This is a genomic window from Microbacterium sp. LMI12-1-1.1 (genome assembly GCF_040676455.1).
Taxonomy (GTDB): domain Bacteria; phylum Actinomycetota; class Actinomycetes; order Actinomycetales; family Microbacteriaceae; genus Microbacterium.
In genome coordinates this window covers 1-225,719 of the sequence record NZ_JBEGIA010000015.1, presented here as the reverse complement: position 1 = coordinate 225,719, position 225,719 = coordinate 1, and the positions used below count along the sequence as shown (strand labels likewise).

At 70.5% G+C, this 225,719-nt stretch carries 206 protein-coding genes, 6 tRNA genes, 1 rRNA gene, 1 other RNA gene and 1 pseudogene (1 of these 215 running past the window's edge); 82 read left to right on the top strand and 133 right to left on the bottom strand.

Annotated elements, in window-relative coordinates:
- Positions 1-3,026, bottom strand: the 5' portion of a protein-coding gene (smc, locus tag MRBLMI12_RS15030; RefSeq protein WP_363357212.1) for a chromosome segregation protein SMC. It extends 523 nt beyond the left edge of the window; only the first 3,026 of its 3,549 coding nucleotides appear in the window; the start codon lies at positions 3,024-3,026; its stop codon lies beyond the left edge, outside the window.
- Between the two features lie 486 nt (positions 3,027-3,512).
- Here smc and MRBLMI12_RS15025 point away from each other — a divergent pair, with 486 nt between their 5' ends.
- From MRBLMI12_RS15025 to MRBLMI12_RS15015, 3 genes are all read left to right on the top strand, one after another.
- Positions 3,513-3,767 carry a hypothetical protein gene (locus MRBLMI12_RS15025; protein ID WP_349427309.1) on the top strand — a complete coding sequence of 85 codons (255 nt, stop codon included), beginning with the start codon at positions 3,513-3,515 and terminating at the stop codon, positions 3,765-3,767.
- A gap of 83 nt (positions 3,768-3,850) precedes the next feature.
- Positions 3,851-4,933 carry a GNAT family N-acetyltransferase gene (locus tag MRBLMI12_RS15020; protein WP_363357211.1) on the top strand — a complete coding sequence of 361 codons (1,083 nt, stop codon included), beginning with the start codon at positions 3,851-3,853 and terminating at the stop codon, positions 4,931-4,933.
- The gene (locus tag MRBLMI12_RS15015) at positions 4,926-6,026 is read left to right on the top strand and encodes a GNAT family N-acetyltransferase (RefSeq protein WP_363357210.1); all 1,101 of its coding nucleotides are present in this window, start codon (positions 4,926-4,928) and stop codon (positions 6,024-6,026) included. Before MRBLMI12_RS15020 ends, MRBLMI12_RS15015 begins: the two co-directional genes overlap by 8 nt.
- Positions 6,027-6,062: 36 nt before the next feature.
- On the opposite strand, the gene mutM is transcribed toward MRBLMI12_RS15015, so the two are convergent.
- The 6 genes from mutM to MRBLMI12_RS14985 form a co-directional block, all read right to left on the bottom strand.
- The gene (gene mutM, locus MRBLMI12_RS15010) at positions 6,063-6,995 is read right to left on the bottom strand and encodes a bifunctional DNA-formamidopyrimidine glycosylase/DNA-(apurinic or apyrimidinic site) lyase (protein ID WP_363357209.1); all 933 of its coding nucleotides are present in this window, start codon (positions 6,993-6,995) and stop codon (positions 6,063-6,065) included.
- Positions 6,988-7,689: a ribonuclease III gene (gene rnc, locus MRBLMI12_RS15005; protein WP_363357208.1), complete on the bottom strand. Its 702-nt coding sequence runs from the start codon at positions 7,687-7,689 to the stop codon at positions 6,988-6,990. The genes mutM and rnc overlap by 8 nt, the downstream gene beginning before the upstream one ends.
- Positions 7,690-7,705: 16 nt before the next feature.
- Positions 7,706-7,915 (bottom strand): 50S ribosomal protein L32, encoded by a 210-nt coding sequence (gene rpmF / locus MRBLMI12_RS15000; RefSeq protein ID WP_163617368.1) that lies wholly within the window; start codon positions 7,913-7,915, stop codon positions 7,706-7,708.
- A gap of 32 nt (positions 7,916-7,947) precedes the next feature.
- Positions 7,948-8,430 (bottom strand): YceD family protein, encoded by a 483-nt coding sequence (locus tag MRBLMI12_RS14995; protein WP_404907743.1) that lies wholly within the window; start codon positions 8,428-8,430, stop codon positions 7,948-7,950.
- Between the two features lie 154 nt (positions 8,431-8,584).
- Positions 8,585-9,082 (bottom strand): pantetheine-phosphate adenylyltransferase, encoded by a 498-nt coding sequence (gene coaD, locus MRBLMI12_RS14990; protein WP_308866992.1) that lies wholly within the window; start codon positions 9,080-9,082, stop codon positions 8,585-8,587.
- 41 nt (positions 9,083-9,123) lie between these two features.
- Positions 9,124-11,286, bottom strand: coding sequence for an ATP-dependent DNA helicase RecG (locus tag MRBLMI12_RS14985; RefSeq protein WP_363357207.1), 2,163 nt, complete (start codon positions 11,284-11,286; stop codon positions 9,124-9,126).
- Between the two features lie 70 nt (positions 11,287-11,356).
- Here MRBLMI12_RS14985 and MRBLMI12_RS14980 point away from each other — a divergent pair, with 70 nt between their 5' ends.
- Both MRBLMI12_RS14980 and rsmD read left to right on the top strand, forming a co-directional pair.
- On the top strand, positions 11,357-11,944 hold the full coding sequence (locus tag MRBLMI12_RS14980; RefSeq protein WP_363357206.1) for a 1-acyl-sn-glycerol-3-phosphate acyltransferase: 588 nt from the start codon (positions 11,357-11,359) through the stop codon (positions 11,942-11,944).
- Positions 11,941-12,504, top strand: coding sequence for a 16S rRNA (guanine(966)-N(2))-methyltransferase RsmD (rsmD, locus tag MRBLMI12_RS14975; protein WP_363357205.1), 564 nt, complete (start codon positions 11,941-11,943; stop codon positions 12,502-12,504). Before MRBLMI12_RS14980 ends, rsmD begins: the two co-directional genes overlap by 4 nt.
- On the opposite strand, the gene MRBLMI12_RS14970 is transcribed toward rsmD, so the two are convergent.
- Positions 12,462-13,832, bottom strand: a complete 1,371-nt coding sequence (locus MRBLMI12_RS14970) for a serine hydrolase domain-containing protein (RefSeq protein ID WP_363357204.1) — start codon at positions 13,830-13,832, stop codon at positions 12,462-12,464. The genes rsmD and MRBLMI12_RS14970 overlap by 43 nt on opposite strands.
- Before the next feature lie 35 nt (positions 13,833-13,867).
- Positions 13,868-14,863, bottom strand: coding sequence for a thiamine-phosphate kinase (gene thiL, locus MRBLMI12_RS14965; protein WP_363357203.1), 996 nt, complete (start codon positions 14,861-14,863; stop codon positions 13,868-13,870).
- Positions 14,864-14,920: 57 nt separating this feature from the next.
- Between thiL and MRBLMI12_RS14960 the strand changes: the two genes are divergently transcribed.
- Complete coding sequence (locus MRBLMI12_RS14960) at positions 14,921-15,418, top strand: DUF3515 family protein (protein ID WP_349427299.1); 498 nt, start codon at positions 14,921-14,923, stop codon at positions 15,416-15,418.
- Between the two features lie 47 nt (positions 15,419-15,465).
- Here MRBLMI12_RS14960 and MRBLMI12_RS14955 read toward each other — a convergent pair whose 3' ends face one another.
- The 8 genes from MRBLMI12_RS14955 to MRBLMI12_RS14920 form a co-directional block, all read right to left on the bottom strand.
- Positions 15,466-16,584 carry a D-alanine--D-alanine ligase family protein gene (locus MRBLMI12_RS14955; protein WP_363357202.1) on the bottom strand — a complete coding sequence of 373 codons (1,119 nt, stop codon included), beginning with the start codon at positions 16,582-16,584 and terminating at the stop codon, positions 15,466-15,468.
- Entirely contained in the window at positions 16,484-17,620 is a 1,137-nt protein-coding gene (locus MRBLMI12_RS14950; protein ID WP_363357201.1) for an NAD(P)H-dependent glycerol-3-phosphate dehydrogenase, read from the bottom strand. Before MRBLMI12_RS14950 ends, MRBLMI12_RS14955 begins: the two co-directional genes overlap by 101 nt.
- The gene (locus MRBLMI12_RS14945; protein ID WP_363357200.1) at positions 17,610-18,374 is read right to left on the bottom strand and encodes a lysophospholipid acyltransferase family protein; all 765 of its coding nucleotides are present in this window, start codon (positions 18,372-18,374) and stop codon (positions 17,610-17,612) included. Before MRBLMI12_RS14945 ends, MRBLMI12_RS14950 begins: the two co-directional genes overlap by 11 nt.
- Positions 18,375-18,378: 4 nt before the next feature.
- Positions 18,379-19,761 carry a UDP-N-acetylglucosamine 1-carboxyvinyltransferase gene (murA, locus tag MRBLMI12_RS14940; RefSeq protein ID WP_363357199.1) on the bottom strand — a complete coding sequence of 461 codons (1,383 nt, stop codon included), beginning with the start codon at positions 19,759-19,761 and terminating at the stop codon, positions 18,379-18,381.
- 73 nt (positions 19,762-19,834) lie between these two features.
- On the bottom strand, positions 19,835-20,455 hold the full coding sequence (gene leuD / locus MRBLMI12_RS14935; RefSeq protein WP_363357198.1) for a 3-isopropylmalate dehydratase small subunit: 621 nt from the start codon (positions 20,453-20,455) through the stop codon (positions 19,835-19,837).
- 1 nt (position 20,456) lies between these two features.
- Complete coding sequence (leuC, locus tag MRBLMI12_RS14930; RefSeq protein WP_363357197.1) at positions 20,457-21,929, bottom strand: 3-isopropylmalate dehydratase large subunit; 1,473 nt, start codon at positions 21,927-21,929, stop codon at positions 20,457-20,459.
- 202 nt (positions 21,930-22,131) lie between these two features.
- Positions 22,132-22,851 (bottom strand): hypothetical protein, encoded by a 720-nt coding sequence (locus tag MRBLMI12_RS14925; protein ID WP_363357196.1) that lies wholly within the window; start codon positions 22,849-22,851, stop codon positions 22,132-22,134.
- 51 nt (positions 22,852-22,902) lie between these two features.
- The gene (locus MRBLMI12_RS14920) at positions 22,903-23,934 is read right to left on the bottom strand and encodes a TerC family protein (protein ID WP_363357195.1); all 1,032 of its coding nucleotides are present in this window, start codon (positions 23,932-23,934) and stop codon (positions 22,903-22,905) included.
- A gap of 245 nt (positions 23,935-24,179) precedes the next feature.
- Between MRBLMI12_RS14920 and MRBLMI12_RS14915 the strand changes: the two genes are divergently transcribed.
- The 4 genes from MRBLMI12_RS14915 to MRBLMI12_RS14900 are packed head-to-tail and all read left to right on the top strand — an operon-like array spanning position 24,180 to position 26,666.
- Positions 24,180-24,749 (top strand): RNA polymerase sigma factor, encoded by a 570-nt coding sequence (locus tag MRBLMI12_RS14915; protein ID WP_363357194.1) that lies wholly within the window; start codon positions 24,180-24,182, stop codon positions 24,747-24,749.
- Complete coding sequence (locus MRBLMI12_RS14910; RefSeq protein ID WP_363357193.1) at positions 24,746-25,918, top strand: DUF4349 domain-containing protein; 1,173 nt, start codon at positions 24,746-24,748, stop codon at positions 25,916-25,918. The genes MRBLMI12_RS14915 and MRBLMI12_RS14910 overlap by 4 nt, the downstream gene beginning before the upstream one ends.
- Positions 25,919-25,950: 32 nt before the next feature.
- Entirely contained in the window at positions 25,951-26,313 is a 363-nt protein-coding gene (locus tag MRBLMI12_RS14905; protein WP_349427288.1) for a YidH family protein, read from the top strand.
- Positions 26,310-26,666 (top strand): DUF202 domain-containing protein, encoded by a 357-nt coding sequence (locus MRBLMI12_RS14900; protein ID WP_363357192.1) that lies wholly within the window; start codon positions 26,310-26,312, stop codon positions 26,664-26,666. Before MRBLMI12_RS14905 ends, MRBLMI12_RS14900 begins: the two co-directional genes overlap by 4 nt.
- A gap of 51 nt (positions 26,667-26,717) precedes the next feature.
- Here MRBLMI12_RS14900 and MRBLMI12_RS14895 read toward each other — a convergent pair.
- Together MRBLMI12_RS14895 and MRBLMI12_RS14890 are read right to left on the bottom strand one after the other, a co-directional pair.
- A tRNA-Glu gene (locus tag MRBLMI12_RS14895) sits at positions 26,718-26,790 on the bottom strand.
- Positions 26,791-26,832: 42 nt separating this feature from the next.
- Positions 26,833-26,908 (bottom strand) — tRNA-Glu (locus tag MRBLMI12_RS14890).
- 118 nt (positions 26,909-27,026) lie between these two features.
- On the opposite strand from MRBLMI12_RS14890, the gene MRBLMI12_RS14885 reads away from it, so the two are divergent.
- Positions 27,027-27,665 (top strand): MBL fold metallo-hydrolase, encoded by a 639-nt coding sequence (locus tag MRBLMI12_RS14885; protein ID WP_363357191.1) that lies wholly within the window; start codon positions 27,027-27,029, stop codon positions 27,663-27,665.
- Positions 27,666-27,777: 112 nt separating this feature from the next.
- Here the strand turns inward: MRBLMI12_RS14885 and MRBLMI12_RS14880 are convergent, their stop codons facing one another.
- From MRBLMI12_RS14880 to MRBLMI12_RS14865, 4 genes are all read right to left on the bottom strand, one after another.
- On the bottom strand, positions 27,778-28,047 hold the full coding sequence (locus MRBLMI12_RS14880; RefSeq protein ID WP_308866973.1) for an HPr family phosphocarrier protein: 270 nt from the start codon (positions 28,045-28,047) through the stop codon (positions 27,778-27,780).
- 65 nt (positions 28,048-28,112) lie between these two features.
- Positions 28,113-30,161, bottom strand: a complete 2,049-nt coding sequence (locus tag MRBLMI12_RS14875) for a PTS fructose transporter subunit IIABC (protein WP_363357190.1) — start codon at positions 30,159-30,161, stop codon at positions 28,113-28,115.
- A 29-nt stretch (positions 30,162-30,190) separates the two neighbouring features.
- A complete protein-coding gene (pfkB, locus tag MRBLMI12_RS14870) occupies positions 30,191-31,132 on the bottom strand; it encodes a 1-phosphofructokinase (protein WP_363357189.1) in 942 nt (313 codons plus the stop codon).
- On the bottom strand, positions 31,129-31,908 hold the full coding sequence (locus MRBLMI12_RS14865; RefSeq protein WP_349427283.1) for a DeoR/GlpR family DNA-binding transcription regulator: 780 nt from the start codon (positions 31,906-31,908) through the stop codon (positions 31,129-31,131). Before MRBLMI12_RS14865 ends, pfkB begins: the two co-directional genes overlap by 4 nt.
- 88 nt (positions 31,909-31,996) lie before the next feature.
- Between MRBLMI12_RS14865 and MRBLMI12_RS14860 the strand changes: the two genes are divergently transcribed.
- Positions 31,997-32,923, top strand: coding sequence for an aminoglycoside phosphotransferase family protein (locus MRBLMI12_RS14860; protein WP_363357188.1), 927 nt, complete (start codon positions 31,997-31,999; stop codon positions 32,921-32,923).
- A 59-nt stretch (positions 32,924-32,982) separates the two neighbouring features.
- Here MRBLMI12_RS14860 and MRBLMI12_RS14855 read toward each other — a convergent pair.
- From MRBLMI12_RS14855 to MRBLMI12_RS14845, 3 genes are all read right to left on the bottom strand, one after another.
- Positions 32,983-33,057, bottom strand: a tRNA-Gln gene (locus MRBLMI12_RS14855).
- A gap of 105 nt (positions 33,058-33,162) precedes the next feature.
- Positions 33,163-34,695, bottom strand: a complete 1,533-nt coding sequence (gltX, locus tag MRBLMI12_RS14850; RefSeq protein WP_349427281.1) for a glutamate--tRNA ligase — start codon at positions 34,693-34,695, stop codon at positions 33,163-33,165.
- An 11-nt stretch (positions 34,696-34,706) separates the two neighbouring features.
- On the bottom strand, positions 34,707-35,711 hold the full coding sequence (locus MRBLMI12_RS14845; protein ID WP_414686221.1) for a LysR family transcriptional regulator: 1,005 nt from the start codon (positions 35,709-35,711) through the stop codon (positions 34,707-34,709).
- A gap of 81 nt (positions 35,712-35,792) precedes the next feature.
- On the opposite strand from MRBLMI12_RS14845, the gene MRBLMI12_RS14840 reads away from it, so the two are divergent.
- Positions 35,793-36,860, top strand: coding sequence for an aminotransferase class V-fold PLP-dependent enzyme (locus tag MRBLMI12_RS14840; RefSeq protein ID WP_363357186.1), 1,068 nt, complete (start codon positions 35,793-35,795; stop codon positions 36,858-36,860).
- A 128-nt stretch (positions 36,861-36,988) separates the two neighbouring features.
- Here MRBLMI12_RS14840 and MRBLMI12_RS14835 read toward each other — a convergent pair whose 3' ends face one another.
- The 5 genes from MRBLMI12_RS14835 to MRBLMI12_RS14815 form a co-directional block, all read right to left on the bottom strand.
- On the bottom strand, positions 36,989-38,263 hold the full coding sequence (locus tag MRBLMI12_RS14835) for an MFS transporter (protein WP_363357185.1): 1,275 nt from the start codon (positions 38,261-38,263) through the stop codon (positions 36,989-36,991).
- A 37-nt stretch (positions 38,264-38,300) separates the two neighbouring features.
- The gene (locus tag MRBLMI12_RS14830; RefSeq protein ID WP_363357184.1) at positions 38,301-39,068 is read right to left on the bottom strand and encodes a fumarylacetoacetate hydrolase family protein; all 768 of its coding nucleotides are present in this window, start codon (positions 39,066-39,068) and stop codon (positions 38,301-38,303) included.
- Between the two features lie 85 nt (positions 39,069-39,153).
- Entirely contained in the window at positions 39,154-40,266 is a 1,113-nt protein-coding gene (locus MRBLMI12_RS14825; protein ID WP_363357183.1) for a branched-chain amino acid aminotransferase, read from the bottom strand.
- A 39-nt stretch (positions 40,267-40,305) separates the two neighbouring features.
- Positions 40,306-41,367 carry a 3-isopropylmalate dehydrogenase gene (locus MRBLMI12_RS14820; protein WP_363357182.1) on the bottom strand — a complete coding sequence of 354 codons (1,062 nt, stop codon included), beginning with the start codon at positions 41,365-41,367 and terminating at the stop codon, positions 40,306-40,308.
- Positions 41,368-41,374: 7 nt separating this feature from the next.
- A complete protein-coding gene (locus tag MRBLMI12_RS14815; protein WP_404907887.1) occupies positions 41,375-42,916 on the bottom strand; it encodes an MFS transporter in 1,542 nt (513 codons plus the stop codon).
- Positions 42,917-42,979: 63 nt separating this feature from the next.
- Here MRBLMI12_RS14815 and MRBLMI12_RS14810 point away from each other — a divergent pair, with 63 nt between their 5' ends.
- Positions 42,980-43,525, top strand: coding sequence for a TetR/AcrR family transcriptional regulator (locus tag MRBLMI12_RS14810; RefSeq protein WP_349427274.1), 546 nt, complete (start codon positions 42,980-42,982; stop codon positions 43,523-43,525).
- 20 nt (positions 43,526-43,545) lie between these two features.
- On the opposite strand, the gene MRBLMI12_RS14805 is transcribed toward MRBLMI12_RS14810, so the two are convergent.
- The 5 genes from MRBLMI12_RS14805 to MRBLMI12_RS14785 all read right to left on the bottom strand — a co-directional run bounded on the left by MRBLMI12_RS14805 (position 43,546) and on the right by MRBLMI12_RS14785 (position 47,191).
- Positions 43,546-44,019, bottom strand: coding sequence for a DUF2867 domain-containing protein (locus MRBLMI12_RS14805; protein ID WP_363357181.1), 474 nt, complete (start codon positions 44,017-44,019; stop codon positions 43,546-43,548).
- A 42-nt stretch (positions 44,020-44,061) separates the two neighbouring features.
- Positions 44,062-45,666 carry a phosphoglycerate dehydrogenase gene (gene serA / locus MRBLMI12_RS14800; protein ID WP_349427272.1) on the bottom strand — a complete coding sequence of 535 codons (1,605 nt, stop codon included), beginning with the start codon at positions 45,664-45,666 and terminating at the stop codon, positions 44,062-44,064.
- Positions 45,667-45,821: 155 nt separating this feature from the next.
- Entirely contained in the window at positions 45,822-46,190 is a 369-nt protein-coding gene (locus MRBLMI12_RS14795; RefSeq protein WP_363357180.1) for a bacitracin resistance protein, read from the bottom strand.
- A complete protein-coding gene (locus MRBLMI12_RS14790) occupies positions 46,187-46,732 on the bottom strand; it encodes a DNA polymerase III subunit gamma/tau (RefSeq protein WP_363357179.1) in 546 nt (181 codons plus the stop codon). The genes MRBLMI12_RS14795 and MRBLMI12_RS14790 overlap by 4 nt, the downstream gene beginning before the upstream one ends.
- Before the next feature lie 69 nt (positions 46,733-46,801).
- Positions 46,802-47,191: a hypothetical protein gene (locus tag MRBLMI12_RS14785; RefSeq protein ID WP_363357178.1), complete on the bottom strand. Its 390-nt coding sequence runs from the start codon at positions 47,189-47,191 to the stop codon at positions 46,802-46,804.
- Positions 47,192-47,346: 155 nt separating this feature from the next.
- Between MRBLMI12_RS14785 and MRBLMI12_RS14780 the strand changes: the two genes are divergently transcribed.
- Complete coding sequence (locus MRBLMI12_RS14780) at positions 47,347-51,534, top strand: BTAD domain-containing putative transcriptional regulator (protein WP_363357177.1); 4,188 nt, start codon at positions 47,347-47,349, stop codon at positions 51,532-51,534.
- 14 nt (positions 51,535-51,548) lie between these two features.
- Here the strand turns inward: MRBLMI12_RS14780 and MRBLMI12_RS14775 are convergent, their stop codons facing one another.
- From MRBLMI12_RS14775 to MRBLMI12_RS14765, 3 genes are all read right to left on the bottom strand, one after another.
- Positions 51,549-52,403, bottom strand: coding sequence for a peptidoglycan-binding domain-containing protein (locus MRBLMI12_RS14775; RefSeq protein WP_363357176.1), 855 nt, complete (start codon positions 52,401-52,403; stop codon positions 51,549-51,551).
- 105 nt (positions 52,404-52,508) lie between these two features.
- Positions 52,509-53,225 (bottom strand): copper homeostasis protein CutC, encoded by a 717-nt coding sequence (locus MRBLMI12_RS14770; protein ID WP_363357175.1) that lies wholly within the window; start codon positions 53,223-53,225, stop codon positions 52,509-52,511.
- An 80-nt stretch (positions 53,226-53,305) separates the two neighbouring features.
- Positions 53,306-53,512 carry a hypothetical protein gene (locus MRBLMI12_RS14765; protein WP_363357174.1) on the bottom strand — a complete coding sequence of 69 codons (207 nt, stop codon included), beginning with the start codon at positions 53,510-53,512 and terminating at the stop codon, positions 53,306-53,308.
- A 422-nt stretch (positions 53,513-53,934) separates the two neighbouring features.
- On the opposite strand from MRBLMI12_RS14765, the gene MRBLMI12_RS14760 reads away from it, so the two are divergent.
- The gene (locus MRBLMI12_RS14760) at positions 53,935-57,975 is read left to right on the top strand and encodes a BTAD domain-containing putative transcriptional regulator (RefSeq protein ID WP_363357173.1); all 4,041 of its coding nucleotides are present in this window, start codon (positions 53,935-53,937) and stop codon (positions 57,973-57,975) included.
- A gap of 116 nt (positions 57,976-58,091) precedes the next feature.
- On the opposite strand, the gene MRBLMI12_RS14755 is transcribed toward MRBLMI12_RS14760, so the two are convergent.
- The 8 genes from MRBLMI12_RS14755 to MRBLMI12_RS14720 all read right to left on the bottom strand — a co-directional run bounded on the left by MRBLMI12_RS14755 (position 58,092) and on the right by MRBLMI12_RS14720 (position 67,755).
- Positions 58,092-59,930: a 5'-nucleotidase C-terminal domain-containing protein gene (locus MRBLMI12_RS14755; protein WP_363357172.1), complete on the bottom strand. Its 1,839-nt coding sequence runs from the start codon at positions 59,928-59,930 to the stop codon at positions 58,092-58,094.
- 91 nt (positions 59,931-60,021) lie between these two features.
- Positions 60,022-60,738, bottom strand: coding sequence for a copper homeostasis protein CutC (locus MRBLMI12_RS14750; RefSeq protein ID WP_363357171.1), 717 nt, complete (start codon positions 60,736-60,738; stop codon positions 60,022-60,024).
- Positions 60,735-62,078, bottom strand: coding sequence for an alpha-L-fucosidase (locus tag MRBLMI12_RS14745; RefSeq protein ID WP_363357170.1), 1,344 nt, complete (start codon positions 62,076-62,078; stop codon positions 60,735-60,737). The genes MRBLMI12_RS14750 and MRBLMI12_RS14745 overlap by 4 nt, the downstream gene beginning before the upstream one ends.
- Positions 62,075-63,652, bottom strand: coding sequence for a M81 family metallopeptidase (locus MRBLMI12_RS14740; RefSeq protein ID WP_363357169.1), 1,578 nt, complete (start codon positions 63,650-63,652; stop codon positions 62,075-62,077). The genes MRBLMI12_RS14745 and MRBLMI12_RS14740 overlap by 4 nt, the downstream gene beginning before the upstream one ends.
- Positions 63,636-64,616, bottom strand: coding sequence for an ROK family protein (locus MRBLMI12_RS14735; protein ID WP_363357168.1), 981 nt, complete (start codon positions 64,614-64,616; stop codon positions 63,636-63,638). The genes MRBLMI12_RS14740 and MRBLMI12_RS14735 overlap by 17 nt, the downstream gene beginning before the upstream one ends.
- Positions 64,613-65,551, bottom strand: a complete 939-nt coding sequence (locus MRBLMI12_RS14730; protein ID WP_349427262.1) for a carbohydrate ABC transporter permease — start codon at positions 65,549-65,551, stop codon at positions 64,613-64,615. Before MRBLMI12_RS14730 ends, MRBLMI12_RS14735 begins: the two co-directional genes overlap by 4 nt.
- Entirely contained in the window at positions 65,541-66,446 is a 906-nt protein-coding gene (locus MRBLMI12_RS14725; protein ID WP_363357167.1) for a carbohydrate ABC transporter permease, read from the bottom strand. Before MRBLMI12_RS14725 ends, MRBLMI12_RS14730 begins: the two co-directional genes overlap by 11 nt.
- 46 nt (positions 66,447-66,492) lie before the next feature.
- Positions 66,493-67,755 carry an ABC transporter substrate-binding protein gene (locus MRBLMI12_RS14720; protein ID WP_363357166.1) on the bottom strand — a complete coding sequence of 421 codons (1,263 nt, stop codon included), beginning with the start codon at positions 67,753-67,755 and terminating at the stop codon, positions 66,493-66,495.
- A gap of 191 nt (positions 67,756-67,946) precedes the next feature.
- Between MRBLMI12_RS14720 and MRBLMI12_RS14715 the strand changes: the two genes are divergently transcribed.
- Positions 67,947-69,098 carry an ROK family transcriptional regulator gene (locus tag MRBLMI12_RS14715; RefSeq protein WP_363357165.1) on the top strand — a complete coding sequence of 384 codons (1,152 nt, stop codon included), beginning with the start codon at positions 67,947-67,949 and terminating at the stop codon, positions 69,096-69,098.
- A 4-nt stretch (positions 69,099-69,102) separates the two neighbouring features.
- Here the strand turns inward: MRBLMI12_RS14715 and MRBLMI12_RS14710 are convergent, their stop codons facing one another.
- The 7 genes from MRBLMI12_RS14710 to MRBLMI12_RS14680 form a co-directional block, all read right to left on the bottom strand.
- Positions 69,103-70,365, bottom strand: coding sequence for an alpha-L-fucosidase (locus MRBLMI12_RS14710; RefSeq protein WP_363357164.1), 1,263 nt, complete (start codon positions 70,363-70,365; stop codon positions 69,103-69,105).
- Positions 70,366-70,524: 159 nt separating this feature from the next.
- A complete protein-coding gene (gene ilvC / locus MRBLMI12_RS14705) occupies positions 70,525-71,550 on the bottom strand; it encodes a ketol-acid reductoisomerase (RefSeq protein ID WP_349427257.1) in 1,026 nt (341 codons plus the stop codon).
- A gap of 71 nt (positions 71,551-71,621) precedes the next feature.
- Entirely contained in the window at positions 71,622-72,131 is a 510-nt protein-coding gene (ilvN, locus tag MRBLMI12_RS14700; protein WP_349427256.1) for an acetolactate synthase small subunit, read from the bottom strand.
- Positions 72,132-72,135: 4 nt separating this feature from the next.
- A complete protein-coding gene (locus MRBLMI12_RS14695) occupies positions 72,136-73,941 on the bottom strand; it encodes an acetolactate synthase large subunit (protein ID WP_349427255.1) in 1,806 nt (601 codons plus the stop codon).
- A gap of 47 nt (positions 73,942-73,988) precedes the next feature.
- Positions 73,989-75,707: a dihydroxy-acid dehydratase gene (gene ilvD / locus MRBLMI12_RS14690; RefSeq protein WP_363357163.1), complete on the bottom strand. Its 1,719-nt coding sequence runs from the start codon at positions 75,705-75,707 to the stop codon at positions 73,989-73,991.
- A gap of 81 nt (positions 75,708-75,788) precedes the next feature.
- On the bottom strand, positions 75,789-76,583 hold the full coding sequence (gene otsB, locus MRBLMI12_RS14685) for a trehalose-phosphatase (RefSeq protein WP_363357162.1): 795 nt from the start codon (positions 76,581-76,583) through the stop codon (positions 75,789-75,791).
- On the bottom strand, positions 76,580-78,058 hold the full coding sequence (locus tag MRBLMI12_RS14680) for an alpha,alpha-trehalose-phosphate synthase (UDP-forming) (protein WP_349427252.1): 1,479 nt from the start codon (positions 78,056-78,058) through the stop codon (positions 76,580-76,582). The genes otsB and MRBLMI12_RS14680 overlap by 4 nt, the downstream gene beginning before the upstream one ends.
- Positions 78,059-78,197: 139 nt before the next feature.
- Between MRBLMI12_RS14680 and MRBLMI12_RS14675 the strand changes: the two genes are divergently transcribed.
- Positions 78,198-78,452 (top strand): hypothetical protein, encoded by a 255-nt coding sequence (locus MRBLMI12_RS14675; RefSeq protein ID WP_349427251.1) that lies wholly within the window; start codon positions 78,198-78,200, stop codon positions 78,450-78,452.
- 176 nt (positions 78,453-78,628) lie between these two features.
- Here the strand turns inward: MRBLMI12_RS14675 and MRBLMI12_RS14670 are convergent, their stop codons facing one another.
- Genes MRBLMI12_RS14670 through MRBLMI12_RS14660 form a run of 3 tightly spaced genes read right to left on the bottom strand, consistent with a single transcriptional unit; the run spans position 78,629 to position 81,265 of the window.
- Positions 78,629-79,813, bottom strand: coding sequence for an acetyl-CoA C-acetyltransferase (locus MRBLMI12_RS14670; protein WP_363357161.1), 1,185 nt, complete (start codon positions 79,811-79,813; stop codon positions 78,629-78,631).
- Positions 79,810-80,463, bottom strand: a complete 654-nt coding sequence (locus tag MRBLMI12_RS14665) for a 3-oxoacid CoA-transferase subunit B (RefSeq protein WP_308866927.1) — start codon at positions 80,461-80,463, stop codon at positions 79,810-79,812. The genes MRBLMI12_RS14670 and MRBLMI12_RS14665 overlap by 4 nt, the downstream gene beginning before the upstream one ends.
- A gap of 1 nt (position 80,464) precedes the next feature.
- Entirely contained in the window at positions 80,465-81,265 is an 801-nt protein-coding gene (locus MRBLMI12_RS14660; protein WP_363357160.1) for a CoA transferase subunit A, read from the bottom strand.
- A 199-nt stretch (positions 81,266-81,464) separates the two neighbouring features.
- Between MRBLMI12_RS14660 and MRBLMI12_RS14655 the strand changes: the two genes are divergently transcribed.
- Both MRBLMI12_RS14655 and MRBLMI12_RS14650 read left to right on the top strand, forming a co-directional pair.
- Positions 81,465-82,253: an IclR family transcriptional regulator gene (locus MRBLMI12_RS14655; protein ID WP_363357159.1), complete on the top strand. Its 789-nt coding sequence runs from the start codon at positions 81,465-81,467 to the stop codon at positions 82,251-82,253.
- A gap of 173 nt (positions 82,254-82,426) precedes the next feature.
- Complete coding sequence (locus tag MRBLMI12_RS14650) at positions 82,427-84,847, top strand: PxKF domain-containing protein (protein ID WP_363357158.1); 2,421 nt, start codon at positions 82,427-82,429, stop codon at positions 84,845-84,847.
- Between the two features lie 52 nt (positions 84,848-84,899).
- Here MRBLMI12_RS14650 and MRBLMI12_RS14645 read toward each other — a convergent pair whose 3' ends face one another.
- The 9 genes from MRBLMI12_RS14645 to MRBLMI12_RS14605 all read right to left on the bottom strand — a co-directional run bounded on the left by MRBLMI12_RS14645 (position 84,900) and on the right by MRBLMI12_RS14605 (position 93,806).
- Positions 84,900-85,838, bottom strand: coding sequence for an alpha/beta hydrolase (locus tag MRBLMI12_RS14645; protein WP_363357157.1), 939 nt, complete (start codon positions 85,836-85,838; stop codon positions 84,900-84,902).
- A complete protein-coding gene (locus tag MRBLMI12_RS14640; protein ID WP_363357156.1) occupies positions 85,835-86,587 on the bottom strand; it encodes a 3-hydroxybutyrate dehydrogenase in 753 nt (250 codons plus the stop codon). The genes MRBLMI12_RS14645 and MRBLMI12_RS14640 overlap by 4 nt, the downstream gene beginning before the upstream one ends.
- Positions 86,587-87,279, bottom strand: coding sequence for a TetR/AcrR family transcriptional regulator (locus MRBLMI12_RS14635; RefSeq protein WP_404907838.1), 693 nt, complete (start codon positions 87,277-87,279; stop codon positions 86,587-86,589). The genes MRBLMI12_RS14640 and MRBLMI12_RS14635 overlap by 1 nt, the downstream gene beginning before the upstream one ends.
- The gene (locus tag MRBLMI12_RS14630; RefSeq protein WP_363357154.1) at positions 87,276-88,898 is read right to left on the bottom strand and encodes a class I adenylate-forming enzyme family protein; all 1,623 of its coding nucleotides are present in this window, start codon (positions 88,896-88,898) and stop codon (positions 87,276-87,278) included. The genes MRBLMI12_RS14635 and MRBLMI12_RS14630 overlap by 4 nt, the downstream gene beginning before the upstream one ends.
- Positions 88,895-89,956 carry a branched-chain amino acid ABC transporter permease gene (locus MRBLMI12_RS14625; protein ID WP_363357628.1) on the bottom strand — a complete coding sequence of 354 codons (1,062 nt, stop codon included), beginning with the start codon at positions 89,954-89,956 and terminating at the stop codon, positions 88,895-88,897. The genes MRBLMI12_RS14630 and MRBLMI12_RS14625 overlap by 4 nt, the downstream gene beginning before the upstream one ends.
- 95 nt (positions 89,957-90,051) lie before the next feature.
- Entirely contained in the window at positions 90,052-90,927 is an 876-nt protein-coding gene (locus MRBLMI12_RS14620) for a branched-chain amino acid ABC transporter permease (protein WP_349427242.1), read from the bottom strand.
- Positions 90,924-91,664: an ABC transporter ATP-binding protein gene (locus MRBLMI12_RS14615; protein ID WP_363357153.1), complete on the bottom strand. Its 741-nt coding sequence runs from the start codon at positions 91,662-91,664 to the stop codon at positions 90,924-90,926. Before MRBLMI12_RS14615 ends, MRBLMI12_RS14620 begins: the two co-directional genes overlap by 4 nt.
- Positions 91,661-92,479 carry an ABC transporter ATP-binding protein gene (locus tag MRBLMI12_RS14610; RefSeq protein ID WP_363357152.1) on the bottom strand — a complete coding sequence of 273 codons (819 nt, stop codon included), beginning with the start codon at positions 92,477-92,479 and terminating at the stop codon, positions 91,661-91,663. The genes MRBLMI12_RS14615 and MRBLMI12_RS14610 overlap by 4 nt, the downstream gene beginning before the upstream one ends.
- Positions 92,480-92,606: 127 nt before the next feature.
- Positions 92,607-93,806, bottom strand: a complete 1,200-nt coding sequence (locus MRBLMI12_RS14605) for a substrate-binding domain-containing protein (protein ID WP_363357151.1) — start codon at positions 93,804-93,806, stop codon at positions 92,607-92,609.
- A 203-nt stretch (positions 93,807-94,009) separates the two neighbouring features.
- On the opposite strand from MRBLMI12_RS14605, the gene MRBLMI12_RS14600 reads away from it, so the two are divergent.
- Together MRBLMI12_RS14600 and MRBLMI12_RS14595 are read left to right on the top strand one after the other, a co-directional pair.
- Positions 94,010-94,468, top strand: a complete 459-nt coding sequence (locus tag MRBLMI12_RS14600; RefSeq protein ID WP_363357150.1) for a MarR family winged helix-turn-helix transcriptional regulator — start codon at positions 94,010-94,012, stop codon at positions 94,466-94,468.
- On the top strand, positions 94,465-95,697 hold the full coding sequence (locus MRBLMI12_RS14595; protein ID WP_363357149.1) for an MFS transporter: 1,233 nt from the start codon (positions 94,465-94,467) through the stop codon (positions 95,695-95,697). The genes MRBLMI12_RS14600 and MRBLMI12_RS14595 overlap by 4 nt, the downstream gene beginning before the upstream one ends.
- A 91-nt stretch (positions 95,698-95,788) precedes the next feature.
- On the opposite strand, the gene MRBLMI12_RS14590 is transcribed toward MRBLMI12_RS14595, so the two are convergent.
- The 3 genes from MRBLMI12_RS14590 to MRBLMI12_RS14580 form a co-directional block, all read right to left on the bottom strand.
- Positions 95,789-96,133 (bottom strand): hypothetical protein, encoded by a 345-nt coding sequence (locus tag MRBLMI12_RS14590; protein WP_363357148.1) that lies wholly within the window; start codon positions 96,131-96,133, stop codon positions 95,789-95,791.
- Positions 96,134-96,280: 147 nt separating this feature from the next.
- Positions 96,281-97,240, bottom strand: coding sequence for a hypothetical protein (locus MRBLMI12_RS14585; protein WP_363357147.1), 960 nt, complete (start codon positions 97,238-97,240; stop codon positions 96,281-96,283).
- The gene (locus MRBLMI12_RS14580) at positions 97,233-97,787 is read right to left on the bottom strand and encodes an RNA polymerase sigma factor (RefSeq protein WP_363357627.1); all 555 of its coding nucleotides are present in this window, start codon (positions 97,785-97,787) and stop codon (positions 97,233-97,235) included. Before MRBLMI12_RS14580 ends, MRBLMI12_RS14585 begins: the two co-directional genes overlap by 8 nt.
- Positions 97,788-98,047: 260 nt before the next feature.
- Here MRBLMI12_RS14580 and MRBLMI12_RS14575 point away from each other — a divergent pair, with 260 nt between their 5' ends.
- Positions 98,048-98,260: a hypothetical protein gene (locus MRBLMI12_RS14575; protein WP_349427228.1), complete on the top strand. Its 213-nt coding sequence runs from the start codon at positions 98,048-98,050 to the stop codon at positions 98,258-98,260.
- 101 nt (positions 98,261-98,361) lie between these two features.
- Here MRBLMI12_RS14575 and MRBLMI12_RS14570 read toward each other — a convergent pair.
- A tRNA-Lys gene (locus MRBLMI12_RS14570) sits at positions 98,362-98,437 on the bottom strand.
- Positions 98,438-98,530: 93 nt separating this feature from the next.
- Between MRBLMI12_RS14570 and MRBLMI12_RS14565 the strand changes: the two genes are divergently transcribed.
- On the top strand, positions 98,531-99,358 hold the full coding sequence (locus tag MRBLMI12_RS14565; protein WP_363357146.1) for an inositol monophosphatase family protein: 828 nt from the start codon (positions 98,531-98,533) through the stop codon (positions 99,356-99,358).
- A 38-nt stretch (positions 99,359-99,396) separates the two neighbouring features.
- Positions 99,397-99,981 carry a hypothetical protein gene (locus MRBLMI12_RS14560; RefSeq protein ID WP_349427226.1) on the top strand — a complete coding sequence of 195 codons (585 nt, stop codon included), beginning with the start codon at positions 99,397-99,399 and terminating at the stop codon, positions 99,979-99,981.
- Between the two features lie 56 nt (positions 99,982-100,037).
- Here MRBLMI12_RS14560 and MRBLMI12_RS14555 read toward each other — a convergent pair whose 3' ends face one another.
- The 4 genes from MRBLMI12_RS14555 to MRBLMI12_RS14540 are packed head-to-tail and all read right to left on the bottom strand — an operon-like array spanning position 100,038 to position 105,286.
- Positions 100,038-101,609 carry a peptide ligase PGM1-related protein gene (locus MRBLMI12_RS14555; protein ID WP_363357145.1) on the bottom strand — a complete coding sequence of 524 codons (1,572 nt, stop codon included), beginning with the start codon at positions 101,607-101,609 and terminating at the stop codon, positions 100,038-100,040.
- Positions 101,606-102,742, bottom strand: coding sequence for a response regulator (locus MRBLMI12_RS14550; protein WP_363357144.1), 1,137 nt, complete (start codon positions 102,740-102,742; stop codon positions 101,606-101,608). Before MRBLMI12_RS14550 ends, MRBLMI12_RS14555 begins: the two co-directional genes overlap by 4 nt.
- On the bottom strand, positions 102,732-103,124 hold the full coding sequence (locus MRBLMI12_RS14545; RefSeq protein WP_363357143.1) for a response regulator: 393 nt from the start codon (positions 103,122-103,124) through the stop codon (positions 102,732-102,734). The genes MRBLMI12_RS14550 and MRBLMI12_RS14545 overlap by 11 nt, the downstream gene beginning before the upstream one ends.
- A complete protein-coding gene (locus tag MRBLMI12_RS14540; protein ID WP_363357142.1) occupies positions 103,121-105,286 on the bottom strand; it encodes a hybrid sensor histidine kinase/response regulator in 2,166 nt (721 codons plus the stop codon). Before MRBLMI12_RS14540 ends, MRBLMI12_RS14545 begins: the two co-directional genes overlap by 4 nt.
- Positions 105,287-105,508: 222 nt before the next feature.
- On the opposite strand from MRBLMI12_RS14540, the gene MRBLMI12_RS14535 reads away from it, so the two are divergent.
- Positions 105,509-106,048, top strand: a complete 540-nt coding sequence (locus tag MRBLMI12_RS14535; RefSeq protein WP_363357141.1) for a YaeQ family protein — start codon at positions 105,509-105,511, stop codon at positions 106,046-106,048.
- A 15-nt stretch (positions 106,049-106,063) separates the two neighbouring features.
- Here the strand turns inward: MRBLMI12_RS14535 and MRBLMI12_RS14530 are convergent, their stop codons facing one another.
- Positions 106,064-106,480 (bottom strand): NUDIX hydrolase, encoded by a 417-nt coding sequence (locus tag MRBLMI12_RS14530; protein ID WP_363357140.1) that lies wholly within the window; start codon positions 106,478-106,480, stop codon positions 106,064-106,066.
- Between the two features lie 25 nt (positions 106,481-106,505).
- Between MRBLMI12_RS14530 and MRBLMI12_RS14525 the strand changes: the two genes are divergently transcribed.
- Positions 106,506-108,011: an SDR family NAD(P)-dependent oxidoreductase gene (locus MRBLMI12_RS14525; RefSeq protein ID WP_363357139.1), complete on the top strand. Its 1,506-nt coding sequence runs from the start codon at positions 106,506-106,508 to the stop codon at positions 108,009-108,011.
- Positions 108,005-108,220: a hypothetical protein gene (locus MRBLMI12_RS14520; protein WP_349427221.1), complete on the top strand. Its 216-nt coding sequence runs from the start codon at positions 108,005-108,007 to the stop codon at positions 108,218-108,220. The genes MRBLMI12_RS14525 and MRBLMI12_RS14520 overlap by 7 nt, the downstream gene beginning before the upstream one ends.
- Before the next feature lie 13 nt (positions 108,221-108,233).
- Here the strand turns inward: MRBLMI12_RS14520 and MRBLMI12_RS14515 are convergent, their stop codons facing one another.
- Positions 108,234-109,211 carry a zinc-binding dehydrogenase gene (locus MRBLMI12_RS14515; RefSeq protein ID WP_363357138.1) on the bottom strand — a complete coding sequence of 326 codons (978 nt, stop codon included), beginning with the start codon at positions 109,209-109,211 and terminating at the stop codon, positions 108,234-108,236.
- Between the two features lie 237 nt (positions 109,212-109,448).
- Between MRBLMI12_RS14515 and MRBLMI12_RS14510 the strand changes: the two genes are divergently transcribed.
- The 3 genes from MRBLMI12_RS14510 to MRBLMI12_RS14500 all read left to right on the top strand — a co-directional run bounded on the left by MRBLMI12_RS14510 (position 109,449) and on the right by MRBLMI12_RS14500 (position 111,690).
- Positions 109,449-109,772 carry a hypothetical protein gene (locus tag MRBLMI12_RS14510; protein ID WP_349427220.1) on the top strand — a complete coding sequence of 108 codons (324 nt, stop codon included), beginning with the start codon at positions 109,449-109,451 and terminating at the stop codon, positions 109,770-109,772.
- A 69-nt stretch (positions 109,773-109,841) separates the two neighbouring features.
- The gene (locus MRBLMI12_RS14505) at positions 109,842-110,780 is read left to right on the top strand and encodes an SDR family oxidoreductase (protein ID WP_349427218.1); all 939 of its coding nucleotides are present in this window, start codon (positions 109,842-109,844) and stop codon (positions 110,778-110,780) included.
- A 61-nt stretch (positions 110,781-110,841) separates the two neighbouring features.
- The gene (locus MRBLMI12_RS14500) at positions 110,842-111,690 is read left to right on the top strand and encodes a helix-turn-helix transcriptional regulator (RefSeq protein ID WP_363357626.1); all 849 of its coding nucleotides are present in this window, start codon (positions 110,842-110,844) and stop codon (positions 111,688-111,690) included.
- Positions 111,691-111,785: 95 nt separating this feature from the next.
- On the opposite strand, the gene MRBLMI12_RS14495 is transcribed toward MRBLMI12_RS14500, so the two are convergent.
- The 4 genes from MRBLMI12_RS14495 to MRBLMI12_RS14480 form a co-directional block, all read right to left on the bottom strand.
- Complete coding sequence (locus MRBLMI12_RS14495) at positions 111,786-112,544, bottom strand: SDR family oxidoreductase (protein WP_363357137.1); 759 nt, start codon at positions 112,542-112,544, stop codon at positions 111,786-111,788.
- A gap of 83 nt (positions 112,545-112,627) precedes the next feature.
- A complete protein-coding gene (locus MRBLMI12_RS14490; RefSeq protein ID WP_349427213.1) occupies positions 112,628-113,047 on the bottom strand; it encodes a hypothetical protein in 420 nt (139 codons plus the stop codon).
- On the bottom strand, positions 113,044-113,952 hold the full coding sequence (locus tag MRBLMI12_RS14485; protein ID WP_349427211.1) for an RNA polymerase sigma-70 factor: 909 nt from the start codon (positions 113,950-113,952) through the stop codon (positions 113,044-113,046). Before MRBLMI12_RS14485 ends, MRBLMI12_RS14490 begins: the two co-directional genes overlap by 4 nt.
- Before the next feature lie 23 nt (positions 113,953-113,975).
- Positions 113,976-114,770, bottom strand: a complete 795-nt coding sequence (locus MRBLMI12_RS14480; protein WP_363357136.1) for an SDR family oxidoreductase — start codon at positions 114,768-114,770, stop codon at positions 113,976-113,978.
- A gap of 179 nt (positions 114,771-114,949) precedes the next feature.
- Here MRBLMI12_RS14480 and MRBLMI12_RS14475 point away from each other — a divergent pair, with 179 nt between their 5' ends.
- From MRBLMI12_RS14475 to MRBLMI12_RS14455, 5 genes are all read left to right on the top strand, one after another.
- Positions 114,950-115,690 (top strand): alpha/beta fold hydrolase, encoded by a 741-nt coding sequence (locus MRBLMI12_RS14475; RefSeq protein ID WP_363357135.1) that lies wholly within the window; start codon positions 114,950-114,952, stop codon positions 115,688-115,690.
- Between the two features lie 65 nt (positions 115,691-115,755).
- Positions 115,756-116,688 carry an alpha/beta fold hydrolase gene (locus tag MRBLMI12_RS14470; protein ID WP_363357134.1) on the top strand — a complete coding sequence of 311 codons (933 nt, stop codon included), beginning with the start codon at positions 115,756-115,758 and terminating at the stop codon, positions 116,686-116,688.
- A gap of 17 nt (positions 116,689-116,705) precedes the next feature.
- Positions 116,706-117,446, top strand: a complete 741-nt coding sequence (locus tag MRBLMI12_RS14465) for an SDR family NAD(P)-dependent oxidoreductase (RefSeq protein WP_363357133.1) — start codon at positions 116,706-116,708, stop codon at positions 117,444-117,446.
- Positions 117,447-117,547: 101 nt separating this feature from the next.
- Entirely contained in the window at positions 117,548-118,069 is a 522-nt protein-coding gene (locus tag MRBLMI12_RS14460; protein WP_363357132.1) for a DUF1697 domain-containing protein, read from the top strand.
- Between the two features lie 105 nt (positions 118,070-118,174).
- On the top strand, positions 118,175-119,374 hold the full coding sequence (locus tag MRBLMI12_RS14455) for a saccharopine dehydrogenase family protein (RefSeq protein ID WP_349427206.1): 1,200 nt from the start codon (positions 118,175-118,177) through the stop codon (positions 119,372-119,374).
- Here the strand turns inward: MRBLMI12_RS14455 and MRBLMI12_RS14450 are convergent.
- Together MRBLMI12_RS14450 and MRBLMI12_RS14445 are read right to left on the bottom strand one after the other, a co-directional pair.
- Positions 119,346-119,876 carry an SRPBCC family protein gene (locus MRBLMI12_RS14450; protein ID WP_363357625.1) on the bottom strand — a complete coding sequence of 177 codons (531 nt, stop codon included), beginning with the start codon at positions 119,874-119,876 and terminating at the stop codon, positions 119,346-119,348. The genes MRBLMI12_RS14455 and MRBLMI12_RS14450 overlap by 29 nt on opposite strands.
- 5 nt (positions 119,877-119,881) lie before the next feature.
- The gene (locus tag MRBLMI12_RS14445; protein ID WP_363357131.1) at positions 119,882-120,616 is read right to left on the bottom strand and encodes a hemerythrin domain-containing protein; all 735 of its coding nucleotides are present in this window, start codon (positions 120,614-120,616) and stop codon (positions 119,882-119,884) included.
- Between the two features lie 225 nt (positions 120,617-120,841).
- Between MRBLMI12_RS14445 and MRBLMI12_RS14440 the strand changes: the two genes are divergently transcribed.
- From MRBLMI12_RS14440 to MRBLMI12_RS14425, 4 genes are read left to right on the top strand one after another with little or no spacing between them, the layout of a single operon-like run.
- Positions 120,842-121,807 carry an ABC transporter ATP-binding protein gene (locus MRBLMI12_RS14440; protein ID WP_363357130.1) on the top strand — a complete coding sequence of 322 codons (966 nt, stop codon included), beginning with the start codon at positions 120,842-120,844 and terminating at the stop codon, positions 121,805-121,807.
- Positions 121,804-122,592: an ABC transporter permease gene (locus tag MRBLMI12_RS14435; protein WP_363357129.1), complete on the top strand. Its 789-nt coding sequence runs from the start codon at positions 121,804-121,806 to the stop codon at positions 122,590-122,592. The genes MRBLMI12_RS14440 and MRBLMI12_RS14435 overlap by 4 nt, the downstream gene beginning before the upstream one ends.
- Before the next feature lie 15 nt (positions 122,593-122,607).
- The gene (locus tag MRBLMI12_RS14430) at positions 122,608-123,804 is read left to right on the top strand and encodes a sensor histidine kinase (protein ID WP_363357128.1); all 1,197 of its coding nucleotides are present in this window, start codon (positions 122,608-122,610) and stop codon (positions 123,802-123,804) included.
- Complete coding sequence (locus MRBLMI12_RS14425) at positions 123,801-124,418, top strand: response regulator transcription factor (protein ID WP_363357127.1); 618 nt, start codon at positions 123,801-123,803, stop codon at positions 124,416-124,418. The genes MRBLMI12_RS14430 and MRBLMI12_RS14425 overlap by 4 nt, the downstream gene beginning before the upstream one ends.
- Before the next feature lie 45 nt (positions 124,419-124,463).
- Here the strand turns inward: MRBLMI12_RS14425 and MRBLMI12_RS14420 are convergent, their stop codons facing one another.
- The 3 genes from MRBLMI12_RS14420 to MRBLMI12_RS14410 form a co-directional block, all read right to left on the bottom strand.
- A complete protein-coding gene (locus tag MRBLMI12_RS14420; protein ID WP_363357126.1) occupies positions 124,464-125,192 on the bottom strand; it encodes an alpha/beta fold hydrolase in 729 nt (242 codons plus the stop codon).
- A gap of 187 nt (positions 125,193-125,379) precedes the next feature.
- Positions 125,380-125,748, bottom strand: a complete 369-nt coding sequence (locus MRBLMI12_RS14415; protein ID WP_363357125.1) for a hypothetical protein — start codon at positions 125,746-125,748, stop codon at positions 125,380-125,382.
- Between the two features lie 129 nt (positions 125,749-125,877).
- Positions 125,878-126,846, bottom strand: coding sequence for a helix-turn-helix transcriptional regulator (locus MRBLMI12_RS14410; RefSeq protein WP_363357124.1), 969 nt, complete (start codon positions 126,844-126,846; stop codon positions 125,878-125,880).
- A gap of 63 nt (positions 126,847-126,909) precedes the next feature.
- On the opposite strand from MRBLMI12_RS14410, the gene MRBLMI12_RS14405 reads away from it, so the two are divergent.
- The 3 genes from MRBLMI12_RS14405 to MRBLMI12_RS14395 all read left to right on the top strand — a co-directional run bounded on the left by MRBLMI12_RS14405 (position 126,910) and on the right by MRBLMI12_RS14395 (position 130,827).
- The gene (locus tag MRBLMI12_RS14405; RefSeq protein WP_363357123.1) at positions 126,910-128,046 is read left to right on the top strand and encodes an epoxide hydrolase family protein; all 1,137 of its coding nucleotides are present in this window, start codon (positions 126,910-126,912) and stop codon (positions 128,044-128,046) included.
- Positions 128,047-128,241: 195 nt separating this feature from the next.
- A complete protein-coding gene (locus MRBLMI12_RS14400) occupies positions 128,242-129,027 on the top strand; it encodes a PKD domain-containing protein (RefSeq protein ID WP_363357122.1) in 786 nt (261 codons plus the stop codon).
- 129 nt (positions 129,028-129,156) lie between these two features.
- On the top strand, positions 129,157-130,827 hold the full coding sequence (locus MRBLMI12_RS14395; RefSeq protein WP_363357121.1) for an alkaline phosphatase D family protein: 1,671 nt from the start codon (positions 129,157-129,159) through the stop codon (positions 130,825-130,827).
- Positions 130,828-130,882: 55 nt separating this feature from the next.
- Here the strand turns inward: MRBLMI12_RS14395 and MRBLMI12_RS14390 are convergent, their stop codons facing one another.
- The 4 genes and pseudogenes from MRBLMI12_RS14390 to MRBLMI12_RS14375 form a co-directional block, all read right to left on the bottom strand.
- Complete coding sequence (locus MRBLMI12_RS14390) at positions 130,883-131,704, bottom strand: MIP/aquaporin family protein (RefSeq protein WP_363357120.1); 822 nt, start codon at positions 131,702-131,704, stop codon at positions 130,883-130,885.
- An 809-nt stretch (positions 131,705-132,513) separates the two neighbouring features.
- Positions 132,514-132,884: a transfer-messenger RNA gene (gene ssrA / locus MRBLMI12_RS14385) on the bottom strand.
- Positions 132,885-133,055: 171 nt separating this feature from the next.
- A complete protein-coding gene (locus MRBLMI12_RS14380) occupies positions 133,056-134,534 on the bottom strand; it encodes a phytoene desaturase family protein (protein ID WP_363357119.1) in 1,479 nt (492 codons plus the stop codon).
- 260 nt (positions 134,535-134,794) lie between these two features.
- Positions 134,795-135,262: pseudogene (locus MRBLMI12_RS14375) on the bottom strand (SRPBCC family protein); the annotation flags it as partial.
- Between the two features lie 174 nt (positions 135,263-135,436).
- On the opposite strand from MRBLMI12_RS14375, the gene MRBLMI12_RS14370 reads away from it, so the two are divergent.
- From MRBLMI12_RS14370 to MRBLMI12_RS14360, 3 genes are all read left to right on the top strand, one after another.
- A complete protein-coding gene (locus tag MRBLMI12_RS14370; protein WP_363357118.1) occupies positions 135,437-136,114 on the top strand; it encodes an SIMPL domain-containing protein in 678 nt (225 codons plus the stop codon).
- 83 nt (positions 136,115-136,197) lie between these two features.
- Positions 136,198-137,484, top strand: coding sequence for a M20/M25/M40 family metallo-hydrolase (locus MRBLMI12_RS14365; protein ID WP_363357117.1), 1,287 nt, complete (start codon positions 136,198-136,200; stop codon positions 137,482-137,484).
- A gap of 79 nt (positions 137,485-137,563) precedes the next feature.
- Positions 137,564-139,042 carry an MFS transporter gene (locus MRBLMI12_RS14360; protein ID WP_363357116.1) on the top strand — a complete coding sequence of 493 codons (1,479 nt, stop codon included), beginning with the start codon at positions 137,564-137,566 and terminating at the stop codon, positions 139,040-139,042.
- Between the two features lie 8 nt (positions 139,043-139,050).
- Here MRBLMI12_RS14360 and smpB read toward each other — a convergent pair whose 3' ends face one another.
- The 4 genes from smpB to prfB form a co-directional block, all read right to left on the bottom strand.
- Positions 139,051-139,527, bottom strand: coding sequence for an SsrA-binding protein SmpB (smpB, locus tag MRBLMI12_RS14355; RefSeq protein WP_045296901.1), 477 nt, complete (start codon positions 139,525-139,527; stop codon positions 139,051-139,053).
- Between the two features lie 79 nt (positions 139,528-139,606).
- Entirely contained in the window at positions 139,607-140,521 is a 915-nt protein-coding gene (ftsX, locus tag MRBLMI12_RS14350) for a permease-like cell division protein FtsX (protein WP_363357115.1), read from the bottom strand.
- Entirely contained in the window at positions 140,518-141,666 is a 1,149-nt protein-coding gene (ftsE, locus tag MRBLMI12_RS14345) for a cell division ATP-binding protein FtsE (protein ID WP_363357114.1), read from the bottom strand. The genes ftsX and ftsE overlap by 4 nt, the downstream gene beginning before the upstream one ends.
- Positions 141,667-141,788: 122 nt before the next feature.
- Positions 141,789-142,898 (bottom strand): peptide chain release factor 2, encoded by a 1,110-nt coding sequence (gene prfB / locus MRBLMI12_RS14340; RefSeq protein ID WP_349427177.1) that lies wholly within the window; start codon positions 142,896-142,898, stop codon positions 141,789-141,791.
- Between the two features lie 25 nt (positions 142,899-142,923).
- Between prfB and MRBLMI12_RS14335 the strand changes: the two genes are divergently transcribed.
- Positions 142,924-144,255, top strand: coding sequence for an MFS transporter (locus tag MRBLMI12_RS14335; RefSeq protein ID WP_363357113.1), 1,332 nt, complete (start codon positions 142,924-142,926; stop codon positions 144,253-144,255).
- Entirely contained in the window at positions 144,252-144,584 is a 333-nt protein-coding gene (locus MRBLMI12_RS14330; protein ID WP_363357112.1) for a hypothetical protein, read from the top strand. Before MRBLMI12_RS14335 ends, MRBLMI12_RS14330 begins: the two co-directional genes overlap by 4 nt.
- A 21-nt stretch (positions 144,585-144,605) precedes the next feature.
- On the opposite strand, the gene MRBLMI12_RS14325 is transcribed toward MRBLMI12_RS14330, so the two are convergent.
- A complete protein-coding gene (locus MRBLMI12_RS14325) occupies positions 144,606-145,580 on the bottom strand; it encodes a transcriptional regulator TrmB (protein ID WP_349427175.1) in 975 nt (324 codons plus the stop codon).
- 123 nt (positions 145,581-145,703) lie between these two features.
- On the opposite strand from MRBLMI12_RS14325, the gene MRBLMI12_RS14320 reads away from it, so the two are divergent.
- Positions 145,704-149,546: a S8 family serine peptidase gene (locus tag MRBLMI12_RS14320; RefSeq protein WP_363357111.1), complete on the top strand. Its 3,843-nt coding sequence runs from the start codon at positions 145,704-145,706 to the stop codon at positions 149,544-149,546.
- A gap of 63 nt (positions 149,547-149,609) precedes the next feature.
- Here MRBLMI12_RS14320 and MRBLMI12_RS14315 read toward each other — a convergent pair whose 3' ends face one another.
- From MRBLMI12_RS14315 to MRBLMI12_RS14280, 8 genes are all read right to left on the bottom strand, one after another.
- Complete coding sequence (locus MRBLMI12_RS14315; protein ID WP_363357110.1) at positions 149,610-150,434, bottom strand: serine protein kinase RIO; 825 nt, start codon at positions 150,432-150,434, stop codon at positions 149,610-149,612.
- A gap of 209 nt (positions 150,435-150,643) precedes the next feature.
- On the bottom strand, positions 150,644-151,090 hold the full coding sequence (locus MRBLMI12_RS14310) for a pilus assembly protein TadG-related protein (RefSeq protein ID WP_363357109.1): 447 nt from the start codon (positions 151,088-151,090) through the stop codon (positions 150,644-150,646).
- On the bottom strand, positions 151,087-151,557 hold the full coding sequence (locus MRBLMI12_RS14305) for a TadE family protein (protein ID WP_349427171.1): 471 nt from the start codon (positions 151,555-151,557) through the stop codon (positions 151,087-151,089). Before MRBLMI12_RS14305 ends, MRBLMI12_RS14310 begins: the two co-directional genes overlap by 4 nt.
- 52 nt (positions 151,558-151,609) lie before the next feature.
- A complete protein-coding gene (locus MRBLMI12_RS14300; RefSeq protein ID WP_349428946.1) occupies positions 151,610-152,020 on the bottom strand; it encodes a TadE/TadG family type IV pilus assembly protein in 411 nt (136 codons plus the stop codon).
- A 28-nt stretch (positions 152,021-152,048) separates the two neighbouring features.
- On the bottom strand, positions 152,049-152,237 hold the full coding sequence (locus tag MRBLMI12_RS14295; protein ID WP_349428945.1) for a hypothetical protein: 189 nt from the start codon (positions 152,235-152,237) through the stop codon (positions 152,049-152,051).
- A 31-nt stretch (positions 152,238-152,268) separates the two neighbouring features.
- A complete protein-coding gene (locus tag MRBLMI12_RS14290) occupies positions 152,269-153,198 on the bottom strand; it encodes a type II secretion system F family protein (protein ID WP_363357108.1) in 930 nt (309 codons plus the stop codon).
- Complete coding sequence (locus MRBLMI12_RS14285) at positions 153,195-154,055, bottom strand: type II secretion system F family protein (RefSeq protein ID WP_363357107.1); 861 nt, start codon at positions 154,053-154,055, stop codon at positions 153,195-153,197. The genes MRBLMI12_RS14290 and MRBLMI12_RS14285 overlap by 4 nt, the downstream gene beginning before the upstream one ends.
- A complete protein-coding gene (locus MRBLMI12_RS14280; protein ID WP_363357106.1) occupies positions 154,052-155,200 on the bottom strand; it encodes a CpaF family protein in 1,149 nt (382 codons plus the stop codon). The genes MRBLMI12_RS14285 and MRBLMI12_RS14280 overlap by 4 nt, the downstream gene beginning before the upstream one ends.
- A 105-nt stretch (positions 155,201-155,305) precedes the next feature.
- On the opposite strand from MRBLMI12_RS14280, the gene MRBLMI12_RS14275 reads away from it, so the two are divergent.
- The 3 genes from MRBLMI12_RS14275 to MRBLMI12_RS14265 all read left to right on the top strand — a co-directional run bounded on the left by MRBLMI12_RS14275 (position 155,306) and on the right by MRBLMI12_RS14265 (position 156,494).
- Positions 155,306-155,512, top strand: a complete 207-nt coding sequence (locus tag MRBLMI12_RS14275) for a PLDc N-terminal domain-containing protein (protein ID WP_349427167.1) — start codon at positions 155,306-155,308, stop codon at positions 155,510-155,512.
- Positions 155,513-155,582: 70 nt separating this feature from the next.
- A tRNA-Leu gene (locus MRBLMI12_RS14270) sits at positions 155,583-155,664 on the top strand.
- A 44-nt stretch (positions 155,665-155,708) separates the two neighbouring features.
- Positions 155,709-156,494 (top strand): DedA family protein, encoded by a 786-nt coding sequence (locus MRBLMI12_RS14265; RefSeq protein WP_349427166.1) that lies wholly within the window; start codon positions 155,709-155,711, stop codon positions 156,492-156,494.
- Positions 156,495-156,521: 27 nt separating this feature from the next.
- Here the strand turns inward: MRBLMI12_RS14265 and MRBLMI12_RS14260 are convergent, their stop codons facing one another.
- Entirely contained in the window at positions 156,522-157,448 is a 927-nt protein-coding gene (locus tag MRBLMI12_RS14260; protein ID WP_349427165.1) for a Ku protein, read from the bottom strand.
- A gap of 71 nt (positions 157,449-157,519) precedes the next feature.
- Between MRBLMI12_RS14260 and MRBLMI12_RS14255 the strand changes: the two genes are divergently transcribed.
- Positions 157,520-160,219 carry an ATP-dependent DNA ligase gene (locus MRBLMI12_RS14255; RefSeq protein WP_363357105.1) on the top strand — a complete coding sequence of 900 codons (2,700 nt, stop codon included), beginning with the start codon at positions 157,520-157,522 and terminating at the stop codon, positions 160,217-160,219.
- A 63-nt stretch (positions 160,220-160,282) separates the two neighbouring features.
- On the opposite strand, the gene MRBLMI12_RS14250 is transcribed toward MRBLMI12_RS14255, so the two are convergent.
- The 4 genes from MRBLMI12_RS14250 to murI all read right to left on the bottom strand — a co-directional run bounded on the left by MRBLMI12_RS14250 (position 160,283) and on the right by murI (position 163,584).
- Positions 160,283-161,194 carry a cation diffusion facilitator family transporter gene (locus MRBLMI12_RS14250; protein WP_363357104.1) on the bottom strand — a complete coding sequence of 304 codons (912 nt, stop codon included), beginning with the start codon at positions 161,192-161,194 and terminating at the stop codon, positions 160,283-160,285.
- Between the two features lie 94 nt (positions 161,195-161,288).
- Positions 161,289-161,891 carry an RdgB/HAM1 family non-canonical purine NTP pyrophosphatase gene (rdgB, locus tag MRBLMI12_RS14245; RefSeq protein WP_363357624.1) on the bottom strand — a complete coding sequence of 201 codons (603 nt, stop codon included), beginning with the start codon at positions 161,889-161,891 and terminating at the stop codon, positions 161,289-161,291.
- An 83-nt stretch (positions 161,892-161,974) separates the two neighbouring features.
- Complete coding sequence (gene rph / locus MRBLMI12_RS14240) at positions 161,975-162,730, bottom strand: ribonuclease PH (protein WP_363357103.1); 756 nt, start codon at positions 162,728-162,730, stop codon at positions 161,975-161,977.
- 26 nt (positions 162,731-162,756) lie between these two features.
- On the bottom strand, positions 162,757-163,584 hold the full coding sequence (murI, locus tag MRBLMI12_RS14235) for a glutamate racemase (protein WP_363357102.1): 828 nt from the start codon (positions 163,582-163,584) through the stop codon (positions 162,757-162,759).
- A gap of 41 nt (positions 163,585-163,625) precedes the next feature.
- Between murI and MRBLMI12_RS14230 the strand changes: the two genes are divergently transcribed.
- The gene (locus MRBLMI12_RS14230) at positions 163,626-165,020 is read left to right on the top strand and encodes a nicotinate phosphoribosyltransferase (protein WP_363357101.1); all 1,395 of its coding nucleotides are present in this window, start codon (positions 163,626-163,628) and stop codon (positions 165,018-165,020) included.
- On the opposite strand, the gene MRBLMI12_RS14225 is transcribed toward MRBLMI12_RS14230, so the two are convergent.
- From MRBLMI12_RS14225 to MRBLMI12_RS14215, 3 genes are all read right to left on the bottom strand, one after another.
- Positions 165,006-165,272 carry a DUF3039 domain-containing protein gene (locus MRBLMI12_RS14225; RefSeq protein ID WP_363357100.1) on the bottom strand — a complete coding sequence of 89 codons (267 nt, stop codon included), beginning with the start codon at positions 165,270-165,272 and terminating at the stop codon, positions 165,006-165,008. The two genes, MRBLMI12_RS14230 and MRBLMI12_RS14225, sit on opposite strands and share 15 nt — an antisense overlap.
- Positions 165,273-165,347: 75 nt before the next feature.
- Complete coding sequence (locus MRBLMI12_RS14220; RefSeq protein ID WP_363357099.1) at positions 165,348-166,913, bottom strand: hypothetical protein; 1,566 nt, start codon at positions 166,911-166,913, stop codon at positions 165,348-165,350.
- Positions 166,889-168,427 (bottom strand): ATP-binding cassette domain-containing protein, encoded by a 1,539-nt coding sequence (locus tag MRBLMI12_RS14215; RefSeq protein WP_363357098.1) that lies wholly within the window; start codon positions 168,425-168,427, stop codon positions 166,889-166,891. The genes MRBLMI12_RS14220 and MRBLMI12_RS14215 overlap by 25 nt, the downstream gene beginning before the upstream one ends.
- 195 nt (positions 168,428-168,622) lie before the next feature.
- Here MRBLMI12_RS14215 and MRBLMI12_RS14210 point away from each other — a divergent pair, with 195 nt between their 5' ends.
- The 4 genes from MRBLMI12_RS14210 (at position 168,623) to MRBLMI12_RS14195 (ending at position 172,041) form a co-directional block, all read left to right on the top strand.
- Positions 168,623-169,315, top strand: a complete 693-nt coding sequence (locus tag MRBLMI12_RS14210) for a phosphocholine cytidylyltransferase family protein (protein ID WP_349427156.1) — start codon at positions 168,623-168,625, stop codon at positions 169,313-169,315.
- Positions 169,316-169,378: 63 nt separating this feature from the next.
- On the top strand, positions 169,379-170,287 hold the full coding sequence (locus MRBLMI12_RS14205; RefSeq protein WP_349427155.1) for a hypothetical protein: 909 nt from the start codon (positions 169,379-169,381) through the stop codon (positions 170,285-170,287).
- Between the two features lie 40 nt (positions 170,288-170,327).
- Complete coding sequence (locus tag MRBLMI12_RS14200; RefSeq protein WP_363357097.1) at positions 170,328-170,564, top strand: hypothetical protein; 237 nt, start codon at positions 170,328-170,330, stop codon at positions 170,562-170,564.
- Positions 170,565-170,649: 85 nt separating this feature from the next.
- Entirely contained in the window at positions 170,650-172,041 is a 1,392-nt protein-coding gene (locus MRBLMI12_RS14195; RefSeq protein WP_363357096.1) for a phosphotransferase, read from the top strand.
- 35 nt (positions 172,042-172,076) lie between these two features.
- Here the strand turns inward: MRBLMI12_RS14195 and MRBLMI12_RS14190 are convergent, their stop codons facing one another.
- Entirely contained in the window at positions 172,077-173,357 is a 1,281-nt protein-coding gene (locus MRBLMI12_RS14190) for a CDP-glycerol glycerophosphotransferase family protein (protein ID WP_363357095.1), read from the bottom strand.
- A gap of 98 nt (positions 173,358-173,455) precedes the next feature.
- On the opposite strand from MRBLMI12_RS14190, the gene MRBLMI12_RS14185 reads away from it, so the two are divergent.
- Positions 173,456-174,493 carry a glycosyltransferase family 2 protein gene (locus MRBLMI12_RS14185; RefSeq protein WP_363357094.1) on the top strand — a complete coding sequence of 346 codons (1,038 nt, stop codon included), beginning with the start codon at positions 173,456-173,458 and terminating at the stop codon, positions 174,491-174,493.
- Positions 174,494-174,514: 21 nt separating this feature from the next.
- On the opposite strand, the gene MRBLMI12_RS14180 is transcribed toward MRBLMI12_RS14185, so the two are convergent.
- The 3 genes from MRBLMI12_RS14180 to MRBLMI12_RS14170 all read right to left on the bottom strand — a co-directional run bounded on the left by MRBLMI12_RS14180 (position 174,515) and on the right by MRBLMI12_RS14170 (position 179,045).
- Positions 174,515-175,966, bottom strand: a complete 1,452-nt coding sequence (locus MRBLMI12_RS14180) for a CDP-glycerol glycerophosphotransferase family protein (RefSeq protein ID WP_363357093.1) — start codon at positions 175,964-175,966, stop codon at positions 174,515-174,517.
- A complete protein-coding gene (locus MRBLMI12_RS14175; RefSeq protein WP_363357092.1) occupies positions 175,963-177,300 on the bottom strand; it encodes a CDP-glycerol glycerophosphotransferase family protein in 1,338 nt (445 codons plus the stop codon). Before MRBLMI12_RS14175 ends, MRBLMI12_RS14180 begins: the two co-directional genes overlap by 4 nt.
- A 68-nt stretch (positions 177,301-177,368) precedes the next feature.
- Positions 177,369-179,045: a S1C family serine protease gene (locus tag MRBLMI12_RS14170; protein WP_363357091.1), complete on the bottom strand. Its 1,677-nt coding sequence runs from the start codon at positions 179,043-179,045 to the stop codon at positions 177,369-177,371.
- A gap of 115 nt (positions 179,046-179,160) precedes the next feature.
- Here MRBLMI12_RS14170 and MRBLMI12_RS14165 point away from each other — a divergent pair, with 115 nt between their 5' ends.
- On the top strand, positions 179,161-180,360 hold the full coding sequence (locus MRBLMI12_RS14165) for an aminotransferase class I/II-fold pyridoxal phosphate-dependent enzyme (protein ID WP_363357090.1): 1,200 nt from the start codon (positions 179,161-179,163) through the stop codon (positions 180,358-180,360).
- A gap of 9 nt (positions 180,361-180,369) precedes the next feature.
- Here the strand turns inward: MRBLMI12_RS14165 and MRBLMI12_RS14160 are convergent, their stop codons facing one another.
- Both MRBLMI12_RS14160 and MRBLMI12_RS14155 read right to left on the bottom strand, forming a co-directional pair.
- Complete coding sequence (locus MRBLMI12_RS14160) at positions 180,370-181,173, bottom strand: carbon-nitrogen hydrolase family protein (protein WP_349427145.1); 804 nt, start codon at positions 181,171-181,173, stop codon at positions 180,370-180,372.
- A complete protein-coding gene (locus tag MRBLMI12_RS14155) occupies positions 181,170-181,688 on the bottom strand; it encodes a DUF6328 family protein (protein WP_349427144.1) in 519 nt (172 codons plus the stop codon). The genes MRBLMI12_RS14160 and MRBLMI12_RS14155 overlap by 4 nt, the downstream gene beginning before the upstream one ends.
- A gap of 92 nt (positions 181,689-181,780) precedes the next feature.
- Between MRBLMI12_RS14155 and MRBLMI12_RS14150 the strand changes: the two genes are divergently transcribed.
- Positions 181,781-181,854 (top strand) — tRNA-Met (locus tag MRBLMI12_RS14150).
- Between the two features lie 108 nt (positions 181,855-181,962).
- On the opposite strand, the gene MRBLMI12_RS14145 is transcribed toward MRBLMI12_RS14150, so the two are convergent.
- Positions 181,963-182,439 carry a MarR family winged helix-turn-helix transcriptional regulator gene (locus MRBLMI12_RS14145; protein WP_363357089.1) on the bottom strand — a complete coding sequence of 159 codons (477 nt, stop codon included), beginning with the start codon at positions 182,437-182,439 and terminating at the stop codon, positions 181,963-181,965.
- 80 nt (positions 182,440-182,519) lie between these two features.
- On the opposite strand from MRBLMI12_RS14145, the gene idi reads away from it, so the two are divergent.
- From idi to MRBLMI12_RS14110, 7 genes are read left to right on the top strand one after another with little or no spacing between them, the layout of a single operon-like run.
- Positions 182,520-183,071 carry an isopentenyl-diphosphate Delta-isomerase gene (gene idi / locus MRBLMI12_RS14140; protein ID WP_363357088.1) on the top strand — a complete coding sequence of 184 codons (552 nt, stop codon included), beginning with the start codon at positions 182,520-182,522 and terminating at the stop codon, positions 183,069-183,071.
- Positions 183,068-184,120: a polyprenyl synthetase family protein gene (locus MRBLMI12_RS14135; protein WP_363357087.1), complete on the top strand. Its 1,053-nt coding sequence runs from the start codon at positions 183,068-183,070 to the stop codon at positions 184,118-184,120. The genes idi and MRBLMI12_RS14135 overlap by 4 nt, the downstream gene beginning before the upstream one ends.
- Positions 184,117-184,998 (top strand): phytoene/squalene synthase family protein, encoded by an 882-nt coding sequence (locus MRBLMI12_RS14130; protein WP_363357086.1) that lies wholly within the window; start codon positions 184,117-184,119, stop codon positions 184,996-184,998. Before MRBLMI12_RS14135 ends, MRBLMI12_RS14130 begins: the two co-directional genes overlap by 4 nt.
- Positions 184,995-186,560 carry a phytoene desaturase family protein gene (crtI, locus tag MRBLMI12_RS14125; protein ID WP_363357085.1) on the top strand — a complete coding sequence of 522 codons (1,566 nt, stop codon included), beginning with the start codon at positions 184,995-184,997 and terminating at the stop codon, positions 186,558-186,560. The genes MRBLMI12_RS14130 and crtI overlap by 4 nt, the downstream gene beginning before the upstream one ends.
- A 2-nt stretch (positions 186,561-186,562) precedes the next feature.
- Positions 186,563-186,916: a lycopene cyclase domain-containing protein gene (locus MRBLMI12_RS14120; RefSeq protein WP_363357084.1), complete on the top strand. Its 354-nt coding sequence runs from the start codon at positions 186,563-186,565 to the stop codon at positions 186,914-186,916.
- Entirely contained in the window at positions 186,913-187,236 is a 324-nt protein-coding gene (locus tag MRBLMI12_RS14115; protein ID WP_363357083.1) for a lycopene cyclase domain-containing protein, read from the top strand. Before MRBLMI12_RS14120 ends, MRBLMI12_RS14115 begins: the two co-directional genes overlap by 4 nt.
- Complete coding sequence (locus tag MRBLMI12_RS14110) at positions 187,233-188,126, top strand: prenyltransferase (protein WP_363357082.1); 894 nt, start codon at positions 187,233-187,235, stop codon at positions 188,124-188,126. The genes MRBLMI12_RS14115 and MRBLMI12_RS14110 overlap by 4 nt, the downstream gene beginning before the upstream one ends.
- A gap of 120 nt (positions 188,127-188,246) precedes the next feature.
- Here MRBLMI12_RS14110 and MRBLMI12_RS14105 read toward each other — a convergent pair whose 3' ends face one another.
- Both MRBLMI12_RS14105 and MRBLMI12_RS14100 read right to left on the bottom strand, forming a co-directional pair.
- Positions 188,247-191,171: a UPF0182 family protein gene (locus tag MRBLMI12_RS14105; protein WP_363357081.1), complete on the bottom strand. Its 2,925-nt coding sequence runs from the start codon at positions 191,169-191,171 to the stop codon at positions 188,247-188,249.
- A 95-nt stretch (positions 191,172-191,266) separates the two neighbouring features.
- Entirely contained in the window at positions 191,267-192,394 is a 1,128-nt protein-coding gene (locus tag MRBLMI12_RS14100) for a YlbL family protein (protein ID WP_363357080.1), read from the bottom strand.
- A 145-nt stretch (positions 192,395-192,539) separates the two neighbouring features.
- On the opposite strand from MRBLMI12_RS14100, the gene MRBLMI12_RS14095 reads away from it, so the two are divergent.
- Positions 192,540-194,018, top strand: coding sequence for a zinc-dependent metalloprotease (locus MRBLMI12_RS14095; protein WP_363357079.1), 1,479 nt, complete (start codon positions 192,540-192,542; stop codon positions 194,016-194,018).
- Positions 194,019-194,795: 777 nt separating this feature from the next.
- On the opposite strand, the gene MRBLMI12_RS14090 is transcribed toward MRBLMI12_RS14095, so the two are convergent.
- Positions 194,796-196,577, bottom strand: coding sequence for an ATP-dependent helicase (locus tag MRBLMI12_RS14090; RefSeq protein WP_363357078.1), 1,782 nt, complete (start codon positions 196,575-196,577; stop codon positions 194,796-194,798).
- Positions 196,574-197,488: an NAD(+) diphosphatase gene (gene nudC / locus MRBLMI12_RS14085; RefSeq protein ID WP_363357077.1), complete on the bottom strand. Its 915-nt coding sequence runs from the start codon at positions 197,486-197,488 to the stop codon at positions 196,574-196,576. The genes MRBLMI12_RS14090 and nudC overlap by 4 nt, the downstream gene beginning before the upstream one ends.
- A gap of 77 nt (positions 197,489-197,565) precedes the next feature.
- Between nudC and MRBLMI12_RS14080 the strand changes: the two genes are divergently transcribed.
- Positions 197,566-198,936: a phosphotransferase gene (locus MRBLMI12_RS14080; protein WP_363357076.1), complete on the top strand. Its 1,371-nt coding sequence runs from the start codon at positions 197,566-197,568 to the stop codon at positions 198,934-198,936.
- A gap of 118 nt (positions 198,937-199,054) precedes the next feature.
- On the opposite strand, the gene MRBLMI12_RS14075 is transcribed toward MRBLMI12_RS14080, so the two are convergent.
- Both MRBLMI12_RS14075 and MRBLMI12_RS14070 read right to left on the bottom strand, forming a co-directional pair.
- Positions 199,055-202,387: an ATP-dependent DNA helicase gene (locus MRBLMI12_RS14075; RefSeq protein ID WP_414686231.1), complete on the bottom strand. Its 3,333-nt coding sequence runs from the start codon at positions 202,385-202,387 to the stop codon at positions 199,055-199,057.
- A 29-nt stretch (positions 202,388-202,416) separates the two neighbouring features.
- A complete protein-coding gene (locus MRBLMI12_RS14070; protein ID WP_414686230.1) occupies positions 202,417-205,614 on the bottom strand; it encodes an ATP-dependent helicase in 3,198 nt (1,065 codons plus the stop codon).
- A 218-nt stretch (positions 205,615-205,832) separates the two neighbouring features.
- Here MRBLMI12_RS14070 and MRBLMI12_RS14065 point away from each other — a divergent pair, with 218 nt between their 5' ends.
- Positions 205,833-206,057, top strand: a complete 225-nt coding sequence (locus MRBLMI12_RS14065; RefSeq protein ID WP_045296833.1) for a DUF3107 domain-containing protein — start codon at positions 205,833-205,835, stop codon at positions 206,055-206,057.
- 13 nt (positions 206,058-206,070) lie between these two features.
- On the top strand, positions 206,071-206,361 hold the full coding sequence (locus tag MRBLMI12_RS14060; protein WP_363357074.1) for a hypothetical protein: 291 nt from the start codon (positions 206,071-206,073) through the stop codon (positions 206,359-206,361).
- An 85-nt stretch (positions 206,362-206,446) separates the two neighbouring features.
- On the opposite strand, the gene MRBLMI12_RS14055 is transcribed toward MRBLMI12_RS14060, so the two are convergent.
- Positions 206,447-207,160, bottom strand: a complete 714-nt coding sequence (locus MRBLMI12_RS14055; RefSeq protein ID WP_363357073.1) for a ferritin-like fold-containing protein — start codon at positions 207,158-207,160, stop codon at positions 206,447-206,449.
- Between the two features lie 212 nt (positions 207,161-207,372).
- Here MRBLMI12_RS14055 and MRBLMI12_RS14050 point away from each other — a divergent pair, with 212 nt between their 5' ends.
- Entirely contained in the window at positions 207,373-208,902 is a 1,530-nt protein-coding gene (locus MRBLMI12_RS14050; RefSeq protein ID WP_349427124.1) for a DEAD/DEAH box helicase, read from the top strand.
- A 106-nt stretch (positions 208,903-209,008) separates the two neighbouring features.
- The gene (locus tag MRBLMI12_RS14045) at positions 209,009-209,443 is read left to right on the top strand and encodes an SHOCT domain-containing protein (RefSeq protein WP_363357072.1); all 435 of its coding nucleotides are present in this window, start codon (positions 209,009-209,011) and stop codon (positions 209,441-209,443) included.
- A gap of 47 nt (positions 209,444-209,490) precedes the next feature.
- Here the strand turns inward: MRBLMI12_RS14045 and MRBLMI12_RS14040 are convergent, their stop codons facing one another.
- Entirely contained in the window at positions 209,491-210,414 is a 924-nt protein-coding gene (locus MRBLMI12_RS14040; protein ID WP_363357071.1) for a PHP domain-containing protein, read from the bottom strand.
- Positions 210,415-210,498: 84 nt separating this feature from the next.
- Between MRBLMI12_RS14040 and MRBLMI12_RS14035 the strand changes: the two genes are divergently transcribed.
- From MRBLMI12_RS14035 to MRBLMI12_RS14025, 3 genes are read left to right on the top strand one after another with little or no spacing between them, the layout of a single operon-like run.
- Positions 210,499-211,521 (top strand): endonuclease/exonuclease/phosphatase family protein, encoded by a 1,023-nt coding sequence (locus tag MRBLMI12_RS14035; protein WP_349427120.1) that lies wholly within the window; start codon positions 210,499-210,501, stop codon positions 211,519-211,521.
- A 40-nt stretch (positions 211,522-211,561) separates the two neighbouring features.
- Positions 211,562-212,995, top strand: a complete 1,434-nt coding sequence (locus MRBLMI12_RS14030; RefSeq protein WP_363357070.1) for an aminopeptidase P family protein — start codon at positions 211,562-211,564, stop codon at positions 212,993-212,995.
- A 4-nt stretch (positions 212,996-212,999) separates the two neighbouring features.
- Positions 213,000-214,820, top strand: a complete 1,821-nt coding sequence (locus MRBLMI12_RS14025; RefSeq protein ID WP_363357069.1) for a gamma-glutamyltransferase family protein — start codon at positions 213,000-213,002, stop codon at positions 214,818-214,820.
- Between the two features lie 38 nt (positions 214,821-214,858).
- On the opposite strand, the gene MRBLMI12_RS14020 is transcribed toward MRBLMI12_RS14025, so the two are convergent.
- A complete protein-coding gene (locus MRBLMI12_RS14020; protein ID WP_363357068.1) occupies positions 214,859-216,004 on the bottom strand; it encodes a citrate/2-methylcitrate synthase in 1,146 nt (381 codons plus the stop codon).
- 113 nt (positions 216,005-216,117) lie between these two features.
- Between MRBLMI12_RS14020 and MRBLMI12_RS14015 the strand changes: the two genes are divergently transcribed.
- Positions 216,118-217,317: a citrate/2-methylcitrate synthase gene (locus MRBLMI12_RS14015; RefSeq protein WP_363357067.1), complete on the top strand. Its 1,200-nt coding sequence runs from the start codon at positions 216,118-216,120 to the stop codon at positions 217,315-217,317.
- Here the strand turns inward: MRBLMI12_RS14015 and MRBLMI12_RS14010 are convergent.
- Together MRBLMI12_RS14010 and MRBLMI12_RS14005 are read right to left on the bottom strand one after the other, a co-directional pair.
- On the bottom strand, positions 217,293-217,991 hold the full coding sequence (locus MRBLMI12_RS14010; RefSeq protein ID WP_363357066.1) for an alpha/beta family hydrolase: 699 nt from the start codon (positions 217,989-217,991) through the stop codon (positions 217,293-217,295). The genes MRBLMI12_RS14015 and MRBLMI12_RS14010 overlap by 25 nt on opposite strands.
- Positions 217,988-218,791: a general stress protein gene (locus MRBLMI12_RS14005; protein WP_363357065.1), complete on the bottom strand. Its 804-nt coding sequence runs from the start codon at positions 218,789-218,791 to the stop codon at positions 217,988-217,990. The genes MRBLMI12_RS14010 and MRBLMI12_RS14005 overlap by 4 nt, the downstream gene beginning before the upstream one ends.
- A gap of 40 nt (positions 218,792-218,831) precedes the next feature.
- On the opposite strand from MRBLMI12_RS14005, the gene MRBLMI12_RS14000 reads away from it, so the two are divergent.
- The 3 genes from MRBLMI12_RS14000 to MRBLMI12_RS13990 are packed head-to-tail and all read left to right on the top strand — an operon-like array spanning position 218,832 to position 221,841.
- Positions 218,832-220,163, top strand: coding sequence for a magnesium transporter (locus tag MRBLMI12_RS14000; RefSeq protein WP_363357064.1), 1,332 nt, complete (start codon positions 218,832-218,834; stop codon positions 220,161-220,163).
- The gene (locus MRBLMI12_RS13995) at positions 220,163-220,690 is read left to right on the top strand and encodes a DUF1003 domain-containing protein (protein WP_363357063.1); all 528 of its coding nucleotides are present in this window, start codon (positions 220,163-220,165) and stop codon (positions 220,688-220,690) included. Before MRBLMI12_RS14000 ends, MRBLMI12_RS13995 begins: the two co-directional genes overlap by 1 nt.
- The gene (locus MRBLMI12_RS13990; RefSeq protein WP_363357062.1) at positions 220,687-221,841 is read left to right on the top strand and encodes an Mrp/NBP35 family ATP-binding protein; all 1,155 of its coding nucleotides are present in this window, start codon (positions 220,687-220,689) and stop codon (positions 221,839-221,841) included. The genes MRBLMI12_RS13995 and MRBLMI12_RS13990 overlap by 4 nt, the downstream gene beginning before the upstream one ends.
- Before the next feature lie 13 nt (positions 221,842-221,854).
- On the opposite strand, the gene MRBLMI12_RS13985 is transcribed toward MRBLMI12_RS13990, so the two are convergent.
- Entirely contained in the window at positions 221,855-222,238 is a 384-nt protein-coding gene (locus MRBLMI12_RS13985) for a Sec-independent protein translocase TatB (protein ID WP_349427109.1), read from the bottom strand.
- A gap of 73 nt (positions 222,239-222,311) precedes the next feature.
- Between MRBLMI12_RS13985 and MRBLMI12_RS13980 the strand changes: the two genes are divergently transcribed.
- Positions 222,312-222,947 carry an O-methyltransferase gene (locus MRBLMI12_RS13980; RefSeq protein ID WP_349427108.1) on the top strand — a complete coding sequence of 212 codons (636 nt, stop codon included), beginning with the start codon at positions 222,312-222,314 and terminating at the stop codon, positions 222,945-222,947.
- A 61-nt stretch (positions 222,948-223,008) separates the two neighbouring features.
- Here MRBLMI12_RS13980 and MRBLMI12_RS13975 read toward each other — a convergent pair whose 3' ends face one another.
- The 4 genes from MRBLMI12_RS13975 to rrf form a co-directional block, all read right to left on the bottom strand.
- A complete protein-coding gene (locus tag MRBLMI12_RS13975; protein ID WP_019179788.1) occupies positions 223,009-223,182 on the bottom strand; it encodes a DUF3117 domain-containing protein in 174 nt (57 codons plus the stop codon).
- A 95-nt stretch (positions 223,183-223,277) separates the two neighbouring features.
- Positions 223,278-224,504, bottom strand: a complete 1,227-nt coding sequence (locus tag MRBLMI12_RS13970; protein ID WP_363357061.1) for a hypothetical protein — start codon at positions 224,502-224,504, stop codon at positions 223,278-223,280.
- Positions 224,486-225,562, bottom strand: a complete 1,077-nt coding sequence (gene dapE, locus MRBLMI12_RS13965) for a succinyl-diaminopimelate desuccinylase (RefSeq protein ID WP_363357060.1) — start codon at positions 225,560-225,562, stop codon at positions 224,486-224,488. Before dapE ends, MRBLMI12_RS13970 begins: the two co-directional genes overlap by 19 nt.
- Positions 225,563-225,641: 79 nt before the next feature.
- Positions 225,642-225,719 (bottom strand): 5S ribosomal RNA (gene rrf, locus MRBLMI12_RS13960); the annotation flags it as partial.

The following is a 225,719-nucleotide window of genomic DNA, read 5'->3' as shown; positions in this document are numbered from 1 at the left end:
AGGTCCGCGAGCTGCTCGGTCATGAACTTGTGACGCTGCTCGAGGGCTTCGAACTCCTCGAGCGCAAGCGGGTTCACGCGACCGAGCTGGGTGAGCTTGCGCTCGGCCTCCTGCAGTCGCCGCCGTTGCTGGCCGCGGTCGTACGCAATCGCTTCCGCCTCCGTGCCGTCCACAGCCGGCTCAGCGCCCTGGGTCGTCGCGACGAGTGGAACGGGCTGATCCGGCCCATATTCCGAAATGAGAATGTCTTCGTCGAGGCCGAGCTCGGACTGCACGCGTTCGAGCAGCCCGCCCACGTGCAGCCGCTTCTCGTGGATCTGCAGCTCGAGGTTGTGGACGCTCTCGGTGAGACCCGCCAGCCTCTCCCGCACCGAGCTCTCCCGCGCGCGGAGTTCGCCGAGCTCGGCGGTCACCGCGGTGCGCTCCGACTCCGCGGCGGCGAGCTCCGCCCGCGCCTGAGCGAGCGAGCGGTCGACCGAATCGATCACGGCGGGCAGCTGCCCGGCGACCCCGGCGGCGATCTCCCGCTGCGCGCGGCGCACCACCGCCCGGCGTGCCGCCTCGGCGGCGGCCTCGCGTTCACGCTCGCGTTGGCGTTCGAGCCCGACGACCCGCGCCTCGCCGGCGCGGATGCGCTCGCGGAGCGTCTCGACGTCGAGCCGCGAACCCATCTCGGCGTCGCGGGCCGCCTCGAGTGCGGCGAGCATGCCGTCGCGCGCCGACGCATCGAGGATGGGCCGGGGAGCCTCGAGCGCAGCCGTGAGCTGATCCTCCGCCGAGCGCGCAGAGCTCTCGGCCTCTTCGACCGCCGCGGCGGCCTGGGCGAGGCCGGCGGCGAGGCGTTCGCACTCGGCGACGGCCGCTTCATGCCGCACGGTCGCTCGGTTCACCTGCTCCGCGTGTGCTGCGAGGGCCGCGTCGTGTTCACGGAGCGTCGCCAGCGCGGTCTTGGTGCGCAGGCGCGCGGAGTCGAGTTCGCGGGTGGCATCGCCGAGCGCTTCGTGCAGGGAGTCTGCCACCACGGTGATCTCGTCGCGGCGCTCCGCGGCGGCATCCCGCTCCGCCGCCAGCTCGAGCCGGGAACGGGACGAGCCGGCACCTGCGCGGAGCGAGTGCTCGGTGTACACCTCGCCACGGCGGGTCACCAGGGTGAGCGGTCCGCCGAGTTCGGCCATCGCCAGAGCCGGTCCGGCCTCCCGAGCCGTCTCGAGGTCGTCGACGACCACGACGTATGAGAGCAGACCCAGCACCCCGTCGGGTGCCGTCACCACTTCACGCGCGGGAACGACTCCGCGCAGCTTCGGGAAGTCCGGCCGCATCACGCCCGCCGACGCGATCACGATGTCGACCATGCCGGCCTCGGCGTCACGCGCCGCGTCGGCCACGGCGAAAGCGCTCGCCCGATCGTCGACCAGCACGCCTTCGGCGATGGGACCCAGCACGGCCGCGATAGCGGCCTCGAACCCGGAGCGCACCTGCACCGCGTCTCCGACGAGGCCGCGAACACCGTCGCGGTCCTGCGCGATCAGTGCGGACGCGCCGTTCTTGACATCCAGCGCGCGGCTCAGCGCGGCCGTCTGCGCCGTCAGCGCCTCGCGCTCCCGCTCCGCCGCGTGCAGCCGCTCACGCAACGATGCCACCGACGCCTCCGCCTCGGCGGCATCGCGCTGTGCGCGCTCGTACGCGGCGGCATGGTCGGCCGTCGATGCGTCGGGCACCAGGTCGGGGTCGACACCGGCGAGGGTCTCTTCGGCATCGGCGCGGCGCGCGAGGGCGGCATCCAGCGCCTTCTGCTGGCGCTCGACCGCGGTCTGGACGGCGGCGAGGGCGGATGCCGCCGCCTCGGCGGTGCCGCGCAGCGCGGTGATCCTCATGTCGTGCTCGGAGACGAGGGCGCTCTGCGCGGCGATGTCGGAGTCGAGGGCGTCGAGCTCGGCGCGGGCGCGCACGACGTCGCGGGCGGCCGCGGCGGCGGCGTCCTGCGCGGCGCCCAAGCCGTCCGACACGTCGTCGATCTCGGCGCGGGCCTCGTCGATCATCGCCTGCGACACGGTGGTGAGCTCGAGGCGCTCCTCGTCCTCGGCGTCCCCGAGCAGCGCCAGGCGCTGGCCGGCGAGGGCGTACAGGCTGCGCAGGCGGTCCTGCGAGCGCTCCAGCCCGAACGCGACGCGACGCGCACGGTCGACGCTCTCGGATCGCTGGTCGTTCTCCAGCTGCTCGATGCGCACCCGCACGTTGTCGAGCCCGTCCTGCAGCACCATGCGCTCGGCGTGGCGCTCCTGCTCGCTCTGCGCATGCGACGCCAGCTCGGCACGGAGGCCCGAGATCTCGTCCGCGAAGAGCCGCGCCTTCGCATCGCGCACGACGGCGGCGATCGTCGCCGCCTCGCGGGCGATCTCGGCCTGCCGGCCCAGCGGCTTCAGCTGCCGGCGCAGCTCGCCCGCGAGATCGCTCAGGCGCGTGAGGTTGGCCTCCATCGCGTCGAGCTTGCGGACGGTCTTCTCCTTGCGACGCCGGTGCTTCAGGATGCCGGCGGCCTCTTCGATGAAGCCGCGGCGATCCTCGGGCGTGGCCTGCAGCACGCTGTCGAGCCGGCCCTGCCCCACGATCACGTGCATCTCCCGGCCGAGGCCGGAGTCGCTCAGCAGCTCCTGCACGTCGAGCAACCGGCACGACTCGCCGTTGATGGCGTACTCGCTGGTGCCGTTGCGGAACAGCGTGCGGCTGATCGTCACCTCGGCGTACTCGATGGGGAGCGCACCGTCGCTGTTGTCGATCGTGAGCTGCACCTCGGCACGACCGAGGGGGCCGCGTGTCGCCGTGCCGGCGAAGATGACGTCTTCCATCTTGCCGCCGCGCAGCGTCTTCGCCCCCTGCTCCCCCATCACCCAGGCGAGGGCGTCGACGACGTTGGACTTGCCGGAGCCGTTGGGGCCGACGATGCACGTCACGCCGGGCTCGAGGGCGAAGGTCGTCGGCTGGGCGAACGACTTGAACCCTTTGAGCGTCACGCTCTTCAGGTGCATGGATCCGCCCCCGCCCCGGTCGATTACCCGCCTACGCTACCGGAGCGGTGCCCCGTCTCCCGGCAGACCGGCCGCACGAATCGGATGCCGCGACACGCCATGCGAACAGCGAATCTGCGAATTCGCTTGACGCCGGCATCTCGCACGCGCTAGCGTGACTCTCCGCGTCTGAAGTCGAGAAAGGAGGTCCCCCGATGATGCTGATGAATCCCACTGGAATCGCCGCCCGTGATGGCGGAGCGATTCGTGCCGTCGCGTCGGGGACCTGCTCCTTCGGCGCTGTGCTGAGCGGCCGCTTCCCCGCCGCCATCTGATCCCCGCAGGGGACGAGTCTGCCCGGTTTCGGGCGATACCCGTCTGTTGCGCCGCATCCGCTTCGCGGTGCTGAGCGCGCACCCCCTGCCGTCGTCCCGTCGTGCTGCGGCATGACATCCCCCGCCTCCGGCGCTTGCCGAGGCATCCCTTTCACAACCGGAAAGAGCAATCATGAATACTCTCCTTGCGCCGCAGCGCCCATCGGGGCTTCCCGATACGCTGCGGCTCCCGAGCCGCGACACCCGGACCTCGCTCCTGGACCGCCTCGCCCTCCACCTGGGTCTGAGGCTGCTGCTGTGGAGCACCCGCACCCCGCGACTCGCGGACGACCGACGTCGGCACGCTCACACGTACCGGCACCAGGAGGCCACCGCGCAGCGTGAACGCGCCTACCTCCGCGAGGCCAGCCTCGCACCCCGGCCGTGACGGCCACCGGGTCCGCCGCCCGCACCCGGGCGGCGGACCCCACCCCTCAACCATCCGCATCGACCTCGCAAGGACGCGCTGACATGACCACCATCACGGGGCTGGAATTCCGCCCCCTCGTCGTACCCGCCTCGATCGACGCACCGGACGCCGCCGACTTCGTCGAGATGGTCCGGGTGCGCAACCTCATCTACCGGGAGATCTCCGGACACGACGACCACCGCATCGCCGCCGACGAACTGCTCCCCCACTACCGCCCCACCGAGTACGAGACCCGCCTCTCATGGGTGATCGTCGACGACGGTGCCATCATCGGCCGCGTCGGCGTCGACATCCCGCACGAGGAGGGATCGAACGCCGCGTTCTGGCTCATCGAGCTGCTGCGCGAGACCTGGGGACGCGGTATCGGCTCCGCCGCCTACGAGCTGGTCGAGAAGACCGCGCGCGAGCACGGTCGCACCGTGCTGCAGTCGTGGGCCGAGCATCCCGCGGCTCCGGGCGCTCAGCTCGCGCCGCCGACCGGGTTCGGCGCGATCCCCGAGGACCACGTCGCGCGGTTCTACCTCCGTCACGGGTACGCGCTGGAGCAGGTGGAGCGCAACAGCGCCTTCGACCTGACCGGTTCCTTCGCCGGCGTCGAACGGCTCCTCGCCGAAGCGCAGGCCGCCTCACCCGACTACCGGGTCGTGCAGTGGTTCGCCCCGACCCCGGAGGAGTTCGTCGCGGGCTACGCCTGGATGAAGTCCCGGATGTCGACCGACGCGCCCTCGGCTGCCCTCGAGTTCGCGGAAGAGGCGTGGGACGCCGCCCGCATCGCCGAGCACGACGGCCGCTACACCTCATCCGGTCGCACTATCCAGGTCACCGCTGCGCAGCACATCGAGACCCGTGAGCTGTGCGCGTTCAACGAGCTGGTGATCGGCAAGGACCGCACCGAGGCATCCCATCAGGAGGACACCCTCGTCCTCAAGGAGCACCGTGGGCACAAGCTCGGCACGCTCGTGAAGTGCGCCGGGCTCCTGTCCTGGCGCGACGTGGCGCCCGCGTCCGCGCGCGTCATCACCTACAACGCAGAGGAGAACCGACCCATGCTGGACATCAACGAGGCGATCGGCTTCGCGCCGGTCGCGTACGAGGGCGCATGGAAGAAGGTGCTCGATGACTGATCTCGCCGATTCCGCCGTCGTGACAGTCCGGCGGATCCCCGTCCCCGAGACCGCCGATTCTGCGGACGCGCACCTGTTCCTCGAGATGGTGCGGATCGCCAACGCCGTCTGCCTCGCGGACGCGGGCCACGACTACCTGCGCGAGGAGCCCGACGAGATGCTCGGGTTCTGGCAGGACCAGTCCGACTGGACCCAGCTCGGGTTCGCCGCTCTGCGCGGCTCGGACGTGCTCGGTGCGGTGAAGCTCATGATCTCGAACGAGCCGGACGCGAGCACCGTCGAGTTCGACCTCATGGTCGACCCGCCGCACCGCGGCCGGGGCGTCGAGGAGCTCCTCCTCGCCGAGGTCGAGCGTGAGGCCGCGGGACGCGGGCTCACCACGATCCAGACGTGGACGCTGCATCGACCGCATACAGACGGTCCACGTCTCGAGCCGTCGACCGGGTGGGGTTCGGTCCCCGCAGAGGACCCGCAGACGCGGTTCCAGCTCGCGAGCGGCTTCACGCTCGAGCAGGTGGAGCGCAACAGCGTGTTCGATCTGACCGGAGACCTCTCCCCCGTCGAGCGCATGCTCGCCGAGGCTCTGGCGGTCGCCGGTGAGGACTATCGCTCGATCCAGTGGACGTCGCCGACACCGCCGGAGCACGTCGACGGGTTCGCCTACGCGATCTCGCGAATGTCGACCGACGCGCCGGCCGGCGGTCTCGTCATCGACGAGCAGCACTGGGATGCCGCGCGCGTGGAGCGTCGCGACGCCCGCTTGAAGGCGCAGGGGCTCACCGTCTCGGTGGCCGTCGTGCTGCACGTGCCCACCGGGCGGATCGCGGCGTACAACGAACTCGCGATCGCGGAGGACCGTGCCGGGGCCACCCAGCAGTTCGGGACGCTCGTCGTGAAGGAGCACCGTGGCCACCGCCTCGGCACCATCGTGAAGTGCGCGAACCTCCTGCGCTGGCGGGAGCTCGTGCCCGAGTCGCCGCGGGTCTCGACGTTCAACGCCGAGGAGAACCGCCACATGCTCGACATCAACGAGGCGATCGGGTTCGTGCCCGCCTCGTATGCGGGTGCGTGGAAGAAGGTGCTGTCGGTGTGATCGTGCCGGTGGGCGCCGCGCTCCCTCCAGACGCCGTCAGCGCGTCGCCGGGAGGGGGCGCGGCGTCCGCTGGCAGTGCGGGCAGAAGTGACTCGAGCGATTCGTGAACGACACGCGCACGATCGGACGGCCGCATCGGGGGCAGGGCTCTCCGGTGCGGCCGTACGCGTTCAGTGAGTGGGCGAAGTAGCCGGCTTGGCCGTTGACGTTCACGTACTGCGCGTCGAAACTGGTGCCGCCTTCGGCCAGCGCCTTCTCGAGCACGTGGCGCACCTCCGCGAGCAGCCGATTCGTCGCACGCGTGGACAACGCGCGCGCGGGCGTCTCGGGATGGATGCGCGCAGCCCACATCGACTCGTCCGCGTAGATGTTGCCGACGCCGCTCACGACCGTCTGATCGAGCAGCACGCGCTTGATCGCCGAATCCTTGCGTCCGACGGCGCGCCGGAAGCCCGCGTCCGAGAACGCCGGATCCAGGGGGTCCCGCGCGATGTGGGCGACCTGTGCGGGAACGGATGCCTCGGCCCACCCTTGTCCGCCCGGCGCCGCGTCCGGAGTCGGGATCAGGTCGTCGATCGCCAGCGACCCGAACGTCCGCTGATCCGCGAAGACGACGGACAGCTCGCCGTGGACGGGGTGCGCCAGGTCGATGCGTACGCGCTCGTGCCGCTCGACGGGCGCTCCCGGAGCCCGCAGCAGCATCTGACCGCTCATGCCCAGATGACCCACGACGGCGTCGGTCGCCGCCGTTCCGTCCGTCGCCGGCTGCAGCGGCAGCCACAGGAACTTGCCGCGCCGTGCGGCGGAGAGCACGACTCGTCCGGTGAGGCGTGCTTCGAACTCGGCGCCGTCTCCGGTGTGCCGGGTCAGCGCGCGCTCATCGAGCACGGTGACTCCCAGCACCAGGGCGCCGGTGACCGCGGGGGCGAGCCCGGCACGGACGACCTCGACCTCGGGAAGCTCAGGCACGCCCGCTGAGCTCGCGCCACGCGGTCAGCGCCGCGGCCATCTCGGCGTGCTTCTTGCTGGTCCCGCCGCCCTCGGCGATGAGGTCGCCGACGGTGACGGCCGCGGTGAAGCGCCGGTCGTGGTCGGGTCCCGTCGAGGTCACGGCATACATCGGGGGCTGCAGGCCGCTGTGCGCGGCGAGCTCCTGCAGCGCCGTCTTGGGATCCATCGCCGCGCCGTAGCGCTCGGGGTCGGCGAGGAGCGGTTCCACGAGCCGCAGCACGAGGCCGGTCGCGGCATCCGCCCCCGCCGACAGGTAGGCGGCTCCGAAGATGGCCTCCATGGTGTCGGCGAGGATCGAGTCCTTGTCGCGACCGCCGGTGAGGATCTCACCTCGCCCCAGCATGAGGTGCTCGCCGAGGCCGATGCCTCGCGCGATCTCCGCAAGGGCGACCGTCGACACGACGCCGGCGCGGCGCTTCGCGAGCGCCCCCTCTTCGAGATCGGGGTGACCGGTGAACAGTCGCACGGTCACAGCCAGGCCCAGGACGGAGTCGCCGAGGAACTCCAGGCGCTCGTTGTTCGGAACCTGTCCGTTCTCGTACGCCCAGGACCGGTGCGTGAGCGCCAGCGACAGAAGCTCGGGGTCGATGACGACTCCGAGCTTCTGCGTGAGGTCTGCGTGAGCGGTCCGCTCGGCAGCGACGTCTGTCACGTCAAGTGCACGACGATCAGACGTCGGCGACCTTGCGGCCCTTGTACTCGAGGAACAGCTCGGTGCCCTGCGAGTCGGTGACGACCTTCGCCTGGTGCGGACGGCTGTAGACCTTCTTGCCGTTCTCGATCGTGGTGGTCAGCGTGATGGGCGCTGCCTTCCACTGCGCGCGACGCGAGCGCGTGTTGGAACGGGAGACCTTCCGCTTCGGGGGGTTGCCTGCCATGGCTAGCTCTCTTCTGTGTTCTCGATGGCGTATCAGCCGCGGGAGCGCGGTGATTCGTCGTCGTTGGTCGTGGTGAAGTCCTGGAGCGCGGCCCATCGTGGATCGAGAGGCTCGCTCTGCTGCGATCCGGCATCGTCGGCCAGTCGCTCGCCCGTGACCGGATCGAGGCCGGGGCAATCCGGCTGGCACACCGGCTGAAACGGAAGCGACAGGACGACCGCTTCCCTGACCAGAGTTTCAAGATCCACGTGGTCGTCTTGAACCTCGAAGTCAGCTTCTTCCTCCCCAGGATACGCGAAAAGCTCCTGAAACTCGACTTTGAGCCCCTCGCCGATGTCGATGAGGCACCGGCTGCAGATGCCGGTGTACTCGGTGTCGATCTCTCCGGAGGCGAGAATGCCCTCGTGCACCGACTCGAGACGCACGTCGATGACGACGGGCGCACCCTCGGCGACGGCGACCAGTCCCTCTCCCCACTTGGCGGGAGCCGGGGCTTCGATGGTGTGCTCGCGCATCTCGCCCGAACGGTGGATGATGTCGCGGATCGGGAGGACGAACGGACCCGTCACATGCTTTCTGACCACGTCTCCAGCCTAGCGGCGGTTCCTGGTGAGTCGCCCCGTGGCCAGGGCCCCGTGGTCAGACCCCCCGTGGCCAGACTCCCCGTGGTCAGATGCCGCGCGCACCGGTGTCGAGGAACCGCGCCACCGCCGACGGCACGTACGGCGAGACGTCGCCGCCGAGCGCGGCGACCTGGCGCACCAGCGAGCTCGAGACGAGCGCGTGCGCGGGGTCGGGCAGCAGGAACACCGTCTCGACGTGGGCGAGGTGGCGGTTTACGATCGCCATCGGCGTCTCGTACGCCACATCGACCTGGGAGCGGATGCCCTTCACGAGGACGCTCGCGCCGACATCCGTCGCGTAGTCGACGAGCAGTCCCATGCTCCACGAGGCCACGACCACGTCGCCGTCGATGTCGCTCTCGGCGATGGACTGCTCCAGGAGCGCCTGGCGCTGTGCGATGGGCAGCATCGCCTCTTTGCCGGGGTTGTGCACGACGAGCACGTGGAGCTGGTCGTACAGTGATGCGGCACGGCGGATCACGTCGAGATGACCGAGGGTCGGCGGATCGAACGATCCCGGGACGACGGCGATCCGGCTGCTCATGCCGACCAGCCTAGTGGGCGGCGGCGGGGCGGCCGGCCCCGTCAGTTCTTCGCGAGCGCGGCGCGCTCCGCCATCCCGACGTTGCGCTCGAGGGCGGCGGCGAGACCGGGATGCCGCTGCAGCGCCGGGTCGTCGGCAAGCACCTGCTCGGCGGCCACCCGCGCCTCGGAGATGATGTCGGCGTCCTTCACGACGCGGAGCAGTCGCAGAGACGACCTGGCCCCCGACTGCGCGTCGCCGAGCACATCGCCCTCTCCTCGCAGCTCGAGGTCGACCTCGGCCAGCGCGAAGCCGTCGAGCGTCGAGGCGACGGCTTCGACCCGCTCCCGTGCCGGCGTTGCGGCCGCTGCCTCGGTGACCAGCAGGCACAGGCCCGGCACCCCGCCGCGACCCACGCGCCCGCGCAGCTGGTGCAGCTGCGACACGCCGAACCTGTCGGCCTCGAGGATCGCCATCGTCGATGCGTTCGGTACGTCGACGCCGACCTCGACCACCGTCGTGGCCACGAGCACGTCGATGTCGCCGCGGGCGAACGCCTGCATCACGGCATCCTTCTCGTCGGAGGGCATCTTGCCGTGCAGCCTCTCGACCCGGATGTCGGCGAAGGACGGATGCCGCGACAGCAGGTCGGCGACCTGCACGACGCCCCAGCGGGTGCGACTGGTCTCGCCTTCGGTGTCGCCCGGCGGTTCGTCCGCGGTGTCGTCCTTGGTGAGCGCCTCGGCATCGATGGCGGCGCACACCACGAACGCCTGGCGCCCCTGGCCGACCTCCTCGGCGATGCGCTCCCAGACGCGCCCGAACCACCCGGGGCGCTCCGCCAGCGGCGCGACGAAGGTCTCGATGCCGGCGCGACCCGCCGGCATCGTGCGGATCGTGGAGACGTCGAGATCGCCGAACACCGTCATGGCCACGGTGCGCGGGATGGGCGTCGCCGTCAGCACGAGGGCGTGCGGCGACGAGCCCTTCGCCCGCAGGGACTCGCGCTGCTCGACACCGAACCGATGCTGCTCGTCGACCACAACGAGTCCGAGGTCGGCGAACGTCGTGCTCTCGCTCAGCAGCGCGTGCGTGCCGACCACGATGCGCGCCTGGCCAGACGCCGCACGCAGCGCGGCCTTGCGCCGCTCGGCCGCAGGAAGCTGCCCGGTGAGGAGCGTCGGCATGAGCTCGGGCGCGAGCTGGGGCCCGAGCATCCGGGCGATGGAGCGCACGTGCTGGGCGGCCAGCACTTCGGTGGGGGCGATGAGCGCGGACTGGCCGCCGTCCTCGGCGACCTGGAGCATCGCGCGGAGCGCGACGAGCGTCTTCCCGGAGCCGACCTCCCCCTGCACCAGCCGGTTCATCGGCCAGTCGCCCTGGAGGTCTCGCGCCACGTCGTCGCCGACGGTCACCTGATCAGGTGTCCGTGGGAACGGCAGTGCCTCGTCGAACCGCTCGAGGAGCGCACCCGGCACCCGACGGGTCGCCGACAGCGCCCGCACGAACTGCCGCTGCTGCAGCAGCGCCACCTGCAGGACGAACGCCTCCTGCATGCGCAGCGTCTCCCGCGCCGGTTCGATCTCCTCGAGAGCCTTGGGGCGATGTATGCGCTCGATCGCGGTACGGGCGTCGAGCAGCCCGTGCCGCGCGCGCAGCTCGTCCGTGAGCGGCTCCGGCACGTCGCCGAGCCCGTCGAGGACCAGGTCGACGATCTTCTGCAGCTGCCAGCTCGCGACCGTGCTGGTGGCGGGGTAGATCGGGATGGGCAGGTTGATGTTGGCCTCGGCCGTGAGACGCGCCTGCTCCTCGTCGTCGAACAGTTCGTAGTCGGGGTGGGCGAGCTGCTTCGCACCGCGGTACTCCCCCACCTTGCCCGCGAAGATGCCGCGCCGCCCGGGCCGCAGATCCTTGACGCGCCACGCCTGGTTGAAGAACGTCAGCGACAGCTCGCCGTTGCCGTCGCTGATCACGACCTCGAGCAGCGACCCGCTGCGGTTCTTCATGCGCCGCTCGCTCACCCGCCGCACCTCGGCCACGATCGTCACCGGCTCGCCCACGGGCAGCGAGGAGATCTGCGTGAGCTCGCCGCGGCGTGCGTAACGGCGCGGATAGTGCACCAGCAGGTCGCCGACCGTCGTCATGCCGAACGCGCGTTCGAGCGCCGCCGCCGTCTTGCCGCCGACCGCGCCACCGAGGCTCGAGTCGAGGGTGAAGGACGCCATGAGACGAGTCTAGGAGCCGCCGCCGACCCGCTGTCGGCCGAACCACAGCGGCGGACTCTAAGGTGGCGAGATGCTCCGACGACTCCTCTCCCGTGTCTACTGGGCCTGCAGTCGCTGGACGCTGTCCACCGCGCCGGCTCCCGACCGCCCCACGGTGCTGCTGGGGGCGCCCCACACCTCGAACTGGGACTTCGTCCTCATGCTCGGCATCGCGTGGCGACTCGGCATGCGGGTGCGCTGGCTCGGCAAAGCAAGCCTCTTCCGGGGCTGGAAGGGCCCGCTCATGCGCGGCCTCGGCGGCATCCCCGTCGACCGGGCGGATCCCTCACGGGTGGTGGGCGACGTGGTCGCACGGATCCGCGCGGGCGAGGTGTTCGGCCTCGTCGTCACCCCGGAGGGCACCCGCGGCTCCGGCGCCTACTGGAAGTCCGGCTTCTATCGCATCGCCCGCGAGGCGCAGCTGCCGGTCACCCTCGGCTACGTCGACCGCACCACGATGACGACGGGCCTCGGCCCCACCATCCGGCTCACCGGAGACGTGCGCACCGACATGGATGTGATCCGCGCGTTCTACGCCGACAAGTCCGGCCTGCATCCCGAGCTGCGCACCGTCCCCCGCCTCAGGGAGGAGGATGCCGGAGATATCGTGAAGGGATGACGCGCATCATCGCGGGCCGCGCCGGCTCCCTCGTGCTCGATGTGCCGGACGCCGGCACCCGGCCGACCAGCGACCGGGTGCGCGAGTCCCTGTTCGGGGCGCTCGAATCCGCGGATACCCTCCACGGGGCGGTCGTGCTCGACCTCTACGCCGGATCCGGCGCGCTCGGGCTCGAAGCGCTCAGCCGCGGCGCGGCATCCGCGGATCTCGTCGAGAAGTCGCCGCGGGCGGCGACCGTCGCACAGCGCAACGCCGCTCGCGTGGCCAAGGCCGTGGGTTCGGGACCTGCGGTGCGGGTGCACCGCAGCTCGGCCGACGCTTTCCTGCGGACGGCGCGGGGTCCGTTCGACCTCGTGTTCCTGGATCCGCCCTACGACGTGAGCGAGGCCGAGCTGTCGTCGACGCTCTCGCTGCTCGTGCCGGTCCTGTCGCCGGGAGCGGATGTCGTCATCGAACGCGCTGCGCGCTCACCCCAGCCGACGCTGCCGGACGGGCTCGTGGCCGGCCGCACGAAGCGCTACGGCGACACCGCGCTGTGGTGGGCGGCCGCCGCGGGCTGAGACGCCGGTGCGCCCTCCCAGACCTCCGAGCCGTCGAACCCCACGTCACGCGTGATGTGCAGCCGGCCGCTCGGCTCCAGTTCGAGCCGGAACGTCGGCGCATCGCCGAGGATGCGCAGTTCCGCGACGAATACGTCGCCCCGCCACCCTCCGGCGACCGCCACCTGGTCGCCGTACCACTCGCGTCCGGTCGCGGGGTCGTCGGCGAACGTCGACACCGACCAGACCCCGGGGACGCACCGCAGTTCCCGGCCGTCGATCTCGATCACGCCGTGGGCGATCCGCAGCTCGCGCACGGGACCGTCGTAGCGATGGCGGACCTCTCCGTCGCGGAGGTCGCCGCCCGGAGCGGGAATCGGCGTGGGGACGGCCTCGACCGACCCCGCATCCTCCGTGTCGAGAGCCGGCAGCAGCTCGTCCCAGACCGCGTCGAGCGTCACCTGCATATCGGGCAGCCCTCCCGTGATCGCGACGACCGCGTCCGCCTCCGGGAGGACGACGAGGTACTGGCCGAAGGCGCCGTCGCCGCGGTAGGCGCCGTGGCGGCAGCGCCAGAACTGGAAGCCGTAGCCCTGGCGCCAGTCGGCGTTGTCGGACTGGTTCGCCACTTGGCGGGCCGTGGCCTGGTCGATCCACTCGGCCGGGACGAGCTGCCTGCCCTGCCACTCACCGCGCTGCAGAAGCAGCTGACCGAAGACGGCCAGCTCCTCCGGCCGGATCGACAGCCCGAAGCCGCCCGCATCCACGCCGGTCGGACTCTGCAGCCACTGCGGGTCGCGGAAGCCGAGCGGATCGAACAGCCGCGGGCGCAGGAACTCCCGCAGCCGCTCGCCGGTGCGGGTCTGGATGATCAGCGACAGCAGGTAGGTGGCGGGCGTGTTGTAGAGCCAGTGCGTCCCGGGCTCGTATGCCAGGTCGGCGGCGAGGGCGGTGACCGCCCAATCGCGGTCGTCGAGCGGCGGCTCGGCGGCGTGACCGGTCGTCATCGTCAGCAGATGCCGCACGCGGAGCGCGGCGAGCCGGTCGGAGGGACGCTCGGGAGCGGCATCCGGGATGAGGTCGACGACGCGGTCGTCGATCGCGAACCGTCCCTCCTCGATCGCGAGACCGACCGCGATCGAGGTGAAGCTCTTGCTCACGGAGTACATCGCCGTCGGCAGATCGCGCTCGTACGGGGCCCAGGTCGTCTCGGCGATGACGTGTCCGTGTCGCAGGACCGTCAGCGTGTGGACGTGGTCGATGCCGTCGAGCGAGGCGATGAGGCGGGAGATCGCCGCCGCGGGCACGGACTGCGATTCGGGTGTCGAGCGGGGAAGCAGATCGGTCACCGTGTCACGCTAGCGTCCCGCGGCGACAGCGCACATCACCCCGTGCGGGCGTCCCAGTCGAGATAGGGATCCCAGCCGCCCCGCCCCTCGTACGGCCGGCCGTCGACCAGCACGGCGTCCGCGCCGCGTGGCTGCACCACGCCCACCCGCACGAATCCGTGCGGCAGCGGACGGCGAACAGGGAAGGTCGCCAGAAGGGCGTGATCCTCGCCGCCTGACAGAGCCGACGCGGGATCGGCGCCGAGCAGCGCCGATTCCAGCGCGAGGGTGACACCGGATGCCGCGGCCAGGCGGGTCGCGTCCAGCACGAGCCCGTCGGACACGTCCATCATGGCCGTCGCGCCCGCATCCGCGGCGTCGGGGCCGAGCCACACGGGAGGCGACGGCCGTAGCTGCGCCGCGAGATCGGTCAACTCGGCGGGCTCGAGGACGCGCTCGTCGACGGCGACCGGATCACCCGTGGCATCCGTGAAGCGGGTGAAGAGTGTGCGCAGACCGCGCGCCGCACGGCCCAGTTCTCCCGCGACGGCGACGACGTCGCCGACGTGGGCACCGGAGCGGAGCACGGGTGCGCGTCCTGCCAGGGCGCCCAGCGCCGTCACTGCGATCGTGAGCGTGTCCGACACGGTCAGGTCGCCGCCCTCGACGCGGCAGCCGGGCGCCAGGTCGCGACATGCCGCCCGCAGGCCGTCGGCGATGCCGGTGACGAACGACAGTCGCGTCTCGTCGGGCATCGCGAGGGCGACCAGCAGAGCGGTCGGCGTCGCCCCCATCGCGGCGATGTCGGCGAGGTTGACCGCGGCCGCCTTGTAGCCGAGGTCGTACGCGCTCGACCACGCGAGGCGGAAGTCGGGCCCGTGGACGAGCGTGTCGACGGTGGCGACCACGCGGCCGTCCGCGGCGGCGATCACGGCGGCGTCGTCGCCCGGGCCGACCAGTGCGTTGGACTCGCCCAGGCGTTCGAGGATCCGCCGGAGGATCCGTCCCTCGCTGAGCTCGCCCACCGTCGGATCCCCGCGCTCGTCGTCCACATCACCACGCTACCGCCGGCGGCGAGGGCGACCGTTCCGCGGGGTTAGCCTGGAGCGGTGCGTGTTCTCCCCTCACTGGCTGCCCTCGGACTCGCCGCGGTCGCCGCGCTGGCACTCGCGGGCTGCACGTCGACCGTCGACCTCGATCCGGCCGAGGCTGCGAACGATCCCCAGTGCGCCGAGATCACGTCCAACCTGCCCGACACGCTGAGCGGGCAGCCGCGCCGCTGGACCGACGCACAGGCCACCGGCGCGTGGGGCGAGCCTGCAAGGGTCCTGCTGACGTGCGGGGTCGAGCCGCCGGGGCCGACCACCCTGCGCTGCCAGAGCGTCGCCGGGGTCGACTGGATCGTGGACGACTCCGATGCGCCCCGCTTCCGGATCACGACGTTCGGCCGCACCCCCGCCGTCGAGATCTATCTCGACACCACCGCCGACGAGGACGGCAACGGGGCGTCCAGCCGCGACGTCCTCGACGCCCTTTCGCCGATCGTGAGCGTGCTGCCGGTCGACGGCGAGTGCCTCGACCGCGCCGAGGCGACGCCGGCACCCTGATCATCGCGGCCGCGGCTCGACGAGCCGACGCCCGCACAGCCCGGGACTCAGCGCGCGGCCGCTTCGACCGCCGCGCCTGCCGTGCGCTCGAGCGCCGTGTCGATGAGCTCGGTGATCAGCTGCGGATACGAGAGGCCCGAGGCGATCCAGCACTTGGGGAACATCGAGATCGGCGTGAAGCCGGGCATCGTGTTGAGCTCGTTGACGTAGAGGCCGTCCGCCGTGAGGAAGAAGTCCACGCGGGCGAGGCCCTTGCCGTCGACCGCCTGGAAGGCGCGGATGCCGAGCTCCTGGATCGCCGCGATCTCGCTGTCGGTGAGATCGGCGGGGCAGACCACCTCGGCACCGTCGCCCCCGAGGTACTTGCCCTCGAAGTCGTAGAACTCGCGGGTCGTGAGCACGATCTCGCCGGGCAGCGACGCCCGCGGGGCCCCGCCGCCGCGTCCCTCCAGGATCGCCACCTCGACCTCGCGGCCCACGATCGCCGACTCGATGAGGACCTTGTCGTCCTCCGCGAACGCGATCGCGAGTGCGTCGTCGAGCTCGGTGGCATCGTGCACCTTCGACACCCCCACGCTCGAGCCGGCACGGGCCGGCTTCACGAACGTCGGCTCGCCGAGGGGCGCGGCATCCGCGCGCACGCCCTCGGGGTCGCTCTCCCAGCGGGCACGTGTGACCGTGATCGACGGTGACACCGGCACACCGGCCGCGGCGAGCACGATCTTCATGAAGTGCTTGTCCATGCACAGCGCGGAGTCGAGCACACCCCCGCCGGCGTACGGAATGCCGAGCGTGTCGAAGAAGCCCTGCACCGTGCCGTCCTCGCCGTGGAGGCCGTGCAGGATCGGGAGCACGACGTCGAGGCGGCCGAGCTCGTCCACCGAGCCGTCGGCGCGCCGGACGCGAAGCGTGCGGTCGGCGCCACCCTCGGGCCACACCACGCGCGTGCCGTTGTCGGCCACCTCGGGAAGCCGGTCGGCGTCGAGCGCGAACTTGTCGGGGTCGTCCTCCTCGAGAACGAAGACGCCGTCGCGCGTGATCCCGATGGGGATCACGCGGTAGCTGTCACGGTCGATCGCCCGCAGCACCCCGCCCGCCGTTACGGAACTGATCGAGTGCTCGCTGGATCGACCGCCAAAGAGCACCGCCACCGCCGGCTTGTCCATTCGTCGTCCTCTCGCCCTGGGGGGTGTCGTCGTCTGTCGTGAGATGCGGCGCGATGTCGCGCGGATTCATGGTCCCGTCGAGCACCATCTTGACCTGCTCGACGATGGGCATCTGCACGCCCACATCGCGTGCCAGCTGCAGGACGGGCGCGACCGAGGCGAGCCCCTCCGCGGTCTGGTTCATCTGCTTGACCACGTCGTCGAAGCGGTAGCCCTGGCCCAGCAGGCGTCCGGCGGTGTTGTTGCGGCTGAGCGGCGACTGGCACGTCGCGATGAGGTCGCCGAGACCGGCGAGGCCCTGCAGCGTCTCGTGCTGCGCGCCGAACGCCACCGCGAAGTCGGTCATCTCGACGAGGCCGCGCGTGATGATCGACGCCTTCGTGTTCTCGCCGTAGCCCACCCCGTCCACGATGCCGATGGCCACCGCGATGAGGTTCTTGAGCACGCCGCCGAACTCGGTGCCGATGACGTCGGTGTTCACGAAGGTGCGGAAGTACTGGTTGCGGGCACGGCGGGCGACGGCCTCCGCCGTCTCCTGGCTGGTCGACGAGATGACGGCCGCCGTCGGCTGCTCCCGTGCGATCTCGAGCGCGAGGTTCGGTCCCGACGCGACCGCGATGCGCGCAGGATCGCAGTGCAGCTCCTGCTCGATCACCTGGCTCATGCGCAGGCCCGTGCGTCGCTCGACGCCCTTCATGAGCGACACGATCGGCGCGTCGCTCTGGGCGATCAGAGGCCGGACGGCCTTGAGGTTCTGCCGCACTGCCTGGCTGGGAATGGAGAGGTAGATCTGCTCGGCGCCCTCGAGCGCCTCGGAGAGGTGATGCGTGGCGTGCATGTCGCGCGGCAGGTTGATGCCGGGGAGGTACTCGCTGTTGCGCTTGCCCTCCTGGATCTCGCTCGCCAGCTCCGGGCGACGCGCCCACATCGTCACGTGGGCGCCGCCGTCGGCGAGGATCTTGCCGAATGTCGTGCCCCAGCTGCCCGCGCCGACGACGGCGACGCGCGGGCGTGCGGCATCCTGCCTACGGCTCAAGGCGCCCCGTCTCCTTCTGGCCGTGATCGGCCGGGTTCCAGCGCTCCGGCGGCGCCGGCTCGCCGCGCAGCTGCGAGAGCAGCCCGGCGATGTCGGCCATCACGGCGTCGGTCGCCTCGACGAGTGCGGTCTGCGACGACGCACGCCCGGCGTAGGCCGACAGGTCCACGGGGTCGCCGACGATCACCCGCACGCGGCGGCGCGGCGGCCACAGCTTGAGCTTGCCGTAGCGGGGCAGCACCTGCTGGGCGCCCCAGTGCGCCATCGGGACGACGGGGATGCCGCCGGCCAGCGCGAGACGCACCGCTCCGGTCTTTCCGCGCATGGGCCACAGGTCGGGCTCGCGCGTGAGCGATCCCTCGGGGTAGACGATCACGCCCCGGCCGTGCTCGACGAGCGTCTCCGAGGCTTCGAGCGTCGCACGGGCCGAGGCGGCGGACGTCGCGCGCGCGACCGGCACCATCCCGGTGGCCCGCAGCACGGCGCCGAGCACCGGCACGCGGAACAGGCTCTCCTTGGCCATGAACCGGGGGGCCCGGCCGCTCCGCCACACTGCGAGGGCGACGACGAGCGGGTCGATCTCGCTGACGTGGTTCGGCGCGAGCACGTACGCGCCCTCGCGCGGGAGCTTCTCGGCGCCTTCGACCTCGAGCTTGAACAGCAGGCTGAGCAAGGGCACGACGATGGCCGCCAGCGGCCAGAAGACGCTCGGGCGGCTCTTCTCGGCCGATGCGCGCCGACGATCGGTCGCCACCGGGCTATCCGATGACGTCGAAGTCGGCGCCGAGCATGTCGAGCTTGGCGAGGAACTTCTCGTAGCCGCGGCGGATGATGCCGACGTTGCGCACGATCGACTCTCCTTCGGCCGCGAGAGCCGCGATGACGTAGCTGTAGCCGCCGCGCAGGTCGGGCACGACCACGTCCGCGCCGTGGAGGGCGGTCGGGCCGTTGATGACCGCGGCCTGCTCCAGCGCACGGCGTGGGACGCGCCGGCCGGGGGCGTCGAGGCCGCGCGGGTGCACGACGATGTCGGCGCCCATCTGGTTGAGCGCGTCGGTGAAGCCCAGTCGATTCTCGTACACCGTCTCGTGGACGATCGAGGTGCCCTCCGCCTGCGTCAGCGCGACGATGAGGGGCTGCTGCCAGTCCGTCATGAACCCGGGGTGTACGTCGGTCTCGACGACGACGGGCTTGAGCGCGCCGTCACGACGGAACTGGATGCCGTCCTCGCGCACGTCGAACCAGCCGCCGGCCTTGCGGAAGACGTTGAGGAAGGTCAGCATCTCCTGCTGCCGCGCGCCGCCGACGAAGATGTCGCCGTCGGTGGCGAGAGCGGCGCATGCCCAGGAGGCGGCCTCGTTGCGGTCGAAGATCGCCCGGTGGTCGTAGCCCTGGAGCGTGTCGACGCCCTCGATGAGGATGACGCGGTTGGGCTCGTACGAGATGATCGCGCCCATCTTCTGCAGCACCGCGATCAGATCCATTATCTCGGGCTCGATGGCGGCGTTGCGCAGCTCGGTGGTGCCCTTGGCCTTGACGGCGGTCAGCAGCACCTGCTCGGTCGCGCCCACGCTCGGATAGGGCAGCTCGATGTTCGCGCCGTGCAGGCCGTTCGGTGCCGTGATCCGGATGCCCTCGTAGCTCTTGTCGACGACGGCGCCGAACGCGCGCAGGGCGTCCATGTGGAAGTTGATCGGCCGGTCGCCGATGCGGCAGCCGCCGAGATCGGGGATGAGTGCCTCGCCGAGCAGATGCAGCAGGGGGCCGCAGAACAGGATCGGGATACGCGAGGCTCCGGCGTGTGCGTCGATCTCCTCGAAGTGGGCCGAGACGGCGCCGCTGGGGTCGAAGTGGAAGGTGCCCTCCTCGTCGCCGTCGTCGACGCGCACACCGTGCACCTCGAGGAGCGAGCGCACGACGTGCACATCGCTGATGTCGGGGACATCGCGCAGCGTGCTCACCGTCTCGCCGAGAAGAGCGGCGACCATCGCCTTGGTGACGAGGTTCTTCGCACCCTTGACCTCGACGCGACCGGTCAGCGGTCGCCCGCCCCTGATCGCAAGGACTTCTCCGGTCACTTCCTGTTCTCCCGCCTCGGTGGCAGTGCTCTCGCCCGCGGCGACATTCAGAAGTGGCTTCATCCGGTGGTCCTCACTTGGTGTGCACGAGGGGGCTTGAGGGTCGGGCGCCCGTCTTGTGGGCGCCCGGCCTGGCTTACGGAACGGGTAGCGTCCGCGGCCGCCACGCCTCTCGGCGAGCCTCGAACTGCGCGATCCTGTCTTGTTCGCGCAGCGTGAGCCCGATGTCGTCGAGCCCTTCGAGAAGCCGCCACCTAGTGTAATCATCGATCTCGAAAGCGAATTCCAGGCGCTCGCCCGCGCTCGTCGCGGGGTCGCCGATCGACGCGGTGCGCGCCGCGAGGTCGACCGTCATGGCGACGCCCGGGTTCGCCTCGATGGCCGCCCACGCCGCTTCGAGGTCGCCCTCCGAGATCACGCCGGCGACCAGTCCCTGCTTGCCCGCGTTGCCGCGGAAGATGTCGGCGAACCGAGGGCTCAGCACGACCTTGAAGCCGAAGTCCCGCAGCGCCCAGACAGCGTGCTCGCGGCTCGAGCCCGTGCCGAAGTCGGGTCCCGCGACGAGGATGCTCGCTCCCGCGTAGACCGGCTGGTTGAGGACGAACTCGGGGTCCTGGCGCCAGCTGGCGAACAGGGCGTCCTCGAAGCCCGTCTTGGTGACGCGCTTCAGGTACACGGCGGGGATGATCTGGTCGGTGTCGACCGACGACCGCTTCAGCGGGGCGGCGATGCCGGTGTGCGTGGTGAACGCGTCCATGTCAGGCCTCCGAACCCTGGGCAGCGGCTGCGACGGGCGCAGGAAGATCACTCGGACTGGCGAGGCGGCCCATGACGGCGGTGGCAGCCGCCACCAGCGGCGACACCAGGTGCGTGCGCCCGCCCTTGCCCTGCCGGCCCTCGAAGTTGCGGTTGCTCGTCGAGGCGCAGCGCTCCCCCGGTGCCAGCTGGTCCGGATTCATGCCCAGGCACATCGAGCAGCCGGCGAAGCGCCACTCGGCGCCGAACGCCTGGAAGATCTTGTCGAGGCCCTCGGCCTCCGCCTCGAGGCGGACGCGAGCAGAGCCGGGCACGACCATGACGCGCACCCCGTCGGCTTTGCGGTGACCCTCGATGACGGAGGCGAACGCACGGAGGTCCTCGATGCGGCTGTTGGTGCACGAGCCCATGAACACCGCGTCGACGGGCACCTCCTTGAGAGGGGTGCCAGGGGTGAGATCCATGTACTCGAGTGCTCGCTCCGCGGCGGCGCGCTCGTTGGGGTCGGCGAAGTCATCGGGCGAAGGCACGGCGGCGCTCAGCGACACGCCCTGCCCCGGGTTCGTGCCCCACGTGACGAAGGGCTCGAGCTCGTTCGCGTCGAGGAACACCTCGGCGTCGTAGACTGCGCCTTCATCGCTCGGCAGCGTCCGCCAGTAGGCGACGGCGTCCTCCCAGTCCTGACCCTTCGGCGCGTGCGGGCGGCCCTCGAGGTAGGCGAACGTCGTCTCGTCGGGGGCGACCATGCCGGCACGGGCTCCCGCCTCGATCGACATGTTGCACATCGTCATGCGGCCCTCCATCGACAGCGCCCGGATGGCGCTGCCGCGGAACTCCAGGACGTAGCCCTGGCCGCCGTTGGTGCCGATCTTCGCGATGACCGCGAGGATGATGTCCTTGGCTGTGACACCGGGTCTCAGCTCGCCCTCGACCGTGATCGCCATGGTCTTGAAGGGCTTCAGCGGAAGGGTCTGCGTGGCGAGCACGTGCTCGACCTCGCTGGTGCCGATGCCGAACGCCATCGCGCCGAACGCGCCGTGCGTCGAGGTGTGGCTGTCGCCGCACACGACGGTGATCCCGGGCATGGTGAGGCCCAGCTGCGGACCGACCACGTGGACGATCCCCTGTTCCTTGTCGCCGAGCGAGTGCAGGCGCACCCCGAATTCGGCCGCGTTGCGACGCAGCGTCTCGATCTGCGTGCGGCTGGTGAGGTCGGCGATCGGCTTGTCGATGTCGAGCGTCGGGGTGTTGTGGTCCTCGGTCGCGATCGTCAGGTCGAGACGGCGCACCGGCCGGCCCTCCGCGCGCAGGCCGTCGAAGGCCTGGGGACTCGTGACCTCGTGCACCAGGTGCAGGTCGATGTAGATCAGGTCCGGCTGGCCGTTCTCGCCGTGGACCACGACGTGGTCGTCCCACACCTTCTCGGCGAGGGTGCGGGGGCGGTCGGGAATGCCGGATGCATCGGTCGTGCTCATTGCTAGTCGTTCTCCTCTGTGGGACTGTGCCCGCATGGGGTGGGGCCCGCGACGAACTCCGCGACGAGAGAGGCCTGGAAACTAGGACTCGTCGCGGCCGCTAAGGAGAAGGCGAGCGATCCGCACGAGCCCAGGCTACCACCGCCGCCGCCGAGATCGGCTCGCCGACGTCACCCGGCGACCCCGGGGTGCGGGTGAGGACTCAGGAGGTTCCCTCGAGGATCCAGACGTCGACGGCGTCCTCGGTCAGGACGAATCGCACCACGGTTCCGGTCGGGAAACGCTCCGTCCACTCCTGTGTCCAGGCGACCGGCACGTCGTAGATCTCGACGCCGGGCTTCGCCGGCGGCGGGACGCACCCCACCGCGAGGAGATCGTCGGTCGCCGGTTCGAACACGAGGAGGCAGCCGTTGCCGAGGGCGCTGCGTGCCTCCCACACCTCCAGCCCGAGGATCGGCTCGAATCCGCGGAGGGTGGCCTTCGTGACCATCTGCCGACGGGCGTGATCCGTGAGGCGGAGCACCTGCTCACTCGGCGCCGCCCCCGTCGGACGCAGCGTGGCGTCCGGTCGCGGGCCGGTCCACAGCATCCACCCGGCCACGGTCACCGCCGCAGCGGCCGCCACGGCGATGCCCGCAAGGAAGGCACCCGTGCGGCTGCGGTGCCACCAGCGGCGGTCGCGGGGGGAGCCGGACTCAGGCGTGCGCGTCTCGGCCTGCGTCGCCCCGGGTTCTGCGCCGCCGGCACCCGACTCACGGACGGTCCTCGCCACGGACGCCGCGTGCAGCTCCTCGAGTTCGGCCAGCCGTGCCGCCGCTACGGGGTCGGCGTCGATGTCGGCGTCCACCCCATACGCACGTGCCCTCAGGGCGGTCAGCTCTGCGTCGAGAGCGCCGTCCGCGAGGAATCCCCCGCTCCCCATGTCGGCAGTATCGCACCGCCACGGGCCGCCGACAACGGTGCGCCGTGCGGGTCAGCCGTGGGCTTCGGGCGTGCCGCCGGCTGCGGCATCCGTAAGTCCCCGGCGCTTGTCGCGAGCGGACGCGACGAGGCTGGCGATGGTCGCCACCGTCATCGCGACGATGATGACGCCGAGCGACATCCAGGTCGAGATCTCGGGCGCCCATTCGATGTGCTCGCCGTTGTTGATGAAGGGGAGCTCGTTGACGTGCATGGCGTGGAAGACGAGCTTGACACCGATGAAGGCGAGGATGAACGCGATCCCGTAGTGGAGGTAACGGAGCCGGTCGAGCAGGTCGCCGAGCAGGAAGTAGAGCTGTCGCAGACCCATGAGCGCGAAGATGTTCGCCGTGAACACGATGAAGGGGCTCGTGGTGATGCCGAAGATGGCCGGGATCGAGTCGATGGCGAACAGCAGATCGGTGACGCCGATCGCGGCGAACACGATGATCATGGGCGTCCACATCTTCTTGCCGTCCACGACGGTGCGCAGCTTCGCGCCGTCGTAGTGGTCGCTGATGTCGATCCCGCGACGCAGCAGTCGCACGACGAAGTTCTCCTGCTTGACGTCGTCGTCGTGATCGCCGCCCGGGAAGGCCTGTCGCCACGCGGTCCACACCAGGAACGCTCCGAAGATGTAGAACACCCAGCTGAACTGCTCGATGATGGCCGCGCCGGCGAGGATGAACAGGCCGCGCAGCACGAGCGCGATGATGATGCCCACCATCAGCACCTCCTGCTGATAGCGGCGCGGCACCGCGAACTGACTCATGATGAGCACGAACACGAACAGGTTGTCGATCGACAGGCTGTACTCGGTGAGCCAGCCGGCGACGAATTGTCCGGCGTACTCCGGTCCTGCGAACGCCCACATGAGGCCGGCGAAGATCAGGGCGAGCGTGACATAGAACACGACCCACAGGGTCGACTCGCGTGTCGACGGGATGTGCGGCCGCTTCAGGATGAGCAGCAGATCCGCCAGGAGGATCAGGGTGAGGATCACGAGGGATCCGATTTCGAACCACAGGGGGAGTTCGAGGTCCATGCAGGGCCTTTCGAAAGGGGCGAACGAGGGTCGGTCGGGGCCGAAAGTCTCTCCCCCGCGGCCTCTCGGCCTGCGGCGCACACCCGGGGTCGCTCTGTCGGGACCCGTGATGACGGATGCGCGGTGTCGGGATACTCCCTCTCGCTCGCAACAGAATACAGGGTCGGGGTGCCGGGCCCGCCCTCGGTGAGACGATCCGGGCGGTGCGGACACTGTCACGGTGAGAGACAATTCGGAGGATGGGGATGCCCGACGACGACCTGCCGCACGGCGCCACCGGCGACGCCGAGCTCGTGGTGCTGGCTGCGGGCGGAAGCGAGCACGCCTTCCGCACGCTGTACCGTGCGTACGTGCGCCCGGTGTACTGGCTGGCGCACGGGCTCGTCGGCAACCCCGCGGACGCCGAGGAGGTCACCCAGGAGACGTTCCTCGTCGCCTGGCGGAAGCTGCCCGGCCTCGACCTCGCCGGCGACTCGCTGCTGCCGTGGCTGGCGACGATCTGCCGCTTCCAGTCGGCCAACCGCGTGCGCCGGCAGCGGCGCGATCGACTGCACACCACGGCGGCCGCCGACGAGGACCTGCCCGCCACGGTAGACGTCGAGCAGCAGGTGATCGACGAAGGGCTCGCCGACGCGATCCTGCGCGAAGTCGCCGGCCTCAGCGAACTCGATCGCGCCATCTTCCGGCTGTGCGCCACCGAGGGGTACGCCTATCAGGCCGCCGCCGACGAGCTCGGCGTCGCACACGGCGTCGTCCGCAACCGTCTCTCCCGCATCCGCACCCGTCTGCGGACCGTCGTGAAGGAGAGCACATGAACACGCAGCCCCCGGTATCCGGGACCCCAGGACCCCTCCCCGACCTCAGCGCGGAGCGCATCGACGAGATCGAGGACGCGCTCTTCGCCGACATCGCGCAGGACCGCGGGCGCCGGTCGGCGCGGCGGACGCGACGCGGCCGCCTGTGGATCGCGGGCGGCGCCGCGGCAGCGATCATCGCGGTCGCCGCGGTCATCGCGCCGTCCGTCGGCTCGCTCGTGGGCGGCGCCGGCGGTGCCACCGACGAGTCCGCCGTCGCCCCGGTCGCGCCCGCCGATTCGGGTGCCGGCTCCGACGGCTCGTCGGACTCGGCGACCACGACCGAGTCCGCACCCCTGACCATCGCACCCGACGCCGCTGCCGGCGACAGATCGGCCGGCGCGATCGCGGCGGACCGCGACATCATCACGACAGCCTCGGCCACCGTCTCCGTCGACGAGGTCGACGCGGCCACGCGCTCCATCGCCAACTCTGCCGTCGCCCACGGTGGCTACGTCGAGTCGATGAGCATCGGCAGCGACGGCACGGTGTATCCGGTCACGCCGAGCGACGGCGGCGTCGTCTACGACACGATGCCGTACCCGTCGCCCACCGACGGCGCCTGGATCACCGTCCGCGTACCGGCCGATCAGCTGCCCGACGTCATCGCCGAACTGGACGACGTCGGCGAGGTGACGGCGACGAACCTCTCGCGGCAGGACGTCACCGAGCAGACGGTCGACCTCGAGGCGCGGATCGACGCCGCGCAGGCGTCCGTCGATCGCCTCACCGAGCTCATGGGCCAGGCGCAGAGCGTCGCCGACCTGATCGCGGCCGAAGCGGCGCTGTCCGAGCGCCAGGCGCTGCTCGAGTCGTACCAGCAGCAGCTGGAGATGCTCGACGATCAGGTGGCGATGTCGACTCTCTCGGTCACCGTGGTACCCGACGTGGAGACCGTGACCGCCGATCCGGCCGGCTTCGGCGACGGACTGGCCGCCGGCTGGAACGGGCTCGTCGCCACGCTCAACGGCATCGTCATCGCGATCGGCTTCCTCCTGCCCTGGCTCGCCGTCGCGGCGGTCGCCGCACTCGTCGTCTGGGGTGTGGTGCGCCTGGTGCGCGGGAGGCGCCGGAGTCGAGCGGATGCCCTATCGCCGGCCCCCGAGCCCGTCGACGACCCTCGGGACTGAGCAGCGGCCCGCGCCGCCGATACTGTGGAGCGGTGACTCGCAGCAGATTCCCCCGGTCGGTCTACCGCACAGGGACGGATCCGGACGCACGGTTCAGTCTGGCCAACGAGCGCACGTTCCTCGCCTGGAACCGCACCGCGCTGGCGCTCCTCGCCGGCGGCGTGGCCCTGGAGGCGCTCGGACTGGACCTGCAGCCGGACCTCCGTCTCACCGCATCCCTCATCCTGATCGCCGCCGGCGTGGTCATCCCCGTGCTCGCCTGGCTCGAGTGGGGCCGCACGGAGCGCGCACTGCGCGCCGGCTCTCCCCTTCCCGGTTCGCTGACCAGCGCCGCGCTCGCGATCACGATCGTGCTGGTCGGGGTGCTCGTCCTCCTCGGCGTCGTGCTGGCATGAGCGCTCAGCAACTCTTCGACCCCGGGCTGCAGCCCGAGCGCACCGAGCTCGCGTGGCGGCGCACGGCTCTCGCGATCGGCGTCGGGTCGCTGCTCGCACTCCGCGTCCTGCCGTCCTTCGCGCCCACGCCGGCGCTGCAGCCGGTGCTGCTCGCGCCCGGCATCCTCGGGCTGGTGTTCGCGGTGCTGCTGTGGGCACGGGCACGGGCACGCCACACGCACGTCAACCGCGCACTCCTGCAGGATCCGCACGGCGATCTGCCGGGAGCCGGCCTCCTGCTGCTCCTGACGGTCTTCGTCCTCGGGTGCGGTGCGGTGTCGGCCCTGATCGTGCTGCTGCCCTACGCCACGTAGCGCAAACGCGGGAAGCCCGGTCCTGGTGGACCGGGCTTCCCGACTCGTCTGTGACCCCAGCGGGATTCGAACCCGCGTTACCGCCGTGAGAGGGCGGCGTACTAGGCCGCTATACGATGGGGCCGTACAGCGTGCCGCAGCGGCTGCTGCGACGTTGCTGCCTGACTGGTGACCCCAGCGGGATTCGAACCCGCGTTACCGCCGTGAGAGGGCGGCGTACTAGGCCGCTATACGATGGGGCCGTTCAGGCAACCGTTCGATTATGCCACGTCGCATATGCCCGGTCCAAATCGACACGGGCCGCGGCGCCGGCCTCGCGTGCGGCTTGCCCGTGCGCCCCCGGGGCGCTTGACTCGTCGCATGCGAGTCACGAAGTTCGAGCACGCGACACTGACCCTCTTCAACGCCGGGAAGACGCTGGTCGTCGACCCGGGGTCGTTCACCGCCCCCCTCGGTGAGCTCGAGAGCGTGGTGGCGATCGTCATCACCCACGAGCACGCCGACCACTGGACGTCCGACCACCTCGACCGCATCCTCGGCACGTTCCCCGGGATCCCGGTCTACGGTCCCGAGGGTGTGGCGAAGGCCGCCGCCGAGTACGACATCACGGTCGCGCATCCCGGCGACGTGGTGGAGGTCGAGCCGTTCCGGCTCGAGTTCTTCGGCGGCCGCCACGCGCTCATCCACGAGTCCGTGCCGGTGGTCGACAACGTCGGCGTGCTCGTCAACGACGAGTTCTACTACCCCGGCGACTCGTACGCCGTCCCCGAGGGACGCGAGGTGAAGCTGCTCGCCGCGCCCGTCGGGGCGCCGTGGCTCAAGATCGGCGAGGCCATGGACTTCGTGCTGGCCGTCGCACCGCGGCGCGTGTTCGGCACGCACGACCTCACCCTGTCGGTGGCGGGCCGCGACACCGGACGCCTTCGCCTGGGCTGGGCCGCGGAGCAGCACGGCGGCGAGCTCGTGAACCTCGAGCCGGGCGACTCCACCGACGTCTGACCCGACGGCGGCCGCCGAACGCGAACGACGGATGCCGCAGCAGCTTCGATCTGCGGCATCCGTCGTCTCGGGTGATCCGCCTGGCGCTGACGCCGTGCGGACGGTCGGGATCCTACTGCGCGTCGAGGTCCGTCTCGAGCAGCGCGACGAGTGCGTCGAGGGCCTCCTCGGCGCCGTCGCCGTCGGCCTTCAGCGTGACGACGGTCCCCTGCGAGGCGCCGAGTCCCATCAGCGACAGGATGCTGCCGGCGTTGAGGTCGGCGCCGCCCTCGACGGCGATGGTCACCGGGACCGACTGCGCCTGCACAGCCTGGACGAAGAGCTTCGCGGGGCGTGCGTGGAGTCCTGAGCTGCTGGCGATGGTGGCCTGACGTTCTGCCATGGTTCTCTCCTGTCTGCGTCGGACCTCTGCGCGGTCGACGATTCCGATTCTGTCGGACGAGGGCCTCAGGCCGCCACGGGTAGGGCGGCTTCCGCCTGCTCGAGTTCCTTGCGACCCACCCATTTCTTCAGCGCGATGACGGCGAGAGCGCTGACGACGGTGCCGGCTGCGATCGCCACCAGGAAGCCCCAGACGGGGTTGATGGCGAAGAACACGAAGATGCCGCCGTGGGGTGCGAGCGATTGGACCGCGAACGCCATGCTGAGGGCGCCGGTCACCGCGCCACCGACGAGCGAAGCCGGGATGACGCGCAGCGGATCAGCGGCAGCGAACGGGATCGCACCCTCGCTGATGAAGGCCGCGCCCAGCAGCCACGCGGCCTTGCCGTTCTCCCTCTCGACAGGCGGGAAGAGGTCGCGTGCGAGGACCGTGGATGCCAGAGCCATCGCGAGGGGCGGCACCATTCCCGCAGCCATCACCGCCGCCATGATCAAGTAGGGCGTGGTGTTCTCGGGAGAGGCGGTGGCCAGCCCCGCCACCGCGAACGCGTAGGCGACCTTGTTCACCGGCCCACCCAGGTCGACGCACATCATCAGACCCAGCACGATCCCGACGACGATGATCCCCGACGTGCCTGCGAGCTCGTTCAGCCAGTCCGTCAGCCAGACCATCAGTGTCGCGATCGGACGGCCGAGGAACAGCACCATGAGCCCGGAGGCCACGATGGAGGCCAGCAGCGGGATGATCGCGACGGGCATGAGCCCGCGCAGCCAGCGGGGAACTCGCCACGTGCCGATCCACCACGCGGTGACGCCCGCGAGCAGACCACCCACGATGCCGCCGATGAAGCCGGCATTCATCGTCACGGCGATCGCTCCGGCGACGAAGCCCGGGGCGATGCCCGGTCGATCCGCTATCGCGAAGGAGATGTACCCCGCGAGGGCCGAGACCAGGAAGCCCATGGACGCGGCGCCGATCGCGAAGGCGACCGAGCCCAGATAGATCCCGAGTCCGCCTTCGGGCAAGTCCCACAGCGAGTTCGTGACGATCACCGTGGTCGCATTGTCCGGCGCTGAGTAGTCGTCCCCGAAAAACAGGAAGCCGAGGGCGATGAGCAGACCGCCGCCGGCGACGAAGGGGATCATGTAGCTCACACCCGTGAGCAGGATGCGCTGGATGCGGGCGCCCCACGAGAGCTTCTCGCCCGCGGTGGCGGTCGCGACGGCGGCCTCGCCGCCGACGCGCGTCGCGTTCGGGTTGTTCGCTGCGGCCACTGCCTCGGCGATGAGCTGATCGGGCTGCTCGATGCCGCGCTTCACGCCGGAGCGGACGACGGGCTTGCCCGCGAATCGCTGCGGCTCGCGCACGTCCACGTCGGTGGCGAAGATCACGGCGTCGGCGCCCTGGATGACGTCCGCAGGCAGCGCCTGGTAGCCGCTCGAGCCCTGGGGCTCGACGACGAGGTCGATCCCCGCCTTGTCTCCGGCCGCCGTGAGCGCGTCGGCCGCCATGAATGTGTGGGCGATGCCAGTCGCGCACGCCGTGACGGCGACGATGCGGGCCGGGCGTCCGTCCACGGCAAGGCCGGCCGCGGGTGCAGGCTGAGCCGACGCGGCGATGGGCGCGGGGGCCTCAGCCGCCGGCGCGGGGGCAGCGGCATCCCGCTCTCCGATCGCCGTCTGCACGATCGCGACCACGTCCTCGTCCGTCGTCGCTGCGCGCAGACCCTCGGTGAAGTCCGCCTGCATGAGGCTGCGGGCGAGCTTCGACAGCACCGCCAGGTGGGCCTCGGCCGCGTCCGCGGGAGCCGCGATGAGGAAGACGAGGTCGGCGGCGCCGTCCGGAGCGCCGAAGTCGACGCCGGGGCTCAGCCGTGCGAAGGCGAGCGAGGGTGTCGTGACGGCCGCGCTCTTGGCGTGCGGGATCGCGATGCCGCCGGGCAGCCCGGTCTCGTCCTTCTCCTCGCGGGCCCAGGCGTCGTCGAAGAGGGCTTGGGCGTCGGTCGCGCGACCCTGTGCGACGACGCGTGCGGCGAGGGAGCGGATGACGTCGGACTTGTCGGCGCCCAGAGGGACGTCGAGGCTGACCAGGCCTGGGGTGATGGTGTCGGACACGGTGACCTCCTGCGGTCGTGGGGTGGGTTCTAGGCGAGACGGGCGACGGGCACGTCGTCCGCCGGAAGATCTGCGGGAGTGGGCGCTTGCGTACCCGGGAGGGATGCCGCGGCCGCGCCGTACCGGATGGCGAGGCGCAGCCGTTCCTCGTGGTCGGCTCCCCGCGTCGCGGCGAGCACGTAGCCGGCGAGCGAGCTGTCGCCCGCCCCGACGGTGCTGCGCACCTGGATCCGTGGCGGCCTCGCCAGCCACGCGCCATCGGTGGTGACCAGCACCGCGCCGCGAGAGCCGAGTGTGACGAGGGCTGCGCCCACGCGCGCGGGCACGAGCGATCGGGCGACCTCGAGGACGGCGGCGGTGTCGGCGCCGTCGAGCGGCATGCCCGCGAGCTCGCCGAGCTCGTCATCGTTGGGCTTGATGAGGTCGGGGGCGCCGTCGGCGACCACGGCCGCGAGTGCCGCACCCGAGGCATCCACGGCGATGAACGGGGAGGCCGCACCGTGGGCGGCCCGCACGGCGCGCGTGATCCGGACGTAGAAGTCGTCGGCGACACCGGGCGGCAGCGAGCCGGCGAGCACGAGCCACCCGGCGCCGGCGGATGCGCTCACCACGGCGTCGACGACCGCAGCCGCCTCGTCGGCCGACAGCGCGGCGCCGGGCAGGTTGAGCTTCGTCGTGACTCCGGCCGGATCCGTGATCGCGAGGTTCGCGCGGACGTGGCTACGGACGGGCACCGGGTGCGTGCGGAGGGCGGCCTCGCGCAGCGCCGCCACGAACGGGTCACCCGCGGCGAGGGGCAGGACGGCGAGGCAGTCCTCACCCGCGGCGGCGATCGCGCGGGCGACGTTGATGCCCTTGCCGCCGGCGTCCTCACGCGCCGAATCGGCGCTCTGGACGTCGCCGACCTGCAGCGGCGCCGGCAGGACGACCGTGCGGTCGAGGGAGGGGTTGGCGGTCAGCGTGACGATCATGCGAGCCAGACCTCCACGTCGGCGTCCGCGAGCGCATCGGCCAGCTCGGCGTCGGGTGCGGCATCCGTGACGAGCACGTCCACGTCCGACAGGGATGCGAAGCCGACGAGCAGCTCCGCGCCGAGCTTCTCGGCGTCGGCGACGACCACCACGCGTCGCGCCGATGCGACGATCGCGCGCTTCACGGCCGCCTCGTCGGGATCCGGCGTGCTGAGGCCGAACGACGCCGACACTCCATTGGTGCCGATGAACGCGACGTCGGGCCGCATCCCCCCGATGGCCCGCACGGTGTCGGCGCCGACGGCGGCGGCGGTGAGTCCGCGTATCCGCCCGCCGACGAAGGAGAGCGAGGCACCGGGGACGCCGGCGAGGGTGTTGCCGAGTGTCAGCGAATGAGTGACGACCTCGATCGGAGTGCCCGCGAGGCGCGGAATGAGCGCCGAAGCGACGGCCGCAGTGGTCGTGCCGGCGTCGAGGAACACCGACCCGGAGAAGTCGCGGCCGAGCGCGTCCAGTGCCCGTCGGCCGATCGCCTCCTTGGCGGTGCCGTGATGTTCGAGTCGCTCGGCCAGTGAGGGCTCGCGCGTGCTCCCGCGCTCGCGCCCGACCGCTCCCCCGTGCACGCGGCGCAGTGCGCCGCCGGATTCGAGGTGGTCGAGGTCGCGGCGGATGGTCTCCGTGGTGACATCGAAGCGGTCGGCGAGGTCGACGACGCTCACCCGGCCCTGCGCAGCCAGCAGACGTTCGATCTGCTCGTGGCGCTCCGTCGCGTACATCTGCACAACCCTTCGTTGGATTCCCACACAATACAACACATTCCAACACAAACACAACCCCCTCGAGACCGGCGGGTATCTTCGTACTGTGCCCGACAAGCCCGACGCCGAGATCGCGATCGACAGCGCGCTGATCCGCGCTCTGCTCGCCGCTCAGGCCGCCGATGAGATCCCGGATGCGGCGACACTCCCCCTCCGAAAGGCCGCCGAGGGCTGGGACAGCGAGGTGTGGCGCCTGGGCGACGCCTACGCCGTGCGACTGCCGCGTCGCGCGCTCGCCGATCCGCTGGCACGGCACGAGCAGGCGGTGCTGCCCGGTGTCGCCGAGCGGCTCGCACCGACGGGAGTGCGGGTCCCCGCCCCCGTCGTGAACGGCGTGGCCGCGGAAGGCTATCCGTGGGCATGGTCCGTGGTCCCCTGGATCCACGGCGAACGCGCGCTGGACGAGTCCCCCGCCGCACGAGGCTCCTGGGCCGCGACGCTCGCGCACGCACTCGACGCCCTCCATGCGGACGCCCCCGAGGACCACCCCGTCAATCCGTTCCGCGGCATTCCCCTCGCGACGCGCTCCGACGCCGTGGTGGCGCGCCTGCAGCACCTGCGGGAAGCGGGCACGCTCGACGCGGCGAGCACCGAGGGCCTGCGGAAGGTGTGGCGCGCGGGCGTGTCCGCCGCGCCGTGGGATCGCCCCCCGGTGTGGATCCACGGCGACATGCACCCCGGCAACCTGGTCGTGCACAACGGGGCTCTCGCAGGGATCATCGACTTCGGCGACGTCACGGCCGGCGATCCCGCCTATGACCTCGCGATCGCCTGGCTCGCGTTCGACGCCCCCGGGCGCGCCGCCTTCGTGACGGCAACGGAGTCACGCTATGACGCCGACGCCTGGATCCGCGCACGTGCCTGGGCTGCGGCCGTGGCACTCATGCTCGTGGCCCACAGCGATGACAATCCCGATTACCTCGCGCTGGGCTGCGCTGCCGTAGACGCCGTCCTCGCCGACGGCGTCGGCTGAGAGCTCGCAGTTCGCTTCCGGAGAAACGAAAAACCCCCGCTGAGCGGGGGTTTTCTCGTTGGCTGGGGTACCTGGACTCGAACCAAGAACAAAGGTACCAGAAACCTCCGTGTTGCCAATTACACCATACCCCAAGGCTGTCAGCCGAAGCCGTGCCGAGGAATGAGTCTACGCGACTTCGGCGGCTCCGCCAAACCGACACGGCCCTCTGCGCATCCCGGGCGAGTCACGCTGAGCGACTACGCGACCCGGAACGCCACCAGTGCCCCGAGCCGGCGGATCGACTCCGACTTGCCGAGCAGCTCCATCGACTCGAACAGCGGCGGCGAGACACGACGGCCGCTGAGCGCGACGCGCAGGGGGCCGTACGCGATCCGCGGCTTGAGCCCCAAGCCCCCGTCCTCGACGGGCGAGATCAACGCGCCGGCGAGGGCGTCCTGTACAGCGGCGGCGGTGAACTCTGTGTCGGGCACGAGCTCGAGGGCGCCGACCGATGCGACGAGCACCTCGTTCGCGTTCGGCGGCAGAGTGGCCAGGGCGTCGTCCTGATACGACACGACATCGGTGAAGAGGAAGCCCAGCAGGCCCGGAGCGTCGCCGAGCAGCTGCATCCGCTCCTGGACGAGCGGGGCGGCTGCCGAGAGCATCGCCGCCTGTGCGGGCGTCGGGCTCGCGTCGATGACGCCGGCAGCCGAGAGGTACGGCACCAGACGCTCGGCGAAGTCGGCGGGCTGCAGCATCCGGATGTGGTCGCCGTTGATCGACTCCGCCTTCTTCTGGTCGAAGCGGGCGGGGTTCGGGTTCACGTCGACGATGTCGAACGCCGCGACGAGCTCCTCGAGCGAGAAGACGTCACGATCGTGTGCGATCGACCAGCCGAGGAGGGCGAGGTAGTTGAGCAGGCCCTCGTGGATGAAACCCTTCTCGCGCTGCAGGAAGAGGTCGGCCTTGGGGTCGCGCTTCGAGAGCTTCTTGTTCCCCACTTCGCCGAGCACCAGAGGCATGTGCGCGAAACGCGGGATGAACGTGGTGATGCCGGCATCCACCAGCGCCTCGTACAGCGCGAGCTGGCGCGCGGTCGACGGCATCAGGTCTTCGCCGCGGATGACGTGCGTGATGCCCATGAGCGCGTCGTCGACCGGATTCACGAACGGGTACAGCGGGACGCCGCCGGCCCGCACGAGCACGAAGTCGGGGAACGATCCCGCGGGGAACGTCACTTCGCCGCGGATGAGGTCGACGTAGGTGAGGTCCTCGTCGGGAACGCGCAGACGCCACGCGGGCTCGCGGCCCTCGGCGCGGAAGGCCGCCTTCTGATCGTCGGTGAGGCCGCGGTCGAAGTTGTCGTAGCCGAGCTGCTTCGCCCGGCCGTTGGCCTCGTTGCGCGCGTCGATCTCTTCGGCCGTCGAGTAGCTCTCGTAGACGGCACCCGCCGCAATGAGGCGGTCCAGGACTTCGCGATAGATGTCGTGACGCTCGGACTGCCGGTACGGCGCGTGAGGTCCGCCCACCTCGACGCCCTCGTCCCAGTCGATCTTCAGCCACCGCAGCGCCTCGAGCAGCTGCAGGTAGCTCTCCTCGCTGTCGCGCGCCGAATCGGTGTCTTCGATGCGGAAGACCAGCTTGCCGCCGTTGTGGCGCGCGTACGCCCAGTTGAACAGCACTGTGCGGATCAGGCCGACGTGCGGCAGCCCCGTCGGCGAGGGGCAGAACCGGACGCGGACGTCGGCGCCGGTGGCGGTGGTGGTGCGGGGATCAGGCGAAGAAGGCATCGCATCAGAGTTTAGTTGGCCGAGGCTGCGGAGGTCTGCCCGGCGCCGTCGCGGGATGCCGCCGCCGCGCGCTCGTCGGCGGCGCCCGAGATGAGGCGAGCCAGGGCGTCGAGCGTCGCCCGCACCGCCGGCACCCGGTCGGCGCCTCGCGCCGTGACGGTGTGGATACGCCGCTGCTCCCCGGCCGGAAGCGGCACGATCGCCACCCCGGGCAGCTGCGGGAAGGACTCCACGGCCATCCTCGGCAGGGTCGCGACGCCGATGCCCTGGGCGACGAGCCCTTCGACCGCGACGAAGTTGTCGGTCTCGAAGGCGATCCGAGGAGCGAATCCGGCGCGACCGCACAGCTCGAGCAGGTGACCGCGGCACCGAGGGCATCCGGCGATCCAGTCCTCGCCGGCGAGCACGGCGACGTCGAGCGCACCGGCGGTCGCCGCGGGGTGCCCGGCCGGCAACACGGCGAGCAGCTCATCGGCGCCGACGGTGGTGACCGAGAGCCCCCGTGCGCTCGATCCGTGCGGGTCGTCGCGGTCGCCTGGATAGCTGAAGGTGAGGGCGATGTCGGTACGGTCCTCACGCACCGCCTCCACGGCCTCGGGCGGCTCGGCCTCGACGTACGTGAGAGAGATCCCCGGATGCCGCAGCGCCAGGTCTGCGAGCAGGCGCGGGACGATCGTGGGAGAGGCCGATGGGAACGCGACCAGCCGCACGCGCGCGGCGCGCAGTCCCCTCAGCTCGGCGAGTTCGCCGGCCGCGGCATCCAGCGCCGTCGTCACGGCGGGTGCGTGGCGGGCGAGGACCCTCCCCGCGTCGGTGAGCCGGACGCTGCGCCCGACCCGCTCGACGACGGCGACACCGAGACGCTGCTCGAGGCGTTTGAGCTGCTGGCTGACGGCCGGCTGACTGTACCCGAGAGCGAGGGCGGCACCGGTGATGGACCCGGCATCGGCGACGGCCTTGACGACCCGCAGTTCGCGCGCGTCGAAACCGGGGTCTTCCTCGAGCACATCGGTCACGCGCCAATCATAAGACTCTGTTATGTGTCGCATGGGACACCTGCCGTAGACATGCGCAATCCGCGGGTTCACTCTGGATGCATGCCCGCACTCGCCGACTCCCCCGCTCTCGCCGCCGCGCGCCGCGAGTTCGACGGCGGCCGCGACTACCTGGCCGCGTGCACAGTGGGCCTGCCCAGCCGCGCGACGCGACGCGCCGTCATCGCCGATCTGGACGCAGCCGGATCCGGCCGGCCCGACCTCGCCGCGTACTGCGCGGCGGTCGAGCGCTCGCGCGGTCTGTTCGCGTCACTGGTCGATGTGGGCGCCGAGCGGGTGGCGATCGGCTCGCAGACGTCGGTCGCGGTCGGGCTCGTCGCCTCGGCGTTGCCGGAAGGGACCGAGGTGCTCGTCCCCGACGGAGAGTTCTCGTCGATGGTGCTGCCGTTCGTGCACTCCGGCCGGGGCCTCGTCGTGCGCACGGCGCCCCTTCACGACCTCGCTGCCCACGTGCTCCCGAGCACGGCACTCGTCGCGTTCTCTGTCGTGCAGTCCGCCACCGGCGAGGTGGCGGACACCGCCGCCATCGTCGCCGCGGCGTCGCGGCAGGGCGCGCTCACACTCTGCGACGCGACACAGGCGGTCGGCTGGCTGACGGTCGCGGCATCCGACTTCGATGCCGTGGTGTGTCACGCCTACAAATGGCTCTGCGCGCCGCGGGGCGTGTCGTTCCTGACCATCTCGGACAGGCTCGCCGCGCGCATGACCCCGCTCAACGCCGGATGGTATGCGGGCGACGACCCGTGGACGTCGTGCTACGGCGGCGATGTCGAGCTCGCCCCCGACGCCCGCCGGTTCGACGTGTCGCCGGCCTGGCAGGCGTTCGTCGGTGCGGCACCCGCGCTCGAGCTGTTCGCCGCACTCGAGCCGACCGAGCTCCACGCGCACGCGACCGGGCTGGCCGCCGCCTTCCGCGCCGGACGCGGCATCGCGGAGCCGAAGCGGGCCTCGGCGATCGTCACCTGGGACGACCCCGATGGCGGCGAGCTCGCGCGGCTCACCACAGCGGGCATCACCGCGTCGGGTCGATCCGGCCGCGCACGCGTCGCTTTCCACGTCTTCAACGACGAGGACGACGTCGACCTCGCGCTCGCAGCGCTCGGCCACTGACGCCTGCGCCGCCCGGCGCCGACTGCACTCGCTCGATGACCCGTCGACCGCGATCGTCGCCGGCCTCGTCGAGACGCGGTACTGTGCGTCCGCCCGGCTGACACGCCGGGCGATCACGGTTCTGAACCTCAGCCCGCCTGACTCGCCGGGCGAGCGCGGGATGCGCGCCAGCCGAGCGGAGCGAGCAGCACCGAGGCGGCGACGAGCACCAGCACGACGAGGGCGAGCCCGCCGTAGCCGATCCAGCCGAGCACCGCGCCGGCCGCGATCGCGCCGAGGCCGCCCACGATGCTCATCGTGAAGTCGCTGAAGCCCTGGCGCCGGGTGCGCAGCGCCTCGGACGACGACTCGGTGAGCAGGGTCGATCCGGCGACCGTCGACGCGCTCCACCCGAGACCCAGGAGCACGAGCGCCACCGTCACCGCGGTCGTCGAGAGCTGCCCGAACGAGGCGGTGAGGAGGGCGGCCACGAGGAGGACCTGGCCGATGAGGATGGTCGGGACGCGTCCGACCTTGTCGGCGAGGATGCCGAAGACCGGCGAAAGCACGTACATCCCGGCGATGTGGAGGCTGATCGTCAGCCCGATGATCGACAGCGTCGCGGCCTCGGATGCGCCGTGGGTCAGATGCGCGAGGTGCACCGGGGTCATCGCCATCACCGACACCATCGTGCCGTGGGCGGCGGCGACCGCGAAGATCGCGTAGCGTGCGGCGACCGGTCGATCGGCCTTGGCGATGACGCGGCTGCCTGCCCGAGCCGACGCGACGACGCGCTGTGCGAGGAGCAGCGGGTCGGGCCTCATGGCGACGAGGTAGAGCACGATGGCGAGTCCCTGAGCGACGAGCGTGAACAGGTAGGCGCCGGTGAGCGCCGGCATGCCGATCGCGCTGCCGATCACTTCACCGGGACCCGTGAGGTTCGGCCCGAGAACGGCGCCCACCGTGGTCGCCCACACGACGATCGAGAGATCACGGCCGCGGGAGGCATCCGTCGCCAGGTCGGCGGCGGCGAAGCGCGACTGCAGGTTGGCCGCCTGGCCCGCTCCGATGATGAGGAATCCGACGAGCAGCAGCGGGAACGCGGCCAGGGCGACGGCGACGATCACCAGTCCGACGCCGACGAGGGCGACCGCCATTCCTGTCGTGAGCGACAGCCGCCGACCCCGGCGGCGAGCGATCGCCGCGAGCGGCACGGCCGTCAGCGCGGTGCCGAAGGTCACCGCGGCCGCGGCGAGCCCGGAGAACGCGTCCTCGCCCGAGAGCTCTGCCGCAAGCACCGCACCGAGCGACAGTGTGGCGCCGAAGGCCAGTCCGCCGAGCACCTGACCGAGGGAGAGCACCCAGACCGTTCGCCGCTGAACCGCGGCCACCTCTTCGGCGGTGGTCCCGCTGTCGAGCCTCACGCCGACGGGATCGGCGTGGGGTGTCCTGCCGCTCTCGTCAGGCGTCACGAGCCGTGTTGCGCAGGATGCCGAGACCGGTGATCTCGACCTCGACGGTGTCGCCCGCGACGATCTGGCCGACGCCCGCCGGGGTTCCGGTGAGGATCACGTCGCCCGGCAGAAGCGTGAACGCCGCGGAGGCGTACGCGATCACATCGGCGAGCGAGAAGATCATGTCGCTGATCGGGCCCTGCTGCCGGACCTCGCCGTTCAGGCGCGTCGTGATCACCGCCGGGCCGTCGACGTCGAACTCCGTCTCGATGGCGGGGCCGAGCGGGCAGGACGTGTCGAAGCCCTTGGCGCGAGCCCACTGCCCGTCGGACTTCTGCCAGTCGCGGGCGGTGAGGTCGTTGGCGATGGTGTAGCCGAAGACGTAGTCGAGAGCGTTCGCGGCCGGCACGTTCTTCGCGATCCGACCGATGACGGCGGCGAGCTCGCCCTCGAAGCTGATGAAGTCCGAGCCCTTCGGCAGCACGACGGCGTCGCCCGGACCGATCACCGTGGTGTTGGGCTTGAAGAACAGCATCGGCGCGGTGGGGACGTCGTTGCCGAGCTCCGCGGCATGGTCGCGGTAGTTGCGGCCGACGCAGACGAGCTTCGAGCGGGGGATGACCGGCGCCAGCAGCGCGACGTCGGCGAGCGGCACGCGCTCCCCCGTCGTGTCGTACCCGGCGAACATCGGGTCGCCGGCGAGGACGACGAGTTCCCCCTCGTCGACGATCCCGAACTTGATGGCGTCATTGTGGCTGAAGCGCGCGATCCTCACCGGATCAGCCTAGCCATCCCCTCCGACACGGAAAGCCCCGGGCGCCGCGCAGCGCGGGGCCCGGGGCTTTCATGAAGCCGATGGATCAGCCGTCGAGGCGCGTCAGCCACCCGTGGCGATCGGCCACGCGCCCGTACTGGATGCCGGTGAGCTCCTCGCGGAGCGACAGGGCTAGTTCGGACGCCGCGTCGCCGTCGTGGACGATCTCGTAGTCGTCGGCGACGAGCTTGCCGATCGGCACGATGACCGCCGCCGTGCCGCACGCGAACGCGCCCACGATGGAGCCGGATGCCGCACCCTCGCGCCACTCGTCGATCGAGACCTTTCGCTGCTCGACGACGAGTCCGCGGTCCTGCGCGAGCTGCAGCACCGACGCGAGCGTGATGCCCTGGAGGATCGAGTCGGACTCGGGAGTGATGAGGCGGCCGTCGTCCGTCACGAGGACGAGGTTCATGCCCCCGAGCTCCTCGATGTAGCCGTCGTCGAGGAAGAGCACCTGCTGGCAGCCCTTCTCGTAGGCCTCCGCCTGCGGCAGCAGGCTGGACGCGTAGTTCCCGCCGGTCTTCGCCGCGCCCGTGCCGCCCTTGCCGGCGCGGGCGTAGCGGGTCGACAGCGCGATGTTGACCGGCTGCACGCCGCCGGCGAAGTAGGCGGCCGCGGGGCTGGCGATGAGGTAGTACCCGACCTTCTTCGCCGCACGGACGCCCAGGAACGCCTCTTTCGCGAACATGAAGGGGCGCAGGTACAGACTCGTCTCGGGCGCCGTCGGAACCCACGCGCTGTCGACGGCGATGAGCTCGCGCAGCGACTCGAGGAAGTACTCGGTCGGCAGCTCCGGAAGCGCCAGTCGCTGCGCCGAGCGCTGCAGGCGGGCCGCGTTGCGGTCGGGACGGAAGGTCCAGATCGACCCGTCGGCGTGACGGTAGGCCTTGAGGCCCTCGAAGATCTCCTGCGAGTAGTGCAGCACGGCCGCAGCAGGGTCGAGCGGGATCGGGCCGTAGGGCTGCACGCGCGGCCGGTGCCATCCGCCCTTCTCGGACCAGCAGATGTCGACCATGTGGTCGGTGAAGTGCTGTCCGAAGCCCGGATCGGCGAGGATCGCGTCGCGCTCGGCATCCGGCGTCGCCTCGGTGTTCCGCGTGACGTTCCAGACGAGGCCTGCGGCCGAGGGCGCCTGGAGGGGAAGGTCGATGGTCATGGGTGGAATCCTCTGTCGGTAGGACGACGTGATCTCAGATTACGCCTGGAGTCGGGCGACGATCGCGTCGCCGATCTCTGTCGTCGTGCGGGTCGCGCCCGCGTCGGAGCCGCGTGCGGCAAGATCCTCCTCGACCGCAGTCGTGACGCTGCGGGCCTCGTCCTGGAGCCCGAGATGATCGAGCAGCAGTGAGACCGAGAGGATCGCGGCCGTGGGATCGGCCTTCTGCTGGCCTGCGATGTCGGGCGCCGATCCGTGCACGGGCTCGAACATCGAGGGGAACGCGCCATCGGGATTGATGTTCCCCGAGGCTGCGAGGCCGATGCCACCTGTGACGGCGCCGGCCAAGTCGGTGAGGATGTCGCCGAAGAGGTTGTCGGTGACGATCACGTCGAAGCGGCTCGGGTTCGTGACCAGGTAGATGGTGGCCGCGTCGACGTGCACATAGTCTACGGTCACGTCCGGATGCTCGAGCGCGACCTCGTCGACGAGGCGCTTCCAGATGCCACCGGCGTGGACGAGGACGTTCGTCTTGTGCACGAGAGTGAGCTTGCGGCGGCGGCGCTCGGCCAGATCGAACGCGTAGCGCACGACCCGTTCGACCCCGAACGCGGTGTTGACCGAGGTCTCGTTGGCGACCTCGTGCGGCGTGCCGGTGCGGATCGACCCGCCGTTGCCGACGTACGGCCCCTCGGTGCCTTCGCGGACGACGACGAAGTCGACGTCGCCCGGCGCGGCGAGCGGCCCGGGCACACCCGGGTACAGCTTCGACGGCCGCAGGTTGACGTAGTGGTCGAGCTCGAACCGCAGCTTCAGCAGCATTCCGCGCTCGATGTTGGCGTTCTTGAGGCGAGGATCGCCGGGAACCCCCCCGACCGCGCCGAGCAGGATCGCGTCGTGGTCCTTGATCGCGGCGAGGTCCTCGCCGGTCAGCGTGTCGCCGGTGTCGAGGAAGCGGGCGGCGCCCAGCGAGAAGCGCGTCTTCTCGAAGCGGATGCCGCTGCCCGCGGCCGCGGCATCCAGCACCTTCTCCGCCTCCGCGATGACCTCCGGACCGATGCCGTCACCCGGGATGACGGCCAACTTCACGACGCGCGACATAGTGCTCCTACGACTTCTGGCGGGACCCTCCCAGGGTAGTGGCCGCGATGACCCCCGCGATGACGACCAGGACGGCGCCGATCAGCGCAGTGACCGTGACCCCGGCGTCGAACGCCGTCGCCGCCGCCTCGAAGAGCGCCTCGCCGGTGCTGCCGCCGATCTCTCCGGCCGCGTGCACCGCACCGGCGAGGGTCTCGGACGCAGCCTCGGCCGCGGCATCCGGAACCCCCGCGGGCACGACGAGGTTCGTGCGGTAGAGCGCCGTGAGGATGCCGCCCAGCACGGTCGTGCCCAGCACGGCACCCAGTTCATAGGCGGTCTCGGAGACCGCGCTCGCAGCTCCCGCCTTGGCCGGCGGAGCGCTCGAGAGGACCAGCTCGTTCGAGACCGTCTCCGCCGCGCCGATGCCGATGCCGAGCGAGACGAAGGCCGCCACCAGCGCTGCGATGCTCTCGGGTCCGGTCGCGAAGGCCACGGTCACGTAGCCCGCCACGGAGAAGATCAGCGCCACAGGGACGACGATGCGAGCGGGCCACTTCTTGGAGATCGGCACGACCACGAGACCCGCGACGATCATCATCGCGAGACCCGGAACGAGCGCGAGCCCCGCCTGCATGGGCGAGAGCCCGACGATGAGCTGCAGGTGCTGCGCCACAAAGAAGAGGAACCCGACGAGCGCGATGACGCTGAGGAGGTTGACCATCAGCGCACCGCTGAAGCTCCCCCGGCGGAACAGGCGCATGTCGAGCATCGGTGTGCGCGCCCGCAGCTGGCGCCGCACGAACAGCACGCCGAACCCGAGTCCGGCGAGCATCGGCAGCCAGGCGGCGACGGCGAGCCCGTGCACGGCGAGCTCCTTGATCCCGTAGACGATCGGGATCATCGTCGCCATCGAGAGCGCGATGCTCAGCGGGTCGATGCGGCCGGGCTTCGGATCGCGGCTCTCGGGCACGAGCAGCGGCGCCAGCACGAGCAGCGGGACGAGCACGGGGACCGACAGCAGGAACACCGAGCCCCACGAGAAGTGCTCGAGCAGGAGTCCACCCACGATCGGGCCGAGTGCCGCGCCGGCGGAGAACATGGCCGCCCACACCGCGATCGCAAGGCGGCGCTGATCGCGGTCGGTGAAGATGCTGCGCAGCAGCGACAGCGTCGAGGGCATCAACATCGCGCCGAACACGCCCATCCCGGCGCGCGCAGCGATGAGCCAGGCGGCGCTCGGGGCGAAGGCGGCGAGCACCGACACCGCGGCGAAGCCGGTCGCGCCGATGAGCAGCATCCGTCGCCGGCCGAACCGGTCGCCCAGCGTCCCCATCGTGACCAGCAGCCCCGCGAGCACGAGCGGATAGGCGTCGATGATCCACAGCTGCTGGGCGCTCGACGGCCCCAGCTCGAGTGCGATCGACGGGAGTGCGAAGCTCAGCACGGTGTTGTCGACCGAGACGAGCAGCACCGGCAGCATGAGCACGACGAGCGCCGCCCAGCCGCGCCAGCCGACCTTCCGTCCCTGGGCGTCGGCGAGCGAGAGTTCTTGTGTGAGAGTCATCATTTCTATACCGTCCAGCCGGTATAGTATCAGAATGCGCGGCCAGCTGTCGATACGATCGACGCCATGAGCCGCCCTCCCCTCGCCCGCGAGAAGGTGCTCGACGCCTTCGAGCAGATCCTCATCGAGGAGGGCGAGCGCGCGGCGACCATGGACGCCACCGCGAAGGCGGCGGGCGTGTCGAAGGGCGGTCTGCTCTACCACTTCGGCACGAAGGAGTCGCTCGAGTCGGCGATCATCGACCGCCTGCGGACGCTCGTCGCCGAGGATGTGGCCGTGATGGCCGCCGCTCCGGAGGGTCCGATCGCGTACTTCCTGCGCACATCGGTCATGGCCAACGATCCGATCGACCGCGCGATCCTGGCCACGTCGCGGCTTGCGCAGGGCGGTGATCCGGTCGCCAGCGACGCACTGCGAGACGTCCGCGAGCAATGGGGCGCCGCGCTGCGCCCGCACACGAAGGACGAGGTCGCCCTCGACCTGGTGATGCTCGTCAGCGACGGGCTCTACTTCAACAACGCCCTGTCGGGCGGCTCGATCCCGGGGCCCGTCCCCCGCGGTCCCGCGCTCGATGCTCTCATCGCCCTGGTGGAGGGCGCCAGCCGGATCTGAGCTCTCCGAGCGCTGCAGGCTCAGCCCTGCCGGGCGAGGGCGCGCCGCGCGCGACGGAGCATGGCGTGCACCACGAGCGGGTGCGCGAGCGACACCGGGGTGAAGTACACCCGGCCGCGCCAGTCGTTGAACGTCACCACGGTGGTCACGCGCACGACGGCGGCCTCGGCATCCACCCCGACACCGCAGCGGAAGGTGAGGTGCTTGTCGGCGTACTCGATGAGCGCCTCTTCGCCCACCACCGTCCGAACCTCGAACACTCCGCGCGGCGCGGCCTCCAGCCCGAGAAGCGGGGCGAGCGCCATGCGCACACCCATCGCCGCCTTCACCCAAACGGGCGCTGACGACGGAGCGAACAAGGTCTCGGCCCACACGCGCGGGTCGTCGGTGCTGCGCGGCGGCTGGGATGCCAGGATCACGTCGCCGTAGTCGAACCGCGTCAGCCTCTCGAAGGCCAGGCTGCGGAAGACCGGACTCCCGCCGGACGCGGGCACGGGGGCAGGCGACTGCGCGGATGCCTCCCCCGGTGCCACCGCTCAGTCCTCGGTGACCTCGATGCGGCGGAACAGGTCGGCGCCCACCGCTTCGCGCATCTCGTCGAGGAGGTCCTCGGGCACCGGCGAGTCCACCGTGAGCACCGACAGGGCGCGTCCGCTCGCGTCGGCCTGCGCCACCTGGAGCCCGGCGATGTTGATCCCCGCGCTGCCGAGCTTCTGGCCGTAGATCGCGACGATGCCGGGACGGTCGGCGTAGCGCATGACGAGGTGATGGCGCTCGATGGGCACCTCGATCTCGTAGCCGTTGATGCCGACGACCTTGGGCACCATGCGCGTGCCGGCGAGCGTGCCGGCGACCGTGAGCACGGAGCCGTCGGCGAGCGTACCGCGCAGGATCGTGATGTTGCGGTAGAGCGGGCTCTCGGCCTCGACGATCAGCCGGGTCTCGATGCCGCGCTGCTCGGCGAACAGCGGCGCGTTCACGTACGAGACGTTCTCGCTGACGACGTTGGCGAGGATGCCCTTGAGGGCTGCCAGCCGGTAGACGCTGACGTCGTAGGCCGCGAGCTCGCCGCGCACCTCGATGTCGAGGCTCGTGAGGGCACTGTGCGCCAGCCCGGTGAAGAACTGTCCGAGCTGCTCGACCAGCGAGATGCCGGGACGCACGAAGGGGTCGATGATGCCGCCCGCGACGTTCACCGCATCGGGCACGAGGTCGCCCTCGAGCGCGAGCTTGACGGACTTCGCGACCGAGACGCCCGCCTTCTCCTGCGCCTCGTCGGTCGAGGCGCCGAGGTGCGGCGTGACGACGACGTTGGGCAGGCTCAGCAGCGGGAACGCGGTGCCCTCCGGCGCGGGCGGCTCGCTCGTGAACACGTCAAGGCCGGCTCCGGCGATCTCACCCTCGTTCAGAGCTGTGTACAGCGCCTCTTCGTCGATGAGGCCGCCGCGCGCGACGTTGACGACGAACGCCGTCTTCTTCATCAGGCGGAACTGCTCGGCGCCGATCATGCCGGTCGTCTCGGGAGTCTTCGGCATGTGGATCGTGACGAAGTCGCTCTGCGCGAGCAGCTCGTCGAGGTCGAGCAGCTGCACACCGAGCTGCTGGGCGCGCGTCGGCGTGACGTAGGGGTCGTACGCGACGACCGACACCCCGAACGCCTGCAGTCGCGCGGCGATGAGGGCGCCGATGCGGCCGAGGCCGATGATGCCGACGGTCTTCTCGAAGATCTCGGTGCCGGTGTACGAGCTGCGCTTCCAGGCGCCGCCGGCGAGCGACGCGTGAGCGGCCGGGATGCGGCGGGCGAGGCTGAGGATGTGCCCGACGGTGAGCTCGGCCGCCGAGATGATGTTGGAGGTCGGTGCGTTCACGACCATGACGCCGGCCGTCGTGGCCGTCTTGATGTCGACGTTGTCGAGGCCGACGCCCGCGCGGGCGACGACCTTCAGCACGGGAGCCGCGGCGATCGCCTCGGCATCCACCTTGGTCGCCGAGCGGATGAGCACCGCGTGCGCATCGGCAAGGGCCGACAGCAGCGCGGGGCGGTCGGTGCCGTCGACGTGACGCACGTCGAAGTCGGGCCCCAGGGCGTCGATCGTGGCGGGAGACAGTTCTTCGGCGATGAGGACGACAGGCTTCGGCACGGGTGGTTCCTTTGGGGGCGGTGCGCGAGCGCGCGGAGCAGGGCAGACCGGATGCCGCGCCGCACGCCGTCGGGGGCGAGGCCTGTGCCAGCCTACCGCCCGTGCGGCGACCCGCCCGACCGTGTGACAACCGCCGGGCTCGAGGGTCGAGAGCCTCAGCCGACCAGCGAGGCGCTGTAGCCGACGGTGTACGCGATGACGTTGAGCCAGAACACGGAGACGAGCGCAAGGCCCGTCACCATGACGAGCAGCAGTTCGTGCGCAGGGCGGCGGTGGCCGAGCACGAACGCGCCGCCCCATACGACGATGGGGAACACCGCAGCGAAGATCCACACGAACCAGCCGAGAGCGTTGAGCGACATGCCCGCGTCGCCGTAGAAGCCGATCGTCTCGACCAGGTTCCCGATCGCGTTCCACACTGCGTAGGCGTAGAACAGCCCCGCGAGCGCCGATATCGTCACCACCAGCCACAGCGGCGCCCTTCGAGTGCGACGTGCTGCGGCATCCGTGTTCTGGCCGGTCATTGCCCCACCGCCCCGATCAGCACGAACGGCCACGGCACGAGCAGGACCGCGCCTGCTCCGAGCCACGCGAAACGCACCCACGTGCGCCCCGTGCGGGTGAGCAGGACCACCGTCGCGAACCACAGCACCGGCGCGAGCACGGCGAGCCAGAGGCTGCCTTGGTACATCAGATCTGTGACCAGAAACGGTCGCCATCCCTGCAGTCGCAGGCCACCGACGATCCAGCCGATCGCGTAGAGCGCGTACACGCCGCCCAGCACGCCGAGGGCGACGAGCGCGCCGTTGCCCAGCGATCGCGGCTCGGCCACGGTGTCGCCGCCGGCCGGCGTCTCTTCTTCAACGGATGCCGCATCCGGGGTCCCCGCGGCGCCGACGGCCTCGCTGCCCTTGCCGACCGCGGTGTAGCCGTGCGGAAGCTCGGGCACCGAGGATCGCGCGGGCGCCTCGGGTGCAGGATCCGACCCGGCGGAATCACCGAGGTCGAGCGTGGGATCGTCGTCGCCGTCCCAGGAGAGGGCATCGTCGTCGCGTCCGGTCGTCACGCGTTCCAGAGTAGTGCGGCCGGAGGCGATGACGATGTGCACCGAACCGGCGGTCGCGGATCCGCCGGTTCACTCCCCCGGTGTGATGCACTGCACGCGATCGGCGCCGCGGGGTGCCGCGACCACGACGTGTTGCAGGCATCCCGGCATCCGGCCGATCGCCGCCATCTTCTCGGTGGCGACGAGGCGGTCGATCTGGTCGGCCGTCATGCCGGCGAAGCGATCGTCGCGCGCCGCCGTGACCCTCCCGATGAGCTGCTCCAGACGGTCGGCCGTCAGGTGCTGATCGAGTCCCTCCGGCCTCACCGGCACCTGCCGGGCCGTGTCGGTCTGAGGCGCCTGCGCCTGCGCGCCGGTCTGACAGGCGGCCAGTCCGAGCAGCAGCGTTCCGGCGGTGAGCGCGGCGGCCGCGCCGCGCACCAGGCGGGTGCGGCGCGGGGTTGCCGTCGTTGCGTCCATGATGATTCCTTCCACGAGCTCCCGCCCCCGTCGGCGGGAAGCGATACTTCACTGTCGGACGGGTGCGTATCCGGCCCGCCCCGACGGATATCCGTCGCATATCCGTCCTCTGCGCGGCTCTTGACCGGTGCGGACGCCGCGCTCAGACTTCAGGTGTGAGGATCCGGGTCTTAGGACCGCTGGAGCTGGGGGACGGAACGCTGGGGCCGCGCGAGCGGGCGCTGCTCACGGCGCTGATCGTGCGCCGCGGCGAGGCCCTCCGGCCCGCGGAACTGGCCGAAGCGTGGTGGGGCGACGACCTGCCCGCGACGTGGCCGCAGCAGATCCGCAACTCGATCGCGCGAATCCGCTCCCGGCTCGGAGCGGACGCGATCGCGACCCTCGCCTCGAGCTATCGCCTGGACGTGGACTCCGACTCGATCGACGCGGTGAGGTTCGAGACGCTGGTGACCGCGGCACGCGCGCACGCGTACCAGGGCGACGATAAGCGGGCGATCGATGCCTACCGCCGCGCGCTCGGGCTCTGGCGCGGGACGCCGCTGCAAGACGCCGCGGGCTGGCATCCGGGCGATGCGGAGTCCCGTCGGCTCCTGGAGATCCGGGCGACCGCCGAGGAGGAGCTGCTAGACGCGAGACTCCGCATCGGTGAGCACCGCGCGGTCCTCGCCGACGCCGAACGACTGGTGCGTGCGGAGCCGCTCCGCGAGGACCGCTGGGCGATTCTCGCGCTCGCGGACTACCGCTGCGGGCGCCAGAGCGACGCCCTGGCGGCGATCCGCGCGGCCCGAATGCAGCTGAGCGAGGAGCTCGGGATCGAACCCGGCACGCGGCTGTCGGTGCTCGAGACGGCGATCCTGCGCCAGGATGCCTGGCTCGATGTTCCCGACGCGCCGGTCGAGCAGAGCACGCAGTGCCCGTATCCGGGTCTGCGAGCCTTCGGTCCCGAGGAGGCCGACCTGTACTTCGGCCGCGAGCACGATATCGACGCCGCGGTGGAGCGCACCCGGGCGGGAGGCATGGTGATCGTCGCGGGTCCATCCGGCATCGGCAAGTCCTCGCTCGTGCTCGCAGGAGTCGTGCCGCGGCTGCGCGAGTCCGGAAGAACCGTCGAGATGGTGGCCCCCGGTCCTGACGCGGGTTTGCGGCTCGAGGGCGCCGCCGCCCGCGCCGACGTCCTCGTCGTCGACCAGGCCGAGGAGATCCTGGCTCTGCCGCCCGCAGACCGGGACGCGTTCGGCACCGCGGCGGTCTCTGCGATGAGCCAGGGACGGACGCTGGTGATGACGGCGCGTTCGGACGCGCTCGACCCGCTTCGTGCTCTTCCTGGATCCGGCGACGCCCTGGCAAGCGGCATCCTCCTTCTCGGCCCCATCTCGGTCACCGGCTGCCGCGAGGCGATCGAGGAGCCCGCCCGCCGGAGCGGACTGCGGCTGGAGCCTGGCCTCGTGGAACTGGCCCTGCGCGACCTCGGCGACCGTTCGGGCACGCTGCCTCTCCTGTCCTACGCGCTGCGCGAGACGTGGATCCGCGGCGAAGGCGGCACGCTCACGGTGGCCGGCTATGAGGACTCGGGCGGCATCGCAGGTGCCGTCGCCCAGTCGGCGGAGTCGGTCTACCAGCGCCTCAGCCCGCACGAGCAGGACGTGTGCCGTTCTCTGCTGTTGCGCCTGCTCGAGCGCGAAGAGGACGGCACGGCCACGCGCCGACGTGTGCCCCTCGCCCCGATCCTCGAGGATCCGGGCCGGCGGCGCGTGGTCGAGGCACTCGCGGGTGCCAGGCTGCTCACGCTGGACGACACGTCGGTAGTCGTGACGCACGAGGCCGTCGCCGGCGCGTGGCCGCGCCTGGCCGACTGGCTGGACGAGGACGCGGACCGCGCCCGCGTGGTGCGCCTGGTGGAGGCTGCCGCCGCCGCGTGGGGTGCCGACGGACGCAACGACGAGGACCTCCTCCGGGGAGCGCGGCTGCACACCGTCCTTGCCGACCGGGAGCATCTCGAGGGCGATCTCACCGAGGCCGAGCGGAGCTTCGTCGCCGAATCGGAAGAGCGCGAACAGTCCGCGGTGCGGCAGCTCGAGATGCAGGCGGCGCGCGACCGTGCCCACAACCGCACGCTCCGAGCGGCCCTCGGGGCTGCGGCCGGCCTCCTGGCCGCCGCCGTCGTCGCCGGTGGGATCGCCGTGGTCCGCGGTCAGGAGGCCGCGGCGGCCTCCGAGTCGGCGCGCATAGAGGCGCTCGTGGCGTCGGCGCTCGTGCAGCGCAACTCCGACCGGGACCTCGCGGCCCTGCTGGCCGCCGAGGCCTACCGGCGGTGGCCAGACGACGATCGCACTCGCAGCGCGCTGCTGGGACTGGTGATGGGCGCTGACGGACTGGTGCGTCGAGTCGACTACGGAGGCGCACGCGTGGCCCTCGCGCCCATCCCGCGAAGCGAAGAGGCCGTGCTCGTGCGGGACGACGAGGACGGCTCCACGGTGGGGATCGTCGACATGGACACCGGTGAGGTGACCCGTGAGCTCGACGTGCCTCTCGTCCCTGCGGAGACCCCATGGGACCGCGCCGTGGCAGTGAGCGACGGCGGCCAGATCCTCGCGATCCAGACGCCGATGTGGGCTGCCGAGGCCGAGGAGGAGTGCTGTCGCAACCACTTCCTCTTCGTGGATCTGGGGACGGGGGAAGCGCTCCCCAGCAGTCAGGTGCTGAACGCGCGCACGACCTTCCAGATCGCTCTGCCAGAAGACGGCTCGGTCGCCTACGTGGGCAACCCGGTGACCCACGACCTGCAGGCGATCGATGTGGCCACAGGGGAAGTGACGGTCTCGTCGCCGGAGGCCCTCGCCGACCACACCGGAGTCGACGGCGACTCCGACAGTGTCGCGATCATCGGGCCAGGTGCGGTGGCCGTCGGCTCGCCTGAGGCTCTCCTCGTCTACGACGATGCGTCGGCCGCGCTCACGCGGCGCATCCCGACGGAAGGCGACCTGACCTCCGCCGGACTCATCGGCGATCGCGCGGGGGGCGTCATAGGAGCTGGACCGGACGGCGTCGCGCGCTTCGACGTCACCCGGGGCGAGATGACATGGCGCGCCGTGGTCCCGCCAGGGCGGCCGTGCCAGTACCTCGCATTGGTCGAATCCTCCGGCGTGATCTACTGCTCGCGCCTGGGCACCGTCGCGGCGCTCGATCTTGCAACGGGCACCTGGACCGGGGAGGAGTTCGCCACGCTGATGGACGAGTATGTGCTGCCGCTGCCCCGGGTCGGAGGAGAGGAGATGCTTCTTCACGCGCCGATCGCTTCCACCACCCTGTACCGCCGCCTGGACGGGACGGGTCCGGCGGCTGCGCTCGTCGCCCGGGGACGGCTGCTGGCGGGTGGGCTCGATGCGACGGGGGATGTCGCCATCACGACGTCGGCGGACGGGACCGGCTTCCAGCGATGGGACATCGAGGCGGACGTCCCACGGGGAGGTGCCGAGGAGTGGCTGTCGTGGATCGGTCCAGACGAACTCGAGCGATTCTCGATCGAAAGCGGCCTCGAGATCGTCGCCGACCACGACCTCGACGCCGGGAAGAACACCGTTGCGCACCTGGATCCCGTGATCGTCGACGCGCTCGGCGACGAAATCGTTCTCGTGCCAGGCCGGCCCGGCCCGCACGCCTTCGCGTTCGCGCCGGGGGTGAACACGTTCTTCGCAGTCGATCCGGCGACGGGCGAGGCGGCCGGTGATGCGCTCGAAGTGCCCGGCATCGAAGGGCGCATGTTCCTCAACCGCGTGAGCGAGAGCGCGGACGGGTCGAGAATCGCCCTCACGTACTACGACACGGGACCGCAGCAGACCTATACGGCAGTGCTCGATCCGCGCACCGGTGAGCTGCTCGCGCACGGCGCGCCCGCCACCGAAGGCAACGCCATCACCGGCACCGGCGATCTCATCACCGTGAGTGACGCCACGCTGACCCGCCACGACCTCGACACGCTGGAGCCCATCGTGTCGTTCCCAAAGCCTTTCAGCAGCGGCAACGCGATCCAGGTCAGCGACGACGGCAGCACGATGCTGGTCGTCGGCTGGGACAACCGGGCGGCGCTCTACGGACTGGACGGCGCGGTCAAGCTCGGCGACACGATCGATGCGCCTTCGCCCGAGCTCGCCCGGGGAGCCCAGCTCTCGCACGACGGCCGCCGCCTCGTGACGGGTACCGCCGACGGAATCCTCGTGTGGGACCTCGACCCTGCTCTCCACGCCAGGGCCGCGTGCGACATCGCGGGCCGTGAGCTCACGGCCATCGAGTGGGCGACGTATTTCCCGGGCGAGGATCAGCGCCCGACCTGCACACCCGACTAGCGGGGCGCCCGCCGTCAGTCGAACAGGCGCAGCATCAGCGTGTGCCAGGTCTGCGGGCCGACGATGCCGTCCGCCGGCGGCAGGAAGACCTGCTGGAACTGCCGTACGGCCGCGTCGGTCTGCGGGCCGAAGTCGCCGTCGACCGTCACGCCGGCCAGCAGAGTCTGGACCGCACGCACCGCCTCACCCTTGGACCCCGCAGGGCCGTCGCCCTGCTTCACGGTGATGATGAGGCTCGGCCAATCGAGCTGGCCGAGCGTGGTCGAGATCTCGACGGCCCGCAGGGTCTGCTGGAACGCCTGGACGGCCTGGCCGCTCAACGGACCGAACGCGCCGTCTGCGGCGATCGTCGCGCCGTGCGCGCGCAGGAGGTGCTGCGCCGCGAGCACGCGCCAGTTCGTCGCCTGTGACGATCCCTGCTTCACGAGCGCCCACGGGCGCTCCCCCGGCACGAACGTGCTGAAGAACGACCATGTCTCGCGGCCGGCCACGCCGTCGAGCGAGAGCCCCCACGACTCCTGGAAGAACTCGACGCGCTCCTTCGTGATCGGGCCGAAGTCCCCGTCGATGACGAGCGGGTCCTCCCCCGGCGAGCGCGCGAGCCCGAACTGCTGGACGGCGCGCACGGCGTCGCCCGTCGATCCCTGGTGCACGGCGACGACGAGCCGGGGCCACGTGATCGGCCCGACGATGCCGTCCGACGGCACACCCTGCGCGGTCTGGAATGCGCTGACCGCCGCTGCGGTCACGGGCCCGTACGCTCCGTCCACGGCCAAGGCGTCGCCGTGTGCCCGCAGCAGGTACTGGATGCCCGGAACGATCGCGGCGGACGATCCCGGTCCGACGGTGCTCCACGGTTCGACGTTCATGACGGCTCCTCTGATCGGTGTCCGATGCGGGGGCTGGCCCCACTCGCTTCCGAGGTGTCGACGGTGCGCCGTGATACGTCCGTCCCGAAACGACGCGACCGCACCTCAGCCCGCGGCGGCGACGGCCTCCGCGACGATGCCGGCGTCCGTCACATCGTGTCCGGCCGAGCCGCCGCCGGGTCCGGACGGCGCGTCGCGGCCCGCCCGCGAGCGGGCGGACAGATGCACGGCGTCCACGCCTGCGGCGAAGAGAGCGGGGATGTCGGCCGGCCGCACTCCGCCGCCCGCCATCACCTCGACGCCGCCGGATCGCGCCGAGAAGGCGGCCAGCGCGTCGATGCCGTCGATCGACCGGGTCGCGCCACCCGAGGTCAGCACGCGGTCGACGCCTTCCGCGACGAGGGCGTCGAAGACGGCGGCGGGGTCGGCCGAGGCATCGACCGCCCGATGGAACACCAGCGTCGCGGGCCCCGCGGCATCCCGCCATCTCCGCACGGTGTCGACATCGAGGCCGCCCTCCGGCGTCAGCGCGCCGACGACCACTCCGCCGGCACCCCGCTCGATGCAGGCACGGATGTCGGCCGACACCAGCGCGACCTCCTCGGCGCTGTACACGAACCCGCCGCCGCGCGGGCGCACCAGGACGTTGACCGTCGAGGGGTCGACGGTGGCCAGCACACCCTCGAGGACCGCGAGCGACGGCGTGAGCCCGCCGACGTCCAGCGCCTGGCACAGTTCGAGCCTTGTGGCCCCCGCCCCGATGGCGGCGCGGGCGCCCTCCGGGTCTTGGACAGCGATCTCGACAGGACGACGTGCTGACATGCCGCGAGCCTAGCCGGGCGTTCGCGCGGCTGCAGACAGGGTGAGACCCGCCGCGCTCGGGGCGGCGGGTCTCTACGGATTCAGGAGAACCGCAGCCGACGCGGCCTCGTGAAGAGGTTGCGGAACCACACGCCGACCCCGGCGACGGCATGCACGGTCGGGCTCGCGGGCGTGACCGTGACGCCGCGATCGGCGATGCTGCGCAGAATCTCGTTCTCGCGATTCAGGCTGGCCGCCCGCTCGCGATCGAGCCGGTCGGCCGTGAATGTCAGGGTGTTCCCGTCCATGGCCGTTCCTTTCGTGTTGATCGCCTGCTTCGGCGATGCTGTGATGTTCTGAGTGAGGTCTCGCTTGCGGTGATACCTGGGCTCCGCCGCTCCTTCCCTGTTCGGACGCAGCTTCCGCGTCCGGTGATGCCACCCTCACGCCCGGTGGTACTCGCCGCGCCGTCGACCGGTACTCATCCGGTACTCGCCGGCCATGCGCGTCATTGACGCGGCGTGGTGGGCGTCCCACACTGCATTCATGGCCATCAGGGTCCTGGGGCCGCTCGATACGGGGACAGAGCACGCCCTGAGCCCGCGGGAGCGGGCCGTGCTCGCCGCACTGATCGTGCGCGTGGGACGGACAGTTTGCGCCGGGCGAGCTCGCGGAGGCCTGCTGGGGTGATGATCCGCCTCGCACGTGGCCTCAGCAGGTCAAGACTTCGGTGGCGCGCATCCGCGCGGGTCTCGGCACCACCGCCGTTCTGACCCGAGGCTCGGCGTACGCGCTCGGGATCGATCCTGCGACCGTCGACGCGTTCGAATTCGAGCGCCTCGTCTCCTCCGCTCGGCAGCACGCCCTGCACGACGAGAACGACCGCGCTGTCGAGATGTACCGACGCGGGCTGGCGCTGTGGCGCGGAGTCGCCTACGTCGAACTCGTGGACTGGGAACCCGCGGCGGTCGAGGCCGAGCGACTCGCCGCGATCCGCGACAGCGCTGAGGAGGAACTCCTCGAGTCGCGACTGGCTGAGGGCGAGCACCGAGCGGTGATCGCGGACGCGGAGCGGCTCGTGCGAGCGGCGCCGTTGCGCGAAGAGCGCTGGGCGGTCCTCGCGATCGCCAACTATCGGGCGGGCAGGCAGGCCGAGGCGCTCGCCACCGTTCGCGCCGCACGGGCGCGGCTCGTCGACGAACTCGGCATCGACATCGGCGCTCGCCTTCGCGAGCTGGAAGCGTCGATGCTCAGACAGGACCCGGCACTCACCCTCGTCAGGACACTGCACCGGGTGAGCGACGCGTGTCCGTACCGCGGCCTGGCCCCCTACTCGCCCGCTGACGTTGACGCGTTCTTCGGCCGCGACGACGACGTGGACGACATCCAGGAGCGGGTGCGCCCCGGGTCCCTCACCGCGGTGGTCGGCGCGTCGGGGTCCGGGAAGTCTTCCCTCGTGCTCGCCGGAGTGCTCCCGCGTCTCACGAGCGGACGCACGGTCGTCGTGCTGACAGCGGGGCGCGACGCGGCGCTCGACCTGCGAGCCCGGATCGAGCAGCGGGGCGCGGCCGACATCGTGGTCATCGATCAGGCCGAAGCGGTGTTCCAGCTCGCCGAGCGGGAGCGAGACGAACTCTGCGCGATCGTCGCGGACGTGCTCGCTGCCGGTTCGGCGGTGCTGATGACCTTGCGCAGCGAATTCCTCGATCGTGCGACGGGCCTGCCGTACGTCGGCACGGCGATCGGCCGTGGGGTGCTGGCGATCGGCCCGCTCACTGCCGACGGTCTCCGCCGGGCGATCGAGTGCCCGGCTGTCGGCGCCGGCCTGCGGCTCGAGGCCGGGCTGGTCGAGGTGATCGAGCGGGACGCCGGAGATCGCCGCACGACGCTCCCCCACGTCTCGCACGCGCTGGTCGAGACATGGGTCCGCCGCGAGGGGGCAACCCTGACGGTCGCCGGGTACGAGGCGTCCGGCGGCATCGCGGGAGCTATCGCTCAGTCGGCCGAGTCCCTGTACCGCTCCCTCGACGCGCACGACGCCTCCGCGTGCCGCTCGCTCATGCTGCGCCTGGTGCACCGAGGTGCGGACGGCGTCTCCGTGCGCCGCACCGCCTCGCTCGCACCTCTCGCAGCCGACCCGGCACGCCGCAGAGTGATCGATCGACTCGTGGCGGTTCGGCTGCTGACCACCGACGCCGACGACATCACGGTGGCCCACGAGGCGATCGCCACAGCCTGGCCGCGGCTCGACGGCTGGCTCGAGAATGATGCCGAAGGTGCACGTCTGGTGGGCACGGTCGCCACCGCCGCCGAGCTGTGGCACGGATCCGGCCGCCGCGAGGAGGACCTTCTCCGGGGAGCGCGGCTGCACGCCGCCATGGACTGGTCGGAAGAGTCGGCCGCCGATCTCACTGCAGTGGAGCGCGAGTTCCTCAAATCCTCGTCAGAACGCGAGCAGGTCGAGATCCGCGAGCTCGCGGATCGTGCGGCGCGGGACAAACGCGACAACCGCCGGCTGCGGTGGATCGTCGGAGGTGCCGGCGTGCTGCTGGTGGCGGCGATCATCGGCGGAAGCCTCGCGGCTGTCCGAGGCGGTGAGGCGCAGGTCGCTGCCGAGAACGCGAGCGTCGAGGCTCTCGTTGCAACGTCTCTTTCTCTGCTCGACAACGATCGGGAGACCGCCGCGCTGCTGGCCGCTGAGGCCTACCGCCGGTGGCCCGACGATCCGCGGACCCGATCCGCACTATGGGGTGTCGTGACGGACTCAGGAGGCGTCGTCGATGTCCGCCACGGAGACGACGCGTCTCTGCCGTGGCTGGATGTCGTTCCCGGCGCTCGCACCGCGGTTCGAGTGTCGGTGAGCGCGGCCGATCAAACAGCATCCATCGTCGACATCGTCGATCTCGCGACCGGCGAATCACGCGACGTGCTGGACACCGATCTGCCGGCGGCAGTAGCCGGGTCGGAACGCACCGTCTCCGTAAGTCCTGATGGTTCCGCCGTGGCGATCAGCGTGTTCGTCCACCCTGAACCGCGAGTCGAGGACGAATGCTGTTGGACGCATATTTCGGTGATCGATCTCGAGACGGAACAGGCGCGACCAGCCATCGAAACCATTCGAGCGATCCTGGTCCCCGCCGCCGCCGCATGGGACGCTGCGGGTCGGCATGTGTTCATGGTCGACGCGACAAGCGCCGAACTCATCGCTGTCGACACCACGTCCGGCGCGATGCGAGCATCGAGCGGCTGGACTCCTTCCGCCGATCCGGACATGAACGAATTGAAGACCTTCGCGAACCCCACCATCTTCGACGACCGGCTGGTCGCTGTCGGGGCCGGCCCCGAGATCCGGTTGTACGAGCAGGATTCACTCGAGCTCTTGCGAACGATTTCGTTCGAAGACGACCGATCGAGTGAGGCGATCATCACCGACGGTCGCGGTGGTCTCGTGGCGGCAGGGTGGGATGGCACCGTCCGCATCGCTTCCGACGGGACGATCGTGTGGCGCCGGTCCGCAGAAGCGACGGAGACCTGCGTGTCTCTGCATCTCGCGACCGTCGACACGATCGCATGCGGGTCTTACGGAGGATTGTCGATCCTCGATCTCGACACGGGCAACACGACTGGCGCAGCGGCCCCGCTTCAGTACAACCGGAAAGCCTTCTTCGAAACCATCGACGACGAGACCCTGCTCGCGTTTCCCACGGTCCCACCGGTGTGGCTGCGCTGGCGAATCGATGGCGGCGGCGCCGGCGCCGGCGTCATCGCGAAGGGACGCGAACTCCTTGAAGGCCCGGATGCAGGAGGGTCCCTCGTCGTCACGCAACCGGCTGGTGGCGGGCCGATGCAGCTGTGGGACATCACTCGCGACGTACCTGTCGGCGATGAGTCGGGGCGGATCGTGCCGCTCGGCAGCGGCGTGGTCGCGCGCTTCGACGAGCAACCGTCGGGTCCGTTGTACGCCCGGCATGAAGATCAGTGGGGTCGACCGACGCTCCAGCGCGTGTCGACGGCCGATGAGTTCCCACTCCGTATCGCCGGTCTGCCGAACTCGGTGAACGTCTACCCGGGCGGCTGGGCCACCCCGGCTTTCGCCGCGTGGCCCGATGGCGTCGTCGCCTTCGATCCCTCGTCGGGCGAGGCGGTCGGACCCACCATGACGCTCCCCGAAGGCTTCACCACAGTGATATCGGTCAGCGAGACTCCAGACTCGACGCTGGCCGTGATCACATGGTTCAACCAACGGCGCGCCAACTCCGAGACCGGGGTCTTCGATATCTCGACGGGAGACCTCGTGGCGCGCGGTCTCTTCGGGCTGGAGGGGAGCCTCGCCGGGAGCGATGACCACGTGATCGGCGTCGCAGAGGACGAAGCAGGGGTCTATGACATTCACACACTCGAGCCGCTCGCGGCCCTCGCCCGATCAGCGGGCGGCGGCAATCGGATCACGGTCAGCGAGGACGGCCGCACGCTGCTCAACGTCGGGTACAACAACGCACTCACGCTCTACGACCTGACGGGGAACATCGCCCTCGCGGGTCCGCTCGACGGTCTTGCGGACGCGACGCGCATAGCCGGCGGGTTCCTCACGGCCGACGGCGAGACTCTGCTCGAGGCGCTGCCTGACGGCATCCGTGTCTGGGATCTGCGTCCCGACGCGCAGGCGCTCGACGCGTGCGCGCTGGCGGGGCGTGAGCTCTCGGCGGAGGAATGGTCGACGTACTTCCCTGGGGAAGAACGGGTCGACACGTGTGCGGCGCTCACGTCGTGACGGGCTGCGCTCGGCCGCGCCCGGGCGCCTGTGCCGCACTCGGCGTGGCCGCCTGACGAGACGGAATCGACGCGGCCCGGCTCCCGCCCGAGGGAGCCGGGGCTTCGCCGCCGGGATCAGAACACGGGGATGCCGGCGCGCACCAGCTTCCAGTTCACCACGTGGAAGTCGGCGGGATCGATCACGCCCGTCGCGGACGCGTATGCGACGATCGCCTCGCGGATGGCGACCTGGGCGTTGTAGACGACCGGTGCCGCCGCGATGTGCGGGAATCCGCCACCGCCGGACTGCCGGTAGTTGTTGACCGCCACCACGAAGCGCTGGTCGGCGGCGACAGGCACTCCCTCCCACGCGAGGTTCGCGATGCGCGAGCCCTGCGCCTGCGAGATGTCGATGTCGTAGGTCACGCCCGAGAACTGGTCGAAGTTGTAGTCCGGTGTCCCGAGGGCGTTCGTCCATGTAGCGGGGGCCACCGCTGCGTCGGGAGCCACCGTCAGGAAGTACTTGGCGGAGTACTCGAGGTAGTCCTTGATCTGTGCTCCTGTCAGCACCGAGCCCAGCAGCGTGTTGTCGTAGATATAGAGGCCGGCGACGTCTTTGATCGTCACCTGGCCCGCCGGGAACGTCGCCGCACGGTTGAACGGTGCCGCGAGCGAGATGACCGGAAGGGATGCCTCGGCCGTGCCCGCGATCGCCTTCGATACCGTATCGATCTGCACGTGGTTGACGTAGTCGAGGATCGCGGTGTCCTTCCAGCAGGACTCGGCGGCCGACAGCGTCTCGGTCGAGGTCGCCACCGGGGTGTTCACGTACGCCACGACCGCGTCGTGCTGAGCCTTCACGACCTGCACCAGCGCCGGGTCGTCGGCGACCGTGTTGGTGTTCACCGTGAGCGACTTCGCCGCGGCCACGACCCACTGACCCCGCTCCATGGTGAGCTCGAGGTCGAAGACGCTGAGGCGCTGACCCCAGTTCTTCGGTTCGCTCATCACGACCTCTTTGCCGGTGACCTTGTTGATCACCCGTACTTCCGGCTTGTCGAGGTGTGCATGCCCGAACAGGATCGCGTCGATGCCCGGCACCTCCTCCGCCAGCATGCGGGCGGCGTTCTCCACCGGCAGGTCGGAGCCGTACGAGGACAGGCCGCTGTCGCCGGCGTGCACGCTCACCACGACGACATCGACCCCCTCGGCGTGCATGACAGGTACCCAGCGGGCCGCCGTCTCCACGACGTCGAGCACGTCGAGGCGACCGCTCACATTGCCCTTGTCCCAGATCACGACGCCCGGATTCGTGAGCCCGAGCACTCCGACGCGGATCGGCTTGTATCCGGGCACGCGCATCTTCTTGACGATGTAGGGCCGGAACGCAGGCTCGGTGGTGCCCGCGTGCACGGCGTTGGCGGCCAGGGCGGGGGCATCCAGCTGCGAGATCCAGTAGTCGAGGAAGTCGAGCCCGTAGTTGAACTCGTGGTTGCCGAGCGCCACGGCGTCGTAGCCGATCGCGTTGAACCCTGCTGCGATCGGGTGCACGGCGCCGGATGCGTTCACCGGGTCGACGGTCGCGTAGTAGAAGCCGAGCGGGGAGCCCTGGATGGTGTCGCCGGCGTCGAAGAGCAGCGTGCGTTCACGGCCGCGGTCCGCGCGGATCTGGTTCACGAGGCTCGAGACGCGGGCCAGGCCGATGGTGTTGCCCGCGCTGTCGCTGTAGGCGGCGTCCTTGTAGTAGTCCCAGTTGAGCGCATTGGCATGGATGTCGGAGGTGCCCATGATCGTGATCGTGACCGACCTGCGACCGCCCTCAGCCGCCATCGCCTTCGGCGTCTGCGCCCAGCCCGCCGCGGCGAGGACGCTGGCCGCGGAGACGCCGACGAGGAAGTTGCGGCGACTGAGACCCGACCGAGGCGGGGTGTCCGCCTGAGGGTCGACGTCGTGGTCGGATTCGTGATCAGGCATGTGTTCTCCCATGGCGAGGATCACACCACGCGCGCGTGCCCGGCGACAAGGACCGGCTGATGAGGAAATTCTCAGCAAGCGGGCTCGCGCGTCAGGAACGGGCAGCAGCCACGGCGGCGGCCACGATGCCGGCGTCGGTGACGTCGTGGCCGTCGACTCCTCCACCGGGACCCGACGCAGCGTCCAGCCCCGTCCTCCGGCGGGCCGAGAGGTGGACCGCCTGCACTCCCGCATACACGATGTGGGGAATGTCCTCGGGAGCCACTCCCCCACCCGCGGTGACGTCGAGCGCCGTCCCGGCGAGGCTCGCGTAAGCCGCCAGGCGATCGACTCCGTCGATGCTGCGCACCGCGCCCCCGGAGGTCAGCACGCGGTCCACGCCCTCGGCGAGCAGCGCTTCGAAGACCTCGGCGCTGCGCGGCGAGGCGTCGATCGCGCGATGGAACACGAACGTCGCGGGACCTGCGGCGTCCCGCCATCGCCGCAGCGCCGCGCGATCGGCGCGGCCGTGCGCGTCGAGCGCACCGACGACCACGCCGGCGACACCGCGATCGACGCAGGCACGGATGTCGGCGGCCACGAGAGCGATCTCGTCGGCGTCGTACACGAAGCCACCGCCGCGGGGACGGACGAGCACGTTGACCTTCTCAGCGCCGACGGCGTCGCACACCGCCTCGATCGTGGCGATCGAGGGTGTGAGTCCGCCCGCCTCGAGCGCCTGGCAGAGCTCCAGCCGGTCGGCGCCCGCCGACATCGCCGCGCGCGCTCCTGCGGCATCCTGTACGGCGATCTCGACGACAGTGGTCACGGCACCAGCTGGAGGGCGGCTGCGGCATCGCCTCGGAGCGCGTCCGGAACGACAACTCGCGCCGCGCCGCCCGGGGCACGACCGATCGCCGCCTCGGGCCCGCCCAGCCACCGGGCGCGCCCGGCTTCCAGTTCGACGGGGAGCTCGAGCACCCCCGCGGCGGGATCCAGCGCGATGACGTTCACTGCGCCGTCGACCGCCGTGTAGGCGCGCGGCGCACCGGTCTCCTCGAAGGCGCGCACCCACGGACGCGTGCCGTAGACCGCCGCGCCGTCGCGGCGCAGCCACGCGCCGAGCTCTCGCATCGCCTGCGCCTGCAGCTCGGGGATCGACCCGTCGGCACGCGGGCCGACGTTGATCAGCAGATTGCCGTTCTTGCTCACGACGTCGGCGAGGAGGCGGATGAGCTCCGTGCCGGACAGCGAATGGCCGGCATCCTCCGCCTGGTTGTAGCCGAAGGAGTACCCCAGCCCTCGCGTGGACTCCCACGGCTGCGGGACGATGTCGGCGACGTGGGTGTACTCGCGGGTCAGGAATCCGTGGCGCGGCACACCCCAGCGATCGTTGACGGCGCCCTCGGGGACCGCGGCGAGATAGCGGCGCAGGAGGGCGGCGACAGCGTAGTCCTCGGAGCCCTTGCCACCGTCCGGCCACTCGATGTCGTTCCACAGCACATCGGGGCGGAATCGCTCGACGAGCTCATCGAGCTGTGCCGCCGCGTACCGCGAGAACCACTCGTCGGCGCGACGGAACCGGAACAGATCCGTGTCGGACTCGATCGGCGGGAAGTCGCTGACGTGCCAGTCGAGCGCGCCCGAGAAGTACACGCCGAACCGTGCACCCGCGCGGCGGGTGGCGTCGTGCAGCTCGGCGATCAGGTCACGACGCGGACCGCGCCGGACGGCGTTGAACGTCGTCGTGTCGGTGTTCCACAGGCAGAAGCCGTCATGGTGCTTCGTCGTGGGGACGACATAGCGCGCTCCCGCGTCGGTGAGCGCGCCGACGAAGTCGTCGGCGTGGAAGCGCCCGGCATCCCACTGGTCGGCCAGGTCCTCGTAGCTCGTGCCGGTGCCGTAGAGCTCCTGATGGCGCCGCCACGTCGGGCTGCCGGCGATGCGGACGGTGTTGGCGTACCACTCGGCGTACTGGTGGTGGGCGTACGCGTCCTCGACGGGGACGCCGCCGGGCGGATGCGCCGGCGCCCACGCGGGCACCGAGTACAGGCCCCAGTGCACGAAGAAGCCGAGCTTGGCGTCGCGGTACCACTCCGGAACCGTCGCGTCCGGATACTCCGGCGTCGCATCGCCGAGGTCGGGCCCGGTGCGGGTCTCGAAGTTCATGCTCGGGCCTCCGTACCGCGGCGCCGTGCGACCAGGGCGCGGAGATCGGGTTCTTGATCGCTCGTGACGAAGGGGAAGGTGCCCGGACGCAGTCGCGAATGGCCGAGGCGCAGCAGGTCCTGGTCGACCCCGCCGGGCGTGAGGGCGAGTGTCCACCCCGCGGCGAGGTCGTACAGCTCCGGCTCGAGATAGCCGATCTTGACGATCACGATGTCGGCGCGCTCGGGGTCGAGGCCCAGCATCCGGAAGTCGTCGAGGTGATGGAAGGGCTTCCGGCGTTCGGTCACGATGGCGTGCACGGCGCCGCTGCGCACGACGATCTGCGTTCCTGCTACGGGGTCGCCGTCGGTGACGGAGAAGACCTCGCCGGTCATCTCGACGGGACCGCTGGGCCCGGCATCCACGCGTCCGCCCACCTGCAGGGCGACCGTGGCGCCGACTCCGGCGGCGCGTGCGACGCGCACGGCATCCGGATCGAAGACGGATGCCGCCAGGACGACGCGTGAGCGGTCCGCGAGGTCCGCCCGCGCCAACAGGCGCCCCAAGGTCCACGACACGTCACCGGCACCGCCCGCGGTGGGGTTGTCGCCGGAGTCCGAGATGACGTACGGCCGGGGCGCACCGGCGGCCATCGCGACGTCGAGCGCATCGTCGAGCGTCGCCGTCTGGCCGACGAACGCGAAGTCCGACCGGGCGTCCCAGTATCGGCGCCCGAGGCGTTCGGCCTCGCGCGCGATCACGTCGCGGTCGTCGCCCGTCACGATGACCGTCGCGTGGCAGCGCGGCTCGTCCGCCCACGCGTAGCCGACCCACACGGCGGCGTCGACGACGCCGCTGAGCTCCTCGACATCGGGGATCGTGCCGTACAGTCCTTTCGCCGGTTCGAGCCTCGTGCTCGTCTTCTCGCCGGGCAGCAGCACCGGCACCCGCACCCAGGCCTTGTAGGGGCGCCGCGTGTCGGCATCCGCTCCCCCGGCCCCGCGCAGGCGCTCGAGCAGATTGAGCACCGCGCGCTGCTTGGTGTTCATCCAGTCCTCGTGCGGAGCCATCCGGTAGCAGGTGATGAGGTCGACGGCGTCGAACAGGGCGTCCGACACGTTGCCGTGGAGGTCCATCGATGCCGAGACGAGGGTGGCGGGTCCGAGCGCGTCGCGCACGGCGGTCGCGAGGTCGCCCTCGGCATCGTCCATCCCCACGACGCTCATCGCGCCGTGGATGTCGAAGAAGAAGGCATCGAACGGACCCTCGGCGCGGATGCCGTCCACGATGGCCCGCTTCATGCGCGCATATGTGTGCGGATCGACGGCGCCGCCCGGGAGCGACCGCCCATGGGTCAGCGGCACCCACTCCGCGGCATCCCGCAGCTCCTCACCGTCCGCGAGGAACGGGTAGTACGCGAGGAGCTCGTCACCGGTGCGGATCGTGAACGCCTCATCGCCGGAGATGTGCGGTGAGAACGTGCTGGATTCGATCGAGATGCCGCCGATGCCGATCCGCGGCCGGGCGAGGCCGGATGGGTGGAGGGTGCCGAGCGGCCCCTTCCAGATCTTGTCGGGGTCAGGACGCGACGTCACGGACGAGCTCACCTTCTGCGAACGGGGTGGAGGGGAAGGAATGGTCGGATGCCGAGACCAGCGCCGCAGCGCCGAGCACGACCGCATCCCCGCGCAATGTGCCGGGCACGATGCGCAGCGGGACGCCCGAGACGGGCGGATCGGACGCGAGCGTGGCGGCAACGGCGGGCGCCAGCAGATCCCACGCGGCGGCGACGCCGCCGCCGACCACCGCGAGAGGCACATCGACGAGCGTTGCGGCCGAGATGCACGCCAGGGCGACGGCGCGACCCGCCTCGTCGAACATGCGCACAGCGGCCGGATCCCCGGCCCGCGCACGCTCGGCAACCACTCGCGCGGAGTCGACCGGCCGGTCCGTCGCCGACGCGTAGCGTCGCGCGATCGAGGTGCCCGACGCGAGCGTCTCGAGGTGCCCGGTGCGGCCGCACGTGCAGATCAGTTCGCTGTATCCGGGCGTGTGGCCGATCTCGCCGGCGGCCCCGTGCGGCCCGTGACGCAGTCTGCCGTCGAGCACGAGCGCGCCGCCGACGCCGGTGCCCAGCATCACGCCGAGGACGTCGCTTCCGCGTCCGGAACCCCACGCGGTCTCGCCGAGCAGGAACGCGTTGACGTCGTTCTCGACGCGCACCTCGAGTGCCAGCCGTTCGCGGAGCCGGGCGCCCAGCGGAAAGCCCGCCCAGTCGACGAACATGTCCGACGCGGCGCGGATGCTGCCCGTGCGGGGCTCGACGACCCCCGCGGCGCCCACGCCCACCGCGTGCGGACGCACGCCCGCGCTGTCGGCGAGCTCCTCTACCAGGAGCGCCGCCGTCTCGGCCATGGCAGCGCCCCCGGTGCGTGCCGGGGTATCGCGCATCGCTCGGGCGAGCACGGCGCCGTCGGCGGCGACGAGCGCGCCGGAGGTCTTCGTCCCTCCGATGTCGATGCCGGCGACGACAGCGGGGGACGCTGCGGACCCGCTCATCGGCCGCCCAGCCCGGCCATCGCGATGCCCTTCACCAGGTGCTTCTGAAGAACGATCACCAGGATCGTGGTGGGGATCATCGAGATGATGGCGGCCGCCATCTGGAGGTCCCAGCGCGTGCCGGTGAGCCCCGAGAAGCTCGCCAGTCCGACGGGGAGGGTTCCGAGCTGCGCATAGTCGACCGTCACGATGAGCGGCCACAGGTAGCTGTTCCAGAACGACAGGAACGTGAAGACCGCGAGCACGGCCACCGCCGACTTCGACAGCGGCAGGATGATCTGCAGGAACGTTCGGACCGGGCCGGATCCGTCCACTCGTGCGGCTTCGTCGAGTTCGAACGGGATGCCGCGGAAGAACTGCCGCATCAGGAAGGTGCCGAACGCGGTGAAGGCGAACGGGAGGATGAGCGCCTGGTAGGTGTTCACCCAGCCGAACCACTGCATGACCTGGAACATCGGGATGACCAGCACCTCGGCCGGCACCATCAGGGTCGCCAGGAACAGGACGAAGACGGCGTCGCGGCCCTTCCAGCGCAGCCGACCGAACGCGTAACCCGCCGTCGTGGACACGATCAGGACGACCACCGTGCCCGCGACCGCCACGAAGAGCGAGTTGCCGATGTAGGTCCAGAAGGGGCCGTACTCGAAGACCTCGGCGAAGTTGCCCCACTTCAGTTGCGAGCCGACCAGCGTCGGCGGCATCGAGAACATCTCCTCGTTGGGCTTGAGCGCCGAGAAGAACGCGTAGATCAGCGGCGCGATGAACACGAGCGCGGCGAGGTAGACGCACACGTGCGCGATGATCAGCCGGATCGTCTCGCCGCGTGTTCTCGGGGCCTTGGCGCGACGCCCGGTCTCCTCGGGGACGAACTCGTCCTCCGAGGTCATCAGGAGCGTCTGCTCGACGGCGTCGTCGATGCCGGTATCAGTGCTCATAGTGCACCCACTTGCGCTGCGCGGCGAACTGCACGCCGGTGATGACGATGATGATCGCGAAGAGGATCCATGCGGCCGCTGCCGCGAGTCCCAGGTCGCCGAAGGTGAAGCCCTGCTCCCAGATGAACATCACGAGCGGCTTGGTGGCGTTGCCGGGTCCGCCGCCGGTGAGCAGCTGCGGCTGGGCGAAGACCTGCAGCGCGGTGATCATGGTCATGATCGTCGCGAAGAAGATCGACGGCGAGATCATGGGGATCATGACGCTCCAGATCAGGCGGAAGCCGCGGGCGCCGTCGATGCTCGCCGCCTCCAGCACGCTCTCGGGCAGCTGCTCGAGAGCGGCCGAGAAGATCAGCATGTTGTAGCCGAGGCCCTGCCAGACGCTCATGGCGACGACCATGATCATCGCCCAGGACGGGTCGGCGAGGAAGTTCGGAAGGGTCACGCCGAACCAGCTCTGCGCGAGGCCGTTGAAGAGGCCCTGCGGCTGCAGCATCATCTTCCACACCAGGACGTTCGCGACCATCGGGACCACGACCGGGATGAAGAAGAGCACGCGCAGGGCGCCGCGGCCGCGGATGCGCGGACCGAGCCCGATCGCGAGGACGAGCGAGAGCGCGATGCTGAGCGGCACGTACAGCAGCGTGTACACGGCGGAGTTCCGCAGTGCCGGCCAGAAGTCCGGGCTCGACGTGAAGAGCGTGGCGTAGTTGTCGACGCCGTTGAAGGTGCGGTCGCCGAACGTCGGCCAGTCGTAGACGCTCATCACGATCGACAGCCCCACGGGCACGATCGTGAACAGGGCGAGCCCCACCAGGGCCGGGCTTGCGAAGCCCAGCGCCTGGCGGGCCTCGGCCCTGGCGAGCGATCCCCGACGTTTCGTCGTGATCGTCATCAATCTGCTTTCCTGATCAGGTGCGAAGATGCGGAAACGGGTCCGGTCAGTTGCCGAACTGGGTCTGAGCGCTCTCCAGCAGGTCCGACATCTCCATCTGGCCGTTGTAGACGCTGACCAGGTTGGGCTGGATGTAGCTGTCGAGCTTCTCCCAGTTCTTCGTCATGTAGAGCGGCACCGTTGTCTCGAAGGCGGACTCGAACACCGTCTGGACCTGCTCGCGGTACTGCTCGTCGATCGAGTCGAAGTACAGCGGCTGCGACTCGGTGCGCGCGGGGTACGAACGGCCGGACGAGGCGATGTAGTCCTGCGCGTCCTTGCCGAGGAGCGAGCCCATGACCTTCAGGGCCTCTTCGGGGTGGTCGCACGTCTTCGAGATGCCGTAGCCCGAGCCGAGGATCGGCCCCGAGTTGCCGTGGTCTCCGGTCGGCAGCGGCGCCATCCCGGCGGCGAAGCCGGACTCGTTGTTGAGGTAGCTGACGGCGTTCCATGTGCCGTCGACCGCCATCGCGGCGTTTCCGCCGGTGTACTGGTTCTCCCCCCAGCCGGTGTCGGAGGCCGAGGCGACAGGCGCCGCGACACCGAGATCGGTCACGAGGCCGGAGTACCAGGACGCCGCATCCACGAAGTCGGCGTCGTCGATGTGAAGTGTGCCGTCTTCGGACGCCGGCTGCTTGCCGGAGTAGGCGATGGGCATCGACATCCACTGGTAGCCGCCCATGCCCATCCCGAAGCCGTACTTGCCATCCGTCGTGGCGGCTGTGGCGATGTCCTCGAAGTCGTCGAACGTCCAACCGATCTCGGGGCTTGCCGCACCGGAGGCGGTGAGCATGTCCTGGTTGTAGTAGACGAGCATCGTCGCGACGTCGAACGGCACGCCGTACAAGCCGCCCTCGAAGCTGAGGATTCCTTCGGCGCCGGGGTTGAAGTCGGCGAAGTCGAGGCCCGCCGCCTCGAGGTCGTCGGTCGTCAGCTCGCGGAAGCCGTCGGTGAAGCCGCCCAGCTGAGCGCCGCTCATGCCGGTGACGCAGGCCATGTTGCCGCTGGCCATGTTCGTCGTGAGCTTCGTGAAGAAGTCGTTCCACGGCGCGGTCTGGAGCTTGACCACGACCTCGGGATTCTCCTCCTGCGCGATAGCGACCTGCTTCTCGAGCGCCGTCGTGTCGTCCTCGCTTCCCGCCCACATGTCGACGACGATCGTCGGCTTGCCGTCGGTGGACGCGTCCCCGCCGGATCCGCTCGCGCACCCTGTCAGCACCACCGCTACGCCGGTGGCCGCAGCCACCGCGCCGACGTGCAACTTCTTCATCGAATGTCTCCTCTGTCAGCCAGTCTTGATCAGGTTGTTTCGATTGTCGAACTAACCTTGTACTCTTGTGTCGCAAGTAACCCTCGCAGGTTTCGATTTGCGACGCAACCTGAACATCGGATGTTTATCGACGTGTGATACTTCGTCACGTCTCGGAAACACGGACCGCCCCACCACCTGCGAGAGGCCACATGACCCCGGACACCGACCGCTCTTCCGCCGACGAGGAGCTCTCCCGTCGCATCGTCGATCTGATCGCGCGGGGCGAAGCCCGCTCCCGCTCAGAGCTCGCCGCGACCCTCGGCCTGGCGCCGTCGACCGTCAGCCTGCGCGTGCAGTCGCTCATCGACGCGGGCCTCCTCGACGAACGCGGCGACGGCACATCCCGCGGTGGGCGCCGTCCCCGTCTGCTGGGGATCGACGAGAACTCCGGCGTCGTCCTGACCGTCGACCTGGGCGGCGGCCACGCGCGCATCGGCGCCCACTCCCTGAGCGGCGAGCTCCGGGAGACGCGATCCATCCCCGTGGTGCTGGCGGACGGGCCGGAATCGACGCTGGACGCCGTCTGCCGGGTCTTCGACGAGCTCGGCCGCGACACCACCGTCCGCGCGATCGGCATCAGCCTCCCCGGCCCGGTCGACATCGTCACCGGCTCGGTCACCCAGCCCTCGCGCATGCCCGGCTGGCCGGGCTTCCGCGTCGGGGACCACCTCCGGCAGCGCTACGCGGTCACCGTCGCGGTCGACAACGACGCAAATCTCGCGGCGCTCGGCGAGCACCGTGCGCAGTTCGGCGCAACCGGCCACAGCATCACCGTCAAGGCCGGCACGGCCATCGGCAGCGGCATCATCGTCGACGGTCACATCCACCGCGGCGCGACCGGAGCGGCCGGCGACATCACGCACACGCGCATCGACGGCAGCGGCGACATCCCGTGCTCCTGCGGCAACACCGGGTGTCTCGAGACCGTCGCGAGCGGTGCAAGCCTGGTGCGCCAGATGCGCGAGCGAGGACGCACCGACGTGGCGACGACCGTCGACGTGCTGGCTCTCGCCCGTGACGCCGAGCCGGAGGCCACGACCATCGTCCGCACCGCGGGCACGCATCTCGGGCAGGCGCTGTCGGGCGTGGTCAACTTCTTCAACCCGCACGCCGTGTTCCTCACCGGCAGCATGAGCGCGTCGGAACCCTTCATCGCGGCGGTGCGCAGTCGCGTCTACGAGGCGTGCCACCCGCTGGCGACGCAGCAGCTGCGGATCGAGGCCGCGCATACCCGGGCTGACGCGATCCTCTACGGCGCGGCGCGGTGGGCGCTCGACAACCTCGAGCTGCCCACCGCCTGACGGGTCAGCCCTCGTCGAGGATGAGCTCGATGACCGGGACGAGCACGTCGGGCCGCACCACCGGCAGGTGGACGGTCAGCGTACCCTCCGCCTCGCCGGCGGGAGTCATGTTGCTCGCCACCTGTGCCGGATCGGCGACCGACGTGCGCAGCCACGAGCCGTCGTGGAGGAAGCGCGCATAAGAGACCTTGCCCGCCAGATCGGGCAGGTGCACGAACCCCAGCGGCCACGAGAACAGGTGCAGGTACAGCCGGCGGCCGCGCCGCGTGTAGACGCCTTCGCGCGGCGGCTCGATGTCCGCATGACCGGCGCCGACGACCGCACCCCGGTGCAGCCGCATCCATTCGCCGATCTCCGAGAGCGTGCGCTCGTCGCGCGGGGCGATCGCCCCGCGGCCGTCCGGCCCGATGTTGAGCAGCATGTTGCCGTCCATCGACACCGAGTCGGCGAGCATCTGCACGAGCAGCGTCGCCGACTTCTGCTCGGTGTTGTCGCGGTGATAGCCCCACGAGCCGTTCATGGTCTGGCAGGCCTCCCAGACTTGCGGCTCGCCGTCGATGACGAGCGGCGCGGTGGGCTGGTACTGCTCCGGGGTCACGAAATCACCCGGGATGCCGAGCCGATCGTTGACGAGCATCTCGGGCTGGAGTCGGCGGCACATCGCCAGCAGGGCCTCGGCATCCCAGTCCTCCGGGCCCTTGCCTGCCATGCCGTCCATCGACTGCGGAGACGTGAAGTCGAAGAAGAGATAGTCGATCGGGCCGTAGTCGGTCAGCAGCTCCCGCACCTGCGCGTGCAGGAACTCGCGGTAGCGCGCCATGTCGCGGCCCTCATTGAGCGCGGCGACGTCGTCGCCGCGGCGTGGATGATTCCAGTCGACGGTGAAGTCGGGGTGGTGCCAGTCGAGGAGCGAGTGATAGAGGCCAACACGCAGGCCCTCCTCCCGGAGGGCGTCGACGTACTCGCGCACGAGGTCGCGGCCGCAGGCGGCCACGGCGTTGAAGTCGCTGACGGCGGTGTCCCACAGCGCGAATCCGTCGTGGTGCTTCGTGGTGAGGACGACGTAGCCCATGCCCGTCGCCTTCGCGCGGCGCGCCAGAGCCCGCGCGTCGAAGAGGTCGGGATCGAAGTGCTCGAAGTACGGGCGATATTCCTCGTCGGTCAGCCGTTCGTAGTTCTGCACCCACTCGTGACGCGCGGCTGCGCTGTACAGACCGAAGTGCACGAACATCCCGAATCGCGCTTCATCGAACCACTGCTGTCGCATCCTCGCCCCACTCACCTTTCACCTGTGCGTGCCTCCATCCTGGCACAAACATCGGATGTCTTGGCGTTGTGAAGTGGCATTGCCCGCAAACGCGAGAGCCCGGCTCCTCTCGGGGCCGGGCTCTCGGAGCCGCACGCGATGCGCGAAGCAAGAGGTGGATCAGCGCGCCGCGTTGCCCTCCACGTAGTCCTCGTCCTGCTGCTTCCAGGCGAAGAGCGAACGCAGGTCCTTGCCGACCGACTCGATCGGGTGGGCAGCGGCCTTCTCACGCAGCTCGAGGAACTCGACGGCGCCGTTGTCCTGATCGTCGATGAAGCGCTTGGCGAACGCGCCCGACTGGATGTCGGCGAGCACGGCCTGCATGTTCTCCTTGACGTGCGGGTCGATCACGCGCGGGCCGGAGACGTAGTCGCCGTACTCCGCGGTGTCGGACACCGACCAGCGCTGCTTGGCGATGCCGCCCTCCCACATCAGGTCGACGATGAGCTTCAGCTCGTGCAGCACCTCGAAGTACGCGATCTGCGGCTGGTAGCCCGCCTCGGTCAGCGTCTCGAACCCGTACTGGACGAGCTGCGACACACCGCCGCACAGGACGGCCTGCTCGCCGAACAGGTCGGTCTCGGTCTCTTCGGTGAACGTCGTCTTGATGACGCCCGCGCGCGTGCCGCCGATGGCCTTCGCGTACGAGAGCGCGGTCGCCCACGCCGAACCCGAGGCATCCCGCTCGACGGCGATGATGTCGGGGATGCCGCGACCGGCGACGTACTCGCGGCGCACGGTGTGTCCCGGCGCCTTCGGGGCCACCAGGATCACGTCGACGCCCTCGGGCGCCTCGATGTAGCCGAACCGGATGTTGAAGCCGTGCGCGAAGGCCAGCGTCTTGCCCGCCGTGAGCTTGTCCTTGATGCTCTCGTTGTAGATCGAGCGCTGGTGCTGGTCGGGGGCCAGGATCATGATGAGGTCGGCCCACTCGGCCGCGTCGGCGACCGACTTGACCTCGAAGCCCTCGTCCTGCGCCTTCTCGGTCGACTTCGAGCCCTCCTTGAGCGCGATGACGACCTCGACACCCGAGTCGCGAAGGTTCTGGGCGTGCGCGTGACCCTGCGAGCCGTAGCCCACGATCGCCACCTTCTTGCCCTGGACGATGCTCAGGTCGGCATCGGCGTCGTAGAAGATCTCAGCCATCTTCGTGTTTCTCCTTGTGTGTTACCGGTCGTTGAGCGAGCGAAGCGAGACGAAACGCTCGATAGGAATGGTCAGCCGCGCAGCACGCGCTCGGTGATGCTCTTGCCGCCGCGACCGATGGCGACCAGGCCCGACTGCGCGAGCTCCTTGATGCCGAACGGCTCCAGCGCGCGCAGGAAGGCCTCGACCTTGCCCTTGTCGCCGGTGACTTCGACGACGAGCGCGTCGGGCGCGTAGTCGACGATCTGCCCGCGGAACAGGTTGACGACCTCGAGCACGTTCGAGCGCGTCTGGTTGTCGGCGCGCACCTTCACGAGCATGTGCTCGCGCTGAACGGATGCCGACGGGTCGAGCTCGACGATCTTGATGACGTTGATGAGCTTGTTCAGCTGCTTCGTGACCTGCTCGAGCGGCAGCTCGTCGACGTCGACCACGACCGTGATGCGCGAGAGTCCGGGGACCTCGGTGACGCCCACGGCGAGCGACTCGATGTTGAAGCCGCGGCGTGCGAACAGCCCGGCGACGCGGGTCAGCAGACCCGGCTTGTCCTCCACGAGGAGGCTCAGCACGTGACTCGTCATGGCCTCAGTCCTCCTGCTCGTCGAAGGCGGGCGAGTGATCCCGCGCGTACTGGACGTAACTGTTGCTGACGCCCTGCGGCACCATCGGCCACACCATGGCGTCGGCGCTCACCACGAAGTCGATCACCACGGGGCGATCATTCGTCTCGAGAGCGGTCCGGATCGCGGCATCCACGTCCTCCTCCTTCTCGACGCGGATCGCGAGGCAGCCGTACGCCTCCGCCAGCTTCACGAAGTCGGGGATGCGCACCGTGCCGTGGCCCGTGTTGAGGTCGGTGTGGGAGTGCCGGCCGTCGTAGAACAGCGTCTGCCACTGGCGCACCATGCCCAGCGACGAGTTGTTGATGATCGCGACCTTGATGGGGATGTCGTTGATCGCGCAGGTGGCGAGCTCCTGATTGGTCATCTGGAAGCAGCCGTCGCCGTCGATCGCCCAGACGACACGGTCGGGTTCGGCCACCTTGGCGCCCATGGCCGCGGGCACCGAATAGCCCATCGTGCCCGCTCCGCCCGAGTTCAGCCACGCGTTCGGGCGCTCGTACTTGATGAACTGCGCCGCCCACATCTGGTGCTGACCCACGCCGGCGGCATAGATGCCCTCGGGGCCGGTCAGCTCGCCGATGCGCTTGATCACGTACTGCGGCGACATCAGGCCGTCGGTCGGCTGCGAGTACCCGAGCGGGAACTCGTCGCGCAGGCCGTCGAGGAACGACCACCACTCGGCGATGTCGGGAGCGGAGTCGCGGCTCACCGCGCGGAACGCGGCGTCGAGGTCGACGAGCACGTCCTTCAGGTCGCCGACGATCGGCACGTCGGCGGTGCGGATCTTCGAGATCTCAGCCGGGTCGATGTCGACGTGCACGACCTTCGCGTTCGGCGCGAACAGCGCCGCCTTGCCGGTGACGCGATCGTCGAACCGCGCGCCGAGGGCGACGAGGAGGTCGGCCTCCTGCAGCGCCAGCACCGCCGGGACGGTGCCGTGCATGCCGGGCATGCCGAGGTGCTGCGGGTGCGAGTCGGGGAACGCTCCCCGCGCCATCAGCGTGGTGACGAGCGGCGCGCCGGTCGTCTCGGCGAGCGCGCGCAGCTCTTCGGAGGCACGCGCGCGGATCACGCCACCGCCGACGTACAGCACCGGCTTCTTGGCGTCGGCGATCAGCTGGGCCGCAGCCTGGATCTGCTTGCCGTGCGCCTTGGTCACCGGACGGTAGCCAGGGAGGTCGATGTTCGGCGGCCAGACGAAGGGTGCCTCGGCCTGCTGGGCATCCTTGGTGATGTCGACGAGCACGGGGCCGGGTCGGCCGGTCGATGCGATCTCGAACGCAGCGGCGATCGCGCCGGGAATGTCCTCGGCGCGCTTGACGAGGAAGGAGTGCTTCGTGATCGGCATCGTGATGCCGACGATGTCGGCCTCCTGGAAGGCGTCCGTGCCCATGAGGGTCGAGAACACCTGCCCGGTGATGCAGACGATCGGCACCGAGTCCATGTACGCGTCGGCGATCGCGGTGACGAGGTTGGTGGCGCCCGGGCCGGAGGTCGCGATGGCGACGCCGACACGACCGGACGCCGCGGCGTAGCCCTCGGCGGCGTGGCCGGCGCCCTGCTCGTGGCGGACGAGGATGTGGCGCACCGACTCGTCGTCCATGAGCGGGTCGTAGACGGGCATGATGGCCCCGCCGGGAAGACCGAAGACGTCGGTCACCCCGAGCAGGTCGAGCGAGCGGACGACCGCTTCCGCGCCCGTGAGCACGGGCGTCGAGGCGGTGCGGGCGGGCGGCCGGGGAACGGCCGCGGCGGTGTCGGCTGACATGGTGAGATTCCTCACAGATGGATCGGACGGGATGTCGGAGACCAGGCTCAACCGGTGGTCGCGCCCTCCGCAGCGGAGCGCACGAGTCGGGAGTACTTGGCAAGGACGCCACGGGTATAGCGCGGGGGAAGCGGCTCCCAGCCAGAGCGGCGGGAGTCAAGCTCAGCCTCGTCGACGAGTAGGTCGAGAGTGCGAGCCGCGATATCGACCCGTATCAGATCACCATCGCGCACGAAGGCGATGGGACCAGCGTCCACCGCTTCGGGTGCTATGTGGCCGATGCACAGGCCGGTTGTGCCGCCTGAGAATCGTCCGTCCGTCAAGAGTAGTACATCTTTTCCGAGCCCCGCGCCCTTGATGGCCGCGGTGATGGCCAGCATCTCACGCATGCCGGGTCCGCCCTTCGGGCCCTCGTAGCGGATGACGACGACATCCCCCGCGGCGATCTCTCCCGCCTCGAGCGCGTCCATCGCGGCGCGTTCGCGCTCGAACACGCGCGCGGGTCCCTCGAACACGTCGGCGTCGAAGCCGGCCGACTTGACGACCGCGCCCTCGGGCGCGATCGAGCCGTGCAGGATCGTGATGCCGCCCTTGGCGTGGATCGGGTCGTCGAACGTGTGGATCACCGTGCCGTCGACTGGATCGGGGTCGAGGTCGGCCAGGTTCTCGGCGAGCGTCTTGCCGGTGACCGTGAGGGCGTCGCCGTGGAGCAGACCCTCATCGAGCATGGCCTTCATGATGACCGGGATGCCGCCGTGGCGGTCGACATCGTTCATGACGTACTTGCCGAACGGCTTCATGTCGGCCACGTGCGGGACCTTGTCGCCGATGCGGTTGAAGTCGTGCAGGCTCAGGTCGACATCGGCTTCGCGGGCGATGGCGAGGAGGTGCAGCACCACGTTGGTCGAGCCGCCGAGCGCCATCGCCAGGGCGATCGCGTTCTCGAACGCCTCCTTGGTGAGGATGTCGCGCGTCGTGATGCCCTGGCGGAGCAGATTCACGACGGCCTCGCCCGAGCGGTGGGCGAAGTAGTCGCGGCGGCGGTCCGCCGAGGGCGGTGCCGCGGAGCCCGGAAGGCTGAGGCCCAGCGCCTCGGCAACCGACGCCATCGTGTTCGCGGTGTACATGCCGCCGCACGCGCCCTCGCCCGGAGCGATCGCGCACTCGATGCGCTTGAGGTCGGCCTCGCTCATCTTGCCCGCGAGACACGCGCCGACCGCTTCGAACGAGTCGATGATCGTGACGTCCTTCTCGGTGCCGTCCGAGAGCTTCACCCAGCCGGGCGCGATGGAGCCGGCGTAGAGGAAGACGCTGGACAGGTCCAGCCGGGCCGACGCCATCAGCATGCCCGGGATCGACTTGTCGCACCCGGCGAGGAGCACCGAGCCGTCGAGGCGCTCGGCCATGATGACCGTCTCGACCGAGTCGGCGATGACCTCGCGCGAGACGAGCGAGAAGTGCATGCCCTCGTGGCCCATCGAGATGCCGTCCGACACCGAGATCGTGCCGAACTGCAGCGGATAGCCGCCGCCGGCGTGGACACCTTCCTTGGCACCCTGCGCCAGACGGTCGAGGCTCAGGTTGCAGGGGGTGATCTCGTTCCAGCTGGACGCGATGCCGATCTGCGGCTTGTCCCAGTCCGCATCCCCCATGCCGACGGCGCGGAGCATGCCGCGCGACGTCGTGGCTTCGATGCCGTCGGTGACGACGCGGCTGCGGGGCTTGATATCGATGATGTTGTCGGCGGGCGAATGGGGCTGGGCCATTGGCTCAGTCTATTGCCGCGGGGCGGATCGCTCTCGCGAGGCCCCGTTCCTGCCCGCAGACACGCTCGCCGGGCGTGTCGCTCACCCGCGCAGGCGCGTCCGCTCCGCCGCCAGCAGCGTCAGGAGGTCCGCGAGAGCGGCGATGTCGGGCACGCGCACGGCCGCCGCAGTCGGGCCGTCGCCGACGCGCACGCCGAGGTCGTCGGCACCGAGACTCGCCAGCGCGTCCTCGTCGGTGACGTCGTCTCCAGCGAACAGCACCGCCGTCGCCCCCACGCGCTCGCGGAGCTCGGCGATCGCGGAGTCCTTGCCCTCGTGGCGGAACGCGAATTCGACGATGTTGTGCCCGGTCCGCCGACGCCAGTGCGGCGCCTCCGCCGCGACGATCTCGTCGGCGAGGCGATTCGCCTCCGCCGCGTCCTCCGCCGTGGCGCGCCGGGTGTGGACACCGAACCCGAAGGTCTTCGGCTCGATCCAGACGCCGTCCAGCGCCGCCGTCGCCGCCTCGGCGTGCGACCGCATCGTGTCGCGGAGCGTGACATCCGCCTCGTCCTCACCGTGGCTCTGCAGGCCCTCACCCGGGATCCAGAACTCGGCGCCGTGGGATCCGGCCAGGAGCACGCGCGACGCGTCGTCGTGCTCGGCGATCACCCGCAGGTCGACGAGGCTCCGCCCCGAGACGAACGCCACGAGCGTGTCGGGTGCGGCGACCAGGGCGTTCACGGCGTCACGTGCGGCAGGCAGCATCCGCGCGTCCATCGGCTCGTCCTCGAGCGGCGACAGCGTGCCGTCGAAGTCGAGTGCGACGAGCAGGAGATCGGATGCCGCGATGCCGGCGATCGCGTCGCGCACGTCGTCCGCGAGATCGAGGCTCATCCGCGTGCCTCCGCAGAGCGATTGAGCGCGGGGAAGCGGTTGCGCTCGCGCGCGCCGTCGAGGGCGTCGAGGAACGACTGCGACCAGCGCGCGACGTCGTTCTCCACCACCTTGCGCCGCAGCGCCCGCATGCGGCGACCCTGCTCGGCCGAGGGCATCTCGATGGCGCGCATGATGGCGTCCTTCATGCCGTCGATGTCGTGGGGATTGATGCGCACCGCGCTCGGCAGCTCGTCCGCCGCGCCCGCGAACTCGCTGAGCACCAGCACGCCTCGGTTGTCGATCCGCGACGCGACATACTCCTTGGCGACCAGGTTCATGCCGTCACGGAGGGCGGTGACGAGCATGACGTCGGCGGCCAGGAACAGCGCCACCATCTCCTCCCGCGGGTACGCCTGGTGGAGATAGCGGATCGCGGTGTGCCCCATCGTGTCGTGGTCGCCGTTGATGCGGCCGACGGTGAGCTCGATCTCGTCGCGCAGCTGCATGTACGCGGCGACCCGCTCGCGGCTGGGGCTCGCCACCTGCACGAGTGTGACGTCCTCGACCGCGATCTTGCCGTCTTCGAGCAGTTCGCCGAAGGCCTTCATGCGGTGACGGATGCCCTTGGTGTAGTCCAGGCGGTCGACGCCGAGCAGGATCTTCTTGGGGTTGCCGAGGCTCTCGCGGATCTCCTTCGCGCGCGCCCTCACGTCCTCCTGACGGGCGAGCTCGATGTACGAGGACGCGTCGATCGAGATCGGGAAGGCCTTCGCGAGAGCACGCCGGCTCGTACCGTCGGGATTCGGAACGGTGATCCCCGAAGCCTTCGTGTCATAGCGCAGCTGGCGACGCACGGCGCGGGCGAAGTTGCCGGCGTCCGCGACCCGCTGGAAGCCGATGACGTCGGCCCCCAGCAGCCCTTCGAGCACCTGGCGGCGCCACGGCAGCTGCGAGTACAGGCCGTATGCGGGGAAGGGAATGTGGTGGAAGTAGCCGATCGTCAGGTCGGGACGGGCTTCGCGCAGCATCTGCGGCACGAGCTGCAGCTGGTAGTCCTGCACCCACACCGTCGCGCCGTCCGCGGCCACTGCGGCAGCAGCCTCGGCGAAGCGCCGGTTCACCTTCACGTAGGCGTCCCACCACACGCGGCGGTATCGGGGCTCGGCGATGACGTCGTGATAGAGCGGCCAGAACGTGTCGTTCGACATGCCCTCGTAGTACAGCTCGACGTCTTCGGTCGTCAGCATCACCGGCACCAGATGCGTGCCCTCGAACTCGAACGGGTCGACCTCGATGTCGGGCTGCCCGGGCCAGCCCACCCAGGCGCCGTCGGCTCGGCGCATCACCGGCTCGAGCGCGGTCACCAGCCCGCCGGGCGAGCGTCTCCAGCCTGGCTCGCCGTCGCCGTCGACGACGCGGTCGACCGGGAGGCGATTGGCGACGACGACGAGTTCGGCGATTCGGCCGGGCGCGGGAGGGTGGGGCTCTGTCACGCGGGCTCCTGACGGTTTCGTGGACTCGGCAACGGCCCCAGGCTAACAGCGCCCTCATCCGGGCCGAGCGCCCTTGACGTGCGACGCATGCCCATGTCAAGGGGCGCGTCCGGACCGACTGCCGCGCTAACGTGGCCTCATGCGCAAGTACCTCTTCGGCACCGGCATCCTCACCGCGTTCACCGGCGGGCTGACGCTGCTGAGAGGCCTCCGCGAGAACGAGCCGTTCACCTGGCGCATGGCGCTGGCATGGCTCAGCTGGGGCATCTCGCTGGCGCTCGCGGTCGGGGCCATCGTCGATGTGCGCCGGGCATCGCGCGGCGCACTCATCGCGAACGACTCTCCCGTGCACGGCCGCGAGAAGAAGCTGCTCAAGCGTCGCCTCGACCGCTGACCTGACCCCGACTCAGGCGGGCCACTCCCCCGCCCCGGTCGCTGAGCGAGCGCCGGCGACCGAGACGAATCGCATCGAGCCACCGACGTGCACGGGAGGCGTTTCGTCTCTGCGTTTCGACTCGCAAGCTCGCTCAACGACCACGTTCCTCGCTCGCTCAACGACCGAAACTGCCCTCAGCGCGTGAGGATCAGCGCGTCGCCCTGGCCGCCGCCGCCGCAGAGCGCTACAGCGGCCGTGCCGCCGCCGCGGCGGACGAGCTCGTGCACCGCGTGGACGACGAGGCGGTTGCCGGACGCCCCGATCGGGTGCCCGATCGCGATGCCGCCGCCGTGCGGGTTGACGACCTCGTCCGAGAGTCCGAGCTCAGCCTGGGAGCGAGCTACGACGGCGCCGAACGCCTCGTTGATCTCGACGATGTCGAGGTCCGACGCGGAGATGCCCTGCTTGGCCAGCGCCTGCTCGACCGCCCGCGCCGGCTGGGCGTGCAGCGAGTTGTCGGGACCTGCGACCTGGCCCGAGGCACCGACGACGGCCAGCACGTTCCAGCCGTTCTCGTCGGCGTGGGAGCGCGTCGTGAGGACGACGGCCGAGGCGCCGTCGGAGATCTGCGACGAGTTGCCCGCGGTGATCGACCCGCCCTGTGCGAAGGCGGGCCGCAGTCCCGCGAGGGTCTCGACCGTCGTCTCGGGACGCACGCCCTCGTCCTTGGTCACGACGACCGGGTCGCCCTTGCGCTGCGGGATCTCGACCGGCACGATCTCGGCGTCGAACACCCCTTCCGCCTGCGCGGCGGCAGCCCGCTGGTGCGATCGGGCGGCCACGGCATCCTGTGCCTCGCGCGTGATCTCGAACCGATCGTTGTGCCGCTCGGTGGAGGCGCCCATGCTCTCGCGGTCGTACGCGTCGGTGAGCCCGTCGTAAGCCATGTGGTCGAGCACCTCGATGGAGCCGTACGCCCAGCCGTCGCGCGAGCCCATGAGAAGGTGCGGCGAACGGGTCATCGACTCCATGCCGGCGGCGACCACGACGGTCGCGTCGCCCACCGTGATCATGCGCGCGCCGTCGATGATCGCCGTGAGTCCCGAGAGGCACACCTTGTTGACGGACCCCGAATGGACCTCCCACGGGATGCCGGCTCCTACGGCCGCCTGCCGCGCGGGATTCTGCCCGCTGCCGGCGGCGAGCACCTGGCCGACGAGCACGGCATCTACGGCGTCGGCCGGGATGCCACCCTTCTCGAGCGCGCCGCGGATCGCGGCGCTGCCGAGCTGCACCGCCGTGAGCGGAGCCAGCTGGCCCTTCAGCCGCCCCTGCGCAGTCCGCGCAGCGGCGACGATGACGACGTCGTCGTGGTTCATGCTTCCACCTTAAGTTCGTCCGAGACGAGCAGCTCCGGTTCGGTCGCGGCGACGACCTCGGCCACCGTGACGCCGGGCGCCGTCTCGACCAGCACGAGTCCGGCATCCGTCACATCGATGACCGCGAGGTCGGTGATGATGCGGTCGACCACTCCGCGACCCGTGAGAGGCAGCGAGCACTCGTTCACGATCTTGGCCGAGCCGTCCTTGGCGACGTGCTCCATCAGCACGATCACCTTCGCGGCGCCGTGCACGAGGTCCATGGCGCCGCCGGGGCCCTTCACCATCTTTCCGGGGATCATCCAGTTGGCCAGGTCGCCGGACGCCGAGACCTGCATGGCGCCGAGGATCGCGGCGTCGATCTTGCCTCCGCGGATCATGCCGAAGCTCGTCGCCGAGTCGAAGAAGGCGGCGCCGGGCAGGGTCGTCACGGTCTCCTTGCCGGCGTTGATCAGGTCGGGGTCGACGTTCTCCTCGGTCGGGTACGGCCCGACGCCGAGGATGCCGTTCTCGGACTGCAGCACGACCGTCACGCCCTCGGGCACGAAGTTCGGCACCAGCGTCGGCAGCCCGATGCCGAGGTTGACGTACGAGCCGTCGGCGAGCTCCGCAGCAGCGCGGGCGGCCATCTCGTTGCGGTTCAGCGGCATCTCAGGCTCCTTCCGGCATCTCGCGCGAGGCGGCCTGCGCAACGCTGACCGTACGCCGCTCGATGCGCTTCTCGATGTCGGATCCGACCTCCACGATTCGGTGCACGTAGATGCCGGGGAGATGGATGCTGTCGGGGTCGAGTTCGCCAGGTTCCACGAGCTCCTCCACCTGGGCGATGCAGACCCGCCCGGCCATGGCTGCGAGCGGGTTGAAGTTGCGCGCCGCCTTGTTGAAGACCAGGTTGCCGTGGCGGTCGCCCTTGAGCGCGTGCACCAGCGCGAAGTCGGTGACGATGGACTCCTCGAGAACGTAGTCGCGAGGCGTGCCGGCGATGTCGAAACTGCGGACGTCCTTCACGGGCGACGCCACCGCGATGCTGCCGTCGGCCGCGTAACGACGAGGAAGCCCGCCCTCCGCGACCTGGGTGCCGACGCCGGTCTGCGTGTAGAACGCGGCGATGCCCGACCCGCCCGCACGCAGCTTCTCGGCGAGCGTGCCCTGGGGCGTCAGCTCGAGTTCGAGCTCGCCCGAGAGGAACTGCCGCTCGAATTCCTTGTTCTCGCCCACGTACGACGACGTCATCTTGCGGATGCGCTTGGCGTTCAGGAGGATGCCGAGACCCCAGTCGTCCACGCCGCAGTTGTTGCTCACGATGCTGAGATCGCTCGTCCCCTGTGCGAGGAGCGCTTCGATGAGGGCGATGGGGTTGCCCGAGAGTCCGAACCCTCCCACCGCGAGCGAAGCGCCGTCGGGGATGTCGGCGACCGCTTCGGCCGCCGAGCCCCAGGTCTTGTCGATCACGTGCACTCCCTCGTGTGTTCTGCGGCCGCCTCGACCGTTCCCAACTCAGGACGATCGCGCGCTCTGTCGCGGAATCGCGCGGTCCGCCCGAGCGGACGGCGCAGATTTTCCTGAGTTGCGGACAATCCTCGGCCCGGCAGGCTCACCCCACCAGCCCCCAGCTTGCCATGTGGCCATTGCGGGACGTACCGTCCATATTGTGGACAGTGCAGTCAGACGAACCATTCCCGGCGCCCAGTCGATCGCGCGCGCCGCACACCTGCTGCGCCTTGTCACGTCGGGCGGGAACGACGGGATGCCGGTGGCCGAACTCGCCCGCCGGGCGGACCTGACCCGTCCCACGACGCACCGGCTGCTCACTGCGCTGCGTCAGGAGGGCCTGGTCGACCAGGACGACCGGACGGGACGGTGGATGCCGGGACCCGAGCTGTTCCTGATGGGCACGGTCGCGGCATCCCGCTACGACGTGACCGGGATCGCCCGCGACATCGTGCGCTCGCTCGCCGTGCGCACCGAGGAGAGCGCGTTCCTCTCTGTGCGCCGGGGCGACGAGACCGTGTGCCTGCTGCGCGAGGAGGGCAGCTTCCCCATCCGTTCGTTCGTGCTGTCCGAGGGCGTGCGCTTCCCGCTGGGCGTCGCGTCGGCCGGGCTCGCGATCCTGGCGTTCCTGCCTCCCCACGATGTGGACGCCTACTTCGAGCGTCATCCAGAGCTGCCACGTGACTGGGGCGCGTCGCACAGCGAGCCGCGGCTGCGGACGCGCCTGCGCGACACACAGGAACGCGGCTACGCCGTGAACCCCGGCCTTATCGTCGAGGGCTCGTACGGCATCGGCGCCGCGGTCTTCACACGGGAGGGCCACCCCCAGTGGGCGCTCAGCCTGACGGGGGTGGAGTTCCGGTTCGGCCCCGAGCGCCTCCCCGAGCTCGGCCGCACCCTCCTCGCCCACGCCCACCAGCTGACCACGCGCATCGCCGCCGCTCGTTGAGTCGTCCCGCTCGCGCAGAACTCGGATGCCGATTCCCTGTCGGAGGGAGGCATGTCTCGGCTATGGTGAGCGACATCCGTCGCTCATGGGGATGCGGCGGACGATTGCAGTACCCCTGGGGAGGGATACAAATGAAAATGCGCTCAACGGTGCTGTCCGCCGTCGCCTTAGCGGTGACCGCGATACTCGTATCGATCGGAGGAGCCGCGGTCGCGGACGACATCGTGGTCGACGGCGACACCATGGCGATCGGGACGCAGACCGATATCGACTTCGGCACCCTCGCCTGCGGCGCGACTGCCACGAGACAAGTGGCGCTCTACGTCAAGAGCAACGGCCACAGCGGCAGCTCCGGGCAGCAGGTCTTCATGAACGACACCTTCGTCGACGTGAGTGCGACCACTTCCGCCCCGGTGTCGGTGACAGTTGCCCCCGGCACGGCCGGCGACATAAGGGTGCCGACGAACTGGCAAGGCACCGTCGCCTATCCCAACAACACCCTGACGCCGACGGGTGCGACTGCCACGCTGGCACCGAACACCTCTGTCGCCGGCGACTTCACCGGCACGGTGTCGTTCTCCGGAATGGGCGTCAACGGCGGCGGCGACGGCATCTCGGTGGGCCCCGTCCAGCTCACCATCCGCTGGAAGGTCGGTCCCTGCAACGTCGCGACCGCCACCACGACGACCGTCTCGTGTCCGGCCTCGATCGTCTACGCCGGTTCTGCCCTCACACCCTGCACGGCGACCGTGACCGGTGAGGGCGGCTTCTCGCAGACGCTCGCGGTGACGCACGCCGCGAACACGAATGTGGGCACCGCCACCGCGGCAGCCGCGTTCGCCGGTGACGCGACCCACAACCCGAGCAGCGGGGATGCGACGTTCCAGATCACCAAGGCGTCGTCCACGACGACGGTGGAGTGCCCGGCGTCCGCCACCTACACCGGCTCGGCGCTCACGCCTTGCACGGCGACGGTGACCGGCGCATCCCTGGCACAGGAACTCGCGCCGACGTACATCGACAACACGAACGCGGGCGCGGCCACAGCCTCGGCGACGTACGACGGCGACGGCAACCACACGGGCTCGACCGACGCGACGACGTTCGAGATCCTGGGCGCCGCGGCCAGCTGCGAGGTCGCCGGATACGCGGGCGAGTACGACGGTGACGCCCACGGCGCCACCGGCTCGTGCACCGGCCTCGGCGGCGCAGACGTCAGCGCGGGGCTCGATCTCGGCGAGTCCTTCACGGACGTGCCCGGCGGCACGGCCAACTGGTCGTTCGACCTGGCGAACTACGCCTCACAGTCCGGATCGGTCACGATCGCGCTCGACAAGGCCGCGTCCTCCGTCTCACTCCTGTGCTCCGACACCGTCTATACGGGCGCCGCGCAGGAGACGTGCTCGGCGACCGTCACCGGGGCCGGCGGGCTGTCGGAGAACGTCGCTGTGACCTACACCGCCAACACGGATGCGGGTACAGCGACCGCCGAGGCGATCTACGGCGGCGACGTCAACCACAAGCCGAGCGCGGCGTCCGCCACGTTCGAGATCGCCAAGGCGCCGACCACCACGAAGATCACGTGCACCGAGCCGAACGCGTACACCGGCGCCGAGATCACTCCGTGCACGGCCCGCGTGACGGGTGCCGGCGGATTGGACGAGAGCTTCCCGCCGTCGTACGCGGATAACGTCGGGGCCGGGAGCGCTTCGGTGTCGTTCCAATACGCGGGCGACGCCAACCACGAGCCGAGTCAGGACTCGACGACCTTCGTGATCGACAAGGCGTCCTCGTCGATCACGCTGATCTGCCCCGCGTCGGTGGTGTTCACCGGTGCGCCGCACACGCCCTGCACCGCCACCGTCTCGGCCGTCGGCCTTGACGACTTCGCCATCGACGTGAGCTACCTCGACAACGAGGGCGCCGGCAGTGCCTCTGCCTCCGCAGCGTGGGCGGGTGACGAGAACCACGTGGGAAGCACCGTCTCCGGTGGCTTCCAGATCGCCAAGGCGCCCTCGGCCACGGTGGTGACGTGCCCGACGGCGGCGATCACGTTCACCGGTTCGGCGATCACCCCGTGCACCGCGCGCGTGACCGGCGCCGGGGGGCTCGACCAGGCGGTGACCCCGGTCGTGTACGCGAACAACACGTCGGTGGGCACCGCGACGGCCTCCGCCGTCTATCCCGGGGACGCGAACCACCTGGGCAGCAACGGATCGGCGAACTTCGAGATCTCCGCGTGGACGCTGAACGGCTTCTACAAGCCGGTCGACATGGGAAGCGCGGTCATCAACGTCGTGAAGGGCGGGTCCACGGTGCCGCTCAAGTTCACAGTGCTGGCGGGGGCCATCGAGGTCACCGACCTCGCGACGCTCAACGCGAGCTTCGTTGTGAAGGGCGTCAGCTGCGATCCCACCGATGCCACGAGCGACGATCTGCTCGCGACCACCGGTGGAACCACGCTGCGCTACGACGCGTCGGCGCATCAGTGGATCCAGAACTGGCAGACGCCGAAGTCGGCCGGCAAGTGCTACACGGTCGTGTTGACCACCGCCGACGGGTCACAGCTGAGCGCGCAGTTCAAGACGAAGTAGCGGTATCGTCCGCCGCTGCGGCGGATCGCGGGCAGCGTTCCGCCGCAGCGACTCACGGCCCGGTAGGCGTGGTCGCCGCCGCGAGCTCCTCGCGGGCGGCGGCGGCCACGACATCCGCGCCGGTGGGCGACATCACGATCGTGTAGTGGTTGAAACCGTCGACCCGCTCGTGCTCCACGCCGGGGTAGGCGGCGAGCAGCCGCTCCAGGTGCGCGGGCGCGTACAGTCCGGGAGGTTCGTTCTGCAGCCCGCGGGGCACCGTGACGAGGCGGGCAGGATGCTGCAGCCCGGCCAGCGCCTCTGGCAGTGCGGTGCCGGCATTCATGTCGAGCGTGTCGTCGGCGGTCGTCCTGTAGCTCGTCGCCGGACGGAACGCACCCGCGCCGTCGCCGACGAGGTCGTACGCGAGATACCGCTCCAGTTCGGGCGTCCACGCGCCGTCGAACGCGGGATGCCGTCGCCAGAAGTCGAGGTACTCCCCCGTGCTCGCGAATCTCATCGACAGGCGTGCCGCGGTCGGTCCGAGGATGCCGGCGACGAGCTGGTCGGTGCTGAGCCCGGCCGGGACGTCGAGCGGCAGCCCGCCGTCGACGAGGAGCAGCCTCGATACGCGCTCCGGGTGCCGGTGGGCGAGGACGACCGAGACGAACGCGCCCATCGAGTGTCCGACCACGAGCGTCCGCTGGATCGCGAGAGCATCGAGCAGTGCCGCGAGGTCGTCGGCGTGCGCGGCCATCCCCGCCGGGCCGACGATGCCGTTGCTGCGACCGCGGCCCCGCAGGTCGGGGGCGACGACGCGCACGCCGGGCAGGCGCTCCACGACGAACGGCCATGCGAGGTGGGACGCCGTGACACCGTGCACCACCAACGCGGTCGGCGCGTCTGCGTCGGCGTCGGCATCCGACGGCTCCCACACGCCCGCGTGCAGCATCCCGCCCTCGACGGGAACATCGATCTCGCGGTACCGGTGTCCCGCCTCCGTCACGCTCACCGAGCCGTCCATCCGCCGTCCATCGTGTACGAGGCGCCGGTGACCATGCCGGCCCTGTCCGACGCCAGCCACCCCGCGAGCGAGGCGACCTCGTCGGCCTCGACGAGCCGCTTGACAGCGCTCTCGGTGAGCATGATCTTCTCGACCACGTCGCTCTCGGGGATCCCGTGCAGCTTCGCCTGGTCGGCGATCTGCTTCTCGACGAGCGGCGTGCGCACGTACGCGGGGTTGATGCAGTTGCTCGTGACGCCGTGCGACGCGCCCTCGAGCGCGGTCACCTTCGACAGGCCCTCGAGCCCGTGCTTGGCTGAGACGTACGCGGACTTGTACGCGCTCGCGCGCAGTCCGTGCGCGCTGGAGATGTTGATCACTCGACCCCAGCCCCGCTCGTACATCGCGGGCAGCGCGGCGCGGATCAGCAGGAACGGCGACTCCAGCATCAGGCGCACGATCAGCCGGAATGCCTCGGGATCGAACTCAGGAATGGGCGCGACGCGTTGGATCCCCGCGTTGTTCACGAGGATGTCGACGTCGAGCGTCAGGTCGTCGAGCGCGCTCGTATCGGCGAGGTCGACCACCCAGGATTCTCCGCCGACGGCGGTCGCGGCCTGGGTCGCCGCATCCGCGTTCAGGTCGGCGATGACGATGTGCGCACCGCGCGACGCGAACTCGTGCGCGCAGGCCAGGCCGATGCCGCTCGCGCCGCCGGTGACCAGGGCGCGCTTGCCCGCGAGGTCCTTATCTGCCATCACGCTTCCTTCTCTCGGTCGCCGCTGCCCGATCGGGGGGCGAGGGCGTTGTCGATGATCCGGGTCATCCCGGCGAACACCACGGGGTCCAGCTGTGCGGGGGGCTTGCCGTCGGCGTCGCGCTCCCACAGCAGGAACCGCATGCCGATCAGCTCGCCCATCCCCATCAGCGCCCACGCGGTGGTCTCCGGGTCGAGGCCGCGGTCGACGTCGCCCGCCGCCTGTGCGGCGCGCAGACCCGCCTCGTAGCCCTCGACGATGCGCGTGTAGTGCGTGCGGAGGACTTCGGGCGAGACGAACTCGGCCTCGCGTACCACGCGGTACAGCGCCGGGTGCTCGGCGGTGAACCGGAAGAACCCCGCGAAGCCCGCACGCTCGGCCTCCAGGCGAGAGGATGCCCCGGCCATCGCCTCCGACATCGAGTGGCGCACACGGCGGTTGAGGTCGAGCACGAGCGCCTCGAAGATCGCCTGCTTGCTGTCGAAGTACAGGTAGAACGTGCCGAGTCCGATGCCCGCGCGCTCGGTGATCTTGACGATGGATGCCTCGTGGTAGCCCTGTTCGGCGAACACCAGCTCCGCGGCCTCCAGCAGCCGCCCGCGGGTCGCCTCGCCCCGTTTGGTCAGCGGCCGTCCCGTCGCAGACGAGACCAGCGCCTCCGGGTGGTCCACCAGTTCATCGGACATGCTCATCGAGATTCCCCCTTCGTGGACGCGCTGATGACGTCACGCCCGCTCTCCCCGTCCACGCTCTCCCGTGAGCGACCCACCAGTTCCCGGGCTCGATCGCGCAGTCGCGAGCGAGCGAGCTTCTCGATCGTCGAGCGCGGCAGCTCGTCGACCAGCTCGACATGCACCGGCACCTTGAACGCCGCGAGGTTGCGGCGTGCGTGCGCGAGCAGTTCGTCCGCCGAGAGCGCTGCTCCGGCGACGGGCACCACGAACGCGACACCCCGCTCTCCCCATACCTCGTCGGGCACCCCGACCACGGCGGCGGCCGCGACGAGCGGATGCAGGCTCAGCGCGTGTTCGACTTCGGCCGGGGCGACGTTCTCGCCGCCCGAGATGAAGATGTCCTTGAGGCGGTCGACCACCCGGAAGACGCCGTCGCCGTCGCGAGACACCAGATCGCCGGTGCGCAGCCAGTCCCCACTCATCGCCCGTGCCGTCGCGGCGTCATCGCCGAGATAGCCCGCGAACACGCTGGGACCGCGCACCCAGAGCTCGCCGGTGGCCTCGCCCTCGAGCGGAAGCTCCGACGCAGGGTCGACCACGCGCACCGACACGTGCGGGTACGGCCGTCCGACGGCGCCCGGCGCGCCGGCGGCCTCGGCGGCAGGAAGGTGCAGCACGTTGGGCGCCGCCTCGGTGAGTCCGTATCCCTGCGTCAGCGGGATGCCGCGCGCCGTCCACGCCTCCTGCAGCGATGCCGGCATCGTCGCACCGCCGACGAGGGCGAGGCGCAGGGATGCCGTAGGGAGCGTCTTCTCCCATTCGCGGTCGCCGGCGAGCATCGCATACTGCGTCGGCACGCCCATCATCGCGGTGACGTGCCGGTCGGCGATGAGCTGCAGCACGCGGGCCGGCTGGAACGACCGCTCGAGCACGACGGTCGCTCCGACCCACCAGGCGAGCAGCGGCTGACAGTTCCACGCGGCGACGTGGAACTGGGGCAGCATCGCGAGGACCACGTCGTCCTGGCCGAGCGGCAGCGCCTGCGCAAGCGCGAGGTTGTTCCAGAAGCAGTTCGCATGGGTGAGCACGACCCCCTTGGGAGCCGCCTCGCTGCCCGACGTGAAGATCACCAGCAGCGGGTCGTCGTCGCGCACCGGCCGGCGCAGCCGCGGGCGTGCCGCGCGCGGGACGGAGATCTCCACCCCTGTCGAGCCGAGCGGTGCGACCGGCGCCGCCGCCGCTGCGACGCGCAGCGCCTCGCCGGCGAGCGCTGCGTGCTCGTCCTCGATCAGCACCAGGGCGGGGTCGGAGCGGGTGAGCACATCGGCGAGCTCCCGCGGGGTGAGCCGCCACGACAGCGGCACGAACGCGATACCCGAGAGCGCGCAGGCGAAGAACGCCACCACGTGATCGGTCGAATTGCCCGACACGGTGGCGATGCGGTCGCCGGGACCGTAGCCCGCCTGGCGCAGGGCGTCGGCGAACTCCGTCGCCCGGGACGCGAGGGTCGCGTAGTCGGTGGTCACGCCGCGGTCGTCTATCGCGATGCGCTCGGGAGAGCGGTTCGCACGGTCGACGATCCAACGGCCGATCGTGTGAGGCCCGTCGTCGATGTCGGGGCCGGCGGTCCAGGTCATGCGCCCACCCGGTCTGCCGCGGCGGGCGCCTCGGCAGTCTCGTCGGCATCGTCGAGCCGGCGCAGCGAGTCGCGCACCTTCTCACCGCGGCGGCGGCGGACGGCGGCGTCGATCGTGCCGGCGATGCCGCCCGGAAGGAACATCACCACGACGATGAACAGCACGCCGAAGAGGAACAGGGGCTCCGAGAGCGGCACGCGCAGCACGTCGGGCAGCCCGGCGATCGCGTCGGATCCGGCGAGCACCGTGAGTCGCTGATCGAGCAGCGTGTAGAGCACACCGCCAACGATCGCACCCCATCGGAAGCCGACGCCACCCAATACGACCATCACGAGGACGGTGATCGTGAGGTCGGCCGACACCGATCGCGGCACGGTGCCGGACTGCAGCAGCATGTAGGCGACGCCGGCGAGGCTGGCAAGGCCCGCGGCGATCACGAAGACGATAAGCCGCACGCGGTACGGCGAGAGCCCGAGCACGCGCACGCGCTGCTCGTTCTCGCGTGTCGCGCGGGCCAGGTGGCCGAGGCGCGAAGTGTCGACCCACAGCGTCACGAGGTACACGACTACGAGGACGCCGAGGGCGAACCAGTAGAGGTTCCGCGTGTTCACGACGCCGATGAGGAAGTCCGGCACCTGTTCCGTGTTCAGGCTCAGTCCCTCTTCGCCGCCGGTGATCCGCGAGTTGCGGCGCACCAGCACCGAGCCCGCCTGGGCGAAGGCCAGTGTCACCATGGCGAACGGGATGCCTGACACCCGCATCGACACCGCGCCGGTCACCAGGGCGATGATCATGCCGCCGATCAGGGCGATGAAGACGCCCGGCCACAGCGGCACGCCGAAGTGCTCGAGGGCGATGCCGAGGCCGTACGCGCCGGCGCCGAAGTACAGGGCATGCCCGAATGACAGCATCCCTCCCGATCCGAGCAGCAGGTTGTACGACAGCGCGAGCGCGGCGAACACCATGCACAGCGACAGCAGCGCCAGCGTCCCGGGCATGTACGTCGGGGTCGGCAGGATTCCCGGGAGCGAGAGGTTGAGCAGCGGCAGCACCGCCATGAAGACCACCAGTGCGACGCCGACGATCGCGGGGACGAAGCGACGCACGCGAGCCCCCGAGTCATCCCCCCGGGGTGCCTGAGCCTGTCGAAGGGTCATGCCTTCCTCCCGAGGAGTCCGCTCGGGCGCACCAGCAGCACGAGTGCCAGGAGGATCACGACGATGAAGTCGCCGGTGCCGCCGAGGTAGAAGTTCGCGAACTGCTGCAGCACCGCGACGAGCACCGACGCGACGGCGGCACCGGTGAGCGACCCGAGGCCGCCGACGACGGTCACGATGAACGCGAAGATGAGCAGCGTCTGTCCGAGGTGGGCCGAGACGAACGTCGAGTAGTGCATCGCCAGCACGCCGCCGATGCCGGCCGCGGCACCGCCGATGGCGAAGACGAGGGTGAACGAACGCCGCACGTCGATGCCGAGCGCGGTGACCATCGAGCGGTTCTCGACGCCGGCCCTGATGATCATGCCGTAGCGGGTCTTCTGCAGGAACAGCACGAGCGCTGCCAGCACGAGCACGGCGGCGATCATGAGCACCCAGTACGTGTTGGGGATGCGGGCGCCGAGCACCTCGGTGGTCTGCTTGAGCCACGGGGGTCCGGCGATGTGGATCGGATCGGTGCCCCAGATGCCCTCGAACAGCGCGACGGCCGCGAACGAGAGGCCGACGGTGACCAGCACCTGTTCGATGTGCCGCTCGTACAGCGGGCGGATGAGCACGAGCTCGGTCAGGGTGGCGAAGACCGCGCCGACGGCGGCGCCCGCGAGCACCGACAGCAGGAAGGATCCCCACGATGCCGTGCCGAGCGCCTGCGCCACCATCCAGCCCATGAAGGCGCTCAGCGTGAGGAACGCGCCGTGCGCGAAGTTGAGCACGTGCATGAGGCCGTAGATGAGGCTGAGGCCGCTCGCGACCAGGAAGTACAGGGCGCCGAGGCCGACGCCGGTGATGAGGGTGAGGACGAGGGTGCTCATGCGGCGTGCTCCACGTGGACGCCGAGGAGCCGGCGTGTGAGGTCTTCATCGTCGAGGATGTCGCGTGCCTTGCCGACGTGGGCGACGCGTCCGCCCGCGATCACGATGGCGTCGTCGGCGAGCCGCCGCACCACCTCGAGGTTCTGCTCGACGAGCAGGATCGGGACGGTCTTGGACGCTTCCTGCAGCGCGTCGGCGACCTCGGTGACGATCTTCGGCGCGAGGCCCTTGGTGGGTTCGTCGACGAGCAGCAGGATGTTGTCGTTGATCAGCGCACGCGCCACCGACACCATCTGCTGCTGGCCGCCCGAGAGCGTCCCCGCCTGCTGGTCCCGCCGCGCGACGAGGTCGGGGAAGAGCTCCGCGACGAACTCCCGCCGAGGCTGCCGCTGCCGCTCGGCGAGGGCGAGGTTCTCGGCGACGGTGAGCTTCGCGAAGACTTCGCGGTCTTCGGGCACGTACCCGACACCGCGGCGCACGATGCGGTGGGTGGGCAGTCCGTCGATGCGCTCGCCGGCAAGGCGGACCTCGCCGCGGCGTGGGATGAGACCGAGGATGCCGCGCAGCGTCGAGGTCTTGCCGACGCCGTTGCGTCCGAGCACCGCGGTGATGCCGGTGGCGGGGACGTCGAATGAGACGTCCTCGACGACCTGCTGGCCCGCGATGGTGCAGCGCAGGTTGCGCACGGTGAGGACGGGCGGAGCCGAGGCGCCCCCATCGGGCGGTGCCGCGCTCATGCGGCCTCCGTTCCGGTCGACCCGGTGCCGAGGTACGCACTCTGCACCAGAGGGTTCTCCATGATCCGCTGCGGGGTGTCGTAGGCGATGATCGCGCCGAAGTACATGACGGCGACCTTCTCCACGAGTCCCATCAGCACGTCGATGTGGTGCTCGACCATCAGCAGCGTGCAGCCCTTCTCGCGCTGCATCGCCCGGATGTTCTCGACGAGGCCCGGCACGTCGCCCGAGCCGACGCCGGCCATCGGCTCGTCGAGGAGCACGATGCTCGACTCCGTGGCCAGCAGCACCGCGATCTCGAGCTTGCGCTTGTCGCCGTGCGAGATATCGCCGGCCATCGCGTCGCGCATGTGGCTGAGCCCGACGATGTCGAGCTTGTCGCGTGCCAGCGCGGTCGCGGCATCCGTCCGCCTCGGGAAGCGCAGCAGCGACCCCGAACCGCCGAGCGACACCTGAGCCGCGAGACGCACGTTCTCGAGCACCGTCAGCTTCGGGAACAGGCTCGCCGTCTGGAAGGTCCGCCCGAGCCCCGCCCGCGCTCTCGCCGGGACCGAGGCCGTGGTGATGTCGCGGTCGTCCAGCACCACCCGGCCCGAGGTGGGCTTCATCAGTCCCGAGATCACGTTGAAGAGCGTGGTCTTGCCGGCACCGTTCGGACCGATGACTCCCACCAGCGACCCGGCGGCGACGTCGAGTTCGACGTCTTTGAGGATGGTCGCGCCGCCGATCTGAAGGCCGAGGCCCTCGATGCGCAGCGGCGAGCCGCGGCGCGCGGTATCGGCGACGGGCGGCGCGGACGGAACGGACGTGCTCATGGGCGCGGTGCCTCTCGTTGTACCTGGTCGTCGAGCGACGAGCGCAGCGAGCAGACGAGACGTGTCGCCACGCGGGGTGCCGTCTCGCTGCGCTCGTTCGCCGACATGGGCTCGCTGGATGCCGCCGCTACTCGGCCTCGGCCGGCGCCACGTCGTCGGCAGAGACGGTGTCGACGAGCTCGGGCACGAACGTGCCGTCCTTCGCGACGAGCTTGGCCTGGTACATCTCCTGAACGAGGGCGTGGTCGCTCGCGCGGACCGTCATGGCGCCCTTCGGCCCGTCGAACTCGAAGCCCTCGAGCGCGGACACCATCGCGTCGACGTCGCCCTGGCCCTCCTTGATCGCCTGGACGATCATGATCGCCGCGTTGAAGCCATCGGGGCTGAACAGGTCGGGCGTGCCGCCCGAATCCTCGATCGCCTCCACCATCGCGGTGTTGACGTCGTTGTCGGCAGCACCCGGGAAGTAGTGGTTCAGGAAGTTGATCTTCTCGGATGCCTCGCCATAGGCGCCGAACGTCGCCGAGTCGCCGAGCCCGGTCACGACCGGGATCTCGTCGAGGACGCCCTGCTGGCTCATCGCCTGCCACATCGCTCCCGACGTGGCTCCGGCCCACGCGACGAACACGAGGTCGGGGGCGCCGGCGAGCACCTGCTGGGCGAACGGCGTGAACTCGGTGGCGTCCTCGGCGACGAGGACCGAGTTGACCGTGGCGCCCTTGCCGCCGAGGATCGCCTCGACCGCGGCGACGTTGCCCTGACCGAAGGCGTTGTCCTGGGCGAACACGGTCACGGTCTTGCCCTCGATGTCGTCGAGGAAGGTGCCCGCGGTCGCGACATCCTGCGCGCTCTGACGGCCGGAGCGGAACGTGTAGTCGTTGACCCCGGTGATCGCGTCGGCGGCGGCCGGGCCCGAGATGTACAGCACCTGGTTCTGCTCGGCCTGCTCGGCGACCGCGAGCGCGACGCCCGACGATGCCGTGCCGGCGATGATGTTGACACCCTCGCCGATGAGCTCCTTGACGGCGGTGACCGCCTTGTCGGGGTCGCCCGCGTCGTCGCGGTTCTCGATGGTGATGGCAGTGCCGTCGATCTCGCCCGTGCCGTCGGTGGCGTAGTCCAGGCCGGCCTGGAACCCGTCGAGGTACTGCTTGCCGTAGCCGGCGAGCGGACCGGACTCGCTCGTGACGATGCCGACGGTGACCTCTTCGGGTCCGCCGCCGTCGGTGGACTCGCCGCTCGGCTCTGCCGACGGCGCGCACGCCGCCAGCGCCAGCGCTGCCGTGAAGACCACGGAGCCCAGGAGCAACTTCTTCGTAACCCGCATGTGCGTGCCTTTCCCCATTGGAAGGATCTGGTGCCTCGAACGGTGCTTCATCTCAAACATGAGATCCGATTCAGGTTCTTGCAATCTAGGAAACGCACGGCCTCGGCGCAAGTCGAGGGGCCAGGTTGCGCGGTGTCGTTATCTAATCGGGACGTCCGGCCAATTTGGATACCATGGGTATATACCAGCGGTATGCTTGTGCGGTGACACACGATCAGGACATCGAGACCCTCATCGTCGCCGCCCACGCGCTGACCCGCGTCGCGGCGCTCGAGACAGCGAACGAGACACCCGCTGCGCAGTGGCGCACGCTCACGATCCTCCGCGACCACGGTGCACTGCGGATCGGCGAGCTCGCCCGCCTCAGCCGCGTGACACAGCCCGGCATGACCCGCCTCGTCGGTCAGATGACCGTGCACGGACTGGTCGCGAAGACGACGGATGCCGCGGACTCGCGAGCCACGGTCGTCGAGGTGACGCCGCTGGGCCTCGAGGCGCTGCAGACGTGGCTGCTGCAGCTGACCGCCGCCCTCGCGCCGCACTTCGACGACCTCGAGCCGGCGGAATGGGACGCGCTGCGGACGACGGCCGCCGTCCTGACGCGCAAGCTCGATGGAACGCGTACCGCACCCCTCGCCGACGCCGCGGAGGCGGCCCGATGAGCGCGCACGGCGGCTCGGCCGTCTCGGTATGGCGTCAGCCCGCACAGGTCTGGGCGGTGGCGTTCGCCTGCGTCGTGGCCTTCATGGGCATCGGCCTGGTCGACCCTATCCTTCCCGCCATCGCGGAGTCGCTCGAGGCGAGCCCGGTGCAGACGGAGCTGCTGTTCACCAGCTACCTGCTCGTCACCGGCCTGGCGATGCTCGTCACCAGCTGGATCTCGAGCCGCATCGGTGCGAAGGCGACTTTGCTCATCGGTCTCGCCCTCATCGTCGTGTTCGCGCTGCTGTGCTCGCTGAGCGGCAGCGTCGACGCGATCATCGGCTTCCGCGCGGGCTGGGGCCTCGGCAACGCACTGTTCATCTCGACAGCCCTCGCGACCATCGTCGGAGCGGCATCCGGCGGGAGCAGCGCGGCCATCGTCCTGTACGAGGCGGCACTCGGCCTCGGCATCGCGATCGGGCCGCTCCTCGGCGGCCTCCTCGGCGAGCTGAGCTGGCGCGGCCCGTTCTTCGGTGTCGTCGTGCTCATGGCGATCGCCTTCGTCGCGGTGCTCGTGCTGCTGCGCGGACCCGCCGAGAAGCCCGTCCCCGTGCGCCTGTCCGCGCCGTTCAAGGCACTGCGCATCCCGTCGCTCGCGGTGCTGGCCGTGACCGCACTGTTCTACAACATCGGCTTCTTCGTGCTGCTGGCCTTCTCGCCGTTCCCGCTCGGTTTCGGCGCGATGGGCATCGGCTTCACATTCTTCGGCTGGGGTGTCGCGCTGGCGGTCACGAGCGTGTGGGTCGCGCCGCTGCTGCTGCGGTTCCTGGCGCGGACGACCGTTATGCTCCTGACGCTGCCGCTGCTGGCGATCGACCTCGTCGTCGCCGGCATCCTCGTCGAGGATGCGACGGCGCTTGTCGTCTGCATCATCGTCGGCGGTCTGCTGCTCGGCATCATGAACACCGTGCTGACGGAGTCCGTCATGGAGGCGACCGACCTCCCCCGCTCCGTCGCGTCGTCCTCGTACTCGGCCGTCAGGTTCCTCGGCGGTGCCGCCGCTCCCCCGCTCGCCGCCTGGCTGTGGCACGCGTACGGTCCGACGGTGCCGTACCTGTTCGCCGCGGCATCCATCCTGGTCGCCACCGCGACGATCCTCTTCGGCCGGCGCGCCCTCGCCCGCATCGACGAACGCGAAGCGGATGCCGCCGACGAGGCCGCCGCCGTGCTCGTCGGCGACGCCGCCTGAGGCGACCGCCGGTCGCCGAGCCGGTCTGTCGTCGTGTACGCGCCCCGACCGCCGACGGGGTCTTGCTACGTGCGGAGCTCGCGCAGAACCGTCAGCTCACACATCGCACGTTGTTCACTGCGCCGTAGACATTCGCGTAGCTGCCTGCGTAGGCGGTGGCGTGAACCGTGGTTCCCGACCGGGCCTGCGCGTATCCGGTGGGTCGGTCGTTCGCGATGGACCGGACCGTGAACGCGGAGACGGTCGGAATGCCGCACGAGCTCCACGAGAGCTTCGCGCCCTGGGCCCCGTATCCGTCGAAGACGCACACGTTGCCGGTCGTGCAGCCGCCGATGGTCCGCGTGCTCACCCCTGACGGCGTCTCCAGCGCCATTCCCAGCTCAGGCCATACCGCGTGGTTCTCGTCGAGGAGCACTCCACCGGGTATCTCCGCCATGACCGCGGCGATCCTCGGCTCCGGGACGAGCTCCCCCGTCGAAGCGAACGCACCCTGCGGTACGCCCAGCACGCCGATCAACACGGCGGCTACGGCCCCGATCGCTGCAAGCCTTGTGCGTGAACTGCCCATCATCTCCACTTCCCGTCAATCGGTGCCCCACATCCGGTACGAGATCACCGCCCCGGCCGGGACGATCCCGTCCGGAGTCACACGCGTCGACTCGACGCCGACGATGCGGCCCGTCTCCGCGGAGATCAGCACCATGTCCTCCACACCGGGGAAGATCGACTTCGTCTCCAGGCCGACCACATCTCGGCCAGCACGGTCCGTTCCCGATCCGAGGACGGTCATCCCGCCGGACTCCTCGAGGATACGCAGCAGCTGCCCCTGCTGCTCGTTCGTGAGCGTCCACTGCTCGAACACTCCTGTCACCGCCTGGATCACGTCGCTCGCCGTCGGTGACTCCGGCATCCCGAACGCGGTCAGCAACGCGAACATGTCTTCGCGGGATGCGCCCGGGAGATCCACGACCGGCGTGTTCCACTGCCCGGCTGCGAACTCCATCTCCGAGAGAGTCTCGCCGGGCGCGGTGGCCTCTCCCTCACCTTGTCGGGCGGCGCCGGCAGGCCAGTAGGGCTCCCCCGCCACGACCGTCATGCGACCCGACAGGTCGGGGTTCCACTCCAAGGTCATCACCTGCGGGACGATCTCGGACCGTTGCTCATCCACATCGACCGACAAACCCCACGACTCCGACCGCGCGAACCTCGACGGCACCTCAGGTCCCGGAGCCGCAGCCAGCTTCTCCTCGGCCATGCGGACGACCTCCTCGACAGTGCCGCCGGAGGTGAAAGCGATCGGGGCGGGGGTCACCGCCGCCGCAGGCGCACGCGGAACAAGGATCGACACCGCCGCAACAGCGATGACCACGAACGCCGCAGCTGCCACCCACATCACTCGCGGAAGCACGCGCGGACGGACATGCCCGGCACCCATGATCCGGTCGCGCACCGCCAGCGCCGCCGCGTCCGGTCCGGCATCCAGCGGCGTGCGTGCCGGATTCGAAGCACGCAGCATCGCTGTCAGCCGGTCGTCGTCATTCATCATCCTCACCTCCGTCCGCCGTCCACCCCAATTGGTCCCGCAGCTTCCCGCGCGCCCGACTCAGCGTCGTCCACACGGACCCCGGACTGCAGCGCAACGTCTCCGCAATCTCCCCGGCGGACAGCTCATCCCAGTACGTCAGAATCACCACCCGGCGTTCGTGGCCGGAAAGGGAGGCGACGGCATCTCGCACCGCCACCTTGTCCAAGTCATCCAGCGAGCCGGGCTGCACGGCCGCTCCCTGCACCAGCGCATCGATGGCACGAGACCGGGACCTCGCCCGACGGTCCCGATCCCGCACCTTGTTGTCCGCGGTGCGCAGCAGCCACGGCAACCCCATCGGCCGGTCCGGTTTGAGCTTCTCCCAGGCCAACCCGAACACGTCCGACACCAGTTCGTCGACCTCGTCCCCATCGTCGACGAACACCTCGACGTGTCGCCTCACCCGAGCCCAGAACTGCTCGAACAGAGCCGCGAACGCAGCCTCCTTCCGCGCAGCGGAGTCGGGCTTCGACGACACAAGCCGCACCAGCCGTTCCGACATCATCACGCGCGACACCACAAGACCACACCGAGACCACCAAGGTCGCGAGTGAAGTCAATGACGTCGAACATGATCATCCGGTCGGGCGAGGGCCGCTTTACGGCCACCGTAACCTGCCACTCGGCCCCACCGCACCGGGATAAGAGGTCACGGAGAAGGTCTGTAAGGAATCGGCCGTTCGCGCAAAAGGCCCTCGCGAGCGCCCACCCCAGCGGCGAGGAGACCTGTCACATTCGATCAGGTAGCCACTCGATTGGAGAGCCATGACAGACAACCGGTCATCGACCACGACAGTCGTCGGATACCTGCTCTGGACTCTCTTCGCCCTGTTCCTCGCGGTCGGCGCATGGCTCGGCATCGCCCTTCCGTTGCTGTTCGGGGCAACAGGCCGGCTTCCGTTCGCGCTTCTCGCCCTCGCGGCCGCCGTGACAGCCGTCAGCGTCAACACAGCCGTCCAGTACCGCTCAGCTCGCTAGGTGGGGACTGCTGCGGCTCGGAAAGTGTGGTCGCTGAATCCGTCGCCCGGAAAGACAGAAGCCCGGCACCTCGTCTGCAACGAGTTACCGGGCTTCTTGTCTGGTGCACCCCCTGGGACTTGAACCCAGAACCCACTGATTAAGAGTCAGTTGCTCTGCCGATTGAGCTAGAGGTGCGTAGTTCACAACGTGGCGAACCGAGGACCAACATTAGCATCACGATCGCGTCTCGTGAAATCGAGACGGGAACGCCCCGGCTATCCTTGATCCGTGCCCACCACTCCCCCCTCGTCGACGTTCGACACGCCGTTCGAGGGAGATCTGGGGCCCGACCTCGAGCTGGCGCTACGGCTGGCGGACGCGGCGGACGCGGCCTCCATGTCCCGCTTCGATGCCGCGGATCTCGACATCCGGTTGAAGGCCGACGCCAGCCACGTGACCGAGGCGGATCTCGCGACCGAACGGGCCCTGCGCGCGCTGCTCAAGACGGAGCGTCCCGCCGACGGTGTCTTCGGCGAGGAGTACGGGATCACGGGCGACTCGAACCGGCAGTGGATCATCGATCCGATCGACGGCACCGCCAACTACCTCAAGGGCATCCCGATGTGGACGACCCTGATCGCCCTCGCGATCGACGGCGTGCCGCGCGTGGGAGTGGCGAGCCAGCCGGCGATCGGCCGGCGCTGGTGGGCGGCCACGGGGCTCGGCGCCTGGACCACGACGCCGTCAGGAGAGACCCGGCGTCTGGGCGTGTCGGCGGTCGATGCGATCGCCGATTCCAGCGTGAGCTTCCAGAGCATCGGACAGTGGCGGGATGCCGGCAAGCTCGATGCCCTCGAACGGCTCACGTCGTCGGTGTGGCGTGACCGCGGCTACGGCGACGCGTGGCCGTACATGCTGCTCGCCGAGGGCCGCCTCGAGTTCGTCGCCGAGTTCGGCGTCAAGGAGTACGACATCGCCGCGCTGGTGCCGATCGTGACGGAGGCGGGCGGCAGGTTCACGTCGTTCGACGGCCGTGATTCGCTGGCCGAAGGCTCGTCCCTCGCTACGAACGGCGTCCTCCACGACGCGTATCTCGACCTGCTCCACTCCCCCTGACACCCACCCGCCTCCCTTCCCCCACGGAGACTTCACCGATGCCTGCCCCTCGCATCCTCGGCGCCGCTGCCGCCCTCGTCCTGTCCGCGGTCCTCCTGTCGGCGTGCGCCGCCGATCCGGAAGCCGCACCAGAGGAGACGGGCAACGCGGCCACGCCGACAACCGCCGCTCCCGAGCCGTCGGCCACCCCCGATCCCGAGCCTGAGGCCGGGGCCGCCGAAGATCCGACGTGCGACACGCTTATCGGGCCTTCGGTCGTCGCCGACTACGAGAGTGTCGGCTGGACCTCGCAGGCGTCGCCGCTCTACATCGGCAGCACCGAGATCGAGGACGGCCTGCAGTGCATGTGGGCCGACTTCGAGGGCCCCGCCGGTGACCACGGGGCGATGTTCGGCTGGGCCCCGATCTCCGAGGACGAGGCCGCCGACGCGCAGGATGAGCTCGTCGCGCAGGGCTGGGTGCGCGAAGACGATGCCGCGGGTGTCTACATCACCGAGAGCGCCGAGACGGCGATCGCACCGGATGCCGAGGGATACGGCATGACGTACTTCTTCGCGAGCGGCCACGTGACCGTCTCCGACACCAAGCAGGGTCTGCTGCTGATCGAGTGGCCGAAGGGCTGACGTCCGCTCGCGCGTGCTGAGCGGACCGCGCCGCGCAGAGCGCCGGGCAGGGCTCATCACTCAGGCAGGGCGCGCTCTGCGCGCGCACTCACGGCTTCAGCGAGCAGCACGCGGCCCGCGCGCTCGTAGAGATCCGCTGCACGCTCAGCCGTGTCGCCGACCGCCGTCATGCCGATGCGGCCGTGTTCGGTGATGGAGCTGATCATGTGGAACACGATTCCCTCCTGGTGCGACCGATCGAAGTGCAGGTTGTGGCGAGCCACCGCATCGAACAGGTCGCCGACGGACAGAGCTCGCAGTGCCTCGCCCTCGAGGTGGTCGGTCGCGACGAGATGCTTGCGCGCACCCTCGGGAGTCAGGAAGGCGCCTTCGGCATCGTCGTAGCGCCCACCTGTGAGGAACTGGAGAGTCAGGAACGGATGCGTCGTCCCACCCTTTCGCAGATTCAACTCGATTGCCCAGGGCTCCCAGACCCCGGCGTCGTCGCGAACGACGACGAAGTCCAGTGCGAAGCGCCCCACTACGCCCTCATCGGCAAGTCTGTGTGCGATGGCGAGCGCCGGAGCGCTGATGAGTCGGGAGTAGGCGGGGTCTGCGGGGAAGACGCATCCGAGGTAACTCTGCCCGCTGGGGCCGCCGAGAAGCTGATCGTGGGTGGACAGCAGTTCGATCGTACGATCGGGCAACACCCGCAGTTGCACGCTCGGGCTGAGGATCTCGCGCCCGACGATCCGTTCTTCGATTATGCCGCCGCGGGTGATGAGCGCATCCAGCAGCGCCCCCGACGTCAACGTCTCGAGCTCGGGCTGCATCCGGTCGAGGCAGTCCACGATCACCCGGCTCCGCGTCGCACCCTCGAGGCCGTGCACGCCTGCCAGATCCACCAGGGCGTTCCCGGAACCCGAGACTCCCTCGTCGAGCTTGAGGATCAGCTGCTGCGCACGGGGATGCTCGTCCAGGATCGCCTCGATCGCGCGGACGACGTCCTCGCGGGTACGGAGGTCTTCGACGCCCAGTGGATGCTGAACGCCGACGTCGCGAAACAGACGGCGGCATCCACTCTTGGTCCCCAGCGGCGCGAGGCGAGGATCCGTTCCGTACATCGGGATGCCCAGCGCCAGCGCGAGATCACGTTCGCGGTCGGTCGTGCTGTACGGGATCAGGTGGCACCGCTCCCGGTCCGGGATGCTGTCTGCGATGCGTGCGAGCGCACGCGGACGCTCGAGAAGCTTTTCGCTGAGGGTGCGCAATGTTCCGTCTCCGACGGAGATCAGAGTCAGGCGGGCGTGCGCGTGGCTCGGGATGACGCCGGGCAGCAGTGCGAGGTAGTACTCGATGATCCGCGGATCGATCGGCTGCGAGGTGACGTACGTCATTCTCAGCATCGGCTGTCGCAGCAGCAGGAGCAGGAAGAGAAACCGTTCTTCGTACGCCTGGACCATCGCCGCGGATGCGGCCGTGCTTCCGACGGCCAGGGACGGCACCACGACGACGGACTCGCCTTCGAGGTCGTGCTGCATGGATGCCCAGATCGCAGGAAGCCTCGACTGCAGCCGGTCGAAGCGGTGGTTTCGTTCGTCGTCGGTCAGCGATGACAGGGTCACAGGGGCGGCGTGGACGGCAGTCATGGAACGACTCGATCCCCTGGCGAGCGGATGCCGTCAACGGCGTATGCGCGCACGGCTCGACTGAACCCTCGAACGTCGATCTCACCGACCGCGGTGCCGACGACGTGGTCCTCAACGGCGGCGAACGCCCGCTGGGCGACAAGGATCTGACCCGCGGCCGCCGCACCACAAAGTCGTGCCGCGAGGTTTGTCACGCTTCCGATCGCGGCGTAGTCGAAGCGACCCTCGAACCCGATGCGCCCGAGCGTCGCGAATCCCTGCGCGATACCGATGCCCAGGCCGAGGTCGATCCCGCGACGGTGCCACCGAGCGGAAAGGTCGCCGATCCGATCGCGGATCTCGATGGCCATCTCGATCGCGTGGCGCGCGGGGTCGGCGCACGGGAACGGGTCGTTGAAGAACACCATGACGCCGTCCCCGGTGAACCGCTCGAGCGTGCCCTCGTAGTGCTCGATGAGTTCGCCGAGCACTGCGTGATACTCGGCGAGCACGCCCATGACATCCTCCGGCTCGCTGGACTCCGCAAACGGCGTGAAGCCGCGCAGGTCGCAGAACACCACGACGATGTCGCCACGGTGGCTCGAGAGCACGGATTCGTCGCGGTCGTCGATGACCAGGTTCACGATCTGGGGTGACAGGAAGCGCCGCAACCGGTTCACGCGTTCCAGTTCGTCGACCTGGCTCGCGACGCGCGCCTCAAGTTCCGCGTTCCAACGGGCCAGCTCAACGGCTTGATGCTCGATCACGTCGTGGTAGCGCTTCAGCCGGGCAAGAGATGCGACACGCGCGACGAGTTCGGCTTGATCGAAGGGCTTACTCACGAAGTCATCGGCACCGGCCTCCAACGCGTGGCGCTTCTCTTGATCTCCGCTCGCCGTGATCATCACGACCGGCAGGAACCGCCGGCTCGCGACCGACCGGATGCGCCGGCAGACCTCGTACCCGTCGATGCCGGGCATCATGATGTCGAGCAGCACGAGGTCGACGTCTTGCTCGTCGAGGATTGCGAGCGCCTCTTGGCCCGAGGCGGCCGTGATGACGCGATAGCCGCGCGGGCTCAGCACGGCATCGAGCAGTCGCAGATTCTGCGGGAGGTCGTCGACGGCGAGGACGACCACGGGGTCATCTGACATCGGCGCGCCCCCTGCCGATGAAGGCGCTCACCTGCGCGGGCAGGTCGCGGATACTGATCGGCTTCTCGAGGTACCCGTCGAATCCCGAACGGCTGGCCCGTTCGCGATCCTCGCGCATCGCGAAAGCAGTTACGGCAACGACGGGCACGGTGATCAGAGCGGGGTCCTCGCGCAATCGCCGAAGCGCTTCATACCCATCGAAATCAGGCAGCTGCAGGTCCATCAGCACGAGGTCGGGTTCGCAGGTTGCCGCGAGCTCGACACCTTCCTCAGCGGTCACCGCCGGCACCACCTCGAAGCCCGAGGCGGTCAGCACGTCCCGCACGAGCTTGAGGTTCAGCGGATTGTCTTCGACGACGAGCACCCGCCGGCCGCCGTTCACGGTGCATCCCCTTCCGTCGAGCCGGCGGCGAGCGCGCCGGCGAGCGCGCCCACGTCGCGTAGAGCATCGACGAGCGCCTCACGGTGTACGGGCTTGACGAGGTACGCCGACGCCCCGAGCGCAAGCCCACGTGCACGCTCGTCGACGATCGACACCACGATGACGGGCACGGCGGCGGTCGCAGCATCCGCTCGCACCCGTCTCAGCACCTCCCAGCCATCGGTGCGGGGCAGCCGGATGTCGAGCAGCACCGCGGCCGGAACGTGACGACGGATCGCCGACAGCCCCTCGTCGCCGTCCCGGGCGACCACCACGTCGACGCCCAGGCCGTCGAGGTATGCGGACGCCAGATCGAGCGAGGCGCGATCGTCCTCGACGATGACGACCGTAGGGCGTCCGGCGACATCGCCGGTCGGACCGGACGCGAGCGGCACCCGCCGCGGAATGGTGAAGCCGAAGGTGCTGCCGACGCCCACCTCGCTCTCGAGCCACATCGTTCCGCCCAGGAGGGACACGATGCGTCGGCAGAGCGTGAGGCCGAGGCCCGTACCCTCCTCGGTCTGTGTACCCCGCCGCCCCTGCTGGAACGACTCGAAGATGCGCTCCTGGTCGGCCGGCGCGATCCCGATGCCGGTGTCGGTCACCCACACGGCGCTCTCGTGCTCGCGCTCCCGCGCGTTCACGCTGACGTCACCGCCGTCGGGGGTGAACTTCACGGCGTTGCTCAGCAGGTTGACGAGCACTTGCTTGACGCGCAGCTCGTCCGACTCCACGGTGTCGAGGTCGTCGTCGACGTCGATGGAGAGATGGATGCCGTGGCGCGCGGCCCGTTCGCGCACCATCGAGACGCCGTATTCGAGGGCGGACCGCAGGGAGAACGCCGAGGGCTCGAGCTCCATGCGGCCCGCCTCGACTTTCGACAGGTCGAGGATGTCGTTGAGCAGCTGCAGCAGGTGCCGTCCCGAGCCCAGGATGTCGCGCAGGTACTCGTCCTGCCGGTCGTTGAGCTCGCCGAACATGCGCTCGAGCAGCACCTCCGAGAAGCCGATCACCGCGTTCAGCGGCGTGCGCAACTCGTGGGACATGCTGGCGAGAAACTCGGACTTGTGACGGCTGACGACCTCCAGCTCTGCCGACTTCGTCTCCAGCTCACGGAACAGCTGCGCGTTCCAGACGGCGAGGGCCGACTGGCTCGCGAAGCTCTCGAGAAACTCGATGGTGTCGCTGGAGAACTCTCCGGTCGTCCGGCGACGCACGACGAGGGCCCCGACGATGCGCTCGCCCCGCAGCACCGGCACCGCCACCATCGAGCGCCAGCCGTCCTCGTGCAGCAGGCGCAGGTGCGTATCGAGTTCGACCTCGTCGAGATCGGGAATCGCGATCGGATGCCCCTCTCTGGCCGCTCGACCGACGAGCGTGTCGTCGAGACCGACCTTGATCGTGCGCAGCCGCTCGAGCAGCCGGTCGCTCGCGTACGCACTGCGCACCGAGAAGCAGCGCTCCCGCTCGACGTACTCCATGATCGACCCGCCGTCGCAGCCGGCGAATCGAACCGCGTTCATGATGATCGTGGTGAGGACCTCGTCGAGTACCAGGCTGGAACTGACGGCGTCGCCGACCTCGCTCAGCGCCTCGAGCTGGTCGACCTTGCGACCCAGCTCGGCTCCGCGCTCCTCGAGAGCGCGCACCAGATCGATCTGCCGCACGACGACGGCCGCCTGTGCCGCGAAGGCCTGAACGGCCGACTGGGCGCGGTGGTCGAACGGCGCCACCTCCGTGCGCCATAGCGACAGCACCCCCACGACCTCGTCATCGAGCAGCATGGGTGCCGACATCAGCGTGCGGTAGCGACCGAGCTGCTGCGCGTCCTGCCTGCCGTAGCCGGCGTCGACGAGTACGTCGGCGATCTGCTGCAGCCGCCGGTCGAGGGCGACACGTCCAAGGAGGGTCGCACGGTCCACCTGGAACGGGTGCGCCGCGATGTACTCGACCATCTGGTCGGGCACGCCGACCCACGACGACAAGGCGAAGTGGTCGCCGTCGATGAGATACACCTGAGCCGCATCCGAACGACACAGACGGCGCGCACTCTCGACGATGGTGTCGAGGGCCGCGTCGGGGTCGGAGGTGGATCGGCCGAGTGCGATCAGGACCTCGTTCATCGCCGCGAACTGCTCGCTGGCGTCGATGTAGCCTCGCTGGAGGCTCTCGAACTCCCCCTCGCCGAGCCCTTCCGAACGCCGTTCGATGCTGGGCCTCCTCCCCCCGAGACCGCGCGTCCTCCGCAGATGACAGCAGCCATTGTCCTCGCGGCTGAGAGCGCTCACAAGGGAGTGGGCGGCACGGCGCGGATGAGGCGTGCGCACCGCGTAGGCTCGAACGCTATGGCAGTCGGCGCGACGATGTACACCTTTGCGGTTCAGCTGGCCGACGTCGATCGGGGGGTCTACGAGGATCTGTCGGTCCGTGTGGCGCGGCATCCGTCAGAGACCGACGCCTTCATGCTGACGAGGGTGCTGGCCTACTGCCTCGAGTACGAGGAGGGCATCGCGTTCAGCGAGGGCGTCTCGGCCACCGACGAGCCGGCGGTGCTCGTGCGCGACCTCACCGGTGCCCTTGTCGCCTGGATCGAGGTGGGGGCTCCGGATGCCGCGCGCCTGCACACCGGCAGCATGCAGGCCGAGCGCACCAGGGTCTACACGCACCGCGATCCGGCGAAGGTCGCCGCGCCGTGGGCCGGGAAGCGGATCCACCGCGGCGACGAGATCCTGCTCCACAGCTTCGACCCGGGTTTCGTCGACGCGGCCACGGCCGTGCTCGAGCGGCGCAACACGATGACCGTGTCGATCACGGAGCGGCGGATCTACCTGGACCTCAACGCGACGAGCTTCGAGACCGACGTGCACACGCAGCCGGCCGCCTGACCTCGGTATCGCGGCTCAGCCCGGGAGGAAGTTCTCGCGCGCCAGCGGTGCGATCTCGAGTCCGTCGGCGTCCTCTCGCGTGACCCACCGCAGCTCTTCGATCTCGGCGCCGATCACCGGCTGCTGCGCCCCGATGTCGGTGGCGAACACGTCGGCGACCACCAGGAATCCTGGTTCGTTGGCCGCCGCGGCGGTGTACGAGCCGAGCGGCCGCAGCGCTTCCGCATCGACCGAGATCCCCAGCTCCTCCCGCAGCTCGCGGCTCAGCGTCTGGCTCGGCGACTCGCCAGGCTCGGGCTTGCCGCCGGGCTGCATGAACGCCGTCGTGCCGGCCTTGCGCACCAGCAGCAGCTCGTCGCGTTCGTTGACGATGACCGCAGCCGAGACACGGATGCTGCGGGCGCGGGTCGGGGCGGCATCCGAAGTGGTCACGAAGGCACGCTAACAGCTACCGCGCATGGCGCCCGGCGTAGAATCACGTGTGCTTCCCGATTCCTCCGCCCCCTCCGACCTGCCGCCGAGCGGCATCGACCCGGACGATCTCGCGACCACTCTGCGCGTGCTCGACAACATGGCGGGCCTCGACGAGACGCACCCCGACTTCGTCGCCGTCCGCCGTGCCACCGCGGCGATGTTCAAGGCCGTGAAGAAGGTGCGGCGGCGTGAGATCCGCGACGCGATCGCGCAGGCCGACCGTGCGGTCGTCGCCGCCACGGCAACCGGGGCGCCCGACCGGATCGACGACGAGACGCGCGGCATCCCGATCTCGACGGCGACGACCGCCCCCACCGCCGGCACTCTCCTCAAGGCCCGCGGCTGCTACATCTGCAAGCAGCCGTACACCGTGGTCGACGCGTTCTACCACCAGCTCTGCCCGACCTGCGCCGCGATGAGCCACGCCAAGCGCGAAGCCCGCACCGATCTGACCGGCAAGCGCGCGCTGCTCACCGGCGGGCGGGCGAAGATCGGGATGTACATCGCCCTGCGGCTGCTCCGCGACGGCGCGCACACGACGATCACCACCCGCTTCCCCCGCGATGCCGTGCGCCGCTTCAGCAGCCTGCCCGACGCGCCGGAGTGGATCGACCGGCTCAAGATCGTCGGCATCGACCTGCGTGATCCCGCGCAGGTGATCGGCTTGGCGGAGGATGTCGCGGCCGCCGGCCCGCTCGACATCCTCATCAACAACGCCACTCAGACGGTGCGCCGTTCGCCGGGCGCGTATCAGCCGCTCGTGGATGCCGAGCTCGCGCCTCTGCCGGACGGGCCGCTGCCCGAGCTCGTCACGTTCGGCCACACCAACGACCGGCACCCGCAGGCGCTGGAGCGCTCGGTGACCGCCCACCCGATCCTCGCCGCGGCAGCCGCTCGCGCCGACGAGCTGACCGAACAGGCCATGTCCGCCGGCTCCAGCTCGCTCGAGCGCCTCGCCGCAGGCACGGCGATCGACGCCGGCGGGCTGATCCCCGACCTCGAGCACACCAACTCGTGGGTGCAGAGCGTCGACGAGGTCGACCCGCTCGAGATGCTCGAAGTGCAGCTGGCGAACACGACCGCACCGTTCCTGCTCGTCTCCAAGCTGCGGCCGTCGATGGCGGCCAGCGCTGCGCGCCGCACGTACATCGTGAACGTGAGCGCGATGGAGGGCGTCTTCAATCGCGGGTACAAGGGGCCGGGGCATCCCCATACCAACATGGCCAAGGCTGCCGTCAACATGCTCACCCGCACGAGCGCGCGCGAGCTCTTCGAGACCGATCGCATCCTGATGACGAGCGTCGACACGGGCTGGATCACCGACGAGCGCCCGCACCCGACCAAGGTGCGTCTGGCCGAGGAGGGCTTCCACGCGCCCCTCGATCTCGTCGACGGCGCCGCGCGGGTCTACGACCCGATCGTGCGCGGCGAGGCGGGCGAAGACCTGTTCGGCGTGTTCCTCAAGGACTACGCCCCCGGCGCATGGTGAACCTGCCCGAGCCGGGTCACCGCGTGGTCGTGCGGTACCTGCTGCCGACCGGGCAGGCGACGGACGCGCTCGGCGAGCTGTTGAGCGCGGATGCCGAGACCGTGGTCGTCGACGGCAAGCGCGGCGTCGAGCGCATTCCGAGGGGCGCGATCATCGCGGCGAAGGAAGTGCCGCCGCCGCCCGCACCTCGGCGGGCGGCAGCGTTCTGAGCCACGCCGTCGCTCAGAACCTCAGCAGCACCTTGCCGGAGCGTCCGGGCACGGCGCTCGCCGCGGCGGCGGACCGCGCCTCTTCGAAGGGGTAGACGGCATCCACCGGGAGCGAGACCTCGCCCGACCCGATGCGCTGCACCAGCTCGGCGAACAGCGCGCCGCGGGTGGCGGCATCCATCGTCCGGCTCACCGTGCTGCCCCAGAAGCCCTTCACCGTCGCCTGCTTGAAGATCAGGTCGCCGGCCGACAGCTTCAGGGTGCTCGACCCCATGGAGCCGAACGAGACCAGTGTGCCGCCCTCGCCGAGCAGCGACAGGAGGTCGCCGGCGGCGTCGCCGCCGACCGAGTCCACCGCTGCGCGCGGCGCATTCTCGCCCAGAATCTCTGCGGCCCGCTCGCGCCAGCCGTCGGATTCGGTGGAGACGACATCATGGATGCCGAGCCCGGCCAGCTCCGTCACGCCCGCGTCGCGCCGCACGAGTCCGAGGACGTGCACGCCGCGCGCCGCCGCGAACTGCGCCACAAGCTTGCCGACAGCGCCGTTGGCGGTGTTCTGCACGATCCAGTCCCCCGGCTTCACGTCCAGGTAGTCGAGCAGGCTCAGCGCGCTGAAGGGCATGGAGATGAGCTGCGCGGCGGTCTCATCGTCGACGGAGTCCGGGACGGGAACGAGGCCGGCAGCCTTGGTCACGAAGAACTCGCTCCAGACTCCGAACGTGCCGCCGGTGGTCACGCGCTGCCCGACCTGCAGCTGCTCGACGCCCTCGCCGAGCGCATCGATGACGCCGTAGGCCTCGGTTCCGGCGCCGGCCGGCAGCTCGGGCTTGAAGCCGTAGGTGCCGCGGATCGTCCAGAGGTCGTGGTTGTGGATCGGAGAGAGCACCGTACGCACCCGCACCTGACCCGCGCCGGGCTCGGGGAGCGGTCGCTCCGCGACCTCCAGAACGTCGGTCGCGTCGCCGAAGGTGGAATGGATGAGTGCGCGCACGGTGGTGCTCCTAACGAGATTCATGGCTGCCGGATCGAGCGGCCACTCGGTGTTATAGCCCAGCATCCCTCGAACTCATTCCCCCTCGCCCGTCGCGACGAGCCGTCGACCGGTCCGCGGAAATCGCCCGCCCGGCCGACGGTTAGCCTGAGAGCGAACGACGAGAGGCGACCCGGGAATGAGCACACGAGACACACACGGCGACATGCACGCTTGCGTGCTCCCGGCCTGATCGCCATGAGCACACCCCCTCACGGCACGCGCCGCATCCAACTGACCCTGCACAGGCCCTGGTTCGCCCTCTACGCCCGCATCAAGCCGACGCTCGTGATCGCGGGCCGCGGCCAGCCGGCCCAGTGGGGACTGGGCACCTGGCAGGTCCCGGCGGACGAGACCGTCGTGGTCGGGGTGTTCCTGTTCAACCGGATGTGGCGCTTCGGGCAGGCCGAGTTCGCCCTCGAGCCCCACCATGCGCCGGCTCTGCGATATCAGGCACCGGCGCTGCCCTTCCTCCCTGGCCGGATCCGCGTCCATACCCAGGGATCGTCAGTCCCCGGATGACAGCGCCCTGAATCCGCCGCGGCGGACGCAAGAGCATGGAGGCAACCCCTCGAACAAGGAGCCTCCCTCATGCCGAAGACCCTCGACATCCCCGTTCCCGACCTCACCGGCAGACTCGCCCTCGTCACCGGCGCGAGCGACGGCGTCGGCTTCGAGATCGCCGCACGCCTCGCGCGCGCCGGCGCCGGCGTCCTCATGCCGGTCCGCAGCCCGCAGAAGGGCGAGACCGCCGCGGCGCGGATCCGCGAGCGGACGCCGGATGCCGACATCCGTGTCCTGCCGCTGGATCTGTCGTCGCTCGAGTCGGTGTCGTCCCTCGCCGATCGGCTCCTGGCCGACGGGCGGCCGATCGACCTTCTCATCGCGAACGCGGGTGTCATGAACCCGCCCACTCGGCAGCTGTCCGCCGACGGATTCGAGCTGCAGCTCGCGACCAACCACCTCGGGCACTTCGCGCTCGTCGCACGGCTGCTGCCCCTCCTCCGCGCCGGACGCGCACACATCACCAGCCAGGTGAGCATCGCCGCCGATCAGGGCGCCGTCAACTGGGACGACCCGAACTGGCAGCACGGCTACGACCCGATGAAGGCGTACAGCTCGTCGAAGATCGCGTTCGGCCTGTTCGCGATGGAGCTGCAGCGGCGGTCGGATGCCGCGGGCTGGGGCCTGCGCAGCAACCTCTCGCACCCCGGGATCACGCCGACGAACCTGCTGTCCGCGCAGCCCGGGATGGGCCGGCCCGACGACACCACGGCGGTGAAGTTCATCCGGGCGATGTCGCGGCGCGGCATCCTCGTCGGCACCCCGTCCTCTGCGGCGCTGTCGGCCGTTCATGCGGCGACGAGCCCCGATGCACGCGGCGGGCGTCTCTACGGACCCAAGGGCTTCCGCCACCTGAGCGGACTGCCGGCCGAGCAGCCGCTGTACTCTCGGCTGCAGAGCGAGGCCGATGGGGGGCGCATCTGGGAGCTGTCGGAGCAGCTCACCGGCGTGCGAGTGCCGGCGTGACCGCCGTCCCCGGAGGGATCCGCGATCCCTGGCTACGGACCGACGGATGCCGCAGACTCGGATGATGGACAGAGCACAGCTCGCCGACTTCCTGCGTCGACGTCGCGAAGCCCTCCAGCCTGAAGACGTCGGGCTCCGGCGTGGGCCTCGGCGGCGCACGTCGGGTCTGCGCCGCGAGGAGGTCGCCGCGCTCTGCGACATGTCCTCGGACTACTACAGCCGGCTGGAACAGGCCCGCGGGCCGCAGCCGTCCGAGCAGATGCTCGCCGCCATCGCTCGAGGCCTGCGGCTGACGCTCGACGAGCGCGACCACCTGTTCCGCCTCGCCGGTCACACCGCGCCGACGCGGACGCTGCGCAGCGAGCACGTATCGCCCGGCCTCATGCGCGTGCTCGACCGCCTCGCCGACACGCCCGCCCAGGTGATGACCGAGTTCGGCGAGACCCTCGCCCAGACCCCCGCGGCCCGCGCACTGTTCGGCGATGAGACCCGCTTCGACGGGTACATGCGCAGCGTCGGCTACCGCTGGTTCCTGGATCCGTCGGCCCGGGATGTCTACCCCGTGGAAGACCACCCGATGCACTCGCGGGCCTTCACGGCCGACATCCGCACCGCCTACGCGAAGTTCGGCGCCAGCTCGCGCGCCGGCGCGATGGTCGACGCGCTGCTCGCCGAGAGCCCCGAGTTCGCACAGCTCTGGGAGGCGCACGAGGTGCGCTCCACGCACCCGCGGGAGAAGCGGCTGCAGCACCCCGAAGTCGGCGTGATGGACCTGCATTGCCAGTTCCTCGTCGATCCCGAACAGGGCCAGACGCTACTGGTTCTCACCGCCACCCCGGGCACCGAGAGCTACGACCGGCTGCAGCTGCTGTCGGTGATCGGCACACAGCAGCTCGCGGCGGGCCGCTGAGACGTCGCCGCGAGGCTGGCGAGGGGCGGGCGAGACGAAACGCCCCGAGAGCCGGGGCGTTTCGTCCGCCTGCGGTCGACGATCCGTTGCCGGGTTCAGTCGCGCGGCGGGTTCGCCGGCAGCCACTCGTCCAGCGTCGTGCCGAACACCTGCACACCCTCCACCGGCATGAGCGTGCGCTCGTGCATGCGCGCGCCGAAGTAGGGGGCCTCGGGGTCGGTCACGACCTCGCGCGGGTCGCCACGGAACGCCAGCCCGCGGCGCACCAGCTCGTCGAGTCCCATGACCTCGGGCCCTGCGATCTCGATGTCGGCGTTCAACGGCTCACCGGCTGCGGTGCGCGCGACAGCCGTCGCGACGTCCTCCGCGGCGATCGGCTGCATGAGGTTGTTCGGCAGGTGGATGCCGTCGTCCTTGCCCGACACCGCGGCGATGCCGCCGATGAACTCGAAGAACTGCGTCGCGTGCACGAGCGAGTACGGGATGCCCGACTCACGGATGAGCTTCTCCTGCGCCGTCTTGGCCGCGAAGTAGTCGATGTCGTTGGGCCGATCGGTCCCGACGATCGTGAGGGCCACGTAGTGTCCGACGCCCGCCTCCCGCGAAGCCGCGACGAGGTTGTTCGTCGAAGTGGTGAAGAACTGCATCACGTCGTCGGGTGCGAACGAAGGCGAGTTCGACACGTCGACGACGACATCCGCGCCCTGAAGCACCTCGGCGAGGCCCTCGCCGGTGATGGTGTTGACGCCCGAGTTCGGCGACGCGGGGACGGCCGCGTGCCCGTGTTCGGTGAGCTTCGCGACGACCTTCGAGCCGATGAGCCCGGAGCCTCCGATGACGACGACCTTTGCCATGATGTGCCTTTCGTTCGAGGAGCGCGGGGAGGTGTGCGCTCATCAGCTACGACAGGGCAGGCGCTCGATCTGTGACAGCGGGGTCAGTCGACGCGCCAACGACTGAGCTTGTCGGGGTTCACGACGAGCCATGCCTGCACGACGAGACGCCTGCGCACACGGATACCCAGGACCCCGGTCACCACGCGGCTACGGCACACGACGAGCCCGGGCACCCCGTTCACCGACGCGATGCGCAGCGACACCTCGGGGCCGAGCAGCACACCGGACAGGTACCGGGTGACCTCTCGCGCACCGCGAAGCGCCGCCGGCGGTGCGGCCACGACTCCGCCGCCGTCGACGGTCAACTCGACGCCGGCGTGCATCATCCGTCTCAGCTCACACGGGTCGCCCGTCGCTGCGGCCGCAACGAGCGCGTGCGCGACGCGATCGTGCTGCACGGCGCTCGCCCTCGAACCCCGCGGGAAGACGTGCAGCCACGACGCGCGACGTGGGCTGGTCACGCCCCGACCTGGGCGACGTGCCCGAGCTTGTCCGGGCTCATCACCCAGTGGATCTGACGGATGCCGTCCGCCGACGCCGTGATCATCGCCACGGTGGTGACGACCCCGTCCTCGGAGATCGTCGCCGCGGGCTGTCCGTTGAGATGGACCCAGTCGACGGTCTTGCCGATCCAGAAGTGGCTCGAGAACGCGGCGACGAACTTCGCGACGCGGCTGCGGCCGGCCACCGGAATGCGGGCCGCCAGCTTGACCCCGTTGCCGTCGGTGGTGCTCACGACATCCTCGGCGAACAGCCGCTCGAGGCCCGTCACGTCACCCTTCTGCGCAGCGACCAGGAACGCCTCGAGCAGGCGCCGCTGCTCGGCGGCGGCGACCTCCGCCTTGCGGGCCGACGCGAGGTGCTTGCGAGCACGGCTGACGAGCTGACGGGCACTCGCGACGGTGGCGCCGATGACATCGGCGATTCGCTCGTACGGGTAGTCGAGCGCCTCCCGCAGGATGTACGCGGCGCGTTCGGTCGGCGAGAGCTTCTCGAGCACGAGGAGGATGGCGAACTGCAGCGCTTCGCCGCGTTCGGCGCCGAGAGCCGGGTCGTCGTCGGTGTTGACAGGCTCCGGCAGCCACGGCCCGATGTACGTCTCACGACGCGCGTGTGCGGACTGGGTTGCATTGATCGAGAGCCGCGTCGCGACCGTCGCGAGGAACGCGGCGGGCTCGCGGATGTCGGCACGATCCGCGTTCTGCCACCGGATCCAGGTCTCTTGAACGATGTCCTCGGCGTCGGCCACCGTGCCGAGCATGCGGTACGCGATGCCGAAGATGCGGCGCCGGTGCTGGTCGAAGACGGCGACCGCCTGCACGATGTCGTCGATCTGCTCGCCGGTCTCCGACGTCTGTTCGGTCATGCCCGCCGCTCCTCTCGCCGCGCTCAGCGTACGCCCGCAGCGGCCGGCAGAAGGAGGTCGTCGCCCGCGTGCGGAGCCACCTGCCAGTCGTGGAATCGGGTCGACGCGATGGTCGCGTCGTGGCCGGGCAGCAGCTCCCAGCGATCGAGCTGCGCACCGAAGTACGTCGCGAGCGGGTCGGCGACGACCTCTCGCTCGTCGCGGCGGAACCGCAGCTCGCGCGCGGCGAGGTAGCCGAGCTCGAACACCTCGGGGCCGGCATGCTCCGTGACCCCGCCGGTCGGCCGGACGAGGGCGGCACGCGCGACCGCCGCGGCGACATCGTCGGCCGCCATCGGCTGGATGAGTGCGTCGGCGACGTGTGCGATGCCGCTGCGGGTGGCGGCATCCGTGATGCTGCGGATGAACTCGAAGAACTGCGTCGCGTGCACGATCGTGAACGGACGGCCCGAGGCCGCCAGGAGACGCTCCTGCTCGGCCTTGGCCTGGAAGTACCCGCCTTCCGAGCGGGCGAGGCGGTCGGTTCCGACGACCGACAGGACGACATGGTGCCGTACCCCGGCGGCATCGCCGTAGGTGAGAAGGTTCAGGGTCGATCCGTTGAAGAACTCGCGGGCACCCGCCTCATCGGTGTAGGACGAGTTCGACACGTCGACGATGGTCTCGACTCCGGCGAGCGCGTCGGCCAGACCCTCCCCCGTGAACGAGTTCACGCCGACCGCCCGTGCGACGACGACGACGTCGTGCCCGGTCGCCCGCAGTCCGGCCACGACCCGTGAGCCGATCAGCCCGGTTCCCCCGATGACAGCGATCCTCATGTCGAACCCTCTCTGTTCATCGCGCGCGGGAAGCGCACGTCTCCAGCTGAGACCGGACGCCGTCGCGATCTGTGACACGTTTCCCTGTTTCGTCGCATTTCGTTTCCGGCGGTCACAACTGCCCGCCGCGGCCGGTCTTGGCTGACAACATCCCTCGTCCACCCTCGAAAGGAACAGACATGTCCGAGCAGAAGCCCACCATCGTCCTCGTCCACGGCGCGTTCGCCGAGTCATCCTCGTGGAACGGCGTCATCGCCCAGCTGCAGCAGCACGACGTCCGCGCGGTGGCCGTCGCGAACCCGCTGCGCAGCCTGGCCGGCGACGCCGCCTACGTGCGTGATGTGCTGGCGTCGATCGACGGCCCGATCGTCCTCGTCGGCCACTCGTACGCCGGGCTCGTCATCACGGAGGCGGCGGCGGGTAACGACGCTGTCGTCGGCCTCGTCTACGTCGGGGCGTTCGTGCCCGAGACCGGCCAGAGCGCGTTCGACCTGTCGAACAGCGCGCCCGGCAGCACCCTCGGCGACGCGCTCGCCGCGTACCCGGTCTCGAGCGGTGGCAACGAGTTCGTCATCCGTCCGGAGCTCTTCCACCACCAGTTCGCCGCCGACGTCTCCACAGAGGTCGCCGCGCTGATGGCCGCCACGCAGCGCCCGGTCACGAAGGCCGCGCTGTCGGAGGGTCTGCCGACCGAGCACCCGGCGTGGCGCGACATCCCGTCGTGGCATGTCTTCGGCGAGCTGGACCTCAACATTCCGGTCGCCGTGCACCGAGCCGGTGCCGAGCGCGCCGCATCACGAGGCACCCACGAGATCGCCGGTGCCTCGCACGCCATCTCGGTGTCGGAGCCCGCTGCGGTCGCCGCGACGATCGCCGAGGCGGCCAAGGCCTACGTGGCGAGCCTCTCCGCGGCAGCGTGACAGACCCGCGGCGCCCCGGACGACGGTCCGGTCTCCGGGGCGCCGCCCCACTCGAGAGGCAACCCATGCTCACCGCATTCCGCACGCCGCTGCGCACCATCGACGCCGGCGAGCTCACCGTCGCCTACATCGACGCCGGTGATCCCGCTGCCGAGCCGGTCGTGCTGCTCCACGGCTTCCCGTACGACATCCACAGCTACGTGGACGTCGTGCCGCTGCTGACGGATGCCGGCTACCGCGTCCTCGTCCCCTCGCTTCGCGGGCACGGGCCCACGGCGTTCCGCGAGGCACGCACCATCCGCTCCGGGCAGCAGGCGGCTCTCGGGGCCGACCTGCTCGCATTCATCGACGCCCTCCAGCTGGAGCAGCCCATCCTCGCGGGCTACGACTGGGGCGCCCGCGCCGCCTGCGTCGTCGCCGCGCTCTGGCCCGAGCGTGTGGGAGGGCTGGTGTCGGTCAACGGCTATCTGATCCAGGACATCTCGGCAGCCGGCATCCCGCTCGCGCCCGGTCTGGAGGCCGGATTCTGGTACTTCTGGTACTTCGCGACCGAGCGCGGCCGCGCCGGCCTGTCACAGGACCCGCGGGGGATCGCCGACGTCATCTGGCGCCGCAACTCCCCCGCCTGGACGTTCGACGACGCCGACCTGGCTCGCGCCGCCGCAGCGTTCGACAATCCCGACTACGTGGACGTGGTCATCCACTCGTACCGACACCGGCTCGGCCTCGAACCCGGTGCACCTCAGCACGTCGACCTCGAGCGCCGCCTCGCCGCGCTGCCGCCGATCAGCGTGCCCACGATCACGCTCGACGGCACCGCCGACGGCAACTTCCCCGCGACCGACGGATCGCAGCACGACCGGTTCTTCACCGGCCCGCGCCAGCATCGACAGATTCCGGATGCCGGACACCACCTGCCCGCCGAAGCGCCGCACGCCTTCGCCGAGGCCATCCTCGATGTCGCCGAGCCGCCGGGCGACGGCGCCGGAACCCCCTGAACCACGAAGGAGAAGCAATGTCATCGGATCTGCAGGGAAAGGTCGCACTCGTCACGGGTGCCTCCTCAGGAATCGGTCGTGCCACCGCGCTCGCCCTCTCACGCGCCGGGGTGAACGTCGCCGTCGGGGCCCGCCGGGTCGACCGGCTCAAGGAGCTCGTCGAGTCCGCGCCTGCCGCGATGCTCGCCGTGCATCTCGATGTCACCGACGAGCAGTCGGTGACGGATGGCGTCGCCGCGGTCGTCGAGAAGTTCGGCCGCCTCGACGCCCTCGTCAACAACGCCGGGCTGATGCAGAGCGGCATGATCGTCGGCGCCGACACCCGCGAATGGGTGCGAATGGTGCAGACGAACCTGCTCGGCTCGATGTTCGCCGTGCACGCCGCGCTCCCTCACCTGATCGCCTCGATGGGCGCGGTGGTGCAGGTCTCTTCGACGGCGGGCCGCACGGCGTCCCTCGGCAGCGGCGCCTACGCCGCGACCAAGTTCGGCATCACCGCGTTTTCGGAGTCGCTCCGGCAGGAGGTGACCGCAATGGGCGTGCGGGTGATCGTGATCCAGCCAGGCTTCGTCGCCACGGAGCTGACCGACCACATCACCGATCCCGTCATGCGGGCCGCGGCTGCGGAGATCGGCCAGTCGATGCGCCCACTGGCCCCGGAGGATGTCGCGGAGGCTGTCGTGTACGCACTGAGCCAGCCGACTCACATCTCGGTCAACGAGATCCTGGTACGGCCGACCGACCAGGTGCGTTCATGAGCGGCGCTGTCTGAAGCCTCGCGTTGCACGGCGCACGCCGCCATCTGCGTGACGTAACGGCTCTCGTCTGTGCCGTCGGTGTCGCCGTCTACGCTCGGGGCATGCGGTGCGTCGCCTTCATGCGGAACGTCAATCAGGGTCAGCGTGGCCATCCCTCGACGAGCGACATCGTGGCGGGGTTCGCCGACGCCGGATGCCCCAGCGTCCAGACCTTCCAGAGCAACGGCACCATCCTGTTCGACTCCGACGAGCCGGCGTCGGTGGTCGAACAGGCGGCGGACGCGGTCGCGGCGCGGTCGGGCCATGCGCGGGAGATTCTCTGGATCCCGCTGTCCGAACTGGGAGCGGTCGTCGACGAGCACGGCGGCACGCCGGAACCGCGCCGATTCGAGTTCACGCTGCACAGCGGCACCCGCATCGACCCGCACGATGCACGCGTGGCGAGCCTCGCGGCGGAGTATCGCTGCTCCATCGTCGACGCCGGGCAGGGGTGGGCTCTCGTCCGCAACGAGGTCGAGGGCGAAGGCCACGCGACCCCCGTGCTCGAGAACCTCACCGGAAAGCGGGCGACTTCTCGGGGGCTGCCGACGCTGATCCGGCTGGTTGCCCGCTTCGGTTCGTGAGGCCCCGTCGCACGGCACGGCATCCCGTTGCGCCGTCCTAGGCGGTCGGTCCGTCGTGCGCAACCCGGTGTCGGCGCGGGCCTCGCGCACCTAGGCTCGCGTCACATGAGCGAGAACGTCCGCGACTACGACATCGTCCTGCTCGGTGCCACGGGTTTCGTCGGCAGGTTCGTGGCGCGGCACCTGGCAGGATCGGCGCCCGATGGCGTGCGGGTCGCACTCGCCGGCCGATCGCGCTCCCGCCTGGAAGACGTTCGCCGTGAACTGGGCGTCGACTGGCCGATCATCGAGGTGGACACGACGGACGAGACCGCGGTCGCTCGGCTGGCAGCGTCGACATCCGTCGTCGCGACGACGGTCGGACCCTACCTGCGCTACGGCACGGAGGTCGCCGCCGCGTGCGCTCGGGCGGGCACCTCGTACGCGGACCTGTCGGGCGAGAGCATCTTCGTCGCGCGCAGCATCCAGCGCAACCACGACGTCGCGCAGAAGAGCGGCGCGAGGATCGTCCATTCGTGCGGCTTCGACTCGATCCCCTCCGACCTCGGCGTCGGCCTCGCCCATGCAGCCGTCGGCGGTGTGCCGATCGTCGCTGCCACGCTGCGGGTGCGGTCGCTGCGCGGCGGCATCAGCGGCGGGACGATCGACTCGCTTCGTCAGCAGATGAGAGAGGCGAAGACGGATGCCTCCGTCCGGCGCCTCATCGCGAACCCCTACGCCCTCACCCCCGGTCCGACCGTCCGCCTGCCGGGTCACGCAGGCAACGGGTGGGGCAAGGAACGCGGCACGTGGCAGGCGCCGTTCGTCATGGGCGCCTACAACCAGCAGATCGTCCAGCGCAGCAACTACCTGACGGGCTGGAGCTACGGCCAGCTCATGCGGTATCGCGAAGTCGTGACGACGGGTCGTGGCGTCGCCGGCTTTGCTGCGGCGGGGGCGCTCGTTCTCGGGACGGCGGCGTTCGTGGGCGCCATGTCGTTCGCGCCGACCCGGGCGATCCTCGATCGCGTGCTTCCGGCACCGGGCACCGGTCCGGGTGGGAATGCCGTCGAGCAGGGCCGCTTCGCCCTCGATGTCGACGTCTACCCCGTCGAAGGCGAGCCGGTGCGCGCCCGCGTCGCGGCCCCGTTCGATCCCGGTTACGGCGGGACCGGCATCATGCTGGCAGAGGCGGCGCTCAGCCTCGCGCTCGACGAACTCCCGGATCGCGCCGGCGTGCTGACGCCGATGGTCGCCATGGGCGAGAGGCTGGCGGATCGGTTGCGGGCTCACCGATTCACGCTGGATGTCGCCCCGCTGAGCTGATCCCGGCGGGCACCCGGCCCCAGGCAAGAGATCGCTCGGGGGTGCGCGGGCCGGTGAGGCGACGGTCTTCCGCCTCGAGCACCCGCGTCAGCCCGCGGAAGTCCCGCAACAGGATCCGCCTGAGGACGAAGGTCGGCAGCAGAGCCACCACACGCAGCCAGCCCGCGACGTCGCCTGCGTAGTCGGCGAGAACGCGCGTGCCTTCGCCTTCTGGCACGCACACGTACTCGACCCGCGAGTTCCACGGCGACGTGGAGTGCCAGACCACGCGGTGTTCGGGCTCGATGACCTCGAGCACGTCCGCGAAGCGCACCTTGAAGGGACCGAGGATGCGATCGACCGCCCACCAGCGGCTCCCTATCTCGGGCAGTCCCTCGCCGATCCGCTGTCGGAACTCCACTGCCGGTGCGAACTCCGGCCAGCGCGCCGGATCGGCAAGGTACGGAAACACCCGCGCGGGAGGATGAGAGAGCCGTGCGTCCAGGCTCACGCGCCGCCACATGGTCGTCACACCATCTCGGGCACCGGGCGGTCGGGATACAGCTCCCGCATCGCCTGGTCGTACTTGCGCTTCATCAGCAGGAGATACAGAAGCCGGATCGGCGCGGGGATGTTCTCCCGCATCCACTCCTCGCGCTCGCCGTCCGGCACGCTCGCGATCAGCAGCCCGACCTGCAGCGCCATGACGTCCTTGCCGAGCTCCTTGCGATGGGCGGACAGCGTCTCGCGCGTGTGCTTCTCCATCCAGTCCCACTCCTGCTGCGACATCACGGCCCCGGCGACCGGCATGATGTCGTCCTCCTCCTGCTGGAGATGCGCCCCCAGAGTGTCGCGCAGCGTCTCGATGTCACCGGCGAACGCGTCCCGAAGACCGGGATCGGCGGTGGCGACCCAGGGCGCCAGCTGCGGCTCGATGCGGGCGAGCTGCGCGGCGACCTCGGCGTGCTGGGCGCGCATCTGGTCGACATGCAGCGTGCACCCCGGATCCCGCGTCGTGAGCCGGTCCCACAACGCGATGTCCTCGGTCTCGTGATGCATGTGCAGCGCGTAGAAATCGAGATGCGCGTACCGGCCGACGATCGCCGCACGTTCGACATCCCCGGCATCCACCTCGCGGATCAGCAGCGGCAGCTCTCGATAGAGCCAGCGCAGGATGCGGTGCACGAGGATCAGGCCCGACGTGTCACAGCCCGCGTGCTGCCCCTCAGGCAACGCTCCTGACGACGGCAGTTTGGCAGCCATGTCGTACCCCCAGTTGTCCCCCGCCGACGCCGGGGCTCGCCAGCAACGAGGGGCGCAGACAGCCGCACGATACACCCGCCGGCGGCCCAGCACATCACCCCGAGGCGATCGCATGCGGCATCCGGCCCGACGGGCTTATCAGGCGCTGGCTCGGTGACAGATGTCATCGTGAGGTCGTGACACCAGGCCGAGGCACGGGGACACGGCCAGGGCAAGGCTGGTGACATGAACGAGATGCACCTCACCCATCCGGCCCCGCCCCGCGCAGCGGCCGGTGCGCACGACCACGTCGCTGCCGTCGAGCTGACGAGACTGACGAAGTCGTACGCGGCCGTGCGGGCGGTAGACGAACTCACCCTGCGCGTCGAGCGCGGTGAGATCGTCGCCCTCCTCGGCCCCAACGGCGCCGGCAAATCCACCACGACCGAGCTGATCCTCGGTTTGGCGAGACCCGACGCCGGATCCGCCACGGTCTTCGGCCGCGACCCGATCGCTGCGGTTCGTTCGGGTCATGTCGGGGCGATGCTCCAGGCCGGCGCGCTGCTCGCCGACACCCGGGTGATCGACGTCCTCGAGCTGATGTCCGGTCTGCACGCCCAGCCGCTCGCCGTGGGCGAGGTCGTCGATCGGGCCGACCTCGGCGGATTTCTCAAGACGCGGACGGACCGGCTCTCCGGCGGCCAGGCTCAGCGACTGCGCTACGCGCTCGCACTGCTGCCCGACCCCGACCTGCTGATCCTCGACGAGCCCACCGTCGGGATGGATGTCGAAGCACGCCGCAACTTCTGGCGTTCGATGCGCGAGTTCGCCGACGCCGGGCGGACGGTCCTGTTCACCACCCACTACCTCGACGAAGCCGACGACTTCGCTCACCACATCGTCGTGCTCGCCGAGGGCCGGGTCGTGGCCGAGGGGACAGGTGACCAGATCCGGTCGCGCGTCGCCGGGCGCACCATCACGCTCGCCGCCGCCGGTATCGACTCGGCTGTCCTGCGCGCGCTGCCCGGCGTCGTGGCGATCGTGCGGGTCGGCGCCCGTTGGCACCTGCACACCACGGACTCGGATCGCACCCTGCGCGCCCTCCTCCGCGATCATCGTGCCCGCGACCTCGAGGTCACCGCCGCCACGCTCGAGGATGCCTTCCTCTCGCTCACCACCCTCCCCGACGCCACGCAAGGAGCACTCTCATGACCACTCTCACCGACCAGCGCCCGACGCCCCGATCGGGTGGGCTGCCACCGGCACTGCACTACGCGGTGCATAGTGCGCTGCTCACAGCGAAGAACGTCAGCTTCGTGGTTTTCACCGTCATCATGCCGGTCACGCTGTATCTCGTGTTCTCCGCCATCTACGGCGGCGAGTCCGACGCCGGGCTCGCCTCGGCGATGATCATGGTCTCGATGGCCGCATACGGCAGCCTCGGCGCCGCGATGAGCGGGGGCGCCCAGCTCGCGCTCGAGCGTCGGTCCGGCTGGTTCCGGCAGCTGATGATCACGAGCGTCCCGCCACGGTTCTTCCTGTGGGCGCGTGCGGCCGTGACCATGCTCCTCGTCCTTCCCGCGCTGCTGCTCGTCTTCGTGGCCGGCGCATTGCTCGGCGGGGTCACCGCCACCGCTGGCCAGTGGCTTGCTTCGCTGGGCCTGATCTGGATCGGTCTCCTGCCGATGACGGTGCTCGGCATGGTCGTCGGGGTGTGGGTCAAGGCGGAGGCGGTCCAGGGCGTGACGACCATGCTGCTCCTCGCCCTTTCGCTGCTCGGCGGCCTGTGGTTCCCGGTGGACACCATGCCGCCGGTCATGGAGGCGGTGGCGCCCGCCCTGCCCACCTACTGGCTGGGTGAGCTCGGCCGCTTCCCCTTCCTGCCGAACGCGGAGTTCCCCTGGGGAGCGATCTGGGTGCTGCTGGCATGGTCGATCGTCCTGACAGTCCTCGGTGCACTCGGCTATCGTCGAGCCGCGGCCACCAGCAAGCGCTGAGCACGAGGAGGCGCCATGGCTCGATCGGTCCTCAACGGCCTGTTCCAGCCCGCGCCCTTCGGGCCGGGCGACGATCCCGATGCCGCACCGTGGGCGCTCCCCGGCGGGCCGACCGACCTGCCGTATCGCTGGCATCGGGTGCGGCCGAACCTGTTCCTGACCTACCTGGCCGGCATCGTCTTCCTGGTCTTCGCGATCCCGACGATCTCCGATGGCGTGGATCCGGTCGGGCTCGTCCTGCGGACCAGCTATCTGGTCGTCTTCGCCGTGGCCTACGTCGGCGCGGCGTGGACGGCCGACGCCCCGCTCTGGCTCCGTTGGTCCTACGTCGCCGGCTTCACCGGCTTCGTGGTCATCGGGGCGCTGCTGTGGGGGTGGGAGTTCGCCAGCTTCGGGGCATACCCCGCTATCTTGATGGCCAGCCTCATCCCGTGGCACCAGGCCCGCTTCGCCCTGATCGGCTGGGCGCTCGCTCTCAGCCTGGCCGGGCTGCTCGGCCAGCTGTGGATGCCGGTCCTCATCGCCGCGCTCTCAATCGGCGTGGGGCTCGGGATCGCAGGCTGGATGGAGAGCAGCCGGGTCAGGCGCATGCTGGAGCGCAGCCAGGCCAGGGTGGAGCTGCTCACGGTGGCCGCCGAACGCGCCCGTATCAGCCGTGACCTGCACGACATCCTCGGACACTCCCTCACCGCCATCACGATCAAGTCGTCGCTGGCGGCCCGCCTCGCCGACACGGAGCCCGCCGCGGCGAAGGAGGAGATGGCCGCCGTCGAGGCGATCGCCCGCCAGGCTCTCAGCGACGTCCGCGCCACCGTGTCGGGAATGGCCGAGATCCGGCTCGCCACCGAGATCGCCAGCGCGCGCTCGGTGCTGCTGGCCGCAGGCCTCGAAGCCCGAACGCCGGTGGCGCTGCCGACGTTGTCCGATGCGGTCAGCGAGCTGTTCGGGTTCGTGGTCCGCGAGTCCGTCACCAACGTCGTCAGGCACGCGGAGGCCACGCGGTGCATCATCGACGTCGACGAGCACAGCGTCGAGGTGCGCGACGACGGGGTCGGGCCCGGTAAGGGCCGGTCAGGGCACGGGCTGACCGGACTCGCCGAACGCGTCGCCGCCGCCGGCGGCGTGTTCGAGATAGCGGCCGTCGCCGGCGGCGGCACGTCCGTACGCGCCGACCTCGCCCCAACGCCCCAGCCGAACCGGAGGGTGCCATGATCAGGGTGCTCATCGCCGACGACCAGGCGATCATCGCCGAGGCCCTCGCCGCGCTGCTGCGCACCGAGCGCGACCTGGAGGTCGTCGCTCTGGCCAACAGCGCGCCCGAAGCGGTACGCCGAGCCGCCGAAGTCGATCCCGACGTCGTGCTCATGGACGTGCAGATGCCCGGTGCAGCCGACTGCAAGGACGGCATCGACGCCACCGCGGCGATCGTGGCCGCCGACCCCGCGGCGAAGGTCATCGTCTTGACGACCTTCGGCAGGCCCGGGTATCTGCGGCGCGCCATGGAGGCCGGCGCCGTCGGATTCATGGTGAAGGACGCCTCGGCCGACCGGCTGGTGGATGCCATCCGGCGGGTCTCCGCGGGACTGCGAGTGGTCGATCCGGCGCTGGCCGCTGCCAGCCTCAGCATCGGAGCTTCCCCGCTCACCGAGAGGGAGACTGAGGTCCTCGCAGCCGCCGCCGGGGGCGGGTCATCGGCCGCGATCGCGGCGGCGACGTTCCTCAGTGAGGGCACCGTGCGCAACCACCTGTCGGCGGCCATCGGCAAGCTCGGTGCGGGCTCGCGGGCCGAAGCCGTCCGGATCGCGACCGACAACGGCTGGCTGTGAACCCAGCGCCGCTATCGAAGGAGGTCGAGCAGTTGCGGGCGAAGGTCACCTCACCGCGGCGACCGCCGCGTGAATCGCGTCGAGCGTGACCTGGGGGTGCGAGATCATCGAGACGTGCGAGGCCTCGACCTCGGTCACGGTGGAGCCCGCTCGCGCAGCCATCCGGCGCTTCGTCTCGATAGGGATGACCTTGTCTTCCGTGCCGAGCACCGCCCAGCTCGGGATCGACTTCCAGGCCGCGGGGCCCGAGGGCGTGACATTCGCGACGATGGATGCCGGACGCTGGGTCGCCACGATGAGCCACCGGTCGCGCTCCGGCAGGTCCTGTGCGAACGAGGCGTGAACAACGTCGGGCTTGAGCCAGGCATCCGCTGCGCCCTCGGGCGCGCCGGGGTATCCCGCAAGGTCGAGCACCGTCGTCGGGTCGGCCACGGCGAGCGCCGACCCGGATCCCTCCAGAATCCCCAGGACCGTCTCCCCCTCGTCGGGGATGAACGCGTCGACGTAGACCAGCGCGCGGACATCGCCGGCTACTCCTGCGTTCGTGATGACGGCCCCACCATAGGAGTGACCGACGAGCACGACAGGACCTGATGTGCGCTGCGCGAGGAATGAGGCCACGTAGGCGGAGTCGCTCGCGAGTCCGCGGAGTTCGTTGGGTGGAGCGAATACCGTGTAACCCTCGGACTGAAGCGTGGGGATGACGGCGTTCCAACTCGAGGAGTCGGCCCAGGCGCCGTGGACGAGAACGATGGTCGGGGTGCTCTCTGGCATTGCGGCTTCCAATCACGCGGCGCCGCAACGGCGGGCGACGCTTCCGACGGGTGGGAGTGCGCCCAGACGCCCGACGCAATGGTCACAATAGGGCCGCAACGACCGCACCACTAGGGCTGGGCGGAGATCCCGGGCCGTCGAGCGATCCGGCGCATGTGGCCGCGATCACGCCGTCGGCACGCCAGGCTCAACCGCGGCCCGACCTTGCCGCGGTGATGATTCGCGCCAGTGCCCAGCCAGCGGCAGACACGAGTGGCACACTCACGATGATGAGGGCGACCGGATTCGGCAGGAACCTGGCCCCGTTCGGACCACTCACATACGCGCCGATAGGCAGAACGTAGCCTCCGCCACCACCCCCGGTCCCCTCACCCTCACCCTCCGGCATCGCTCCTCGCTGCGGCCATTTACCGGAGCCTCCGCCGCCGCCGAAGCCGAACACGACCAGGGCCGCCGGGACGATCTCCCGCCCGCCTAGGGTGGAGCTTTCTCCGAACGCAATCTTCGCGCCCCATGACGGCACGGAAGCCGTCATGCTCTCGATCGGTGTTTCCATCAGCCGAAACCCTCCGCTCACGTATGGATGGCGAGCTTTCCGGGATGTGCGGACCAACACCCGCCGACGTCACACCCAACATAGGGATGACCGCGTGAGGCCACCAGAGGTGGTGCCTGGCTGGGGATATCAGGTTCTGGCCGAGGAAGCGCTGCCGGCTGCACGACCGAACCTCGCTGCGAGGCGCTCGAAAGCCAGCTTCAGCTCGTCGCCCTCGATCACCTCGATGTCGGCACCGAGTTGCGCCATCCGCAGTGCGAGCGCGTCGGGGTCATCCGAACCCAGCTCGACCCGGCACGTGGACTCGTCGACCACCTCGACGTCGACCGGGATGCGAAGCGCTGCGACGACCGTGGCGGCCGGAGCGTGGACCAATACCCGCGCGCGGTAGCGCCAGCTGGCCTGGACGATGCGCCTGACGACGTGCTGGACCAGATCCTCCTCCGCGATCATGCGTGGACGGAATCGCACGCCCGTCGGCGGGTGCGGAACGATGCGATCGACCCGGAACACCCGCCAGTCGTTGCGCTCGAGGTCCCACGCGAACAGATACCAGACCGGTCCCCAGCTCACGAGCCGTTGCGGCTCGGTGTGGCGCGCCCTTTCGTTGCCGCCGTGCGTGGTGTAGCCGAATCGGAGCCGTTCGTGCCCGCGGATGGCGGAGGCGACCGCGCTCAGCACCGAGAGGTCGAGACGCGGTTCCGTTCCCGGGATGACGCTGGTCGCCTCCCGGACTGCGTCGACGCGTCGACGCAGGCGTGAGGGCATCACCTGCTCGAGCTTGGCGAGCGCGGTCAACGATGTCTCTTCGACGCCGAGCCTCCAGGTCGCAACCGCACCCAGTCCCACCGCGACCGCGACGGCCTCGTCGTCGTCGAGCAGCAACGGCGGCATCGCGGTCCCGGCGGCCAGCCGATACCCGCCGGCGACGCCGGGACGAGCATCCACGGGATATCCGAGCGATCGCAGCTTTCCGATGTCGGAACGCACCGTTCGCGTGCTCACCTCGAGCCGGGCGGCGAGCTCCGAGCTCGTCCAGTCGCGCTTGAGCTGGAGCAGCGACAGCACTTCGAGCAGGCGGGCCGATGTCTCCAGCATGTCCTCGATCATTCCGGAGATTGCGGAAGCTAACCTGCCGCATCGCTTGGAATCGTCGAAGTCATGAACAACCTCACCGCGCTCACACCGTTCCGCATCGAGATCCCGCAGCACGACCTCGACGACCTGCACGACCGACTCGCGCGCACGCGCTGGCCCGTCCCCACGCCGGGCCGCGGCGAACGCGACGACTTCAGCCGCGGCATCCCGTTGGCATTCCTGAAGGAGCTCGCCGACTACTGGCGTGATGGATTCGACTGGAGAGCGCAGGAGGCGAAGCTCAACGAGTACGAACAGTTCACGACCGTCTTCGAGGGCCAGACGTTCCACGTCGTGCACGTGCGATCAGCGAACCCGGGGGCCACTCCGCTCATGCTCAACCACGGCTGGCCGGGCTCGTTCGTCGAATACCAGCAGCTCATCCCGCTGCTGACGAACGCGTTCCATGTGGTCATCCCGTCGCCGCCCGGATTCGGTTTCTCGACTCCGCTGTCGGCGAGCGGCTGGGAACTGGCACGGACGACGGATGCCTACGCCGAGGTCATGACACGGCTCGGCTACGAGAGGTTCGCGGTGCATGGCACCGATATCGGGTCCGGCATCGCCGGCCGCCTTGCGGCTCTCTACCCCGAGCGCATCATCGGCATGCACCTCGGCGTAGATCGTGCCGTGCTCGGGTTGGTCGGCGTCAAGTTCCCCTCCCCGGAAGGCCTGTCCGACGACGAGGCCGGCCAGCTCGAGGCGCTGAAACTGGAGAGCGCGGCTGAACGCGGCTACCTCGAGATGCACAACCACCGACCCGACACGATCGGCCCGGCGCTCACCGATTCGCCCGTCGGTCTCCTCGCTTGGATCGGCGAGAAGTTCAAGACCAGGACCCCCGGTGGCCACCGGGGACCCGTCGTCGATCGCGACCAACTCCTCACCAACATCGGCCTGTACTGGTTCACGCGCAGCGGCGCGTCGAGCGCGCAGTTCTACTACGAGGCCGAGCATTCCGAGCTCGCAATCACGATGGCCGCCGGAGTGCCGTCCGGATGGGTGGTCTTCGACACGCATCCGCTCATCCGCCGCGCTATGGACCCCTGGAACGCGGTCGGCCACTGGACCGACCACGCCGATGGCGGCCACTTCCCGGCGATGGAAGAGCCCCAACTGCTTGCAGACGACATCCGCGGCTTCCTCCACGGGATGTCGTGAATCCATGACACGGCCGGCGGACTGCGAGAGCCCGCCGGCCCGACCTTGACCGTTTGCCAGGCGCGGTGTTCACCCTCCGACGACGACCGCCACGTCCTCAGGTTGCCGCCAGGGCCATGTCGCCTTTCGCGGCATGCGATTGACGGCGCGCACTTGCGGGTGCATGCTCAGCGCAACTGGGAAATGGGGTCCCGTATGTTGATCCGCATCCTCGCCGCCGAAGGCGACCCGGCACCGAGTTCCACGCCGGGCGACCCCGCCACGGGCGCGGTGGACGTGGCGCTGTCGAACTACTACCTCGCCATCGGCCTGCTGCTCGGCGCCATCGTCGTGATCGTCCTCGCGCTGGTCTTCGCCTGGCTCTACCACCGCGACGCTCTCCGAACCATCGAGAAGCTCGCCACCACCCCGGGCGCTCCGCCAGTCGCCATTGACTCGGGCGCTGCGGTGGAGAGAGGCATCCATGTCGGGCCCGCCATCATCGGCAGCAATGTGGCCCACAAGGACACGGCGGTGATGTTCACGGTCGAGGACCTCGCCGACGGCGCCACCGTCTCATGGGACGTGCAAGGGGCGACCATCGAAGAGATCGACGGCGGCCGGACCATCCTCGCCACGTTCGCCGAGGACGGTACGTACAAGGTCCGTGCGACGGTGACCGACGCTGGCGGGACGGAAACCGAACTCGAGCCCAAGCAAGTGACAATCCAGCCGCCCGTCGCGGCGTCGGCGCCCGCGCCGGCGCTCGTGATCCCCTTCGTCGTGAAGAACTGGGGCCGGCTGGTCATCGTGCTCTTCGGCGTCGGAGTGATCTCGGCCCTCATGGCCACCAAGATCCTCGACGCAGCCGCGGGCGTCGGCATCCTGGGAACCCTGCTGGGTGCCGGCGCCGTCTCCGCGACAACCGGCGGAACCGCTGACACTCCCGCGCAACGCCCCGCCGACACGGCCGGCACGCCGGCCGGGGGCGACCGAAGGTGACGCACGCCGATCGATGATCAGCGTGCAGCGCTCGCGCGGGTGACCCCGTCTGCTTGTTCCGACAGGGCACAGTCGGGACTGCGGACACACCCCTGGCCGCTGCGGCGCAATCCGCGGTAGAACGGGCTCATGGAATCCCCGCTCGTGTTGGGGCCGATGCTGCGCTACGTCGATGAGACGTCGGCCAGCATCTGGGTGGAGACGCAAGCCGACTGCCTGGTGAGCGTCCACGCCGAAGGCCGATCGTGGCAAGCCCGCAGCTTCGCCGTGCACGGCCACCATTTCGCCCTCGTCGAAGTCGACCGGCTCGAGCCCGGCAGCGTCTCGCCATACGGGATCGAGATCGACGGGGTTTCGGTGTGGCCGGACGCACGCTCCGACTATCCACCATCGGTTATCGCCACACGCATGCCTGGGCAGCGGTCGCGGATCGCCTACGGATCATGCCGTACCAGCGTCTCCCACGACCGGTCAGGCAATCGAACTCATGGCGTCGACTCAATGCGCGCTTTCGCACTCGCGGTGGCCGACGGCCGCGAGGTCCGACCGGATCTGCTGCTCTTCCTCGGCGATCAGGTGTACGCCGACTCGACTACGAAGGAGATGCAGGAATTCATCCGCGGCCGCCGCGACATTCATGACGAACCGGGCAAAGAGCTCAAAGACTTCGAAGAGTACGCCCACCTCTACCGATTGGCATGGTCGGATGACGCGAATCGGTGGCTGCTCTCCTGTGTGCCGAGCGCGATGATCTTCGATGACCACGACATCCGCGACGACTGGAACGCCTCGCTCGATTGGAAGAGGAAAATGGAAGCCACCACGTGGTGGCACGAACGCATCGTCGCCGGCCTGGCGTCGTACTGGGTGTACCAGCACCTCGGCAACTTGTCCCCCCGCGAACGTGCCACTGACGAGATGTGGCAGCAGGTCAGTGGGAGCCCCGACGCCGGCTCCTCCGACCTCAGTGCCGCGTTGGACGAGTTCGCCGACCGCTGCGACAAGGATCCCAACAGCTACCGCTGGAGCTACTCCCGAGACTTCGATGGAACGCGTCTGATCGTCCTGGATTCACGCGCCGCGAGAGATCTCACGCCGTCGGCTCGGGGGCTGCTGAACGGTCAGGAGCTCGCGTGGTTCGACGACCATATGCAGGGCGGATTCCGCGACGTCCTGATCGCGACCTCGCTCCCGTTCCTCTTGCCGTTGGGCTTGCACCATGTCGAGGCGTGGGATGAGGCGATCGCACAGGGCGCATGGGGCCGACTGGCCGCGTGGGTCGGGGAACGACTGCGGCGGGCCTTCGACCTGGAACACTGGGCGGCGTTCCAGAACAGCTTTCAGGCGGTTGCCGGGATCGCGACGGAGCTGGCAGACGGCGCCCGCGGTCCGTCGCCGCGGACGGTGATGTTCCTGTCCGGTGATGTGCACTTCTCGTACCTGGCCGAGGTCGAGCGCCAGACAGGCAGCCGCATCGTGCAGGCGGTGTGCTCACCGGTGCGGAACCCCTTGCCCCGCTTCCTGCGTTGGTTCTCCGTGTTGATGTCGTACGGCGCAGCGACGCCGCTGGGTGCCGCAGCCGCGTATTCTGCGAAGGTTCCCGACCCGCCCTTCCGCTGGAAGACAGTGAAGGGTCCGTGGTTCGACAACAACCTCGCGCTGCTGCAGGACGCGCCCGATGGACTCACCGCGACCTGGCACAAGGGTGTGGTCGAGGACGGAGACGACTTGCATCCTCGTCTCGAAGAGGTGGCATCCATCACGGTGCCGACGAAGAGAGACTCCGAAGTGTCGTCCTGAGCGAACGACTCTTCGCCGCCCTGCTTGCGTCCCAGAATCCCCCCTGATGCCGAGGTCAGGCCTTGTCGGGGTTGGCGACCTGGGTGCGGAGGGCGCCCTGCGCGGCTCCCGATCCTGCACGTCCACCGCCGTAGCCCCGCAGCACGAACGCCATGCCGACCGCGATGACGGCGCCGATGATGGGACCGGCGACGTAGATCCAGTAGCCGGTGAAGTCCAAGGACGCGAGGTCGGGCCCGAACGTGCGCGCGGGGTTCATCGACGCGCCCGAGATCGGGCTGCCCCACAGGCCCGCGAGGGCGATGTACGCGCCGACTCCCACAGCGCCGATGATGCCGATGTTCTGCGCCCCCGACGCGGTGCCGAGGATGACGCTGACGAGTCCGAACGTCAGGACCACTTCCATCGTGAGGGCGGACCAGTCCGAGTAGCCGTCGGCAGGGTAGTTGGAGCCGTACGAGGACGACACTCCGATGACGGCGGAGAGGAACCACGACGCGACGGCCGCGCCCGCCAGCTGCACCACGATGTAGCCGGGCACCCGACTCCACGGGAAGTCTCCACGCAACGAGAACGCCAGCGTGACGGCCGGGTTGAGATGCGCGCCGGAGACCTTGCCCATGAACAGGATGATCGCCAGCACCATCAGTCCTGGAGCGACGACCGCCGCGCCTCGGTCGATGGTGTCGGGGAACGCCTGCCCCATCATGCCGGCGCCGGCGGCGACCAGCACGAGAAAGAAAGTGCCGACGAACTCAGAGACGAGGCGCCGCCATTCCTGCCTGCGGTCCTGGAAGTCGTTCATCGGTTGAACGACCTCGATCTCGAACCACCGCTCGAAACGGCCCCGGGTTGCTGCCTGCGAATCTTGCGTCATTTCGAGCTCCTTCGGTCAGATCAAACGGCGACGGGCGATGTTGGACGCCGGGAGCCATCGAGACCGCCCGGTGGCGGGTCGCGTGGCCGCGCTGTCCCGTTTGTGCGGCGACGAGATCGCGCACCGGGTCGCGGTGGATGATGCGCCGCTGGGTCGCCGGTGCGGTCTGCAACACGACGGCGCGTGGCCCACCCCGCGCGGACGGGAGGGGGCCGGCTCGCCGACGGGCGCACTCGTCACGGTGTGAATGCGGCGATCAGCGACCCCATGGACTTCACCCTTCGCGTGTGAAGAAACTGCGACGAGACAGCCAGTCGGCTCAGCTGAGCAGATGTCTGAAGATATTGGCTGGCTTTCGAACGCGTCAAGAGCGTCTCCGAGGATGCGACGTCTGCCCCTTTCAGGCGATTCCGCGAAAAGTTCGCGGAGTCTCAAGTTCGCATCGTTGGCTGGCTTCTCCCGTCGGGAGCGACGAGGTCGGTCATCCGCCGTGCAACTTCCGTCGGCGAGGCCGGATCGGCCACGATACCCACTCGAATGGACATCATCCCCGCAACGTACACCCAGGGTCGGCCCGAACGCCGATGTCGGTCAACTCTGCGTCGCCTGGCCCACAGCTCGTCGCACGAGGTCGTCCTCGCGGTCGGACCTGACGAACTGCAACTAGCGGCTTTCGGACACGTAGTTCGACCTATATGCGCCGAGAGTTTGTGGGCGATGAGGTCGCGAACCATCTCGCGGATGGCGAACAAAGGCCCCGAAACCCGCGTAATTACGCGAATCTCGGGGCCTTGTTCGGTGACAGCGGATCGTGGAGATGGGGGGAATCGAACCCCCGTCCATCGCTGAGTAACTGCGGATTCTCCGGGCGCAGTCTGTGCGAGCGTTCTACTCGGCTCCGACCTTTGTCACAGACACCTAAGTCGACAAGCCCATCCTGAAAAGAGTCCCGCGTGACGCTCAGGCGACGTCACGCAGCAAGATCCCTAGATGACGCCAATACCCGTGACGGGATCAGTCACGGATTGACGGCGTCGGGCTCGCTGCTCAGGCAGCGAGGGCGAACGCGGACTGCTTCTTTTCGGCAGTTATTGGTTTGCAGGGAGCGTTCACGAGATAACCCTGCATCCTCGGCCCGCTTCTCGCAGATTCACAGGCGATGTCGAAACCGATCATCCCCGTGGGTTCCTTCTTGCGAAGGGCCGCTGTCACACTGTGGAGTTGCCAATCCTCGGGAGCCGAAGCTTCCGAGCACATCAGGATACAACGGATGCCGCCCCCACGCCATTCCCGCACTCACGGCGCCGCGGCATCCGTCCCCGTTTGACAGCGGGAACCCTGCCGGCGGGGCTCAACCTCTCGGAGAGAGGTTGGGAAGCGCCCGGGTTCCGAAGTCGTGGCGCAGCGCACTCAGCGCCGCGAACCACCCGGGCAGGCCGGTGACACCGGGACCAGGCGCCACGGACGCCGACGCGAGGTAGACGCCTGGGATCGGGGTGCGCCACGGGTCGGGACTCAGCACCGGGCGATCGATCAGCTGCCAGAAGTTCGGTGCTCCCGCCGCGATGTCGCCGCCCGGATAGTTCGGGTTGTGCTGCTCGACCTCACGCGCCGAACGCGAACTGGTCGCGAGGATCGTGTCGCGGAAGCCGGGCGCGAACCGCTCGATCTGCGCGGTGACCGCTTCCCGGCGGTCGACCGCGCTGCCGGCGGGCACGTGGGTGTAGGTCCACAGCGTGTGCTTGCCGGCGGGCGCGCGGGTGGAGTCGAACAGCGACGGCTGCGACACCAGGACGTAGGGGCGCTCAGGCAGGCGGCCGCGGTTGACCTGGTTCTCGGCATCCGCCACCTCCGCCCGGGTGCCACCGACGTGCACCGTGCCGGCGCGACGCAGCTCGGGGTGCGTCCACGGCACGGGCTCGCTGAGCGCGAAGTCGACCTTCGCGACCCCGTCGCCGTACCGGAAGCGCTGGAGCGCGCGGCGGTAGCGCGCGGGCATCGCGTCGCCCGCCAGTCGGATCAGCGCCTTGGGTGTCACGTCGAGGAGAGTGACCGTGGCGTCGGGCAGCGCCTCGAGGGCGGTCACCTCGTGGTCGACGACCAGCTCGCCGCCGTGAGCACGCAGGTCGTCGACCATCGCGTCGATGATCGCCTGGCTGCCGCCGATCGGGATCGGCCAGCCTCGCGCGTGCGCGTAAGCGGTGAGCGCCAGCCCCGCGCCCGCGGCGGCGACGCTCGGCTGCGGCAGGATCGTGTGCGCGGCGACGCCCGTGAGCATCGCGGGGGCGACGTCTTGGCGAAAGCGCAGGTTCCACGCAGGGCTCCCCTGCTCGAGCGCACGCAGGCCGAAGGAGAGCGCCGTCGGGATGTCGGTGGGCACCCGCACGAGGGGCGATCCCGTGAATTCGGCGACCCGGGTCGACCGCTCCACCAGCGGACGGAGCAGCTGCGCATAGGCAACAGCGTCGGGACCGAGCGCCTCGGCCGTTCGACCGAGGTCGAGGTAGGCGACACCGGCATGGCGTTCGTCCAGCGGATGCGCGAACGACACGTCCGGCGTGACGAACTCCACCCGCTCCCGCAGACCGAACTCGCGGAAGAACCGCGACTCGAACGCCATGGGGTGCACGGCCGAGCAGACGTCATGGTGGAAGCCGGGGAGTGTCAGCTCGCGCGTGGCGGCGCCTCCTCCTGGCCGGTCGGCGCGTTCGTACACCCGCACCCGCAGCCCGGCGCGAGCGAGGGTGACGGCGGCGGCGAGACCGTTGGGGCCCGACCCGACGACGACGGCGTCGAGGTCGCTGCTGCCGCGCTTGCGGCGAGTGTTCACGGTGAGGGCGCCCCGCCTCCGGCGGACGTGGCGCGATTGCGCGGCGGCTTGGGCGGAGCGGATGCCCCCTCCGCAGCACTGCTGCCGGCCTCCGGGCTGCCCTTCGACATCGCGTCCTCCGTTCGGTCCCCGCCCGTCGCGGCGTCGGCCAGTTGGTCTCCCTGCAGTTTGGCAGCATCGGCAGGGTCGGTGCTCGCCGGGGCCGCGCCGTGGCGCCGGGCTTCGGCATCCGAATCGATCTCTTCGCCGCTGTCCGCCATCTCCTTCTCAGCCGTCGTCGCTCCGAGCCGGCGGGCGGCACGGCCTTCTGCCAGGTAGGCGAGCCGGTGCAGAGTCTCGTTGTTGCGCCAGTGCAGCGGGACATCGAGCACCTGCTCCGGGACGAAGCGTCCCGGACCGGCGATCGCCTCTTCCTGGATGCGCACGACGCACTCGTGTCCGCGCGGCTTGACGTCGATGGTCACCCGCGCCTCGCCGATCGGCCAGCCGCGCGCCCGCATCACCATCATCCGCGACGGGATGAACTCTTCGACGACGGTCTTGTCGTCGATGAGGGCCGGCCAGACGCCGAAGGAATGGTGCAGTTCGGCGCCCGCCATGGGCCAGGTCTCGTCGACCTCGCGCATGCGCGACGCCCCGACGACCCAGGACGGATACAGCCACCCGTCGCTCAGCACCTCGAACACGTCCTCGGGTGTGCAGTGCAGCACCCTCACGTTGCGAGACATGGACTCCCCCTCGATCTCGGGCTCTATCGATGCGTTCGACGCTAGACCGCGCGTCCGGCGCGCTGGAGCGGGTTGCGTTGCGGCCCGGCCTGTGGCAGGCCGCCCGTCTGTCCGTCGAGTGGGCGGGAGACGGATGCCTCGGCCCGGCCGATCCGGTCACGTAGAGTCGGCGTCATGAGCGACGTCGTCATCACGGTCCGCGGGGAGCATGAGACCCGCATCGCCCCCGAGCGCGCGATCGCGCACCTCACCATTCGCGCCGAGGGTCCCGAGCGCGGCGCCGTCGTAGAGCGCATGGCGGCACTGACCGAGCCGGTGCGCGACGATCTCGCCGCCCGTAAGACGGCCGGCACCGTCACGGAGTGGACGAGTCAGCGCGTCTCGGTGTGGTCCGAGCGCCCTTGGAACAACGAGGGCAGGCGTCTCGCCCCCGTCCACTACGCCACCGTCGACTTCTCCGTCACGTTCACCGACGTCGCCGTGCTCTCGTGGTGGGCCGGAGAGGTGGCCGAGCGTGAGGGCGTGCAACTCGGCTGGATCGAGTGGAAGCTCACGCCCGAGACACGGGCGCGGACTGAACGGGATGTCGCCACCGAGGCGGTCGGCATCGCCGTGACACGTGCGGCCGCTTACGCCGGAGCGCTCGGCTTGTCGGACGTCACGCCGCTCGAGATCGCCGACCTCGGTCTGCTCAGCCGCCAGGACCGGCCCGAGGTGGCACCCGGTCCCCGCATGCTGATGGCCAAGGCGTCGTTCGCGGGCGACTCCGCCGGGGGCGCGCCCGCGGTGCAGCTGCAGCCGGAGGACATCGTGATCTCCGCGGCCGTCGAGGCCCGCTTCGCCGCACGATGAGCGAGGTCCGATCCACGGGCTCGGCGAACGGTACTCAGGGGCCCCAGGCCGTACAGGACGGGATCGCGCAGCGGCTGTCCCGCATGATCCAGCTGCCCACGGTGTCTGCTGAGCGTGCCGATCGCGGACAGACGCCGTTCGACGCTTTCGCCGACCTGCTCGTCGAGCTCTACCCGCTCGCGCACGAGCATCTCGAGCGGGAGCGCATCGGCGAGCTCGGCATCCTGTACCGCTGGCGCGGACATGTGCCCGAACGGCCGGCCGTCCTCATGGCGCACTTCGACGTCGTGCCCGTCGACGAGAGCGACGCATGGACGCATCCGCCGTTCGAGGGGCGCATCGAGGACGGCTGGGTCTTCGGTCGCGGGGCGCTCGACGACAAGGGGCCGCTGGTCGTGCTGATGGATGCCGTCGAGAACCTGCTCGCGGCAGGCTTCACGCCCGCCCGCGACGTGTACCTGTCGTTCGGGGGCGACGAGGAGACCTTCGGCGGCGCCGCTCGCGTCATCGCCGAGACACTGCGGGACCGCGGCGTCGAGCCCTGGCTCGTCCTCGACGAGGGCGGCGCGGTCGTGGACGCACCGCTCCCGTTCGTGCGCGGACGCGCGGCGATGGTCGGCGTCGGCGAGAAAGGTGTCCTGACGCTCCGGCTCAGCGCCCGCGGCGAAGGCGGGCACGCGTCCGCTCCCCCGGCCCGCACTGCGGTCCGGCGCATCGCCCGGGCGGTCGAGCGCCTCGCTCCCGCCACGTTCCCGGCGCGTACACCGGCGGCGGTCACGCGGATGCTCGAGCTCTTCGCGACGCGGGCCGACGGCATCCCTCGTCGCCTGTATCGCCTCCTGGCGGCGACGCCGCGGCTCACTGCGCGTGTGTTCACCGCGATGGGCGGTGAGCCGGCCGCGCTCGTACGGACCACGATCGCGGCGACCATGCAGTCGGGTGGGACCGCGGCGAACGTGCTGCCCTCGCAGGCGTCGGCGACGCTCAACCTGCGCATCGCACTGGGCGAATCGGTGCCGAGCACCGTGAAACGCGTGCGCCGGCGCATCGCCGACCGCCACGTCGAGGTCGAGGTGCTCGAGGGCGACGGGCCGTCGCCGGAGTCGTCGACCGAGAACCCGCAGTTCGCGCTGATCGCCGCCGCGGTGAAGGTTTCGCATCCGGATGCCGCGACGGTTCCGTACGTGATGATGGCGGCGACCGATTCGCGACACTTCCATCGTTTCTCGCCCGCGGTCTACCGGTTCGCGCCGCTCGAGATGAGCAAGGCGCAGCGTGCGTCGATCCACGGCGTCGATGAACGCGTCGAGATCGCGGCGCTCGAGCGAGGCGAACTGTTCCATCGCACGCTCCTGCAGCGCCTAGAGTGATCGCAGCCGCCCCTCGACGAGCTCGAGGATCGGGGCGGCGAGCTCAGGAGGGTCTGGGGCCCAGAGGCAAGGAGCACGGATGGCGCGCAGCGCGATGTCCTCACGCGTCACGATCGGCACGCTGGCGAGCGTCGTCGGCTTCCTCGCGTTCGTCGAGTTCACGAGCGGCGTGATCCAGGGCTACTACACGCCAATGCTCACCGACATCGCCCGCCACCTCGGTGTGCACGACGCGGACGTCAACTGGCTCGAGGGCACGCAGCTCATGCTGTCGGCGCTCGTCGTGCCGGCGTTCGCGAAGCTCGGCGACATGGTCGGGCACAAGCGCATGCTGGCGATCTCGACGGCGATCACGGCTGCCGCATCCCTCGTCCTGCCGTTCACCGACTCGTTCGCGATCTTCCTCGCGGCCTGGGCCATCCAGGGCTTCTACGTCGTCTGGCTCCCGCTCGAGATCGCCCTCATCTGGTCACGCTCCCGCCGCATGGAGGGCCGCGCGACCATCACCGCCCGGGCGGCCGGGTTCCTCGTCGCAGCACTCGAGACCGGCGCCATCATCGGCGCGCTCGTCGGCGGCATGCTCATCGACACCCTCCCCCTGTGGATCGTGCTCCTCGTTCCAGCGCTGCTCGTGGTGGCCTGCTTCTTCGTGATCCTGTTCGGGGTGAAGGAATCGCCCGAGCCCACCGGCGGCCGCCTCGACAACGTCGGCCTCGTGCTCATCTCGCTCGCGCTCGTCGCGTTCACGGGCGGCCTCAGCCTGCTGCGCCTCAACGGACCCGCCGACCTGGTGGCATGGCTGGTGACCGCGCTGGGCGTGCTGCTCGTCGTCCCGTTCACGCTCTGGGAGCTGCGACAGGACGACCCGCTCATCGATGTGCGGATGTTCCGCTCCCCCGCGCTCGGGCCGGTGTTCCTCACCGCAGGCCTCTTCGGGGTGAGCGTGCTCGGCGCGCAGGCGCCGCTGTCCACCTTCGCGCGCACGGATCCCGACGTCTACGGCTACGGCCTCGGAACGACGGGCTTCCAGACCTCGCTCATCATCGGCTTCTACCTCATCGCCATGATCACCGGCGCCCTGCTGTACCCGCTCATCTCGCGGCTCACCGCTCCGCGACTCACCCTCATCGGGGCGGCGACGCTCGTCGGCATCGGGTTCCTCATGTTCCTGCCGTTCCACGCGACGTATACGCAGGTCATCGTCAACATGCTGATCGTCGGCCTCGGCTCGGGCGCCCTGGTCGCGGCGCTGCCGGCGGCCGCGGCATCCGCTGCTCCGCCGACGCAGACCGGTGTCGCGACCGGCCTCACCAACTCGGTCAAGACCGTCGGCGGGGCGATCGCCTCATGCGTGTTCGGCATCGCGCTGCTGCAGGGCGCGACGGGTGCGGCCACCGAAGGCACGGCCGGGTCGCTCTCGGGCTACTTCACCGTATGGGTGGTGTGCGGCGTGACGGCACTGGCCGCCGCCGTGCTGCTGTGCTTCGTGCCGAAGACGGCGTTCAGCGATCGGGCTTCGCACGACGAGACGGATGCCGCCGCGCCCGTGGTGCGGTAGGGCTCGGGCTACTCGCCGAGGCGGTTGCGCGAGCGCATCGCGCGCTCGGCTTCGCGCTTGTCTTCGCGCTCGCGGATCGTCTGGCGCTTCTCGAACTCGCGCTTGCCCTTCGCGACCGCGATCTCGACCTTCGCGCGACCGTCCGAGAAGTAGAGCTTCAGCGGGATCAGCGTGTATCCGCCCGCCGAGATGGCGTGCGAGAGCTTGACGATCTCCTCCTTGTGGAGGAGCAGCTTGCGCGTGCGCTTGGAGGAGTGGTTCGTCCAGTGCCCCTGCGAGTACTCCGGGATGTGCACGGCGTCGAGGTACGCCTCGCCGTTGTCGATGTACGCGTAGCCGTCCGAGAGGTTCGCGCGCCCCTCGCGGAGCGACTTGACCTCGGTGCCGGTCAGCACGAGGCCGGCCTCGTACGTCTTCTCGATCGCGTACTCGTGGCGCGCGCGACGATTGGTCGCCACGACCTTCTCCCCGCGTTCCCTGGGCATGATGTCTCCTCGCTATGCCGTACAGCAGCCGTCTGGCGCACGGCAGCCTTTCAGTCTACCCCCGCGAGGAGGCGCGCGATCACGCGCGCAGCCATCTCCGGATGGCGAAGCCGGCCGAGAGCGCCGCGAGCAGCACGCCGACCAGGATCAGGACAGGCACCACGAGCCAGGCATCTCCGATGCCGACCCACGTCGTCACGAAGTCCACACGGTTGCGCAGGTACTGGTCGACGCCGAAATGCACCCCCGCGATGACCGCCGCACTTGCGAGGATCGACCCGAGCAGCGCCGCGAACACGCCCTCGAGGATGAACGGGGTCTGGATGAACCGGTTGGATGCCCCGACGAGTCGCATGATGCCGAGCTCCCGCCTTCGGGCATAGGCGGACAGGCGGATCGTCGTGGCGATCAGCAGCACCGCCGCGATGAGCATGAGCACCGCGATGCCGACGGCGATGTAGGTCGCGATCGTCAGCGCGGAGAACAGCGGATCGAGGTACTGCATCTGGTCGTTGACCAGCTCCACCCCCTGCATCCCGCTGAACGCCTCGATGATGACGTCCGACTGTTCGGGATCGACCAGCGTGATGCGGAACGTCTCGTTGACCTGGTCGGCGGTGATGACGCTGGCGTTCTCCTCGCCGGCGATCTGCAGCAGCTCGTCATAGGCCTGCTGGTGGTCGAGGAACGTCAGATCGCGGATCAGCGGCGCCAGCGCGCTGCCCTGGAGCTTCGCCCGCACCTCCTCCACCTGCTCGGGCGTCGCCTCGCCGTTCGAGCACGTGGCCGGGGTCGAGATGGTCGTGCACATGTAGACGGCGACCTGCGCCCGCTCGACCCAGAAGTCGCGCATCGTGCCGATCTGCATCTGCATGAGGATCGCCGCGCCGACGAACGTCAGCGACACGAAGGTGACGAGCACCACCGACACGACCATCGAGAGGTTGCGTCGCAGGCCGGTGAAGGCCTCCGACATGATGAGTCCGAACCTCATGAGGTGGGCCCCACTTCATCATCGGGGTCGGTCTCACCGAGGCCGAGCCGATCGGCGAGGCCGAGTTCCGCGACCTCGATCTGCTCGAGGTCGATGACCGGGATCGACTGGGTGTGCGCGGGCGCCGATGCCGGCGCGACGGATGCCGCCGCCTCCGACTCCTCGGGCACGACGGGTTCATCGACCGACTGCTCGAGCGCCTCGGCCTTCCTCAGCTCGTCGGCGGCGAGTGCGGCAGCGGTGGCGGCCTCGGCGGCAGCGGCTGCCGCCGCGGCGACGCCCGGCGACACCGCGTCCGTCTCCGGCGTCACGATCTCGTCGTCGTCCATCGGCACGGCGGTGGGATCCAGGCCTGCGGCGGCGGCGATCGCGGCCTCGCGCTGCACCTCGAGCACCGCGGTGAGGGCGGCGACCGCGGCAGCCCCGCGCTCGGGCTCCGGCGCCAGGCTCGGCAGCCCCGACCGGTCGCCGTACCCGCCGTGACGTTCGTCGCGGACGATCTCGCCGTGGCGCAGCTCGATCACACGACGCTGCATCTGGTCGACGAACCCGGCCTCGTGCGTGGCCATGACGACGGTCGTGCCGCCGGCGTTGATGCGGGCGAGCAGCTGCATGATGTCGATGGACGTCCCGGGGTCCAGGTTTCCGGTCGGCTCGTCGGCGAGCAGGATCTGCGGCCGGTTCACGAGCGCGCGGGCGATGGCGACGCGCTGCTGCTCACCGCCCGACAGCTCGTGCGGGAACCTCTTCTCCTTGCCGGCGAGGCCGACGAGGGCGAGCACTTCGGGGACGGCCTGCTGGATGAACGCGCGAGACGAGCCGATGACCTGCAGCGTGAACGCCACGTTCTGGAAGACGGTCTTCGTCGGCAGCAGCCGGAAATCCTGGAACACGGCGCCGATGTGCCGGCGGAAGTACGGCACCTTGCGGTTCGACAGCGTGCGCAGGTCGCGGCCGAGCACCACTACTCGGCCCTCGGACGGCGTCTCCTCGCGGAGGATCAGGCGCAGGCAGGAGGACTTGCCGGATCCGGAGGCGCCGACGAGGAAGACGAACTCCCCGCGCAGCACCTCGAAATCGACATCGCTCAGGGCAGGTTTGGAAGTGCCGCGAAAGCGCTTCGTGACGTTCTCGAACCGGATCATGGCCTAACGAGCCTATGTGGCAGCCCCGTCACCGTGTCCAGCGACACTCGCGGCCGCGGCATCCGTCTTCCCGGAGTCGCGAGCGACCGGGCGATGCGGGGCGAAGCATCACGCGCTCCGGGTCAGTCGTCGTCCTTGCGCTTGCGCCAGCGGATGCCGGCCGAGATGAAGCCGTCGAGATCGCCGTCGAAGACGATGGCGGGGTTGCCGACCTCGTGGCCGGTGCGGAGATCCTTGACCAGCTGCTGGCCGTAGAGGAAGTACGAGCGCATCTGGTCGCCCCAGCTCGCGGTGATCGTGCCCGCGAGCTCCTTCTTCTTGGCGGCTTCCTTCTCCCGCTGCAGCAGGAGCAGGCGGGTCTGCAGCACGCGCATGGCCGCGGCGCGGTTCTGAATCTGCGACTTCTCGTTCTGCATCGACACGACGATGCCCGAGGGGATGTGCGTGAGGCGCACGGCCGAGTCGGTCGTGTTGACCGACTGCCCACCGGGGCCGGACGAGCGGAACACGTCGACCCGCAGGTCGCCCTCGGGGATGTCGACCTCGACGGCCTCTTCCATCACCGGGATGACCTCGACGGCCGCGAAGCTCGTCTGCCGCTTGTCGGCCGAGCCGAACGGGCTGATGCGCGCGAGGCGATGCGTGCCGGCCTCGACGGAGAGCGTGCCGTAGGCGTAGGGGGCGTCGATCTCGAACGTCGCCGACTTGATGCCGGCGCCCTCGGCGTAGGACGTGTCCATGACCTTCACCGGGTACTTGTGGCGCTCGGCCCAGCGCAGATACATGCGCAGCAGCATCTCCGCGAAGTCGGTGGCGTCGTCGCCGCCCGCGCCCGAGCGGATCGTGACGACCGCGGACCGTTCGTCGTATTCGCCGTCGAGGAGCGTCTGCACCTCGAGCTGGCTGACGATGTCTTCGAGCTCGGCGATCTCGCGACGCGCCTCTTCGGCGGCATCCTCGTCGTCCATCTCGTTGGCGAGCTCGACGAGGACGTCGAGGTCGTCGAGGCGCTGCTCGACATCGTTGACGCGCTTGAGCTCGGACTGACGGTGGCTGAGGGCGCTGGTGACCTTCTGCGCCTTGTCGACGTCGTCCCACAGATTGGGGGCGCCGGCCTCCTCGCTGAGACGCGCGATGTCTTTCGTGAGTGCCTCGACGTCGACCACGGCCTTGATGTCGGCGAACGTGGAGCGCAGGGCCTGGATATCGGCGGAGGGATCGAAGTCGAGCATGACACTCCAGACTAACGTGGAAGCGATGAGCGATCGCGCCGACTCCCCCACCGCGCGGGACGTGCTGTGGCGCTTCGGCCCCATGGTCTACGGCCCGACCGTGCTCTTCGCGCTCGGCGAGGGCGCCGTCATCCCGCTCATCCCGGTCATCGCCGCCCAGCTCGGGGCGGATGTCGCGACCGCCGCCCTCGTGGCCTCGGCGCTCGTCGTCGGCCAGCTGTGCGGCAACATCCCCGCCGGCTGGGCGGTCGCCCGCATCGGAGAACGGCTCACCATGGCGATCGCCGGCCTGGTCTCGCTCGCCGGAATCGTGGGCATGGCGCTCGCGCCGTCGCTCGGCATCTTCGCCATCGCCGTGTTCCTCATCGGCTTCTGCGCGGCGGCATTCGGCCTGGCGCGCCACTCGTTCATGACGACGCGTGTGCCGCTGTCGTTCCGCGCCCGCGCGCTGTCGCTGCTCGGCGGCACGTTCCGGCTGGGCATGTTCGTCGGCCCGTTCATCGCCGCCGGCCTCCTCGCGGTCTTCGGCGACGAGCACGCCACGATCTGGTTCTTCGGCGGGTGCCTGGTGGCCACGGTGCTGCTGGTGGTCTTCGGTCCTGACCCCGAGACGCAGTTCCTCGAGCCCTCGACCGCCGAGGACGACGCCGTCGCCGCAGAAGACACCGGCGAGCCCGTCACCGGGTCGATTCCCCTCCGCCGCGCTCAGGGGTCGCCATCGACGACGGCGCCGAGCGATGGGTCCGATCCGGGCACCGGCGTGCTGCGGACGATGTGGCGCCATCGCCGCGTGCTGTCGACACTCGGCCTGGCCGCGGCATCCCTCTCCGCCGTGCGCTCGGCGCGGCAGGTCGTGCTCCCGCTGTGGGGAGTCTCGCTCGGGCTCGACGCGCAGACCATCGCCCTCGTCGTGGGCATCTCGGGTGCGATCGACTTCGCGCTGTTCTATGCCAGCGGCCAGGTCATGGACCGCTTCGGGCGCCTGTGGGCCGCCCTGCCGGCCATGATCCTGATGGGCGCGGGGTTCATCGCCCTCGCTTTCACCCACGATCTGCCGCAGGCGGCGATGTGGTTCGCCATGTTCGCCGCCGTCCTCGGCGTCGGCAACGGGTTGTCGAGCGGGATCCTGCTCACCCTCGGCGCCGACGTCGCCCCGCGTTCCGACCCGGCGGCGTTCCTCGGCTCGTGGCGCACGCTCACCGACGCCGGCGGGGCGGTCGCGCCGCTGCTCGTGTCGGCCATCGCCGCGGCGGCGTCGCTGGCCGTCGCAACCGGAGCCATGGGTGTGATCGGACTCGTCGGCGCATTCGCCTTCGTGCGCTGGGTGCCGCGGTACGTGCCCCGGACGCGCCCATGACCGATGTCGTGCGGTTCTGCCGCAGCCGCAGCGCCGGCCGTCGCTGCACGCGTCCGCTCGGCCACGCGGGGCTGCACCGGCACCGCACGATCATGTGGACGGATGCCGGAGCCGACCCGGCGCGCTGCCCGGGCTCCGGCGAGCGCGGCACGCCCGCGGCCACCCTCGCCGACGGATTCCCCGACGGTCGCGCGCTCTGCCCGGTGTGTCATCGGTTCGTCGAGCTCGACGGGGACAGCAGGCTGGTCCCCCACGACACGTCGGACGACGGCGAGCCGGATGCCGAGATCCGCCGCCGTCGAGAGTGGTTCAACACTCTCGGCTGGTAGCGACGTCGGCGCGGTTCCGCGTCAGACCCAGGATCTGCGCACGGCCTCCGCGCCCAGCTGCATGCGCGTGGTGACGCCGGCGGTGTCCATGAGCTCGGCGACCCGGCGCTGCACAGTCCGCAGCGAGATGCCGAGCTGCGACGCGGCCGCGGCATCCGTCACTCCCAGCAGGAGAAGGCGCAGCAGATCGCGGTCCACCTCCTCGGTCGTCGGCGTCGCGGCGATCGGCAGGAACTCCGTGGCCGCCCGCCAGTAGTCCTCGAAGATCGAGGTCACCAGGTCGAGCAGGCCGCTCGGGTGGATGAGCAGGGCACCGAAACCCTCGTCCGCGCCCTGCGAGTGCATCGGCACCAGCGCCATCTGGTCGTCGGCGATGAACATCCGCGTCGGCAGGGTGGGCAGCACCCGGATCTCCTCGCCGATCTGCGCCATCTCGCGCGCAGCGGTCAGGAAGCCCGGCCGTTCCAGTACGGCGCTCTCGACGATGACGCGGTAGCGCACGCCTCGCGCGAGCGCCCGGTCCTCCTCGACGTTGTCCTCGCCGCTCACCAGCGCGATCTCGTGCAGCACCAGCACGCGCACCTGGTCGATCGAGGCGGCCTGCAGCTGCGCCACCCGCTGCCGCACGGCGTCGTCGCCGATGACGACATCCACCACGTCCGCCACGCTCCGCTGTTCTACCGAGCGACGGTACAGATCGCTCAATTCGACCAGCGCCTCGTGCGCGCGAGTCAGCCCCCGCTCGCGCTCGAGCAGCAGCGGACGCAGCGAGATGGAGGGTGGGGACGCCACGAACCGGTCACTGCTCGATGCCTGGCGCGCGAGCAGCCCGAGGCGCTCCAGCTCGATCACCATCGGCCGCACGCGCGGGAGCGACATGCTGAGCGCCGCGGCGATCTCGGTCATCGACGCCGAGGGCTGCTGGAGCACGCTCCGATAGACGGCGGTGTGGGCCGAATCGAGGCCGAGCGCATCGAGCACGGTGTTCTCCCCCATGCGCTCATCGTCACCCGCCGAGCGTGGCGGATGCAGGCCATGGCGTTTCTCCGCCACCCACTTTAGGCGAGCGGACGGCGAAGGTGGGGGGACACGGATCCCCCACACCCGAGAGGCTCGCGCATGTCACGAACCCAGCCCATCGGCCGCCGCCTGCGCCCGATCGTCGCCGCCACCAGCGGTCTGGCGATCGGCATCGCAGGCATCGGCCTCGCGACGATGCCGGCGGCGGCCACCCCCACCCCGCCGGCCGCCCCCGCCGCCGGAGCCACGGCCGGCCAGTCACACACCGTCACCCTCATCACCGGCGACCGCGTCACCGTCACCGACATGTCGGACGGAACCCACACCGTCTCGGTGGACACGGCGGTCGACGGCGCCGGCGTGCAGACGTACGAAGTGGGCGACGACCTGCACGTCGTGCCCCAGGGCGCGATGCCCTATCTCGCCTCGGGCGCCCTCGACGAGGACCTGTTCAACGTGTCGCTGCTGATCGAGTACGGCTACGACGACGCCTCGGTGGACGCCACCCCGGTCATCGTCGAGCACGACGCCGCGGCTGCGCGCTCGTTCGCGGCACCTGTCCCCGGCCTGGAGGTCACCGCGCCGCTCGAGAGCATCGGCGGCGCGGCGGCGACGCTCGGCCACGACGACGCCGCGGCCGCGTGGCAGTCGCTCACCGCGTCCTCGGCCCGCGCGTTCGCGGCCACGCCGACTCTCGCCGACGGCATCGAGGCCATCCACCTCGACGGCAAGGTGCGCTCCACGCTCGACTCGAGCGTTCCCTACATCGACGCCCCTGCCGCGTGGGCCCAGGGCTACACCGGTGAGGGCGTCACGGTCGCCGTGCTCGACACCGGCATCGACGACACCCATCCCGACCTGCAGGGCCACATCCTCGACGGCTCGACGAGCTTCGTGCCCGGCGAGGAGGTCGCCTCGGACCCCAACGGCCACGGCACGCACGTCGCCTCGACGATCGCGGGCACCGGCGCCGCGTCGGACGGCACCCACCGCGGTGTCGCCGACGGCGCCGACCTGCTCATCGGCAAGGTGCTCGGCGCGGACGGCTATGGCCAGGACTCGTGGATCATCGAGGCGATGGAGTGGGCGGGCCAGAACGCTCCGATCGTGTCGATGAGCCTGGGTTCGCAGTCGCCGTCCGACGGCAAGGACCTGATGGCCGAGTCGCTCAACCAGATCGCCGAGGAGACCGGCGCGCTGTTCGTGGTCGCCGCGGGCAACGCCGGCTCCCCCGAGTCCATCGGCGCCCCAGGCTCCGCCGAGCAGGCGTTCACCGTCGGATCGGTGGACGACCCGTCGGGCGACCTCTCCTACTTCACGAGCCAGGGCCCCCTCTCACGCTCGGGGGCGCTGAAGCCGAACGTCACCGGTCCCGGCAGCGAGGTCACGGCTGCGCGTTCCGCCGACAGCGGCGGTGAGGGCTCGTACATCACCATGAGCGGCACTTCGATGGCCACACCGCACGTCGCGGGCGCCGCGGCGATCCTGCTCGGTGCGAACCCCGAGCTCACGACCGCGCAGCTGAAGGCGGCGCTCGCGAGCACCGCGACCGACCTCGGCTACACCTCGTACCAGGGCGGGACCGGTGTCATCGACGTCGACGCCGCGCTCAACGCGCCCGTCGTCGCCTCTGGTTCGGGCGACTTCGGCATGCTCATGTGGGGCGAGGAGCCGACCCCCGTCGAGCGCACCATCGAGTACACCAACCGCACGGATGCCGAGATCACTGTCGCTCTCGAGGCGACGCTGACCGACACGACGCCCGGTGGTGGCGGGGACCCCGGTCCGCTGTCGGACGGCATCGCGTTCGACGCTCTGACGATCGACACCGACGGCCTCACCATCCCCGCCGGCGGCACCGCAGCGGTCACCATGACGGTGGACCCGGCCAAGGTGCCCGCAGGCGCGCAGCTGTCGGGCGCGCTGACCGGCTCGGTCGACGGCGAGGCCGTCACGCGGACCGCGCTCGGCACGATCGCCGAGGCCGAGCGCTACGACCTCACGATCACGGCCACCGGCTTCGACGGCCAGCCCGTCAGCGTCTACGCACTGCTGTGGGATGCCGCCGCGCAGTGGGCCGAGCCGGTTCTCGTCGAAGGCGAGACGACGCTGCGCCTCATGAAGGGCGACTACACGGTGATGTCCTACATGGAGATCAACCGCAACGCCGACACCATGGCGACCGTGCTCGCCGGCGACCCCAAGCTGACCCTCACGAAGGACGCGACGGTCTCCCTGGACGCCCGCGCGGCGAAGGAGGTCACGGTCGACGTCGGTCGTGACGACCTCGAGCAGTCGTTCGGCCGCATGGACTTCCACGCCGACGACTTCTCGGCGAGCGCGATCATGCCGGTGCTCACAGACGAGATGTGGGCGCAGCCCATGAAGGTCGACGACGCCGACTTCCACCTCACGACGCGCTGGCGGCTCTGGGAGCCGATGCTCGCGGTAACGGCGGGCAAGAAGCCGCTCGACGTGATCCTGCAGGTCGGATCCACGTTCCTGGACGGCGAGATCAAAGCGGCGGCGGTCGATGCCGGCACCGGCACCGTCGACGAGTTCGCTGCCATCGACGTCAGGAACAGGGTCGCGGTCGTGACCCTGTCCGGCCAGGTCTCGCCCGGGCAGGCCGCGGCGAACGCGGCTGCGGCGGGCGCGAAGTTGATGATCCTCGTCAATGACGCGGACGGCGACCTGAGCACCTGGGTCGGCTCGGACGACTTCACAACCGACGCCCCGATCGCGGTCGCCGCGATCAGCGGCGTCGAGGGCCGTCAGCTCCTCGCCGACATGGCGAAGAAGAAGGTCACGGTGAAGGCCGTCGGCGACTCGTACCCGGACGTGGTCTACGACATCGCCCGATACAGCGACGGCGAGATCCCGACCGACCTCGCGTACGCGCCGGAGAACCTGACGCGCATCGACACGACGTACCACGGCCAGAAGGAGCTCATGGGCGAATTCCGGTACGACTTCGTACCGGGCGCCCAGTACGGCTCGGGGTACTTCATGCGTGCCGAGCGCGGCACGGTGCGCGAGGAATGGGTGAACACCGACGATCTGCGCTGGAACCAGGGCGTGGGCGTCGAGTCCGTGCGCTGGGAGATGCGCGACAAGCTGCGCACCTACGAGCCGGGCCAGCGGCTCGAGGTCGAGTACTTCGGCGGCATCGTTCGCCCGTACGTCGCGACCGGCTACTGGGTTCCGTATCGCATCTCGGACTACGCGCAGGTGAACATCCCCAGCTGGGCGGACGGCGGCGACCCCGAGCACACGGGCAGCTTCGACACCTGGATGGAACCCTCCACCGTGCACCAGACGGCCGACGTCTACATCGACGGTCAGCTGGTCAAGCAAGCCGAGCACCAGGGCGTCAACGTGTGGGACCTCCCCGACGGCGAGCAGGAGTGGCGCGTCGTGAGCACCGCGACGCACGACGGCGCCCACCTCGAGGGGTCGACGAAGACGGTCAGCGACTGGACCTTCCGCTCCGAGGGCAAGCTGGGCGACTGGACCAACCGGCTGCTGCCGATGATCCAGGCGTACTACGACGTCGACGTCAACGTCGACAACCACGTGGGCGAGGGTCGTCGCAAGGGATCCCGCATCCCGCTCGGTCTCGAACTCGGCCACGTCGCCGGCACCGCCCCCGCCGGCGCCATCACCGACGCGACACTCGAGGCCCGCACCGCGGGCGGCGAGTGGGTGCCGGTCACGCTGCAGACGGCGAAGACGGATGCCCCGACGGGTGCCGTCGAGGGCGACGGCGACGTCTTCGTCACCAGCCGCGCCTGGGTCAGCGGCTTCACCGCGCAGATCCCGGTGTCGGACAAGGGCGGCTGGGTCGACCTGCGCGTGACGGCGAAGGATGCCGCGGGCAACACGTTCTCGCAGGAGATCGAGAAGGCCTTCCAGGCGACTCCCGCCAAGGGCGTGCGCTGACGTAGAGCACGCACAAGAGGCCCGGTCGCTTGGCGACCGGGCCTCTTGTGCGTCCGCCGAAGCTCACCACATCACGCCGACGAGGTGAGCGAACACGTCCTCCGGATCGTTGTCGAGACCGCGCCGCGCGAACCAGGTCGACACGTTCACGACGTCGCGGTAGAGGAAGTCGAGCCCCTGCGGGTTGGCGACGACGTCGACGATCTGCGGCAGGTCGATCACGACGATGTGCCCCTCGTGGTCGAGCAGGTTGTACGGCGACAGGTCGCCGTGCGCGAAGCCCGCTCGTGCGAAGGCCTCGAGAATGCCGACGACCTGCTCGAAGGCATCCCTCAGTTCCTCTCGGTGCAGCCGGCTCTGAGCGAGCCGGGGCGCCGCAGCGCGGCCGTCGCCGACGAACTCCATGAGCACCTCGGTGTCGCTCACCTGCACCGGGTACGGCACGGGAACCCCGGCCTGCCAGGCGCGGCACAGCGCGTCGAACTCGCTGACCGCCCAGTGCCCGGCAGCCACGGAGCGGCCGTACGCCGATTTGCGGCCCACCGCGCGGGCGTCGCGGGTGTTGCGCATCGTGCGGCCCTCTTCGTAGCTGCCCGAACGGTGGAAGTCGCTGTGGTGAGAGGTGCGGTACCGCTTGGCTGCGAGGAGGACTCCGGCTGTGCCCGGAACGGCGCGCTCGATGAGGTGCACGTCGGCTTCCTTGCCGGTCTTGACGATGCCGAGCTCGGTGTCGAACGCCCCCGATGCGGTCACGAGCCAGTGCGGGTGCGGCAGGGGGCCGCGTTGAGTGGGAGAGGAAGCCGGCCAGGTGGACCAGCGCTGATCGGCGCCGGGCTCGAGCTCCGGCGGAAGGACGGATGCGGACGCGTCGAGGCGTACGGATGACATCGGTTGGACACTCCAGGGTAGGAGGCCGCCGATATCAGTGGGTGCGGGCGACCTCGAGGGAAGGGATGTGGACACAGGGCGTGACGAAGACAGCCATCGTGGTCCTCCTTCCGATCGGGGTGCCGCGGCACCGACTCGCCTCACTGTAGCGGAGCGAGGGTCCGGCATCCATCACGATTTCGGATGTCCTACCGGTCACCCCTGTGGCACTAGCGCAGCGCCGTGCGGCTCGTCGCGGTCGCCTCGAGCGCCACGCCGTCGGGCACGAACACGGTGACGATGGGCGGATGCCACTGCCCGGCGACCGTGACACGCGCCGAGACGCCGTCGGGAGTCGCCGCCGAAACGAGCCGCGCATCCTCTCCGATCTGGCCCACCATCGCCGCAGCTGCCTGGTGCACACCGGCATCGGTCAGCGTCGCGAGGGGCTCACCGCTGACGATGGAGAGTTCGAAGCCGTCGGCGGCGGCAAGAGCCGCGGCATCCGCCACCGCGTCGAGCTGCTTCTGGGCGAGGTAGAGGCTGGTCGCGGCGGTGCAGACGAGGATCACCGCGATCGCGAGCACCGCGTAGCCGAGGGTCAGGATCAGCACGCTGCCCTCGTCGTCGCCCAGCGGGTCGCGATCGCGTGCGCACGCCCGCAGCCGGGCCCTCATCGCTCGCTCCAGAATCGCGAGACCTTGTGCGCGGCCGCCGCCTCGATCGGTATCGCGGCGATGCGGTCGAGGTCGAGCACCGGCGGCACGAGCGGCAGCGCCACCACCGTCCGGACGCTCACGTGCAGAGTCGCGCCGGCGCGCGGGCAGGTCGTCCCCGCGGGCGTGCACTCGATCGACAGGTCGACGTCGTCGAGCCCGTACTCGTCGGAGACGGCGGCGATCACGGCATCGGCGCGGGCGCGGGCGTCCTCCGCGTCGACCGCTGTCGACACGGCCCGCGCGACATGGCGGGCCGCGGCCTCGGCGCCGAGGCTCTGACCTTGGATGAGTCCCAGCGACACCACCAGGTACACCAGGGGCACGAGGAGCAGCAGTCCCACCAGGATGAACTCGAGCGCCGCGGAGCCTGCTTCGGAGTCATCGGACGCCGTCGGCGGGCTCTGCCCGTCGCGGCTCGACCTCACACCGGCCCTCGCATCGACGGTGACGCCGCGGCGGCACCCCGCCCCTCGGGCCTCAGTCGAACGACTCGACAGGCGCATGCGCCGTCACCTCCAGCAGGCGCGGCGCGCCGAGCAAGCCGATCAGCGGCAGCGTCGCGGCGACGCGGATCTCGACGGTCTCCTGGCCGAGTGCCGACGTCTCGCCCACGGCGACATCGGCGGCGTACTCGCCGCCGATCGTGCGGCTGACGATCTCGCGCGTGCGGCGTGCGCCTTCTTCGAGCGTCGTGTCGGCGAGCGCGGCGTGGTAGGCGCCCTCGACGGCCGCGTCGTGCACGACGTTGCGCACGTACACCGCGAGTCCGAACTGCAGCACGCCGAGTGTCAGAACAGTGAGGAGCGTGCCGACGAGGACGAACTCCACCGGGCTCGCACCGGCGTCGTCGCACACGTCCGCGGCGACCCGCGAGCGCACGACCCGCATCGTCCTGGCCACGGACCGGTGCACGGCGTCAGAGCCCGGAGACGCGGCTGATGGCCTGCTCGAACAGATCGGCGAGCGCGGGGCCGGCCATGGCCCAGATCACGACGACCAGTCCCGCGGTCATGAGCGTGATCAGGACCCACCCGGGCACGTCACCCCGCTCGTCGTCCGCGAGGTCGTCCCACGTGCCGCGAAGCCGAGCCGTGAGGCGCTGCATCCGTGCTTTCATCATTTCTCCTTCCGGCCGATCAGCCGAGTCCGAGTCGAAGCATGAAGATCCCGGGGAACACCGCGAACAGGACGCTCAGCGGCAGGATCAGGAACACGAGCGGAAAGAGCATGTAGATCTCCTTCCGGCCCGCGCGTTCGATGAGCGCGCGCTTGGCGTCCTCACGCGCGTCGAGCGCCTGCGCCTGGAGCACATGCGCCAGCGGGGCGCCGCGTTCGATGGCGGCGACGAGCTGGTCGATGGCACGGGTCAGCGCCGGGATCTCGAGTCCCGCGGCCAGCCGCGTCAGCGATTCCGACAGCGTCGAACCCGTGCCGACGGCGATCACGACACCGCGCAGCTCGCTGGTGAGCTCCCCCGCGCCGACCTCGCTCACACGCCGGAGCGAGTCCAGGATGCCCTCGCCCGCCGACAGGCAGAGCGCGAGGAACTCCAGCACCGTGGGGAGCTCCTCCTCGATCCGCGCGGCGCGCGCCTGAGCGGCGTGAGTGAGCCAGGCGTCGTAGCCGAGCGCGGCCGCGACCGCCGCGACGGGCGGCAGGAGGCCGAGGACGGGTGATCCGCGTCCGGCGAGCACCAGGACGACCACGACACCCCCGCCGACCCCGAGGCCCGCGATCGCCCAGCCGAGCTGACGACTGCGGAATCGTGCGGCATCGATCGTCCAGGCTGCGCGGTGCAGGCGTCGTGCCAGGACTGCGTCACCGCCGGCCAGACGCGCAAACCTCCCGCGCGCGAACGCGGACCAGGCGAGTGGAGATCCGCCGCCCGGTGCCACGACATCGAGACCGCGTGGGTCTGTCACATCGCGGATGTACGGCGCGATCCGTCGGGCCAGGCTCGGCGCGCCCCATCGCGGCGCGAGCGAGATCAGCAGGCACACGCCCACCCCGAGGGCGGTGCCGAGCACGACGGCGAAGGCGAGGTCACTCATCCCGGTGGCGATCACCCGAACCACCTCCGCGGTTCGGGAAGGCGCCCCAGCCGGATCATGAGCCGGTACGCGACCAGAGACACCGCCGCACCGACAAGGATCAGCACGATGCCGCCGGGGCTGCCGTACGCGCGGGCTCCCTCCGGACGCATCGCCAGCAGGGCCAGGATCACCCAGGGTGCGACCACACCGAGCACCGCCGCTCCGCGGATCCACGACTGCCGCGATTCGACTTCGGCACGCAGGGCCGCGTCCGCGCGCACCGAGCCGGCAAGCGCCCGCAGCACCGAGGTGAGCTCGGTGCCGCCCACCTGCCGTGCCATCCGCAGCGTTTCGACGATGCGGTCGGCGACGGGGTCGGCGAGGCTGATCTTGAGCCGCTGGATGCTGGAGTCGAAGTGACCCGACGCCGACATGTCGCGGGCGAACCCGGCGAATGCCGGCCGCAGCTCGGCGGGTGCGGAATCGGCGAGGCTCGCCACCGCGTCAGGAAGCGACATCCCCGCCCGCACCGAAGCGATGAGCAGATCGCACACGTCGGGCCAGAGCCCGCGCCGCGTGCGCAGGAGCTTCGAACGCCGCGCACGCAGCCACGCGAACGGGGCGATCGCTCCCGCGACCGCCGCAACGAGGGCCAGCGCGGCCACCGGTGCCACGAGCCACGCGATCGCGGCCGCGACCACAGCGCACACACCGGCCACCACCGCGACCGAGGCGACCGAGGTGCGGGGCATTCCCGCGTCTTCGAGCAGGCGGGCGATCCGGCCGCGGCGGGCCGTGCCGGGGCGACGGCGGAAGTCCGCGGGCCACAGCCACGGTGACAGCACCAGCAGGACCCCGGCTGCCAGCACTGCACCCCAGACGAACGTCACGGGGCGTCCGCCCGGTAGAGCGTGCGAGCCGTGATGACGGAGTCCGCCACCCCGGTAGGTGCCACGATCTCCACGACGCGCCGCGCTCCCCCGGCGTCCCGCTCGCAGTGCGCGACGAGGTGGACGGATGCCGCGACCGCCGGCTGCACGAAGCTCGCGTCGATGTTGCGCCCCGCGAGCAGCGGCAGCGCGGCCAGCTTGCCGAGCGCCTCGCGCGCCGAGTTCGCGTGGATGGTCGCCGCACCAGGCACGCCGGTGTTGAGCGCCAGCAGGAGGTCGAGCGCCTCGGCATCGCGCACCTCTCCGACGACCAGACGGTCGGGACGCATGCGAAGCGCCTCTTTGACGAGACGCCGCAGCGTGACTTCGCCCGTCCCTTCGAGGCTGGGCTGGCGTCCCTGCAGCGAGACGAGGTCGGGTGCCGCGACGGCGAGCTCGAACGTCTCCTCCACCGTCACGATGCGATGCTCCGGCGGGCACGCCGCGATGAGCGCGCCCAGCAGCGTCGTCTTGCCCGCGTGCGTCGCACCCGAGACGAGGACCGACTGCCCGGCGATCATCGCATCGCGCAGCAGGGCGGCGGCCCGGGGAGCGATCGATCCCGCGGCGACCAGGCGCCCGAGGTCGTGGTACGCCGGCAGGAACTTGCGGATGTTGACCGCCCAGTGGCGCCGCGTGATGTCGGGGATGACGACGTGCAGGCGGCTGCCATCGGGCAGCGAGGCGTCGACGAAGGGCTGGCTCAGATCGACGCGCCGACCACTGGACTGCAGCATCCGCTCGACGAGGTCTCGCACGGCGGTGTCGGTCAGCATCAGAGGCACCCGCTCTGCGACTCCCGCCCGCGCGACGAAGATGCGATCAGGAGCATTGATCCAGACCTCCTCGACGGTCGGATCGTCGAGGTACGCCTGCAGCGGCCCGAACCCGGCGACGGCGGCGAGCACCTCCCGCACGCAGGCCGTCTCGTCGTCGACCGGCGCCAGCCCGCGCGCCAGGGCGAAGTCGTTGTGCCGGCGCACCTCGGCGCGCGCGACCTGCGCCGCGAACTCCGGGTCGCGGGTCGGATCCGACCGTTCGGCGCGCAGTCTCTCGCGCACCCGCTCGGCCACGAGGGTCGCGACGGGAGCGCTCGAGGAGGTCACTTCAGCATCCTCGCAATTCGGCCCGGAGCCAGCCGAAAGTTATCCACAGATGCGGTCGCCGCGCCCGCGGGGCAGGATGGAGGCACCGATGAAAGGACGACGATGATGACCAAGACGGAACTGGCCCCGGCGGCGAAGGCGGGCCTGGGCGTTCTGGGCCTCGTGCAGGTGGCGTTCGCGTTCCTGGCGTTCTGGGATCTCTCCCACCGCGACGCGGACGACGTGCGCGGACCGAAGGCGGCGTGGATCCCCGCGATCCTCGTGAACTGGATCGGACCGGCGAGCTACTTCCTGTTCGGCATCCGCCGCTGATCTCCGCCGCGAAACGGGGGGTCAGCCCCACAGCCGACTCCCGGTCCCCTCAGTAGACTGAGAGCCACTTGCGGGAGTGGTGAAATCGGCAGACACGCAGGATTTAGGTTCCTGTGCCTTCGGGCGTGTGGGTTCAAGTCCCACCTTCCGCACGCGAGTTCTCGCATCCTCCGCCGACTGACGACGGGAAACCACCGTGCACGCTGTTCCTTCCGCGCTGATCCCCTGGCTGGATCCGGCCGCCATCATCGAATGGGCGGGCCCCTGGGCGCTCGTCGCCGTGTGCTTCATCGTCTTCGCCGAGACGGGCCTGCTCATCGGATTCCTTCTCCCCGGCGACACGCTCCTCGTCATCTCGGGCCTGCTGTCGCATCCGCAGTCGTATGCGCCGAACGGCGTGTTCGGCATCAGCGTGTGGTGGGTGGCGCTGTTGATCGGTCTTGCCGCCTTCCTCGGCGGGGAGGTGGGCTACTACATCGGTCACAAGGGCGGCCCGGCGGTCTTCGAGAAGAAGGAATCCGGTCTGTTCAGCGTCAAGAACGTCGAGCGCACGAACGCGTTCTTCGAGCGGTTCGGCGGACTCACCATCATCCTGGCCCGCTTCGTGCCGATCGTGCGCACCTTCGCCCCGGTCGCCGCGGGCGTCGGGCACATGAACAAGTGGAAGTACACGCTCTACAACTTCATCGGCGCGGTGCTGTGGGGCTTCGGCCTCACGATGTTCGGCTACGCCATCGGGTTCATCCCGCCGGTCGCCACCTTCGTCGAGAACTACATCGACCTGATCCTGCTCGCCGCGGTCGGCGGCACGGCGCTTGTGACGCTGTGGCACTACTTCCGCGAGCGCAGCAAGGCGAAGAAGGCCGCCGCGGCGGGTGAGGACGTCGTCACCGACCACAGCGAGGCCGAGGCGCTCGTGCTCGATCCCGAGGTGTTCGATCGCGGCCCCGAGCACCACGAGGATGGCGCCCCGAAGGCCTGACCCGGAGGCGACCTGCGGCTTGTACCGTCAGGAGGCCTTCTTCTTGGCGGCGGGCTTCTTCGCGGACGACTTCGCCGCGGGCTTCTTGGCGGGTGCTTTCGCCGCCGGCTCGTCGTCGGCCCCGGCATCCTTCTTGTCCGACGCCTTCGATCCGCCGCCTTCGCGAGCCGCACGGGACTTCTCAACGCTGGCACGCAGCGCCGCCATGAGGTCGATGACCTCGCCGCCTGCCTCTTCTTCCTCCTGCTCGCCGAAGGTCTCGGTGGTGTCCAGCGCGTCGCCCTTCTCGAGCTTCGCCTCGATCAGGGTGCGCAGCTCCTGCTGGTACTCGTCCGTGAACTCCTCGGGGTCGAAGTCGCTCGAGAAGCTCTCGACGAGGGATGCCGACAGCTCGAGTTCCTTGGCCGAGATCCGCACGCTCTCATCCAGCGCCGGGAACGCCGCTTCGCGAACCTCGTCGGCCCAGAGCAGGGTCTGCAGCACGAGGACCTCACCGCGCACGCGCAAGGCTGCCAGCCGGGTCTTCTGTCGCAGCGAGAACCGGACGATAGCGGTCCGGTCGGTCTGCTCCAGCGTCTTGCGCAGCAGCACGTACGCCTTCGGCGACGCGGAATCCGGTTCGAGGTAGTACGCGCGATCGAGCGTCAGGAGGTCGATCTGCTCGCTCGGCACGAACTCGACGACATCGATCTCGCGGCTCTTCTCCGCTGGGAGCGACGCCAAGTCGTCCTTGGTGAGCACGACCGTCTTCTCGCCGTCGTCGTACGCCTTGTCGATGTCGGAGTACGGCACCACCTCGCCGTCGACCTCGCACACCCGTTGGTAGCGGATGCGACCGCCGTCCTTGTTGTGCACCTGATGCAGAGAGACGTCGTGGTCCTCTGTCGCCGAGTACACCTTCACCGGCACGTTGACGAGTCCGAACGTCAGTGCACCCTTCCAGATCGCTCTCACCACACCAGTGAACACCAGTGCGCCGACACCGGGCCACCCCTTGCGCCTCTCGTCGCCGATACTCTGTGGCCATGGCGGGAGAGGAGCAGCTCGTGCGCATCGGCGGCCGGCGCCTGCGCATCACCAACCTCGACAAGGTGCTCTATCCCGAGACGGGCACCACCAAGGGCGAGGTCATCGACTACTACTCGCGCATCGGCGAGGTGCTGATCCCCCATGTCATCGGGCGTCCCGTGACCCGCAAGCGCTGGCCGGACGGCGTCGGCACCGAGGAAGACCCCGGCATGGTCTTCTTCGCGAAGGACCTCGAGCGCGGTGCTCCGTCGTGGGTGAAGCGGATGCCGATCCCCCACTCCACCGGCACCAAGGAGTATCCGCTGGTCGGCGACATCCCGACGCTCGTCTACCTCGCGCAGGTGGCGAGCCTCGAGCTGCACGTGCCGCAGTGGCGCTTCGCGCCCGACGGCGGACGTGGGCCCGCCGACCGCCTCGTGCTCGACCTCGATCCCGGCCCCGGCGTGGGCCTGCCGGAGTGCGCCGTGGTCGCCGGCTGGGCACGCGGCATCCTGGTCGGCATGGGACTCGAGCCGTACCCGGTGACCAGCGGCAGCAAGGGCATCCACCTGTACACCGCGCTGCCGCCCGGCCAGTCGACCGAGCAGGCGTCCGCGCTCGCGAACGAGCTCGCCCGCGCGATCGAGGCGGATCACCGCGACCTCGTCGTCAGCAGCATGAAGAAGAGCGAGCGCCACGGCAAGGTGCTCATCGACTGGAGCCAGAACAACGGGTCGAAGACGACGATCGCGCCCTACTCGCTGCGCGGCCGCGCACACCCCACGGTCGCCGCGCCGCGCACGTGGGACGAGCTCGCCGACCCTCACCTGCGCCACCTCGATTTCACGGAGGTGCTCGAGCGGATCGAGACCATCGGCGATCCGATGGCGGCGCTCGGCTTCCACGCCGGTGGGCGCGAGGCCGAGTCCGGACCTCTGTCGGCCTACATCTCCAAGCGCAGCGCGCAGCGCACGCCCGAGCCGGTGCCCGTCAATCCGCTGGGCGCCACCCCGTCGGGCGAGCGGCCGCGCTTCGTGATCCAGGAGCATCACGCGAGCCGCCTGCACTGGGACTTCCGGCTCGAGCATGACGGCGTGCTGGTGAGCTGGGCGGTCCCCCGCGGCGTCCCGCATTCGTACAAGCGGAACAACCTCGCCGTCATGACCGAGGATCACCCGATGGAGTACGCGAGCTTCGAGGGCACGATCCCCGCGGGTGAGTACGGTGGCGGCACCGTGACGATCTGGGACGACGGCCGCTACGACCTCGAGAAGTGGCGCGAGGACGAGATCATCGCGACCCTCGAGGGGCGGCCGGGCGGGCCGCTCGGACGCGTGCGTCTCGCGCTCATCCGCACCGAGGGCGAGGGCGAGAAGTCGAGCTGGCTGCTGCACCGGATGAAGACGGATGCCGGCGGCCGGCCGCAGCCGGACGGCACCGTCGTGGAGCCCACTCCCCAAGCCGACGAGCCCCACAGCCCGGCGCAGCGAGCGGCATCCCGGTCCCCGCGCCGAGGCGAGGAGCCTCCCCGAAAAGGGCATGTGAGTTCCGGCTCACACACCAGCATCGAACCCCAGGTGAATTCCGGTTCACACACCACCACCGAACCCCACGTGACTTCCGGTTCACACACCAGCATCGAACCCCGGTCAGGCCCCGATTCCCCGCCTCAGTCCCGTGTGAACCGGAAGTTCAATGACGTTTCGCAGGGTGTGTCGACAGTCCCGATGGCCGACCTCCGGCCGATGCTCGCCTCGCCCGCGACTCCGGGAACGGCTCGTGCGGCGGCCCGTGCGTGGGCTGCGAAAGACGGCACCGGCGAGACCTGGGTCGAGATGAAATGGGACGGGATCCGCGCCGTCGGCGTGTGGGACGGTCAGCGGCTGCGGCTCTTCGCACGCAGCGGCAACGAGGTGACCCATCGGTATCCCGAGCTGACGGCGGTGGACGCCGGCCTCGGCGACGAGCACGCCGTGCTCGATGGCGAGCTGGTCGCGCTCGAGCCCGATGGTCGTCCCAGCTTTCCGCTGCTGCAGACGCGCATGAACCTCGAGCGCGCGGGCGACATCTCCCGAGAAGCCCGACGGACGCCCGTGCGCTACTACCTGTTCGACGTCCTCTCGCACGACGGCGACGACCTCGCCGACCTTCCGCTGCGCGAACGGCGCGACGTGCTCGATGCGGTGGCGGCGGCATCCGTCGACGCGATCGTCGTCCCGCCGGTGTTCGACGACGTCGATGCCGCGCTCGACACGAGCATCCAACTGCGACTCGAGGGGATCGTCGTCAAGGATCCCGGCTCGCGGTACCTGCGCGGAGGCAGGTCCGAGTCATGGCTGAAGGTCAAGATCACCCGCACGCAGGAGGTGGTGATCGCGGGCATCCGCCCCGGGAAAGGCGGTCGCAGCAACACCTTCGGGTCTTTGCTGCTCGGCATCCCGGACGAGGCGGGCCTGCGCTATGCGGGTCGCGTCGGCTCCGGCTTCAGCGACTCGACCCTCGCGACCCTCATGAAGAAGCTGCTGCCGCTGCGCACCGACGCCAATCCGCTCGTGGGCGTGCCGCCGCTCGATGCCCGCGATGCACTGTGGGTCCGGCCGGCGCTCGTCGGCGAAGTCGAGTACGGCGAGTTCACCCCCGGCGGCATCCTCCGCCACCCGAGGTGGCGCGGCCTCCGCCCCGACAAGAGCCCCGACGAGGTGCGGCGCGAGGACTGAGCGTCCCCGGTCGCTGAGCGGTTGCCGGCTCTGGACGGGCGCCGGCGAGATGACGGGCCGCGCTCAGGCGTGCGCGTCGTGCTCGACGTGACCGGCGGGCTCGAGCTGGAACGTGGAGTGCTCGACGTCGAAATGCTGCGACAGACAGCTCTGCAGCCCGCTGAGGATCCCGGCCGCCCGGCCGTCGGCGAGGGCCGCGTCTTCGACCACGACGTGGGCGGTGAACACCGGCGCGCCGCGGGTCAGCTGCCACACGTGGACGTCGTGCACGGCGACGACACCCGGGGTGGCGAGGATGTGGTCGCGGATCTCGGTGACATGCGTACCCTCGGGTGCCGATTCGGCGAGCACCGACACGACTTCGCGGAGCAGCCCGATCGCGCGCGGCACGATCATCGCCGCGATGAGCAGCGACGCGATCGCGTCGGCCTGATCCCACCCCGTCGTGATGACGACGATCGCTGCGACGATCACGGCGGCCGAGCCGAAGAGATCGCCGAGCACCTCCAGATAGGCACCGCGGACGTTGATGCTGTGCCGCTGCTCCGCGCTGAGCAGCCACATGGCGACCGCGTTCGCGACGAGCCCGACGACGGCGATCACCAGCATCAGATCGCCGGCGATCTCGGCCTCGCCGGGGTCCAGCAGTCGCGAGATGCCTTCGAACGCGACCCAGGCCGAGAGCACGATGAGGATGATCGCGTTGACCAGGGCGCCGAACACCTCGGCGCGCTGATAGCCGAACGTTCGGCGGTCGTTGGCCGGGCGGGCGGCGACGGTGCTCGCGACGAGCGCGATCACGAGGGCTGCGGCATCCGTGAACATGTGGGCCGCGTCCGCGAAGAGCGCGAGGGATCCCGACAACGCCGCGCCGACGATCTGCACCACCATCACGGTGGAGGTGATCGCGAGCGAGATGCCGAGGAGACGGCGGTTGCCGGCCCCGCGGATCCCGGTCGGCGCGTGATCGTGCATGCGCCCAGGCTAAGCCCGTGCGGCCGCCGCCGGCCGCCGTTCCGGCTAGTCGGGAATGATCGTGATTCTCAGTCGCAGCCCGCCCTGGCGCGGCTCACAGCTCCGCGAGCAGCGGTGCGAGCGCCTCGAACGCGCGTGCGCGGTGGGATGCCGCGTTCTTCTCGAGCGAAGTCCACTCGCCGACGGTCCGCTCGGTGTCGGCCTCCTGGCCGTCCGGGATGAAGATCGGGTCGTAGCCGAAGCCGCCCTCACCCGATGCCGCCGTGGCGAGGCGTCCGGGCCATACGCCCTCCACGACGCTCTCGCGTGACGCGTCGCCGGGCACGACGAACGCGATCGTCGAGACGAACTGCGCCGTACGGTGCGGATCCCGGATGTCGGAGAGCTGGTCCAGCAGCAGGTTGAGGTTCGCCGCGGCATCCTTCGCGTGCCCCGCCCAGTAGGCGGAGAACACGCCGGGCGCACCGCCGAGCACGTCGACGCAGATGCCGGAATCGTCCGCGAGCGCGGGAAGGCCCGTGTGCTCGGCCGCCGCGCGCGCCTTGATCAGCGCGTTCTCGGCGAAGGTGACGCCGTCCTCGACCGGCTCGGGGCCGTCGTAGGCGACCACGACGAGGTCCGGGCGCGTGGCCGCCACGATCGCCTGGAACTCCTCGACCTTGTGACGGTTGTGGGTCGCGAGCACGATCTGCTTCAGGGCTCCGGCGACGTCGGTACCGGCGGCCGCCGTCTCCGCCTCCACCTCGGCGATCGCCTCCGCCATGTCGTCGGGATGAGCGGTCACGCCGCGCCCTCGGCCGTTCCCTCGCCGAGCGTGGCGAGCTGGTGGGTGCGCAGATCCGCGCAGCCGTTGACGCCGAGTTCGAGGAGGGCGTCGAGCTCCCGCTTGTCGAACGGCGCACCCTCGGCGGTGCCCTGCACCTCGACGAACAGTCCGCGGCCGGTCACCACGATGTTCATGTCGGTCTCGGCGCGGACATCCTCGACGTAGGCCAGGTCCAGCATCGGCTCGCCGTCGATGATGCCGACCGACACGGCCGACACCGAGTCGAAGAGCACCTGCGCCTTCTGTCCGATGAACTTCTTGCGGCGGCCCCACTCGATGGCGTCGGCGAGCGCGACGTACGCGCCGGTGATCGCGGCCGTGCGCGTTCCGCCGTCGGCCTGCAGGACGTCGCAGTCGATGACGATGGTGTTCTCACCGAGTGCCTTCGTGTCGACGACGGCGCGGAGCGCGCGGCCGATCAGCCGGGAGATCTCGTGGGTGCGGCCGCCGATCTTGCCCTTGACGCTCTCGCGGTCGTTGCGGTCGTTCGTGGCGCGCGGCAGCATCGCGTACTCGGCGGTGATCCAGCCCTTGCCCTTGCCGTTGAGCCATCGCGGCACGCCGTTCGTGAACGACGCCGTGCAGAGCACCTTCGTGTTCCCGAACGAGATGAGCGCCGAACCCTCGGCCTGGCTCGACCAGCCCCGCTCGATCGTGACGGGACGCAGCTGGTCGACGGTGCGGCCGTCGGCACGGGTGATATCGGTCATTTCTCTCCTCTGACGGTACGGATGCCTCAGCCGAGGCGGGTCGGCAGATCGATGGCGCCGGTCTGGACCAGTCGCACGGAGCTGACCTCGCGGCCCATCAGCCGGTGCGCGAGGCGCAGGAACTCGTCGGCGGACGCGCCGGTGGCTTCGTAGACGTGCTGGGGCTCGGCATCCGGACCCGCGAGCAGGTCACGGGAGACCAGCTGACGGTAGACGTCCTTCGCGGTCTCGGTGTCGCTCGACACGAGACTGACGTCGGGTCCCATCACATAGCTGATCGCGCCCTCGAGGAACGGGTAGTGCGTGCAGCCGAGGACGAGGGTGTCGACGCCGGCGTGGCGGAGCGGGGCGAGGTACTCCTCGGCGACCGCGAGCACCTCAGGCGAGCCGGTGACGCCGGCCTCGACGAACTCCACGAAACGGGGGCACGCCTGGGCGAACACCGTCAGCTGCTCGTTGACGCCGAGCATGTCCTGGTACGCCCCCGACGAGATCGTGCCGGCCGTGCCGATGACGCCGACACGGCCGTTGCGGGTCGTCGACATCGCGGTGCGCACCGCGGGGTTGATCACCTCGACGACCGGCACGTCGTACCGCTCGCGGGCGTCGCGCAGCATGGCAGCCGACGCGGTGTTGCAGGCGATGACGAGCATCTTCACGCCCTGCGCCACCAGCTCGTCGAGCACCTCGAGCGCGTAGCGGCGGACATCCGCGATCGGCTTCGGGCCGTACGGCGAACGCGCCGTGTCGCCGATGTAGAGGATCGACTCCTGGGGAAGCAGCGCCGAGACGGCCCGTGCGACGGTGAGACCGCCGACTCCGGAGTCGAAGATTCCGATCGGCGCGTCGTTCACGATGCCCCAGCCTACGCCAGGCGCTCACTAGGCTGGCCCGCATGACCCACGGGCACGCTTCGCGAGGGGGCGCCTCGACCGCCCTGCTGACCGACCGCTACGAGCTCACGATGGTCGACGCGGCCCTGCGCGACGGCACCGCCGAGCGCCGCTGCGTCTTCGAGCTGTTCGGCCGGCGACTGTCGGCCGGACGACGGTTCGGCGTGGTTGCCGGCACGGGCAGGCTGCTGTCGCTGATCCGCGACTTCCGCTTCGACCACGAAGAACTGCGGTTCCTGCGCGACGAGAAGGTGGTGGATGCCGCCACCCTCGACTTCCTGGAGGGTTACCGGTTCACCGGCTCGATCACCGGCTATCGCGAGGGTGAGCTCTACTTCCCGGGCTCCCCCATCCTCACCGTCGAGGGCACGTTCGCAGAGGCCGTCGTGCTCGAGACACTGGCGCTGAGCGTGCTCAACCACGACTCCGCCATCGCCACCGCCGCCGCCCGCATGAGCGTCGCCGCCGGCGACCGGCCCCTTGCCGAGATGGGCTCCCGGCGGGCGGGCGAGAGATCGGCCGTCGCCGCGGCACGCGCGGCATACATCGTCGGGTTCGCCGCGACCTCGAACCTCGAGGCAGGACGCCGCTGGGGCATCCCCACGATGGGCACCGCCGCGCACTCGTGGACGCTCCTGCACGACACCGAAGAGGACGCCTTCCGCGCGCAGATCGATGCGCTGGGAGTCGGCACGACGCTCCTCGTCGACACCTACGACATCCGCCGCGGTGTGGAGACGGCCGTGCGGATCGCGGGCACCGGCCTCGGCGGCGTGCGCATCGACTCGGGCGATCTGCCCACGGTGGCCGCCGAAGTGCGCGCGCAGCTCGACGAGCTGGGCGCGACCGGCACCCGGATCACGGTGACCAGCGATCTCGACGAGTACGCGATCGCCGCGCTCGCGGCCTCCCCCGTCGATGCGTACGGCGTGGGCACGTCTGTGGTGACGGGGTCCGGCACGCCGACCGCCGGCATGGTCTACAAGCTCGTCGCGCGTCAGGACTCCGACGGCGGGTGGGTCGGCGTGGCGAAGGCCTCGACCGACAAGGGATCGAAGGGCGGCCGCAAGGCGGCGTTCCGCACGCTGGACGAAGGCACGGCCACGAGCGAGCTCATCGTCGTGTCGGATGGCTTCGAAGCGCTCGACACCGCCGCGTCGCACCCGGCGGCGCGTGCGCTGCAGGTTCCGCTGGTGACCGACGGCGAACCGGATGTCGCGTTCGAAGGGACGGCCGGCGTCGAGGCCGCCCGTGCACATCACGCCCGGGTGCGCGAGGAGCTTCCGGTGCGCGCTCTCGCGCTCAGTCGCTCCGACCCGGCCATCCCGACGGTCTACGCCGACGCGTCCGAAGCCGCGGCGATCGCTCAGCCGACTGTGGCGTCAGGCGCCGAGTGACTCGTAGATCTCTTTGCAGGTCGGGCAGACCGGGAACTTCTCGGGATCCCGACCCGGCGTCCACTTCTTGCCGCACAGTGCCCGCACGGGCTTGCCGGTGATCGCCGACTCGAGGATCTTGTCCTTCTTGACGTAGTGCGAGAAGCGCTCGTGGTCACCCGGTTCGATGTTCTCTTCTTTGAGGAGCTCTTCGAGCTCGCGATCGAGGGTCGCGATGCCGCCCTGATGAGGGCTGTCCAGCGGGGTGCTCATGGTCTGCCAGTGTAGTCGGGGCCGACCCCCGCCGGGCCCGTCCTCGCGACTCGGAGTTCGTCGAACGGGCCGGCGTCAGGTCGACTCGGCGAACTCCATCAGCCGTCCACCACGACGCTCGAACGCGATCGAGCCGACGGTGACGCCGACGACGAGCACGCCGAACCCGATGGCAAGGCCGCCCCACAGCGCCATGTCGGTGGCCTCCGGGTCGCCATGGAGGGCGAGCCAGCCGCACCAGAGCACCGGCGCCGAGAGGACCAGAGCCCCGAGCATCACCGAGCCCTGCGCCAGCGCACCCACAGCGGTCGTGCGCTGCGGCTGCTGGAAGGGGCTCTCGCCGGGGCGCGACACCGCGTAGGGAGCGACGACCGACGAGATGCTCGACAGGCCGAGACCCGACAGGAAGAGCGCGGCGCAGACGCCGGTGAGAGCCGGCAGCACCGCCCACCGCCCGTGCAGCGAGGTCGCCACCGGGATGGCCACCGCCAGCAGCGGCACGCCCACGAGCAGCACGGGCACCAGGCGACCGACGCGGTCCGACACACCCCGCACGCCGCTCGCGATGTGCATCCACACCGCCGTGGAGTCGTACGCGACGTCGTCGTGCGGCAGCCAGCCGAGGAAGAGCGCGGCGAACGGCACCGGCACGAGCGCCACGAGCTCGGGCGGCACACCGGCGATGAGCAGCGGCACGACGGTGATGGCCGCCGCGAACGGGATCACCAGGCCGTTGACCACGTACCGGCGATCGCCGAACCAGTACATGAGACTGCGCGCCGCGATCGCGCCGCCGGGCGTTCCCGGTGCCACGCCGAACCATCCGAGGCCGCCGCGCGCGCGGCCGGTCGTGGGCCGCTCGGTCGTGGTCAGGAGCCGCCTGACGGCCCACGCCCACAGCAGCGCCAGCACGAGCACCGTCCCGACGGCGATGAGAGCCGGCATCCACACGTCGCCGCCGACCGCCGCCATCCCCGGAAGTGCCCACGCGGCGCCGAGCGGTGTGAGCGCCAGCGCATCCACGGCCTCGAGAAGCTGTGTCGGCACGGTGCCCTGCCATTCGAGCGACGCGAGGAACACCCCGACCGGGACGACCACCACGAGCACCACGAGCACGAACACGCCCGACAGCTCACGCGAACGCCGGTCGCGCAGGAACAGGGACGCCAGCGCCATGCACACGCGCGCCAGCAGCGCGCAGGTCAGGACGCCGAGGAGCACGCTCACGACTCCGACGGCGACGGGCACGCCGTGGTCTGCCCACACGATCGCGGCGCAGACCGCCACGGCGAGGAGGACCAGGATCGGCACGCTGATGAGTCCGGCGACGGCGAGCACGAAGGCGAGACCGCCGCGCGGCAGCCCGAACAGCGCGAACCGCCGCGGATCCAGCGGATCGTCGACGGCTCCGAAGAGCGGGGCGAGCGCGAAGCCCAAGGTGACCGCCGAGCCGCCGAGGACGGTGACGGCCAGCACCTCCTCGGTGGCGGCATCCCGCAGCGTCAGGAGTCCCCAGCAGGCCGCGACCGTCGCCGCGACCAGGAGCAGCAGCGCGCCGATCACGCGGACGACGTGCCCCGCGTCCCCGCGGAGTGCGCCGAACAGCAGTGCGATCCTCAGTCGGAGAACGTGTGCAGCCACTCGAGACCCTCCACGTCGCTGAGGCCTCCGGCGAGTTCGACGAAACGCTGCTCCAGCGTCAGCTCGCCGCGCACCTCGGCGACGGTGCCCTCGGCGAGCACCTGGCCGGCGACGATGACCGCCACACGCGTGCAGACGCGCTCGACGAGGTCCATGCCGTGGCTGGACAGGATCACCGTGCCGCCGTGGGCGACATACGTCGAGAGGATGTCGAGGATGATCGCGCTCGAGACCGGGTCGACGGCCTCGAACGGCTCGTCCAGGACGAGCAGGCGCGGAGAGTGGATGAGTGCGCCGGCGAGCATGACCTTCTTGAGCATGCCGGCCGAATAGTCCGACACGCTGCGGCCGAGGGCGTCCTCGAGGTCGAATGCGCGTGCGAGGTCGGCCGTGCGACTCTCGACGACCGCGGGAGGCAGCTTCCGCAGCACCCCGTAGTAGTAGAGGAGCTGACGCCCCGTCAGCCGGTCGAACGTGCGCAGTCGATCCGGCAGCACCCCCATCAGCCGCTTGACGGCCAGCGGCTTGGCCGCGGCATCCACTCCGCCGATGTGGATCGTGCCGCGATCCGGTTCGAGCAGACCGGCGATCATCGAGAGCGTGGTGGTCTTGCCTGCTCCGTTCGGCCCCACGAGGCCGTAGAACGTGCCGGCGGGGACGGTGAGGTCGATGCCGTCGACCGCGTGGGTGCTGCCGAAGCGCTTTGTGACGCCGCGGAGGACGAGCGCATCGCCGGCGGCCGCGGGAAGGGGCGGCGTGTCGAGGAGGACGGATGCCGCGGCCGGCGCCCCGTCGATGGCAGACGTGGTGTCCGCCGCGGCGTGCGCGGGAAGCGGCGTCCGTGTCGGCTCGACCTCGGGCTCGGCCACCGGCTCGGGAGCCACGGGGGCAGGCGCCGCGGGCGCGATCGCCACCGGGGCAGACGCCTCGCGCACGAGATCCGCGGGCGCAGGCTCGGAGACGGCCTCGGGAGCGGGCTCGACCGCAGCCGCGGGCTCGGCCACGGGTGCGGAGTCGACCACGGGCTCAGCTTCGACCACCGCGACCGAATCGGCAAGAGGCGCGGGGTCGGAGCTCGACTCGGTCGAAGAGGCGACCTCGGGCGCGGTTGCGACCTGCGTCGCTTCGGAGGGTGCCGTCGCGGCCTCGGGAGCGGGCTGGGGCGACGCTTCGGGCTCCGCCGCGGGGGCGGGTCGGGCATCGGCCGACGGCACGTCGGCGACCGGCGGAAGGGGCGGGCGCGGCGGAACGACGATCCCGGCGGCAGCGCTCGCAGCGAGCTCCAGATCGCTCGGAAGCGGCGGCGGCGGGCCGGGATCGGGCTGCGGCTCGGCACTGCGCGGAGCGCGCTTCTTTCGCGGGGCGTCTTTGTCGGAGCGAGGCTTGCGCGGCGGGCGGCGGGGCTTGTCGGGAGCCGGCGGTACCGTTTCGGCGAGGCGCATCACGCGCGCAGCGGAGTGACGGTCCGGCTCTTCCGGATCGATGTCATTCGGCACCGGGAGGGAGGCTGTCACCCAACCAACGTATCAAGCGGTCCTGATGGTGGGGCAGTCCGTGTCGCCGCGTCGCGGCATTCGCGTTATGTCACGAATCGGCAACGGGAGCCCATCATTCTGCACCTTCACAGGGGTCATCGATAGCATGGACCCGGCACGAAGGGGTGTCGCGCCGGTGAACCGGCAGTGAATCGCGTACTTCAGGAGAAGACTTTGACCCTTCAGACCGTAATCCTCGCAGCCGGAATGGGCTCGCGTCTCGGCCGCAGCCTTCCCAAACCGCTCACCGAGCTGAACGACGGCCGCAGCATCATGCAGCAGCAGCACGACAACATCCGCGCGGCGTTCGGCAATGACGCCCGGATCACCACCGTCGTCGGCTACCGTGCCGAGACCATCGTCGAGGCCTTCCCTCACGTCGACTACGTCTACAACGACCGCTACGACCAGACCAACACGTCCAAGAGCCTGCTTCGCGCCCTCGCGAAGACCGGCAAGGGAGGCGTGCTCTGGATGAACGGCGACGTCGTCTTCGACCCGCGCGTCCTGGGCCGTGCCATCGAGCTCATCGAGCGCGACCAGTCGTTCGTCACCGTCAATACCTCGAAGGTGAGCGACGAAGAGGTCAAGTACACGGTCACGCCGGAGGGCCACATCAAGGAGCTCTCGAAGACCGTCAAGGGCGGCATCGGCGAGGCCGTGGGCATCAACTACGTCTCGAGCCGCGACAAGAAGGCGTTCATGCGCCACCTGACGCGTGTCGACGACCAGGACTACTTCGAGCGCGGCCTCGAGCTCGCGATCGCCGAGGACGGCGTGCTGCTCGAACCGCTCGACATCTCGGACCTGTACGCCGTCGAGGTGGACTTCGCCGAAGACCTCGAGCGCGCGAACCTTTACGTCTGACCCCTCAGCGCTGGCCTGTCAACCCGGGCCGACGCCCGGATCCGGGCGCATAGACTCGGCGCGATGAGCGAGAAGGTCCACCGCATCCACTCCCTGCCCGGCGACTCGCCGTGGCAGGGAGGTCTGCCGCCCACCGGGTCGGACGAGCACCCGTTCACCGTCCGCGCGCTCGACCGCGTGCTGTCGATCCAGCGGCCGGTCGTGCTCGCGCACCTGCGCAGCATCCGCCTGCGGCATCCGGATGCCTCCCCCGCCGACATCGTCCGCATCCTCGAGCGCCGCTACCTCGCGGCCGTGACCACCGGCGGCGCAGCGGTCGGCGCGACCGCCGTCGTCCCCGGCATCGGCACGGGAGTCACCCTCGCGCTCAGCGGCGTCGAGACGGTGGCGTTCCTCGAGGCGACCACCCTGTTCGCCCAGTCGGTCACCGAGGTGCACGGCATCCCGGTCTCGGATCCCGACCGCGCGCGGGCGCTGGTGCTGACCCTCATGCTGGGCAAAGAAGGCGTCGACCTCGTCGCGCAGCTGGCCGGTCAGGCGGCCGGACGCGGTCCGAGCCGTGCCGGATACTGGGGCGAGCTCGTCACCAAGTCGCTCCCCCGCGCCGCAGTGGGCCCGCTCGTAGACCGGCTCAAGTCGACGTTCATCCGGCAGTTCGCGGCTCGCGGCGGCGCGTCATGGATCGGCAAGGCGCTGCCCTTCGGCATCGGCGCCGCGATCGGCGGCGCCGGCAACAACATCCTGGGGCGCCGCGTCCTCGTCGGCTCCCGGCGCGCGTTCGGCGCGCCGCCGCTCCAGCTGCCGCCGGAGCTCGAGCCGCGACCCGGTGCCGACCGCGTGGAGCGCCTCGCCGGTCGCGGCATCCGTCGCGCCGGAGGTTTCGTGATCGGCGGCGTGACCCGCGGGACGGCGGCGGTCGGCAACGTCGTACGCCGCAGGAGGCCCGAGATCGAGGCTCCGCCCGCCGACTGATGTGATCCTGCCCGCGTTCGCGCGGGGTGAGAATGGCGTCATGGGTCTGTTCAGCCAGCTTCCAGAAGAACCCTCCGAATGGGCAGGGCTGCCCTCCGAGCCCGAGCGCACCGACAGCCAGGCGGAGCGGCTGGCCGAAGCCGCCGCCGTCGATCTCGGCGGCCTCGGTGTCGGCGATCTCGGGCTCGGCGCCGCTCCGGCCGTCGAGTCCATCATCATCCCCGTGGCGCCCGTCATCGAGATGGCCGAGTCGCAGGAGTCGGGCGAGGACGCGTAGCCCGAGCCCGTTGCCAGGGCGCACGCTGCAAGCGCTTGCACGCCCACCTCGACATGCCGGCCGTCCCGGGCATACGCTCACAGGTATGGACAGCACCCTGGCGTGCCTGGCGGCGTGGATGCCGCGGCAGCGGTGGTACGCCGCGAAAGGGCGTCCGCCGAGCCTGCGCCTGGTGTCGTGGTGGGACCTCACCGCCGACCCCGACGACCCCGCCGAGACAGCGGGCGGAGCCCGCATCCGCACGTTCCTGGTCGCCGACGAGGGGGCCCTTCCCGCGGTGCTGTACCAGATCCCCGTCGTCGAGCGAGCGACCGAGACCGTGGACGCGGCCCCCGACCACATCATCGGCAGCCCCGCGCCTGGCACGACGTTCATCGACGGCCCGTTCGACCCCGCCTACGCCAACTCGCTCCTGCGCCTCATCGCCCGCGGCGGCACGGCCCGTGGACCGCAGACGACCGCGATCGGACGCGTGGCCGCGCTCGGCGGTGCACCGGCCGAGGCCACGGCCCGGGTGATCAGCGGTGAGCAGTCCAACACGTCGCTCATCTACGAGGGCGTCGGCACCCCCGTGATCTGCAAGGTGTACCGGCAGCTTCACGCCGGGCTGAATCCCGACATCGAGCTGCAGGAGGCCCTGGCGCGCGCCGGGTCGCCCCACGTGCCGCGGACCATCGGGTCGATCGAAGGCACGTGGCCCGACCTCGCCACGGCACACGGCAGCGTGCGCGGTTCGCTCGCCTTCGCCCAGGAGTACCTGCCCGGCGTCGACGATGCGTGGCGGGTCGCACTCCTCGCCGCGGCGAAGGGCGAGGACTTCCGCGACGCGGCGCGCGCCCTGGGCGCTGCGACAGCCCACGTCCATGTCGCGCTGTCGCAGTGCTTCCCCACGCGGACCGCGACCGCAGCCGATCGCGATGCCACCGCTGCGACCTGGGAACGTCGGTTCGCGATCGCGATGGCGGAGGTGCCCGAGATCGCGGGCCAGCGGGATGCCGCGACAGCGGTGTACCGTCGCGCGCTCGAGGTGCCCTGGCCGCCGCTGCAGCGGATACACGGCGACTATCACCTCGGCCAGGTGCTCCACTCCCCCGACCGCGGCTGGGTGGTCGTCGACTTCGAAGGGGAACCGCTCAGGCCGATGGCCGAGCGCACACAGCCCGATTTCGCGCTGCGGGATGTCGCGGGGATGCTCCGCTCGTTCGACTACGTCGCCGGGTCGCTGCGCCTGGACCATCCCGAGCGGTCGGCCGATGCGGTGCGGGCCTGGGCTCTCGATGCGCGAGCGGCGTTCGTCGAGGGCTATGCGGCGACCTCGGGGAACGGCCTCGACCCCCGGCATCCGCTCCTGGCCGCACTCGAACTCGACAAAGCGGTGTACGAGGCGATCTACGAAGCGCGCAACCGGCCGACGTGGGTCGCGATCCCGCTGCGGGCGATCTCGCGGCTCGTCGAGCGTCCGGCCCCGGTCGCCTGAGCTTCGCGACGGCCCGCGCTCGGACGCCCTGTCGCTCAGCCCTCTTCGTCGAGGTCGGCCTCGTCCTCTTGCTCATCGTCGTCGCTGTCGGCGACCGAGCGCGCGTACCAGGCCTCCCAGTCGTCCATGAGTCCTTGCACGGCCGCGTGGAACCGCGCCGTCGCGGCACCCGGGGTGGTGTCGCCGAAGTATCGTGTCACCCACTCCTCGAGACGCGCGACCGCCTCGGGGTCGCCCAGCACGCGTTCCGTCTCAGCGACGATGTCGGCGGCGGCCGAGGCATCCAGCCATTCGCACGCCGACAGGTAGCCGTGCGTGTCGATGGCCGCGGCGGGGTCGGCCGGTCGGGTGATCAGCAGCGGCCTGTCGGCCGCGAGCCGGTCGTAGACCATCGCGGAGATGTCGACGATCGCGACGTCGGCGGCGGCCAGCTGCCAGCCGAGGTCGGGTCCGTCGTCGAAGACGTGCTGCGCGGCGGGATCGGCTGCATTCGCCGCGGCAAGGGCGGCGATGATGCGCTTGTTCGCGGCGCCGTACTCGTGGTTCACCACGCCCGATCGCGGGTGCGGGCGGTAGATGACCCGGTGGCGTCCGGTCGCGAGCAGGGCGCCGACCAGCGCCTCGCCGTGCGTTGCGATGGAGCCGTAGTGCGCCGAAGGCCGATCGCCCTCCCAGGTGGGCGCGTAGAGCACCACGGTGCGCTCGTCAGGGGTGTACGGCAGGGTGCCCGAGTAGTGGTCCGCCTGCGGGCGGCCGATCTCGATCGTGCGCCGGTCGATGTCGTAGTCCCACAGCACCCGCGAGAGCCGCTCGCGCGCCGCGTCGCCCGCGATCATCGCGTAGTCGTACGCCTTGTACTGGTTGGTGGTCATGTACATCTTGTCGGACTCGCCGTGGTTGATGAACACGTGCCAGCGGCGCCCGTAGCGGAACATCTGGAAGTTGCGCGTGTTCTGGTTCACATACAGCACGACGCGGATGTCCTGCTTGGCGATGAAGCGCTCGAGGTCCCGCACCGTCGGCACGAAGGCGACCGGCAGTGCGCCGTCGGCGAGGAGCGCCTCGGCACCCGTCGCGGCACGGCTGAGCACGACGACGGGCCAGGTCTTCGCCAGTCCGGCGAGCGGCTTGTACCACTGCCGCATCTGGTACATGTTGACCGCGCCGTCGGCGAAGTACACCGCGACCCGGTAGTGGAACGGCGGATGCTGCGGCCGGGCCGCGAGCGTGCGCCGCACGTCGATCACGGCCGAGCGATTGCGCACCGCCTTGCGGACGAGCGCGACCGCCTTCTTTCCATCCGAGACGAGACCCACGCGTCCAGCCTACCCAGCGGCACCCATGACATGATCGACGCGTGCATGTCGAGCAACACGGGCGCAGGGACGCTCCGGTCCCTCCGCCCGGTGCCGGCGTGAGCTTCGTGATGCCGGTGCTCAATGAGCGCGACTACCTGCGACGCGCGGTCGAGACCGTGCTGGCGCAGGATGTGCCGGGTCCGACGGAGCTGATCCTGGCGCTGGGTCCGTCCACCGACGGCACGAGCGAACTGGCTCGAGAGCTCGCCCGGGACGATGACCGCATCGTGCTGATCGAGAACCCCGCCGCCGACATCCCGATCGGCCTCAATCTCGCGATCGGCGCCGGGCGGTACGCCACCGTGGTCCGGGTCGACGCGCACTCCGAACTCGACCCCAGCTACGCCCGCAGCGCCCTCGCGACGCTCGCGCGGGTCCGCGCCGCGAACGTCGGCGGCGTCATGCGCGCGGACGGGCGCACGCCCTTCCAACGGGCGGTCGCGCGCGCCTACAACTCCCCCATCGGGCTGGGCGGCGGCGCGTACCACGGCGGCACGCAGGAGGGCGAGGCCGAGTCGGCGTACCTGGGCGTCATGCGCCGCGCGGTGCTCGACGAGGTGGGCCTGTTCGATGAGAGCATCCGCCGAGGCGAGGACTGGGAGCTGAACCTCCGCATCCGTCGTGCCGGCTACCGTGTGTGGTTCGACCCGAGCCTGGCGGTCACGTACTGGCCGCGCGAGAGCTGGACGCGGCTGGTGCGCCAGTTCTCGGCCACCGGACGCTGGCGCGGCGAGCTGGTCCGCCGGTTCGGGCGCGGCAACTCCCTGCGCTTCTTCGCTCCGCCCGCACTCGTGCTCACGATCCTTCTGGGGCTCGTCGTCGCCGCGCTGCAGCTGACGGGCGTGCTGCAGGGATGGTGGGCGGTGGCGGCATCCGTCGTGTATCTTCCCGTGATCGCGTACGCGATCCTCATCATCGGCGTCGCCGCCGGCCGCGGCGGCGGACACGGCTGGCGCGACAAGCTCTGGACCGCGGCCGTGCTGCCGAGCATGCACCTCGCGTGGGGCTGGGGGTTCCTGCTCGGCGTGATCGGCGGCGCGCACGACACGGTCGACACGTCACGACTGGGCAGCCGCAACACGCCGCTGCCGTGATGTCGATCCGGCCCGCGTGCGTCAGATCTCGATGAACCCCTGATCCAGGATCCGCGTCACGACCCGCTCGGCGGCATGGCCGTCGTCGCGGGCGTTGAACTTCTCCCGCCACTGCGCGTACCGGTCGGCGTACGCGTCCGCGTCATCGGCGGCGAGCGCCGCGACCAGCTCGTCCTGCGTGCGCACCATCGGTCCCGGTGCGTGTGCGGCGAGATCGAAGTAGAACCCGCGCAGCTCGCCGCGGTAGTGCTCCATGTCCGGCACGAGGAAGTACATCGGCTTGCCGGTCACCGAGAAGTCGAACATCACCGACGAGTAGTCGGTGACGAGGGCGTCCGCGACGAGCAGCAGCAGCGAGGTGTCGGGGAAGCCGGTCACGTCGATCACGCGGGGGCCTTCGGCATCTCTTCCGGGAAGAAGCGTGCGCGAATGGCCGCGCACGAGCACGACGGCGTCGGTCGCGGCAGCGAGCGCACCCGGATCGACGAAGTCGACGATCTGGTCGCGGTCGTCGCGCCACGTCGGCGCGTACAGCACCACCTTCTCGCCGGGACGGATGCCGAGCGCCTCCCGTGTCGCGGTCCCGTCGCCGCGCGTGAGCACGTCGTTTCGCGGGTAGCCCTCGACCCAGACCGGACGGGTGAGGAACGCATAGGCCTTGCCGAGGATGCGCGCGGCGTACGGGTTCTGGGCGAGCAGCACGTTCCAGCGGCGCGATTCGCGCACCACGGCGGCCATGCGACGCGGGTCGAAACCCGGGCGGTGCAGCGCGAGCCGTTTCAGCGGCGTGCCATGCCACGTCTGCAGCACCACCTGGCCCTTGCGTCTCGCGAACCGCCGTCGCAGCCAGTCGTTCACCACGAGCAGCCGTGCGGCGCCGCGGGCGCGCCACCATTCGGGGCTGCCCTCGATGACGGGGATCGCGCCGTCCGGCACCGCGATGGACAGGTCGACCACGCTCCAGTACCGCGTGACATGGGGCGCTCGGCGCGCGAGCTCGCGATCGATCGCCAGAGGGTTGCAGCTGGCGTTTCGCCCGTAGAAGCTCTCGAAGAACACGGCGTTCTCGAAGCCCGAGGCGGGGCGTGTGGCGTACCGGCGCTCGAGGGCGTCCTGCCCCTCGCCCGAGTCGTACGCAGGATTGATGGGCGGGCTCACGCGCAGCGTCCACCCCTCCAAGGCCGCGCGCAGCGTGCCCAGCTGCGTGACGGGCAGCCCCTCGGGCGGACGCACGGCGCTTCCCTCGGCATCCGCGATCCGCACCTCGTACGACCCCGACGGCAGCGGCAGCTCCGGACCGCCCCAGCGGGCGGCGCGCAGCGGCAGCGTCGCCTTCCATGTCTTGCCGCGCCCGGTCACGCGTGCGGCGACGCGGGCGCGGGCGCCGACGATCTCGACGGACGCGGGTCGTTCCCCCTCGCCCGCGAGCACCAGAGCGGGCACCTCGTCCGTCGTGAAGCTCGCCTCGATCATCCGGTTCCTTCCCTCGGGCGGGCGTCGTCCGGGCCCCTGCGCCCGGCGGCTCCGCGCAGCGCGTCGGCGACGCCGGCAGCGGGTGCGGGGACCGCTCCGGCCAGGATCGCACGGTACACCCTCTCGGCGTTGCGCCCGTCGTGGAACGCGTGCACGCGTGCGCTGAGTGCGGCGGCGCGATCGGCCCGCCGGCCGTGCTCGGCGGCATCGCCGAGAAGGGCGTCGAGCTGCGCCGTGGTCTGCCCCCACTCCACCGCGCAGTCGTCGCCCGCGACATCGGCATAGGCGCCGTAGAACCCGCGACGCCGCGCGTACTCTTCGACGTCGGGCGCGAGGAAGAGCGTGGGCAGCGGCACCAGTGCGGCGTCGAAGGCAAGGGACGAGTAGTCCGTCACGAGTGCATCGAGACCGGGAAGCAGAGGCGTGACGTCGGTCACCAGGTCGCTGCCGAGCGGCAGGACGCGATCGGTCGGAAACGGCGGACGGTACTCGCCCGCGCCGAGCGGATGCGAGCGTACGAGCAGCGTGGCGTCGTGCCGCGTCAGCACGTCGACGATGCTCGTCCACTCGTGGGCGGTCGGCACCGCGGGATCCGGGGCCCCGTCGCGCCAGGTCGGCGCATACAGGACGAAGCGCGCGTCCGGCGTCGCCCGCGGCACCGCCCGGCCGATGGCCGCGCGAGCCTCGGCACGGCGGACAGCAGCGGTGCCGCGCGAGAGCACGTCGACGCGGGGCTCGCCGGTGACCGGCACGTCGGCGTCACGCAGCCCGAACGCTGATTCGAGCCGGCCACGCACGAGATGCGAAGCCGCCGGGAGGATCCGGATGCGCCGCGCGGCGCGGCGGTACATCGTCCGCAGCAGCGTCCTGACGACGCCCGCGGCCGGTGTCGCCGCGAGCGCACCCGGCACGCGCAGGGTCTCGGGTGAGTCGAGCCCGATGCGCTTGAGCGGGATGCCGTGCCACAGCTGCACCACGAACCCGCCCGACACGGCGTACCTGTTCACATCGCCGAAGCCGTGGGTGACGACGATCACGCGAGCGCGCGCCGTGCGCCACAGCCCCTGCAGCGAACGCTTCGGAACGGCACGGATACCGCGGGCCGCGGCATCCGTCGCCTCCCGCTTCGAGCCGACCAGCCACACCGCGGGGCGATCGTCGGCGGCCGCAACCTCCCACAGGGCGAGCGCGCCGTCGCCGATGCCGACGGCGCACCCGAACACCCATTCATCGGGTGTGCGGGGCACGAGGAGCGTGAAGATGCGTCCTGCGGCATACAGCGGGATCGTCGCGAGCTTTCGCGCATTCCCCGCGCCGAAAGAGAAGGACGCCATCCCGCGAGCCTACCTGCGAGCCCGTGCCCGGGCTCGCTGACTCGCGAGATGGCGTCCTGTCCGAAGAGCTACTGCTGGAGCGAGCCCAGCGTCACTTCGACCGTCTGCGTCTTGCCGTCGCGGACGAACGTGACCTCTGCCGTGCTTCCCGCTGCCACCGCGCGCACCTGCGCGGTGAGGTCGGTCGCGTCGGTGATGGGCACGCCGTTGAAGCCGGTGACCACGTCGCCCGCCTGCAGGCCGGCGTCGGCCGCCGCACCGCCGTCGGTGACCTCCGCGATGTAGGCGCCGGTGATCGTCGCGTCCTCGACGGATGCCGCGGGCCTCACGTTCGCGCCGAGCAGGCCGTGCGTCGCCTCGCCGCTGTCGATGATCTCGTCGGTGATGCGCTGGACGATGTCGGAGGGAATCGAGAAGCCCACGCCGATCGAGCCCGAGCCGTCCGAGGACGATCCGCCCGCGGTCGCGATGGCGACGTTGATGCCGATCAGCTTGCCGTCCGAGTCGACGAGCGCGCCGCCCGAGTTGCCGGGGTTGATGGCCGCGTCGGTCTGGATCACCGCGATCGAGATGCTCTCGGTCGCCGTCGTCCCCTGGTCGCCCTGGCCGAAGTCGAAGCGGAACGGGCCCTCCTGGCCGTTCTCCTCCTGCGGCTCCTGGTCCTCCGTGTCGCCGCCGTCGGGCGCCGCCGACGACGCGATCGAGATCGACCGGTTGAGCGCGCTGATGATGCCCTCGGTGACGGAGTTCGCCAGGCCCAGCGGGGCGCCGACGGCGACGGTCGTGTCGCCGACGTTGAGCTTGCTCGAGTCCGCGAAGTCGATCGGCGTGAGGCCCTCGGCGTCGGTGAGCTTGATGACGGCCAGGTCGTAGGTCGGGTCGGTGCCGACGACCTCGGCGTCGTAGACGCGGCCGTCGGAGGTGGTCACACGGATCGCCGCATCGCCCGTGGCGCCGTCGAGCGTGACGACGTGGGTGTTGGTGACGACGTAGCCGTCCTCGGTGAGGACGACGCCCGAGCCTGTGCCCGCGCCGGACGAGCCCGTCGCGGCGATGGTGACGACGCTGGGCAGCACCTTCGCGGCGATCGCGGTGGTCTGGTTGACCGACTCGGTGTCGTTCACGGTGACGGTCGTGGGGCCCGCGATGGGCGAGGTGCTCGCCGGCGTGAACCAGTTGACGCCCGCGTAGGCCCCGCCGAGGCCCGCCGCGCCGCCGACGATCGCGGCGGCGACGATGAGTCCGACGACCTTGCCGGCCGCCGTCTGCTTCTTCGGCGCGGTGGTCGTCGTCGAGGCCGGTGCGGCGCCGGTGGCGCCGCCGATCGGAAGAGTCGGCTGGGTGTCCGCCGGGGTGACGCCGAAGGATGCACCCGGTGCGGGGGCCCCGGGCTGCTGCTGGCCGGCGTACGAGTGGGGGTACGGCGCGGGCTGGCCCGCGTAGCCCTGCGGGCGGGCGTATGCCTGCGCACCGGCGGGATAGCCGGCCGGCGGCGCGGGCTGAGCCGGTGCGGCCGGCTGCACGTGCGACGCGGGCTGCGCGGCAGTCTCAGCCGGCGCAGCGGGCGCCGTGGGGGCGGCAACGGCGGGCGGCTCGGTGGCGGCCGACGGGTCGGTCTCCGGCGCGACCGCAGCGGCGGCCGGAGTCTCCGGCTCGGCAGGTGTCTGCGCGGCGGCCTCCGCGGCCGACTGTGTGGGGACGGCGGGGGTCTGGTCTTCCGGGCGATCGCCCTGGATGTCGCTCATGTTTGCTCCTTCTGCCAAGCACTCACCACTGTGCCCATCGATGCTGTGCGTTTCTTATGTCGGGAGTGGGACTCGCCTATGCAAGAGGGATGAGCCTGCCCGGTACGGTGAAGCGATGCGACAGATCCCCGGAGCTTGGCACCGCACCGCGGCGGGTGCCGGACTCGTCGGCGCCGACGGGTCGATCCACCCCACCATCTTCGCGGAGATGTCGGCCCTGGCGGCGCAAACCGGTGCGATCAACCTCGGCCAGGGGTTCCCCGACGAGGACGGACCCGCCGAGGTGCTGGAGGCCGCCCGCTCGGCGATCGCGAACGGGGTCAATCAGTACCCGCCGGGGCGCGGCATCCCGGATCTCCTCGCGGCCATCGCGGAGCACCAGGAGCGGTTCTACGGTCTGCACCTGGACCCTGCCCGCGAGGTGCTCGTGACGGCCGGGGCGACCGAGGCGCTCGCCGCGACGCTGCTGGCGCTGCTCGACGACCCCGACGACGAGGTGGTCGTCTTCGAGCCGTACTACGACTCGTATGCGGCGGTGGTGGCGCTGGCCGGGGCGCGCCTGGTGACCGTCCCGTTGCGCTGGCCGGACTTCCAGCCCGCCCTCGACGACCTGCGCGCCGCCGTCAGCGACCGCACCCGCGTGATCCTGGTGAACGATCCGCACAACCCCACCGGCGCCGTCTTCCACTCCGACGTGCGCGACGAGATCGTGCGGCTCGCGGCGCGCCATGACGCCGTCATCGTCACCGACGAGGTGTACGAGCATCTGGTGTTCGATGAGCCGCACGTCCCGCTCGCGACGCTGCCGGGAGCCGAGGAGCGCACCCTGACGATCTCCTCCGGCGGCAAGACCTTCTCGACCACCGGCTGGAAGATCGGCTGGATCTCGGGCCCGGCCGCGCTGATCGACGCCGTGCTCGCGGTGAAGCAGTTCCTCACCTACGTCAACGGCAGCCCCTTTCAGCCCGCGATCGCGACCGGACTCCGCCTGGGCGACGACTTCTTCCGCGGCATCGCCGACACTCTGCGTGCGAAGCGGGATCTGCTCGGCGAAGGTCTGCGCGCGGCGGGACTCGACGTGTCGACTCCGGCCGGTTCGTATTTCACCGTGGCCGACGCCCGTGCGCTGGGAGCGACGGATGCCGCGGCCTTCTGCCGCGCGCTCCCCCAGCGCGCCGGGGTCGTCGCGATCCCCCTCACCGCTTTCGCGACCCCCGAGCGCCGGGGCGAGTACGCCACGCTGGTGCGGTTCGCGGCGTGCAAGCGCGTCGATGTGCTCGAGGAGGCGGCATCCCGTCTCGCCCGCCTCGCGTGAGCTCGCCGCTCAGCGCTCCTCGACGCGGAAGCGCCGGAGGGCGAGCGCGGGGTTGACGCGCCGCACGCGCTCGATCGCCCCGATGTCGAGATGCGCCACGGCGACATCGGTCGACGTGCCGACAGCAGCGAGCTCGACGCCCAGCGGATCGACGATGAGCGAGTTGCCCACGCCCAGGGGCGGCGGGTGGTCCGCAGCGGCGACGAACACCGTGTTCTCGATCGCCCGCGCGTGCAGCAGCGTGCGCCAGTGGTGCTCCTTGAGCGGTCCGCGGACCCACTCGGCCGGGACGACGAAGACGTCCGCGCCGGCATCGACCAGCAGCCGGCCCACCTCGGGGAATCGCAGGTCGTAGCAGGTCATGAGGCCGAATCGGAGTCCGGCGAGCTCGAACAGCTGCGGCGGCGCGGGGTCCCCCGGCTCCACCCAGTCCGATTCGCGCTGACCGAAGGCGTCGTACAGGTGCAGCTTGCGGTAGTGCGCGATCAGCCCTGTCGCATCGACCGCGACGGCGGTGTTGCGCACGCGGCGCTCGTCGCTCGCCCGCTCCAGCAGGCCCGCCACGATCACGACGTCGTGCCTGTGCGCCAGCGCGGTCAGGGCGCGCACGAATGCGCCGTCGAGGTCTTCGGCGTTCTCGGCGAGCGACTCGTCGAACGGGTCGACGAAGTAGCTCGAGTACTCGGGGAAGACCACGACCCGGGCGCCCCGAGCGGATGCCGTCGCCACCAGCTGCGCGATCGACTCGAGGTTGCCCGCCGCGTCGGCAGTGGGGGCGAACTGCGCGACCCCGATCGGCAGCGTGTCGCTCATGGGCGCTCTCCGTTCGTGCGGATCCGGGCGCGCAGGATGGCCGGCGCGATGAGCCACAGCACCAGGATCAGCACGGCCAGCGGAATCAGCGCCCACCAGCCCGCGGACCCGCCGAGGACGACGTCGAACACGAACGCCACCACGCCGACGACGAGCACCGACACGGTCAGCAGCGCCGTGATGAGACATCCGTGGCCGTAGCGGACGACCGCGGACTTGGCGCGCTGCTGGAAGAGGACCCGATGCAGGGCGACAGGGGCGAGCGCCACGATCGAGCTGATCGCGGAGAGGACGACCAGGCCGAGGTACACCGCGCGCTGAGTATCCGACAGATCAACGAACGCGGGCTGGAACGCGAGCGCGAGCAGGAAGCCGGTGAGGATCTGAGTGCCGGTCTGGAGCACGCGGAGCTCTTGCAGCACCTCGTTCCAGTTGCGGTCGGCACGTTCCTCGGGCGTCTCATCGCGACCGTCCACGCGGTCGTCCTGAGGGTCGGTGTCACGGTCGCCGGGCATGCGCTCATCCTGTCGCGCGGGGAGCCGGCACAGCAACCCGCCCACGCCGTGTTCATGAGCACTCGAAACCCGTGTTAGGCTATTCCTTGTGCCGCGGGGTGGAGCAGCTCGGTAGCTCGCTGGGCTCATAACCCAGAGGTCGCAGGTTCAAATCCTGTCCCCGCAACAGAAAACAAAGAAGAGGGCATCCCGCGAGGGATGCCCTCTTCTTCGTTTTCCAGCGAGACCGCTGCCGCGGACCTGCCTCCGGGGTCCCGCGCCGCAGCGGGCGGAGTCACTCGGGCGGATCCATCGCACCGCTCAGGTCGTCGAGGAAGCGCTCGATGACAGAGAGCTCGGACTCGTCGTACCGCATGGCGATCGTGCGCATGGCGCGCAGTCGCTCGCCGAAGACGCGGAAGAATGCCTGCCGGGCCCCGTCGGTCAGAACGACGACGCGACCGCGGCGATCGGTCGGGTGCGGGAGGCGCTCGACGTGTCCGGAATCGACCAGCCGGTCCAGCAGCTTGGTCGTCGACGCGGTCGAGATCCTCAAGTGCCGGGCGATGTCGCGGGGGCTCACGGACTGCTCCTGCCGCTCCCGGATGATCAGCAGCCGCAGCGCCGCCACGTCGGTGGCGTTCATGTCCATGTCGTCCTTCATGCCGCTGTGCATGCGCTCCATGGCGTCGCTGACGGCGCGAATCGACGTGAGCACACGCATCACCGCGTGCTCATGATTCGTCTGCGGCTGCCAGCGCTCGGATCTCATGGACGTTCCCTCCGACCCGTTGTAGCATCGCATAAGAGAAATTGCTAGTTTGGCTAGCAATCCAGAAAGGGAGTGATCGGATGCCCGACACCGACCACGTGGTGCTGCTCGATGACGACGGCAACCCGATCGGAACTGCGCCCAAGTCGAGCGTGCACGGTCCCGACACCGCTCTGCACCTGGCTTTCTCGTGCCACGTCCTCAACAGCGAGGGGCAGGTCCTCATCACCCGCCGGGCGCTGAGCAAGCGCACCTGGCCGGGCGTCTGGACCAACTCGTTCTGCGGTCATCCTCGTCCGGCCGAACCCGTCCTCTCGGCGGTCCGGCGGCACGCCGACTTCGAACTGGGCATCACGCTGACCGATCTCCGCGTGGCGCTCCCCCTGTTCCGGTACCGTGCCACCGATGCGAACGGCATCGTCGAGCACGAGGTATGCCCTGTCTACATCGCGCACACCGACGACGAGCCGGTGCTCAACCCGCTCGAGGTGGTCGACGCCCGCTGGGTCGAGCCCGCGGCGATCGCTGCCTCGCTCGAGGCGACGCCGTGGGCCTTCAGCCCCTGGCTCGTGCTGCAGGCCGAGCAGCTCCACCTGTTCGACGCTCCGTCACGTCAGCGCCGCGCATCATGATCCCGGCGGCGGCCGACCCCGACCTGCAGATCGCGATCGACGGGGCGCTGGCGAGGATCCGCGAGCGCGCTGTGGAGCTGGGCCCCGCATTCGGCGCGCTGGCAGATGCCATCACCCGCGCCGCCCACGGCGGCAAGCGGCTGCGTCCTGCTCTGGTCACGACATCCTACGACGCATTCCGCACCGACGATGCCAACGCCTCGGCCGCCCTCTCCGTCGCGGCAGCATTCGAGCTGCTCCACACCGCATTCGTCGTGCACGACGACGTGATCGACCACGACACGATGCGCCGCGGCGTGCCCAACGTCGGCGGCGAGTTCCGGCTGCGGGCGCGGGACGGCGGCGCCGGCGCGGAGGGCGCAGCGCTTCTCGGCGACGCCGCCGCGATCCTCGCCGGCGACATCCTCCTCCATGAGGCGTTCCGGCTGGTCGCGATGGCGCACACCGATGACGCGACGCGCGATCGTCTCCTCACGCTGCTCGACGACGCCATCCTGGTCTCCGCCGCCGGCGAGCTCGCCGATGTGGAGAACAGCGTCGCGACGCGGCATCCGTCTCGTGGCGCGACGCTCGACACGGCCTTCAACAAGACGGCGGTGTACTCGTTCCGCGCCCCGATGCAGGCGGGCGCGCTGCTGGGCGGCGCGGACGCCGAAGCGCTGCGCGTGCTCGGAGACGCCGCCGGACGCCTCGGACTCGCCTTCCAGCTCGTCGACGACCTCATCGGCGCGTTCGGCACGACGCAGCAGACCGGGCGGGACTCCGGGCCGGACCTCCGCGAGAACAAGCGGACGCCGCTGGTGGCGCTTGCGCGGGAGTCCGCCGCCGGACGCGTCGACGAGGCGCTGGCGCTGGCCCGTACGGGACCCGTGGCGGTGCGCGAGGCGCAGTCCGTCCTCGAATCGAGCGGTGCGCGCGAGCGCATGGTCGCTCTGATCTGCGAGACGCTCGAGGCGGTGCGCGCCGCATCGGACGAGCCGGCTCTGCCGGATCGCGCCGGCGACCTTCTGCGCACTCTCGCGGACGGCATCGAAGGGCGAGTCCCGTGAACGACTCGCGCAGCCGCACGGCGGCCGGGCTCGCGCTGTACGACCGGGCGGCTGCGGATGCCGCCGCCACCGTGATCGCCCGCTACTCGACCTCGTTCGGGCTCGCGTGCCGCCTTCTCGGGCCGCGGCCACGCCCGCACGTGCGGAACATCTACGCGCTCGCGCGCATCGCGGACGAGATCGTCGACGGGCCGGCCGCCGAGGCCGGGCTGTCAGCGGAGGCCATGGAGGACGTCCTGGACCAGCTGGAGCAGGAAGTGCTCGACGCGACCCTGCGAGGTTTCAGCTCGAACCTCGTCGTGCACGCCTTCGCCACGACGGCGCGCGAATGCGGGATCGGCCCCGACCTGGTGGCGCCGTTCTTCGCGTCCATGCGGACCGATCTGCACACGCGCCGGCACGACGCCGCCTCGCACGACGCCTACGTCTACGGCTCGGCCGAGGTCATCGGCCTCATGTGCCTGCAGGTGTTCGTCAACGCGGGCGCGCCGCATCCCGTCACCCCGTCACCGGAGCTGGTGGACGGTGCCCGACGGCTCGGCGCCGCGTTCCAGGACGTCAACTTCCTGCGGGACCGCACCCACGACGGCGCAGTGCTCGGCCGGGACTACCTGGGTCCGGCCGCCGACGAAGGAGAGCGTGCCGCCATCCTCGATCGCATCGACGCCGACCTCGCCGCCGCCGCCCGCACCATCCCGGCATTGCCGGCGGACTGCCGCCGCGCCGTGACCGCCGCACACGACCTCTTCGCCGAGCTCGCGGCACGCCTGCGAGCGTGCGGCGACGGGGACGCCAGAGTGCGTGTGCCCGACACCGTCAAGGCGCGCCTCGCCGCACGCGCGCTGCTGGGATTCGCTCCACGAGAGGCGCGCGCATGAGCATGCAGGACTCACCGCGACGCGCGGTCGTCATCGGCGGCGGCATCGGCGGACTCGCCGCGGCGGCGCTGCTCGCCGCGGAGGGCTGGGACACCGCCCTGTTCGAGGCACGCGACGAGCTGGGCGGACGCGCCGGATCGTGGGAGTACGAAGGATTCCGCTTCGACACCGGGCCCAGCTGGTACCTCATGCCCGAGGTGTTCGACCACTTCTTCCGGCTGCTCGGAACGACTGCCGATCGCGAGCTCGACCTCGTGCCGCTGGATCCGGCCTACCGCGTCTACTCGGACCCGTCCACCGGTCTCGACCCGCTCGACATCCGATCCGGACGCGCCGCCGCGACGGCGCTCTTCGAGAGCGTGGAGCCGGGTGCCGGTGCACGGCTGGACGCCTACCTGGACTCCGCGGCCGACGCGTACGACCTCGCCGTCAACCGCTTCCTCTACGACACGTACGAGACGACCGCGGGGCTCAGAGACCCCGCCCTGCTGCGACGGATGCCGCGCCTCGCGCCGCTGCTCACCCGTACGCTCGCGCGCCACGTCGAGAGCCGCTTCACGGATCCCCGGCTGCGTCAGATCCTCGAGTACCCGGCCGTGTTCCTGGGCGGCTCGCCGTACGGCGTCCCGAGTCTGTACCACCTGATGAGCCACCTCGACCTCGACGACCGCGTGCTGTATCCGCGCGGCGGGTTCACCGAGCTCATCCGAGCGGTCGCACGCCTGGCGGAGGCATCCGGAGTCGTCATCGAGACGGGAGCGCGCGTCACGGCGATCACGACCGAAGCCGGCGCAGCGACCGGCGTCGAACTCGCCGACGGGCGCCGTGTGAGCGCCGACCTCGTCGTGTCGGGTGCGGACCTGCACCACACCGAGACGCAGCTCGTCGCCGCTGCCGAGCAGACCTACCCCGAGGAGTGGTGGCGTTCGCGCACGCCGAGCCCCGGGGCGCTGCTCGTCATGCTGGGCGTCGAGGGCACCCTGCCGCAGCTCGCCCACCACACGCTGCTCTTCGCGAACGACTGGCGCGCCGGCTTCGACGACATCTTCGGCTCGCATCCGCGGATCCCCGATCCCGCTTCGCTCTACATCTGCCGCCCGAGCGCCACGGACCCCCACGTGGCGCCTCCTGAGCACGAGAACCTCTTCGTGCTCGTCCCCGTGCCCGCGGACCCCAGCCTCGGGCACGGGGGCATCGACGGGGACGGCGAGCCTCGGATCGAGACCGCCGCCGACCGGGTCATCGCGCAGATCGCGGATTGGTGCGGCATCCCGGATCTGGCGAGCCGCATCGTCGTGCGCCGCACCGTCGCGCCGGGCGATTTCGCCGACGACCTGGGAGCCTGGCGCGGCAATGCGCTCGGCCTCGCCCACACCCTGCGTCAGAGCGCCATCTTCCGTCCCCGCAACGCCTCCCGCAAGGTCGACGGCCTGTCGTACGTGGGCGCGTCGACCCTTCCGGGAATCGGCCTGCCGATGTGTCTCATCTCTGCCGAGCTCGTCGTCAAGCGGCTCCGCGGCGACCGGTCTCCCGGTCCTCTCGCGGAACCTGCGAGAGTGTGACGGTGCCCGGAATCTACCTCGCGGCGATCCTCGCCTCCACCGTCGGCGTGCTGCTGATCGATCGACGCTGGCGGCTCGCCGCGTGGGCGGCGCCCGGCCGGACGCTGGCCGCAGCCGGCATCGGCACGGCGTTCTTCCTCGTCTGGGACGCCGCGGGCATCGCGGCGGGCGTCTTCGTCAAAGGCGACAGTGCGCTCCTTCTCGGGATCGACCTCGCACCGCACCTCCCGCTCGAGGAGCCGTTCTTCCTGGCCTTCCTGAGCTACCTCGCGCTCGTGGCCTGGGCGGGCGCGCAGCGCATGCTCGAGCGTCGCCGGACGGATGCCTCCGCCTCACCGTCGGAGGCGGCACGATGACCTATCCCCTCATCGTCCTGCCGTTCCTGGTGATCACGGCGCTCCTCGCGCTCCTGACGGCACGGAGACCCGGCTTCGCGCGGAGGATGACGGCGTCTGCCATCGCCGCCGGCATCCTGGTCGTCCTGACCGCCGTGTTCGACAACCTGATGATCGCTGCGGGTCTGTTCACCTATCCCGAATCGCTCATCTCGGGGGTGCGGATCGGCCTTGCTCCGATCGAGGACTTCGCGTACCCGGTGTGCGCGGCGTTCCTCGTCCCCTCGGTGTTCACGCTCCTGGAGACCGCACGGCCCCGCCGGCAGGAGGCACGACAGTGACCGCCGCACCGCCGCTTCGCGCCGGCGCCGTCGCGCGGCAGCTGCTGATCGCCTCGCGGCCGGTGAGCTGGATCAACACCGCGTACCCGTTCGCCGCCGCGTACCTGCTCACCACGCGTCAGATCGACGCGACGCTCGTCATCGGCACCCTGTTCTTCCTGGTGCCGTACAACCTCGCGATGTACGGCATCAACGACGTGTTCGACTACGAGTCCGACCTCCGCAACCCTCGCAAGGGGGGCGCGCACGGTGCCGTCCTCGACCGCCGCATGCACCGGGTGACGCTGTGGGCCGCGGGTCTGCTGTGCCTCCCCTTCGTCGCGTACCTGCTGGTGGTCGGCTCACCGGCGTCGTGGCTGGTGCTCGCCGCGAGCCTGTTCTTCGTCGTCTTCTACAGCGCACCGCCGCTGCGCCTCAAGGAGCGTCCTTTCCTGGACTCGGCGACCAGCAGCATCCACTTCTTCTCCCCCGCCGTGTACGCGCTGGTCCTCGCCGGCGCGACCTGGACCCTTCCGCTCGCGGCGCTGATCGTCGCCTTCGCGCTGTGGGGCGCCGCCTCCCACGCGTTCGGAGCGGTTCAGGATGTCGTCGCCGACCGGGAGGCCGGCATCGCGTCGATCGCGACGGCACGAGGGGCGCGCTGGACCGTGCGCTTCGCGCTCGCCTGCTACGTCGCGGCCGGCATCGCCATGCTGGCGACGACCTGGCCCGGACCCCTGGCCGCGGTGCTCGCGATCCCCTACCTCGTGACGGTCTGGCCGTACCGCTCGGTCACCGACGCCGAGGCCGCCACCGCCACCGCGGGCTGGCGGCGCTTCCTCTGGCTGAACCAGCTGTCGGGCTTCGTGGTCACGCTGCTGCTCATCTGGTACGCCGTCCTGACCGGCTGAGCCCGACCACGACCGCCGGGTCCCGTACGGCCCGGGGTCCCGCACGCTGCCGCCCCGACGCCGCACACATACGCGAAGGACCGTCCAGCTTCCGCTGGACGGTCCTCACGTGGATCCGGCCTACTGCTCGCCGAGTTCGATGAGCTTCTCGATCGCGGCGGTGAGCTGCTCGTCGGCCACGCCGTACGCGGCCCAGTCGCCCTGCTCGAGCGCGGTCTGCCGGTCGACCAGCGCCTGCTGCGCGTCCTGCAGCGCGGCCTGGTACTCGTCGGTCGGCTCCTCCGGCGTCGTGGGCTCCGTGGGCTCGGTGGGCTCGGGCGACGGCTCGGGTGCGGGGGTCGCGCCGGGCGTCGGCTCGACGTCGTTGTCACCGGCGTCGGCGCCCGAATCGCCGCCGAACAGCGTGTCGAGCGCCTCGGTCAAGGTGTCCTCGAATGCGATGTCCGTGCCGAACGAGACCAGCACCTTCTGCAGCTTGGGCAGCTTCGTCGCGCCGGACGACTGCACGAACACCGGCTGCACGTAGAGCAGACCGCCGCCGACGGGCAGTGTCAGCAGGTTGCCCTTCAGCACGTCCGAGTCGCCCTGCTTCAGGATGTTGACGAACGACGACACCTCGGGCTGCGAGTCGAAGTCGTTCTGCACCTGACCGGGTCCCGAAACCGGCGTATCGGCGTCGATCACGAGCATCCGGAGCTTGCCGAAGTCGTCGCTCTTCACGCCGGCTTCACTCCCGGCGTTCGAGTTGACGGCGAGGTAGCCCATGAGGACGTTCCTGGCGTTGCCTCCCGTCGAGGACGGGATGAACGACGTGAACATCGAATACGTCGGCGCCTCTTCGCCCGGCATCTGCATCGTCAGGTAGTAGGGCGGCTGCAGCGCGGCATCGTCCTGCGGGTCGTTCGGCGTCTGCCAACGGTTGTCGCTCTGGTAGAACGACCGCGCGTCGTCGACGTGGTAGACGCCGAGGATCGTGCGCTGCACCTTGAAGAGATCCGTCGGGTACCGCACGTGGCTCATCAGGTCCGCCGACATCTCGCTGATCGGCTCGATCGTCGACGGGTACACCTTCTGCCACGACTGCAGCACCGGGTCTTCCTCGTCCCACGCGTACAGCTTCACCGACCCGTCGTACGCGTCGACGGTCGCCTTGACCGAGTTGCGGATGTAGTTGATGTCGTCCAGCGCGAAGCGCGGCGCGGGGTTGCTGGAGTCCGAGATCGCCGACGTGAGGCTGACCGTCGACGAGTACGGGTAGTTGGCGCTGAGCGTGTAGCCGTCGATGATCCAGACGATCCGGCCGTCGACGACACTCGGGTAGGCGTCGTTGTCGAGCGTCAGGTAGGGGGCCACCTTCTGCACGCGCTCGCGGGGGTTGCGGTCGTAGAGGATCTGCGATTCCGAGTTGACGTAGTCCGAGAACAGGATCTGCTCGGCCTGGAACTTCAGCGCGTAGACGAGGCGGTTGAACACGTTGCCGAGGCTCGGCCCGCCGTCGCCCTCGAAGGTCGTCTTCTGCTCGCCCGAGGCGGCGTCGCCGCCCTCCGGGTAGTCCAGCTCGGCCGGCGGGGTGCCCTCCGGCGCTCCGACGATCGAGTACGGCGGCGAGGACTCGCCGAAGTACACGCGCGGCTGGAAGTCGTCCTGATCCGTGAGGAAGCCGCTGGCAGGGATGCCGCGCTCCAGGAAGACCGGATCGCCGTCGCCGGTGCGGTCGTTGCCCTTCGCCACCACGATGCCGTAGCCGTGCGTGTACACGACGGCGGAGTTCTGCCAGTCCGCGGCGTTGCCGAGCTGGTCGAGGTTGAGCTCTCGGACCGACACCACGGTGTCCTGCGAGACGCCGTCCCGCTCGTAGCGGTCGACGTCGAGCGGATCGGCGAACTGGTAGTACGACCGGTACTGCTCGAGCTGGCGCACGTTGGGCGAGATGATCGCGGGATCCATGATGCGCACCTGTGCGGTCGTGGCCGCGTCGTCGCGCAGCTGGCCGGGCTCGGCATCCGTCACCGCGGCGAAGTCCTCCTGCTCGAGGCTGGAGACGCCGTACGCCTGATGCGTCATGTCGACGTTGCGCTGGTAGTACTCCTCTTCGAGCGTGAAGCGGTTCGGCTGCACCTGGAACGTGTTGACGACCCACGGGTAGCCGACGCCGACGACGATCGCCGACACCACGAGGAGGGCGGTCGCGATGAGCGGGTAGCGCCAGCGGCCGATGACGGCGGTGACGAAGAACAGGATCGCGACGATGACCGCCACGATGGCGAGGATCGTCTGCCCGGGGATGATCGCGTTGACGCCGGTGTAGCCGGGGCCGGTGATGCGGTCGTCCGCGCCGGACTCGACGAGCGTCTTGTATCGGTCGAGCCAGAGGCTCGCACCCTGCACCAGGAGGTAGAGGCCCGCGATCACCGCGAGCTGGATGCGCGCGGACTTGGAGATCCGCAGCTCGCGCTGGCCGACCCGCACCGAGCCGTACAGGTACGACACGAGAGCCGTCACGAGCAGGCAGATCAGCAGCACCGCCGATGCGAAGCCGATGAGCGAGCTCCAGAACGGCATGGCGAACATGTAGAAGCCGGTGTCGAGGTGGAACTCAGGGTCGGTGGTGTCGGTGGCGACGCCGTTGAACCACAGCCACGTCGTCTCCCACTGGGCGGAGGCGGCGAAGCCCGCGAAGAAGCCGAAGAAGACGGGGATGCCCCACATCGCGAGGCGTCGCAGGGGCTCGACGACCTCCTGATAGCGGTCGAGCTGCGAGCTCAGCCGTGCGTACACGGGGCGCAGGCGGTAGGCGAGCTGGATCGACAGCCACACCGGCACCGCCATCCCGAGGAAGCCGACCACGAACATCACCACACGGGCGACCCACTGGGTCAGCAGCACCTCCGTGAACCCGAGCTGTTCGAACCAGAGCCAGTCCGCGTAGAGGCTCGCGAAGACGAAGAACGCCACCACCAGGGCGGCGATGATCGCGAGCGTGATGGCGATGATGCGTCGGGTGCGGGAGGGTGTGGCCGGGGTCGGCGACGAGGTCGTGGTCACCGTCCCATCCTAGGCGGCGGATTCAGGGCGGCCGCCTTGTCCTCCCTGGGCGAACTCTCGGAATCGCGCAACGTTTCGGGCACGATCCGCCGGCGTCACTCCGCCGTGCAGGTGGGCAGCGCGTCGAGGTCGCCTCCATCGCGGACGGCGTCGAGCACGGCGAGTGCGTCGTCGAGGTCCTCGACCGAGAAGACCCGCAGATCGCCCGGGATGTGACCCACCACCTCGTCGCAGTTCGCTTCAGGCGCGAGGAACCAGTCGGCGCCGGCATCCACCGCGCCCCACATCTTCTGACGGATGCCGCCGATCGGCCCGACCTCGCCGTCCGCCGTGATCGTGCCGGTGCCGGCGACCTGCTCGCCGCCGTTCAGCTCGTCCGGGGTCAGGGTGTCGATGATGCCGAGCGCGAACATCATCCCCGCGCTCGGGCCGCCGACGTTGTTGAGCTGGATCGTGACGTCGATCGGGAAGTCGTAGTCGGTGATGAGGTTGACCCCGAGCACCCACGTCGTCTCACCACTCTCGTCGGTGAGCTCCTGCGGTGTCACCGAGACCGTCTGCTGCTCGCCGCCGCGCTCGATGACGAGCTCCACCGGCGCGCCGTCGCCGTCGTTGATGACCCGACGGAGGGTCGAGACCTCCGTCACCGCCTCGCCGTCCGCCTCGAGGATCATGTCGCCGTCCTCGAGGATGCCCTCGGCGGCGGCCCCATCGATGACCGAGTAGACCGACAGCTGCGCGCCCACGTCGTAGCCCAGCTCGGTGAGCGCGGCCGCCGTGGCCTCGTGCTGCGAGTCGACCATCATCTGGGCGCTCTGCTCGCTGCGCTCCTCGGGGGTCTGGTCGGCGGGGAACACCGAGTCGATCGGCATGACCGCCCGGCTCGGGTCGAACCACGCCATCGCGAGCTCGAACCACGATGGCGTGTGCTCGCGGTTGCCCTGCACCTGCACGGTGAGCAGGTCGAGCGTGCCGTCGGTCGGGAAGGTCTCCGCGCCCTCGACCGAGATGAGCGGCACCTCCTCGCCGTCGGCGTTCTCCGCGGAGCCCAGGGTGTTGTAGACCGGCCCGGGCCGCTGGATGACGTACGACGTCGGCAGGAACGTGATGATCAGGAGCACCACCATGGCGACGGCGAGCGCCCACACGCCCGCGACGGTGCGGCGCGACATCCGCTGTCGCGGGGCGGGCTCGATCGTCGTGTTCTCGTCGAACAGGGCCACGCGGGACCTCTCTTCCGTGCCTTGTCGTTGGATGCCGGGTCGTTCGCGACCGGCGTAAGGCGTTCGGGGTCCCTGCCGGGGGGTGCGACGGATGCTGCGACTAGCGTAGAGCGCAACGTCATCGACCGGCTGAAAGGCGGCTGAAGTGGCAGACGACGACACTCCTGGCGACGGGCCCAGCCCCGAGGACGACTTCCAGGAGCTCATCCGCCAGTTGTTCGGCGGTTCCGCGGGCGACTTCGATCCGGAGCAGCTCTCGCGACTGTCGGGCATGAACATCGATCCCGCGATGATGCAGGCGGTCATGCGCCAGCTGCAGGGCGCGTTCGAGAACGCCGACGAGAGCGGCATCTCGTGGGACATGGCGAAGCGCCAGGCGCTGCACATCGCCAACCAGGAGGGGCTGGGCGTCACCGCCGGCCAGCGCACCGACCTGGATCAGGCGTTCTCGCTGGCCACCCTGTGGCTGAGCGAGGCGACCACGATCTCCGAGCTGCCCGCTCCCCCGGTGACGCTCACGCGCGGCGCCTGGGTCGAGGCCACCCTCCCGGTGTGGGAGGAGCTCGCCGCACCTGTCGCGACGAGCATCGCCGATGCGCTGACCACGGCGCTGAGCGAGCAGGCTCCCGAAGACATGCAGGGCCTCGTGCAGGGCGCGGGACGCCTCATGCGGACGGTGGGCGGGTCGCTCTTCGCGTCGCAGCTCGGCCAGGTCGTCGGCAATCTCTCCAAGGAGGTCGTGAGCGGCGGCGACGTCGGCATCCCGCTGATGCCGGACGGCGAGGCGGCCATCCTCCCCCAGAACTTCGCCGACTTCGGGCGGGACCTCGAGGTCCCCGACGACCAGCTGGCGCTGTATGCGGCCACACGCGAGCTCGCGCACGCGCGCCTGTTCCGTCACGCACGGTGGCTGCGTCTGCACGTCATCTCGCAGGTGACCGACTTCGCGCGGGGTGTGCACGTCGACACCGACGCGCTCGAGGACCTCGCCACGCGGTTCGACCCGTCCGAGCCGGAGGAGCTCCGCAAGGCGATCGAGAGCGGCGCTCTGCTGCCGGCGCGCTCGGAGGCGCAGGACGCCGCCCTCGCGCGTCTCGAGAACCTGCTGGCGACCATCGAGGGCTGGGTGGAGGTCGTCACCGAGGATGCGACATCGCGCCTGCCCGCCGCGCAGCGCATCGCGGAGGCGGTGCGCCGTCGCCGTGCGGTCGGCGGGCCCGCCGAGCGCGCGCTGGGCTCGCTCGTGGGCCTCGAGATCCGTCCCCGCCGCATGCGTGAGGCTGCGGCGATGTGGCGTGCCGTGACGGATGCCGTGGGTCCGGCGGCGCGCGACGCGCTGTGGGACTACCCCGACCTCATGCCGGCCGCCGCCGACATCGACGACCCCGCCGCTCTCGTGGCCCGCCTGGAGGCGCGGGCGCGGGGCGAGGAGCCGGCGCGCGACGAGATGGACGACGCTCTCGCCCGTCTCCTCGCCGGTGAAGAGCCAGGGGCGGCCGCTGACGGGGGCGAGTCCGACGGTGCGGCGCCGGCGACCGAGGGCCCGTCCGACGGTCCCTCGCCGGATGACGACTCGGAGAAGGACGACGGGGGCAGCGCTCCCGACGATCACCGACCGGTGTGACAGGTGCGGTCTGGGGCCCCTCCTCCCCAGACCCACGAAACCCGGCTGGCCGAGGGCCGCGCCTGTGGATACCGGTCGAGGATGACGTCGCGTGCGGCAGGATCGGGCGCATGCTGCGACTCGACCCTGCGTATCCGCCGGTGTGGCGAAGCGACACCGCCCTCCAGTTCGGCTCCGAGCCCGTCGCGATCCTCGACGATCCCGAGCCGTGGCAGCTGCGGGTGCTGCGCGAGCTCGAGCGCGGGGTCCCCGACGGCGCGTTCGTCCCCTTCGCGCAGGCGCTCGGCGCTGCGGACGCCGCCGCGGCCGGCCGGTTCCTCACACGCATCCGGCGTGCGCTGACGACGGATGCCGCAGCCCGGCGCCGTGTCGCACTGCACTGCGCGCCGGACGTGCCCGAGCACTATCGCGATGCCGTGGGCACCGGTCTCTCGGCGGCGGGCTACGACGTCGACGTCGCCCACCGCTTCGACCCGGTCGACCGCGCCGGCCCCGACACGGCTGCGGTGGTGTTCGTGGTCCACCGCCTTGTCGCGCCCGGTGCGTCCGCAGCACTGATGAGCGCCGACATCCCCCACGTGCCGGTGGCGCTCACCGGTTCGGGGGCGGACATCGGCCCCTTCGTGGAGCCCGGGCGCACCGCCTGCCTCGCGTGCGTCGCCGCACAGCGCCGCGACGACGATCCGTCCTGGCCGGCCGTCGCGGCGCAGCTGCTCGGACGCCCGGTCGAGACGGAGCCGGCGGTGCTGTGGGAGGCGGGGATCGTGGCGGGTCGGCTCATCGCGGAGCGCGCGCGGAACCCCTCGGCGTCGCGGACGCGGTCGGTGAGCCTGCGCGCCGGCTCGCTCCACCGGAACGTCCGGTCGCACCGACCGCACGCAGAGTGCCGCTGCCGATCTCTCGCAGGAACCGCGACGGCTGCCGCTCCCGTACGCCTCGCGACCAGGTCAGCGACAGCGTTCGCCCAGCCCGCGTGATGCCCACGTACGCCAGGCGCCGCTCCTCGTCGACCTGTTCGAAGGTCGTCGCGTACGAGATCGGCAGCAGCCCTTCCGCCACGCCGATGAGGTGCACGTGGTCCCACTCCAGACCCTTCGCCGCGTGCAGCGTCGCCAGGGTGACCGTGCGCATCGCCGGCTCGTCGTGCACCTTCGCCCGAGCGGTGAGCTCGTCGGTGAACGCCCGCAGGGTCGTGCCTTCAGGAGCCTCCTGCGCCAGGCGGAGCAGCGCGGCGCGCGCCTCCCATGCGTCGCGCAGCGCGCCGCCGGCCTCGGGCGGCTCGTCGGTGAGCCCCCGGGAGCGCAGGATGTCGCGCACCGTGTCGACGAAGCCGCTCTCGATCGGCGCGACCGACGCCGCACGCAGCTCCATGACCGCCTGCCGCACCTCCGGCATGTCGAAGAAGCGCCGCCCGCCGAGCACGCTCGTCGCGATGCCGGCGTCGGCCAGCGCCGCGACGAGCTCGGCCGACTGCGCGTGCGCGCGGTAGAGCACCGCGATGTGCCCGGGGTCGGCGCCGGCCGCGATCTGCTCGGTGATGCGCATCGCGACGGCGCGCGCCTCGGAGCGGTCGTCCTCGAACGCGGTCACCGTGGGAACAGGCTCCTGCGCGGCGGTCTCCGTGGATCGCCGCGCGGCCGGGGTCAGGTGGAGGGCTCCCGGGCGCCCGCGCATCAGCTCGTTCGCGACCGCCAGAATCGGGGCATCCGATCGGTAGTTCGTCTCGAGCCGGACGAGGCGCGCGCCCTCATGCCGCGACGGGAAGTCGAGGAGGAACGAGGCATCGGCGCCGGCGAACGAGTAGATCGTCTGGCTGGCGTCGCCCACCACGCAGATGTCGCGCCGGTCCCCGAGCCAGAGCTCGAGCAGTCGGTTCTGCAGCGGCGAGACGTCCTGGAACTCGTCCACCGTGAAGTGCCGGTACTGCTCGCGCACGGCCTTGGCGACCTGCGGCTCGGCTTCCAGCATGCCCGCACAGGCGAGCAGGACGTCCTCGAAGTCGAGCTGCCGCCGCTCGTCCTTGAGCTTCTCGTACGCGTGCTGCAGCGCGACGACACGATCCACGCCGAGTCGCCCGACCCCGTTGGGCCGTGCCGCGACGTAGCCGTCGACGCTCAGCATCGAGACCTTCCGCCACTCGATCTCGGAGGCGACGTCGCGCAGCGTCGCCACGTCGGGAGAGAACCCGATGCTGTCGGCCGCGTGCGCGAGCAGGCGCACCTTGTTGTCGATGATCCCCGGGGCGCTGTCGCCGGCCAGTGTCGGCCAGAAGAAGTTGAGCTGCGCGAGCGCCGCCGCGTGGAAGGTGCGTGCGGCGACGCCGCCGACGCCCATCGCCCGCAGCCGCCCCCGCATCTCGCCGGCCGCCTTGGTCGTGAAGGTCACCGCCATCACGCGTCCCGGCGAGTACGCGCCGGTGTCGACGCCGTGGGCGATGCGATGCGTGATGACGCGGGTCTTCCCGGTGCCGGCGCCGGCGAGCACGACGACCGGCCCGCGCAGCGCCGTCGCCGCCTCCCGCTGGTTGTCGTCGAGCCCCGCGAGCACGTCAGCGGTCATGCGCGCTCCGCGTGCCAGTCGGCGATCAGGCGATGCGCGATGGAGGCGCGACCAGGCAGCACGACGTCACCCTCGCCCGCGAGCGCCCGGCCGATCTCGTCGCGGGTGAACCAGCGCACGGCTGCGATCTCATCGCCGTCGGCCTCCGCCGCACCGTCGTCGAGCGCCGCAGCCAGGAAGCCGACCATGAGCGAACGGGGATAGGGCCATGCCTGCGAACCGCGATAGGTGACGACGCCGACCTGCACGCCGGACTCCTCGGCCACCTCGCGCCGCACCGCGCCTTCGAGCGACTCGCCTGCTTCGACGAAGCCCGCGAAGCACGAGAACCGGTCGGCGCCCCACAGGGCGTTGGAGCCCAGGAGCAGGAGGTCGGGGTCATCGGCGCTCGTGATGGCGACGATCACCGCGGGGTCGGTGCGCGGGAAGTGCTGGCGTCCGCAGTTCGGGCACCGGCGCGACCAGCCGGCGTCGCCGAGGACCGTCCGGTGGCCGCACGCAGGACAGAACGGGGCGTCCAGCAGCCACCGTCCGAGGCTCAGTGCCTCGACGAAGGCGCCTGCCTCGGCTGCCGAGAGCGCCGCACCCGCCGAGCGCAGACCCGCCCAGCCCGCCGGAGCGGAGAAGAGTTCGTCCTCCTGGGTCGGGAACACCGCGGCCAGCAGCGCGCCACCGTCGTGGTGCCGCCCGAGGAAGGCCCACTCGGCATCCTCGGGCACCTCCGCGGGCGCCCGCCACAGCAGCGCGTCAGGCGCGGCCAGTGGGGCCGAGTCGCCCGCGATCACGAGCACGCGCGTCGCAGCATCCGTCTTCAGCGCATCGATGAGGCCGGGTGCGAGTCGCTCCTCGGCCGCGCGGTCGAGGCCCGGGCGTGCCAGCGGAGGAAGGCTCGTACTGTCGGGCGCCGTCATCGAACATGCTCCGCTTCGTCGTTCAGGGCCGGGCGTGGCGCGGGGACGGACGAGCGCGACCGACCTACCCTGGGCACATGGCACGCTCACCCCTCACTCTAGCCGCGTCGGTCACGTCGGCTCTGCCTCGGGTCGGCGTCGTCGGGGTCGGGGCCCTCACCGAGGGATCGACCGGTCGCTACGACGCCGCTGTCGCCGACCTGGACGACGGCCGGCGCGTCGTCGTGCGGGTTCCCGCCGACCCGACAGCGGGGACCGAGCTCGCTGCCGAGGTGCGCGCGCTGCGCGCGCTGACCCCGGGTGTCCGCGGGCTCCTCCCCTTCCGCGCGCCGGAACTGCTCGGTGAGGCCGGGCTCGGCGACACGCGCGTCGTTGTCGTCGACTTCCTTCCCGGCTACCGGGTCGATGCCGCGCACCTGCCGGCCGGCCGCGGTGCGGCCACCTCACTGGGTGCGGCGCTGGCTGCCCTCCACGCGCTGCCGCAGTCGATCGTCAAAGGCGAGGGGCTCCCGGCCCGCACGCCGCCCCAGGTCCGCGCCGACGTCACGCGCCTCATCGAACGCGCGGTCGCGACGCGTCGGCTCCCGGTGAGTCTCGCGCGTCGCTGGCATCGCGCGGCAGACTCCGACGACCTCTGGCGCTTCGAGTCCGCCGTCGTGCTCGGCGGCGCGGGTGCGGCCTCGTTCCTGTTCGAGGACCTCGATGGAGTGCCCACGGTCACCGGCCTGCTCGAATGGCACGGCCTGTCGATCGGCGACCCGGCGACGGACCTGCAGTGGCTGGCGTCCGCGCCCGAGGCGGCAGACGACGTGTACGCGGCCTATGTGGCCGGCAGCGGTCGCGCCCCGGACGCCCGTGCACGTGAGCGCTCGCGCCTCTACGCAGAGCTCGAGTTCGCGAAATGGCTCGTGCACGGGAACGACGTGGACCGCGACGACATCGTCGCCGATGCCGTCGAACTCCTGGAATCGCTGGCCGCAGGGGTCGCGGGAGACGACATCGTGTCGGATGCCGCGCTCGACGTCGACGACGCCATCGCCCTCCTCGAACGCACGCCGGATGCGTCGCCGTCGACGGTCGACACCTCGATGCACACCGACGCGTACGATCCGGAAGAGCTCGCCCAGTGGGTGGCCGACGAAGCGGCAGACACGGGTCCGGTTCGGCAGAACGCCGCCCGCTTCGACACCGAGGAGCTCACCGAGGCCGACCTCGCCGCCTTCCGCGACGTGGTCCGCGACACCGACCGCGCTCCCGCCGCCTCATCGGCAGCAGCAGCGGCGCCCCATCCGTCCGACGACGTCTCCACGGCACCGATCGCGCTGCCGCACCTGGCGCCCGTGCAGCTCCCTGCGCCCAGGACGCACGACGACGAGACGGGAACGGATGCCGCGGCCGAGGCGGAACGCGCCTCCGAGGCGGCGCTGCGCCGCTGGCGAGCGGACTGACCCCGCGTCGCCCGCCGCGACGCTCGCCGCGCCGTTCGGTCTGCGCCACGGCACCGCGCCGTCGGACGCCGACGCCCCACGCCGACCGCAGCGGCGGCCTCGGCCCGCCGTCCCGACGTCAGCCCCGCAGGATGACGTCCTCCGCGACGTAGTAGAGCGTGACGTCGATCTCGTCGACGGGGACGCCGTGCTTGGCGTGGTAGGCCTGGCGGTAGAGCTCGAGCTGCAGCATCCGCTCGTCCTTCTCGGCCGGGGTGCGCGGCGCGACCCCCGTCTTCCAGTCGACGATCTCGATACGGCCACCGCGGTCTTCGCGCCGATACACGGCGTCGAGCTTGCAGATGACGATGTGCGGCAGCCCGTCCGGACCGATCGTCGTGAAGTCGATCTCGGTCTCGACCTCGATCGGCTGCCGCGACGCCCATTCCGACGCGAGGAACCGCTCGCGCAGCGCCGCCAGCGCGGCGGCGTCCTCGACGGATGCCTCGGTGCCGGACACCTCTTCATCGGTCTCCCACAGCGCGTCGTCGAGGGAGCCGCCGAGACCGGCGCGTCCGGATCGCTGCTCGACCCAGGCGTGGAACAGCGTGCCGAGCCGTGTCTGCCGGAAGGGACGTTCCGGCATCGGCCGCGCGATGCTGGCAAGGGTTCCTTCGAGGTCGGCCACGTACTCCTTGTAGCGCGATGCGGCGATCCGAGTCGGCGCGGTGTGCACCGGCCGCGCGCGGCGTGCGTCGCGTTCGGCGAGGAGCAGCGCCGCCTGCGGGTCGAGCTCTCCGCGCGGCGCGGCCGAGGCGGCCTCGACGGCGCGCGCCGCATCCTCGACCGACGCCCGGCGCCCACCGAGCGGATCGATCGGCCACTGCAGCACCCGGCGCTCTCCCTGGTACGGATCGTCGCCGGCCTCGTCGTCGGGCAGCGTCACGCCGAGCGCCTCGGCGATCTCGGTGAAGAACACGCTGCGCGTGCGCGGGCGCTTGGTGCCCGACCACGTCGCCCCGGTGAGCAGCAGGTGGTCGCGGGCGCGCGTCACCGCGACGTAGGCGAGCCGTCGGTCCTCTTCGAGCTGCCGGCCCCGGTTCGCCTCGACGAACGCGTCGATCGCCTCCTTGAGCTCCTGCTGCGTCTGGGCGGACTGCCAGCCCAGGGCCGGCAGCCAGGCGGAGTCCCCGCGGAACGCGTACGGCAGCACCCCGAAGCCCAGCCAGGCCTTGGTGTCGCGCGGCGCGCTCGGCAGCTCGTCCTTCACGAGGCGCACGACGGCCACGGCATCCCATTCGAGGCCCTTCGACCCGTGGATGGTCAGCAGCTGCACGACGTCGTCCTCGGGGGGCTCGGTCCGTGGCGCGAACTCGTCGAGCTGCTCGGCGTGGTCGAGCCAGGCGAGCAGGCTGGAGAGCGAGCCGGTCTCGTCCGCCGCGAGGAACGCGTGGACCTCGTCGACGAACGCCCGCAGCTGAGCCGACGCGATGCGTGCGGGTCCTCGCGTCTCGTTCGCGGCGAGCTCGATGTCCAGGCGCAGCTCCAGTTCGATCAGCCGCACGAGTTCGGGGATCGGCATCCCACTGGCCTGCCGGAGCCCGGCGAAGACGGATGCGGCGTCGCGCAGCCGCTCGCGGGCATCGGGCGTGAATCCGGTCAGCCAGCCGTGGTCGGGCTTCTGCCGCAGGACGAAGTCGAGCGCGTCGACGAGCGAGCCGTCGTCGTCGCCGGCGCTGCCCCGGATGCGTTCGACCACCTCGGGAGCGAGCGGCTGGAGGGCGGTGTCGTGCCGCGCGAGGCGTCGCGAGAGCGCGGCCAGCTCCCGCAGATCCGGCAGGCCGATCGACCAGCGCGGCCCCGACAGGAGGCGGATGAGCGCAGAGCCCGCGGACGGGTCGCTGATGACCCGCAGGGCGCACACGACGTCGACCACTTCGGGCGTCGAGAGCAGTCCGCCGAGGCCGAGTATGCGATGCGGGATGCCGCGCCGCCCGAGCGCGTCGCCAAAGCGCACCATGTGCTTCTTGCTGCGGAAGAGGATGGCCCCGGTCGTGGGCAGGCCCTCCTGCGCGCGCTCCGCGCGCACCCGTGCGAACCACTCGGCCACACGATCGGCCTCGGTGTCGAGGTCGGCGTCGAAGCCGAGCTCGACGGCACCCGCCGGGGCGCCGGGCCGTGCGCGCAGTTCCTCGACCGCGACGGTTCCGCCGGATGCCGCGAGCGGCGCGAGCACGGCGTTGGCCGCCGACAGCACGGAGGCACTGTTGCGCCAGCTCGTCAGGAGCGCGTAGCGCGCGCAGGGCGAGCCCGGGGAGAACGCGTCGGAGAATCCGCCGAGGTTGCCGGCACTCGCGCCGCGCCAGCCGTAGATCGCCTGATGCGGATCACCCACGGCCATCACCCCGGTGCCCGCGAAGAGCGCTGCCAGCAGGTCGGTCTGCGCCACCGACGTGTCCTGGTACTCGTCGAGAAGGACGACGCGGTAGCGATCGCGGAGGTCGTCCGCCACAGCGGGATGGCTGGCGACGACTTCGAGCGCGCCGGCGACCTGGTCGGAGAAGTCGATGACCCCGAGCCGGAGCTTCTCGGCGGCGTACTCCCGGGCCAGATCGGTCAGGAGCGCCAGGGCATCGACCCGCTCCACCGCATCGGCGACGTCGGCGTAGACGGTCGTCCGCCGGTTGGTCGAGGGCAGTTCGCGGACCGTGCGGAAGCGCTCGGGGAACGCGGCGAGTGCGTCGAAGTCGACCAGGTTGTCGACGCCGTCGCGCGCGATCCGCAGCGCCGCGTCGACGATGGATCGGACCGCCTCACCTCGCTCCTCGAGGCGCGGATCGTCGGAGGCGAAGACGACCCGGCGCATGAGCAGCCACGCCGCCGACTCGGAGAGGACGGCCGCCTCGGCATCCCGCCCGATCCGCAGGGCGTGCTCGCGGACGATCTGGTCGGCGAAGCTGTTGTACGTCGCCACGGTCGGTCGATGCAGCAGCGCGTCGTCGGCCGAATCCTGGGCGGTCGCGTCCACCGCGTGTGCGAGCGCGTCGAGCAGCCGATGGCGTTCGGCGGTCGCGCGAGCGCCATCGGCGCCGGACCGCTCGAGCTCGCCGAACGCGGCGAGTGCTCCTGCCTCCGCCAGGCCCGGCAGCGCGGGGAGCAGGCCGCGCCGCTCGAACTCGGCCAGACGGGCGAGCCGCTTCTGGATGCGCTCGGCCAGTTCACCGGCAGCCTTGCGGGTGAAGGTCAGGCCGAGCACCTCGTCGCGACGGACGATGCCGTTCGCCACGAGCCACACGACCCTCGCCGCCATCGTCTCGGTCTTGCCGCTGCCGGCCCCCGCGACGACGAGAGCCGGCGCGAGCGGCGCCTCGATGACCGCCGTCTGCTCGACCGTCGGGGGGAACTGGCCGAGCGCCGCCGCGATGACCCGCGCCGACAGCATCGGGGTCGGCGCGACGGCGCCAGCGACCATCGGCTGCGTCGAAACGCCCTGCACGACGGTCACGAGGCGCTCACCGCGCCCACCGTGTGGATGCGGCACAGTCCGTACGAGTGCTCGTCGCGGCAGTGCTCCTCGTAGGGAGCGGTGAAGGTCTCGCCTCGCATGACCGCCACGGCGGTGCGGATCCGGCCGAGGAATGCATCCCTCCGCTCGTCGTCGAACGGTGGCTGCCACGGTGTCGCGTAGTCGGACTTCGTCGCGGTCGGGCGGAGGACGAGAAGCTTCGCGCCGCCCGCAGGGTGTCCGTTCGCCTCGGCGATCGCGCCGGACTCGAACGCCAGCTGGTAAGCCGCGAGCTGCGGGTTGTCGAGCACCTTGGCATCGGTCTGCGGCTCGCGCTTGCCGGTCTTGAGGTCCATGATGACCACGGTCCCCTCCGGCGTGAGCTCGACACGATCGATGTATCCCGACAGGATCACGCGGTGGCGGTCGGCACCGGTGGTGTCGGATGCCGGATCGGGAAGCGTCGCGTCCGGGCCCTGTGCGACCTCGCCGGCGACCAGCGGTATGTGCACCTCGAAGTGGGGCTCGGCCCCGATCAACGTGCCGCCGGCGTCGTCGAAGCGTCGGAGATACAGGTGCAGGCGGCGCACCAGGTCGCGCGCGCGTGCCTGCTCGGCGCGGTCACGCCAGGCGGCCTCGAATGTCAGCTCGCCCCACCGCGCCTCGACCTCGGCCCAGAGAGCCGCTTCGTCGTGGCCCGCGGCGTGCTCGAGAGCCGCGTGGATGATCGTGCCGAGGCCCGCGGTCGTCCCACCGGGGTCGCCGCCGAGATCTGCGATGACCCAGTTCAGCTCGCACTCCTCGAGGGCGTGCAGGCGCGACGGGGAGACGCGCACGTCCTCTCGCGACAGGTCACGGAGGGGACCGATCGACGTCGGACCGGAGACGCCGTACCACTCGCGTGGGGCGGCGCCGGGGACTCCGGCGTCCGCCAGCAGGGCGAGCTGTTCGGCGGCGCGTGCCGCGGAGGTCGCCCAAGGTCCCGCCGGTGGCGAGGCCGGGCGCGGCCCGGCCGCAGTCAGCGCCCGCGATCCCTGCTGGGTGAGCGTCCTCCGGTGCCGTGCCACGAGTCCGCGCAATGACACCGGATGGTCGAGCTCCAGCGGCTCGGGGTCGGGCAGCAGCTCGAAGAAGACGCTGGGGCCGGTGTCGTCGTCGTTCACGGCGGTCACGATCACCTGGGCCGTGGCGCGCGACAGGGCGCGCGCGAGCAGTCGCAGCTCGTCGTGCATCGCCGCGCGGCGGCGGTCGAAGGCACCCAGCGTCTCGCCGTCGGAGCGGGTGGCGGCATCCGCCAGTCGCCAGGTATCGAGCAGGCTCCCCCGCAGGCGCGTGTTGGGCCATACGCCGTCCTGCACACCGGCGACGACGACGGTGTCGAACTCCAGGCCCAGGGCGCCCGCCGGTGTCATGATGCGGACGCTGTCGTCGCGCGTCGGAGCCTCCAGGCGGTCCTCCGCGACGCCGCTGTCGAGGATCGACCGCACGAACACGCGCGGATCGGCGTCGAGCGAGCGCTCGACGAAACGCTTCGCAGCCTGGAACAGCGCGACCAGGGCGTCGAGGTCGCGATGCGCCTGCTCGGCCAGAGGGCCGTTCCCCCGCGCGAGCTCCGCCCAGGGGCGCGCGAGCCCGCTGCGGTCCCACGCCGTCCAGAGCAGCTCGTGGGCGGTCGCGCCGCGGTCCAGGTCGTCGCGCAGCGCCTGGAGGGTGCGCGCGAGCGAGCCCGCGCGGCGTGCCTCGCGCGTGTCGAGCAGGTCGAACTCCAGCGGCTGCCGCATCGCCGACAGGACCAGGTCGCGCCCCGAGCGCTCGGCACCCTGCGCGCTTTCCGCCTCCTCCGCGTCGGCGTCGAGCACGCGCTGCAGCTCGGCATGGCGCAGTGCCGAACGAAGCCGGCGGAGCTCGATGACGTCGAGCCGCCCGTACGTGCCGACCAGCGCCGCAGACACGTCCTCGAAGGTCCAGTCGTCACGGGAGGCGAGTTCGACGAGCCGCAGCAGATCTGCCACCGGCCGCACCGCGCCGAGCGCCCGGCCGGGGCCGCTCGAGCGCGCGGGCACCTCTCTGGCCGACAGCTCGGCCTCGAGCGCCGCGACCTGTCGCGTGTCGTGGGCGATCACGGCGCACTCCCGCCACGGCACGCCGTCGTGCACGTGACGCTCACGCAGCACGCGGGCGACGGCGTCGTACTCCTCCGCCGTCGAGTTCAGGGTGAGCACCCGCACCGACGCGTCGGGCTCGGCGTGGGAGGCGGCGCCGCGATGCGCGACCACGCCGACCGCGCCGATGCGCTGGGTGACCCGCCCGACGAGCTCGCGCTGCCACCCGGTGCCGCGATGCCCTCCGGCGAGCACGTGCACCGCACCGAGCGACGCCGCCAGGCGTGCGAAATTCTCGGGCGTCGCGCCGCGGAACGAGCCGGAGCCCACATCGGGATCGCCGAACGCGAGCACCGCGGCACCGCGCGCGCGCACGGCTTCCAGCAGTTCGACACCGCCGAGCGTCAGCTCCTGCGCGTCGTCGACGAGCACCACCCTCACCCGGTCGACCGCAGGGCTGCCGGCCGGCGCCGTGCGCAGCAGGCCGACCGCCTCGCGGACGAGTCCCGCGGCATCCCGATGCGCGCCACGCATGCCGTCCCGCACCTGCAGGTACTCGGCGAAGAACGAGGAGAGCGCGACCCAGGCGGGCAGCTCGTGGCGCTCGCCCAGCTCGCGCAGGCGCTGCGGCCCGATGCCGAGCGTGGTGCATTCGGCGAGGAAGGTGCGCACTTCCGTGCGGAAGCCGGCGGTGCCGCGGATCGCCGTGCCGAGCCAGTCCGGCCAGCGCGCCGCACCCGCAGCCTCGTCCTCTTCGTCGCCTTCCAGGAGATCCCGGATGATCTGGTCCTCGTCGCCACCGGTGAGAAGCTGCGGCGGGTCGGCGTCGACGGCCACCGCGTGCGCCCGCACGATCTGGAACGCGTACGACGCGACCGATCGGGCGAGCGGACCGGTCGTCGCCACCTCGACGGCGAGCCCGAGCCGGTCGCGCAGGGCCGTCGCGGTCTGGCGGGACGGCGTGAGCACGAGCACGGTGTCGGGATCGACGCCGGCCTCGACGAGTGCCGCCACCCGGGCGACCAGCGTCTCGGTCTTGCCCGTTCCGGGGGCGCCGACGACGACACCCGATGCCTCGACGGGAAGGACCATGACGGCCTTCTGAGACGCGTCCGGCGCGTACGTCGCGCGCTGCTGGCTCCCCGGGGTCACCCTTCGACGGTAGCGCGCACGGCCGACATCGGCCGTTCGCCCAGAGCGTGTCCAGGGCGGGCGGATGCCGCTCCGCGGTGTCGTAGAGTTGCCATGCGTCCGGGGAGCCCTCAGCCTTTCGGCAAGTACACCGTCGCCCCGCGCAGGAGGTCAGTCACGTGGAGATCCGCATCGGCATCGCGAACACCGGCCGCGAGCTCAACTTCGAGACGAACGAGCCGGCGGCCGACGTGAAGAAGTCCGTCGCCGCGGCGCTCGACGCCGGCGCGACGCACGTGACGTTCGCCGATGCCAAGGGCAACTCGTACATCGTCCCCACCGCCGGCCTGGCGTACATCGAGCTCGGCTCCGAGGAGTCCCGCCGCGTCGGCTTCGTCGCCTGAGCGGACCCGCGACGTGCAGATCCTCATCGCCTTCATCGTCGGCGCGGCCGTCGGCCTCGGCATCCACTTCCAGCTGCACCAGCGCCTCACGCGCGGCGTCGTGCTCGCCCCGATGATCGGCGCGGTCTCGGCGGGCCTCGCGTGGGCGATCCTGACGTGGGTGGGCGTCGGCATCGACACCCCGTGGCCGTGGCTCGCGGCGCTGATCGTCCCGATCGTCGTCACCTACCCGGCGATCATCGCGATCTCCCGCGTCCGCGTCGCCCACGACGCGCGGGAGAAGACCAGCCTCGGGATCGGCTGACCTGGCGGAGCACTGCTGACACCGGACCGACGCCGACGCGACGGACGAGAACGCCCGCGCAGTCGCGCGGCGTGTCACCGGCGGTTCAGGCCGCGAGGCCCATCGCGTCCATGCGACGCGAGTGGGCGGCCATGAGCTCGGTGAAGACGGGCTCGACCTTCTGCTCCTCGGCACGGCCCAGTGACAACGGCCGCAGCGCGGCGCGGGCGATGAGCAGGGTGTCGCCGACCAGCCGGCGGCCCCACAGCGCCAGCAGCGACTTCCACTCGGGGTCGCTCGCGATGGTCTCGGTGATCAGCTCCACGATGGCCTGCCGGTCGTCGTCGGCCTGGAGGATGCGGGCGACGCGGTCTCCGGTGTCGCCGTAGCTCGCCGACAGCGCGAGGTAGAAGTCGTCGAGCATGCCCGCGGTGATGTGCACCGACAGCATCGTCTCCTGCGAACGGACCCCGTGGGTCGCCGCGCGGAAGCCGTCGAGCGGCTCGCGGAACGGCCGCATGATCGCGGTCGGATCGTCGCCGCGCTCGCGGATGAGCGAGACGAGCGCCTCGTGCTTGGTGAGCGCGGCGCCGGCGGCGCGCGAGACCGCCTCCTTCTCCCCGAGCTCCGGAGTCGTCTGGATCAGCTCGGTGAGCGTCTCGAAGAAGCCCAGCTGCAGGTAGGCGGCCTGACCGAGGAACGTGTCGATGTCGGGAGCGAGCTCCTCGAAGTCCACACGATTGCCGCCGCTCAGCTCGTCGCGCGAGCGCAGCTGCAGCTTGCGGCCCGTCTCCCGCCGCTGCCAGAACCACTTCACCATGCACGAAAGCCTACGAGGCGGCGGCCCGTACGTGTCCGCGCCGGATACCTCCGGTATCGTGGGTAGCGTCCCCGGCGTCGGATCGGGGCGCCCGCGCCTGTGGGAGAGAAGGGCGTGGATCGCACTTCCGCCCGCGCGGCGACCTCGACGAGGCCGGAAGCGCGCCCGGGCAAGAACCCAGGCAGCATCTCACTGCCGGACAGGCACACATCGTGACGACCTTCGCCGAACTCGGCGTTGATCAGGACATCGTCGAGGCGCTCTCCGCCAAGGGCATCGTCGACGCATTCCCCATCCAAGAGCAGACCATCCCCCTCGGCCTCCCCGGCCAGGACATCATCGGCCAGGCGAAGACCGGCACCGGCAAGACCTTCGGCTTCGGCATCCCCGTCGTCCAGCGGCTCGGTCCGACACCGGCGCCCGGCGTCAAGGCGCTCATCGTGGTGCCGACGCGCGAGCTTTGCGTGCAGGTCTACGAAGACATGGACATGCTCACCTCGGGGCGCCCGACCAGCGTTGTCGCCATCTACGGCGGCAAGGCCTACGAGGGCCAGATCGACCAGCTCAAGGCCGGCGCTCAGATCGTCGTCGGCACCCCCGGCCGACTGATCGACCTGAACAACCAGCGGCTGCTCGACCTCTCGCACGCGACCGAGGTCGTGCTGGACGAGGCCGACAAGATGCTCGACCTCGGGTTCCTGCCCGACATCGAGAAGATCTTCTCGAAGGTGCCGGCCATCCGTCACACGCAGCTCTTCTCGGCGACGATGCCCGGCCCGATCGTCGCACTGGCCCGCCGGTTCATGTCGAACCCGATCCACATCCGCGCGACCGATCCCGACGAGGGCCTCACGCAGGCCAACATCAACCACCTCGTGTACCGCGCGCACTCGCTCGACAAGGACGAGGTCATCGCCCGCATCCTGCAGGCCGAGGGCCGCGGCAAGACCGTGATCTTCACGCGCACCAAGCGCGCGGCGCAGCGACTGTCCGACGAGCTCGGCGACCGCGGCTTCAACACCGCGTCGGTGCACGGCGACATGAGCCAGGAGGCGCGCGAGCGCTCCATGGCCGGCTTCAAGGCCGGCAAGAAGGACGTGCTCATCGCCACGGACGTGGCGGCGCGCGGCATCGACGTCGACGACGTCACCCACGTCATCAACCACACGATCCCCGACGACGAGAAGACGTACCTGCACCGCGCGGGCCGCACCGGCCGCGCGGGCAAGACGGGCATCGCGGTCACCTTCGTCGACTGGGAGGACCTGCACAAGTGGGCCCTCATCAACCGGGCGCTCGAGTTCGGGCAGCCGGAGCCCGTCGAGACGTATTCCTCCAGCCCGCATCTGTTCAGCGATCTCGACATCCCGGCCGGCACGAAGGGGCGCATCGTGACCGCCCCGAAGACCCAGGCCGTCCGCGTGCAGCCCGAACGGGCAGCGGATGCCGCGGCAGAGGTCGAGACCAACGGCCAGGCCCCGGGCCGCCGGCGTCGCCGGCGCCGGGGCGACTCCGAGCGTGTGGGCTCGACCTTCGAGCCCGTCGACGGCGGCGCATCGGCCTCGGCGGAGCAGAGCGGACCGTCGACCGACGGCGACCGTTCCACCGACGGCGGCGGGACCCACGACGGCGGCGGCAAGGAGCACCACGACGGAAAGCCCGCGCCGCGTCGGCGCCGTCGCCGTCGCGGCGGCAGCGGCGGCGGGTCCGCGCCGGCGGGCGGCGCCACGGTCGGCGCCTGATTCGTCTTCTCCGGTCGCGGTGCCGTCATGCGGCATCGCGACCGCGCTATGGTGAGCGCAAGCGGCGCACGTGGCGCCGCAACCTCGCAGTCAAGAAAGGCGTATCGTGCACATCCTCGATGCCGTCACCACCGGATATGAGTACCAGGGCTTCTGGGGCTCCTTCTGGGACATCATCTGGTGGTTCCTCTGGATCTTCTTCTTCATGGCGTACCTGTTCGCCCTGTTCGCCGTCATCGGCGACCTGTTCCGCGACCACAAGCTGAACGGGTGGTGGAAGGCGGTCTGGATCATCTTCCTGATCTTCGTCCCGTTCCTCACGCTGCTGGTCTACCTCATCGCACGCGGCAACGGCATGGCCCAGCGCAGCGCGAAGCAGGCCTCCGAGCTGCAGAGCGCCCAGGACGCCTACATCAAGTCCGTCGCGGGCTCGGGCGGCGCCAGCGCCGCCGACGAGATCGCCAAGGCGAAGGGTCTGCTCGACGCCGGCACGATCACGCAGGCCGAGTACGACGCGCTGAAGGCCAAGGCGCTGAGCTGATCACCTGAGCTGCGGCACGCACCGCACGGAGACGCCTCTGTCCGCCCTCACGGGTAGACAGGGGCGTTTCCCGTCGCCCGCTCGATGATGCGCGCGACCATGTCGTCGCTCGTGGTGTTCTCGCCCGGCTGGTTGGGCTTGCCCAGACCGTGGTAGTCGCTCGAGCCGGTGACGATGAGGTCGCGCTCGCGGCAGAGGTCGCGCAGCGTGGTGAGGGCCGGCTCCCGGTTCTCGCGGTGTCCGAGTTCGAAGCCGGCGAGGCCGGCATCCAGCATCCGCTCCATCAGCCGCACCGGCAGCAGGCCGGCCCGACCGGCAGGATGCGCGATGACGGGCACTCCCCCGGCGCCGGCGACGAGCCGCACGGCGGTCACCGGGTCGGGTGCATACAGCGCGACGTAGTAGTCGCCGCCTGGGCTGAGGATTCCGGCGAAGGCCTCGGCACGGTCGCGCACGAGGCCGCGGGCCACGAGCGCGTCGGCGATGTGCGGCCGCCCGACGGTCGCCCCGTCGCTCGTCTGCTCGAGGATGTCGTCCCACACGAGGTCGTAGTCGCGAGAGATCCGGTCGGCCATGAGCCGGGCGCGATCCAGCCGCGATGAGCGGATGCGGGTGGTCTCGGCACGCAGCGCCGGCTCGTCGGGATCCGGCAGATACGCCAGCACGTGGACGCTGCGCCATTCGTGGCGGGCCGAGAGCTCCATGCCCGCGATGAAGGTCATGCCGAGCGATGTCGCGGCGTCGGCGGCCTCCGCCCATCCCGAGGTGGTGTCGTGGTCGGTGAGCGCCGCCGTCCGCACCCCGTGTCGATGCGCGGACGCCATCACCTCGGCGGGAGGCTGCGTGCCGTCGGAGTTCGCGGAGTGCAGGTGCAGATCGCTCGGTCCTTCGAAGCGCTGAGCGCCGGTGTCCCGAGGCTCCGCGCGCCGCGTCGGCGACGTGTGGAGCGGGCGTCGGGACGATCCGGGCATCCTCCGAGCGTAGCGCGGGCGCTACCACGCGCCACGCCCGGTGCGCTGACGGATCTCCCAGCCTGCTCGCATAGAGTCGCGGACGTGCTTCGCCTGCTCGGGATCCTCGTGACCGTGCTGTGCGCGATCGCCGCAGCGGTGCTCACGTTCCCCGGCTTCTTCCGTGTCGAGCGCATCTACCCGATCGCCCAGATCGTGTCGTTCCGCGGCATCCTCGCGCTCGCGTTCGCCGCGGCCGCCCTGCTCGCGCTGCTTCTCGCGATCGCGCGGCCGATCCGGCCGCTGGCCCTGTCGATCGCGCTCGTCGCCGGAATCGCGACGGTGGCGAACGTCGCGGTCCTGTCGGCTCGCGGCGGCCTCGGCACCGACCCGCTGCCTGCCAAGACCGACGCCAGCGTCCGGGTGATGACGTGGAACACGGCCGGCCCGGCCACGCCGCCCGAGACCATCGCGAAGATCGCCGTCGCGATGGATGCCGACATCGTGGCCCTGCCCGAGACCACCATCGAGACCGGTGAGAGCGTCGCGCTCGCGATGCGCGACCTCGGCCACCGGATGTGGGCGCACCACGCCTCGGATCCGTCCACGGAATGGGATGCCGGATCCACGACCCTGCTGATCTCGCCCGACCTGGGCGACTACGCGGTCATCGAGTCCTCCCTCGACGGCACCAGCAACACCTCCACCGTGCCGAGCGCCGTCGCGATGCCCGTCTCGGGCGAGGGCCCCATCGTGGTCGCCGTGCACGCGGTCGCGCCGAGACCGAGCTATATGCAGAGCTGGCGCGACGACCTGCAGTGGCTGGCGGACCAGTGCGGCGACAGCAACGTGATCATGGCGGGCGACTTCAACGCGACCGTCGACCACATGACGGGTCTGGGGCTCGACGGCGCCACCCTCGGGCACTGCACCGACGCCGCCGTCGAGACGGGCAACGGAGCGCTGGGCACCTGGTCGGCCGACCTGCCGGCCGTCCTCGGCGCGCCCATCGATCACGTGATGGCCACGCCCCAGTGGCGCGCATCCGGGTCGCTGGTGCTGCGGTCGCTCGACGACTCCGGATCCGACCATCGCCCGCTGATCGTCCAGTACGAGCCGGCCGGCTGAGCCTGTCTCGCAGCCGCCCGCGCGTGCGAGACTGGGACACATGAGCAGCGCAGCCAGCGAGCAGTCCACCGGCGCCACGAGCACCACGGATACCGCCACACCGCCGTCGACCAGCACCAACCGGCGCCAGCCGTTCGGTCAGGGCTTCCTCGACACGATCTCCACCGGATGGGCCGAGCGCCCCGACACCGCGCCCCCGGCGCGCCCGCAGGCGCCTTTCGCGGCGCGGCGCCGCGATGCGGTCTCGGCAGCGTTCCCCGGCAAGCGCCTGGTCATCCCCGCCGGTGAGCTGAAGCAGCGCAGCAACGACACCGACTACCCCTTCCGGGCGCACTCGGCGTTCTCGCATCTCACGGGGTGGGCGTCGGATTCCGAGCCTGGGGCCATGCTGGTGTTCGAACCCCGATCGTCGGGCGGCCACGACGTCACGCTGTACTTCCGCGAGCGCGCCGACCGCACGACGAGCGAGTTCTACTCGGATGCCTCGATCGGCGAGTTCTGGATCGGCCCCCGGCCGGCGCTTGCCGGCGTCGCTGCGGATCTCGCACTCGCGACCGCGCACATCGACGACTTCGAGTCCGGCGACGGCGATGTCGTCCTCGACGAGGACGACGACCTCGCGCGGTTCGTGTCGGAGCTGAGGCTCGTGAAGGACGCGTACGAGATCGGGCAGATGGAGCTCGCCGTGCAGGTGACCGCCTCCGGCTTCGACGACATCGTCGCGAACCTCCCTGCCATCGTCGAGCACCCCCGCGGCGAGCGCGTCGTGGAGGGCGTGTTCCATCAGCGCGCCCGCAGCGACGGCAACGCGGTCGGCTACGACACGATCGCGGCATCCGGTCCCCACGCGTGCTACCTGCACTGGACGCGCAACGACGGCGCCGTGGTGCCGGGCGATCTCATCCTGATCGACGCCGGCGTCGAGGTCGACAGCCTCTACACCGCCGACATCACGCGCACGCTCCCGGTCAGCGGCCGCTTCACGGACGTGCAGCGCAAGGTCTACGAGACGGTGCGCGAAGCCGCCGACGCCGCCTTCGCCGCGGCCCGCCCCGGCGTGAAGTTCCGCTCCGTCCATGAGGCCGCCATGCAGGTCATCGCGGCACGGGTCGCAGAATGGGGCCTGCTGCCGGTGACGGCCGAGGAAGCGCTGGATGCCGACAACGGCGGCCACCACCGCCGCTACATGGTGCACGGCACGAGCCACCACCTGGGCATCGACGTGCACGACTGCGCGCAGGCCCGCCGCGACATGTACTACGACGGCATCCTCGAGGCCGGCATGGTCTTCACGATCGAGCCGGGGCTCTACTTCCAGATCGACGATCTCACCGTTCCCGAGGAGTACCGCGGCATCGGCGTGCGCATCGAGGACGACATCCTGATGACCGAGGACGGGCCCGTCAACCTGTCGTCCGCCATCCCGCGGACCGCGGACGAGGTCGAGGCCTGGATCGCGGCCGGCGGGCGCTGAGCCCGTGGCTTACACCGCTCCGGCGTCGTTCACGACGCGCCCGACACTGACCGGGACGTTCGGCATGTCGGCGTCGACCCACTGGCTTGCGACGGCCACCGCGCAGGCGGTGCTGGAGCGGGGCGGCAACGCGTTCGACGCGTCGGTCGCCGCGGCCTTCGTGCTCCACGTGGTCGAACCGCACCTCAACGGCCCCGGTGGCGACCTCGTCGCGATCTTCCAGCCCGCGGACGCGACCGCCCCGACGGTGCTCATGGGCCAGGGGCCCGCGCCCGCGGGTGCGACGATCGCCCATTATCGCGACGAAGGCCTCGATCTCGTTCCCGGCGCCGGTGGCCTTGCGGCGGCGGTGCCCGGCGCCGTCGACGCCTGGCTTCTGCTGCTGCGCGACCACGGGACATGGGAGCTCGCCGACGTGCTCGCGTACGCGATCGGCTACGCCCGAGACGGGCACCCGCTGGTGGCGGGCGCCGCCGCGACCATCGCTCGCGTGGCCGAGCTGTTCCGGGATGACTGGACGACCTCGGCCGAGTTGTGGATGCCGGACGGACAGCCGCCCGCTGCCGGGCAGGTCATGCGCAATCCGGCGTACGCCGCCGTCCTCGACGGGCTGGTGCACGCGTCGTGCACCGTGCGCGACGACGGTCCGGTGGGCCGCGCCGCCCGCATCGACGCCGCACGGCGGGAGTGGAAGACCGGGATCGTGGCGCACGAGGCGTCGGCATTCCTCGCGCGGCCGCACCGGCACTCGGACGGCGGCGCACACGCGGGCGTCATCACGGCCGACGACTTCGCCGGCTTCGACGCCGGCTACGAGCCGGCTGTGACGCGGGAGTTCCGCGGGCGCACGATCGCGAAGGCGGGCGCCTGGACGCAGGGGCCGGCGCTCCTGCAGACGCTCGGTCTGCTCGAGCCCCTCGCCGATGACCTTCTCGATCCGTCGCAGGAGGCCGGCGCGCACACGATCCTCGAGGCGCAGAAGCTCGCCTACGCCGACCGCGACGGCTGGTTCGGCGATGACGACGTCGACCTCGACGCGCTGCTGTCCGCCGAATACCTCGACGCGCGGCGCTCGCTGATCACCGAGACCGCCTCGGCGCAGTTCCGGCCGGGCTCGCTGCCCGGGCGCACGGCGTTCCGCCCACCGCTGCGCACGACGTACGACGCTCCGGCGCTCGGCACCGGCGAGCCGACCGTCGCGCCCGCCCAGCCGAGGGTGTCGTCGTCCGGTGAGACCCGGGGCGACACGTGTCACCTCGACGTCATCGACCGCTGGGGCAACATCGTCTCGGCGACCCCGTCGGGCGGCTGGCTGCAGTCGTCGCCGGCGATCCCCGCGCTCGGTTTCTGTCTCGGCACGCGCCTGCAGATGACCTGGCTCGAGCCCGGGCACCCGTCCTCGCTCGCGCCGGGACGGCGGCCGCGCACCACGCTCACGCCGACGCTCGTCCTGCGCGACGGCGTGCCGGAGTTCGCGATCGGCTCCCCCGGCGGCGACCAGCAGGATCAGTGGCAGCTGCTGGCGCTCCTGCGGATCATCGTCGGCGGCTACTCGCCGCAGCAGGCGATCGACGCGCCCGCGCTGCACACGACGTCTCTGCCCGAGTCGTTCTGGCCGCGCACGTGGACGCCGGCCGGTGCCGTCGTCGAGAACCGCCTGGGCGATGCCCTGATCGAAGGCCTCGAGCGCCGGGGACACGTCGTGACGCGCGCGGGCGACTGGGCGCTCGGCAGGGTCTCGGCGGTGGGACGCGATGCCGCCACCGGCGTCGTCTGGGGCGCCGCCAATCCTCGCGGCTTGCAGGGGTACGCCGCCGGTCGGTAGGCCCCGCACCGGCGCATCGCCGCCCCACCGGTCTCGGGTCAGGCGGCCGCCCGCACCTGCGGGCCGACGTAGCGCGCCGACGGCCGGATGATCTTCGGGTCCCGCGCCTGCTCGAGGATGTGCGCCGTCCACCCGATGGTGCGGGCGACCGCGAAGGTCGGCGTGAACATCGATCGCGGCAGCCCGCATCGCTCCATGACCAGCGCCGCCCAGAACTCCACGTTCGCGTGCAGTTCGCGGCCGGGCTTGGCCTCGGCGAGCACCCGTTCGGCCGTCTCCTGGAATCGCGCCGCGAGTTCGACGCGCGGACCGCCGGTGCGCAGGGCGACGCGCTTCATCAGCTCAGCCCGTGGATCCGCCGTGCGGTACACGGCATGGCCGAAGCCCATCAGCCGGCGCCCGGCCGCGAGCTCGCCGCGGATCCACGGCTCGATGCGCTCGGCGCTTCCCACGTCGTCCAGCCCGTCGAGCGCGCGCGACGGTGCACCGCCGTGCAGCGGTCCGGTCAGGGCGCCGAGTGCGCCGACCAGACAAGCGGCGGCATCCGCTCCCGTCGAGGCGATGACCCGCGCGGTGAACGTCGAGGCGTTGAATCCGTGGTCCATGACGGCGATCAGATACGCAGTGAGCGCGCGCTCGGTCTCGTCGTCGGGCTCGGTGCCGGTCACCTGGTGCAGGTAGTTCGCGACGACGCCGCGGCCGTCGAGCGCGGGCAGCACGGCCTCCCCGCGGCCCCGCCGCCACAGCGCGCCGACGATCACGGGCGTCGACGCGCCGAATGCGATCGCGTCGTCGAGGCGCTGGTCCTCGTCGAGGTCGTAGAGCGGGCGGATGCGGCGCCGCGCGCCGAGCAGCGGCCATGCCGCAGCGAGGCCGGCCAGCACGTCGGGCGTCGCGGATGCGACCGCGTCGACGACCGCCTCGATGTCGCCCCGCCGCTCCGCCGAGGCGGCGACACGGGCGGCGAAGGCTGCTCGGGAGGCGCCCGTCGCCGGCTCGCCCGTCACCAGCAGCTGCCACGCGTCCTCGAACGTCGCCGACGCCGCCAGCTCGATCGCCGAGCGGTCCCGATACTGGTAGAAGCCCTCGGCGCCGCGAACATCGCTCACGGTCGTCTCGGCCACGATGACGCCGGCGAGACCTCGCGGGACGTCCCTCGTGGCGGACTGTGTCGTCGTGCTCATGTCGGCTCCCTGTCGTTCCCGGCAGCCCGTCCGGGATGTCGGACGGGCGAATACCGCTACAGTCAGTGTCGGAACTTGATCACGCTTTCGTCAATCTTGATCGGATCAACATCATGGGCGATCTTCCGCGCCTCACCGCTGTGGAAGCGGCCGCGCGCCTGGGCGTCAAACCGGAGTCGCTGTACGCCTACGTGTCGCGAGGGCTCCTCTCGCGCGAGCGGGACGCCGCCGGCTCGTCGTTCGATCCGCTCGAGGTCGAGGCGTTCGCGCGACGGCGCCGCCGTTCGCCCGCCGCGGCGCCGGGAACCGCCGTGGCGGGGACTCCCCTCATGGTGCTCGACACGAGCCTCGCCCACATCGACGACGACCGACTGCACTACCGGGAGCGGTCGGCCGCGCGCCTCGCACGCGAGCAGTCGTTCGAGGACGTCGTCGCCTGGCTCTGGGATGTGCCGTCGCTGCGGAGTCCCTCCGACGACGACCTCGCCGTGGCGCGCCGTACGATCGCCGCCCTGGGCGAGACCGCGTCATCGCTGGATCGCGTGCTCGTCGCCGTCACGGCACTGGGCGCCACCGATCCCCTACGCGACGACCCGGACCCGTCACAGCTCATCCGCGTCGGTGCGCGACTGCTCACCGGCCTTCCCGCGTCTCTCGCGCCGAAGGGCGACGCCGACGCGATCGCCTCCACGCTGTGGCGCGCGCTGGCCGCGTCCGACGACCCGCACGGCCGCCGCCTGCTCGATGCCGCGCTCATCCTCGTGATCGATCACGACCTCGCGGTCTCGACGCTCGCCGCGCGCGTCGCGGCCTCGGCGCGGGCATCCGGCTACGCCGTCGTCACGGCCGCGCTGGGTGCCTTCGACGCGCCCTTGCACGGCACGGCGAGCCGCGCCGCCGTCCGCATGCTGCGCGCCGTGACCGAGGGGGATCCGGCGCCCTCGGCGATCGCCCGTGCCGTGCGCGACGGCGGGCGCGGCATCCCCGGGTTCGGCCAGGCGCTGTATGCCGGCGGAGACATGCGGGCTGCCGTTCTGCTGGAGCTGCTGCGGGAGGCGCCCGGCAGCGCCGACGTCATGGCGGCGGTCGACGCGGTCGCCGGTGAAGTGGCACGTCGCGCCGACGCACGACCGAACCTCGACCTGGCGCTGGCCGCGCTCGTGCTCTGGGCGCAGATGCCCGAGGATGCCGGCGCCGTCGTCTTCGCGGTCGGCCGCATCGCCGGCTGGATCACCCACGCGATCGACGAGTACGACGAGCGCCCGATGCGCCTGCGGCCCCGGGGCCGCTACGTGGGTCCTGCCCCGGAGTGAATCCGGCGCATCCACGCGACGACCCGAGGGACGAGGTCGGCGGCGATCTCGGCCGGCGGGCGCTTCTGGCCCTTGACCTCGAAGGAGTGGCCGCCGCCCTCGATCCACGCGATCTCGGCCCGGCGGCACGTGGCGACCGCCGCGTCCAGCTGGTCATGGGGATCGATGAAGGGATCCTTGGTGCCCTCGACGAACAGCTGCGGCTGCGGCACATCCGGCAGGTGCGCCGTGCGGGCTTTGTCGGGGCTCCCCGGCGGATGGAGCGGGTAACCGAGGTAGACCAGCCCCGACGGATCGATCACACCTTCCGCAGCGGCCATCGACGCCATGCGCCCGCCGTACGACTTGCCCATCGCGAAGACCGGTGCCCCATCCGCGCTCTTCACCAGAGCGTCGTGCACTGCCGCCCACGTTGCGACGGCGTGAGCCGCGGGACCCGGCATCCGTCGTCCCGCTTCGACGTAGGGGAAGTTGAAGCGCAGCGTGGCGACGCCTTCGCGCGCGAGCGCGTCGGCGAACCCGGTCAGGAACGGATGCCGGTAGCCGGCGCCGGCACCGTGCGCGAGGCCGGCGAACGCCCAGGGCGCCGCCGGCGCCACGAGGTCGATCGAGATGTCGGCGCTTGCGTTCGGGAGCGCGACGGCGATCCGCGAGGAGTCCCCGCCTGCGCTCATGCGCGTTCGCTGTCGCCGGCGCGCGATTCCTTCGTCGCGTCGACGGAATCCCGCTCGGAGCCGTCTGCCGGTTCTGCGGGGGCGCCGTCCGGATCGGCGGCATCCGCCGGCGCGCCGGAGGCCCCCGCCGGTTCACCGGCGAGGGCGTCTGCGGCGGGCTGCTCCGGCGCCGACGGCTGCGGTTCCTCCCGCGGCGCGGCATCCGTGTTCGGCACGACCCGCTCGCCGTACCGCGGCGGCTCCGCGGCCGCCGCCGCGGGAGCGGACGCAGCAGGCGCGGCGGGCGACGTCGGAGCGGCTGACGCCGCAGGCGCGGCCGGCGTCACTCCGGTCTGGGGGCCGAGCACCTGACGTGCGCGATGCACGCTGTTGTCGGTCACGGTGACCTCGTAGTGGTCGGCGACGACCTGCATCACCGACGCGTAGTCGCGGCGGCGGCGCACGAACGAGTACGTGACGATGCTCAGCAGCATGCCGATCGCGATGCCCACGAACAGCACCCCGACGAAGGCCTGGATGGGCACGGACGGGGATCCGATCACCAGGATCGCGGAGAACAGCAGTCCGAGGAGGAGCCCATTCACGGCACCGGAACGCGCCGCCGACGCGTAGCCGAGGCGACCCGTGATCCGCTCGATCGAACGGAGCCCCTGACCCACGATCGCGATGTCGCGCGCCGGGATGTCGGCCGCGATCAGCGACGACACCGCCTTCTGCGCAGCCTCGTACGTCGGGAAGCTCGCCACGGTCTGGCCGACCGCGTCGGAACCCTGCGGAGAGCGCCCTCCCATCATGGTCATCTCCCCATCCTCCCATGGCACGCGGACTACGCTGGGACGTGTGAGCACGCAGAGGGTTTTCGTCGCGCGCCTTTCCGGGTGCTCGGTCTTCGACCCCGCCGGCGACCGTCTCGGCAAGGTCCGCGATGTCGTCGTCATCTATCGAAAAGATGATCCGCCCCGCGTGATCGGGCTCGTCGTGGAGATCCCCGGGCGTCGCCATGTCTTCGTCTCGATCGGACGCGTCACCTCCATCGCCACCGGCCAGGTCATCACCACCGGCCTCATCAACGTGCGCCGCTTCCAGCAGCGCGGCGGCGAGGTGCGCGTGATGGCCGAGATGCTCGGCCGCAAGGTGTTCTTCGCCGACGGCTCCGGCACGGCCGTGATCGAAGACGTCGCCATCGAGCGCAACCGCCTGGGCGAGTGGGATGTCGGACAGCTCTTCCTGCGCAAGCCGAAGACGAGCGCCTCGCCCTTCGCCAAGGGGCCGACGACTTTCGCGAACTGGGACGCGGTGCGCGAGAGCCAGGTGCCGGGCGAGGCCCAGTCGGCCGAACAGCTGGTCGCGACCTACTCCGAGCTGCGCCCCGCCGACCTGGCGAACACACTGCTCGACCTCCCCGAAGATCGGCTTCTCGAGGTCGTCGAAGAGCTCCCCGACGATCGACTCGCCGACGCGCTGGAAGAGATGCCCGAGGACGAGCAGGTGCACATCCTCGAGGCGCTCGACGACGAGCGCGCCGCCGACATCCTCGATGCCATGGAACCCGATGATGCCGCCGACGTGCTGGGCCAGCTGCCCGAGGACCAGCGCGAGGAGCTGCTGGAGCTCATGCAGCCCGAGGAGGCGGAGGACGTCCGCGCGCTGCTGAAGTACGCCTCCGACACCGCGGGCGGTCTCATGACGAGCGAGCCGATCGTGCTGTCCGCCGACGCGACCATCGCCGAGGCACTCGCCCTCATCCGGCGCCACGAGCTGCACCCCGCGCTGGCGGCCGCGGTCTTCGTGACGCTGCCGCCCTACGAGACGCCGACGGGAAGGCTGCTGGGCACCGTGCACTTCCAGCGGATGCTGCGCTACCCGCCGCACGAGCGCCTCGGTGCGATCATCGACGACACGCTCGACCCCGTGCCCGCCACCGCATCGGCTGCCGAGGTGGCCCGGCTCCTCGCGTCGTACAACCTCGTCTCGCTTCCCGTCGTGGATCCCGCTCACCGGCTGGTCGGCGCGGTCAGCGTCGACGACGTGCTCGACTACCTGCTGCCCGAGGACTGGCGATCTCACGATGCGGAGGATGACGAACGACGCCCGGCGTCCGAGTCCGTGCCGACGACAACAGCGAGCACGCTGACCTTCGGCACGCGCAAGAGCACCGGCAGGAGGCGCTGATGGCACGCAGCAACCGCCAGCCGTCACTCGACGCGCCCCGCGGCCGCTCGGGCATGCTGCAGCGCAGCCCGCAGCCGTCGAGCGACAGGTTCGGGCGCTTCTCCGAGGCGTTCGCCCGCGCGATGGGTACGTCGGGCTTCCTCATCGGCATGACCGTCTTCGTGGCCCTGTGGCTGGCGTGGAACATCTTCATGCCCCCGCAGCTGCAGTTCGACCCGGCCGCGACGAACTTCACGCTGCTGACGCTGATCCTGTCCCTGCAGGCGTCGTATGCGGCGCCCCTGATCCTGTTGGCGCAGAATCGGCAGGACGACCGCGACCGGGTCCAGATCGAGCAGGACCGTCAGCGCGCCGAGCGCAACCTCGCCGACACGGAGTACCTCGCACGCGAGGTGGTGGCGCTGCGCATGGCTGTCAACGACTTCGCCGACCAGGTCGTGACACGCGAGGTGCTCCGCACCGAGCTGCGCGCCCTGCTCGAGAAGCTCGACAACAGCCCCGAGGTCGACGAGGGCGCCACGAGATGAGCGTCTCCACGGACGCGGACGCCGTCCGCACCGCCGTCGGCGCTGTCTCGGATCCGGAGCTGCGCCGTCCGATCGGCGAGCTCGACATGGTCCGCGATATCTCCGTGGAGGACGGCGTCGCGCACGTCGCGATCGCCCTGACCATCGTCGGGTGCCCGGCTGCCGACCGCATCGCCTCGGACGTGCGCGCGGCCGCGGCATCCGTTCCGGGCATCACGGATGTCGCCCTCGATGTGGGCGTGATGACCCCGGCCGAGCGGCACGCGCTCACCGAACGTCTCCGCGGCGGCCGTGCCCGGGAGATGCCGTTCGGCCCCGGTACGCTCACGCGTGTCATCGCGGTCACCAGCGGCAAGGGCGGTGTCGGCAAGTCCACCGTGACCGCGAACCTCGCCGCGGCGCTCGCTGAGCGGGGCCTGGCCGTCGGGCTGGTCGACGCCGACGTGCACGGCTTCTCGATCCCCGGTCAGCTGGGTCTCGTGGCGGCCGACGGCAGCGTGCCGCAGCCCACGCGCGTCGACGACCTCATGCTGCCGCCCGTCGCGCACGGCGTGAAGGTGATCTCGATCGGAATGTTCCTGCGCGGGCGGGACGGTGACAGCCCGGTCGGCGCCGTCGCGTGGCGCGGGCCGATGCTGCACCGCACGGTGGTGCAGTTCCTCACCGATGTGTACTTCGGCGATCTCGATGTGCTCCTGCTCGACATGCCGCCGGGCACCGGCGACGTCGCGATCTCGGTCGGCCAGCTGCTGCCCAACGCCGAGGTGCTCGTCGTGACCACGCCGCAGACCGCCGCCTCGGATGTCGCTGTGCGGAGCGGCCTGGTGGCGCGTCAGACGGGCCAGCGGGTCATCGGCGTGATCGAGAACATGTCAGCCCTGACTCTCCCCGACGGCACGACGCTCGATCTTTTCGGCGCCGGAGGCGGCGCCGCGGTCGCCACGGCGCTGTCTCAGCCCGATGCAGAGGTTGCGCTCCTCGGCTCGGTGCCGCTCAGCCCGACGCTGCGGGCGGACGCGGATGCCGGCATCCCGGCCGTCCTTGCACACCCCGATGATCCCGCGTCCGAGGTCATCGCCCGCATCGCCACAGAACTGGCGCGCACGCCGCGGGGTCTGTCAGGACGCTCGCTCCCGTTCCGTCCGCGGTGACACCCGCACGGCGTCAGGTCGCCTCTGTGTCGTAGGGCGTCGGCCCGCCTGCCGGACCGCGGAAGGGCGACGCCACCGGTGTGGTCGGGGGCGTCGGTGCGGGTGCGGCCTGCGCTGCGGCGGCGACACCGGCAACCGGCGCATCGTCCAGCAGAGCCTCGCGGATGATGCGCCGGGGGTCGTACTGGCGCGGATCGAGAGTGCGCCAGTCGACGTCGTCGAAGTCCTCGCCCATCTCGTCGCGCACACGCGTGCGCGCGGTTGTCACCCACTCCCGCGCCCGCTTCGTCAGTCCCGCGAGGGACTCCGCATACCGCGGCAGACGCTCGGGTCCGAGGATGAGTGCCGCGACGAGTCCGATCAGCAGAAGCTTCTCGATCGTGAGGCCGAAGATCATGCCTTCAGATTACCGCCGTGCCTGAGCGGTCAGCGCCGCGGGGCCGCGTAGGCTGGCGGACGGAGGGATGCCGATGGGAGAGCAGAACGCGAACCAGCGGTTCGTCGATGAGGCGACGAGCGAGCCGGAGCACATCGCGCGAGCTCGGGCGCACGCGCTCGAACTCGGCGCCGCGCCGATCAGTCCCGCCATCGGCGCGCAGTGCGCCGTCATCGCCGCCGCGTCCCAGGCGCTCAACATCGTCGAGATCGGCACGGGCGCGGGGGTCTCCGGTCTCTGGCTGCTGCACGGTTCGCCCCGTGCCACCCTCACCACCATCGACAAGGAGCCGGAGCACCTCGGCGCCGCGCGTCAGGCCTTCGCCGAGGCGCGGATCCCTCCGGCCCGCGCACGATTCATCACCGGCCGCGCCGCAGAGGTGCTGCCCCGCATGAACGAGGCGTCCTACGACATCGTGCTCGTGGACGCCGATCCCGATGGCGTGATCGAGTACGTGGAGCACGGCCTTCGCCTGGTGCGCGCCGGTGGCACCGTGCTGGTCCCCCGCGTCCTCGCCGGCGGCGGCGTCGCCGACCCGGTCCGCCGGGACCCGGTGACCACCGCCTACCGCTCGCTCATCCAGGAGACACAGGCATCGCCCGCCGTGATCGGAGCGCTGTCGATCACGGGCGAGGGGCTGCTGCAGCTCACCACCATCGCCCTCACCTGAAATCTCGGCAGAAACGCGAATGGCCGGTCCCGTCGGGACCGGCCATTCGCGCAACGTGCCACTACGCGGCGTTGACGACGCCACCCAGTACGTCGTAGAGCTCCTTGGCCTCAGCGTCGTTCACCGAGACGACCAGGCGACCGCCTCCTTCGAGCGGCACGCGCACGATGATGAGTCGACCCTCCTTCACGGCCTCCATCGGCCCGTCTCCGGTTCTCGGCTTCATGGCTGCCATTGCGGCTCCTTTTCATCGATGGTCTGCAGGTCAAGTTTATCGTGAGGGCACGGGCCCCGGGCACGCCTGGGGAAAGCGGCATCCGTCATGTCGCGTCATGGCACCTGCCAGGTGCTGTTGCCGAGTGCGTACATGTTGTAGATCCACCACCACTGCCCGATCAGGCACACCAGGAGCACCCCGACGCGCCAGACGCGCGACCGCGGCACGGCGAAGGCGCCCCACAACGGGGAGAGCGGCACGAGCAGCCGGAAGATGCTCGACTGCGGGAAGAAGACCAGCAGCAGGTACACGAGATAGCTCGCGCTCCACAGCCGGATCTCGACGCCCAGCCGGCGCACCTGCGGCAGGAAGGCGAGGGCAGCGCCCATCAGCAGCACGCCGGCGCCGGCGAGGGCGTAGCCGAGGGCGAGAGGCAGGCGCCAGATCGTCTCGAACCAGAACGACACCCCGGCGAAGAAGGGCTCGAAGGGTGCGAAGGACGGGTCTCCCGGCACCCAGTTGCGACGCCAGGCGAGCTCGGTCGCGAGGTAGGCGTCAGGTTCACCGGTCACCCAGCCGGCGATGAACTGCCACGCGAAGCCTGCGACGGCGGCGAGCAGGCCCAGCGCGATGATGTGGGTGATCTCGGCGCCGCGCAGGGGTTCCCTCGTCCTGTGGAACCACCTCCAGATGCCGAAGAGCGCCAGGAACAGCGAGAACGCCAGCACGCCGGGACGCGTGAACGCCATCAGCGGAATGAGCAGATACAGCCAGCCGTAACGACGCCGCACCACGCACCAGAGCGCGCAGAACAGCCAGAAGAGGTTGAGCGACTCGGCATAGCCGATCTGGAACAGCGCCGCGAGCGGCCCGCTGGCGAAGAACGCCACCGCCCACAGCGTCGCCACCTCATCGAGGCGGATCCGCAGCAGACTGTAGAGGGCGAGGGATGCACCGTACCCCGCGATGAGCGATACGATCACGGCGCCCGTCCCCCACTGCCCGCCGAACGGCAAGGCGACCGCCTGCGCGAGGTAGGGGTACAGCGGGAGGAACGCCCATGCGTTCTCGGCCACCTGCCCGGAATCGGTCAGCGGGAGCGAGCTCGGGTAGCCCGAGATCGCCACCAGCCAGTACCATGTGCCATCCCACGCGACGACAGTGTCTCCGAGACCCGCATCCGCACCCATCCGGCTCTGGAAACCTGACAGCTCGGCCGCGAGGAACAGGAAAAGCGTGGTGATCAGGCGCGCCCCCAGGTAGATCGCCGCCACCCGCAGGGCGATGCGGCCCCTCGAGCGCCGGGGGGCGGGATCGGCGGTCAGCTGGTCGCCAGCCACGCCCGCAGGCCCTGCTCGACCGCCTCGATCTGAGCCACCGGCACCCGCTCCTCATCGTGGTGGGCGAGGTGCGGGTCTCCCGGGCCATAGTTCACGGCCGGCACACCCAGCGCGCTGAAGCGGGCCACATCGGTCCATCCGTACTTCGGACGCGGTTCGGCGCCGACCGCGGCGAGGAACTCCTGCGCCAGCGGAGCGTCGAGGCCGGGTCGCGCGCCGGCCGCCACATCGACGACGTCGACCTCGAAGCCGGAGAACACCTCGCGCACGTGCGCCTCGGCCTCAACCGCATCGCGGCTCGGAGCGAAGCGGTAGTTGACCTCCACCTCGCAGAGGTCGGGGATCACGTTGCCGGCGACGCCGCCGCCGATGCGGACGGCATTGAGGCCCTCACGGTACACGAGACCCTCGACCGCGACATCGCGCGGCGCGTACTCGGCGAGCCGGTCGAGGACGGGCGCCGCCTTGTGGATCGCGTTCTCACCGATCCAGGCCCGCGCGCTGTGGGCGCGAACGCCGTGCGTGCGAACGATCGCGCGGAGATTGCCGTTGCAGCCGCCCTCGACCTCGCCGTTCGACGGTTCGCCGAGGATCGCGAAGTCGCCGGCGAAGAGGTCAGGGCGCGTGCGCGCCAATCGGGTGAGCCCGTTGAGGTCGGCGTCGACCTCTTCGTGGTCGTACCACATCCAGGTGATGTCGACGCGGGGAGCGATCAGCTCGGCGGCGAGCTTGAGCTGGACAGCGACGCCCGCCTTCATGTCGACGGTGCCACGGCCCCAGATGAAGGGCTGCCCCTCGATCTCGACGTCCTTCGTCGGGACGTTGCGGTTGATCGGGACGGTGTCGATGTGCCCGGCGATCACGACGCGCTGCGCGCGACCGAGGTTCGTGCGGGCGACGATCGTGTCGCCGTCGCGGTACACCTCGAGGTGATCGAGTGCCGAGATCTCCGCGAAGATCGCATCGGCGAGGAGTTTCTCCTCGCCCGATTCGCTCGGAGTGTCGCAGATGATGCGAGTGAGTTCAGCAGAGGAAAGCGACAGATCGAGCGCGGGCATCCCCCGAGTCTACCGAGGCCAATGATGCCCTTAACGCGCAATGGCCACCCCATCAGGGGTGGCCATTGCGTGAATGGGTGTCCGGCGGTGTCCTACTCTCCCACAGGGTCCCCCCTGCAGTACCATCGGCGCTGAGAGGCTTAGCTTCCGGGTTCGG

Coding starts and splice junctions, on each gene's coding strand:
- MRBLMI12_RS15025 (WP_349427309.1), top strand. CDS start 3,513: ATGAATACTCTCCTTGCGCCGCAGCGCCCATCGGGGCTTCCCGATACG.
- MRBLMI12_RS15020 (WP_363357211.1), top strand. CDS start 3,851: ATGACCACCATCACGGGGCTGGAATTCCGCCCCCTCGTCGTACCCGCC.
- MRBLMI12_RS15015 (WP_363357210.1), top strand. CDS start 4,926: ATGACTGATCTCGCCGATTCCGCCGTCGTGACAGTCCGGCGGATCCCC.
- rpmF (WP_163617368.1), bottom strand. CDS start 7,915: ATGGCAGGCAACCCCCCGAAGCGGAAGGTCTCCCGTTCCAACACGCGC.
- MRBLMI12_RS14995 (WP_404907743.1), bottom strand. CDS start 8,430: ATGCGCGAGCACACCATCGAAGCCCCGGCTCCCGCCAAGTGGGGAGAG.
- coaD (WP_308866992.1), bottom strand. CDS start 9,082: ATGAGCAGCCGGATCGCCGTCGTCCCGGGATCGTTCGATCCGCCGACC.
- MRBLMI12_RS14985 (WP_363357207.1), bottom strand. CDS start 11,286: ATGGCGTCCTTCACCCTCGACTCGAGCCTCGGTGGCGCGGTCGGCGGC.
- MRBLMI12_RS14980 (WP_363357206.1), top strand. CDS start 11,357: ATGCTCCGACGACTCCTCTCCCGTGTCTACTGGGCCTGCAGTCGCTGG.
- rsmD (WP_363357205.1), top strand. CDS start 11,941: ATGACGCGCATCATCGCGGGCCGCGCCGGCTCCCTCGTGCTCGATGTG.
- MRBLMI12_RS14955 (WP_363357202.1), bottom strand. CDS start 16,584: ATGGACAAGCCGGCGGTGGCGGTGCTCTTTGGCGGTCGATCCAGCGAG.
- murA (WP_363357199.1), bottom strand. CDS start 19,761: ATGAAGCCACTTCTGAATGTCGCCGCGGGCGAGAGCACTGCCACCGAG.
- leuD (WP_363357198.1), bottom strand. CDS start 20,455: ATGGACGCGTTCACCACGCACACCGGCATCGCCGCCCCGCTGAAGCGG.
- leuC (WP_363357197.1), bottom strand. CDS start 21,929: ATGAGCACGACCGATGCATCCGGCATTCCCGACCGCCCCCGCACCCTC.
- MRBLMI12_RS14925 (WP_363357196.1), bottom strand. CDS start 22,851: ATGGGGAGCGGGGGATTCCTCGCGGACGGCGCTCTCGACGCAGAGCTG.
- MRBLMI12_RS14920 (WP_363357195.1), bottom strand. CDS start 23,934: ATGGACCTCGAACTCCCCCTGTGGTTCGAAATCGGATCCCTCGTGATC.
- MRBLMI12_RS14915 (WP_363357194.1), top strand. CDS start 24,180: ATGCCCGACGACGACCTGCCGCACGGCGCCACCGGCGACGCCGAGCTC.
- MRBLMI12_RS14910 (WP_363357193.1), top strand. CDS start 24,746: ATGAACACGCAGCCCCCGGTATCCGGGACCCCAGGACCCCTCCCCGAC.
- MRBLMI12_RS14900 (WP_363357192.1), top strand. CDS start 26,310: ATGAGCGCTCAGCAACTCTTCGACCCCGGGCTGCAGCCCGAGCGCACC.
- MRBLMI12_RS14885 (WP_363357191.1), top strand. CDS start 27,027: ATGCGAGTCACGAAGTTCGAGCACGCGACACTGACCCTCTTCAACGCC.
- MRBLMI12_RS14880 (WP_308866973.1), bottom strand. CDS start 28,047: ATGGCAGAACGTCAGGCCACCATCGCCAGCAGCTCAGGACTCCACGCA.
- pfkB (WP_363357189.1), bottom strand. CDS start 31,132: ATGATCGTCACGCTGACCGCCAACCCCTCCCTCGACCGCACGGTCGTC.
- MRBLMI12_RS14865 (WP_349427283.1), bottom strand. CDS start 31,908: ATGTACGCGACGGAGCGCCACGAGCAGATCGAACGTCTGCTGGCTGCG.
- gltX (WP_349427281.1), bottom strand. CDS start 34,695: ATGCCTTCTTCGCCTGATCCCCGCACCACCACCGCCACCGGCGCCGAC.
- MRBLMI12_RS14840 (WP_363357186.1), top strand. CDS start 35,793: ATGCCCGCACTCGCCGACTCCCCCGCTCTCGCCGCCGCGCGCCGCGAG.
- MRBLMI12_RS14825 (WP_363357183.1), bottom strand. CDS start 40,266: ATGACCATCGACCTTCCCCTCCAGGCGCCCTCGGCCGCAGGCCTCGTC.
- MRBLMI12_RS14820 (WP_363357182.1), bottom strand. CDS start 41,367: ATGTCGCGCGTCGTGAAGTTGGCCGTCATCCCGGGTGACGGCATCGGT.
- MRBLMI12_RS14815 (WP_404907887.1), bottom strand. CDS start 42,916: ATGATGACTCTCACACAAGAACTCTCGCTCGCCGACGCCCAGGGACGG.
- MRBLMI12_RS14810 (WP_349427274.1), top strand. CDS start 42,980: ATGAGCCGCCCTCCCCTCGCCCGCGAGAAGGTGCTCGACGCCTTCGAG.
- MRBLMI12_RS14795 (WP_363357180.1), bottom strand. CDS start 46,190: ATGACCGGCCAGAACACGGATGCCGCAGCACGTCGCACTCGAAGGGCG.
- MRBLMI12_RS14785 (WP_363357178.1), bottom strand. CDS start 47,191: ATGGACGCAACGACGGCAACCCCGCGCCGCACCCGCCTGGTGCGCGGC.
- MRBLMI12_RS14775 (WP_363357176.1), bottom strand. CDS start 52,403: ATGAACGTCGAACCGTGGAGCACCGTCGGACCGGGATCGTCCGCCGCG.
- MRBLMI12_RS14770 (WP_363357175.1), bottom strand. CDS start 53,225: ATGTCAGCACGTCGTCCTGTCGAGATCGCTGTCCAAGACCCGGAGGGC.
- MRBLMI12_RS14765 (WP_363357174.1), bottom strand. CDS start 53,512: ATGGACGGGAACACCCTGACATTCACGGCCGACCGGCTCGATCGCGAG.
- MRBLMI12_RS14755 (WP_363357172.1), bottom strand. CDS start 59,930: ATGCCTGATCACGAATCCGACCACGACGTCGACCCTCAGGCGGACACC.
- MRBLMI12_RS14745 (WP_363357170.1), bottom strand. CDS start 62,078: ATGAACTTCGAGACCCGCACCGGGCCCGACCTCGGCGATGCGACGCCG.
- MRBLMI12_RS14735 (WP_363357168.1), bottom strand. CDS start 64,616: ATGAGCGGGTCCGCAGCGTCCCCCGCTGTCGTCGCCGGCATCGACATC.
- MRBLMI12_RS14730 (WP_349427262.1), bottom strand. CDS start 65,551: ATGAGCACTGATACCGGCATCGACGACGCCGTCGAGCAGACGCTCCTG.
- MRBLMI12_RS14725 (WP_363357167.1), bottom strand. CDS start 66,446: ATGACGATCACGACGAAACGTCGGGGATCGCTCGCCAGGGCCGAGGCC.
- MRBLMI12_RS14720 (WP_363357166.1), bottom strand. CDS start 67,755: ATGAAGAAGTTGCACGTCGGCGCGGTGGCTGCGGCCACCGGCGTAGCG.
- MRBLMI12_RS14715 (WP_363357165.1), top strand. CDS start 67,947: ATGACCCCGGACACCGACCGCTCTTCCGCCGACGAGGAGCTCTCCCGT.
- MRBLMI12_RS14710 (WP_363357164.1), bottom strand. CDS start 70,365: ATGCGACAGCAGTGGTTCGATGAAGCGCGATTCGGGATGTTCGTGCAC.
- ilvC (WP_349427257.1), bottom strand. CDS start 71,550: ATGGCTGAGATCTTCTACGACGCCGATGCCGACCTGAGCATCGTCCAG.
- ilvN (WP_349427256.1), bottom strand. CDS start 72,131: ATGACGAGTCACGTGCTGAGCCTCCTCGTGGAGGACAAGCCGGGTCTG.
- MRBLMI12_RS14695 (WP_349427255.1), bottom strand. CDS start 73,941: ATGTCAGCCGACACCGCCGCGGCCGTTCCCCGGCCGCCCGCCCGCACC.
- ilvD (WP_363357163.1), bottom strand. CDS start 75,707: ATGGCCCAGCCCCATTCGCCCGCCGACAACATCATCGATATCAAGCCC.
- otsB (WP_363357162.1), bottom strand. CDS start 76,583: ATGAGCCTCGATCTCGCGGACGACGTGCGCGACGCGATCGCCGGCATC.
- MRBLMI12_RS14675 (WP_349427251.1), top strand. CDS start 78,198: ATGCGCAAGTACCTCTTCGGCACCGGCATCCTCACCGCGTTCACCGGC.
- MRBLMI12_RS14670 (WP_363357161.1), bottom strand. CDS start 79,813: ATGAACCACGACGACGTCGTCATCGTCGCCGCTGCGCGGACTGCGCAG.
- MRBLMI12_RS14665 (WP_308866927.1), bottom strand. CDS start 80,463: ATGCCGCTGAACCGCAACGAGATGGCCGCCCGCGCTGCTGCGGAGCTC.
- MRBLMI12_RS14640 (WP_363357156.1), bottom strand. CDS start 86,587: ATGGCAGATAAGGACCTCGCGGGCAAGCGCGCCCTGGTCACCGGCGGC.
- MRBLMI12_RS14635 (WP_404907838.1), bottom strand. CDS start 87,279: ATGAGCATGTCCGATGAACTGGTGGACCACCCGGAGGCGCTGGTCTCG.
- MRBLMI12_RS14630 (WP_363357154.1), bottom strand. CDS start 88,898: ATGACCTGGACCGCCGGCCCCGACATCGACGACGGGCCTCACACGATC.
- MRBLMI12_RS14625 (WP_363357628.1), bottom strand. CDS start 89,956: ATGGCGGTGCTGCCGCTGCTCAACCTCTCGCTCCCGGGAATCCTGCCG.
- MRBLMI12_RS14620 (WP_349427242.1), bottom strand. CDS start 90,927: ATGAGCACCCTCGTCCTCACCCTCATCACCGGCGTCGGCCTCGGCGCC.
- MRBLMI12_RS14615 (WP_363357153.1), bottom strand. CDS start 91,664: ATGAGCGCGGCACCGCCCGATGGGGGCGCCTCGGCTCCGCCCGTCCTC.
- MRBLMI12_RS14610 (WP_363357152.1), bottom strand. CDS start 92,479: ATGAGCACGTCCGTTCCGTCCGCGCCGCCCGTCGCCGATACCGCGCGC.
- MRBLMI12_RS14605 (WP_363357151.1), bottom strand. CDS start 93,806: ATGCGGGTTACGAAGAAGTTGCTCCTGGGCTCCGTGGTCTTCACGGCA.
- MRBLMI12_RS14595 (WP_363357149.1), top strand. CDS start 94,465: ATGAGCGCGCACGGCGGCTCGGCCGTCTCGGTATGGCGTCAGCCCGCA.
- MRBLMI12_RS14590 (WP_363357148.1), bottom strand. CDS start 96,133: ATGGCGGAGATACCCGGTGGAGTGCTCCTCGACGAGAACCACGCGGTA.
- MRBLMI12_RS14585 (WP_363357147.1), bottom strand. CDS start 97,240: ATGAATGACGACGACCGGCTGACAGCGATGCTGCGTGCTTCGAATCCG.
- MRBLMI12_RS14580 (WP_363357627.1), bottom strand. CDS start 97,787: ATGATGTCGGAACGGCTGGTGCGGCTTGTGTCGTCGAAGCCCGACTCC.
- MRBLMI12_RS14575 (WP_349427228.1), top strand. CDS start 98,048: ATGACAGACAACCGGTCATCGACCACGACAGTCGTCGGATACCTGCTC.
- MRBLMI12_RS14560 (WP_349427226.1), top strand. CDS start 99,397: ATGCCTGCCCCTCGCATCCTCGGCGCCGCTGCCGCCCTCGTCCTGTCC.
- MRBLMI12_RS14555 (WP_363357145.1), bottom strand. CDS start 101,609: ATGACTGCCGTCCACGCCGCCCCTGTGACCCTGTCATCGCTGACCGAC.
- MRBLMI12_RS14550 (WP_363357144.1), bottom strand. CDS start 102,742: ATGTCAGATGACCCCGTGGTCGTCCTCGCCGTCGACGACCTCCCGCAG.
- MRBLMI12_RS14540 (WP_363357142.1), bottom strand. CDS start 105,286: ATGAACGAGGTCCTGATCGCACTCGGCCGATCCACCTCCGACCCCGAC.
- MRBLMI12_RS14535 (WP_363357141.1), top strand. CDS start 105,509: ATGGCAGTCGGCGCGACGATGTACACCTTTGCGGTTCAGCTGGCCGAC.
- MRBLMI12_RS14525 (WP_363357139.1), top strand. CDS start 106,506: ATGGCGCCCGGCGTAGAATCACGTGTGCTTCCCGATTCCTCCGCCCCC.
- MRBLMI12_RS14520 (WP_349427221.1), top strand. CDS start 108,005: ATGGTGAACCTGCCCGAGCCGGGTCACCGCGTGGTCGTGCGGTACCTG.
- MRBLMI12_RS14510 (WP_349427220.1), top strand. CDS start 109,449: ATGAGCACACCCCCTCACGGCACGCGCCGCATCCAACTGACCCTGCAC.
- MRBLMI12_RS14505 (WP_349427218.1), top strand. CDS start 109,842: ATGCCGAAGACCCTCGACATCCCCGTTCCCGACCTCACCGGCAGACTC.
- MRBLMI12_RS14500 (WP_363357626.1), top strand. CDS start 110,842: ATGATGGACAGAGCACAGCTCGCCGACTTCCTGCGTCGACGTCGCGAA.
- MRBLMI12_RS14495 (WP_363357137.1), bottom strand. CDS start 112,544: ATGGCAAAGGTCGTCGTCATCGGAGGCTCCGGGCTCATCGGCTCGAAG.
- MRBLMI12_RS14485 (WP_349427211.1), bottom strand. CDS start 113,952: ATGACCGAACAGACGTCGGAGACCGGCGAGCAGATCGACGACATCGTG.
- MRBLMI12_RS14480 (WP_363357136.1), bottom strand. CDS start 114,770: ATGAGGATCGCTGTCATCGGGGGAACCGGGCTGATCGGCTCACGGGTC.
- MRBLMI12_RS14475 (WP_363357135.1), top strand. CDS start 114,950: ATGTCCGAGCAGAAGCCCACCATCGTCCTCGTCCACGGCGCGTTCGCC.
- MRBLMI12_RS14470 (WP_363357134.1), top strand. CDS start 115,756: ATGCTCACCGCATTCCGCACGCCGCTGCGCACCATCGACGCCGGCGAG.
- MRBLMI12_RS14465 (WP_363357133.1), top strand. CDS start 116,706: ATGTCATCGGATCTGCAGGGAAAGGTCGCACTCGTCACGGGTGCCTCC.
- MRBLMI12_RS14460 (WP_363357132.1), top strand. CDS start 117,548: ATGCGGTGCGTCGCCTTCATGCGGAACGTCAATCAGGGTCAGCGTGGC.
- MRBLMI12_RS14455 (WP_349427206.1), top strand. CDS start 118,175: ATGAGCGAGAACGTCCGCGACTACGACATCGTCCTGCTCGGTGCCACG.
- MRBLMI12_RS14450 (WP_363357625.1), bottom strand. CDS start 119,876: ATGTGGCGGCGCGTGAGCCTGGACGCACGGCTCTCTCATCCTCCCGCG.
- MRBLMI12_RS14445 (WP_363357131.1), bottom strand. CDS start 120,616: ATGGCTGCCAAACTGCCGTCGTCAGGAGCGTTGCCTGAGGGGCAGCAC.
- MRBLMI12_RS14440 (WP_363357130.1), top strand. CDS start 120,842: ATGAACGAGATGCACCTCACCCATCCGGCCCCGCCCCGCGCAGCGGCC.
- MRBLMI12_RS14435 (WP_363357129.1), top strand. CDS start 121,804: ATGACCACTCTCACCGACCAGCGCCCGACGCCCCGATCGGGTGGGCTG.
- MRBLMI12_RS14430 (WP_363357128.1), top strand. CDS start 122,608: ATGGCTCGATCGGTCCTCAACGGCCTGTTCCAGCCCGCGCCCTTCGGG.
- MRBLMI12_RS14425 (WP_363357127.1), top strand. CDS start 123,801: ATGATCAGGGTGCTCATCGCCGACGACCAGGCGATCATCGCCGAGGCC.
- MRBLMI12_RS14420 (WP_363357126.1), bottom strand. CDS start 125,192: ATGCCAGAGAGCACCCCGACCATCGTTCTCGTCCACGGCGCCTGGGCC.
- MRBLMI12_RS14415 (WP_363357125.1), bottom strand. CDS start 125,748: ATGGAAACACCGATCGAGAGCATGACGGCTTCCGTGCCGTCATGGGGC.
- MRBLMI12_RS14410 (WP_363357124.1), bottom strand. CDS start 126,846: ATGCTGGAGACATCGGCCCGCCTGCTCGAAGTGCTGTCGCTGCTCCAG.
- MRBLMI12_RS14405 (WP_363357123.1), top strand. CDS start 126,910: ATGAACAACCTCACCGCGCTCACACCGTTCCGCATCGAGATCCCGCAG.
- MRBLMI12_RS14400 (WP_363357122.1), top strand. CDS start 128,242: ATGTTGATCCGCATCCTCGCCGCCGAAGGCGACCCGGCACCGAGTTCC.
- MRBLMI12_RS14395 (WP_363357121.1), top strand. CDS start 129,157: ATGGAATCCCCGCTCGTGTTGGGGCCGATGCTGCGCTACGTCGATGAG.
- MRBLMI12_RS14390 (WP_363357120.1), bottom strand. CDS start 131,704: ATGACGCAAGATTCGCAGGCAGCAACCCGGGGCCGTTTCGAGCGGTGG.
- MRBLMI12_RS14370 (WP_363357118.1), top strand. CDS start 135,437: ATGAGCGACGTCGTCATCACGGTCCGCGGGGAGCATGAGACCCGCATC.
- MRBLMI12_RS14365 (WP_363357117.1), top strand. CDS start 136,198: ATGATCCAGCTGCCCACGGTGTCTGCTGAGCGTGCCGATCGCGGACAG.
- MRBLMI12_RS14360 (WP_363357116.1), top strand. CDS start 137,564: ATGGCGCGCAGCGCGATGTCCTCACGCGTCACGATCGGCACGCTGGCG.
- smpB (WP_045296901.1), bottom strand. CDS start 139,527: ATGCCCAGGGAACGCGGGGAGAAGGTCGTGGCGACCAATCGTCGCGCG.
- ftsX (WP_363357115.1), bottom strand. CDS start 140,521: ATGAGGTTCGGACTCATCATGTCGGAGGCCTTCACCGGCCTGCGACGC.
- ftsE (WP_363357114.1), bottom strand. CDS start 141,666: ATGATCCGGTTCGAGAACGTCACGAAGCGCTTTCGCGGCACTTCCAAA.
- prfB (WP_349427177.1), bottom strand. CDS start 142,898: ATGCTCGACTTCGATCCCTCCGCCGATATCCAGGCCCTGCGCTCCACG.
- MRBLMI12_RS14335 (WP_363357113.1), top strand. CDS start 142,924: ATGAGCGATCGCGCCGACTCCCCCACCGCGCGGGACGTGCTGTGGCGC.
- MRBLMI12_RS14330 (WP_363357112.1), top strand. CDS start 144,252: ATGACCGATGTCGTGCGGTTCTGCCGCAGCCGCAGCGCCGGCCGTCGC.
- MRBLMI12_RS14325 (WP_349427175.1), bottom strand. CDS start 145,580: ATGGGGGAGAACACCGTGCTCGATGCGCTCGGCCTCGATTCGGCCCAC.
- MRBLMI12_RS14320 (WP_363357111.1), top strand. CDS start 145,704: ATGTCACGAACCCAGCCCATCGGCCGCCGCCTGCGCCCGATCGTCGCC.
- MRBLMI12_RS14315 (WP_363357110.1), bottom strand. CDS start 150,434: ATGTCATCCGTACGCCTCGACGCGTCCGCATCCGTCCTTCCGCCGGAG.
- MRBLMI12_RS14310 (WP_363357109.1), bottom strand. CDS start 151,090: ATGAGGGCCCGGCTGCGGGCGTGCGCACGCGATCGCGACCCGCTGGGC.
- MRBLMI12_RS14300 (WP_349428946.1), bottom strand. CDS start 152,020: ATGCGGGTCGTGCGCTCGCGGGTCGCCGCGGACGTGTGCGACGACGCC.
- MRBLMI12_RS14295 (WP_349428945.1), bottom strand. CDS start 152,237: ATGCAGCGCCTCACGGCTCGGCTTCGCGGCACGTGGGACGACCTCGCG.
- MRBLMI12_RS14275 (WP_349427167.1), top strand. CDS start 155,306: ATGACCAAGACGGAACTGGCCCCGGCGGCGAAGGCGGGCCTGGGCGTT.
- MRBLMI12_RS14255 (WP_363357105.1), top strand. CDS start 157,520: ATGGCGGGAGAGGAGCAGCTCGTGCGCATCGGCGGCCGGCGCCTGCGC.
- MRBLMI12_RS14250 (WP_363357104.1), bottom strand. CDS start 161,194: ATGCACGATCACGCGCCGACCGGGATCCGCGGGGCCGGCAACCGCCGT.
- rph (WP_363357103.1), bottom strand. CDS start 162,730: ATGACCGATATCACCCGTGCCGACGGCCGCACCGTCGACCAGCTGCGT.
- MRBLMI12_RS14230 (WP_363357101.1), top strand. CDS start 163,626: ATGACCCACGGGCACGCTTCGCGAGGGGGCGCCTCGACCGCCCTGCTG.
- MRBLMI12_RS14225 (WP_363357100.1), bottom strand. CDS start 165,272: ATGAGCACCCCGCTGGACAGCCCTCATCAGGGCGGCATCGCGACCCTC.
- MRBLMI12_RS14205 (WP_349427155.1), top strand. CDS start 169,379: ATGAGCGAGAAGGTCCACCGCATCCACTCCCTGCCCGGCGACTCGCCG.
- MRBLMI12_RS14200 (WP_363357097.1), top strand. CDS start 170,328: ATGGGTCTGTTCAGCCAGCTTCCAGAAGAACCCTCCGAATGGGCAGGG.
- MRBLMI12_RS14195 (WP_363357096.1), top strand. CDS start 170,650: ATGGACAGCACCCTGGCGTGCCTGGCGGCGTGGATGCCGCGGCAGCGG.
- MRBLMI12_RS14180 (WP_363357093.1), bottom strand. CDS start 175,966: ATGATCGAGGCGAGCTTCACGACGGACGAGGTGCCCGCTCTGGTGCTC.
- MRBLMI12_RS14175 (WP_363357092.1), bottom strand. CDS start 177,300: ATGGCGTCCTTCTCTTTCGGCGCGGGGAATGCGCGAAAGCTCGCGACG.
- MRBLMI12_RS14170 (WP_363357091.1), bottom strand. CDS start 179,045: ATGAGCGACATCCAGGGCGATCGCCCGGAAGACCAGACCCCCGCCGTC.
- MRBLMI12_RS14165 (WP_363357090.1), top strand. CDS start 179,161: ATGCGACAGATCCCCGGAGCTTGGCACCGCACCGCGGCGGGTGCCGGA.
- MRBLMI12_RS14160 (WP_349427145.1), bottom strand. CDS start 181,173: ATGAGCGACACGCTGCCGATCGGGGTCGCGCAGTTCGCCCCCACTGCC.
- MRBLMI12_RS14155 (WP_349427144.1), bottom strand. CDS start 181,688: ATGCCCGGCGACCGTGACACCGACCCTCAGGACGACCGCGTGGACGGT.
- MRBLMI12_RS14145 (WP_363357089.1), bottom strand. CDS start 182,439: ATGAGATCCGAGCGCTGGCAGCCGCAGACGAATCATGAGCACGCGGTG.
- idi (WP_363357088.1), top strand. CDS start 182,520: ATGCCCGACACCGACCACGTGGTGCTGCTCGATGACGACGGCAACCCG.
- MRBLMI12_RS14135 (WP_363357087.1), top strand. CDS start 183,068: ATGATCCCGGCGGCGGCCGACCCCGACCTGCAGATCGCGATCGACGGG.
- crtI (WP_363357085.1), top strand. CDS start 184,995: ATGAGCATGCAGGACTCACCGCGACGCGCGGTCGTCATCGGCGGCGGC.
- MRBLMI12_RS14115 (WP_363357083.1), top strand. CDS start 186,913: ATGACCTATCCCCTCATCGTCCTGCCGTTCCTGGTGATCACGGCGCTC.
- MRBLMI12_RS14090 (WP_363357078.1), bottom strand. CDS start 196,577: ATGACCGCTGACGTGCTCGCGGGGCTCGACGACAACCAGCGGGAGGCG.
- nudC (WP_363357077.1), bottom strand. CDS start 197,488: ATGACGGCGCCCGACAGTACGAGCCTTCCTCCGCTGGCACGCCCGGGC.
- MRBLMI12_RS14080 (WP_363357076.1), top strand. CDS start 197,566: ATGGCACGCTCACCCCTCACTCTAGCCGCGTCGGTCACGTCGGCTCTG.
- MRBLMI12_RS14075 (WP_414686231.1), bottom strand. CDS start 202,387: ATGGTCGCTGGCGCCGTCGCGCCGACCCCGATGCTGTCGGCGCGGGTC.
- MRBLMI12_RS14070 (WP_414686230.1), bottom strand. CDS start 205,614: ATGGTCCTTCCCGTCGAGGCATCGGGTGTCGTCGTCGGCGCCCCCGGA.
- MRBLMI12_RS14055 (WP_363357073.1), bottom strand. CDS start 207,160: ATGGTGAAGTGGTTCTGGCAGCGGCGGGAGACGGGCCGCAAGCTGCAG.
- MRBLMI12_RS14040 (WP_363357071.1), bottom strand. CDS start 210,414: ATGCCCGGATCGTCCCGACGCCCGCTCCACACGTCGCCGACGCGGCGC.
- MRBLMI12_RS14030 (WP_363357070.1), top strand. CDS start 211,562: ATGAGCAGCGCAGCCAGCGAGCAGTCCACCGGCGCCACGAGCACCACG.
- MRBLMI12_RS14020 (WP_363357068.1), bottom strand. CDS start 216,004: ATGAGCACGACGACACAGTCCGCCACGAGGGACGTCCCGCGAGGTCTC.
- MRBLMI12_RS14015 (WP_363357067.1), top strand. CDS start 216,118: ATGGGCGATCTTCCGCGCCTCACCGCTGTGGAAGCGGCCGCGCGCCTG.
- MRBLMI12_RS14010 (WP_363357066.1), bottom strand. CDS start 217,991: ATGAGCGCAGGCGGGGACTCCTCGCGGATCGCCGTCGCGCTCCCGAAC.
- MRBLMI12_RS14005 (WP_363357065.1), bottom strand. CDS start 218,791: ATGACCATGATGGGAGGGCGCTCTCCGCAGGGTTCCGACGCGGTCGGC.
- MRBLMI12_RS13995 (WP_363357063.1), top strand. CDS start 220,163: ATGGCACGCAGCAACCGCCAGCCGTCACTCGACGCGCCCCGCGGCCGC.
- MRBLMI12_RS13990 (WP_363357062.1), top strand. CDS start 220,687: ATGAGCGTCTCCACGGACGCGGACGCCGTCCGCACCGCCGTCGGCGCT.
- MRBLMI12_RS13985 (WP_349427109.1), bottom strand. CDS start 222,238: ATGATCTTCGGCCTCACGATCGAGAAGCTTCTGCTGATCGGACTCGTC.
- MRBLMI12_RS13980 (WP_349427108.1), top strand. CDS start 222,312: ATGGGAGAGCAGAACGCGAACCAGCGGTTCGTCGATGAGGCGACGAGC.
- MRBLMI12_RS13975 (WP_019179788.1), bottom strand. CDS start 223,182: ATGGCAGCCATGAAGCCGAGAACCGGAGACGGGCCGATGGAGGCCGTG.
- dapE (WP_363357060.1), bottom strand. CDS start 225,562: ATGCCCGCGCTCGATCTGTCGCTTTCCTCTGCTGAACTCACTCGCATC.